The sequence below is a fragment of the Vibrio sp. JCM 18905 genome, from assembly GCF_055393305.1.
This window is the reverse complement of sequence record NZ_AP043879.1, coordinates 288,358-519,043: the sequence shown is the minus strand read 5'-3', so window position 1 is coordinate 519,043 and position 230,686 is coordinate 288,358. Positions and strand designations below refer to the sequence as shown.

The 230,686-nt window shown below is 45.3% G+C and carries 193 protein-coding genes, 1 tRNA gene, 1 other RNA gene and 2 other annotated features (2 of these 197 running past the window's edge); of the genes, 78 read left to right on the top strand and 117 right to left on the bottom strand.

The window, feature by feature from the left end; all coding sequences use genetic code 11:
* The 3 genes from clpB to rluD all read right to left on the bottom strand — a co-directional run.
* On the bottom strand, nt 1-1,893 hold the 5' portion of the coding sequence (clpB, locus tag ACZ5ZC_RS10595) for an ATP-dependent chaperone ClpB (RefSeq protein ID WP_464931907.1). 681 nt of this gene lie to the left of the window's left edge; only the first 1,893 of its 2,574 coding nucleotides appear in the window; it begins with the start codon at nt 1,891-1,893; its stop codon lies off the left edge, out of view.
* Nucleotides 1,894-2,037: 144 nt separating this feature from the next.
* Complete coding sequence (gene pgeF, locus ACZ5ZC_RS10590; RefSeq protein WP_258669637.1) at nt 2,038-2,766, bottom strand: peptidoglycan editing factor PgeF; 729 nt, start codon at nt 2,764-2,766, stop codon at nt 2,038-2,040.
* A gap of 1 nt (nt 2,767) precedes the next feature.
* Complete coding sequence (rluD, locus tag ACZ5ZC_RS10585; RefSeq protein ID WP_005385913.1) at nt 2,768-3,745, bottom strand: 23S rRNA pseudouridine(1911/1915/1917) synthase RluD; 978 nt, start codon at nt 3,743-3,745, stop codon at nt 2,768-2,770.
* A gap of 136 nt (nt 3,746-3,881) precedes the next feature.
* Here rluD and ACZ5ZC_RS10580 point away from each other — a divergent pair, with 136 nt between their 5' ends.
* The 5 genes from ACZ5ZC_RS10580 to yjjX all read left to right on the top strand — a co-directional run bounded on the left by ACZ5ZC_RS10580 (nt 3,882) and on the right by yjjX (nt 8,867).
* Nucleotides 3,882-4,610: an outer membrane protein assembly factor BamD gene (locus ACZ5ZC_RS10580; RefSeq protein WP_005385927.1), complete on the top strand. Its 729-nt coding sequence runs from the start codon at nt 3,882-3,884 to the stop codon at nt 4,608-4,610.
* A gap of 171 nt (nt 4,611-4,781) precedes the next feature.
* Nucleotides 4,782-6,236 (top strand): MltF family protein, encoded by a 1,455-nt coding sequence (locus ACZ5ZC_RS10575; protein ID WP_176319053.1) that lies wholly within the window; start codon nt 4,782-4,784, stop codon nt 6,234-6,236.
* A 325-nt stretch (nt 6,237-6,561) separates the two neighbouring features.
* Nucleotides 6,562-6,888, top strand: coding sequence for a ribosome hibernation-promoting factor, HPF/YfiA family (gene hpf, locus ACZ5ZC_RS10570; protein ID WP_005397484.1), 327 nt, complete (start codon nt 6,562-6,564; stop codon nt 6,886-6,888).
* A 108-nt stretch (nt 6,889-6,996) separates the two neighbouring features.
* Nucleotides 6,997-7,118, top strand: a sequence feature (Phe leader region).
* Between the two features lie 12 nt (nt 7,119-7,130).
* Nucleotides 7,131-8,309, top strand: a complete 1,179-nt coding sequence (gene pheA / locus ACZ5ZC_RS10565; protein ID WP_005397485.1) for a prephenate dehydratase — start codon at nt 7,131-7,133, stop codon at nt 8,307-8,309.
* Nucleotides 8,310-8,333: 24 nt separating this feature from the next.
* The gene (gene yjjX / locus ACZ5ZC_RS10560) at nt 8,334-8,867 is read left to right on the top strand and encodes an inosine/xanthosine triphosphatase (protein ID WP_005397487.1); all 534 of its coding nucleotides are present in this window, start codon (nt 8,334-8,336) and stop codon (nt 8,865-8,867) included.
* Between the two features lie 110 nt (nt 8,868-8,977).
* Here the strand turns inward: yjjX and trpR are convergent, their stop codons facing one another.
* Nucleotides 8,978-9,286, bottom strand: coding sequence for a trp operon repressor (gene trpR / locus ACZ5ZC_RS10555; protein ID WP_054867291.1), 309 nt, complete (start codon nt 9,284-9,286; stop codon nt 8,978-8,980).
* A gap of 13 nt (nt 9,287-9,299) precedes the next feature.
* Nucleotides 9,300-11,237, bottom strand: coding sequence for a murein transglycosylase (sltY, locus tag ACZ5ZC_RS10550; RefSeq protein WP_464931906.1), 1,938 nt, complete (start codon nt 11,235-11,237; stop codon nt 9,300-9,302).
* A 373-nt stretch (nt 11,238-11,610) separates the two neighbouring features.
* On the opposite strand from sltY, the gene ettA reads away from it, so the two are divergent.
* The 3 genes from ettA to ACZ5ZC_RS10535 all read left to right on the top strand — a co-directional run bounded on the left by ettA (nt 11,611) and on the right by ACZ5ZC_RS10535 (nt 14,908).
* Entirely contained in the window at nt 11,611-13,278 is a 1,668-nt protein-coding gene (gene ettA / locus ACZ5ZC_RS10545) for an energy-dependent translational throttle protein EttA (RefSeq protein WP_005381894.1), read from the top strand.
* A 231-nt stretch (nt 13,279-13,509) separates the two neighbouring features.
* Entirely contained in the window at nt 13,510-13,878 is a 369-nt protein-coding gene (locus ACZ5ZC_RS10540) for a PilZ domain-containing protein (RefSeq protein WP_046874174.1), read from the top strand.
* Between the two features lie 28 nt (nt 13,879-13,906).
* Complete coding sequence (locus ACZ5ZC_RS10535) at nt 13,907-14,908, top strand: M23 family metallopeptidase (RefSeq protein WP_005397491.1); 1,002 nt, start codon at nt 13,907-13,909, stop codon at nt 14,906-14,908.
* Nucleotides 14,909-14,985: 77 nt separating this feature from the next.
* On the opposite strand, the gene tyrA is transcribed toward ACZ5ZC_RS10535, so the two are convergent.
* The 3 genes from tyrA to nagZ form a co-directional block, all read right to left on the bottom strand.
* Nucleotides 14,986-16,113 (bottom strand): bifunctional chorismate mutase/prephenate dehydrogenase, encoded by a 1,128-nt coding sequence (gene tyrA, locus ACZ5ZC_RS10530; protein ID WP_464931905.1) that lies wholly within the window; start codon nt 16,111-16,113, stop codon nt 14,986-14,988.
* Nucleotides 16,114-16,134: 21 nt separating this feature from the next.
* Nucleotides 16,135-17,211: a 3-deoxy-7-phosphoheptulonate synthase gene (locus ACZ5ZC_RS10525; protein ID WP_464931904.1), complete on the bottom strand. Its 1,077-nt coding sequence runs from the start codon at nt 17,209-17,211 to the stop codon at nt 16,135-16,137.
* Between the two features lie 207 nt (nt 17,212-17,418).
* Complete coding sequence (nagZ, locus tag ACZ5ZC_RS10520) at nt 17,419-18,402, bottom strand: beta-N-acetylhexosaminidase (RefSeq protein ID WP_464931903.1); 984 nt, start codon at nt 18,400-18,402, stop codon at nt 17,419-17,421.
* 89 nt (nt 18,403-18,491) lie between these two features.
* On the opposite strand from nagZ, the gene ACZ5ZC_RS10515 reads away from it, so the two are divergent.
* A complete protein-coding gene (locus tag ACZ5ZC_RS10515) occupies nt 18,492-19,604 on the top strand; it encodes an anhydro-N-acetylmuramic acid kinase (protein ID WP_054867289.1) in 1,113 nt (370 codons plus the stop codon).
* Nucleotides 19,605-19,620: 16 nt separating this feature from the next.
* On the top strand, nt 19,621-20,547 hold the full coding sequence (murQ, locus tag ACZ5ZC_RS10510; protein ID WP_054867297.1) for an N-acetylmuramic acid 6-phosphate etherase: 927 nt from the start codon (nt 19,621-19,623) through the stop codon (nt 20,545-20,547).
* Nucleotides 20,548-20,600: 53 nt separating this feature from the next.
* Here the strand turns inward: murQ and ACZ5ZC_RS10505 are convergent, their stop codons facing one another.
* Nucleotides 20,601-20,930, bottom strand: coding sequence for a hypothetical protein (locus ACZ5ZC_RS10505; RefSeq protein WP_054867288.1), 330 nt, complete (start codon nt 20,928-20,930; stop codon nt 20,601-20,603).
* A 110-nt stretch (nt 20,931-21,040) separates the two neighbouring features.
* On the bottom strand, nt 21,041-21,382 hold the full coding sequence (locus ACZ5ZC_RS10500) for a DUF2799 domain-containing protein (protein WP_014230874.1): 342 nt from the start codon (nt 21,380-21,382) through the stop codon (nt 21,041-21,043).
* Nucleotides 21,383-21,662: 280 nt separating this feature from the next.
* On the opposite strand from ACZ5ZC_RS10500, the gene ACZ5ZC_RS10495 reads away from it, so the two are divergent.
* The 4 genes from ACZ5ZC_RS10495 to ACZ5ZC_RS10480 all read left to right on the top strand — a co-directional run bounded on the left by ACZ5ZC_RS10495 (nt 21,663) and on the right by ACZ5ZC_RS10480 (nt 26,267).
* The gene (locus ACZ5ZC_RS10495) at nt 21,663-23,147 is read left to right on the top strand and encodes a carbon starvation CstA family protein (protein WP_464931902.1); all 1,485 of its coding nucleotides are present in this window, start codon (nt 21,663-21,665) and stop codon (nt 23,145-23,147) included.
* Nucleotides 23,148-23,291: 144 nt separating this feature from the next.
* On the top strand, nt 23,292-24,962 hold the full coding sequence (locus ACZ5ZC_RS10490; protein ID WP_464931901.1) for a LytS/YhcK type 5TM receptor domain-containing protein: 1,671 nt from the start codon (nt 23,292-23,294) through the stop codon (nt 24,960-24,962).
* Nucleotides 24,963-24,993: 31 nt separating this feature from the next.
* Nucleotides 24,994-25,722, top strand: coding sequence for a two-component system response regulator BtsR (btsR, locus tag ACZ5ZC_RS10485; protein WP_006743107.1), 729 nt, complete (start codon nt 24,994-24,996; stop codon nt 25,720-25,722).
* A gap of 71 nt (nt 25,723-25,793) precedes the next feature.
* Nucleotides 25,794-26,267, top strand: a complete 474-nt coding sequence (locus ACZ5ZC_RS10480) for an arsenate-mycothiol transferase ArsC (RefSeq protein WP_054867285.1) — start codon at nt 25,794-25,796, stop codon at nt 26,265-26,267.
* A 46-nt stretch (nt 26,268-26,313) separates the two neighbouring features.
* Here ACZ5ZC_RS10480 and ispH read toward each other — a convergent pair whose 3' ends face one another.
* From ispH to murJ, 6 genes are all read right to left on the bottom strand, one after another.
* On the bottom strand, nt 26,314-27,279 hold the full coding sequence (gene ispH, locus ACZ5ZC_RS10475) for a 4-hydroxy-3-methylbut-2-enyl diphosphate reductase (protein ID WP_172605932.1): 966 nt from the start codon (nt 27,277-27,279) through the stop codon (nt 26,314-26,316).
* Between the two features lie 23 nt (nt 27,280-27,302).
* Entirely contained in the window at nt 27,303-27,734 is a 432-nt protein-coding gene (fkpB, locus tag ACZ5ZC_RS10470; protein ID WP_012842130.1) for an FKBP-type peptidyl-prolyl cis-trans isomerase, read from the bottom strand.
* Between the two features lie 156 nt (nt 27,735-27,890).
* A complete protein-coding gene (lspA, locus tag ACZ5ZC_RS10465; protein WP_005397302.1) occupies nt 27,891-28,400 on the bottom strand; it encodes a signal peptidase II in 510 nt (169 codons plus the stop codon).
* Nucleotides 28,401-28,473: 73 nt separating this feature from the next.
* Nucleotides 28,474-31,302: an isoleucine--tRNA ligase gene (gene ileS / locus ACZ5ZC_RS10460; protein ID WP_054867282.1), complete on the bottom strand. Its 2,829-nt coding sequence runs from the start codon at nt 31,300-31,302 to the stop codon at nt 28,474-28,476.
* Nucleotides 31,303-31,366: 64 nt separating this feature from the next.
* Nucleotides 31,367-32,302: a bifunctional riboflavin kinase/FAD synthetase gene (gene ribF / locus ACZ5ZC_RS10455; RefSeq protein WP_046873948.1), complete on the bottom strand. Its 936-nt coding sequence runs from the start codon at nt 32,300-32,302 to the stop codon at nt 31,367-31,369.
* 70 nt (nt 32,303-32,372) lie between these two features.
* Nucleotides 32,373-33,935 (bottom strand): murein biosynthesis integral membrane protein MurJ, encoded by a 1,563-nt coding sequence (gene murJ, locus ACZ5ZC_RS10450; protein ID WP_046873949.1) that lies wholly within the window; start codon nt 33,933-33,935, stop codon nt 32,373-32,375.
* A 305-nt stretch (nt 33,936-34,240) separates the two neighbouring features.
* Here murJ and rpsT point away from each other — a divergent pair, with 305 nt between their 5' ends.
* Complete coding sequence (gene rpsT / locus ACZ5ZC_RS10445) at nt 34,241-34,501, top strand: 30S ribosomal protein S20 (RefSeq protein WP_005381938.1); 261 nt, start codon at nt 34,241-34,243, stop codon at nt 34,499-34,501.
* A gap of 304 nt (nt 34,502-34,805) precedes the next feature.
* On the opposite strand, the gene ACZ5ZC_RS10440 is transcribed toward rpsT, so the two are convergent.
* Both ACZ5ZC_RS10440 and nhaR read right to left on the bottom strand, forming a co-directional pair.
* The gene (locus ACZ5ZC_RS10440; protein ID WP_005397309.1) at nt 34,806-35,108 is read right to left on the bottom strand and encodes an ArsR/SmtB family transcription factor; all 303 of its coding nucleotides are present in this window, start codon (nt 35,106-35,108) and stop codon (nt 34,806-34,808) included.
* Nucleotides 35,109-35,397: 289 nt separating this feature from the next.
* A complete protein-coding gene (nhaR, locus tag ACZ5ZC_RS10435; RefSeq protein ID WP_005381942.1) occupies nt 35,398-36,288 on the bottom strand; it encodes a transcriptional activator NhaR in 891 nt (296 codons plus the stop codon).
* A 386-nt stretch (nt 36,289-36,674) separates the two neighbouring features.
* Between nhaR and ACZ5ZC_RS10430 the strand changes: the two genes are divergently transcribed.
* Nucleotides 36,675-37,820: a Na/Pi symporter gene (locus ACZ5ZC_RS10430; protein ID WP_031780616.1), complete on the top strand. Its 1,146-nt coding sequence runs from the start codon at nt 36,675-36,677 to the stop codon at nt 37,818-37,820.
* A gap of 148 nt (nt 37,821-37,968) precedes the next feature.
* Nucleotides 37,969-39,111 (top strand): flavohemoglobin expression-modulating QEGLA motif protein, encoded by a 1,143-nt coding sequence (locus tag ACZ5ZC_RS10425; RefSeq protein WP_464931900.1) that lies wholly within the window; start codon nt 37,969-37,971, stop codon nt 39,109-39,111.
* 70 nt (nt 39,112-39,181) lie between these two features.
* Here ACZ5ZC_RS10425 and ACZ5ZC_RS10420 read toward each other — a convergent pair whose 3' ends face one another.
* From ACZ5ZC_RS10420 to rppH, 5 genes are all read right to left on the bottom strand, one after another.
* A complete protein-coding gene (locus tag ACZ5ZC_RS10420) occupies nt 39,182-40,033 on the bottom strand; it encodes a thymidylate synthase (RefSeq protein WP_005381947.1) in 852 nt (283 codons plus the stop codon).
* Between the two features lie 9 nt (nt 40,034-40,042).
* On the bottom strand, nt 40,043-40,864 hold the full coding sequence (lgt, locus tag ACZ5ZC_RS10415; RefSeq protein ID WP_005381948.1) for a prolipoprotein diacylglyceryl transferase: 822 nt from the start codon (nt 40,862-40,864) through the stop codon (nt 40,043-40,045).
* 87 nt (nt 40,865-40,951) lie between these two features.
* Complete coding sequence (locus ACZ5ZC_RS10410) at nt 40,952-41,743, bottom strand: sulfite exporter TauE/SafE family protein (RefSeq protein ID WP_006743341.1); 792 nt, start codon at nt 41,741-41,743, stop codon at nt 40,952-40,954.
* A gap of 6 nt (nt 41,744-41,749) precedes the next feature.
* On the bottom strand, nt 41,750-43,996 hold the full coding sequence (ptsP, locus tag ACZ5ZC_RS10405) for a phosphoenolpyruvate--protein phosphotransferase (RefSeq protein WP_464931899.1): 2,247 nt from the start codon (nt 43,994-43,996) through the stop codon (nt 41,750-41,752).
* Nucleotides 43,997-43,998: 2 nt separating this feature from the next.
* A complete protein-coding gene (gene rppH / locus ACZ5ZC_RS10400; RefSeq protein WP_005381953.1) occupies nt 43,999-44,520 on the bottom strand; it encodes an RNA pyrophosphohydrolase in 522 nt (173 codons plus the stop codon).
* Between the two features lie 619 nt (nt 44,521-45,139).
* Here rppH and mutH point away from each other — a divergent pair.
* The gene (gene mutH / locus ACZ5ZC_RS10395) at nt 45,140-45,820 is read left to right on the top strand and encodes a DNA mismatch repair endonuclease MutH (protein ID WP_464931898.1); all 681 of its coding nucleotides are present in this window, start codon (nt 45,140-45,142) and stop codon (nt 45,818-45,820) included.
* Between the two features lie 15 nt (nt 45,821-45,835).
* Here the strand turns inward: mutH and ACZ5ZC_RS10390 are convergent, their stop codons facing one another.
* On the bottom strand, nt 45,836-46,147 hold the full coding sequence (locus tag ACZ5ZC_RS10390) for a DUF6482 family protein (RefSeq protein WP_005397320.1): 312 nt from the start codon (nt 46,145-46,147) through the stop codon (nt 45,836-45,838).
* 154 nt (nt 46,148-46,301) lie between these two features.
* Between ACZ5ZC_RS10390 and ACZ5ZC_RS10385 the strand changes: the two genes are divergently transcribed.
* Complete coding sequence (locus ACZ5ZC_RS10385) at nt 46,302-47,336, top strand: NADP(H)-dependent aldo-keto reductase (protein WP_464931897.1); 1,035 nt, start codon at nt 46,302-46,304, stop codon at nt 47,334-47,336.
* A 134-nt stretch (nt 47,337-47,470) separates the two neighbouring features.
* Here the strand turns inward: ACZ5ZC_RS10385 and ACZ5ZC_RS10380 are convergent, their stop codons facing one another.
* The 7 genes from ACZ5ZC_RS10380 to xerD all read right to left on the bottom strand — a co-directional run bounded on the left by ACZ5ZC_RS10380 (nt 47,471) and on the right by xerD (nt 56,203).
* Nucleotides 47,471-47,722: a hypothetical protein gene (locus tag ACZ5ZC_RS10380; RefSeq protein WP_005397324.1), complete on the bottom strand. Its 252-nt coding sequence runs from the start codon at nt 47,720-47,722 to the stop codon at nt 47,471-47,473.
* Between the two features lie 528 nt (nt 47,723-48,250).
* Nucleotides 48,251-49,585, bottom strand: a complete 1,335-nt coding sequence (gene vpsR, locus ACZ5ZC_RS10375) for a cyclic-di-GMP-binding transcriptional regulator VpsR (protein WP_104974479.1) — start codon at nt 49,583-49,585, stop codon at nt 48,251-48,253.
* A 244-nt stretch (nt 49,586-49,829) separates the two neighbouring features.
* Nucleotides 49,830-51,347: a lysine--tRNA ligase gene (lysS, locus tag ACZ5ZC_RS10370; RefSeq protein ID WP_005397328.1), complete on the bottom strand. Its 1,518-nt coding sequence runs from the start codon at nt 51,345-51,347 to the stop codon at nt 49,830-49,832.
* A gap of 34 nt (nt 51,348-51,381) precedes the next feature.
* Nucleotides 51,382-52,480, bottom strand: a protein-coding gene (gene prfB / locus ACZ5ZC_RS10365; RefSeq protein WP_100068604.1) for a peptide chain release factor 2 whose coding sequence is annotated in 2 segments (ribosomal slippage) — nt 51,382-52,404 and nt 52,406-52,480 — 1,098 coding nt in all. Because the reading frame shifts where the segments join, the coding sequence is not laid out codon by codon here.
* A gap of 173 nt (nt 52,481-52,653) precedes the next feature.
* Entirely contained in the window at nt 52,654-54,393 is a 1,740-nt protein-coding gene (recJ, locus tag ACZ5ZC_RS10360; protein ID WP_464931896.1) for a single-stranded-DNA-specific exonuclease RecJ, read from the bottom strand.
* A 44-nt stretch (nt 54,394-54,437) separates the two neighbouring features.
* Nucleotides 54,438-55,226 carry a bifunctional protein-disulfide isomerase/oxidoreductase DsbC gene (gene dsbC / locus ACZ5ZC_RS10355; RefSeq protein WP_012842135.1) on the bottom strand — a complete coding sequence of 263 codons (789 nt, stop codon included), beginning with the start codon at nt 55,224-55,226 and terminating at the stop codon, nt 54,438-54,440.
* A 59-nt stretch (nt 55,227-55,285) separates the two neighbouring features.
* Complete coding sequence (xerD, locus tag ACZ5ZC_RS10350; RefSeq protein ID WP_005397336.1) at nt 55,286-56,203, bottom strand: site-specific tyrosine recombinase XerD; 918 nt, start codon at nt 56,201-56,203, stop codon at nt 55,286-55,288.
* A 158-nt stretch (nt 56,204-56,361) separates the two neighbouring features.
* On the opposite strand from xerD, the gene fldB reads away from it, so the two are divergent.
* Complete coding sequence (fldB, locus tag ACZ5ZC_RS10345) at nt 56,362-56,880, top strand: flavodoxin FldB (RefSeq protein WP_005397338.1); 519 nt, start codon at nt 56,362-56,364, stop codon at nt 56,878-56,880.
* A gap of 78 nt (nt 56,881-56,958) precedes the next feature.
* Here the strand turns inward: fldB and brnQ are convergent, their stop codons facing one another.
* Nucleotides 56,959-58,269, bottom strand: coding sequence for a branched-chain amino acid transport system II carrier protein (gene brnQ / locus ACZ5ZC_RS10340; RefSeq protein WP_006742676.1), 1,311 nt, complete (start codon nt 58,267-58,269; stop codon nt 56,959-56,961).
* 330 nt (nt 58,270-58,599) lie between these two features.
* On the opposite strand from brnQ, the gene ACZ5ZC_RS10335 reads away from it, so the two are divergent.
* On the top strand, nt 58,600-59,319 hold the full coding sequence (locus tag ACZ5ZC_RS10335; RefSeq protein ID WP_464931895.1) for a tRNA1(Val) (adenine(37)-N6)-methyltransferase: 720 nt from the start codon (nt 58,600-58,602) through the stop codon (nt 59,317-59,319).
* 107 nt (nt 59,320-59,426) lie between these two features.
* Nucleotides 59,427-60,650, top strand: coding sequence for an ATP-dependent RNA helicase SrmB (srmB, locus tag ACZ5ZC_RS10330; protein ID WP_054867276.1), 1,224 nt, complete (start codon nt 59,427-59,429; stop codon nt 60,648-60,650).
* A gap of 109 nt (nt 60,651-60,759) precedes the next feature.
* On the opposite strand, the gene yaaA is transcribed toward srmB, so the two are convergent.
* Both yaaA and ACZ5ZC_RS10320 read right to left on the bottom strand, forming a co-directional pair.
* Nucleotides 60,760-61,536: a peroxide stress protein YaaA gene (gene yaaA / locus ACZ5ZC_RS10325; protein WP_054867275.1), complete on the bottom strand. Its 777-nt coding sequence runs from the start codon at nt 61,534-61,536 to the stop codon at nt 60,760-60,762.
* 111 nt (nt 61,537-61,647) lie between these two features.
* Nucleotides 61,648-63,081 (bottom strand): alanine/glycine:cation symporter family protein, encoded by a 1,434-nt coding sequence (locus tag ACZ5ZC_RS10320; protein ID WP_005396293.1) that lies wholly within the window; start codon nt 63,079-63,081, stop codon nt 61,648-61,650.
* Nucleotides 63,082-63,802: 721 nt separating this feature from the next.
* Here ACZ5ZC_RS10320 and ACZ5ZC_RS10315 point away from each other — a divergent pair.
* The gene (locus ACZ5ZC_RS10315) at nt 63,803-63,988 is read left to right on the top strand and encodes a DUF3545 family protein (RefSeq protein WP_005396294.1); all 186 of its coding nucleotides are present in this window, start codon (nt 63,803-63,805) and stop codon (nt 63,986-63,988) included.
* A gap of 234 nt (nt 63,989-64,222) precedes the next feature.
* Here the strand turns inward: ACZ5ZC_RS10315 and ACZ5ZC_RS10310 are convergent, their stop codons facing one another.
* The 3 genes from ACZ5ZC_RS10310 to nfo all read right to left on the bottom strand — a co-directional run bounded on the left by ACZ5ZC_RS10310 (nt 64,223) and on the right by nfo (nt 66,738).
* Nucleotides 64,223-64,774 (bottom strand): hemerythrin domain-containing protein, encoded by a 552-nt coding sequence (locus tag ACZ5ZC_RS10310; RefSeq protein ID WP_005396296.1) that lies wholly within the window; start codon nt 64,772-64,774, stop codon nt 64,223-64,225.
* Between the two features lie 112 nt (nt 64,775-64,886).
* The gene (gene ung / locus ACZ5ZC_RS10305) at nt 64,887-65,567 is read right to left on the bottom strand and encodes a uracil-DNA glycosylase (RefSeq protein WP_005396298.1); all 681 of its coding nucleotides are present in this window, start codon (nt 65,565-65,567) and stop codon (nt 64,887-64,889) included.
* A 283-nt stretch (nt 65,568-65,850) separates the two neighbouring features.
* Entirely contained in the window at nt 65,851-66,738 is an 888-nt protein-coding gene (gene nfo / locus ACZ5ZC_RS10300) for a deoxyribonuclease IV (RefSeq protein ID WP_046873969.1), read from the bottom strand.
* 326 nt (nt 66,739-67,064) lie between these two features.
* On the opposite strand from nfo, the gene grcA reads away from it, so the two are divergent.
* Nucleotides 67,065-67,442: an autonomous glycyl radical cofactor GrcA gene (gene grcA, locus ACZ5ZC_RS10295; RefSeq protein ID WP_005381814.1), complete on the top strand. Its 378-nt coding sequence runs from the start codon at nt 67,065-67,067 to the stop codon at nt 67,440-67,442.
* 92 nt (nt 67,443-67,534) lie between these two features.
* On the opposite strand, the gene ACZ5ZC_RS10290 is transcribed toward grcA, so the two are convergent.
* From ACZ5ZC_RS10290 to thrL, 5 genes are all read right to left on the bottom strand, one after another.
* Complete coding sequence (locus tag ACZ5ZC_RS10290) at nt 67,535-68,194, bottom strand: NADPH-dependent FMN reductase (RefSeq protein WP_054867273.1); 660 nt, start codon at nt 68,192-68,194, stop codon at nt 67,535-67,537.
* Nucleotides 68,195-68,316: 122 nt separating this feature from the next.
* The gene (gene thrC / locus ACZ5ZC_RS10285) at nt 68,317-69,597 is read right to left on the bottom strand and encodes a threonine synthase (RefSeq protein ID WP_053809747.1); all 1,281 of its coding nucleotides are present in this window, start codon (nt 69,595-69,597) and stop codon (nt 68,317-68,319) included.
* Nucleotides 69,594-70,550 (bottom strand): homoserine kinase, encoded by a 957-nt coding sequence (thrB, locus tag ACZ5ZC_RS10280; protein ID WP_203343021.1) that lies wholly within the window; start codon nt 70,548-70,550, stop codon nt 69,594-69,596. Before thrB ends, thrC begins: the two co-directional genes overlap by 4 nt.
* A gap of 20 nt (nt 70,551-70,570) precedes the next feature.
* A complete protein-coding gene (gene thrA, locus ACZ5ZC_RS10275; protein ID WP_006742684.1) occupies nt 70,571-73,030 on the bottom strand; it encodes a bifunctional aspartate kinase/homoserine dehydrogenase I in 2,460 nt (819 codons plus the stop codon).
* Nucleotides 73,031-73,083: 53 nt separating this feature from the next.
* Nucleotides 73,084-73,203, bottom strand: a sequence feature (Thr leader region).
* Nucleotides 73,139-73,216, bottom strand: coding sequence for a thr operon leader peptide (gene thrL, locus ACZ5ZC_RS10270; RefSeq protein WP_074192076.1), 78 nt, complete (start codon nt 73,214-73,216; stop codon nt 73,139-73,141). It overlaps the preceding feature by 65 nt.
* A 424-nt stretch (nt 73,217-73,640) precedes the next feature.
* On the opposite strand from thrL, the gene ACZ5ZC_RS10265 reads away from it, so the two are divergent.
* Complete coding sequence (locus ACZ5ZC_RS10265; protein ID WP_395187548.1) at nt 73,641-74,111, top strand: ribonuclease regulator; 471 nt, start codon at nt 73,641-73,643, stop codon at nt 74,109-74,111.
* On the opposite strand, the gene ACZ5ZC_RS10260 is transcribed toward ACZ5ZC_RS10265, so the two are convergent.
* The gene (locus ACZ5ZC_RS10260) at nt 74,108-74,590 is read right to left on the bottom strand and encodes a putative 4-hydroxy-4-methyl-2-oxoglutarate aldolase (RefSeq protein WP_054867270.1); all 483 of its coding nucleotides are present in this window, start codon (nt 74,588-74,590) and stop codon (nt 74,108-74,110) included. The genes ACZ5ZC_RS10265 and ACZ5ZC_RS10260 overlap by 4 nt on opposite strands.
* A gap of 55 nt (nt 74,591-74,645) precedes the next feature.
* Entirely contained in the window at nt 74,646-75,053 is a 408-nt protein-coding gene (locus ACZ5ZC_RS10255) for a DUF3293 domain-containing protein (protein WP_046873976.1), read from the bottom strand.
* A 361-nt stretch (nt 75,054-75,414) separates the two neighbouring features.
* Here ACZ5ZC_RS10255 and arcA point away from each other — a divergent pair, with 361 nt between their 5' ends.
* Complete coding sequence (arcA, locus tag ACZ5ZC_RS10250) at nt 75,415-76,131, top strand: two-component system response regulator ArcA (protein WP_005381824.1); 717 nt, start codon at nt 75,415-75,417, stop codon at nt 76,129-76,131.
* 83 nt (nt 76,132-76,214) lie between these two features.
* On the opposite strand, the gene ACZ5ZC_RS10245 is transcribed toward arcA, so the two are convergent.
* The 4 genes from ACZ5ZC_RS10245 to mnmL form a co-directional block, all read right to left on the bottom strand.
* Nucleotides 76,215-76,664, bottom strand: coding sequence for a putative periplasmic lipoprotein (locus tag ACZ5ZC_RS10245; protein WP_006742686.1), 450 nt, complete (start codon nt 76,662-76,664; stop codon nt 76,215-76,217).
* 1 nt (nt 76,665) lies between these two features.
* Nucleotides 76,666-79,020, bottom strand: a complete 2,355-nt coding sequence (gene arcB / locus ACZ5ZC_RS10240; protein WP_046873978.1) for an aerobic respiration two-component sensor histidine kinase ArcB — start codon at nt 79,018-79,020, stop codon at nt 76,666-76,668.
* Between the two features lie 240 nt (nt 79,021-79,260).
* The gene (locus tag ACZ5ZC_RS10235; protein WP_054867268.1) at nt 79,261-81,009 is read right to left on the bottom strand and encodes a sensor domain-containing diguanylate cyclase; all 1,749 of its coding nucleotides are present in this window, start codon (nt 81,007-81,009) and stop codon (nt 79,261-79,263) included.
* A gap of 35 nt (nt 81,010-81,044) precedes the next feature.
* The gene (gene mnmL, locus ACZ5ZC_RS10230; RefSeq protein WP_317421970.1) at nt 81,045-82,004 is read right to left on the bottom strand and encodes a tRNA modification radical SAM protein MnmL/YtqA; all 960 of its coding nucleotides are present in this window, start codon (nt 82,002-82,004) and stop codon (nt 81,045-81,047) included.
* A gap of 552 nt (nt 82,005-82,556) precedes the next feature.
* Between mnmL and gltB (ACZ5ZC_RS10225) the strand changes: the two genes are divergently transcribed.
* The 10 genes from gltB (ACZ5ZC_RS10225) to ACZ5ZC_RS10180 all read left to right on the top strand — a co-directional run bounded on the left by gltB (ACZ5ZC_RS10225) (nt 82,557) and on the right by ACZ5ZC_RS10180 (nt 99,666).
* The gene (gene gltB, locus ACZ5ZC_RS10225; protein WP_464931894.1) at nt 82,557-87,107 is read left to right on the top strand and encodes a glutamate synthase large subunit; all 4,551 of its coding nucleotides are present in this window, start codon (nt 82,557-82,559) and stop codon (nt 87,105-87,107) included.
* Complete coding sequence (locus ACZ5ZC_RS10220; protein ID WP_085343971.1) at nt 87,107-88,576, top strand: glutamate synthase subunit beta; 1,470 nt, start codon at nt 87,107-87,109, stop codon at nt 88,574-88,576. The genes gltB (ACZ5ZC_RS10225) and ACZ5ZC_RS10220 overlap by 1 nt, the downstream gene beginning before the upstream one ends.
* A gap of 451 nt (nt 88,577-89,027) precedes the next feature.
* The gene (gltB, locus tag ACZ5ZC_RS10215) at nt 89,028-93,491 is read left to right on the top strand and encodes a glutamate synthase large subunit (protein WP_464931893.1); all 4,464 of its coding nucleotides are present in this window, start codon (nt 89,028-89,030) and stop codon (nt 93,489-93,491) included.
* A 20-nt stretch (nt 93,492-93,511) separates the two neighbouring features.
* Entirely contained in the window at nt 93,512-94,924 is a 1,413-nt protein-coding gene (locus tag ACZ5ZC_RS10210) for an FAD-dependent oxidoreductase (RefSeq protein ID WP_464931892.1), read from the top strand.
* Between the two features lie 91 nt (nt 94,925-95,015).
* Nucleotides 95,016-95,444 (top strand): DUF1499 domain-containing protein, encoded by a 429-nt coding sequence (locus tag ACZ5ZC_RS10205; protein WP_031780533.1) that lies wholly within the window; start codon nt 95,016-95,018, stop codon nt 95,442-95,444.
* A gap of 63 nt (nt 95,445-95,507) precedes the next feature.
* On the top strand, nt 95,508-96,203 hold the full coding sequence (gene mtnN, locus ACZ5ZC_RS10200) for a 5'-methylthioadenosine/S-adenosylhomocysteine nucleosidase (protein WP_005396324.1): 696 nt from the start codon (nt 95,508-95,510) through the stop codon (nt 96,201-96,203).
* Between the two features lie 11 nt (nt 96,204-96,214).
* A complete protein-coding gene (locus tag ACZ5ZC_RS10195) occupies nt 96,215-97,168 on the top strand; it encodes a cobalamin biosynthesis family protein (RefSeq protein WP_258693403.1) in 954 nt (317 codons plus the stop codon).
* Complete coding sequence (gene btuF / locus ACZ5ZC_RS10190; protein WP_054867296.1) at nt 97,168-97,992, top strand: vitamin B12 ABC transporter substrate-binding protein BtuF; 825 nt, start codon at nt 97,168-97,170, stop codon at nt 97,990-97,992. The genes ACZ5ZC_RS10195 and btuF overlap by 1 nt, the downstream gene beginning before the upstream one ends.
* Nucleotides 97,993-98,061: 69 nt before the next feature.
* Entirely contained in the window at nt 98,062-98,682 is a 621-nt protein-coding gene (locus ACZ5ZC_RS10185; RefSeq protein WP_054867265.1) for a TRIC cation channel family protein, read from the top strand.
* 129 nt (nt 98,683-98,811) lie between these two features.
* Nucleotides 98,812-99,666 (top strand): LysR family transcriptional regulator, encoded by an 855-nt coding sequence (locus ACZ5ZC_RS10180; RefSeq protein ID WP_006742696.1) that lies wholly within the window; start codon nt 98,812-98,814, stop codon nt 99,664-99,666.
* Nucleotides 99,667-99,728: 62 nt separating this feature from the next.
* On the opposite strand, the gene ACZ5ZC_RS10175 is transcribed toward ACZ5ZC_RS10180, so the two are convergent.
* The 3 genes from ACZ5ZC_RS10175 to ACZ5ZC_RS10165 form a co-directional block, all read right to left on the bottom strand.
* The gene (locus tag ACZ5ZC_RS10175; protein WP_054867264.1) at nt 99,729-100,148 is read right to left on the bottom strand and encodes a hypothetical protein; all 420 of its coding nucleotides are present in this window, start codon (nt 100,146-100,148) and stop codon (nt 99,729-99,731) included.
* Nucleotides 100,145-100,891 carry a hypothetical protein gene (locus ACZ5ZC_RS10170; protein ID WP_054867263.1) on the bottom strand — a complete coding sequence of 249 codons (747 nt, stop codon included), beginning with the start codon at nt 100,889-100,891 and terminating at the stop codon, nt 100,145-100,147. The genes ACZ5ZC_RS10175 and ACZ5ZC_RS10170 overlap by 4 nt, the downstream gene beginning before the upstream one ends.
* Before the next feature lie 136 nt (nt 100,892-101,027).
* Entirely contained in the window at nt 101,028-101,807 is a 780-nt protein-coding gene (locus ACZ5ZC_RS10165) for a TSUP family transporter (protein WP_005396424.1), read from the bottom strand.
* Between the two features lie 237 nt (nt 101,808-102,044).
* Between ACZ5ZC_RS10165 and ACZ5ZC_RS10160 the strand changes: the two genes are divergently transcribed.
* Together ACZ5ZC_RS10160 and ACZ5ZC_RS10155 are read left to right on the top strand one after the other, a co-directional pair.
* The gene (locus ACZ5ZC_RS10160) at nt 102,045-102,836 is read left to right on the top strand and encodes a hypothetical protein (protein WP_074192041.1); all 792 of its coding nucleotides are present in this window, start codon (nt 102,045-102,047) and stop codon (nt 102,834-102,836) included.
* Entirely contained in the window at nt 102,833-103,255 is a 423-nt protein-coding gene (locus ACZ5ZC_RS10155; RefSeq protein WP_464931891.1) for a hypothetical protein, read from the top strand. Before ACZ5ZC_RS10160 ends, ACZ5ZC_RS10155 begins: the two co-directional genes overlap by 4 nt.
* 529 nt (nt 103,256-103,784) lie before the next feature.
* On the opposite strand, the gene carB is transcribed toward ACZ5ZC_RS10155, so the two are convergent.
* Nucleotides 103,785-107,018 (bottom strand): carbamoyl-phosphate synthase large subunit, encoded by a 3,234-nt coding sequence (gene carB, locus ACZ5ZC_RS10150; RefSeq protein WP_047009081.1) that lies wholly within the window; start codon nt 107,016-107,018, stop codon nt 103,785-103,787.
* 16 nt (nt 107,019-107,034) lie between these two features.
* Nucleotides 107,035-108,174, bottom strand: coding sequence for a glutamine-hydrolyzing carbamoyl-phosphate synthase small subunit (carA, locus tag ACZ5ZC_RS10145; protein WP_046873990.1), 1,140 nt, complete (start codon nt 108,172-108,174; stop codon nt 107,035-107,037).
* A gap of 245 nt (nt 108,175-108,419) precedes the next feature.
* On the opposite strand from carA, the gene ACZ5ZC_RS10140 reads away from it, so the two are divergent.
* Nucleotides 108,420-108,647, top strand: coding sequence for a hypothetical protein (locus ACZ5ZC_RS10140; protein ID WP_167394135.1), 228 nt, complete (start codon nt 108,420-108,422; stop codon nt 108,645-108,647).
* A gap of 8 nt (nt 108,648-108,655) precedes the next feature.
* Here the strand turns inward: ACZ5ZC_RS10140 and dapB are convergent, their stop codons facing one another.
* From dapB to secA, 3 genes are all read right to left on the bottom strand, one after another.
* A complete protein-coding gene (dapB, locus tag ACZ5ZC_RS10135) occupies nt 108,656-109,465 on the bottom strand; it encodes a 4-hydroxy-tetrahydrodipicolinate reductase (protein WP_006742699.1) in 810 nt (269 codons plus the stop codon).
* Nucleotides 109,466-109,575: 110 nt separating this feature from the next.
* Nucleotides 109,576-109,974, bottom strand: a complete 399-nt coding sequence (mutT, locus tag ACZ5ZC_RS10130) for an 8-oxo-dGTP diphosphatase MutT (RefSeq protein ID WP_182036178.1) — start codon at nt 109,972-109,974, stop codon at nt 109,576-109,578.
* A 166-nt stretch (nt 109,975-110,140) separates the two neighbouring features.
* Entirely contained in the window at nt 110,141-112,870 is a 2,730-nt protein-coding gene (secA, locus tag ACZ5ZC_RS10125; RefSeq protein WP_054867260.1) for a preprotein translocase subunit SecA, read from the bottom strand.
* 408 nt (nt 112,871-113,278) lie between these two features.
* On the opposite strand from secA, the gene ACZ5ZC_RS10120 reads away from it, so the two are divergent.
* Nucleotides 113,279-113,737, top strand: coding sequence for a DUF721 domain-containing protein (locus ACZ5ZC_RS10120; protein WP_005396436.1), 459 nt, complete (start codon nt 113,279-113,281; stop codon nt 113,735-113,737).
* Between the two features lie 113 nt (nt 113,738-113,850).
* On the opposite strand, the gene lpxC is transcribed toward ACZ5ZC_RS10120, so the two are convergent.
* From lpxC to rsmI, 16 genes are all read right to left on the bottom strand, one after another.
* Complete coding sequence (gene lpxC, locus ACZ5ZC_RS10115) at nt 113,851-114,768, bottom strand: UDP-3-O-acyl-N-acetylglucosamine deacetylase (protein WP_005381871.1); 918 nt, start codon at nt 114,766-114,768, stop codon at nt 113,851-113,853.
* Nucleotides 114,769-114,869: 101 nt separating this feature from the next.
* Entirely contained in the window at nt 114,870-116,108 is a 1,239-nt protein-coding gene (gene ftsZ / locus ACZ5ZC_RS10110; protein WP_012842149.1) for a cell division protein FtsZ, read from the bottom strand.
* Between the two features lie 30 nt (nt 116,109-116,138).
* A complete protein-coding gene (ftsA, locus tag ACZ5ZC_RS10105; RefSeq protein ID WP_012842150.1) occupies nt 116,139-117,401 on the bottom strand; it encodes a cell division protein FtsA in 1,263 nt (420 codons plus the stop codon).
* Complete coding sequence (locus ACZ5ZC_RS10100) at nt 117,394-118,176, bottom strand: cell division protein FtsQ/DivIB (RefSeq protein WP_012842151.1); 783 nt, start codon at nt 118,174-118,176, stop codon at nt 117,394-117,396. Before ACZ5ZC_RS10100 ends, ftsA begins: the two co-directional genes overlap by 8 nt.
* 192 nt (nt 118,177-118,368) lie before the next feature.
* The gene (gene murC / locus ACZ5ZC_RS10095) at nt 118,369-119,826 is read right to left on the bottom strand and encodes a UDP-N-acetylmuramate--L-alanine ligase (RefSeq protein ID WP_005396442.1); all 1,458 of its coding nucleotides are present in this window, start codon (nt 119,824-119,826) and stop codon (nt 118,369-118,371) included.
* A gap of 22 nt (nt 119,827-119,848) precedes the next feature.
* Nucleotides 119,849-120,916, bottom strand: coding sequence for an undecaprenyldiphospho-muramoylpentapeptide beta-N-acetylglucosaminyltransferase (murG, locus tag ACZ5ZC_RS10090; protein ID WP_054867258.1), 1,068 nt, complete (start codon nt 120,914-120,916; stop codon nt 119,849-119,851).
* Nucleotides 120,903-122,099, bottom strand: coding sequence for a cell division protein FtsW (ftsW, locus tag ACZ5ZC_RS10085; RefSeq protein ID WP_005396444.1), 1,197 nt, complete (start codon nt 122,097-122,099; stop codon nt 120,903-120,905). The genes murG and ftsW overlap by 14 nt, the downstream gene beginning before the upstream one ends.
* 18 nt (nt 122,100-122,117) lie before the next feature.
* Nucleotides 122,118-123,431 carry a UDP-N-acetylmuramoyl-L-alanine--D-glutamate ligase gene (gene murD / locus ACZ5ZC_RS10080; protein ID WP_054867257.1) on the bottom strand — a complete coding sequence of 438 codons (1,314 nt, stop codon included), beginning with the start codon at nt 123,429-123,431 and terminating at the stop codon, nt 122,118-122,120.
* 39 nt (nt 123,432-123,470) lie between these two features.
* On the bottom strand, nt 123,471-124,553 hold the full coding sequence (gene mraY, locus ACZ5ZC_RS10075) for a phospho-N-acetylmuramoyl-pentapeptide-transferase (RefSeq protein WP_005372931.1): 1,083 nt from the start codon (nt 124,551-124,553) through the stop codon (nt 123,471-123,473).
* The gene (locus ACZ5ZC_RS10070) at nt 124,553-125,917 is read right to left on the bottom strand and encodes a UDP-N-acetylmuramoyl-tripeptide--D-alanyl-D-alanine ligase (protein WP_258507582.1); all 1,365 of its coding nucleotides are present in this window, start codon (nt 125,915-125,917) and stop codon (nt 124,553-124,555) included. The genes mraY and ACZ5ZC_RS10070 overlap by 1 nt, the downstream gene beginning before the upstream one ends.
* The gene (gene murE / locus ACZ5ZC_RS10065) at nt 125,914-127,395 is read right to left on the bottom strand and encodes a UDP-N-acetylmuramoyl-L-alanyl-D-glutamate--2,6-diaminopimelate ligase (RefSeq protein WP_464931890.1); all 1,482 of its coding nucleotides are present in this window, start codon (nt 127,393-127,395) and stop codon (nt 125,914-125,916) included. Before murE ends, ACZ5ZC_RS10070 begins: the two co-directional genes overlap by 4 nt.
* Before the next feature lie 62 nt (nt 127,396-127,457).
* On the bottom strand, nt 127,458-129,251 hold the full coding sequence (locus ACZ5ZC_RS10060) for a penicillin-binding transpeptidase domain-containing protein (protein WP_006743237.1): 1,794 nt from the start codon (nt 129,249-129,251) through the stop codon (nt 127,458-127,460).
* Nucleotides 129,248-129,565, bottom strand: a complete 318-nt coding sequence (gene ftsL, locus ACZ5ZC_RS10055) for a cell division protein FtsL (protein WP_012842154.1) — start codon at nt 129,563-129,565, stop codon at nt 129,248-129,250. Before ftsL ends, ACZ5ZC_RS10060 begins: the two co-directional genes overlap by 4 nt.
* Nucleotides 129,566-129,570: 5 nt before the next feature.
* The gene (gene rsmH / locus ACZ5ZC_RS10050; protein WP_006743238.1) at nt 129,571-130,521 is read right to left on the bottom strand and encodes a 16S rRNA (cytosine(1402)-N(4))-methyltransferase RsmH; all 951 of its coding nucleotides are present in this window, start codon (nt 130,519-130,521) and stop codon (nt 129,571-129,573) included.
* Nucleotides 130,522-130,750: 229 nt separating this feature from the next.
* Nucleotides 130,751-131,178, bottom strand: an RNA gene (gene rnpB / locus ACZ5ZC_RS10045) — RNase P RNA component class A.
* A 167-nt stretch (nt 131,179-131,345) separates the two neighbouring features.
* Nucleotides 131,346-132,209: a 16S rRNA (cytidine(1402)-2'-O)-methyltransferase gene (gene rsmI / locus ACZ5ZC_RS10040; protein ID WP_005396454.1), complete on the bottom strand. Its 864-nt coding sequence runs from the start codon at nt 132,207-132,209 to the stop codon at nt 131,346-131,348.
* A 68-nt stretch (nt 132,210-132,277) separates the two neighbouring features.
* Between rsmI and ACZ5ZC_RS10035 the strand changes: the two genes are divergently transcribed.
* From ACZ5ZC_RS10035 to ACZ5ZC_RS10020, 4 genes are read left to right on the top strand one after another with little or no spacing between them, the layout of a single operon-like run.
* Nucleotides 132,278-134,089, top strand: coding sequence for a penicillin-binding protein activator (locus ACZ5ZC_RS10035; RefSeq protein WP_464931889.1), 1,812 nt, complete (start codon nt 132,278-132,280; stop codon nt 134,087-134,089).
* A complete protein-coding gene (locus ACZ5ZC_RS10030) occupies nt 134,076-134,444 on the top strand; it encodes a YraN family protein (protein ID WP_012842156.1) in 369 nt (122 codons plus the stop codon). Before ACZ5ZC_RS10035 ends, ACZ5ZC_RS10030 begins: the two co-directional genes overlap by 14 nt.
* Nucleotides 134,445-134,447: 3 nt before the next feature.
* A complete protein-coding gene (locus ACZ5ZC_RS10025) occupies nt 134,448-135,038 on the top strand; it encodes a phosphoheptose isomerase (protein WP_005372901.1) in 591 nt (196 codons plus the stop codon).
* Nucleotides 135,039-135,059: 21 nt separating this feature from the next.
* A complete protein-coding gene (locus tag ACZ5ZC_RS10020; RefSeq protein WP_054867253.1) occupies nt 135,060-135,728 on the top strand; it encodes a BON domain-containing protein in 669 nt (222 codons plus the stop codon).
* Between the two features lie 70 nt (nt 135,729-135,798).
* Here ACZ5ZC_RS10020 and sspB read toward each other — a convergent pair whose 3' ends face one another.
* The 8 genes from sspB to zapE all read right to left on the bottom strand — a co-directional run bounded on the left by sspB (nt 135,799) and on the right by zapE (nt 142,435).
* Nucleotides 135,799-136,287, bottom strand: coding sequence for a ClpXP protease specificity-enhancing factor (sspB, locus tag ACZ5ZC_RS10015; protein WP_048626626.1), 489 nt, complete (start codon nt 136,285-136,287; stop codon nt 135,799-135,801).
* A gap of 17 nt (nt 136,288-136,304) precedes the next feature.
* Nucleotides 136,305-136,940, bottom strand: coding sequence for a stringent starvation protein SspA (sspA, locus tag ACZ5ZC_RS10010; protein WP_005372897.1), 636 nt, complete (start codon nt 136,938-136,940; stop codon nt 136,305-136,307).
* A gap of 96 nt (nt 136,941-137,036) precedes the next feature.
* The gene (locus ACZ5ZC_RS10005; RefSeq protein ID WP_005372881.1) at nt 137,037-137,774 is read right to left on the bottom strand and encodes a cytochrome c1; all 738 of its coding nucleotides are present in this window, start codon (nt 137,772-137,774) and stop codon (nt 137,037-137,039) included.
* Complete coding sequence (locus ACZ5ZC_RS10000; protein WP_005372880.1) at nt 137,771-139,036, bottom strand: cytochrome b; 1,266 nt, start codon at nt 139,034-139,036, stop codon at nt 137,771-137,773. The genes ACZ5ZC_RS10005 and ACZ5ZC_RS10000 overlap by 4 nt, the downstream gene beginning before the upstream one ends.
* Nucleotides 139,036-139,626: a ubiquinol-cytochrome c reductase iron-sulfur subunit gene (petA, locus tag ACZ5ZC_RS09995; RefSeq protein ID WP_005396462.1), complete on the bottom strand. Its 591-nt coding sequence runs from the start codon at nt 139,624-139,626 to the stop codon at nt 139,036-139,038. Before petA ends, ACZ5ZC_RS10000 begins: the two co-directional genes overlap by 1 nt.
* Nucleotides 139,627-140,244: 618 nt before the next feature.
* Nucleotides 140,245-140,637, bottom strand: coding sequence for a 30S ribosomal protein S9 (rpsI, locus tag ACZ5ZC_RS09990; RefSeq protein WP_005372876.1), 393 nt, complete (start codon nt 140,635-140,637; stop codon nt 140,245-140,247).
* Between the two features lie 15 nt (nt 140,638-140,652).
* Complete coding sequence (rplM, locus tag ACZ5ZC_RS09985; protein WP_054867248.1) at nt 140,653-141,081, bottom strand: 50S ribosomal protein L13; 429 nt, start codon at nt 141,079-141,081, stop codon at nt 140,653-140,655.
* A gap of 250 nt (nt 141,082-141,331) precedes the next feature.
* Complete coding sequence (gene zapE, locus ACZ5ZC_RS09980; protein WP_005395918.1) at nt 141,332-142,435, bottom strand: cell division protein ZapE; 1,104 nt, start codon at nt 142,433-142,435, stop codon at nt 141,332-141,334.
* 195 nt (nt 142,436-142,630) lie between these two features.
* Here zapE and zapG point away from each other — a divergent pair, with 195 nt between their 5' ends.
* From zapG to degS, 3 genes are all read left to right on the top strand, one after another.
* Nucleotides 142,631-143,074, top strand: coding sequence for a Z-ring associated protein ZapG (gene zapG, locus ACZ5ZC_RS09975; RefSeq protein ID WP_005395919.1), 444 nt, complete (start codon nt 142,631-142,633; stop codon nt 143,072-143,074).
* A gap of 203 nt (nt 143,075-143,277) precedes the next feature.
* A complete protein-coding gene (locus tag ACZ5ZC_RS09970) occupies nt 143,278-144,645 on the top strand; it encodes a Do family serine endopeptidase (protein ID WP_005395920.1) in 1,368 nt (455 codons plus the stop codon).
* Between the two features lie 190 nt (nt 144,646-144,835).
* The gene (degS, locus tag ACZ5ZC_RS09965; protein WP_005395921.1) at nt 144,836-145,900 is read left to right on the top strand and encodes an outer membrane-stress sensor serine endopeptidase DegS; all 1,065 of its coding nucleotides are present in this window, start codon (nt 144,836-144,838) and stop codon (nt 145,898-145,900) included.
* 38 nt (nt 145,901-145,938) lie between these two features.
* Here degS and parC read toward each other — a convergent pair whose 3' ends face one another.
* The 6 genes from parC to nudF form a co-directional block, all read right to left on the bottom strand.
* Nucleotides 145,939-148,224 (bottom strand): DNA topoisomerase IV subunit A, encoded by a 2,286-nt coding sequence (gene parC / locus ACZ5ZC_RS09960; RefSeq protein ID WP_145473205.1) that lies wholly within the window; start codon nt 148,222-148,224, stop codon nt 145,939-145,941.
* 3 nt (nt 148,225-148,227) lie between these two features.
* A complete protein-coding gene (parE, locus tag ACZ5ZC_RS09955) occupies nt 148,228-150,108 on the bottom strand; it encodes a DNA topoisomerase IV subunit B (RefSeq protein ID WP_005395924.1) in 1,881 nt (626 codons plus the stop codon).
* A 249-nt stretch (nt 150,109-150,357) separates the two neighbouring features.
* The gene (yqiA, locus tag ACZ5ZC_RS09950; RefSeq protein WP_085342794.1) at nt 150,358-150,942 is read right to left on the bottom strand and encodes an esterase YqiA; all 585 of its coding nucleotides are present in this window, start codon (nt 150,940-150,942) and stop codon (nt 150,358-150,360) included.
* A 47-nt stretch (nt 150,943-150,989) separates the two neighbouring features.
* Complete coding sequence (gene cpdA, locus ACZ5ZC_RS09945) at nt 150,990-151,796, bottom strand: 3',5'-cyclic-AMP phosphodiesterase (protein ID WP_464931888.1); 807 nt, start codon at nt 151,794-151,796, stop codon at nt 150,990-150,992.
* Nucleotides 151,797-151,857: 61 nt separating this feature from the next.
* The gene (locus ACZ5ZC_RS09940; RefSeq protein WP_005395930.1) at nt 151,858-152,301 is read right to left on the bottom strand and encodes a DUF1249 family protein; all 444 of its coding nucleotides are present in this window, start codon (nt 152,299-152,301) and stop codon (nt 151,858-151,860) included.
* Entirely contained in the window at nt 152,301-152,951 is a 651-nt protein-coding gene (gene nudF / locus ACZ5ZC_RS09935; protein ID WP_464931887.1) for an ADP-ribose diphosphatase, read from the bottom strand. Before nudF ends, ACZ5ZC_RS09940 begins: the two co-directional genes overlap by 1 nt.
* Nucleotides 152,952-153,180: 229 nt before the next feature.
* On the opposite strand from nudF, the gene tolC reads away from it, so the two are divergent.
* The gene (gene tolC, locus ACZ5ZC_RS09930; RefSeq protein WP_012842165.1) at nt 153,181-154,509 is read left to right on the top strand and encodes an outer membrane channel protein TolC; all 1,329 of its coding nucleotides are present in this window, start codon (nt 153,181-153,183) and stop codon (nt 154,507-154,509) included.
* A 178-nt stretch (nt 154,510-154,687) separates the two neighbouring features.
* On the opposite strand, the gene hldE is transcribed toward tolC, so the two are convergent.
* The 3 genes from hldE to ACZ5ZC_RS09915 all read right to left on the bottom strand — a co-directional run bounded on the left by hldE (nt 154,688) and on the right by ACZ5ZC_RS09915 (nt 160,399).
* On the bottom strand, nt 154,688-156,118 hold the full coding sequence (gene hldE, locus ACZ5ZC_RS09925; RefSeq protein ID WP_012842166.1) for a bifunctional D-glycero-beta-D-manno-heptose-7-phosphate kinase/D-glycero-beta-D-manno-heptose 1-phosphate adenylyltransferase HldE: 1,431 nt from the start codon (nt 156,116-156,118) through the stop codon (nt 154,688-154,690).
* Nucleotides 156,119-156,185: 67 nt separating this feature from the next.
* The gene (gene glnE, locus ACZ5ZC_RS09920; RefSeq protein ID WP_464931886.1) at nt 156,186-159,029 is read right to left on the bottom strand and encodes a bifunctional [glutamate--ammonia ligase]-adenylyl-L-tyrosine phosphorylase/[glutamate--ammonia-ligase] adenylyltransferase; all 2,844 of its coding nucleotides are present in this window, start codon (nt 159,027-159,029) and stop codon (nt 156,186-156,188) included.
* Nucleotides 159,030-159,142: 113 nt separating this feature from the next.
* Nucleotides 159,143-160,399 carry a methyl-accepting chemotaxis protein gene (locus tag ACZ5ZC_RS09915; protein WP_005395942.1) on the bottom strand — a complete coding sequence of 419 codons (1,257 nt, stop codon included), beginning with the start codon at nt 160,397-160,399 and terminating at the stop codon, nt 159,143-159,145.
* 105 nt (nt 160,400-160,504) lie between these two features.
* On the opposite strand from ACZ5ZC_RS09915, the gene ACZ5ZC_RS09910 reads away from it, so the two are divergent.
* Nucleotides 160,505-161,278 carry a potassium channel family protein gene (locus tag ACZ5ZC_RS09910; protein WP_330944579.1) on the top strand — a complete coding sequence of 258 codons (774 nt, stop codon included), beginning with the start codon at nt 160,505-160,507 and terminating at the stop codon, nt 161,276-161,278.
* A gap of 40 nt (nt 161,279-161,318) precedes the next feature.
* Here the strand turns inward: ACZ5ZC_RS09910 and ACZ5ZC_RS09905 are convergent, their stop codons facing one another.
* Nucleotides 161,319-162,851: a CYTH and CHAD domain-containing protein gene (locus ACZ5ZC_RS09905; protein ID WP_005395946.1), complete on the bottom strand. Its 1,533-nt coding sequence runs from the start codon at nt 162,849-162,851 to the stop codon at nt 161,319-161,321.
* A gap of 212 nt (nt 162,852-163,063) precedes the next feature.
* Here ACZ5ZC_RS09905 and ACZ5ZC_RS09900 point away from each other — a divergent pair, with 212 nt between their 5' ends.
* The 3 genes from ACZ5ZC_RS09900 to ACZ5ZC_RS09890 all read left to right on the top strand — a co-directional run bounded on the left by ACZ5ZC_RS09900 (nt 163,064) and on the right by ACZ5ZC_RS09890 (nt 165,925).
* Nucleotides 163,064-163,744, top strand: coding sequence for a TIGR00153 family protein (locus ACZ5ZC_RS09900; protein WP_031780508.1), 681 nt, complete (start codon nt 163,064-163,066; stop codon nt 163,742-163,744).
* Between the two features lie 131 nt (nt 163,745-163,875).
* A complete protein-coding gene (locus ACZ5ZC_RS09895) occupies nt 163,876-165,135 on the top strand; it encodes an inorganic phosphate transporter (RefSeq protein ID WP_005395948.1) in 1,260 nt (419 codons plus the stop codon).
* Nucleotides 165,136-165,313: 178 nt separating this feature from the next.
* Nucleotides 165,314-165,925: a TIGR04211 family SH3 domain-containing protein gene (locus tag ACZ5ZC_RS09890; protein WP_031780509.1), complete on the top strand. Its 612-nt coding sequence runs from the start codon at nt 165,314-165,316 to the stop codon at nt 165,923-165,925.
* 90 nt (nt 165,926-166,015) lie between these two features.
* Here the strand turns inward: ACZ5ZC_RS09890 and ggt are convergent, their stop codons facing one another.
* From ggt to ACZ5ZC_RS09875, 3 genes are all read right to left on the bottom strand, one after another.
* Nucleotides 166,016-167,746: a gamma-glutamyltransferase gene (gene ggt, locus ACZ5ZC_RS09885; protein ID WP_464931885.1), complete on the bottom strand. Its 1,731-nt coding sequence runs from the start codon at nt 167,744-167,746 to the stop codon at nt 166,016-166,018.
* 278 nt (nt 167,747-168,024) lie between these two features.
* The gene (locus ACZ5ZC_RS09880) at nt 168,025-168,708 is read right to left on the bottom strand and encodes a general secretion pathway protein GspB (protein ID WP_054867241.1); all 684 of its coding nucleotides are present in this window, start codon (nt 168,706-168,708) and stop codon (nt 168,025-168,027) included.
* Nucleotides 168,708-170,324, bottom strand: a complete 1,617-nt coding sequence (locus ACZ5ZC_RS09875) for an ExeA family protein (RefSeq protein WP_005395952.1) — start codon at nt 170,322-170,324, stop codon at nt 168,708-168,710. The genes ACZ5ZC_RS09880 and ACZ5ZC_RS09875 overlap by 1 nt, the downstream gene beginning before the upstream one ends.
* 138 nt (nt 170,325-170,462) lie before the next feature.
* Here ACZ5ZC_RS09875 and ACZ5ZC_RS09870 point away from each other — a divergent pair, with 138 nt between their 5' ends.
* Nucleotides 170,463-171,683, top strand: coding sequence for a multifunctional CCA addition/repair protein (locus tag ACZ5ZC_RS09870; RefSeq protein ID WP_048626618.1), 1,221 nt, complete (start codon nt 170,463-170,465; stop codon nt 171,681-171,683).
* A gap of 228 nt (nt 171,684-171,911) precedes the next feature.
* Here ACZ5ZC_RS09870 and ACZ5ZC_RS09865 read toward each other — a convergent pair whose 3' ends face one another.
* From ACZ5ZC_RS09865 to folB, 3 genes are read right to left on the bottom strand one after another with little or no spacing between them, the layout of a single operon-like run.
* Nucleotides 171,912-172,715 (bottom strand): undecaprenyl-diphosphate phosphatase, encoded by an 804-nt coding sequence (locus ACZ5ZC_RS09865; protein WP_054867240.1) that lies wholly within the window; start codon nt 172,713-172,715, stop codon nt 171,912-171,914.
* A 9-nt stretch (nt 172,716-172,724) separates the two neighbouring features.
* Nucleotides 172,725-173,213 (bottom strand): 2-amino-4-hydroxy-6-hydroxymethyldihydropteridine diphosphokinase, encoded by a 489-nt coding sequence (folK, locus tag ACZ5ZC_RS09860; protein ID WP_225461771.1) that lies wholly within the window; start codon nt 173,211-173,213, stop codon nt 172,725-172,727.
* The gene (gene folB, locus ACZ5ZC_RS09855) at nt 173,210-173,569 is read right to left on the bottom strand and encodes a bifunctional dihydroneopterin aldolase/7,8-dihydroneopterin epimerase (RefSeq protein ID WP_005395977.1); all 360 of its coding nucleotides are present in this window, start codon (nt 173,567-173,569) and stop codon (nt 173,210-173,212) included. Before folB ends, folK begins: the two co-directional genes overlap by 4 nt.
* 250 nt (nt 173,570-173,819) lie before the next feature.
* Between folB and plsY the strand changes: the two genes are divergently transcribed.
* Entirely contained in the window at nt 173,820-174,431 is a 612-nt protein-coding gene (gene plsY / locus ACZ5ZC_RS09850) for a glycerol-3-phosphate 1-O-acyltransferase PlsY (protein ID WP_005379857.1), read from the top strand.
* 34 nt (nt 174,432-174,465) lie between these two features.
* On the opposite strand, the gene ACZ5ZC_RS09845 is transcribed toward plsY, so the two are convergent.
* Nucleotides 174,466-175,281, bottom strand: coding sequence for an alpha/beta fold hydrolase (locus tag ACZ5ZC_RS09845; RefSeq protein ID WP_464931884.1), 816 nt, complete (start codon nt 175,279-175,281; stop codon nt 174,466-174,468).
* A gap of 175 nt (nt 175,282-175,456) precedes the next feature.
* A complete protein-coding gene (gene tsaD, locus ACZ5ZC_RS09840) occupies nt 175,457-176,473 on the bottom strand; it encodes a tRNA (adenosine(37)-N6)-threonylcarbamoyltransferase complex transferase subunit TsaD (protein WP_054867238.1) in 1,017 nt (338 codons plus the stop codon).
* Nucleotides 176,474-176,703: 230 nt separating this feature from the next.
* On the opposite strand from tsaD, the gene rpsU reads away from it, so the two are divergent.
* The 6 genes from rpsU to ACZ5ZC_RS09810 all read left to right on the top strand — a co-directional run bounded on the left by rpsU (nt 176,704) and on the right by ACZ5ZC_RS09810 (nt 182,585).
* On the top strand, nt 176,704-176,919 hold the full coding sequence (gene rpsU, locus ACZ5ZC_RS09835; RefSeq protein ID WP_001145625.1) for a 30S ribosomal protein S21: 216 nt from the start codon (nt 176,704-176,706) through the stop codon (nt 176,917-176,919).
* Between the two features lie 27 nt (nt 176,920-176,946).
* Nucleotides 176,947-177,390 (top strand): GatB/YqeY domain-containing protein, encoded by a 444-nt coding sequence (locus ACZ5ZC_RS09830; RefSeq protein ID WP_005395984.1) that lies wholly within the window; start codon nt 176,947-176,949, stop codon nt 177,388-177,390.
* Nucleotides 177,391-177,538: 148 nt separating this feature from the next.
* The gene (gene dnaG, locus ACZ5ZC_RS09825; RefSeq protein WP_005379719.1) at nt 177,539-179,305 is read left to right on the top strand and encodes a DNA primase; all 1,767 of its coding nucleotides are present in this window, start codon (nt 177,539-177,541) and stop codon (nt 179,303-179,305) included.
* Between the two features lie 99 nt (nt 179,306-179,404).
* Nucleotides 179,405-181,267, top strand: coding sequence for an RNA polymerase sigma factor RpoD (gene rpoD / locus ACZ5ZC_RS09820; RefSeq protein ID WP_005395986.1), 1,863 nt, complete (start codon nt 179,405-179,407; stop codon nt 181,265-181,267).
* Between the two features lie 155 nt (nt 181,268-181,422).
* Nucleotides 181,423-181,498 (top strand) — tRNA-Ile (locus tag ACZ5ZC_RS09815).
* 283 nt (nt 181,499-181,781) lie between these two features.
* Nucleotides 181,782-182,585 carry a MetQ/NlpA family ABC transporter substrate-binding protein gene (locus ACZ5ZC_RS09810; protein ID WP_464931883.1) on the top strand — a complete coding sequence of 268 codons (804 nt, stop codon included), beginning with the start codon at nt 181,782-181,784 and terminating at the stop codon, nt 182,583-182,585.
* Between the two features lie 93 nt (nt 182,586-182,678).
* On the opposite strand, the gene ACZ5ZC_RS09805 is transcribed toward ACZ5ZC_RS09810, so the two are convergent.
* Entirely contained in the window at nt 182,679-182,954 is a 276-nt protein-coding gene (locus ACZ5ZC_RS09805; protein WP_012841145.1) for a hypothetical protein, read from the bottom strand.
* Nucleotides 182,955-183,183: 229 nt separating this feature from the next.
* Here ACZ5ZC_RS09805 and ACZ5ZC_RS09800 point away from each other — a divergent pair, with 229 nt between their 5' ends.
* The gene (locus tag ACZ5ZC_RS09800; RefSeq protein WP_054867236.1) at nt 183,184-184,233 is read left to right on the top strand and encodes a DUF4382 domain-containing protein; all 1,050 of its coding nucleotides are present in this window, start codon (nt 183,184-183,186) and stop codon (nt 184,231-184,233) included.
* A 53-nt stretch (nt 184,234-184,286) separates the two neighbouring features.
* Here the strand turns inward: ACZ5ZC_RS09800 and ACZ5ZC_RS09795 are convergent, their stop codons facing one another.
* Nucleotides 184,287-185,006, bottom strand: a complete 720-nt coding sequence (locus tag ACZ5ZC_RS09795) for an SIMPL domain-containing protein (protein ID WP_006742751.1) — start codon at nt 185,004-185,006, stop codon at nt 184,287-184,289.
* 163 nt (nt 185,007-185,169) lie between these two features.
* On the opposite strand from ACZ5ZC_RS09795, the gene ACZ5ZC_RS09790 reads away from it, so the two are divergent.
* The 6 genes from ACZ5ZC_RS09790 (at nt 185,170) to dhaR (ending at nt 193,812) form a co-directional block, all read left to right on the top strand.
* A complete protein-coding gene (locus ACZ5ZC_RS09790; RefSeq protein WP_256949946.1) occupies nt 185,170-185,436 on the top strand; it encodes a hypothetical protein in 267 nt (88 codons plus the stop codon).
* Between the two features lie 137 nt (nt 185,437-185,573).
* The gene (locus ACZ5ZC_RS09785; protein ID WP_464931881.1) at nt 185,574-187,322 is read left to right on the top strand and encodes a lysophospholipid acyltransferase family protein; all 1,749 of its coding nucleotides are present in this window, start codon (nt 185,574-185,576) and stop codon (nt 187,320-187,322) included.
* A 614-nt stretch (nt 187,323-187,936) separates the two neighbouring features.
* Nucleotides 187,937-189,889 (top strand): PTS mannitol transporter subunit IICBA, encoded by a 1,953-nt coding sequence (locus ACZ5ZC_RS09780; RefSeq protein WP_006742749.1) that lies wholly within the window; start codon nt 187,937-187,939, stop codon nt 189,887-189,889.
* A 112-nt stretch (nt 189,890-190,001) separates the two neighbouring features.
* The gene (locus ACZ5ZC_RS09775; protein WP_054867234.1) at nt 190,002-191,150 is read left to right on the top strand and encodes a mannitol-1-phosphate 5-dehydrogenase; all 1,149 of its coding nucleotides are present in this window, start codon (nt 190,002-190,004) and stop codon (nt 191,148-191,150) included.
* Between the two features lie 57 nt (nt 191,151-191,207).
* Nucleotides 191,208-191,738, top strand: a complete 531-nt coding sequence (locus ACZ5ZC_RS09770; protein WP_012841150.1) for an MltR family transcriptional regulator — start codon at nt 191,208-191,210, stop codon at nt 191,736-191,738.
* Between the two features lie 148 nt (nt 191,739-191,886).
* Nucleotides 191,887-193,812, top strand: coding sequence for a dihydroxyacetone kinase operon transcriptional regulator DhaR (gene dhaR, locus ACZ5ZC_RS09765; RefSeq protein ID WP_176319002.1), 1,926 nt, complete (start codon nt 191,887-191,889; stop codon nt 193,810-193,812).
* Between the two features lie 77 nt (nt 193,813-193,889).
* On the opposite strand, the gene ptsP (ACZ5ZC_RS09760) is transcribed toward dhaR, so the two are convergent.
* The 3 genes from ptsP (ACZ5ZC_RS09760) to dhaK are packed head-to-tail and all read right to left on the bottom strand — an operon-like array spanning nt 193,890 to nt 198,000.
* Nucleotides 193,890-196,289: a phosphoenolpyruvate--protein phosphotransferase gene (gene ptsP / locus ACZ5ZC_RS09760; RefSeq protein WP_464931880.1), complete on the bottom strand. Its 2,400-nt coding sequence runs from the start codon at nt 196,287-196,289 to the stop codon at nt 193,890-193,892.
* Nucleotide 196,290: 1 nt separating this feature from the next.
* Entirely contained in the window at nt 196,291-196,926 is a 636-nt protein-coding gene (gene dhaL, locus ACZ5ZC_RS09755; RefSeq protein ID WP_005379705.1) for a dihydroxyacetone kinase subunit DhaL, read from the bottom strand.
* Nucleotides 196,927-196,941: 15 nt separating this feature from the next.
* On the bottom strand, nt 196,942-198,000 hold the full coding sequence (gene dhaK / locus ACZ5ZC_RS09750; protein WP_464931879.1) for a dihydroxyacetone kinase subunit DhaK: 1,059 nt from the start codon (nt 197,998-198,000) through the stop codon (nt 196,942-196,944).
* Nucleotides 198,001-198,353: 353 nt separating this feature from the next.
* Here dhaK and ACZ5ZC_RS09745 point away from each other — a divergent pair, with 353 nt between their 5' ends.
* Entirely contained in the window at nt 198,354-199,436 is a 1,083-nt protein-coding gene (locus ACZ5ZC_RS09745; protein WP_005379703.1) for a glycerol dehydrogenase, read from the top strand.
* 54 nt (nt 199,437-199,490) lie between these two features.
* Here ACZ5ZC_RS09745 and ACZ5ZC_RS09740 read toward each other — a convergent pair whose 3' ends face one another.
* The 5 genes from ACZ5ZC_RS09740 to ACZ5ZC_RS09720 all read right to left on the bottom strand — a co-directional run bounded on the left by ACZ5ZC_RS09740 (nt 199,491) and on the right by ACZ5ZC_RS09720 (nt 204,954).
* Nucleotides 199,491-200,876 carry a heavy metal sensor histidine kinase gene (locus ACZ5ZC_RS09740; protein ID WP_065274139.1) on the bottom strand — a complete coding sequence of 462 codons (1,386 nt, stop codon included), beginning with the start codon at nt 200,874-200,876 and terminating at the stop codon, nt 199,491-199,493.
* A complete protein-coding gene (locus ACZ5ZC_RS09735) occupies nt 200,869-201,561 on the bottom strand; it encodes a heavy metal response regulator transcription factor (protein ID WP_464931878.1) in 693 nt (230 codons plus the stop codon). Before ACZ5ZC_RS09735 ends, ACZ5ZC_RS09740 begins: the two co-directional genes overlap by 8 nt.
* 102 nt (nt 201,562-201,663) lie before the next feature.
* Nucleotides 201,664-202,041 (bottom strand): DUF3316 domain-containing protein, encoded by a 378-nt coding sequence (locus tag ACZ5ZC_RS09730; protein WP_031815906.1) that lies wholly within the window; start codon nt 202,039-202,041, stop codon nt 201,664-201,666.
* Between the two features lie 204 nt (nt 202,042-202,245).
* Nucleotides 202,246-204,078 (bottom strand): glutamine--fructose-6-phosphate transaminase (isomerizing), encoded by a 1,833-nt coding sequence (gene glmS / locus ACZ5ZC_RS09725; protein WP_464931877.1) that lies wholly within the window; start codon nt 204,076-204,078, stop codon nt 202,246-202,248.
* Nucleotides 204,079-204,192: 114 nt separating this feature from the next.
* A complete protein-coding gene (locus tag ACZ5ZC_RS09720; protein ID WP_005392240.1) occupies nt 204,193-204,954 on the bottom strand; it encodes a DeoR/GlpR family DNA-binding transcription regulator in 762 nt (253 codons plus the stop codon).
* 433 nt (nt 204,955-205,387) lie between these two features.
* Here ACZ5ZC_RS09720 and pykF point away from each other — a divergent pair, with 433 nt between their 5' ends.
* The gene (pykF, locus tag ACZ5ZC_RS09715; RefSeq protein ID WP_005392243.1) at nt 205,388-206,800 is read left to right on the top strand and encodes a pyruvate kinase PykF; all 1,413 of its coding nucleotides are present in this window, start codon (nt 205,388-205,390) and stop codon (nt 206,798-206,800) included.
* 157 nt (nt 206,801-206,957) lie between these two features.
* Nucleotides 206,958-207,644 (top strand): GntR family transcriptional regulator, encoded by a 687-nt coding sequence (locus tag ACZ5ZC_RS09710; RefSeq protein ID WP_338327076.1) that lies wholly within the window; start codon nt 206,958-206,960, stop codon nt 207,642-207,644.
* Nucleotides 207,645-207,708: 64 nt separating this feature from the next.
* Here the strand turns inward: ACZ5ZC_RS09710 and ACZ5ZC_RS09705 are convergent, their stop codons facing one another.
* The 8 genes from ACZ5ZC_RS09705 to ACZ5ZC_RS09670 form a co-directional block, all read right to left on the bottom strand.
* Nucleotides 207,709-209,589 carry a sensor domain-containing diguanylate cyclase gene (locus tag ACZ5ZC_RS09705; protein ID WP_464931876.1) on the bottom strand — a complete coding sequence of 627 codons (1,881 nt, stop codon included), beginning with the start codon at nt 209,587-209,589 and terminating at the stop codon, nt 207,709-207,711.
* A gap of 109 nt (nt 209,590-209,698) precedes the next feature.
* Nucleotides 209,699-210,193: an acetolactate synthase small subunit gene (ilvN, locus tag ACZ5ZC_RS09700; protein WP_005392253.1), complete on the bottom strand. Its 495-nt coding sequence runs from the start codon at nt 210,191-210,193 to the stop codon at nt 209,699-209,701.
* A 1-nt stretch (nt 210,194) separates the two neighbouring features.
* Nucleotides 210,195-211,919 (bottom strand): acetolactate synthase 3 large subunit, encoded by a 1,725-nt coding sequence (locus ACZ5ZC_RS09695; RefSeq protein ID WP_005392255.1) that lies wholly within the window; start codon nt 211,917-211,919, stop codon nt 210,195-210,197.
* 449 nt (nt 211,920-212,368) lie between these two features.
* The gene (locus tag ACZ5ZC_RS09690; protein ID WP_464931875.1) at nt 212,369-214,177 is read right to left on the bottom strand and encodes an AMP-dependent synthetase/ligase; all 1,809 of its coding nucleotides are present in this window, start codon (nt 214,175-214,177) and stop codon (nt 212,369-212,371) included.
* A gap of 294 nt (nt 214,178-214,471) precedes the next feature.
* On the bottom strand, nt 214,472-215,431 hold the full coding sequence (gene calR, locus ACZ5ZC_RS09685) for a LysR family transcriptional regulator CalR (RefSeq protein ID WP_005379693.1): 960 nt from the start codon (nt 215,429-215,431) through the stop codon (nt 214,472-214,474).
* Between the two features lie 556 nt (nt 215,432-215,987).
* On the bottom strand, nt 215,988-217,034 hold the full coding sequence (locus ACZ5ZC_RS09680; RefSeq protein ID WP_464931874.1) for an MJ1255/VC2487 family glycosyltransferase: 1,047 nt from the start codon (nt 217,032-217,034) through the stop codon (nt 215,988-215,990).
* Between the two features lie 3 nt (nt 217,035-217,037).
* Entirely contained in the window at nt 217,038-217,586 is a 549-nt protein-coding gene (locus ACZ5ZC_RS09675) for a phosphatase PAP2 family protein (RefSeq protein WP_005379690.1), read from the bottom strand.
* A gap of 152 nt (nt 217,587-217,738) precedes the next feature.
* Nucleotides 217,739-218,536 carry an SH3 domain-containing protein gene (locus tag ACZ5ZC_RS09670; protein WP_237312043.1) on the bottom strand — a complete coding sequence of 266 codons (798 nt, stop codon included), beginning with the start codon at nt 218,534-218,536 and terminating at the stop codon, nt 217,739-217,741.
* Nucleotides 218,537-219,054: 518 nt separating this feature from the next.
* Here ACZ5ZC_RS09670 and leuA point away from each other — a divergent pair.
* The 5 genes from leuA to ACZ5ZC_RS09645 all read left to right on the top strand — a co-directional run bounded on the left by leuA (nt 219,055) and on the right by ACZ5ZC_RS09645 (nt 225,032).
* Complete coding sequence (gene leuA / locus ACZ5ZC_RS09665; RefSeq protein WP_464931873.1) at nt 219,055-220,602, top strand: 2-isopropylmalate synthase; 1,548 nt, start codon at nt 219,055-219,057, stop codon at nt 220,600-220,602.
* 82 nt (nt 220,603-220,684) lie between these two features.
* Nucleotides 220,685-221,776 (top strand): 3-isopropylmalate dehydrogenase, encoded by a 1,092-nt coding sequence (leuB, locus tag ACZ5ZC_RS09660; protein WP_464931872.1) that lies wholly within the window; start codon nt 220,685-220,687, stop codon nt 221,774-221,776.
* Between the two features lie 110 nt (nt 221,777-221,886).
* Nucleotides 221,887-223,287 (top strand): 3-isopropylmalate dehydratase large subunit, encoded by a 1,401-nt coding sequence (gene leuC / locus ACZ5ZC_RS09655; protein WP_109168754.1) that lies wholly within the window; start codon nt 221,887-221,889, stop codon nt 223,285-223,287.
* 11 nt (nt 223,288-223,298) lie between these two features.
* The gene (gene leuD / locus ACZ5ZC_RS09650; RefSeq protein WP_046874029.1) at nt 223,299-223,901 is read left to right on the top strand and encodes a 3-isopropylmalate dehydratase small subunit; all 603 of its coding nucleotides are present in this window, start codon (nt 223,299-223,301) and stop codon (nt 223,899-223,901) included.
* A 348-nt stretch (nt 223,902-224,249) separates the two neighbouring features.
* Nucleotides 224,250-225,032 carry a DUF547 domain-containing protein gene (locus ACZ5ZC_RS09645; protein ID WP_464931871.1) on the top strand — a complete coding sequence of 261 codons (783 nt, stop codon included), beginning with the start codon at nt 224,250-224,252 and terminating at the stop codon, nt 225,030-225,032.
* 99 nt (nt 225,033-225,131) lie between these two features.
* Here ACZ5ZC_RS09645 and djlA read toward each other — a convergent pair whose 3' ends face one another.
* Complete coding sequence (gene djlA, locus ACZ5ZC_RS09640; protein ID WP_005383076.1) at nt 225,132-225,986, bottom strand: co-chaperone DjlA; 855 nt, start codon at nt 225,984-225,986, stop codon at nt 225,132-225,134.
* A gap of 266 nt (nt 225,987-226,252) precedes the next feature.
* Between djlA and lptD the strand changes: the two genes are divergently transcribed.
* The 3 genes in view from lptD to pdxA are tightly spaced (at most 60 nt apart) and all read left to right on the top strand, a layout consistent with a single transcriptional unit that may run on beyond the window.
* The gene (gene lptD / locus ACZ5ZC_RS09635; RefSeq protein ID WP_006742729.1) at nt 226,253-228,598 is read left to right on the top strand and encodes an LPS assembly protein LptD; all 2,346 of its coding nucleotides are present in this window, start codon (nt 226,253-226,255) and stop codon (nt 228,596-228,598) included.
* Between the two features lie 60 nt (nt 228,599-228,658).
* Nucleotides 228,659-229,942, top strand: a complete 1,284-nt coding sequence (gene surA, locus ACZ5ZC_RS09630; RefSeq protein ID WP_006742728.1) for a peptidylprolyl isomerase SurA — start codon at nt 228,659-228,661, stop codon at nt 229,940-229,942.
* Nucleotides 229,932-230,686, top strand: the 5' portion of a protein-coding gene (pdxA, locus tag ACZ5ZC_RS09625; RefSeq protein ID WP_054867294.1) for a 4-hydroxythreonine-4-phosphate dehydrogenase PdxA. Its footprint extends 241 nt past the window's final position; the window shows 755 of its 996 coding nt (coding positions 1-755); the start codon lies at nt 229,932-229,934; its stop codon lies off the right edge, out of view. The genes surA and pdxA overlap by 11 nt, the downstream gene beginning before the upstream one ends.

The following is a 230,686-nucleotide window of genomic DNA, read 5'->3' as shown; positions in this document are numbered from 1 at the left end:
ACGGACCATCGCATCTTCGCTGTCGAACATAAAGCTCGCAAGTGTCTTACAAAGCTCTGTTTTACCTACACCAGTTGGACCTAAGAATAAGAAGGAGCCAATTGGTCGGTTTGGATCAGAAAGCCCAGCTCGACTACGACGAATGGCATTCGATACAACAGAGACCGCTTCGCTTTGCCCTACCACACGATTATGCAGTACGTCTTCCATACGAAGTAGTTTCTCTTTTTCCGCTTCTAGCATCTTGGATACTGGGATGCCAGTTTGCTTAGAAAGTACTTCTGCAATCTCGTTGTCGGTTACTTTATTACGCAATAGTGTCATTTCCTGCATTTCCGCTTGGGTTGCAAGATCTAACTGCTTCTCAAGTTCAGGAATACGACCATATTGAAGTTCCGACATGCGGTTTAAATCACCAGCTCGGCGAGCAAACTCCATATCCATACGAGCTTGTTCAAGCTCAGACTTAATATGTTGAGTGCCAGAAAGTGCGGCTTTTTCTGTATTCCAAACCTCTTCTAGTTCAGCGTACTCTCGTTCTTTTTCATTGAGTTCTTCATTAAGCGCTTTCAAACGCTTTTCACTCGCTTCGTCGTGCTCGTTACTAAGCGCCTGTTGCTCAATTTTGAGTTGAATGATTTTACGCTCAAGCTTATCTAATGACTCTGGCTTAGAGTCAATTTGTAAACGAATGCTTGAAGCCGCTTCGTCGATTAAGTCGATCGCTTTATCTGGCAGTTGACGGTCAGAAACATAACGATGTGACAAACTCGCCGCTGCAACAATCGCTGGGTCAGTAATTTCAACGTGATGATGAAGCTCATAACGCTCCTTCAAGCCACGTAAAATCGCCACTGTATCCTCAACGGTCGGCTCATCCACCAGCACTTTTTGGAAACGACGTTCTAACGCCGCATCTTTTTCGATGTACTGACGGTATTCATCAAGTGTTGTTGCGCCAACACAGTGCAGTTCACCACGGGCTAATGCAGGTTTGAGCATGTTCCCCGCATCCATTGAACCTTCACCTTTACCCGCACCAACCATAGTATGGAGCTCGTCGATAAATAGAATGACATTACCTTCTTCTTTAGCGAGTTCATTCAATACCGACTTCAAGCGCTCTTCAAATTCACCACGGTACTTAGCACCAGCAACCAGTGCGCCCATATCTAATGACAGCACGCGGCGACCACGTAAACCTTCTGGCACTTCATTGTTGACAATGCGCTGAGCTAAGCCTTCAACAATTGCGGTCTTACCTACGCCAGGTTCACCGATGATCACAGGGTTATTTTTAGTACGGCGCTGCAATACTTGGATGGTACGGCGAATTTCATCATCACGGCCGATAACCGGATCCAGTTTGCCCTGCTCTGCTCGCTCGGTAAGGTCAATGGTGAACTTTTCCAATGCCTGGCGAAGCTCTTCTGCATTCGGGTCATTAACTTTTTGACCACCTCTGATCTTTTCGATTGCTTGGCTAACTTTTTGCTCTGTTAAACCGATCTCTTTGAGTAATTGCCCCAATGGTCCGCGATCTTCTAAAGCAGCAAGCAGGAAGATTTCAGACGAGATATAGGAGTCTTGACGCTTTTGCGCCACTTTGTCACACAGGTTAAACAACGTGCCCATCGAACTAGAGAGCTGTACATCTCCACCGATGCCACTGACTTTTGGTAATCGATCTAGCATTTCACTCAATTTAGAGCGTAAATGCGTTACGTCCACATCCAGCATAGTAAGCAATGGACGAATTGGACTGCCATTTTGGTCAAGCAAAGCCACCATTAGGTGAACTGGCTCGATATATTGATGATCGCGCCCTAACGCTAGTGATTGAGCATCAGAGATAGCGATTTGAAACTTACTTGTGAATCGATCAAGACGCATATCTACCTTCCTAACCTCAACTAAAGGAAATTCTTTTGACAGTTAGAAAGATGGATACTCAGAGGAGGAATTTCAAGGGAGTGAATGAATAAAGATAGCTTTGCAAAAATAGCACTATGCATCTTGGCACTTTAGTGCTTATAACTAATCTTCAATCCAAATAAAGGTAGCTTGCCGACCAGTTTTACCATCACGGCGATACGAATAAAAAGAGGCTTTATCTTGGTAAGTACAAAGTCCAGAGTCAAACACTTGTGTCACACCAGCTCGATTTAGACGTTGCGTTGCCAGCACCGACATGTCAGCAAACCATTTGCCGTCGATATCGCGTGGAGTAAATGCTTGATGCGCCTGTGAGTCAAAATCAACAAAAGCTTGCAGAACATCTTCACCCACTTCAAAAGCTTCAGGCCCAATAGCAGGCCCAAGCCACGCTATCACTTCACCTGAAAACAACGCTAATGCATTTTCGACAATACCATTTGCTAAGCCGCGCCACCCTGCATGAACGGCAGCGACCTGCGTGCCTTGTGTATTAGTCAATAATACAGGTAGACAATCGGCGGTCATCGCTGAACAAACAACATGGCTTGAAGAAGTAAATACACCGTCCGCATCAAGCACTTGTGTTGTTGGTTCATTTGCTTGAGCCACAACGGTCGAATGCGTTTGGTTTAACCAGATTGGCGCATTTGGCATGTTCGCCTGCTGCGCCAACCAAGCTCGGTTCTTCTCTACTAAAGACAAATCATCCCCAACGTGAGTACCTAAATTTAGCCCTTGATAAGGGCCTGTCGAAAAACCGCCTATGCGTGTTGAGGCAAAAGCTTTGACATTTTTAGGCGCACGCCAATTCGGAATGATTGTCTTCATCTTAGAACTCTTCCGGTAAACCGTGCTCTTCCGTATCTTGACGAAGCGCTTCAGTCATCGCCACCATGTCATCAGGCACAGGGGCATGGAACTCAAGTACTTCTCCCGTAATTGGATGTTCAAAGCGTAGCATTACGGCGTGCAATGCTTGGCGATCGAAGCCACGGATCATTGCCGTTAGCTCTTCAGAAGCACCTGTCGGGATGCGAGCACGTCCACCATATGCAATATCACCGAGCAGCGGATGCTGGAGGTAAGACATGTGCACACGGATCTGGTGCGTACGACCCGTTTCAAGACGCAGACGGATACGTGTGTGTTCGCGGAAACGTTCAGCGACACGGTAGTGCGTTACCGCTGGTTTACCCATTGGTGCTACCGCCATAAGCGTGCGCTTGGTAGAATGACGACCAATAGGTTGGTCCACTTTACCGCCCGCTGTCATACGACCAATAGCGATCGCTTCGTACTCTCGAGTAATATTACGTTTTTGCAGTGCGCGAACCAGACGAGTTTGTGCAGGAACGGTTTTCGCCACCACCATCAGACCCGTTGTGTCTTTATCCAGACGGTGCACAATACCTGCACGAGGTACTTCTGCGATATCAGGGTAATGATGCAACAACGCATTAAGTACCGTACCATCTGGCGTACCGGCACCTGGGTGAACCACAAAGTCACGAGGCTTATTGATAACGATAATATCGTCATCTTCAAAAACGATATCTAACGGAATATCTTGCGCTTCCCAGCGTTCTTCATCTTCTAACTCGGCTTGCAATGTAATTTCCTCGCCACCCATTACTTTGGTGCGAGGTTTGGTGACAACTTCACCATTAACTTGAACTTTCCCATCAAGCAGCCACTCTTTCAGGCGCGAGCGAGAGAAGTCCGCGAATAATTCGGCGATAGCTTGGTCTAAACGTTGACCTAACTGGCTATCTTTTACGGTATTTGTTAATACAATCTGCTGAGCCATATCGAACTTTTTTAAAAACTGTGAGACTAATGCTCACGACTGTGAAAAAATAGACTATTACGTCATTGTATCTGTTACTGGAAAGAAAGTAACGGCAGCTTAAGAAATATTTAGATTCAAGGAACAGACTCCTGATATGAAACGTCAGACTTTAACAGGCCTTTTAGCGGTATCCCTTCTGTTTGGATGTGCAAGCAAAGAAGAAATCGTTCCTGATGTGCCGCCTTCGGAACTGTATGCAGACGCACAGATTTCTCTTCAAAGTGGTAATTGGCTTTCTGCAATTGAGAAACTGGAAGCATTAGACTCACGTTACCCATTCGGTGCCTACTCAGAACAGGTGCAGCTTGACCTAATCTATGCGTACTACAAAAACGACGACCTTGCTTTGGGCTTGGCAACCATTTCTCGCTTTATGCGTTTAAACCCAACCCATGAAAAAATGGACTGGGTACTGTACATGCGCGGCCTAAGCCATATGGCGCAAGATCGTAACTTTATGCATGATTTGTTCAGCGTAGATCGAAGCGATCGCGATCCTGAGCCAGTAAAAAAAGCGTTTGATGACTTCAAAAAACTGCTTCAACGCTACCCGAACAGCCCATACGCACAAGATTCACAAAAACGCATGGTTGCGCTGAAAAACCGCCTAGCGAACTATGACTTAGCGACGGCTGACTTCTACCTCCGCCGTGAAGCCTGGGTAGCTGCAATTAATCGCAGTCAAGAGCTACAAAAAGCATTCCCAGACACCGAAGCGGCACGTAAGTCACTGACTATCCAGCTAGAGGCCTACAAGCAACTCGGTTTGGAAGACGCCGTAGCAAGAACTGAAAAGCTTATCGAGCTCAACCCTGTGAAGTAACTGAGCCGCTTCAAACTAAACCGCCACCGTTTTTACCGTGGCGGTTTTTTATTACCCGCAATAGCGTGTTCTGCCCTTGCTTGATGATCTACGGGGCTCTACATATGCTTAAAGTTCCCCTCCCCTTTATAAAAGGATGTGAACGTGAAGATACCTAAGCTATGCGCAGTTATGCTGCTCTTATTGTCTGCTTCCGTTTGCGCACTGCAAATATCACCACTCAAGCAACCTCCTTACACTGGGGATCTCGATGTTATTAAAGAGAAGAATGTTTTACGTGTCCTCGTTTCTGCTGATCTAGGCTTCTATTACATTGAGGGCGGTACACCAAAAGGAATAGGTGCAGAACTCCTGGCGCATTTCGAAAAAGACCTTCGTAAGCTCAAACCGAAACTTAACGTACAAATTATTCCTCTAGCCCGTGACCAACTTCTGCCAGCCTTAGAAAATGGCTCCGGTGATCTAGTCGTCGCCAATCTGACCATTACCAACACACGTAAACAGAAAGTCGATTTTAGTTCACCCATTCTTACTGGTATTGACGAGTGGATAGTCACGAACAAAAGCACACCAGCCATGACTAACATTGAGCAACTGAGCGGCAAAGAGGTTTGGGTACGTGCCAGTTCTAGCTACTTTGAGAGTATTCAAGCACTAAATAAGAAGCTAAATAAAAAAGGCTTGCCACCCGTTGTCGTACATTTTATTGAAGAAACACTGCAAGACTACGAACTGGTTGGGATGCTCAATAACGGCTACGTCAAAGCCATTGTTCTCGATAGTCATAAAGCCAAACTTTGGCTGAAGGTGATGGATGATATTCGAGCTCACCCAGAAATCCCTATTCGTGAAAATGGTAAAATCGCTTGGGCAATGCGGGAAAACAGCCCAAGTTTGAAAGCCGTCGTGAACAAGTTTATTCAGAAATCTCGTTCTGGGACACTGCTCGGTAACGTCATTTACGGAAAATACATCGATAACACAGGTTGGCTAAACAAAGCCCTTAACCCCAACAAAATTGCTCAACTAGAAAAGCTTGCTACGTTGTTTTCACGCTATGGTGAGAAGTACGATATCGACTATCTACTGATCGCAGCCGTCGCTTATAAAGAGTCCGGCTTTAATAACGACCTCGTTGGAAGTCGAGGTGCAGTCGGCATAATGCAAGTTCTACCCAGCACGGCTCGAGACCCTAATATCAATATCAAAAACGTTCGGCAGCTAGAAAACAATATTCATGCTGGCGTGAAGTATTTAGCATTTTTGCGTAAACAGTACTTCAGTGATCCTGCTATTACGGCGGAAAATAAACTCTACTTTACCTTAGCGGCTTACAATGCTGGCCCCGGGAATGTAGAACGAATTCGTAAACGTGCAGCCCAGCAAGGCTACGATCCTAATATTTGGTTCAATAACGTGGAAGTCGTTATGCGGAAAAGTTTAAGCTCAACGGTTGGGTACGTCACAAGCATTAATCGCTATTACGTTATATACAAACAGCTAGAAAGTTTGGACCAGGTCAAAAGTCTAGAGCGGGTATCACTGGCTCCAAAGGATCCCTTCTTCATGATACCGCTACGAAAAGTCAGTCAAACGCCAGACACAAAAAAGCCGCTTGTACAATAAGCGGCTTTGTAAATAAATTCGTCTGAGAGACTCAGTGATTGTCATCACACTTTACGTATAGTTAAATTTTAACCACCTCTAATATTAGGCCGTAAAACTTCCCTAAAAACGAAGACGTTTTCAGCTGAGTACTCTATCCAATCTACGGATTTACTAACCGATAACAAGCAATTTCACGATAAATCTCAGCAGATCTTGAGTGAGATCACATTCATTTTTCATCATAAAAACCCCGAACAAAATAATGATCTGAATCACATTTTTTTATGCTTAAAGCGGTAATCTGAACTCAACCCATGAGGGATGCAACAGAGGAAAAACACTTATGACAATGAATATCACTGGCAAAAACATCGAAATCACCTCTGCAATCCGAGCTCATATTGAGAGCAAGTTTAAAAAACTGGAGAAATGGCAAGTAGACCTAATTGGTTGCCAAGCAACTTTCAGTGAGGAACCAAACAAACAGAAGAAATTCGAAGCCGTTATTAAAGTTCCTAAAGGCCAGCTCATTGCCTCAGCAACTCACGAAGATCTTTACGCAGCTATCAACGAAGTGGAGCAAAAACTAGAACGACAATTGAACAAGCTGACCCACAAACCTGAAGCTCGCCGAGCGAATAAGCCAGAGCTAGTGGAAGAAGAAGAGTAAACTGACCAGATTGAGGAAATAGCGCCGAAAGGCGCTATTTTTTTGCTTGACGCTCTCCCCCGCCTTGCTTATTGTGTTTAAACACTCATAAATTAAGCACTATTTATGCATTTAACCTCACTGTTTATTTTTGACTTCTTTTTCCTCCCATAGTCGGAGGGGCGAACTCGTTTGTGAAAGAAAAGTCAAAAACAAACAGAAAGCCTCCCAAATCGGGAGGCTTTTTTATAAGGAAAGAATTGATGACTGACCAACCTATTTCCCTCGAAGAAATTCGTTTGCGCTTGAATGAGCTGGATGACCAACTTCTCAGCTTATTGTCTGAGCGCCGTAAACTCAGCATTGAAGTAGCCAAAAGTAAAGTACAAACCTCAAAACCCGTTCGTGATGCCGTTCGAGAACAACAACTATTAGTTAAGCTGATTTCTAATGGCCGAGATAAATACGAACTCGACGCGCAGTACATCACTAAACTTTTCCATACCATCATTGAAGACTCTGTGCTTCTTCAGCAAAGTTACCTGCAAAACCTCGTTAACCCGCAACAAAGTCGTAAGCCACTTGCTCGCGTCGCTTTCTTAGGAGCCAAAGGCTCTTACTCGCACTTGGCAAGCCGCGAATACTTCAGCCGTAAAAATACAGAACTTATCGAGCTCAACTGCGAACACTTCAAAGAAGTGACTCAAACAGTAGAATCGGGCCATGCTGATTATGGTGTTCTGCCTATCGAAAACACCAGTTCAGGCTCTATTAATGAAGTGTATGACCTACTACAACACACGACGCTGTACATCGTTGGAGAGCTAACTCAACCAATCGAGCACTGCTTGGTTGCGAAAAAAGACATTCGTCTGGAAAACATTAAAACGCTGTATTCACATCCTCAGCCACACCAACAGTGCAGTGAGTTTTTAAGCCGTATGAAAGGTGTAAAACTGGAGTCTTGCGCCAGCACGGCAGATGCAATGCAAAAAGTCCAAGAGATGGATCGTGATGATGTTGCTGCAATTGGTAATGCATCAAGCGGTAAGCTATACGGCTTGCAAGCAATTCAAGGCAACATCGCAAACCAAACTGAGAACCATACTCGTTTTATCGTGGTTGCTCGCAAACCAGTTGAGGTTTCAACTCAGATTCCAGCAAAAACTACCTTGATCATGTCGACCTCCCAAGAGGCTGGCTCACTGGTTGAAACACTATTAGTGCTGCAACGTTACGGCATCAATATGACCAAGCTAGAATCACGTCCAATTATGGGGAACCCATGGGAAGAAATGTTCTACGTAGACTTGGAATCCCATCTTGCTTCGACAGAAATGCAACAGGCACTAGAAGAGCTAACAAAAATAACTAAACACTTGAAAGTATTAGGCTGTTACCCTAGTGAGAACGTAAAGCCTACCCAAGTAAAATTGAGTTAATAGACACCAGTGAGTAAAAAGATCATGGCAACCCAAAAAGTCGTAATCGCATCGCTAAACCCAGCTAAAATTAATGCCGTTCAAAGTGCATTTAACAGTGCATTTCCGCACCAAGAGTTCAACTTCGTCGGCGTCAGTGTACCTAGTGAAGTCGCAGATCAACCTATGACTGATGAAGAAACTCATCGCGGTGCACTAAACCGCGTTAAAAACGCAAAAGTAGAGATGCCAAACGCGGATTACTATGTCGGACTTGAAGCGGGAATTGAAACAAACGTGACGTTTGCGTGGATGGTGATTGAGTCGAATACTCACCGTGGTGAATCTCGCTCTGCGAGCTTAATGCTGCCGCCTAAAGTATTGGAAAAACTCGAACATGCGAATGAGCTGGGAGATGTCATGGATGAGGTGTTTGGTACCGAGAACATCAAACAGAAAGGTGGTGCCATCAGCCTGCTCACCCAAAACCAGCTGACTCGAAGTTCGGTTTACCATCAAGCCTTGATTCTGGCTCTGATTCCATTCACAAACCCTGAGCACTTCCCTTCAAATTTATAAGGCTCACCCTATTCGCTAGGTATGAAAAAGGGCGGATATTTCCGCCCTTTTTAACATGTTATCTTAACCACTTGTGATACCAATCCCTAAAGGCGAATTGGAATCACTGGCTACTTAGATACCGCAACTTGCTCTAACAAAACCTTGAGTTTGTCTTTCTCTTCATCAGATTTAGACTTTAACTCGTTAGAGCCACGAGTAATAGTGGCAATACCCACGCCAAGCATCTGGCTGATCTGGCGTTGAGATAATTTTCCTTTAAGAAGCTCGTTAATAATATTAACGCGTGATATTAATGATTCTCTCTCATCACGTGACATCAGCATGGTTAACAGCATGTCATCTTGCTCACTCTCCATGCTAGTTCGAATTAGCTCAATAATCTGTTGCCAGTCTCTGTACTCGGGTTCGTGCGACATCAAGTTACCTCACTCAATACTTGGTATTGATCTCATGTTGATTCAAGAACGCGCCATCGATACCCAAAAGATCACGGTAATATGTTTCAAACATCAGGATGTTTTGTACATAACCGCGTGTCTCTCTAAATGGAATTGCCTCAATAAAGGCATAAGCATCCACTTTTCCTTGGGTACGCTCTCGCCACGTTTTTACTCTGTTAGGACCTGCATTATAAGCAGCAAGAGCAAAAATACGATTATTATCGTAATCCTCTAATAAGCCTTGCAAATAATGGCTACCAATTTCGATATTTTTGCCCACATTGTAGAGATCCTGCGTACCTTGATAACTCAACTTATATTTACGTGCTGTGTACTTTGCTGTTGCGGGCATGATCTGCATAAGACCACGAGCACCAACTGGAGAACGGGCTTCGACATCCAACGCACTTTCCTGTCGAGCCAGGGACATCATCGTCACGGGATCTATGTTGTGTTTTTTTGCATAAAAGTTAAACCACCAGCGATGCGCAATCGGGAACCTCAGTTCGATATTATCCCACATCTGCGCTTGAATACTCGCGGTCACCGTTAGGTTATGCCAACGCTTAGAAGACGCATAAGCCGCCAACATCGCCTTTTCATCTTTCCCTACGCGGCGCAATAAATGTGCCCATTCACTTTTCGCTGCTGCGATTTTATCCGTCGCGATCAACTCTTCAATACGAACTAACGAATCTTGATAGGGTTGAACCACTCGCTTATCAAACTTAACCGTATGCGTAGGGTATTTGATTGATTGTCCAATCGCATTGGCGGCTGCCACACTATAGAAGTTTCGCTGCCCGACCAAAGTCGCTAAACGCTGTTTCCCTGCGATGTCATCACCTAACGCAATTTCACTTCGTCCAAGCCAGTATTGCCAGCGAAGCGACGCTTGCTCTTCTTTATTGAGAACGGCAATCCACTCTTGTACGCCTTTCCAATCCGCGTTCTGAATCGCTAGGCGAATGCGAGTTTCAATGAGCGGTAAGTACTGGCTGGTTTTCGTTTTATCATCGCGCCACTTAGCTAGTGACTCAGACTCAGTACGGGTCAATCGAAATGCGATATAGTCAGCCAGGGCTTGCGCCTTTTCTGGAGAAAACTTCTGCCCTTTAATAACGGCATCATATACACTCTGCGCTTGACTGGTATTCATGCGAGCTAGCTTTTCCAACGCATATTCGCTTTGCGCTCGATTAAAATCATTAGCCGGTTTTTTCTTCGCGAACTCCGCAACGCTTGAAGGGTTATCAAACAACGCCTTCATTTCTTTCGCTTGTTGCCTTGCCTGCGAGGATTTAGGCAGTTTAAGTAAGTAACTCATCAAACTGCCATTACGAGCATCAAACGCCAGTAGCATACGCTGGAGAATTAATTCATCAGTACGTTCACCTGCCTTGTCCCATGCTGCGAATAATGGATCGCACTCATCGGCAATACTTCTGCCACGCAACCACATATGCTCAGCCCCTTTAAACGCGGCGACTGTCTTACCTTGCTCTAACTGAGCCACGTAGAAAATACATTGGTAACGCTCGCCACTTGGAATGACTTTTTGAAATTCAGTAATGGTTTTCCAATCTTTTTGCTTATAAAGATGGTTGAGGTATGGAGCGCGAACACGACGAGAAAAAGGAAACGACTCGTACTCCGAAATAAATTCGTTCACCTGCTGTGGCGACTTTTCCGGTAACTTTCTAATAAATGTTCGGTAGTCCACATAAGGCGTCAGTGGATAGTCAGAAATTTTAGGACGGATCGAAAGGTATCCGTCGATGTCATTTTTATCTAATAAATCTTGAGCTTGCTCATAAACTTCACGCTGCTTTTCCAAGCTCAGCGCGGCATTAGCACTCAAACTCATCGCACACAGCGCGGCTGCGCAGCATACGTTTTTAGCCAATTCAGATACGTTGAATCTCATTTGTGTCATTTTCCCCAGACATATACTGCCCCAAAGCCTCGTTTTGTTAGCGTTCATGTGATGTTAAGGCAATTTTCACACATGCATCTATTTACACAGAATGCAGATGTCCATGTAAAGCAACTTAGTGTATTAAAAATTGTACTCGTGAAACTTTTAAGACGATGGAGACAAGGAGTTCCTAACTTGTGCAGAAAGCACTTCGTCATTTATAACGAATAACAAAAGTGTATACCCTAACCGTGTAAGTTTCCGGTCAGCTCAAAATAAGAAATCCATTCGAAAGGGAAATTCTTGCAATGCGGTAACAAAAACAAAGCACTTGGTATAAAATGATGGGTTTGAATGACAGTTAATTTAGGAACGATCGGCAATGGCTGAATACGTATATACCATGTCGCGGGTGAGCAAGATTGTGCCACCTAAGCGTCAAATTCTTAAAGACATCTCTCTGAGCTTCTTCCCTGGTGCGAAAATCGGTGTTTTAGGTCTGAACGGTGCAGGTAAATCCACACTGCTACGTATCATGGCAGGTATCGACACGGATATCGACGGTGAAGCGCGTCCACAACCTGGTCTAAACGTAGGCTACCTACCCCAGGAGCCAGTATTAGACGAATCAAAAACCGTTCGCGAAGTTGTTGAAGAAGCGGTTGCTGACGTTGCTGACGCATTGAAACGTTTGGATGCGGTCTATGCGGCTTACGCAGAACCAGATGCAGACTTCGACGCACTTGCAAAAGAGCAAGGCGAACTTGAAGCTCTGATCCAAGCGAAAGATGGTCACAACCTAGAAAACGCACTTGAGCGAGCTGCAAACGCACTTCGTTTACCTGAATGGGACCAAAAAATTGCGCACCTATCAGGTGGTGAACGCCGCCGTGTCGCTATTTGTCGCCTGCTACTTTCTAAACCAGACATGCTGCTGCTTGATGAGCCTACCAACCACCTAGATGCAGAATCTGTTGCTTGGCTAGAGCGCTTCTTAGTGGATTACACAGGTACTGTAGTCGCTATCACCCACGACCGTTACTTCCTAGATAACGCCGCAGGTTGGATCTTAGAGCTTGACCGTGGTGAAGGTATCCCATGGGAAGGTAACTACACCTCATGGTTGGAGCAAAAAGACGCTCGCCTACAACAAGAAGCATCTCAAGAAAGTGCTCGTCAAAAAACCATCGAGAAAGAACTTGAGTGGGTACGTAAAAACCCTAAAGGTCGTCAAGCGAAATCAAAAGCACGTATGGCACGCTTTGAAGAACTGCAAAGCTCTGATCACCAAAAACGTAACGAAACCAATGAACTGTTTATCCCGCCAGGTGAGCGCCTAGGTGATAAAGTTATTGAAGTGAAGAACCTAACGAAGTCATTTGACGGCCGTGTTCTAATTGATGACCTATCATTCAGCATCCCTAAAGGTGCGATTGTTGGTATCATCGGTGCGAACGGCGCAGGTAAATCGACCCTATTCAAGATGTTAAGTGGTACTGAACAACCAGATTCAGGCACAATTGAAATGGGCGACACTGTGAAACTTGCATCGGTCGATCAGTTCCGTGACAGCATGGACGATTCTAAAACCGTATTCCAAGAGATTTCTGAAGGCGCAGATATCATTAAGATCAACAACTTCGAAATCCCTGCTCGCGCGTACTGTTCGCGCTTTAACTTTAAAGGCAGCGACCAACAAAAAATCATTGGTGAGCTATCAGGTGGTGAGCGTAACCGTGTCCACCTTGCGAAACTGCTTAAAGCGGGCGGTAACGTGTTACTACTCGACGAACCGACCAACGACCTTGACGTGGAAACACTGCGTGCTCTAGAAGAAGCACTACTAGAGTTCCCTGGTTGTGCAATGGTTATCTCGCACGACCGTTGGTTCCTTGACCGTATCGCGACCCACATCATTGACTACCGTGACGAAGGCCAAGTTAACTTCTACGAAGGTAACTACACCGAGTACATGGACTGGTTGAAGAAAACGTTGGGCCCTGAAGCCGCAGAACCACACCGCATCAAATACAAGCGTATTGCGAAGTAATAGCAACCCGCAAAGTTTGATTGTAATTTGTACAAAGGCCGCTATCATAGCGGCCTTTGTTTTCTTTGTTATAAAAAAGAGCTCATTAGCCCGTCTCGTTCGTTAAGAACATGACATTGCACTTACGTCACTCTGTAGCGACCTCGACACTTTTCAAACAGCAATCGAACATTTTTTGTTCGCATTGATATACTATTCAATTCTGTTTGAAGACATGACGAGAAAATGCACATGGCAGAGAGACGACGCTTTTCACGCATTCTCCATCAAGCGCCAGCGAAGGTAGAACAACGTGACTTGGCAATTGAAGCTAGGATTCAAGATCTTTCCTTACATGGTTTACTCATGAAAGTGGAAGAGACTGAGGCTTTGGATCCAGCCCTTCCAGTCCATGTAACTTTTTCATTTGATCAATCCGAACAAGTGATTACGTTAAAAGCGCAAATTGTGGATGTTTCTAAGTGTGAGATTAGGTTAAAGATCATCAAGATAGACATCGAGAGCATTAGCCAACTAAAACGATTTATAGAATTGAATGTAGGCAATAACGACCTTCTGAACCGAGAGTTAGAACATCTCTCTGATTTAGGAGAAAAATAAATGAACGCCTATTTAAGTAACAATAACTATGTCTAAAAAAATCATCATGCAGATCCCGACGAAAGACGGCGATCAGCAGTTCTATTTGGGCCGCAGTTCGGTCCTAGCAGTATTTGCTTCGGTATTGGCATTACCCGCCGTCGTTGGTGGCGCGTGGTATCTCAATCAACAGCAGATACACAATAAAGACGAACTAACACAAACCATCGCCAAACTAGAAAGTGAAAAGGCCGAAATCACCGCGCTTTATGAAGAGCAGCTTGATACCAACCACTCGCTTTCTCAGTCATTGACCGATAAGAACAATCAAATTCAGCTATTAGGAAAACGGGTATTCGACGTCGAATCGGTTCTAGGTCTCGCTGACGAAGAGCTGATGATCGATGAAAACAACATGGCGTTAGAAGAGCGAATTGATGCAGCAGCTATCGATTCCGCGGTTCGAGCAACCATGTTTCGTTTGATTCCAAATGATAGCCCAGTGACATACCAACGTATTTCTTCTTCCTACGGCAGTCGCATTAATCCTATTTCAGGTAAACGACACGTTCATACTGGTATCGATCTTACCTGTAAACGAGGAGAAGAAATCCTCGCACCTGCAGACGGAGTGGTGGAAACCGTTCGCCCGAGTAATCGTGGCTATGGCAACTATGTCACTATTCGTCACTCATTTGGCTTTATGAGCTCCTTTGCTCACTTACAACGCTTTAAAGTGAAAAGCGGCCAATTTGTCAGTAAAGGCGATGTGATTGCTCAATGTGGTAGTTCAGGTAATTCCACTGGCCCGCACCTGCATTATGAGGTGCGCTTTCTTGGGCGAGCACTCAACCCTCAATACTTGATGGAGTGGACACCTGAAAACTTCAATTATGTATTTGAAAAAGAGAAAAAAGTGAAATGGGGCCCTTTAGTTCAATTGATTGATAATGTCGTGCGTCTGCAAGTCAATTTAACCAACTCCCCCTATCGCGACACCAGTATCAATACAGTATCAAGTGAAGATACCAGCAATACCGCGACTAACTGATTTATCTCTCGACACAAAAAAGAGCAGCGTAAGCTGCTCTTTTCGTTTCGGGCTCCACACGGATAGATAACCCGCGATTAACCACGATGAATATTATCATTCGCCTGTTTGAGTAAGTTTTGGCTCTCATTCATAAATTGTTGTGAATAATCACCAAACCACTCACTCACCTGCTCAAAGCTTTCGACAAATTTGGCTTTATCTTTGCTGTCCAAAATCGCAAGTGCTTCGCCGAAGCGTTGGTGGAATCGCTTAATCATGTCGATGTTTTCTTGCGATGAGAGAATGATGTCACCGTAGAGGTTTGGATCCTGACCAAACAGACGCCCTACCATCGCCAACTCCAGGCGGTAGATTGGTGAGCTCAACTTTAACAGTTGCTCAATGTTCGGGTTCTCTTTGCTTAGATGCATGCCGTAAGCAAATGAGGTGAAGTGACGCAGCGCTTGGATTAACGTCATGCCATGATCGTGCTCTTGCGCATCAGTCTGACACAAGCTCGCGCCCCAAATACCAAACTGTTGCAGCAACCATTGGTATTGATCATTTCCACGGCCATCACAGTACACAATAACCTGCTTGGCAAGGCTCGGAACATCTGGGCCAAACATTGGGTGCAAACCAACCACCGGTCCTTGGTGCACATTCAACATTGCTTGCAGTGGCTTAGATTTGATAGAAGTCAGGTCACACAGAATGCAGTCTTGTGGCAGATTACCTAGCTTTTCAATCACACCTTCTGTTAGGTGAATTGGCACAGTAACCACCACCAGGCCCGCATCTTTTAGGATGTCATCCGCACGATCCCAGTCTTTGCTGCCAAGCACTTTGACTTGATAACCAGATAGCTTGAACATACGTCCAAACAAGCCGCCTAACTGGCCATTACCACCAATAATGACCACTGAGCGTAATTCAGGTTTCAAACACTTAAAACCGGAGTCTTTTTCACTGGCATAAGACTCACGCATGGTACGACGCAGAATATCTTCAATAAGCTGTGGAGGAATTCCCATTTTCTCAGCTTCTGCTCGGCGAGAAGCCAGCATCGCCGCTTCGCGGTCTGGAGCATAAATTGGCAAACCATGTTCGCTTTTTACTTCCCCAACTTTCTCTACCAGCGCCAAACGCTGAGCCAATAGCTCCAACATTTGCTTGTCGACTGCATCAATCTGATCGCGTAATGCGTTAAGTTCAACTGCCATTGATGTTCCTTAAATCCTGTATTAATTAGCCTTTAGACGATTTTCTAAGAAAGGCACTAGCTCTTCATGTGCATGACGTAATAGTGCCTCAGTTGAATCCCAATTGATACATGCGTCAGTGATAGATACACCGTATTTCATCTCTTCAAGAGCTAAGTCAGAAGATTGATTTCCTTCATTGATATGGCTTTCAATCATAAGACCGATAATAGATTTATTGCCTTCACGGATTTGATGAATCACATCCTCCGCGACTAATGGCTGGCGACGGTAATCTTTACGTGAGTTGGCGTGACTACAGTCCACCATTAGTGATGCATCAAGGCCAGATTTCGCCATTTCTTGCTCACACTCAGTAACTGACACTGAGTCGTAGTTAGTTTGCTTGCCGCCACGTAAGATCACATGCCCATTAGCATTACCCTGAGTGGTCAATAGCGCTACCTGTCCCTCACGGTTGATCCCCATAAAACGGTGGCTAGAAGACGCAGCTTGCATCGCATTGATTGCGGTTGCCAAACTACCATCCGTGCCATTTTTAAAACCGATTGGCATAGACAGGCCACTTGCCATTTCACGGTGAGTTTGTGACTCCGTAGTACGTGCGCCGATCGCAGCCCAACTAAAAGTATCCGCCAAGTATTGTGGGCTAATTGGGTCCAGAGCTTCAGTCGCGAGCGGGATTTCCATCTCTGCCAATTCCACTAGCAGTGCGCGTCCAACATGCAGACCATGTTCAATATCGAAGCTGCCATCGAGGTGCGGATCGTTAATCAACCCTTTCCAGCCGACCGTGGTGCGTGGTTTTTCAAAGTAAACACGCATAACAATATACAGTTGGTCACTTAGTTGTTCAGAGAGCGCTTTAAGACGTTTTGCGTAATCCTTCGCCGCTTCCACGTCGTGGATAGAACATGGACCACATACAACCAGCAGGCGATGATCCTTTTTATGAATAATATTAGCGATAGTTTGGCGAGACTCTTGAATAAAGCGGCGCGCTTTTTCACTCAAAGGAAGCTTGGTTTTTAGCTCCTCTGGGGTAATAAGAACCTGCTCTTCGCTAATATTAATATTGCTCAACTCACTTTTCTGCATAACTCTAACCTGTATATTTATTTTTACACCCAACCAAATCCTTGGTGAGACAACTAAGCTTTAACGACAAGATAACAGGCTAAAAAAGAAAAACAAGCGTACACAATAAAAAACATTTGGTGTAAATTTTTATTTACAGATAAATAAAAAGCCAAAGTATAATTAACTTTGGCTTCTAATCGGTGTTTTGAATCGTTTACAAGAGGTTTAGCTGGTCAAGCGTTTCATCGCTTCACTCGCCGCTTTCCACTCTTGAGATAACTTGAGATCGCTTAGAGAAAACGACTGTTTTTTCAGTAACGCATCCGCCAGTGGCACTGTTGATACTGGCAAGTTATCCAACACCTCAATGTGTGCTTCACGCTTATTACACATCAATAGCATATCGCACCCTGCATTCAAAGCCTGAATGGAGCGTTCTGCAGGCCCGCCCATGATAACCGCGCCTTCCATGGTCAAATCATCAGAGAAGATCAAGCCTTTGAAACCAAGTTGCTGACGCAGAATTGTTTTCAGCCAATATTCGGAACCGCTGGCAGGTTGAGAGTCGTAATTAGGAAAAATGACGTGAGCTGGCATCATGGCATCCAGAATGTCGGCTTCTATTTGAGCTTTGAAAATCGCCATGTCTTGCTCAAAAATATCACTGCGCTCATCGTAGGGCGTTTCCAGATGAGAGTCAGCGATCACGCCACCATGACCGGGAAAGTGTTTGCCTGTTGTCGCCATACCGATGCTTTTCATCCCTTGCATGTACGCAGTGCTATGACGAAGGATGGTATTGGTATCTTCCCCGAAGGCTCTGCTACCAATCGCTTTACACTGATGGCCTTTATCCAATACAGGGGCGAAACTCAAATCAATGTCATGAGCAATCAGCTCCGCTGCCATAAGCCAGCCGCCCATTCGAGCAAGCTCTTCACTGTTTTGATGTTTTGCATATTCATCAGCAGCAGGGATAAGAGAAAAGCCCTCACGAAATCGCTGTACGCGCCCTCCTTCCTGATCGACACCAATCAGTAGCGGACGTTTCGCCGCTTTGCGGATAGACTGGGTAAGCGCCTGAAGTTGCTCACTATCATGATAATTCCGTGTAAACAGAATCAAGCCACCAACCGTTGGATGCTCCAAAATTTCTTTGTCTTCAGCAGTCAGCTCATAGCCTGCAACGTCAACCCATAACGGACCCATGTTTTCTCCTCAAATATCTGGTACCAAATGAGGTTATTCGCTTCAGATTTGCTTTACAATAAGCGAATGAAGAATTGACGAGATCGGCTGTGAATTTTAACCAACTTTACATTGGCGTGATGTCTGGCACGAGTATGGATGGTATCGATACGGCTTTGGTTGAGATTGAAGGAAACCAAATTCAGCTTATTGCGCACGATGATTATCCAATGCCTGCCCAACTGAAACAGGCTTTATTGTCCGTTTGCACTGGTCAGGAGACGAACCTGAAAACCATTGGTGAACTCGACCACCAGCTTGGTCACCTGTTTGCCGATGCCGTTCTGCAGCTGCTAGAGAAGTCCGGCTATTCGGCTGAGCAAATACGCGCGATTGGCAATCATGGTCAAACCGTTTTCCACCAGCCAACTGGCGAGTATCCATTTACCACTCAATTAGGGGATGCCAATATTATCGCGGTGAAAACCGGTATCGACACCGTAGCGGATTTTCGTCGTAAGGATATGGCACTCGGCGGTCAAGGCGCGCCTCTTGTACCAGCTTTCCACAAAAGTATCTTCGCGATGCAAGACTCGACAACCGTGGTTTTAAACATCGGTGGTATTGCGAATGTTTCCGTTTTGCACCCACAGCAACCGGTGGTTGGCTACGATACAGGGCCGGGTAATATGTTGATGGATGCCTGGTGTGAAAAGCATACGACGCAAGGGTTCGATAAAGACGCACAATTTGCACTGCAAGGCACAGTCAATCTGGCACTGCTCAATCAATTACTTCAAGAGCCTTATTTAACACGCTCAGCACCAAAAAGTACCGGCCGAGAGCTGTTCAATATCGATTGGTTACAATCCCAACTAACTGGGCATTCACTCTCTGCAGAAGATGTTCAGCGCACATTATGTGAGTATTCCGCCGTTACCATCGCCAGCGAAGTAGAAAAATTTGTTTGTGGCACATCTCCACAACTGCTGGTTTGTGGTGGCGGAGCGAGAAACCCACTGTTGATGCAACGCTTAAGCGAATTAATGCCTCAATGGCAAGTGACCACAACCAACGAAAAAGGCGTTGATGGCGACTATATGGAAGCAATGGCGTTTGCGTGGTTAGCTCAGCGCCATATTAACGGTTTGCCGAGCAATTTACCGGAAGTCACCGGCGCAAGCCGACTGGCTTCACTCGGTGTACTGTATTCAAAAAATTAATAATGAAGGCTTAATTATGACAAACGACGCACTTATTGCTGCTTTATCACAGCTCGTTTCTGAAGGGCGTAACCCAGAAACAATGGATATCGACTTGCTGCCTTCACTGGATATTGTTCAGCGCATTAATCAACAAGACAAACTGGTTCCTCTTGCCGTAGAAAAGGTCCTTCCTGAGATAGCAATGGCGGTCGATAAGATCACTGCAGCATTTAAAGCGGGCGGCAGACTGGTTTACATGGGCGCTGGTACCAGTGGTCGTTTAGGCGTTTTGGATGCATCAGAATGTCCGCCAACGTTTGGGGTATCCGACAAAATGGTCATTGGCTTAATAGCAGGCGGACCAGAAGCTATCCTCAAAGCGAAAGAAGGTGCTGAAGATTCTCCTTTGCTTGGCGAACAAGATTTAAAGAACATCGACTTCAATAAAAATGACGTCGTTGTCGGTATCGCAGCAAGTGGCAGAACACCTTACGTGATAGGTGGATTAGAGTATGCCAATGAGATTGGCGCAACAACAGTAGCACTGTCTTGTAACCCGGACTCTCCTATTGCCGACATCGCAGATATCGCGATCAGTCCGGTTGTCGGTCCCGAAGCATTAACAGGCTCTACCCGTCTGAAATCAGGAACGGCTCAGAAACTGGTGCTGAACATGCTGACAACAGCAAGCATGATCCGCATTGGTAAGAGCTACCAAAACTTAATGGTGGATGTAAAAGCAACCAATGACAAACTGGTTGCTCGCGCGGCTCGTATCGTGATGCAAGCGACGGACTGCAGTAAAGAGCAGGCAACAGCCGTGCTCAAACAAACAGACTATGATGTAAAACTGGCGATCTTAATGATCCTCACAGATCTGGATATCGATTCAGCCCGCCAGCAGCTGGCGCATCAGGATGGTTTCCTGCGTAAAGCGGTAGAAATCCACCAGCCTAAGTAATCAAAGTAAGTAAGCATAAAAAGGTGACTTAGTGTCACCTTTTTTATTACTGCTTAATCTTCATAAAGCCATTCATCAACCTGACGATTGAGCTCATTATTCGCTTTGCGCTTAATATGTTCAGGATCGGTAGCGTTCTTAACGTTTTCCACTTTATTGGTGTACTTGCTGGTCGCTTTCTTAGCCTCACGTTTAGCCTGATTCTGTACGTAAGTGCCACTGGTGATCTCTTCGATATCACGCTTAGTGTTATCAAGCGTATTAGTAATATGGCTTTTGCTATGCTCGTATTTACGTTTAGCTTTAATGGTATCCTTCAGCGCATTAGATGCACTGACGGTCAGCGGCAATAAAACTAAGGTGAGCAGGAGGTACTTTTTCATCGTCGGAATCACTCTGAATTAAAATTCAATGGCAAAAGTAAACCAAACAAGTTCAGCCTATTTGTCAGAAGATGAACAAGTCAGAGGGTCGTCTTGATTATGAAACTATATTAGTTGCTGTATTCGTTCCAACCACGCTGCCATTCCATACGGAATTTTTGCGCTTGTTTCGTCCCTTCGCATACCCCTTCGTAATACTGCCCAGATAATCCAATCTGATACGCAAAATCAGGGTTACAGTATTCAGACAAACCTTCGAGATAACCTTGGTCATAATCTCCTTGTTTTACATTGCCCATTGCGCTTAGCTCTTTCACTGTACGTGATGTATGACCCGCGATGCCATCCTGATAGCCGATTTGATACCAGTCGCCTGACTGAGCGAGATCTTCTGTAGTCGCGGAACACCCTGCAAGTAAAGCCAGCGCCAAACCTAACGTTGCCTTTTTCATGGTTCTTCCTTAAGTAATTGTTTTCAAAAATAAGCTTACCACTAATTATTGGCGTTTGCCGCTTAGCTTGCAGATTAAACCACTGACGCCTCGAATCAACCGCTCACTACTGCAATCAACCGTTCGCCATTTTTAAAAACCGCTCAAGCAGTATATCGACCACTCAGTGCTCTATTCGACCACTCATCTACTAACCGAATGCATTTAACACAAGTGACGCATAACATGCATCCTGAGATTAAAAAATTACCCTACCCAACTAAGACCAAGGACAATTGCTATGATGTGGTTTCTAACCTGTGTCGCAGCCCTAATCGGCGGATACTTCATCTACGGCGCTTTCGTCGAGAAAATTTTCGGCATCAATGAAAAACGCCAAACGCCTGCTCATACTAAAGCAGATGGTGTTGACTATGTTCCAATGTCAACCAAGAAAGTTTACCTGGTTCAGCTACTGAACATCGCTGGCGTAGGTCCTATCTTTGGCCCAATCATGGGTGCGCTATACGGCCCAGCGGCAATGCTATGGATCGTGATCGGCTGTATTTTTGCTGGTGCGGTACACGATTACTTCTCAGGTATGCTATCTGTTCGTAACGGCGGTGCTTCTGTACCAACCATTACTGGACGTTACCTAGGTAATGGCGCAAAACACTTTATGAACATTTTTGCCATTGTCTTATTACTTCTTGTTGGTGTGGTATTCGTATCAGCACCGGCTGGCATGATCACTAACCTAATCAACGATCAAACAAGCCTAAACGTAAGCATGACAACAATGGTTATCGCAATCTTTGCGTACTACATCATTGCGACTATCGTTCCTGTTGATAAGATCATCGGCCGTTTCTACCCACTGTTTGGCGCACTACTAATTTTCATGTCTGTTGGCCTGATGACTGCTGTTGCATTCTCTAGCGAGCACACAGTAATGGGTGACTTCCAAGTATCGGACATGTTCAGCAACCTAAACCCGAATGACATGCCTCTATGGCCAGCACTGTTCATCACTATCGCATGTGGTGCAATCTCTGGCTTCCACGCAACTCAGTCTCCACTGATGGCTCGTTGTATGGAAAACGAGAAAAACGGTCGCTTCGTATTCTACGGCGCAATGATCGGTGAAGGTGTTATCGCGCTAATCTGGTGTGCTATCGCACTATCTTTCTTCGGCTCTCTAGACGCACTGTCAGAAGCAGTGAAGAACGGCGGCCCTGGTAACGTAGTTTACAGCGCATCATTTGGTCTACTAGGTGTGTTCGGCGGTATCATCGCGTTCCTAGGTGTGGTTATCCTGCCTATTACTTCAGGTGACACAGCGTTCCGCTCAAGCCGTCTGATCCTTGCTGAATACTTCAACATGGAACAGAAAACACTGCGCAACCGTCTACTAATGGCGCTTCCACTGTTCGTTATCGGTGGCATCCTGACTCAGGTTGACTTCGGTATCATCTGGCGTTACTTCGGTTTCGCAAACCAAACCACAGCAGTAATGATGCTTTGGACTGCATCGGCTTACCTGCTACGTCACAACAAACTGCACTGGATTACCACTATCCCTGCAATGTTTATGACAACAGTGTGTGCAACATTCATTCTGAATAACAGCTCGCTAGGTTTTGGCCTGCCAATGCAACTATCAACTATCGTCGGTATTGTGTTTGCCCTAGCAGTGACTGGTTACGTTATCAAAACCTCTAAGGGTAAAGGTGAAACTGAACTGGCTGACGAAGAGAAACCACAAGCCGTATCAGAAACAGCGTAATACTCGTCGCATCCGAGTGACTAAGATAAGAGCCTGCCAATTGCAGGCTCTTTTTGTTTTATACCCAAGTAACTTTAAAGGCTGATAAAACCTTGAGGTTGTTTAGGTATACAATAACAGCATTAATTTCAGGTTAGGTTCGCTATGGAACTGGTTATTTCTCTCTTACAGCAAATGTGTGTTTACTTGGTACTGGCGTACATGCTGAGTAAAACGCCCATTATATTGCCTCTGCTGAGCATATCTTCTCGCTTAAGCCACCGCTTAATTTGCTATGTACTCTTTTCAGGCTTTTGTATTCTCGGCACCTACTTTGGCTTGCACATCAATGATGCGATAGCCAATACTCGTGCTATCGGTGCGGTGATGGGAGGATTATTTGGCGGACCTGTCGTGGGTTTTGCGGTTGGATTTACTGGCGGTATTCACCGCTACACGCTGGGTGGTTTTACCGATTTGGCCTGTGCGATCTCCACCACAGCAGAAGGGGTTATCGGTGGTCTTTTGCATGTGTACCTAATCAAACGTAACAAAGGTGCCCTGCTATTTAACCCAAGCGTGGTATTCAGTATTACCTTTGTAGCAGAAGTGGTGCAAATGATTTTGCTGCTCGCCGTCGCGAAACCTTTTGATCAAGCCTATGAACTGGTGTCCGCCATTGCAGCACCTATGATCATCGCAAACTCATTTGGTGCGGCGTTGTTCATGAGTATCCTGCAAGACAGAAAAGCGATCTTTGAAAAGTTTTCTGCGACGTTTTCGCGTCGAGCACTCACCATTGCTGATCGCTCAGTGGGAATTCTAAGCAACGGCTTCAACACCGAAAACGCAGAGAAAATAGCACGTATTATTTACGAAGAAACAAAAGTGGGCGCTGTCGCGATTACCGACCAAGAAAAAATCTTAGCGTTTGTGGGCATTGGCGATGATCACCATAAACCGAACACGCCGATTTCATCGCAAAGCACATTAGACTCCATGGAGAAAAACGACATCATTTATCTTGATGGCGCAGAACGTCCATACCAATGTTCCATCGCAAAAGACTGCAAACTTGGCTCCGCGCTGATCATCCCACTACGTGCGGGAAAAGAGGTCATTGGTACCATAAAGCTGTATGAACCGAAGCGTAAATTGTTCTCCACGGCCAACATGTCAATGGCGGAAGGGATAGCTCAGCTTCTCTCTAGCCAAATCCTGTATGGCGATTACCAACAACAACAAGCCTTACTCGCTCAAGCAGAAATCAAACTGCTTCACGCTCAGGTGAATCCACACTTTTTGTTTAATGCACTCAATACTATTAGTGCGATTACTCGTCGTGATCCTGACAAAGCGCGCGAGCTAATCCAAAATTTATCGCACTTCTTCCGCAGCAATTTAAAGCAGAACATTAATACCGTGACGCTAAAGGAAGAGCTTGCACATGTGAACTCGTACTTGAGCATCGAAAAAGCTCGTTTTACGGACCGCTTAGAGGTTGAAATCGATATTCAACCTGAATTGCTGGACATCAAATTGCCAAGCTTTACACTCCAGCCTTTGGTTGAGAATGCCATTAAACACGGCATTTCAAACATGCTTGAAGGTGGTAAAGTTCATATATACAGCGAAGCACACCCACAAGGTCATTTGATTACTGTCGAAGACAATGCAGGCAGTTTTGAACCGCCAAAAGAAAACCACTCCGGGCTAGGTTTAGAAATTGTCGACAAACGTCTCACTAATCAATTTGGGCGTGATGCATCGCTAAAAATTACGTGCGAGCCACATCAATTTACTAAAATGAGCTTTATCATTCCCCCAAAATCATAAAAGCACGCTGAAGCAATAAAGGTAATGTTGGATGTTAACCGCACTCGTCATTGATGATGAACAGTTTGCTCGTGAAGAGCTGACAGAGTTATTGGATGAAACAGGCCAAGTTGAAGTAGTGGGCAATGCCTCAAACGCGATCCTTGGTCTAAAAAAAATCAATGAGCTCAAACCTGATGTGGTGTTTCTCGATATCCAAATGCCTCAAGTCACTGGGATTGAACTACTTGGAATGCTTGATCCAGAAACCATGCCTTATGTGGTTTTTGTCACTGCTTACGACCAGTATGCAATTCAAGCGTTTGAAGACAACGCCTTTGATTACTTGCTCAAACCTGTCGACCCATGCCGTTTAACCAAAACGGTCAAACGGCTAAATAAAGTCATTAGTCAATCCGCCCTAACTCAACAGCTGTCTGCTATTACGCCCGATACTTTAGATCAGATTCCGTGCATCGGGCACAACCGTATCGTCATCATGGCCACCGACACGGTAGAATGTGCATACAGTGACATCAGCGGCGTGCATGTACGTTCCACCAGCCAAGCCGCGAGCACTCAACTAACATTAAAAACGCTAGAAGAGAAAACCCCACTGGTACGCTGTCATCGCCAATACTTAGTCAGCATTAAGGCCATCAGCGAAATCAAATTACTCGAAAACGGATTAGCAGAAATCATCACCAAAACTGGCTTTGAGATACCAGTAAGCCGCCGCTACCTTAAAGTGCTCAAAGAGATGCTCGGCATTAGCCACTAACACAAAAAGTTCACACATCACCGCTGAGTTTCCGCTAGCGTATAAATAAGACGCTCAGAAAAGACGAGGCGATGATGTATAAAGTTTTATTCATATGTAAGCACAATGCTGGACGAAGTGTGCTCGCTGAGTCGATCGCAACCCATATCCTGCCAGCAGAGTTTAGTGTCGCCAGCGGTGGCTCTCATCCCACAGGCAAAGTTCACCCGGTGGTGCAAAAATATTTAGATGACCACCAACTTCCCATTCCACATATCCACACCCACTCATGGGAAGAGCGAACTCAGTTTCTTCCTGACATCGTTATTATTCTCTGTGACTCTTTACATCAAGAGGCAGCTCCTCAGTGGCTTGCGGGTGGAGTTCGAGTAAACTGGCAAGTCGATGCCTTTCCGACTGAAGGTTCTGATGAAGAGGTGTACGCACATTGCGAAAGGGTTGCTCAGTCGCTTGAGCGAAGAATCACGAAGATGTCCGATATGATTATCGATGGTTTAGGGAAAGACCAAATTCGTGATTACCTAAATGAACTGAGAGAGATGTAAAAAAGACGACCCGCTGGTCGTCTTTTGAATATTCGATAAATGGAGATTAATCCACTTGCTTGATTTGCAGTTCTTTGGGTACTTCAAAGAACATATTCTCTTCACGACCAAGTACTTCATCAACCGCTTCGGCACCGACGAGTTCTTTGATTCGCTCTAGAATCTGATTAACGAGTTCTTCCGGAGCAGATGCCCCCGCAGTCACGCCGACCTTTGTTTTGCCTTTGAACCACTCAGGTTTGATATCTTCCGGACAGTCGGTTAAGTAGCCAGGTGTCCCTAGCTTTTCAGCTAGCTCTTTAAGACGTGTAGAGTTTGATGAGTTTTTAGAACCCACCACAACCATCACATCTACGTCACCCGCTAATTCACGTACGGCATCTTGGCGGTTTTGTGTCGCGTAACAGATATCGTCTTTACGTGGTCCTTGGATATCTGGGAAGACGCGGCGTAGCTCTTCGATAACATCGGCAGTTTCATCTACAGAAAGTGTCGTTTGGCTTACGTAATGAAGATCAGATGGATCTTTCACAATCGACTTCAGTTTCTCAACATCGGCCGGGGTTTCAACCAAGTACATACCACCGGTTTCACTCGCGTACTGCCCCATTGTGCCTTCCACTTCAGGGTGACCTGCGTGACCAATCAGAACCACTTCCATATTGCGGCGGCTTGCTCGCGCTACTTCCATATGCACTTTGGTTACCAACGGGCACGTCGCGTCAAATACCGTCAAATCTCGCTGCTTGGCTTCCTGACGAACCGCCTGCGATACACCATGAGCAGAAAAAATCACAATGTTGTTGTCTGGCACTTCATGCAGCTCTTCAACGAAGACAGCGCCACGTTGTTTTAGCCCTTCAACCACAAAACGGTTATGCACCACCTCATGACGAACATAAATCGGTGGCTGATACATCTCTAGCGCACGCTCTACGATGCTAATCGCACGGTCTACACCAGCACAAAAGCCGCGTGGGTTAGCTAATAGGATTTTCATTTCATTGCTCATGGAAATTATCTTTATTGGGTTCGCTATTCTACTGACAAAATTTCAACTTCGAAAGTCACGTCTTGTCCCGCTAGAGGATGGTTGAAGTCCACAGTGACTGAATCGCCAGCAATCTCTGTAATAATGCCCGGGATTTCCATACCATCAGGACCACTGAACGCCATGATTGTACCCACTTCTACTTCTGCATCACCTACAAACTTAGTGCGATCCATATGGTGTACATGGTCTGGGTTTGGCATGCCAAACGCGTCTTCTGCTTTTAGCTCAATCGCTTTTTGTGCGCCTGTTTCGAGGCCTATCAAGCACTGCTCAAAGTTTTCACTCAAGCTGCCATCACCCATAACAAATTTCGCTGGTTTACCCATGTTATGAGTACTATCCGCAACCGATCCATCTTTCATTTTAATCGTAAAGTGAAGGGTTACTACAGATTCATTGGTTATTGTTGTCACGTTACTGCTTCCTTGTTCTTGGGTTATTACGCTGTCAGCTTGGTCTTTTTATACATTGATATGCTGATTGGCGCTCCAACATAATAAAAAGCGTCGCTCGAATCAACGGGCGACGCTTAGGGTTATTCAACTTTTCGCAATATACACTGCCACTACTTAGGCTTTCGCCTCGTCTTTCTTTCGAAAGCCGTCAAGAATAATCATCGCGGCACCAATACAGATCGCCATGTCTGCAAGGTTGAACGCTGGCCAGTGATAATTACCCCAGAAAAAGTCCAAATAATCCACGACAAACCCATGTATTACTCGGTCGAATACGTTGCCTACTGCGCCACCAATAATCATGGCATAAGCAATATTATTCCATTTCTCTTTCGCTGGTAGTTTGCTCATCCAGTAAGTCAAAAGACCTGTAACGATAAAAGCAATACCTGTAAATAACCAACGTTGCCAGCCCGCTTGATCACTCAAAAAGCTAAAAGCAGCACCATAGTTATGCACGTACAAAAGATTAAAGAATGGCAAAATTTCTATGCGGTTTGCCCAGCCATATCCCATGTTGTTCATTACAACATACTTAATGCCAATATCAGCTAAAAAGATAACCACCGCTAACCATAACCAGCGAATACCAGATTGCTTTAAAGACAGTGCTTTTTCACTCATTACTTTACCTACAAACAGCCCCAGTAAATACTGGGGCTGTTAATTTTAAAAAAAGTTCAGTCGTTCTAGGCAATTACGCGAATTTACGTACTTCACCTTCGCCTTCTACGTTAGACACACAACGACCACAGATTTTCTCGTGACCTTCAATTGTGCCTACGTCTGGCGTGTGGTGCCAACAACGATCACACTTCTCGCCTTCAGCTGCTGCTACTTCAACAAACAAGCCTTCGATATCCGTGGCTTGTGCTGCATCAGTCTTCTCACCTAGAGGCTTAACTTTCGCCGCAGAGGTTAGTAGAACAAAGCGCAGTTCATCTTCAAGTTTGTTGATCTTCGCCGCTAAAGCGTCATCAGCAAATAGAGTCACTTCAGCTTGTAGTGCACCACCGATGGTTTTCTCTTTACGCGCATCTTCTAGAAGTTTGTTTACTGCACCACGAACCGCTTGGATCTCAGCCCAGAATTCATTGTTCAGCTCTTCACCTTCAGCAAGGCCGAATAGACCGTCGAACCACTCACCAGTGAATACGAACTTGTCGCGCTCGCCTGGCATTTCGTTCCAGATTTCATCTGCAGTGAACGACATGATTGGCGCCATCCAACGAACTAGCGCTTCTACGATGTAGTAAAGTGCAGTCTGGCAGCTACGTTGAGCGTTGCCGCCACGTTTTGCTGTGTACTGACGGTCTTTAATTACGTCTAGGTAGAAAGAGCCCATTTCGATCGAACAGAATTGCATTAGACGCTGAGTCACACCGTGTGTGTTGTACTCTTCGTATGCTTTAACAATCTCTTCTTGTGCTGCTAGCGCACGACCAACTGCCCAGCGATCTAGCGCAACCATCTCTTCAACAGGAACGATGTCTGTTTCAGGGTTGAAGCCGCTTAGGTTAGCAAGGAAGAAACGCGCTGTGTTCCGGATACGACGGTAAGCATCTGCGCTACGTTTTAGGATTTCATCAGAAACCGCAACTTCACCAGTGTAGTCTGTTGAAGCAACCCATAGACGAAGAATATCAGCACCTAGCTTGTTAGTTACGTCTTTTGGCGCAACCACGTTACCGATAGATTTAGACATCTTACGACCCTGACCATCAACCACGAAACCGTGTGTCAGTACTTGTTTGTAAGGCGCTTCGTCTTTCATCGCGATAGATGAAATTAGAGAAGATTGGAACCAACCACGGTGTTGGTCAGAACCTTCTAGGTATAGGTCTGCACTGTTGCCGTTGTACTCTTCACGAGCATCAACAACGGAGAAGTGAGTAACACCTGAATCGAACCATACGTCTAGCGTATCTAGTACTTTTTCGTATTGGTCAGCGTCAGCACCGAGTAGTTCAGCGGCATCTACATCCCACCATGCTTGGATGCCTTTCTCTTCAACCAGCTTAGCGACTTTCTCGATCAGCTCTAGCGTGTTTGGATGAAGTTCTGCTGTTTCTTTATGAACAAACAGAGCAATTGGCACACCCCAAGTACGTTGACGAGAGATACACCACTCAGGGCGACCTTCGATCATACCTTCGATGCGGCTTTGACCCCACTCAGGCATCCACTCTACGTTCTTGATTGACTCTAATGCTTTAGCACGTAGGCCAGCTTGGTCCATAGAAACGAACCATTGAGGCGTAGCACGGAAGATGATTGGAGTCTTATGACGCCAACAGTGTGGGTAGCTGTGCTCGTAAGCGTGGTGGTGTAGTAGTGCACCTTTTTCTTTCAGTACTTCTACTACTGCATCGTTCGCTTTAAATACGTGCTGACCAGCAAATAGCTCTGTATCTGGTAAGTAAACACCGTTTGAACCAACTGGGTTTGCTACTTCTAGGTTGTACTTGTTACCAACCGCGAAGTCTTCTTGACCGTGACCAGGTGCAGTGTGAACAACACCAGTACCTGAATCAGTCGTAACGTGATCACCCAGGATCGCCGGTACAGTGAAATCGTAGAATGGGTGTTGGAATTGAGAAAGCTCTAGATCCGCACCTTTAGCAAAGCCAAGATTGTGGAAGTGCTCGATACCAGCACGGTCCATTACGTCTTTCGCCAGCTCAGCAGCAACGATGATACGCTCAGCGTTGTCGCCTTCTGTTTGGATAAGTACGTACTCTAGATCATCACGTAGACATACTGCGCGGTTTGCAGGAAGCGTCCAAGGAGTTGTCGTCCAGATGACAATAGAGATATCGCCTTTACCTTCATGGCCTTCAGTCAGCTCAAACTTAGACAACAGTGCCGCTTCGTCAGCCGCTTTAAAACGAACGTCGATAGATGGCGATACTTTATCTTTGTATTCTACTTCCGCTTCAGCAAGAGCAGAACCACAGTCTGTACACCAGTGAACAGGTTTGAAACCTTTTAGCAGGTGACCATTGCTTGCGATCTTACCAAGAGCACGAATAATGTTCGCTTCAGTTGCGAAATCCATAGTGCGGTATGGCTTGTCCCACTCACCCATGATACCAAGGCGTTTGAAGCTCTCTTTCTGACCTTCAACCTGACCTGCTGCGTATTCACGACATTTCTCGCGGAATTCTGCTGCCGTTACTTTTTGGCCTGGCTTGCCTACTTTTTTCTCTACCATTAATTCAATAGGTAGACCGTGGCAGTCCCAGCCAGGAATGTAAGGTGCGTCAAAACCTGAAAGTGTTTTGGATTTAATAATAATGTCTTTAAGAATCTTGTTTAGTGCGTGACCAATATGAATGTCACCATTTGCGTAAGGAGGGCCATCGTGCAATACGAATGACTTTTTGCCTTTCTTAGCTTTACGGATTTCACCGTAAAGATCTTCTTTGTACCAACGCTTAAGCATTTCTGGCTCACGATTGGCCAGGTTGCCGCGCATTGGAAACCCTGTTTCAGGTAAGTTCAGGGTATCTTTATACTCACTCATCGATTCTTAATTCCGTTATATTGGGCGAAAATTAGACATTATGTTGAACGGTGGAATAAACCGCTCAACGCTTAAGCTGACGCAGCCACACCCTTGCTGCTTCAGCATCCAATTCGATTTGTTGTTTAAGTGCTTCAAACGACTCAAACTTTTGCTCATCTCGAAGTTTATGCAAAAGCTCCACTTCTAGTTGCTTGCCATATAAATTGGCATGAAAGTCGAATAAGTGTACTTCTAACTGCTGGCGAACGCCATTGACAGTCGGTCTTTGACCAATATTAGCGACACCACCAATTGGCTTATTTCCTAAGCCAAGCGCTTGAACAACATAGACTCCGGAGACCGGAGAAACACAGCGTTTCAAAGGAATATTCGCAGTAGGAAAACCTATCGTTCTTCCCAGCTTTCTTCCGTGAGAAACACGACCGCTGATGCTGTAGTTTCTTCCCAGCATCTGTTGCGCGGAATGCAAATCGTCACGCGCCAGCGCTTGACGGATAGCCGTACTGCTGACACGTAATTGTTGTAAACAAAAGCTCTGGGTACTCACGACATCAAAACCGTACTTTTCCCCTGCTTCCTGCAGCATTGCAAAGTTACCTGTACGGCCTTTGCCAAAGCAGAAATCATCACCAACGACAAGAAACTTAACACCCAAACGCTCGACCAACAAGTCACGGATAAACTCTTCCGCGGTTAAACTTGCAAAATGACGATTGAAATTGACGCAGAGCAAGCGATCAATATCGAGCTTACTCAATTGCACGAACTTATCGCGTAATCGCGTCAACCGTGCAGGTGCCTTATCTTTGGCAAACAGCTCCATCGGCTGAGGTTCAAAGGTCATAACAACAGAAGGCAATGATAGCCTGTCCGCTTGCTCAGACACTTGCTGCAATACTTGTTGATGGCCTTTATGGACACCATCGAAATTGCCAATAGTCAGCACGCAACCATGATGTCGCGGGGTGATATTGTGAATGCCTCTAATCAGTTCCATTGGATACTGCTTTCTGCCTCTGTTTTTACTTTACACTGTGTGAAACTGACGGATTATATACTAATCACCCTTAGTCTGTCCCAGCTTTTAGGTCTTTTAAGCGTGCACCAGTTAAAAATAGAACCACTAGGTAAACCACGGCTCCTAGACCGATCAACATTCCTAGTACACCGCTGCGGTGAGCAAAGCTCCAATCTAGCCACACTGACATGTCTTCCAATTGCCATAAGATCGCAGCCACCATCGCCGCACCTGCAATAACCAAACGTATAATAAAGAAGACGGTTCGTTTGGTGATTTGGTATACCCCTGCGATATGTAGACCACGATACAGCAATGCCATATTTACGAACGCCGAAAGTGCCGTCGCGATAGCCAAACCAACGTAGCCATAAAAGTACGCAAAAATTGCGTTAAACACCATGTTTGTCACCATCGCAATGATGCCGTACTTTACTGGCGTTTTAGTATCTTGGCGCGAGTAATAACCTGGCGCGAGAACCTTAATCAGCATGAAGTTCAACAAACCTGAAGCGTAGGCAAAAAGCGACAATGATGCTTGATGTACGTCTTGAGGAGAAAATTCACCTCGCATAAACAGAACCATCAGCATAGGTTTTGCCAGTACCATCAGACCAAGCATTGCAGGAAGGCCAAGCAAGATCACCATGCGCACCCCCCAATCCATGGTTTGTGCGAAGCCTTCACTTTGTGCGTCAACGTGTTTACGTGAAAGCGCGGGTAAAATCACAGTCGCAATCGCAATACCGAACAGGCCTAAAGGAAATTCCAATAAGCGGTCTGAGTAATACAGCCAGCTGATCGAACCGGTTTGCAAAAAACTGGCGATGAACGTATCAAACAACAAGTTAATCTGACTGACCGATACGCCAAATAAAGCGGGGATCATCAAAGTACGGATTTTCACTACACCCGGATCGCGCCAGCCCCATTTTGGCTTAACCATGACGCCTGCTTTAATAAGGAAGGGAATTTGGAATAAGAACTGGACCAAACCACCTAAGAAAACACCAATAGAAAGCCCTATTTCTGGCATTTCCATTTGCGGCGAGATAAACCACGCCGCCAAAATAATCATCACATTGAGGAAAACAGGGGTAAAGGAGGAGACCGCAAATTTACCTAATGTATTGAGGATAGCACCCGATAGAGCGACAAAGGTAATGAACCATAAATAGGGAAAGGTGATTTTGAGCATCACGCTAGCAAGCTCAAACTTTGCTGCAGCCGGGCCACCATGCATCCAGTCAAGGAACCAACCAAAACCAAACACAGCAGTGACCACGCCGGAGCCTAGGACACCTAAAATGGTAACAATCGAGACTATCACCCCTAACGTACCCGCCGCACGAGCAATGAGCTCCCGAGTTTTATCCATGTCGCCTTGAGCATGGCTTTCCGTTAAAACAGGTACAAACGCTTGGGAAAAAGCCCCTTCAGCAAACAAACGTCGTAAAAAATTAGGAATTTTATTGGCGAAGAAAAAGACGTCTGCGCTTGCTCCTGCCCCCATTAAATTTGCCACTACAACATCACGAACTAGGCCAAGAACGCGGGAAATAAATGTCATAGCACTGACGATCATGCCAGACTTGAGTAGTCGTTTACTCACTGTAACCTCGGAATATCACCATAAGACAGCTAACCCTATACTGTTTCTCTGACAGGTGCTGTAAATAGACGTCAAAAATCTATCCGCGGGTTGTAAGGAATAAGTGTGCCTTTCGCGGATAATTATTAGCATTGGTATAAAAATGCTGTTAGAATCCCCGCCATCTTAACCGCGATAACCTCTCTTACCAAAATTTGTTTTGGCTTAGATCGGTTTTTGCACAAATCATTTGACATTTAAGCGCAAATGAGGGATATTCCTCGCCCTTAAATTGTCACAGAACTAAGTTTTTGGGAGTTAGACCCTTGGCAAATAGTAAATCTGCTAAGAAGCGCGCTATCCAAGCTGAGAAACGTCGTCAGCACAATGCTAGCCGTCGCTCAATGATGCGTACTTACATGAAGAAAACTGTTGCTGCTATCGAAGCAGGCGACAAAGAAGCTGCAACTGCTGCATTCGCTGTAGTTACACCTATCCTAGACCGCATGGCAACTAAAGGCCTTATTCACAAGAATAAAGCAGCTCGCCATAAGTCTCGTTTCGCTGCACAAATCAAAGCTCTTTAATAGAGCCCTGATTTTACAGTGAAGAAAAAACCGACCTTGTGTCGGTTTTTTTATATCTACAAAATTTTCTTAATAAAAAAGCTGGCAATGCCAGCTTTTCTTTTTCTGCACGCCTATTCAAAGGCATCAGCTTATTTACCTTATAAAGCTCAAACTGGAAAGCACCAATAAAACACTTGAGAACAAAGCAAATTGGTCGATGAGTAGTACCCTATCATCAAAAGTTTAACGCCACTCTCAAATATTCCAACGAGTTAGATTCACAGCCTAAAATGAACGATATATTAGGTATATGTAATTAACGCTAAGCGCTTTCAGCACAATAAAGACTATGCAGTGTTTTTATTAACGCTTTCACTTCATCACTCTTTAATGTGTAGTACACGGTTTGTGCTTCTTTCCTTGTCGTGACTAGCTCATCACGGCGAAGCCAAGCAAGATGCTGAGATAATGCCGACTGGCTTAGCTCTAACTTTGCACACAGCTCTCCCACGGACAGCTCTTGGTTATGCAGCATACAAAGGATTTGTAGGCGTCTCTCGTTTGCCATCGCTTTGAGCAACACGACGGCTTTTGCGGAGTTCTGCTCCATTTCTTGTAGATTCATGTGTTGGACCTCTAGCTACAACTTACTTATTCCAACCCTGGCCAGCTTGTTGTGTTGCACTGATTTATATATCTAAGAAAATCAAGATACACTTCCAGAGTCGTCATTATTAGAACCTCTAATTTAGTTGTTAGTGATACACCAATATTATCCACCAAAGTGGAGAATTGATGCGCCATCAATAATTAATAGTTTTGCTCACTAAAACAAGTATCTTGAGTTACTTAGGTATTATTTAGAATTATATTTTTATTGATAGTAATCTATTTATTTGCGCAACGATACGGGTTTACTCAAACATTTGACTGAAATCAGCATCACAAACATTTTTTACCGCTGGGTGTTGGATCATTCGTTCCGCAAAAATCACGTAGTACTCTTCTTTTAACCCATCGACATGACCAATTAGCTGTAGATTTCGGTCGTCCTCAATCTCCGACATGTATACGGTCGGCGCTAAGAAAATCACATCATCGTGATACCGTGCGAAAGCCTTCATCAACGCGACATCATCAAACTCTCCCAACACATTAGGCTGAAGACCTTGACGATCAAACCACTGAATAACCTTACGCCCCATTGCTGTTCGGCTTGCAGGAATCAAAAGCTTTTTCTGTTCCAGAATCTCAGGGAAACGCACATTTTCAATTTCAGAAGAGGCGAAAAAGCTCATGCTGCTCTCACCTAGCTTTTTGCTATAAAGGCCAGGGCTTTGAGTTGAGTCAACGGGACAATCCGAGAGGATCATATCCAGCTTGTGCTGAGACAGTCGTTCAAGTAGCAATTCGTGGGTTGACTCATAACAGCGTAAATGAATACTGTTATCTTCCGGGACAGTCGTCATTAGTACTTTACTGACCAAGCGCTTAGATAACGCATCGGCTACGCCAACTTCAAACAGAATGTTCGAGTGCTGACTGTAATTGACGATATCTAACATCTCATAACTCAAACCAAACATTCGGTCGGCGTACTTAAAAACAAGTTGCCCTAACTCAGTTGGCTCAACTGTACGACCATTTCGTTTGGTTAACTTTCCTTTCATGCGTTCTTCAAGCGCTTTAATCTGCCCTGTCACGGTTTGCGGTGTTAGGAAAAGCGCATCGGCCGCTTTAGTTACAGAGCCCTGTTTGCACACCATCCAGAAATAATATAGATGGTTGTAGTTTAGATGTGACATGATCAAGTCCCGAAAAGAAAGTGATGCTTTTTATACCAAATGTGACAGAGACAAACAATAAACTCGACAAAACCATACAATACATTACAAAAACATAAGTTTTACCGAATATATAAAATTAACACTGTCATAAAAGTTGAACTGAGGCGCATTTTCTTTCTAAAGAAAACGCAAAAACCACACAAAACAAAAGTCAAATTTATTCATTAAATTCAAAGAGTTAAAAACCATCAATTTTCCCTACTCACACCAGTATCAAAAAGAACAATAAAAATTACTCACAGCAAGAAATCTGTAATATTACTGAAATATTTGTTCTCTAACATCGCCCGCAGTTTCAACTACAGACCGAAAAATGAACTGAAAGGTCAACGGAGAAAATTATGATGAACCAAGCTACTTCAACAGTGGCGCCAATTTCGAGCACTGCTCGTTGGTTACGCTGGGCTAACTTGGCATTCATGTTGTATCTGCTTCTTCTAGCAGTATCTATGGTTGGTAGTGGCTTCAAATGGGCAACTGGCGATCAAGCTAAGGTGCTATTTGAGTTTGCCGCTCACCCTGTTGCTGGTCTAATGATCGGCTTGGTGGCAACAGCCTTAATTCAGTCCTCAAGTACTGTAACGTCTATTATTGTAGGTTTAGTTGCAGGTGGCTTACCAGTAGAAACCGCGATTCCGATGGTGATGGGTGCCAATATTGGTACCACAGTGACTAATACGCTTGTTTCTCTTGGTCACGTACGTTGTAAAGAAGAGTTCAAACGTGCATTTGCAAGCGCAACTATTCACGACTTCTTCAACTTACTTGCTGTTGCTATTTTCCTTCCGTTGGAAATGATGTTCGGCATTTTAGAGAAAGTTTCTCATTGGCTTGTTTCTCCACTACTTGCTACTGGCGATATGAGCATTAAAGGCTTCAACTTCATTAAGCCAATAACAAAACCAGTTGTGGGCGCAATTAAAGAGCCACTTTCAACATTCGGTGATACTGTTGGTGGCATCATGCTTATCGTTTTGGGTATTGCGACAATCTTCGTTGCAATTACGGTAATGGGTAAGCTAATGAAGAGCCTAATGGTTGGCCGCGCACGTGAAATTTTGAAAAACGCGATTGGTCGTGGCCCTATTCACGGTATTGTATCGGGTTCAATCGTGACTGTGTTGGTACAATCTTCATCAACAACAACTAGCTTGATGGTTCCACTTGTGGGTACAGGCGTTCTTAAAGTTCGTGATATTTACCCATTCACGCTAGGTGCAAACATTGGTACTTGTATTACGGCGCTACTAGCAGCAACAGCCGTATCGGGTGAGTTTGCGGTATTCGCGCTTCAAATCGCTCTGGTACACCTAGTATTTAATATCATGGCAACGCTGTTTATCTTTGGTATTCCGTTCCTACGTGAAATTCCAGTGAAAGGCGCTGAGATGATTTCTGAAATGGCTATCAAGAACAAAGCTGTTGTCGGTGGCTACCTTATGTCTGTATTCGTTATTTTACCAGGCGCGATCTTAGCCCTAACGACATAACAATAACTTACATACCATCGCTTATTGTTTAGGCTCCACATTGTGGGGCCTTTTTTGCGTTAATGACGCTGTTCAAATTCGTTGTCTGGTGATAATTTGAGCCATACCAGCATACTTATGCTGGGCTACCTCATTTGGAGTCGACAACATGACGCAGCTTAATGGCACTATTTCTGATCAGCTACTCGCAATAGACGAAAACCTAACTCAACTGGTTGCTGATATTGATATCCTCAGTAGCGTGAATCCTCTCAATTATGCTCAGGAAAGAGAACGCTTTATTAAGAACAAATACTCTCAAGAGCCTAACTTCCAATACTCAACCACCAATCTAGATACTCACAGCGCAAAGCGACGTCTGTATGAACTGCCTTTAGAAAATATTCAAGACACCCAATTACAAAAGCTGTACGCGGGTGTGATTCAGTCTTACGCAGATAAATTGGATCAAGTGAATACTATCGGTACACAAGAGTTTCTTTATAACTCCTTGCGCTATTACGGAGAGCCGAGCGCCAAAGATATTGCCAACGCCCATTTCATTTTACACCTTCCCACGGAAGAAGAGAGCAAACCTCAGCATGATAGCCGTGCGATAGCACACTTCATGCAAAACTTTGCTCAACGTAATGGATATGAATGTGAAATACAGGTGTTGGATGGGATGTTAGCAAACGCACTCGTTTCGGGGTCTCGAGTCAAAATTAACCACGCAGCATACATCACGACCGATGAGTTAGAGGCTCTCGCACATCATGAAATGGGTGTACACCTTCTTACTACGCTTAATGGTCGTCAACAACCGCTAAAGGTCCTGAGCTTAGGGTGCCCAGCCAATACCAACACCCAAGAAGGGCTGGCTATATTGTGTGAATATCTGTCAGGACATTTCAGTATCAAACGCCTAAGAACCTTAGCCTTACGAGTCCTGGCGGTAGAGTCAATGATCAAGGATCGCGATTTCCGCCATACGTTCATGCTATTAAAAGAACAGTATAAAACGTCTGACCTTCAAGCATTTACGACGACTGCTCGTGTGTATCGAGGAGGCGGTTTGACGAAGGATTACTTGTACCTCAGGGGGTTCCGAGAGGTGCTCAATGCCTACGATAAACTGGGCGATGACTTTTCATTGTTGCTATGTGGAAAAACAGAACTGAAGTATTTTGAGCTTATCCGCTCATTAGTGAGGAAGCAAATATTCACCCAACCCAAGTTTATTAGCCCAGCACTGTCTGCACCGCTGCAAACCAACCCTATTCACCGCTATATTGTCAGTGCACTCAAGTAATACCTTCAAAGTACAAAAAGCAAAAAAGCTCCATTTGGAGCTTTTTTCATATCTTGAAGAATAATACTGGTTACACTGAGAATGGGTAACGAATAGGGTCGTGATGCTCGTATCCTTCAACCCAAAAGTCATCCAGTGTGACCCATGTTTCCAGATCTTCTAGAGATTTAATCTCTGGATTGATGTGGAACGTCGGCGCTTTTAATGGTTCACGCTTCAACTGAACATCACGCATCAGTTCAAGCTGATCTTCATAAATGTGCGCATTCACAATCTTATGAAATGCCTGACCAGGTTTCTTGCCCGTGATTTGCGCCATGATCGCCAAGAACACGTAAACTTGAACCATATTGAAGTTTAAGCCAAGCGGTACATCACACGAACGCTGAGTACTGTTCAGGTAAAGCGTATCATCCAGCAATGAAAAATGGTGGCTATACATGCAAGGACGCAAGCACCCCATGTGGAATTCACCCGGGTTGTAGAAGTTCAAGATTTCACCGCGATCATCAACACCACGCGTTAAGTCATCCACTATCTTGCGTAATTGATCAACATGTCCGCCATCAGGCTTCGCCCATGCGCGCCCTTGGACACCGTAGACACGGCCCATGTCGTCTTCGCCCTTACGATATGGATTATTTAACCAAGCATCATTTAGGTTGGCATTGGCATCCCAGGTTTTCGTGCCCAGCTTACGAAAATCTTCCGCATTATCGTAACCACGAATATACCCTAGTAGCTCTGCAACGGCCGCTTTCCAAAAACTTTTACGTGTGGTGACCAACGGAAATTGATTGTTCGCAACATCGTAGGTTAAATCCGCGTTGATTACGGTCAGGCAGCGCTTGCCTGTACGCTCATTTTCAACCCAAACACCTTGGTCAACGATGCGTTGACACAAATCTAAATACTGTTTCACACCAATACCTTACTTCGTCTTTTGTGGTAACTCGTCTTTGTAATGACCACGTTTGTATGCCCAAACCATCATTAGGACACCGATAACCACCATTGGCAGGGATAGAATCTGTCCCATGGAAATAAAGCCACCGAATAAACCCAAATGAGCGTCTGGTTCGCGCACGTATTCTACTAGGAAACGGAAGGTTCCGTAACCCGCAAGAAAGAGCCCTGAAACAGAACCTAGAGGACGAGGTTTCTTGATGAACCAATTCAAGATGAAGAAAAGTACGATACCTTCAAGCGCCATTTCATAAAGCTGCGATGGATGACGTGGCAGTGGACCGCCATTTGGGAAAACGATCGCCCAAGGTACATCTGTTACGCGGCCCCACAATTCGCTGTTCATGAAGTTACCTAAACGCCCCATACCCAAACCAAATGGCACAAGCGGCGCGATAAAGTCGGCAACACCGAAGAAAGTTCGCCCGTTTTTGTGTGCATACCAGAACATCGCGGTAATAACACCCAGTAAGCCCCCGTGGAAAGACATACCACCGGTCCACACTTTAAACAGATACAAAGGATCAGCCAGGAAGAGCTCAAAATTGTAGAAAAGCACGTAGCCAACACGGCCACCAATCACCACGCCAAGGAAGCCTGCGAACAACAAATCAGAAACCTGTTCTCGTGTCCAACCACTTCCCGGCTTATCCGCACGTCGGTTCGCCAACCATAGGGCGAACATAAAGCCCACAAGGTACATCAAACCGTACCAACGAACCGAAACAGGACCAATAGAGATTAAAACCGGATCAATATTGGGAAATTCAATATATCCCTGAGACATAAATCATTCTCTTCTTATCACAACAAAATAAATATACCCAAGTAACCTCTAGATGCTTGGTTCAGCGAGAATGACTTGGGTACAAACTTAGAGCAGCATGGTCGCTGCTACAAACATTAAGAACACCGCGAATATCTTTTTTAATACCGCAGTTGGAAGGTTAGTTGCCAGCTTCGCACCCACTTTTGTTGTGAGCATCGAGGCCATGGCAATAGCTAATAATGCGGGAAGATAAACATAGCCAATACTGTATGAAGGTAAGCCTTCCACTTTATAGCCATGTAAGATGAAACCGATCATACCAGAAATAGCAATCACGCAACCACAAACGGAAGATGAACCCACCGCTTTACGCATTTCTATCCCGTGTTTATTTAAAAATGGGACCGATAGTGAACCACCACCAATACCAGCAAGGCTTGATACAACGCCAATCCCCGTGCCATACGCAACGGTCACCGGGCTGCTCGGCATAGGTTTACTGCTCGTAACTTTAATGGAACGGAACATTTGTACTGACAGGCAAAGAACAATGACACCAAATACTTTCGGCAAGTAGTGCGTAGGGATCCACTCAGCAATATTGGCACCGACAAAACCACCTATAACCACACCTGGCATCAACCATTTTACGACGAACATATCGACATTGCCGAGCTTAAGGTGATTCATCGCCGATGAGCCTGACGTGACAATAATACTCGCTAACGAAGTGGCTAGGGCCATGTGCATACTCATTTCTGGAGAGATTCCAGCAAGAGGAAGCAAATACAACAAGGCAGGAACAACAATCAAACCACCACCGATACCGAGTAACCCCGCCATCACACCCACAAAAGCGCCTAGCGCCAACAATAACAAAAATAAAGAGACGGTCACGATTTCCTACTTTTTACCTGCACGGATAAAGCCCGCAAAACCCTGTTGGATGAAGAAGTCATGCATCATTTGATGAATGTCCTCCCCGTAGGACTTTGTCATTGCTTGCTCCGCTAATTTTTCTAATTCTTCTTGTTGGCTATGACGAATCAAATATTTCACCTTAGCCACGTTGGAGGTGTTCATACTCAAACTGGTATACCCTAACCCAAGTAAGAGAAGAGCGCCAAATGGGTCGCCAGCTAACTCACCACAAATACACACTGGCACCTGATACTTATCGCACACGTCATGGATTTGCTTAAGCGCTAACAGTACCGCAGGATGCATAGATTCATAGACATCCGCGACGCGCGAATTGTTCCTATCAACTGCTAATAAATACTGGGTTAAATCGTTTGTCCCGACAGAAACAAAATCAACACGGTGAGCAATCGTTGGCAATAAATACACCATTGATGGCACTTCGATCATGACCCCAACTTGTGGAAACTGAATTCTATCATCAAGCAACACGGCTTCGCTGTGAGCTTGATTAATCAAGCTAATGGCATCGTCTAACTCTTTTACCCCTGACACCATTGGCAATAAAATACTTAAGTTTCCGCTTTCTGCACTCGCTCTTAACATTGCACGCAGCTGGATCAAGAAAATGTCTGGATGATCCAATGTAAAACGAATGCCACGCCAGCCTAGAAACGGATTATCTTCTTCGATGGGCAAATACGGCAAAGGTTTGTCACCACCAATATCCAAAGTGCGCATCACCACTCGTTGATTCGGATAACTGTTGAGTATCGCTTGGTATTGATGATACTGCTCATCTTCGGACGGAAAGTGATGTTGAAGTAAAAATGCAATCTCAGTTCGGTACAACCCAACACCATCAACTCCTTTATTGATGGCAATATTACTGTCTGCACTGAGCCCCGCATTGAGCATAATTTCGATGTGGTGATTGTCTTGCGTAACCGCTGGGAGTGCGAGGTCCTTGTTTACCATTGCAAACAATTCTGACTCTTCACTCACTAAGCTTCGATACTCTCGCAATAATTGACGGTTTGGCTCTAGGAAGATCTCGCCCGTATAACCATCCACTATCCCGAGTTTGCCATTGACCACATCCGGGTTAATGTTGGCGCCCATGACAGCGGGAACTCCAAGTGCGCGAGACAAAATAGCCGCATGAGAGTTCGCGCCACCTTCTAGTGACACGACGGCTAACAAAAATTCTTTAGGTACAGAAGCGAGCAAGGTGGCTGTGAGTTCACTCGCCACCAAAATAATGGGACGATCAATTGCAGAATTTTCTTGCTCACTGTTATGTAGAAAATAGAGCAGCCTTTGCCCTAACTCTCGGATGTCTTGCGCTCTCTCGCGCATGTAGACATCCGACATTCTGGCAAATCGATTCGAGTATGATTCTACCACTTGGCGTAACGCCCAATCGGCCCTGTCTCCTTTTTCAATCTGCTTCTTCAAATCACCACGAAGCATCGGGTCATTGAGTAAGTGAGTAAACAGATCGAAGATCGCCAGCGCATCTTTGTTGATTTCACTGTCCAGCTTTTTCCGCATACGGCGAAAGTCATTTAACGCTCGCTCTATCGCCACCAGCAATGTCTCGTGCTCACGTTCTTTATCTAACGTGGACGAAGGGAAAACATCCGATAAACTCGGCTGGGTATTGTCGAACCAAAACTCTCCAATCGCGACACCAGTAGATGCAGGCAAACCTTTTAATACCGTGGGTTTAGATGCCAACTGCCAATGCCCAAGATTCTGCGCATGCGCAATAAGCACTGCTAGCTGAGCGGATAACGTGACAAGAAACGACTCTTCCATCTCACTGAACAAGCGCGGTGTTTTTTGCTGGATCACCAACACACCTAAAACTTGTTTGCGATGAATGATTGGAGTGGCTAAAAAGGAGTGGTAAATCTGTTCACCAAGTTGAGGGAAGAATTTAAACTCGGGATGTTTTGAGGCTTCGGCAAGGTTGAGTGGCTCTGCGCTTCGTTTAACCAACCCAACCAAGCCTTCATTGAAGTTGATATGAATACTATCACCTTCAAAAATAAGGCCTTGAGTTGCCATTAACTCAAGGCGCTGCATTTCTTCATTAGCAAGATAGATAGTACAGCACTCAGTGCGAAGGGCAGCACAAGTCTCTTTCACCAATATATCAAGTGCCAGATGCACATCATCGACCCTGGAGACTTTCTCAACTATTTCCCTTAGCTGACTGAGCATGATTATCCTCTACGTTGCTTTTTTCTTTTCCCTTTCGCTTTTCTCTCTCGAAAAGGCATGGCTAAGGATGCAAACTCTTTCATCGCTCGTCGATAAACATCTCGCTTGAAAGAAACAACTTGCCTAACTGGATACCAGTAACTCACCCAGCGCCAACCATCAAATTCAGGGGATTTTCCGCGTTGCATATTAATGCGAGATTCATCGCATTCTAATCTCAGCAGAAACCATTTCTGTTTTTGGCCGATACAAACAGGCTTGGAGTCCCAACGCACCAATCGTTTTGGTAGCTTATATCTTAACCAATGACGACTTGTTGCAATGATCTTAACGTCTTTTTTCGTTAAACCGACTTCTTCATATAACTCCCTGAACATGGCTTGTTCAGGAGTTTCACCTTCGTCAATTCCACCTTGTGGGAATTGCCATGAGTGTTGCCCGTATCGTTTAGCCCAGAAGACCTGACCATGGTTATTACATATCACAATACCAACATTAAGTCGGTAACCATCGCCATCTATCACTGGCTAACCTCTATGAATAAATTTTTTATTACCGTGATTTTTCCACATATCCCCATTACTAGCAAACTTACTGATGTGATATGAGCAAGATTTATTACCTTTTCACCATATTTGGATATCTTTTAATCACATCATACCTTATCAACACAAGAGTGAGACATTGCCCACATTTATTCACCTTTTCTGTGAATAACTTTGTGAAGAATTCAATTCAAATGAGTAATTCAGTTCAATCCCATCAAAAGCAAAACAAATAAAGAAACAAGAAAATAAACATAAAGCATTGATAGAAAAGTATTTATTTTTAAAAATAACGATAAATCGATCTTCAGTTTCTTGATGATCTTTTCACCAAACTCAGATCGGTCAAAGATCCACCAACAGGCTATTTATCCACACTCACCTGCTATTCGTTTAGATGATTACAACAAAATCAACCCCAAAAATGCATTTTAACCCCTGTTTATTCATACAGACCCCGTCAGGATCTTATCAATACCTCCTCCATCTGTGGATAAGTTATGAATTGATCGTTCTTACACCGCCTCGGTGAAATCTTAAACAGTAGATTTGGCCGGAGTTTGATAAACTATATTTTTTGTAATACCACCTTGTGACTATGAAACCAGAACCACAAACAGAAGCAGAGCTATTGGAACGCGCTCATGATATGGCAGGACTTAGCTTTGCAGAGCTGGCCGCCGAGGCGAATATGATTGTTCCTGAAAACTTAAAACGTGATAAAGGTTGGGTGGGTCAATTACTCGAATGGCACTTGGGCGCCCCAGCAGGCAGTAAACCTCAACAAGATTTCGCTAAGCTAGGGATCGAGCTGAAAAGTATTCCGATCAGTCACTCTGGCAAACCGTTGGAAACAACCTTTGTTTCGGTGGCTCCTCTCACAGGTGTTCATGGTCTTACATGGGAAACAAGCCACGTACGCAACAAGCTGTCTCGTGTGCTTTGGGTACCAGTGGAAGGGGAACGAGAAATTCCACTTGCAGAAAGACGTGTTGGTAGCCCACTGATTTGGTCACCAGACGAAGACGAAGAGCGTATTTTACGAAACGACTGGGAAGAGCTAATGGAGATGATCGTCTTGGGGAAATTTGATCAAATTTCCGCCAGACACGGAGAAGCGCTGCATCTTCGCCCTAAAGCAGCGAATGCAAAAGCCCTCACCGAAGCATACAGCTCAAATGGCAAACCGATAAAAACTCTGCCCCGAGGTTTTTACCTCAGAACACAGTTTACTGAACAGATCTTATTCAAGCACTACATCAGCGCGCCATCTGAGTAATGTTGTTTCCGCCATTTAGTGCGTCACGAGCGATAACTCGATATCACAGTACGAGGCTGCCTCTTCAGTGCCACATTCGTCATACGCATTGTGCAGCCTTAAATACGCTTTATCTACCCCTAACCTCAGCAGCTCTTCTTTCACCAAATCTAACGAACCGAAATGTATCGGATCTTCACCGTCTTTAATCGGCTCAAGTTGATGCTTGTACTCCACTGCTAGCAAATAGTCAGAGACATCAGAACACCCAATTACAAATACTTTGGGAGTTTTATAAGTATCTTTATGGGGACCGTGTAACCACATGTCCAATTGATGCTTCTGCATAACGTACCTCCTTCACACGATTATTTAAGTGTAGTTAGGCTATGTATAGCTTTCGAGTTTGGTCTTCCTTTATACGTAAATCATTTGCGATAGCGGTTAAAAATCCCCTATATTGGAATCACTTATTTAGTCGGTAACTCTTCAAGGACGTGATATGCAATACACAAAACTACCGCACTCATCACTTGAGATCAGTAAAATCTGCCTCGGAACCATGACGTTTGGCGAGCAAAATACAGAAAAGGACGCCTTTGAACAGCTCGACTTTGCCCTTGATCATGGGGTGAATTTCATTGATACCGCAGAGATGTACCCTGTACCTCCCAAAGCGGAAACGCAAGGACTCACCGAGCAATACATCGGTAATTGGTTAGCAAAGAGCGGCAAACGTGAAAAAGTTGTGCTGGCAACAAAAGTGGCAGGCCCTCGCGGCGTCCCTCACATCCGAGACAACATGAGCCTTAATCGTCGCCACATCCATACAGCAATTGATGACAGCCTTAATCGCCTGCAAACGGATTATGTCGATTTATACCAATTACATTGGCCTCAACGCCAAACTAACTGCTTTGGTCAACTCAACTATCCTTACCCAGACAAACAAGAAGAAGTCACATTAATTGAAACCTTGGAAGCGCTGACTGAGCTAGTGAATGCAGGCAAAGTACGCTACATCGGTGTATCAAACGAAACGCCATGGGGTGTGATGTCATTACTGCGTTTAGCTGAAAAGCATGATTTGCCACGCATTGTCTCGATTCAAAACCCATATAACTTGTTGAACCGCAGCTTTGAAGTGGGCTTGTCTGAAATCAGCCATTACGAAGGCGTTCAGTTACTTGCTTACTCTCCTTTGGCATTTGGCTGCCTGAGTGGTAAATACCTAAACGGGGCAAAACCTGAAGGCGCTCGATGCACTAAGTGGGAGCGTTTTGCGCGCTACTTCACTCCACAAGGTGTTAAAGCGACCGAAGCTTACGTCAATTTAGCCCAAGAGCATGGTTTGGATCCTGCACAAATGGCACTTGCATTTGTCAATCAGCGCCCATTTGTAGCATCTAATATTATCGGCGCGACCAACCTTGACCAATTAAAAGCCAACATCGACAGTATCGACCTAAAACTAAGCGATGAGCTCCTTACTGAGATTAAAGCAATTGGTACAACCTACTCGAATCCATGCCCTTAACAGTAAAGCTCCCCTCAAACGAAAACAGCTGACCTTCAAGGTCAGCTGTTTATCAAATGAAGTATGACTTCATATCGCACGTTAAGCGTGTTGAATGACTCGATAGCAACTCAGTCAGTCCAACACGCTAAAGATTACGTCATTATTCGCGACGTTAAAACTCGACGAAGGTGACGAACTCGACGTTCAACTTTTACTGCATCCGGAACATTGGCGCGTGTAGAACGACCATCGCTATCTAAACCAATATCCCTCAATAGATGAACATTCGTCCATGGAACATCATGAGCAGTGCGGCGTATGGTTCGCTGCCATTGCTTTTCTTCGCGTTTAAGGTCTGCTTTCAATAGCAAAGTTGCCAGTTGTAGGTAAATAGAGTGACGCATAATATTTTCTCCGATTATCGATGTATTCGACTGGGAAAAATAGTGCGTAAAATGAACAGAGGTGTTCTGTTGATACTAAGCCGCTACTTTTCCGCAGCCTAGTAATAAATAAGATAGGTTACGGATTAATTTTTATCTTGTGAGCCAGTGGTATTGGTATCATCCGACTTAAGAGTCATCGGAGCGATAGGCATACGATCAGCGCAAGCAGTGGTGTTAACAACGTAATGTTTCATCTTGCGCCTCCTAGCTAAAAATTAATCCGTTTATGAAAGGTATAACTCATTGAGTTACGGTTAAATTGTAAGCTTTGATGAATATATATCAAACATTTTTTGTCTTTTTGATTAAAAACAAACCAATACACCGCAATTCAGTTTCATATACTTTTCTATATAACATATTCACCTAGGGAATATATGAAATTACGGATTTTATAAATCAAACTGAATACAAAACAAAAAGAGCGGCTTTGTGGCCGCTCCTTCACTGATATTCATTCACCAATTTAACTTCAGAAAGAACAAATTACATGGCTTGATCAGAAATCAAATTATGTTTGTTCAGTAGTCGATACATCGTCGCGCGTGAAACACCAAGCTCCTTCGCCGCATTCGAAACTTGACCAGAATGAGATTCCAAAACAACCAGTAACGCGTCACGCTCACTCTTCTCACGAATCGATTTCAAACTACGCTTTGAGTCATTACGCTGAGGCAAATCTAGGTGATGCTCTTCAATCATTACGCTGTCAGACATCAGAACCGCTCGTTTCACTTGGTTCATCAATTCACGTACGTTACCTGGCCAGAAATAACGTGTCAGAGCCTTGAGTGCATCCTCAGAAAAACTTTTTGCTTGCGAGTTATACTCTTTAGAAAACTCTTGTAAGTAGTAGCGCGCTAACAAAGAAATATCGCTCGCGCGCTCTTTTAAGCTCGGGACATTAATGCGTAATACGTTAATGTAGTGATAAAGCTCTTCATTAAAATCTCCGTCAATCAAGGCTTTTTCTACATCTGACGAGTTAGCAGCAAGGATGCGCACATTGACCGCTTTTACACCATCTTTGGTATCAATAGTGCCTTCTTGCAAGAATCTCAGCAGATTCATTTGCTGCTCTTTTGAAATGGTAAGAATGTCATTAAACAGCACCGTACCGCCATCTGCTTGTTCAAGCAGGCATGCTTCCATATCTTCATCGGCGTTAATACCAAACACTTCCGCTTGGAAACGTTGCTCATTGAGTGCGCGACAGTTAATTGCCATAAACGGTTTATGAGAACGTGAGGAGACTTTGTGGATAGCGCGAGCAACCGCTTCTTTACCTGTACCACTTTCCCCAGAAATCAGAATACTGACGTCCGTCGGACCGATTCGCTTTACTTGATCGCGTAAACGCTTCATCGGGATAGATTCACCGATCAGCCCCATGTCTAAGCTGCTACCAAAACTAGGCCAAACTTTTTTCTCCAACTTGAGCATACCAAGCTGGTGACCAATCGTGCTTAAAAGCTGGGCATCTGGGATTGGCGCAGTGAAAAAGTCGATACAAAAGTTAACAATGAACTGGCATATGGTGTCAGTGCCAAGCTGAGATTCACGAATAAACGCTAACCAACGCACGTGTTTGTGAGAACTGACTAAGTTCGCCAAACCGTTCAAGCTGAATTCGTCATGGCTGAGATCGACAATACCGATACATGGACCAATATCCTCTAACAACGTATTAGCTTTGCGTAAGTCACCCACTTGGTGACACTTCCAGCCCACTTGCTCAAGTACTGATAACCAAGGCTCATAAGTACCGCCAACTACCACAAGCGATCCCGGGATGGAATCCATCTTAAACTGCCCAGCCATTCTCTAACCCTTTTTCATTGTTAATAGAAATTTTGCGCCACAAACCTATCTTTGCGAGCGGGTAACATTATCGAGACTCCGCGCCCCCGCGTCTGTCTCAGTATTAAGACTATGCAATAGATTGAGATTTGGCGAATGTTTATTTGCATATCCTATTAAAAAGCAAATGCAACAACTTGAACTTATTTAACTAAAAGGCATAAAAAAACCACCCGAAGGTGGTTTTTTTGATCATCCTGCCAAATTACGCTTGTGGGCGCATTGCTGGGAATAGGATCACGTCACGGATAGTGTGCGTGTTAGTCAGTAGCATAACCAGACGGTCGATACCGATACCTTGGCCTGCCGTTGGTGGTAGGCCGTGCTCTAGTGCAGTGATGTAATCTGCATCGTAGAACATGGCTTCGTCATCACCAGACTCTTTAGCTTCAACCTGTGCTTTAAAGCGCGCGTCTTGATCTTCTGCATCGTTAAGCTCTGAGAAGCCATTCGCCACTTCACGGCCGCCGATGAAGAATTCAAAGCGGTCTGTAAAGAACGGGTTGTCATCGCTACGGCGAGCCAATGGAGAGATGTCCGCTGGGTAGCCAGTGATGAACGTTGGCTGCATTAGCTTAGGTTCTGCTGTTTCACCGAAGATTTCTTCTAGAAGCTGACCGCATGTCCAGAAGTCTTCTACTTCAACATGTACTGATTTCGCGATAGAAACCATCAGTTCACGGTTTTGTAGATCTTCTTCGGTTAGCGCTTGGATTTGCGCGTGATCTGGGTTGTACTGCTTGATTGCTTCAAACATGCTCATACGAGTGTAAGTGCCACCAAATTCAACCGTTTCATCACCGTAAGGCATTGATGTTGAACCTAGAACTTCTTGCGCTACCGAGCTTAGTAGTTCTTCAGTAAAGTCCATCAGATCTTTGTAATCCGCGTACGCCATGTAGAATTCCATCATAGTGAATTCTGGGTTATGACGTGGAGAAAGACCTTCGTTACGGAAGTTACGGTTAATTTCGAATACGCGATCGAAGCCACCAACCACTAGACGCTTCAGGTATAGCTCAGGTGCAATACGTAGGTACATTGGCATGTCTAGCGCGTTGTGATGCGTAATGAATGGGCGTGCACTTGCACCACCTGGGATCACGTGCATCATCGGCGTTTCTACTTCCATGAACTGTTTTGAGATCATGAAGTTACGAATTGCAGACATTACTTTAGAACGTACAATAAATGCTTTACGTGAATCTTCGTTCACAATCAGATCAACGTAACGCTGACGGTAACGCATTTCTTGGTCAGTAAGACCGTGGAACTTCTCAGGAAGTGGACGAAGTGCTTTAGTTAGCAACTCGTATTCTTCCATGTTCACGTATAGGTCACCCTTACCAGATTTGTGCAGCGCACCTTTAACACCGATGATGTCACCGATATCAAGACCTTGGTATTTCTCTTTTAGCTCTTTTTGTACGTCTTTAGCAGCGTAAGCTTGGATACGGCCAGATGTTTCTTGAATTACTAGGAATGGACCACGCTTAGCCATAATACGGCCAGCAATTGCAACCACGTGGTTAAGCTCTTCTAGCTCTTCCTTCGTCTTTTCACCGAACTCTTTTTGAAGGTCGCCCGCTAGTGCGTCACGACGGAAGTCGTTTGGGTGGCCGTTTGCTTTGCAGCTCTTTCGGATTTCATCCAGTTTAGCGCGGCGTTCAGCAATCAGCTTATTTTCTTCTAGTACAGTTTCGTTTTGAACAGCATCAGTCATTTTCGATGTATCCTGTTTTTGTCGGTGAAAAGCTTTATAGGCCTGATTTCAGGCTAGCTTCAATAAATTTGTCCAGATCGCCATCAAGAACCGCTTGAGTATTACGGTTTTCAATGCCCGTACGGAGGTCCTTAATACGTGAGTCATCCAATACGTAAGAACGGATCTGGCTACCCCAGCCAATGTCAGACTTAGCGTCTTCATTAGCTTGTTTTTCCGCGTTTTGCTTTTGCAATTCAAGCTCAAATAGCTTCGCTCGAAGCTGTTTCATTGCCTGATCTTTGTTCTTATGTTGAGAACGGTCATTCTGACACTGAACCACGGTGTTCGTTGGTACGTGCGTAATACGTACCGCAGATTCTGTGGTGTTGACGTGCTGACCACCTGCGCCTGACGCACGGTAAACGTCGATGCGTAGGTCAGAAGGATTAATGTCGATGTCGATGTTTTCATCAATCTCTGGATAGATGAACGCAGACGCAAATGACGTATGACGACGGCCGCCTGAATCGAACGGAGATTTACGAACAAGACGATGAACGCCCGTTTCAGTGCGCAACCAACCGTACGCATACTCACCAGAGATACGAACTGTTGCCGACTTAAGACCCGCGACTTCACCTTCAGAGACTTCAATCACTTCAGCTTTGAAGCCCTTCGCCTCTGCCCAGCGTAGGTACATACGCAGCAGCATGTTGGTCCAGTCTTGTGCTTCCGTACCACCAGAGCCAGCTTGCAAATCGATGTAGCAATCTGAACTATCATGGTCGCCCGAGAACATACGACGGAATTCAAGCTTTTCTAGCTTCTCTTCCAACTCAGCAAGTTCTGGTTCGATTTCGTCAAATGTTTCTTGATCTTCTTCTTCTACAGCCAGCTCAAGAAGACCTTCTACGTCTTCTACACCTTGCTCTAGTTGATCAATAGTTTCAACAACCGCTTCTAGCGATGCACGCTCTTTCCCCAGTGCTTGTGCACGTTCAGGTTCGTTCCATACATCAGGTTGTTCAAGCTCTGCGTTGACTTCTTCTAGACGCTCTTTCTTCGCGTCATAGTCAAAGATACCCCCTCAGGACATTTGTGCGCTGAGACACGTCCTGCAGACGGTTTTTAATTGGATTGATTTCAAACATGTTTACTCAACATTTTAGAATAGAATTTAACCGAGAAATTCTACTGAAAAATGTGACCGAGATACAGGAAAATTTCGGATGAGAAATCAGATTGCGGTTAGAGAGAGCACGGTCATAAAATTTTACACCCTCTTAGGGGCAACCGTACTCTATAAGAAAGGTTAATCTAGATATTACTTAGCTTCGATATGATCGATCATCAATTGCAGTGATTGATTCCCACGAAATTCATTCACATCCAATTTGTAAGCTAAACGTACCGTTTTAACTGATGCATCCGGCCAGCGACGCAAATCGACATTAAATGCAATGCCATCGATCATCACATTGGTAGGGTGACCTTTGTAAAGCGGCTCTAACATCAATTTAAGATGCTTCTCACCCACCAGCTTTTGATGCAACACTTTAAACTCACCATCAAAGATTGGTTCAGGGAAGGCTTGTCCAAAAGGGCCACCAGACCGCAGCTGTTCAGCGACATGCATAGAGAATTCTTCAGGCTTAAGTTCACCATCTGACATGATCACGCCTTTTAGCGCCGCTTCATCGAGTTCCTTTTTTACCACTTCATCAAATAAACGGCTGAAACGTTCGAAATCCTGCTCTTTAATTGTTAAGCCTGCCGCCATCGCGTGACCACCAAATTTGATGATCAAACCTGGGTTTTGCGTGTCGATGAAATCCAACGCATCACGCATGTGTAACCCCGGAATAGAACGACACGATCCCTTAATTGTCCCTTCTCCGCCATCAGCAAATGCGATGACTGGACGGTGAAACTTCTCTTTGATGCGCGAAGCCAAAATACCAATCACACCTTGGTGCCAATCACCTTGGAACAAGGCTAATCCGTAAGGAAGCTCACTGCCTTCACCAAACTGGAGACGCTCGCAGAAAGCCATCGCTTCTTGCTTCATGCCTTCTTCAATCTCTTTACGAGTTTGGTTCAAACCATCCAGTTCACTTGCCATACGACGAGCGGCGTGAATGTTGTTACACATCAACAGTTCAACACCAAATGACATATCATCAAGGCGACCTGCAGCATTGATACGAGGACCTAAAGCAAAACCAAAATCGGACGCCACCAAACGACGCGCATCGCGCTTCGCTACTTCAATCAATGCTTGAATGCCAGGGCGCGCTTTGCCCGCACGAATACGCTGCAGGCCTTGGTGCACAAGAATACGGTTGTTTTCATCCAGTGGGACAACGTCAGCTACAGTGCCAAGTGCAACAAGGTCAATCAGTTCCATCAACTTAGGCTCTTGCATGCCCTGCTCAGCAAACCAATTGTGTTTTCGCATATGAACGCATAGTGCCATCATGAGATAAAACGCGACCCCGACACCAGCGAGCGCTTTAGACGGAAAGTGACAGCTCTCAAGGTTTGGGTTCACCATTGCATCCACATCAGGCAACACTTGTCCCGGTAAGTGGTGATCGGTAACGAGCACGGTAATGCCGTTTTCTTTTGCGTAACGCACGCCTTCGATTGATGACACACCGTTATCTACCGTCATGATCATCTCAGCGCCAAGCTCTAATGCTTGGTCAACGACTTCTGGGCTTAACCCATAACCGTCTTCAAAACGATTCGGTACTAGGTAGTCCACATTGTGACTACCAAGCATACGCAGCGCGAGCACCGACAATGCAGAGCTCGTCGCGCCATCAGCATCAAAATCACCGACAACGATGATGCGTTTTTGTTCTTTTATTGCCTGAAACAAAAGCTCGACAGCTTGCTCAATCCCCCCGAGTTTTTGGTAAGAATGCAAACCACGAGCTGACGTTTCTAGTTGCGCAGGATCCGTAATCCCACGGTTGATGTAGATACGTTTGAGAATCGGAGGAATGGAATCAGGAAGAAGGGAAAGATCAGGTTCAGGACGTCGTTGAATTTCTATCATGCTTGAAAAGAGCCGGCGACTTTGCCGGCTCTGCTCCTAAAGGATTATTGTTGCTTTAAACGTTTCAATAGCTCTGCAGGTGGTAGGTAACCGCCAACCATTTCGCCATTCGGTAAGAAGATCGCTGGCGTACCAGAAATTCCCAATTGGCGACCTAGATTGTAATGTGATTGGATGGTTTCTTTACACTGTTTTAAGTCTTTCGCAGGGTTATCAAACGTACGATTCACTTTCGCGTTGTGCATTGCCGACTTTGGATCTTCAGCACACCAAATCGTCGCCATTTGCTCTGCCACTGGGCCAGTAGCACCTTGGCGAGGGTAAGCCATGTAACGCACTGTAATGCCTAGATCGTTATAGCCTTGCATTTGGCTGTGCAGACGCACACAGTAACCACAAGTGATATCAGTAAATACCGTCACTGCATATTTTTCATCGTCGGCTTTGTATTCAATCATGCTATCGGAGAACTGCGCGATTTTCTCCGCATTAAGCGGCGCTTGGCGCTCTGCAATGACATCTTTGTAACTACCATCGTCATTGATGGCATAAAGCGTACCGGCGATAAAATGGCTACCATCATTTGAAGCAAACAAGATCCCGCCATTAGTTTGGATTTCCAATAAACCAGCAACTTCTGATGGCTGAATATCAACGATAGATAAACCAAGCTTTGAGAACTTAGTTTTTAATGCTGCTTCATCAAAACTGCTTTGCGCAGCTGGTGCCACTTGCTGTGCAGGAGTGTCCGTTTTAGCCTGACTTTCTTCTGCACCACACGCGGTAACAAAAAATGGTAAAGTCAGCAGAGTTAGTCGGCGTAATACGCTCATGAAATTCACCTTAATATAAAATCGTTTTTCCAAGAAGACATGGATGAATCTAACCATTGTTATGCTCTTGGGTGGTGTTGACTGTGGATCTGCTTCAATCGTTCAGTCGCCACGTGAGTATAAATTTGCGTGGTCGATAAGTCACTATGTCCTAATAGCATCTGTACGACCCTGAGATCTGCGCCATAGTTCAATAAATGCGTGGCAAAGGCATGACGCAGTACGTGCGGCGACAGCTGTTCAGTGTCAATCCCTGCTATCAAAGCATAGTACTTAATACGGTGCCAAAACGTCTGACGAGTCATTTGCCTTGCGCGTTTGCTAGGAAAAACAATATCAGATGATGTATCACCAAGTAACGCAGGGCGCCCTTGTTGAATAAACGTCTCGATCCAATCTACCGCGTTCTCCCCCATTGGCACTAAGCGCTCTTTACCGCCTTTACCTGTGACACGTACAACTCCTTGACGCAAACTAATGTTTTCCATAGTTAAACTGACCAATTCCGTCACACGCAAACCAGTCGCATACAGTAGTTCCAGCATCGCTTTATCCCGCAATTCCACAGGATCATTCGGGTCTGGCGCTTCGAGCAAGGCGTCCACTTGCTCTTCACTAATATCTTTGGGCAAGCGTTGTGGCAGTTTAGGACTGACCAAGAGCGCACTCGGATCATCAGCACGTACTTTCTCACGATGCAGATATTGGAATAAACGGCGAATTGCCGACAACATACGCGCACGGGACGTCTGCTTGTAATCCAAGTCTACAAGGTAGCTTTGGTATTCTTGCAAGCCAGACAAACTAATGAAATCAAGACGGTAGCGATGTTTCTCCATCCACGTGAGCAGCTTCATCAAATCATTTCGATAGGAAGCCAGCGTGTTCTCTGATAGCCCACGCTCCATCCACATCGCATCTAAGAATTGCTCAACAAGCGAAAAATCTTGTTGATTGACAGGCTGTTGTGCCGTCATGAACGCTTCCTTATCTGTTTATATTTACAGTACTTAGATTAAGGCACCTACCGATCCAATACCATAAAAAAATCATCCCGCTTAGGATATTCGCTGCAATCTTCCTCAATTTATGGTTAGAATCTTCCACAACAGCAACACAAATAACGATGAATATAATGAAAATCGGACTCTTTTACGGCTCAACGACCTGCTACACCGAAATGGCAGCAGAGAAAATTCGTACCATTATTGGTGAAGACCTTGTCGACATTCACAATGTGAAAGAGACACCGTTATCACTAATGGCAGACTACGACTTACTACTCCTTGGCATCTCAACTTGGGACTTTGGTGAAATTCAAGAAGATTGGAACGCGATTTGGCAAGACATCGCAACAACACCATTAAAAGGTAAAGTTGTCGCGCTGTTTGGTCTGGGTGACCAAGAAGGCTACGGTGAGTGGTATTTGGACGCGATGGGCTTACTTCACGATGAATTACAAGCGACCGGCGCAACCTTTATCGGTTACTGGCCAAATGAAGGCTACGAATTTGAAGCATCGAAAGCACTGATTGAAGATGGCAGCAAGTTTGTTGGACTAGCGTTAGATGAAGACTCGCAGTACGAACTGAGTGATGAGCGCATCGAAAAATGGTGTGAACAAGTTCTTGTGGAGTTCCACGACACACTTTAATAGTGTGAACGCTTCAAAGATAAAAAGCCCGATGAAGTAATTCATCGGGCTTTTTAATATCTTGATCGTGCGAAGTTATTACGCCGTTTCTTGTGCTAACTCTGGACGAGGTTTCGCGATGAAGAACATGCACACGATAGCCGCAAATGTTGGAAGCACCCAACCCATGCCCACTTCGAATAGTGGCAACATGTTAAACGCAGAAACATCAACACCCGATACTTTTGCCGCATCAACCAACGCAAACAGCAGAGATACAAGTAGTACCGCGCGGTAAGCAAAACGTGGATTTGGCAGTTTGCTGCGTACAAATGTTAGTGCAACCAACGCAATCGCCACAGGGTACAGCGCAAACAATACTGGCACTGACAGAGAAATCAGTTGTGCAAGGCCGACATTCGCAACCAACGCACAAACAGAACCGTTAATAAGTACCCATTGCTTGTATGACAGTGGCGTTTTCGAGCTGAAGAAGTCTGAACACGCAGAAATCAAGCCAATAGCCGTTGTCAAACACGCTAGTAATACAATGACAGACAGAACGATTTGACCGTATGGACCAAACAGCGCTTGAACGTATTGGCTAAGTACCAGACCACCGTTATCTGCACCAGCAGCAACAGTTGCACTTGTCGCGCCCAAGTAGAATAGTGAGATGTAAACAAACGCAAGACCGGCAGCGGCAATACAACCTGCATAGATCAGATATTTAGTCGTTGCAGAACGCTCAGTAATGCCTTTACCGCGCAGTGCATCAACCATCAGCATGCCAAACATCAGTGACGCGAACGTATCCATTGTGTTGTAGCCTTCTAGGAAGCCTTTGGTCAGTGGTTGCGTTAAGTACTCACCGTGCGCGCCCAGCATGTCACCTTGAGGATCAATAAATACCGCGACAGCAAGAATGATCAAACCCACGAACAATGCCGGCGTTAGTACTTTACCGATAAGATCAATCAAACGGCCTTGGAACCATGAGAACATCATCGCCGCAATAAAGAAGATCACTGAAAATGCAGTGAGATGCGTTTGTGACGCTTCGAGGAAGAAAGGTTTAACCGCCATCTCGTAAGCCACTAGGCCAGTACGAGGCGCAGCAAACGCAGGACCGATGATGATGAAGATCAACGCAGCCATAATAACCGCTGCTTTTTTCGGAAGGTCTTGCGTTAAGTGATCCCAAGAACCACCAGCAACAGCAATAGCAACGATAGTAATAAGAGGTAGACCTACCGCTGTTAGCAAGAAACCAAACATCGCTGGCATTAAGTTTTCACCGGCTAGCTGACCCGCTAGAGGTGGAAAGATGATATTGCCCGCACCTAAAAAGAACGCAAATAGCATAAAGCCTACTGCGATAATATCTGTTAGTTTTAACGTCTGCTTCACAGATAACCCTTGTCTTTTAATTAATGAATGTTGTGTATGCTTAGACCACTTTTTGTATACCTAAAGTCAATAAGTACACGTGGTTCAATCTATAAAATTTTCGCCGCATAATGACGAAAGACTCATCATTTGGCAACCTTTAAGAAAAAAACACCATATTAATTTAGTTTTCAAACTTAAAAGCAGTGAATATAACCAGATCTAAATAACAGACCAGTTCTTTATCTCGATCAATTAACAATACAATTTAATAACCAACAAAACAACAATCTATACAATTAAGAAACAATAGAGAAATTCACTTAATTATTGAGCAAACATAAAACAATCATGAAGAGCAAAAAACTGAAAACTAAAGGCTTCAATTTTAAGCAATTTTGTATTGAGGGCGGCGAGAGTGGTATGCCCGTCAGCACTGATGGGGTCATGCTTGGTGCTTGGATTCAAAGCCCGAACAACGCTCAAATTCTCGATATTGGCACTGGCACCGGGTTGCTTACCCTGATGTGTGCCCAACGCTTTACAGAAGCTCAAATAACCGCGGTCGATATTGAATTAACAGCCATTGAAGCTGCGCAAAAAAATGTAGTTCAGTCGCCTTGGTCAGATCGTGTGAGTGTGCATCATTCCGACATACTAGACTTTACGCCGACGCATCCATTCCAACGTATCATTTGTAATCCTCCCTACTTCAATAGCGGCGAGCAATCGAAACACAGTCAACGTGCAACCGCGAGGCACACTGATACGCTACGCCACAACGCATTGCTACAACGTTGCTATCAGTTGCTTGATGAACAAGGGAAAGCTAATTTTGTGTTACCAATCACCGAAGGCGAACGGTTTATTGAACTAGCATTACACCAAGGTTGGCATCTATCGCGAGTCTGTCGTGTACAGCCATCAGAAAAGAAACTGGTACATCGACTGTTATTTGAACTGGCGAAGCAGCCTTGCGATACTCAAGAATCACATTTAATAATTCATTCGCATGACGGTTACAGTGACGATTTCGTCCAATTAACCCGCGAGTTTTATCTTAAGATGTGAAATAACATGTGATCCTTATCACCAATCACTTTATAATGTGCGACCTTTTTGTATTCTATGCTGTTGTGGCGAACCATTAACCAAGCTTTGCTTGTGGAGAACTCATTGTGATCAGAACCTTTGCTGAACTTGATCTAGACCAAAACCTACTTGAAGCCATTGAAGAGATGGGTTACGAACGCCCAACAAAAATTCAGGCAGAAGCGATTCCACAAGCGTTGGATGGTCGTGACATTCTAGCGTCAGCGCCAACAGGTACTGGTAAAACGGCAGCCTTCGTTCTGCCAGCATTGCAATACTTGCAAGACTTCCCTCGTCGCAAGCCTGGACCTGCGCGTATTTTGATCCTAACGCCGACGCGCGAATTGGCGATGCAAATCGCTGATCAAGCACGAGCTTTGGCAAAAAACACTAAACTGAACATTTTCACCATCACAGGTGGTGTTCAATACCAAGAGCACGCCGATATCCTTGCGACAACACAAGACATTGTGGTTGCAACGCCTGGCCGTTTAAAAGAATACATTGATGCAGAACGTTTTGATTGTCGTGCAATCGAATGGTTAATTCTGGATGAAGCAGACCGTATGCTAGACATGGGTTTTGCTCCTACTGTTGATCGTCTATCTAACGAGTGCCGCTGGCGTAAACAAACCCTTCTATTCTCAGCAACACTAGAGGGTAAAGGCGTAGAAGGCTTTACCGCTGATCTGTTGAATGACCCAGCAGAAATTGATGCAAAATCGCCACTGCGTGAACGTAAGAAGATTGCTCAGTGGTACCACCGTGCTGATGATGCAGAACACAAGCTTGAATTACTAAAACACATTATTACTCAGCAAGCAGAACGCACCATTGTCTTCTTGAAGACACGTGAGCGTTTGGCAGAGCTACGAGCGCAGCTTGAGAGCGCACAGATTCCATGTTCTTGGATTCAAGGTGAAATGCCTCAAGATCGTCGTAACAATGCGATTTCTCGCTTCCGCGATGGTACTGTGAACGTGCTGCTCGCGACGGACGTTGCTGCGCGTGGTATCGACCTTCCGGATGTGTCACACGTTATTAACTACGACATGCCACGTACGGCTGATGTCTACCTTCACCGTATTGGCCGTACGGCTCGTGCGGGTAAGAAAGGTAACGCTATCTCAATCGTAGAAGCACACGACCAACCAATGATGGATCGCGTTGCACGTTACGTGAAAGAAGACATCAAAGAGCGTTTCGTAAAAGAGATGCGTCCGAAACACAAAAAACCTGTGTTTAAGAAGAAAAAGAAAAAAGAAGACAAGAAGAAGCTAGCGAAAAAGAAAACCGCTAAGAAGAAGTAATCTTGTTGGGGCGAAATAGCCTAAGCTACAACATAACAAAGGGTTGGCACTGCCAACCCTTTTTCGTTTGTGTTTATTGAGATTAACGTAGACTACGTCTCAATCAGTTTTAGTTTTGCTCTTCGCGTTTAAATACTAACTCTGTTGGTGTCGATTCATCTTCAACAAAGTAGTAACCCGCCGTATCAAACTTAGTCAGGTCTGCCACACTCTCAATACGGTTTTCGATGATGTAACGCGCCATCATGCCGCGCGCTTTCTTCGCGTAGAAGCTGATGACCTTGTATTGGCCATTCTTACAATCTTTGAATACTGGCGTGATCACTTGCGCATCTAAGTTCTTTGGCTTCACCGCTTTAAAGTATTCATTTGATGCAAGGTTGATAAGCACATTATCACCTTGAGCAGAAATCGCTTCGTTAAGCTTATCCGTAATCACATTGCCCCAAAACTGGTACAAGTTTGTGCCCTTGTCGTTTGCAAGCTTGGTACCCATCTCAAGACGGTATGGCTGCATCAAATCGAGTGGTTTTAGTAAACCATAGAGGCCAGACAACATGCGCAAATGATCTTGGGCATACTCGAAGTCCGCCTCAGATAAGGTTTCGGCGTCTAGTCCTGTGTAAACATCACCTTTAAACGCTAGGATCGCTTGTCGTGAGTTTTCCGTGGTAAACGCTTCACTCCACTCTTGAAATCGCCCGACATTCAAATCGGCAATCTTGTCGCTCACTTTCATTAAAGAGGCAACATCAGCAGGAGTCAGTTTGCGGCAAACATCGATAAGCTCTTTTGAGTATTCGACCAACTCAGGTTGAGTAAATTTTTCTGTCGCTAACGGAGACTCGTAATCAAGAGTCTTCGCTGGAGAAACTACGATAAGCATGACTTTCCCTTCTCTAATTTTGTTTTTTAATAGGGTACAAAAAAAGCCATGCATTGTCTGCATGGCTTTTTACATCGTACTAATAGCTTTCAACTATGAGTGATAGCTCACTTAGTCTTTTTTATCGTTGTACCAAATGCCTTCTTCAAGCTGAGATTTCAGCTCAGGGAAGTCATTCGCATCAAACGTTGGTACTTTACCTTCACCAAGTTGGCGGTTGTAATCTTTTGCTAGCTTAATCACGATGCCAGATAGCAAGATGATTGCCACCAAGTTGACTATCGCCATCAGCCCCATCGAAACATCAGCAAGTGACCATACGACTGGGAGCGAAGCAAGTGCACCAAACATCACCATACCAAGAACAACAACGCGGAAAATGCTTAGGCCCGCCTTATGGTTGTGCTCTAGGAAGATTAGGTTCGTTTCAGCGTACGAGTAGTTCGCGATGATTGATGTAAATGCAAAGAAGAAGATTGCCACGGCAACAAAGATGCCACCCCAATCACCAACTTGCGAGCTCAATGCACGCTGAGTTAGCTCGATACCCGTCACTTCTGTTGCTTGACCGACATACTCACCTGACATCAGGATGATAGCCACTGTCGCTGAACAGATAACGATCGTATCCATAAATACACCTAGCATCTGAACATAACCTTGAGATGCAGGGTGTGGTGGGTAAGGCGTTGCTGAAGCCGCCGCGTTTGGCGCAGAACCCATACCCGCTTCGTTCGAGAATAGACCGCGTTTAATACCGTTAATCATTGCCTGTGCAATCGCGTAGCCAAGACCCCCAGCCGCCGCTTCTTGCAGACCAAATGCACTCTTAAAGATAAGCATTAATACATCAGGTAGCTTTTCTAGATTAGAGAACATGATGAACAGTGCTAGAGCCAAGTAAAGCAGCGCCATGATCGGAACGATCATCTCTGCGACTTTTGCGATACGCTTGATACCACCGAAAATTACAATCGCAGACAGTACTACAACCGCGATACCAACGTACAGGTCACTCCAACCAAATGCGGTGCTCATTGCATTTGCAATTGAGTTAGCTTGTACGGCGTTGAATACCAAACCAAAAGCGATGATTAGGAAAACTGAGAACAATACGCCCATCCAACGCATGCCCAGGCCTTTTTCCATGTAGTAGGCAGGACCACCACGGTAGTTGCCATCATCATCTTTGGTTTTGTATAGCTGCGCCAGAGTACTCTCTGCAAACGACGTTGCCATACCAAGCATTGCGATCAGCCACATCCAGAAGATCGCGCCAGGACCACCTGCAGTCAATGCAACTGCAACGCCCGCCATGTTACCTGTACCAACACGTGCAGCAAGACTAGTACAAAGCGCTTGGAAAGAAGAAATACCAGCTTTGTCTGCTTTACGACTGTTCTTAAGAACAGAGAACATGTGGCCGAAATGGCGGAACTGAATGAACCCTAATCGAACGGTGAAGTAAATACCAACACCAACAAGAAGATAAACCAGAATCGACCCCCAAAGGAGATCGTTCATCAAATTGATTAAGTCTGTCATGTGTACCTCAAAGTGAGTTGCGCCGGTCTATGCGTCCAAGCCATCCACCAAATTGCCTGCTAAGTGTCAAAGTGTGCTTAGCTTTTTAAGTAATGTTTATGGGCAATCTAGAATCGTAAACGTCGCTTCATGCATCCATTTTACGTACCAGCGTATTTTTTGACGGGCGGATAATGCAACCTAGGAGCGCAAAAATCAATATGCAATCATGATAATAGCATTGTTATTTTTCACTATAAAGTCACCAAAAAATAACATAAATGGAAGACTTAACACCCATAAGCCGCAACATTTCAATTACCAAATGCCAACATAAATAATTATCACCCACCAAACAGAACGGAGACCCATATAATTAAGACCAAGCTAGTATTCACAAGGTGTTACATAAATTTGCTCTAGTGCCTTACCATCTAATTGAACACTATTTCATCAAACTGGTTTTATGCAACTTTGACCTTTGCACTGTCCCCCCACTCGCCAAATCGAATTAACATTGAAAATCTCTCTATTTAATCGTTTTCTTGAGATCGTTTGTGCATTTTTTAGCCATCACATTGCCATGAAAAGTGTGATTTTGAGAATATTTTTGCACGAAAATGTCATGCTACCGACACAAATGCGAAATATATCATGGTTATTCTCACGGCTATTGTGGTACTTAAAAAACTCCACAAGGACTGGTTACAACAGTTTAGCTTAAGAAAGGTAAAGGTGGCTTATGGAAGGCTTTCAACTAGATGACATTTTTAATCTGGATACTACCTCAACAACCAAATCTCGTGCCAAACCAGTAAAGCGAAAGTGGCGTGAAATAGAAGAGATGAACGACAGGCGCAATTTGCTTAAAGAGCTACGCGAACTTGATGCCTGTACCGACTACAACTTGGAAGACATTAAACTCTAATTCAAACAAAAGGCACCTTAAGGGTGCCTTTTGTTTTTGTTTACAGTAACGGTAAACGACTTGAGTTTAAGCGCCAGGATTTAAGTATGAGTACCGTTATTACTCAATAAGAATTTTCCTATCTTTTGGTCGAGAAGCGCAAACGATAAATTTACGTCCAATTCTCAATAAATAAGAAATGCAGCTAACAAACCCGAGTGATACTTTCGCTCGCTCAGGTTTTATCGCACACACTTAAACATACTCAGCATCACTTTGACGCACACGTTCAGCTAACTGTTTATAACGGTCGGCAATGGTGTCACCAAAAACTGGGTCATCTTCACTGACGCTCCATAAGCTTTCAACATGCTGCCAATCTTCGGTAGTGAACAGCTCCTCAATGAGAGGCAGGATTTTTCGCTCCTCTAACTCCAAGTGGCGTCTTTGTGATTCAATGAAGTCCTCTAGGTGGGCCACAAACATGTCTTGAGGCACAACTGCATCCTGCAGGATCATCTCTATCAAGGAAGCAAACTCTTTGGTTTTACTTGCTAACTCTTGATGTTCTTTCTCTAAGTTTTCCATGGTCTGTTGCTTACCATAGTGCTCAAGAAAGTGGTGATAGAGAATATCTTCTTTCGGATGGTGAACTTTTTCTGAATGATTAGAGAGGTAATCAACTATCTCGCTTACTAATGCGTAGTTGATCGCACGTTCTTCTTTTATCTCATTAAGTTTATGGCGCAGTATCGCCAACAGACGAACCATATAGCCGTGTTCGCGTCGAATTCTTTCGATCATCATAGCGTCTCTCCTTAACACCTACTTCTAATAAGTGTACATGAGAAATTTGCCATCAGCCTCGAGCGTGCTCAAAAAAACAGCGATAATGGTAGCATTATCGCTGTCTCTTCTTTTATACAGTTAATGGCAAATGCCAGTTGATTGGTGCTTTTCCTTGCGAGGCAAGTAACTGGTTTGCTTGAGAGAAATGCTTACAACCAAAAAAGCCTCGGTGTGCTGAGAGTGGTGATGGATGTGGTGCGGCTAACACATGATGTTTATTGCGATCAATAAAGCGCCCTTTCTTCTGAGCGTGAGAGCCCCACAATAAAAACACCACGCCTTCCTGATGCTGGTTTATCGCTTCAATCACTCGGTCAGTGAACGTTTCCCACCCCGTTTTTGAATGTGAATGCGCTTTACCTTGCTCAACCGTCAATACTGTATTGAGCAACAATACACCTTGCTCTGCCCAGCTTTGTAAGAATCCATGCTGAGGGATTTGGAACCCTTCAATATCTTGAGCCAACTCTTTATACATATTAACGAGTGACGGTGGCGTTTTGATTCCAGGAAGAACGGAAAAGCACAAACCATGCGCCTGATTTGGACCATGGTATGGGTCCTGCCCCAGAATCACTACTTTAACATCGTTAAACTCGGTAAAACGAAACGCATTAAAGACATCTTTCGCTGGCGGGAAAATCGCTTTGCCTGCGGCGCGTTCTGCTTCTACAAAATTCAAAGTGTCTACAAAGTAGCTCTGTTTTTTCTCTTCGCCGATCACATCGTGCCAAGTGGGTGACTGATTCATGGAAAGTTCCTGTCCTAAATTTTGCTTCTATTCTAACGAGCGAAACCCAAACAAACAAAAACTTACCACGAACTTGAGAACAGTAATAAAAGACTAGTGCTTCTGTGGCGTTCGAAAATGCCCCTGTCCGGTAATGTGACGATTAGGCATCGGCAAACGAAGCACGCGGCGGCTATATGCGTAAGAAGCAAAAGAGAGTGGTCGAGACATAGTGGCATCCTTCTTTCTTAATTCAAATTGACTTAAGTGACTAAGAAAGAAAAGTGCCAACTCTGTGATCACATCATTGGTTATCTATCGCCGCTAGATGAAACTGACGCAGTGCGTTGATTTCTTGCTGCCAGATGTCCGGATCAATTGTTTCTAAAATCAGAGGGATACCATCAAATCGAGGGTCTTTCGCGATGTACTCAAAACAATCCCACCCGATCTCTCCTTTGCCTAATGAGTGGTGGCGATCCACTTTGCTGGCAAACTCAACTTTTGAATCATTTAGATGCATTGCTCTTAAATAGTGCATCCCAACAATACGGTCGAATTCAGCAAAGGTATGCTCACAATCCTCTTTAGTACGCAGATCGTAACCGGCGGTAAACGTGTGACAAGTATCGAGACATACACCAACACGTTCTTTGTCTTCCACTTGATCGATGATTTCAGCAAGATGCTCAAACTTCCAACCTAAGTTTGTACCCTGACCAGCCGTATTCTCGATTACCGCGATCACATTCGGCACCGCTTTGTGCGCAAGATTGATCGACTCAGCGATCGTCGCTAAGCACTCCTGTTCAGAGACTTTCTTTAAGTGGCTCCCAGGGTGAAAGTTCAGCAACGTTAAACCCAATTGATTACAACGCTCCATCTCATCGATGAATGCAGCGCGTGACTTATCCAACTTATCCGCTTCTGGTGCACCTAAGTTAATTAGATAAGAGTCATGGGGAAGAATATGTTCTGCGCCGAAACCCAGCATTTTACAGTTCGCTTTAAACGCACTGATGGTTTTTGCTTCTAAAGGCTTCGCCACCCACTGGCGTTGGTTTTTTGTAAATAGTGCGAACGCATTCGCGCCAATTTCGCGAGCTCTCAACGGCGCTTGATCGACCCCACCAGCAGCAGAGACATGTGCACCAATGAGTTTATTCCCAAGCTTGTTTTTCATGTTTGTCATTTAATCACTTTAGACTTTCAGTATTGCTACCTAAATACAGATAGTTGCGTTAATCAGTTTAAACTTTAAGCTCAATTTGTAGTAAATTTACAACAAAATGAGTTATTAAATATTTTTTATATTATCAAATAAATTGTAATTAGTTTATTTTCAAAGGTTTTATTGATTTAACTCAACAAAATCACCTTAATAAAAATAATGTTTTTGGTTGTTTTTTGACTTAAATCAATATTAAAATAGTGGATATTAGCTATATAATACTCAGCTCAACGAAAATTCGAAAATTAACACCAATAATCACCACGTAAGTGGTCTAGGAGATAGTGATGATCCAAGGTATCCAAATTACAAAAGCGGCAAACGACGACCTACTAAACTCTATCTGGCTATTAGATAGCGAAAAAAATGAAGCTCGTTGTGTTGCTGCAACTGCTGGCTACGAAGCAGACCAAGTTATCGCAATCAGCGATCTAGGTGAATACGAAAGCCGTGAAGTAGCAATCGAAACAGCTCCTCGCATCGAAGGCGGTCAACACCTAAACGTGAACGTGCTTAAACGCGAAACACTAGAAGATGCAGTTGCACACCCAGAGAAATACCCACAGCTAACAATCCGTGTTTCTGGTTACGCAGTACGTTTCAACTCGCTAACTCCAGAGCAACAACGTGATGTCATCGCTCGTACTTTTACTGAGACGCTATAATCTCAATAAAATCGACTTACTCACATTTAAAAAGCTTGGTCTCAATGGCCAAGCTTTTTTTGTTTTTCCATGCATCTAACCGTTCTGTTCCTTTACGGAGCATTTCTCTGTGACGGTTCCTTCTTAAACACTTCAGCCAATGAGGTTGGGTCAAGCCTTTCTCTTTGCAACGACGCTCCTTCTGCCCACCAAATCAATTGATCTATGGTGCGATTCATATAGCTGTCCCACTGCGTCTGCTGCAATTCATCCGCAACGACACCCTGTTCGTCAAACACTTCTTGCGCTTTCGGAATGTGAATCATCGCCGAGACAGGTAAACATCCAAGTTCAGATAAGAAGGTACGCATAGAAACGGCAGCTCTAACACCACCCCATTGTCCAGCAGAGTAGGTCACGATAGCACTTGGCTTATAAGAAAACAGCGAACTACCAAAATGATTAAGCATATTAGCCAAAGCAGGACTCATCGAATGGTTGTATTCCGGACTGACCATCACGTACCCATCGGCACTTTTAATTTTGTCTGCCAGTTCTCTCAAGTGGGCTGGCACTTTAGCGCGATGGTAAGCAAACTCAGGCTTAAACACGTCGTCAAAGTCGTAGTTCAATGGATCAATGATTTCGACGGTATGTTGCGAATACTGACTCACGATGAGTTTTTCACACGCTCTACTGACTCGCATTCCTAAACGGGCTGGTCGTGGTGGCGTGCTGTCTCTCACTGAGCCAAGGAAAATCAAAAAATGCATGCTTTTCTTTCCATCTCATTTAGTTAAGTTCGTTTCTCAATCATAAAGAGAGTCAAAACTTACCGACAATAAAAAAGGCGAATGATTGCTCATTCACCTTTCGTCGTTCATCATTTTAATAATTACTGTACGCGGCGCAGTACTTGTTTCAATGCTTCAAAGTCTGCGTCGAGATCTTCCGATAGCAACTCCATCGCCGCGTGCTTCGCTAGTGGCGCAGGAAGGTCGATGTCTGATTCTAGAATATCATCCACCACTTCTTTGAACTTCGCTGGGTGAGCAGTACATAGGAACAGACCGGTTTCACCTTCTTGCAGTTGCTCTTCAAGAACGCGGTAAGCAATCGCACCGTGCGGTTCACATAGGTAGCCCAATGAGTACAAGTCTTTCACAGATTGTGCGCTTTGCTCATCTGAAACCGCGCCTTTACCTAGTGTCTCTAGGCCCCACTCTTTCACTCGGCAGAGCTCTTCAATACGCGGCCAGTTGTTCGGTTGACTTACATCCATTGCGTTCGATGTCGTTGCAACCGTTGGTTTTGGCTCCCACTTACCTGTTTCTAAGTAGCGTGGCACGGTGTCATTGGCGTTCGTTGCAGCAATGAAGCGTTTGATCGGCAGACCCAGCGCTTTTGCCAGTAGACCTGCCGTCAGGTTACCGAAGTTACCACTTGGTACAGACACTACTAGGTTTTCACGCTCTTCCTTACTCATTTGCGCGGCTGCTTCAAAGTAGTAACAAATTTGCGCCATCAAACGGCTGATGTTGATTGAGTTTGCAGAGTTCAGGCCGATCTCTTCACGCAGTGCGGAATCATCGAAAGCTTGCTTAACCAGTGCCTGACACGCATCGAAGTCGCCATCGATCGCGACAGTGTGAATGTTCTTGCCTAGCGTACAGAATAGCTTCTCTTGCAGTGGGCTAATCTTGCCTTTCGGGTAAAGAATCACAACGTTGATGTCTTCCATACCATAGAAAGCGTGCGCAACGGCTGCGCCAGTATCGCCAGAAGTCGCAGTCAGAATGGTGATCTTGCCACCGTCCGATACCGCCGCAAGAGATTGCGCCATAAAGCGACCGCCAAAATCTTTAAATGCCAGCGTTGGACCATGGAAAAGCTCTAACGCGTAAACACCGTCTTTGACTTGATTGATTGGCGCAGGGAATTGGAACGCTGCGTCCACAAGCGCGTTGACTTGCTCTTCCGCCAGCTCATCACCGATAAACGCTGATAAAATCTTAGTGCTACGAGAAACAAAGTCTTCTGCCAGTAGCGCATCAACGTCTTCAAACTTTGGTAATTCCGATGGGAAAAATAGACCTTGGTTACGGCCTAACCCTTGGCGAACGGCTTGGCCAAAGGAAACTTGTTCATCATTTTCTTTTATATTGTAAAGCTTCATAGCTCACTTCCTGTTACTTTCGAACCCTGCTTATCTAGACGACAAACGTGGACGAATCCTTCTTCGTTTTGTACGTAGTTCTGTTCTAACCAGCGAGCAACTCGCTCAGCGACATCTTTCTCTTTGCAAATACTGAACAGTGTTGGACCACTGCCAGAAATACCGGTTGCTAACGCACCTGCTGATACAGCGTATTGACGTGCATTCGCAAAGCCCGGAAGCAGTTTCTCACGATACGGTTCTGCGATCACGTCTTTGATCATTTTTGCAGCTAGCTCTGGCTGACCAGAATGACACGCATGAATAAAGCCCGCAAGGTGACGACCATGAGCAATGATATCTTGTCGACGGTATTGAGATGGTAGGATCTCACGCGCTTCTGCTGTTGATACTTTGATACCCGGATACGCCATCACCCAGTACCAATCGTCAAAGCAAGGCACTTCTTGACTGATGATACCAAGCTCTTCAAGCATCAACTGAACACCACCAAGGTAACACGGCGCGACGTTATCGTAGTGAATACCACCAGAGATTTTGCCTTCCATTTCCCCCATCAGTGCTAGCAGCTCAGTCTCATTCAGCGGTTGACCATGGAATCGGTTTAAGGCATCCAGCGCCGCCACGATAGAACATGCACTTGAGCCTAAACCTGAGCCTATTGGCATGTTCTTTTCTAGCGTCATTTCAAGTGGTTTTAGCTCAACACCTTTTTTATCTAGCTCGCGAGAAAACACCAGCCAACAATCGTAAACGATGTTTTCTTTTGGCTCTGTAGGCAACTTAGAGACAAAATTACCCGCAGTTTTCAGACTGAACGGCTCAGTCCCTGCCTTAACTTGCACTCTGTCACCTAGCAAGGTTCCATCCACTGGGGACACCGCCGCCCCCAATACATCAAAACCAACACTTACATTACCAATTGATGCTGGGGCATAAACCACTACATCCATATCACTTGAACTCATTCTTGTTATACCCCTAGTTTCCAACCTAAAGTACGCATCACGTCAGAGAATACACCCGCAGCCGTTACCTCAGTACCTGCGCCATAGCCACGCAACACAAGTGGGATTGGCTGGTAGTAACGGCTGTAAAATGCCAGTGCGTTTTCACCGTCTTTGATTTTATACATCGGATCGTTTTCATCCACCGCAGCGATGCTTACTGTGCACTTGCCCTCGTTAATTTCACCAACGTAACGCAGTACTTTGCCTTCTTCTGCTGCTTTAGCCGATAACTCTTTGAAGTAAGCGTCCGCTTCTGGGAGACGCGCCATAAACTCATCAACACTGCCTGAATCATCAAAGCCTGGCGGTAACGCTTGGTCAACAACAACGTCTTCAAGCTCTAGTGACATGCCCGCTTCACGAGCCAGGATCAACAGCTTACGCGCGACATCCATACCAGACAGGTCATCACGAGGATCTGGTTCAGTAAAGCCATTTTCTTTTGCGATATTCGTCGCTTCACTTAAGCTCATTCCTTCATCTAACTTACCGAAAATATAAGAAAGAGAACCGGAAAGAATACCGCTGAAACGCTCCAGTTCATCGCCTGCAGAAATTAGGTTTTGCAGGTTTTCAATAACCGGTAGGCCTGCACCTACGGTTGTTTCATACATCAATTTACGACGGGAGCTACGAGCCACATCGCGAAGCTGATGGTAGTACGCCATGCTTGCTGTGTTTGCTTTTTTGTTTGGTGTTACAACATGAAAACCTGCCGCTAGGAAGTCGGCGTATTGTTTAGCAATGTCTTCACTGGAAGTACAATCAACCAATACAGGGTTGATAATATGATTGCGTTGTACCAAAGAAATCAGACGCGCTAGGCTGAATTCTTCTGTGGCTGCTGACATACGATCACGCCAGTGCTCGAGCGGTAAGCCTTCGCTATCAAGCAACAGACCTTTGCTGTTTGCTAAGCCACAAACTCGAATCACAATGCCTTTCTCAGCCAGTTTGACTTGTTGGCGCTCGATCTGATCCACCAGCTCGCCACCCACACCACCAACACCAACAACGAACACATCGAGGAAGTGTTTCGAGTTGAATAGGTTTTCGTGACACGCTTTGATCGCCTCAGAAATTTTGTCTTCTGGAATAACGGCAGAAATCGCACGTTCTGATGAGCCTTGTGCTATCGCCACGATATTCACGTTCACTTCAGCAAGAGAAGAGAAGAAGCGAGAAGCCACACCACGCGATGTGCGCATACCGTCACCAACAAGCGTAATGATTGAAACATTATCAATAAACTCGACCGGTTCTAGTAAGCCATCTTTCAGTTCTAGCTCGAACGCATCTGCCAGCACTTGCTGCGCTTTCGCTTTATCTTCAGCCTCAATACAGAAGCTGATGCTGTATTCAGAAGAAGACTGAGTGATCAGAACAATAGATACACCAGCAGACGACATCGCACCGAATACACGGCTCGCCATGCCTACCATGCCTTTCATACCAGGGCCTGATACGTTAACCATGGTTAGGTCGTTAAGTGTTGTAATACCTTTGATCGCAAGGTTATCTTCACCAGTATCTTGGCCGATAAGAGTACCTGCACCTTGAGGGTTAAAGCTGTTTTTGATCAGACATGGAATATGGAATTGAGCAATAGGGGCGATGGTTTTCGGGTGCAGAACGGAAGCACCAAAATAAGAAAGCTCCATCGCTTCTTGGTAGCTTAGTGATTTAAGCAGTCGAGCATCTTCGACTAAACGTGGGTCACAGTTGTATACACCATCAACGTCGGTCCAGATTTCACAACAGTCTGCGCGTAAGCAAGCTGCAAGAACCGCTGCCGAGTAGTCAGAGCCATTACGACCAAGCGTGACAAGCTCTCCTTTTTCGTTGCCAGCTGTAAAGCCCGGCATAATGTTCACATGACCCTGAGGAAGGGGTTTTTGACGGAAGTTTTGCGTTGAAATATCCACATCAACCATAGCTTCAAGATGATCACCTTGGGCATACAGATACTCGACAGGATCGATCAAGCTCGCTTGTTGTCCCTTCGCCTCCAAGACAGCTTTCATCAACTGAATGGAAACACGCTCACCTTTACTAATAATGCGCGCATTTACGTTGTTTGGGCACATACCTAATAGATTGATGCCGTGAACAAATTGACGTAATTGAGATAGCGAGGTTTTCACTTGGTTATCGAAAGCTGAACCATCAATATTGGGGAGTACTGCTTGGATTTGAGTGAAGAGCGTTTTAAACGATTCATCCAACTCTTTGATTTGCAGCTCTGCTTCACCATTGCGCAACGCGCCTTCAATGACCGCAACCAACTTATTTGTTGTTTTACCTGGGGCTGAAAGAACAACCGCCACTTCTTCTTGTTGAGCGTTGTTGGCAATGATGTCTGCCGCTCTTAAAAAGCGATCTGCATCAGCTAGTGATGAACCGCCAAACTTCAATACTCGCATCCCTTCCTCCGGTATATCTTCTCAAACTTGTCTAAATTCTGGATAAAAAAGCATAAAAAAAGGCCTGTATCTTGTTGGATACAGGCCTTTTTTGTGAATTTCTTTCGCTCAGCAGCCTGCCCCAACATGTGTCGTGTCGGTAATAATAATGGTCGTGGTCATTACTACTAGGCTGTTAGATGGCATAAATAAATATTCAACGTTAATTGTGTTTGCTTAACTCTACGTTTACCGAGTTTCCGATTCATAGTCAACAAAAAATTGTTTGTTTTTCAGTCTCACAGCGATTTCTGCTAAGCAATCTTATTGATATTTAAAGCTAATTGGATGTTATTGCTCGTTAGGAAATCTGTAGCTTATTTTTGTAGGGGGCTCACTCATCGTCATCAGTCTCACTTTTTACTCCATAACTAGTCTGATCTTCGTCATAAAGCGTAAGATCAAATTATGAAAGGGAGTTGTTGACACTTAACAACAACTTAACTGTGACCTATGTTCACAGGATCGAATTATTTAGAAAATAGGTGAGCTAGCTTTCATATTCTATGCTTTAATAGTGAGAAGCTTTGGGCACATACTAATAAAAAAGTTGACACAAGGAGTGGTGAGCATGAAAAGAGGGCTTTTTCTGTTGCTGTTTTTTGTGTCTGGCGTTTGTCTAGCAAACGAGCTTCCGCCTCTTCCAGGCAAAACATCCCCTTCTCCTCATAAACTATTTATTTCCAGCGACAGCTATCAATCTGACAGTTTCGATGTTTGGAATATCGACACGGGTTATGCGTACGAACTCTTTGACTCCGTAGACGTTTACGTCGGTGCACGAGTCAACAACTCTCCAACCCAAAACCAGAGCGGTTTTTTGAGTGGGATCAGCTATCACTTCAATGATCGTGTCACACTAAAAAGTACGGTTCGCTCTTACAAGAATGAGACTGCGGAAGGTGTTCGCCAAGAAGACAGCAGCCTCGCAGCTGAAGTTTCAAGTCGCGTAAAAATCACCGATAAACTAGATCTTCACGCGACTCTTGATTACCAAGATTGGCAACAAGGTATTGAGGTAGGTTTAGGCTTTCGTTTTTAGAAATCTAATTTTTGCTTTGAAATCAACACACCATTCCAATCAGCGTACACATAATGCTTCGGCTGCACGATTTGGTTTTGCATCGTTAAGGTCACATTGACCTCTCCCATACCTCGCTTCTCTGTCTTAAACGGATTGGTACCAAGTGCTTGCACGCCAATGTCCATCTGAGATATTTGTGCTACGTCGCGTATTGCACCATAGACAATAATGCCTTCCCACCCATTTTCTATTCCGAGTATTGCTAATTGATCGCCAAGCAATGCTTTCTGACACGAACCATGTCCGTCAACAATCAATACTTTCCCCGTTCCATCTTCGCCCAGTACTTCACGTACTTTTGAGTTGTCGTGATAGCAACGTACTGTGACAATTTCTCCGTAAAAAGCGGTGCGTTGACCAAAGTTCTGCAGTGGCAAAGTAAGCAGGATAACTTGGTCTTCAAATTGGTCACAAATATCGGGTGTAATGTCTCTCATATTTCCTCCGTGAATTTTCTCACCCAAGCAGTGCTTCGGTGAGTAGTATCCTTTCCTATACGAGTCGAGGCTTAAGGGAGCCTAACTTATGCAACACTTTCGGCTGTGAGCACGCAATAAGGTAAAGTTGATCATCAATGACGTAGTAAATCGCGTTTTGTTGAAAGTCATTCGCCAATGCGACCGCCGCCTCTGGTGATAACTCGACGGCAAAGCTTTCCTCATACCATGTAAAAGAGCTGTCACCTACTGTGATAGGCGCGTAATTAACGTGCTGTAGCAGTGTTTCTAATGCTTGATTGCTTATGCAGTTCTCTTCTTTGGACCGCAAATTACTGTATGGGTTCCAAGCGGTTATCACAGCGTAGTTTGAAACGTACCACTCGGCCTCGAATCTGAAAAAAGATTCTGAATAAGCATTCCATAACGATGCGTCTATGTTCGTATTACTTTTTTCTATCATAAGTCTTAAACGATTAATAACAGTTACATTTCATCAATTGATATAAATCAACAAACTGAATGGAATTAACATTTGAGCATTGTTAGCATGCTGTTAACAATATAAAATCCGCTCCATATCTTAGGGTGTTTACGTTTCAGGCCCCACAGAAAGCAGGAAATGAAAGGTAAACAAGCCCTTTAGAATAAACGTCGCCATTGGATACTGGTGAGTTGGCAAAATTCCATGGAGGGCGGATAACTGAAAGAAGTGTTTTTTTGATCAACTTGATTTATTATCAAAATCACATTACCTGTATGTTATATTTTTGCCTAGAATTTATTCTATTAGCACAATTTTGTCACAAATTTAGGTACCGCCAATGCAAACCCCGCAGATTCTTATCGTTGAAGATGAGCAAGTAACTCGTAACACTCTTAAGAGTATTTTTGAAGCAGAGGGATACGCTGTTTTTGAAGCCAGTGACGGTGAAGAGATGCACCAAGTGTTGTCTGACAACTCAGTCAACTTGGTTATTATGGACATTAATCTTCCAGGCAAGAATGGCCTTCTGTTAGCGCGTGAACTACGCGAACAAGCGAACATTGCTTTAATGTTCCTGACAGGCCGTGACAATGAAGTGGACAAGATCCTAGGTCTTGAGATTGGTGCAGATGACTACATCACTAAACCATTCAACCCACGTGAACTGACTATTCGTGCTCGCAACCTACTTAGCCGCTCAATGAGCTCTAACGCGGTGCAAGAAGAGAAACGCTCAGTAGAAAAGTATGAATTCAATGGTTGGGTACTGGACATCAACAGCCGCTCTCTAGTAAGCCCTGCTGGTGATAGCTACAAGCTCCCTCGCTCTGAGTTCCGAGCTCTACTGCACTTCTGTGAAAACCCAGGTAAGATTCAAACTCGCGCCGATCTTCTTAAGAAGATGACTGGCCGTGAACTTAAGCCGCATGACCGTACTGTAGACGTAACGATTCGTCGTATTCGTAAACACTTTGAGTCTGTTTCAGGTACTCCTGAAATCATCGCGACTATCCACGGCGAAGGTTACCGCTTCTGTGGCGATCTAGAAGACTAATTGAATCGCTAATACGCAAAGGGTTTGCTCATTGAGCAAGCCCTTTTATTTTGGGTTTAGCAATTAGCGGACAATCACTGAATCTAATAAACCTTGTTAATCTTCACGTACTTTTCCACTAACCAGCGCTGTTTACCTGCGTCGTCTAAAAGTACCGCGATATCAACCGATTTTTCTGTGTCCGCGTCTACCTGAGACGTGAAGGCTACTTCCCATTGGCTCTCACTATGAGTTCGAGTTTCTAAAGAGTCTTCATCCACCCACCACTCTTTTTCTCCTTGCTTGATGATAAGCGCTTCGGCAGTCAGGTTGGCTGGGAGTAATTGGTCTCCTTCAAGGTAAAGTGATCCTTGAATGCTTTGCTCTTGCACTTCCCCAACGGTCGGCATCAGGTTCACCCATAAGTTACTTTTGAGCTCGACATTCACCTGGTTAATCGTAATCTGACTGTTTTGTTGCCAGTTCACACTTGGAACGGAACTGCAGCCTGCCATCAATGCTATAACCAACGCCAACGGTGCGATTTTTTTCATGTTATTTCCTTTGTTCCAACCAACTTTTGAGGACTTGAATATCGTTTTGGTATTCATTTTTGATCTCTTCAACCCAGTCTGAAATGTTTTCCCACCATGCTGGCATATCGGGAGATTGCGCTTTCTGCGCCACACTTTGGATACGTTTGAGGCCAATCGAACCTGCAGCGCCTTTAATTTTATGCGCTTCAGAAACAATCCCATCTTGATCTTTTGCCGTCATGTTTGAGTCTAAGACATCAATATAGTCTGGCATCATGTCTTCAAACATTTTTATGCTGTCGTAGACCGGCTTGGCACCAACAATGTCGACGTAAGACTCTAACATATCCATATCGAGCAAGTGTGTCTCAATCACAGGAGAAGGAGTCGGCTCTTCCACTGTTTCTGGAACGCTCTCAGGTTGCTCTTGCTGCTCTACCTGATGCGCGAAGAATTTATCAATTACAGACTGAATGGCGTTCACAGCAAGCGGTTTACTGATGGCATCATCCATGCCGTTATCTAAGTATTCACGACGATCTTTCATCACATTAGCTGTTAGGGCGACCAATGGAGGCAGATTGTTATAATGCTCGCGATAATAATTTGCGACATCAAACCCCGTCATATCAGGCAGCTGAATATCCAACAACGCCAAGTCATATTTTTCTGGCACAAAGTTCACGAGCGCTTCTTGTCCCGTCATCGCCACGGTAACGGAGTGCCCTAAGCTCTCAAGCAACGATTTGGCCACGGTGACGTTAAGCTCAATGTCTTCGACCATAAAAATGTTGAGATGCACATTATCGCGTTTTGCATCAATGACAGGTTCTTCGAGTTCCACAATAGGAACGTGAATCGATACGGTAAAAGTACTACCAAAACCCTCTTCACTAGCGACAGTAATGTCACCATCCATCATATTGATCAGCTGTTTTGACACCGCCAGGCCTATACCAGTCCCGACAGCATGTAGGTTGTCTTTACCTGATTTCACTTGGTAATACATGGCGAAGATTTTATCGAGCTCATCTTCCGGTATACCAATACCTGTGTCTTCCACTTCCATAATAATGGTGGCAAAATCGTCTTCTACATCCGCGCTCACCGTCATCACAACGCCACCTTCTTTGGTAAACTTCATTGCGTTACTAACCAAGTTCCAAATTACCTGACGCAAACGGGTCGCATCCACTTCAATTGCTTTTGGTAAATCACTCAAACGTTCTAAGTCAAAACGCAGCCCTTTTTGCTCCGCCATCAAAGCTGAGATGCTTTCAATCTCAGCGACGAAGTCTTCGAAGTTAAGTGGCGCAGGTAATAGTTCTAGCTTGCGGCGATCAAACTTATCCATATCGATAATATCGTTGAAGATGTTCCCTAGCGTAATCGCACTCACATTGATGGTCTGCATGTGTTTGCGCTGCTCTTCTGTCAACGGACTATCGAGAAGCATGCGACTTAAACCCACAATGCCATTTAGTGGCGTTCGCAGTTCATGACTGATGGTTGAGATGAAAGTAGTCTTATCACGACTTGCTTTCTCTAATGACTCTTCATGACGTTTACGTTCAGTGATATCACGGCCAAAACCTACCAATCCAAGGTGACGACCATCTTTGCTGTAAAACGGCACTTTACGCAGTTCAAAGTAGTGTTTGCGTCCATCAGGATACTCTAGCCACTGCTCGTAAGTGATGGCTTGATTATCGGCAAAGACCTTTTGGTCAGTATCAACGATGTGCTCAGCGATTTCTTTGCTATACACATCCCAAGGGCTTAATCCGACTAACTGGTGCTCTTTCTTGCCCGTTAGCTCTTCCATTGCCCGGTTACAACCGGAGAACACACCATCGGCATTGCGGTAGTAAATTAAGTCTGGCGAAGCATCAATAAATGAACGCAGTAGTGCAGTGCGTTCCGCCAGCTCTAACTGAGTACGCTCTCGTTGGAACACCTCGTTTTCGAGATCTTGCATTGCTTCTTCACGAGCTTCTTCTGCTTTAATGCGCTCTTCAATTTCTTGGTTGAGCTTTTCGATGTTTTGTTGCAATTGATAATTCAGTTCTTGGTCTCGCGAGCGCATGTCTTTCAGTTTGGACACCAACTTGGTTAAACGCTGACGAGACTCTTCTAGCTGATCAACAACAACAGAAAGAAAATAAACCGCCCAAGGTGTAATCAAGAGACCAAAAAACACCGAACGGACAATGTCGATATCGTCGACTCGCCCCTTGAGAGCTAAAGTAATCCCCACCTGCACCACAACGGCTAATGCCACCAGCGCAAGGGCCAGCAAAATCGAGAAACGAACAATCCCCAGTTTGACTAGCAAGTCGACATAATACTGGGCGAGATTTTTCATGGGTTTCATTAACTACTCCATGGTGCTGGCTAGATGTTGCCCTTCAATGATAAAAAACGAGCAGACATATTCGGCCTAACGCAATTTAGGTCTGTGTGATTAGTGAAAAATACGTAGTGCGAACTGCGCTTGCTAAACAGATAAAAAGATAAGTTAACCAACGAACGCACAGGCTTCGGTAAGTTTAACGTGTTTAATACGGCGATTTAAACAATCAGCTATCAACTTAGAGCAAGCGGTCACAAAGCGTTAGCAAGAACTTGGGTGAATACAGGTGCGATTACGTCCATCCGCTTTGGCTTGGTATAGCGCACTGTCAGCCATGGCAATACCCATTTCCGGTTCATCACCATGTTGAGGAATATAAGAGACAAGACCGATACTGACCGTGAGACGTTCCGATGCTTCTGAGCTGTCGTGCTCCATATCGAGTTGTCGAATTTGTTCATGAATACGCTGCGCTACATTGCTCGCGCCTTCCGTTGTGGTATTCGGCAGGATAAATCCAAACTCCTCACCACCATAACGCGCAACACAATCCGAGGAGCGATTGATGACTTTTGTGAATACGGTAGCAACACTGACCAATGCTTCATCACCTTGCTGATGGCCGTAACAGTCGTTGTAATCTTTGAAAAAGTCGATGTCACACAACATGATAGTGAGCGGCAGCTTTTCGCGGGCATGGTGGTACCATAGTACCTGCAGTTGTTCATCGAAGCGGCGTCGGTTCGATACCTGAGTTAAGCTGTCCATAAAGCTCAACTTTTCTAACTCTAAATTGGCTCTCTCCAACTTTTGTTCGGCAAGGTAACGTTCAGAAATATCACGCGCCATGATCAGCACACCATTCGTTCCTGAAGCTTTATCTTTAAAGGGCGATTTCACCACATCAAACCACGTACTTTTGCCATCACTGCTAACGACTTTATCTATGTATCGGACAGGTTCTGACTGACGCAATGCATCTAAATCACTAGCGGCTAAGCGAGCGTACATCTCTTCAGGAATGACATCTTGAAGGCGCTTACCTATCAAATCAGACACGTCTGAAATACCTAATGCATTAACGAACGGTTTATTACACGCTTGATAGACCATATTCTCATTGAAGATACCGATAGAGTCAGGGCTAGCGTCAAGAATAGTTTGTAAGATAGTATCCCTTTGCGCCAACGCAACTTCTGTATCTTTACGGCGCTCCATTTCATCTCTCAGGTTTTGCTGCATTTTGTGCCACTCGGTCACATCATGACTAATGGATAATGTACCGATCAGCTCACCACTCGGTGACACAAGGGAATTTTGATTCACTTCCAATAAGCAACTGCGACCTTGTGGATCCGTCGTCCACTTGCGCTCACTCTTTCTGGTAGCCTCGCCCATGGAAGCCTTTGATGCACAGGCTTCTTCCCTTCGCCCTTCCCAAAATTGATCAAATGCTCGGTTCGTCGTTAATAAATTCCCTTGGCGATCTTGGGTACAAATTAACTCAGAGAGTGAGTCTAGTGCCGAACGGGCAATCATTAATTGCGCAAGCTCTTGTTGCTGCTCTTGATGAGTGGATTGATATGGCTGCGCGTAGATGATCCAAACACGGTGATTGCGCAGCAAACTCTTTCTTCCTGACAACTCCACCTTGATAGATTCGCTCTCAGATAAGCGCCAGTCAAATACCTGCTGGCTAAAATGACGACTAGAGACACTGTCGAGAAACGACTCAAGCGCACGAATATCGAATAAAGCGGGATACAAATATCCCGTTCCTAAAGAGCGAATACCTAACAACTGCATTGCAGCTTGGTTAGATAACAAGATCTGAGCATGACCAGTATCCAGCACTATGACTGGATAGGGTGAATCCGTTACGAGTTGCTTAAGTGATGTTTGAAAGTGCAAATAGATCAGTGCTAACGCGCACACGCTAGCGATTAATAACAAGACGACATAGCCATAACCGCCTTGACCATCCCAAAGCCAATTGAGTAACTGATCCATCGTTTAAACCTTTAAAGAAAACTGGTTAAAATATATCAGTTATTTATTGAGCGATCTGCTATTAATTCCGGTTTAGTATAGATAAAAGCGTTTCCCGTTAGGCTTCCTTGAGCACCATGTTCACTGAGAGCTCGACCAATTTCAGTCATCGCCAGCCAGCGATTTTCACACCACAGTGGCGATAATAAGGTAGGTCTACGAGCTGCTGATGAAACGCGATGGTAAATCACATCTGGTGGTGTCATACGAATCATCTCACTGGCAATAGCGACATACTCTTCTAGCACTGGCGCCTCTAATCGTCCTGCACGCCACGCTTTCGCCATCGTGCTGCCTTCCACAATATGCAAGCCATGTAACTTAATGCCATCCGTGCCCACGGCTAACACTTTTTGCAGCGTCTCAATATTATCGTCGCGGCTTTCTTTCGGTAATCCAACAATTAAATGAGTACAGACTTTAATACCTAGCGCACGCGCACGCTTGGTGATCTCGGCATAACATTCGAAATCATGACCGCGATTGATGCGCTTAAGGGTGTCGTTATTAGCGGTTTGAAGCCCTAACTCTAGCCAAATTTCATAACCTTGCTGTACATAGTCAGACAGCAAATCTAATACGGCATCAGGCACGCAATCTGGACGAGTCCCGACACACAATCCCACAATATCAGCCGCTTTTAGTGCTTCTTCATACATATTTTTCAGCACTTGCACTTCCGCATAAGTACTGGTGTAAGCCTGAAAATAAGCGAGATACTTCTTCGCTCGATGAATTTCGCCCGCACGATCTTTCAACTGATCGTGAATACTCTTTATCTGTACTTCTTCATCCGCAAACGAAGCCACATTACAAAAAGTACATCCTCCCCGACCAATAGTGCCATCTCGGTTAGGGCAACTAAATCCACCGTGCAACGTTAGTTTATGGACTTTTTCACCGTATCGACGCTGAAGGTCTTGGCCGATTGTATTGACCAACTCATGTAACTGCATAAATTCTCACCAACAATGAACCGTAATCAATCTCACTACGATCTGTGTAAATAAATTACATCCCTGCAAGAAAAAACACACAATACTAGTCAATTCAAACAAACATCATACGGCTCAAAATCAATAAACCTGCATAAATACAGATAAAAAACGTTCATGTTGCGTAAATGTTAAACTAAAAATGCATAATTAAACGAAAAAATTGGGTCACAACGTCGACTTTTTCATTGCATTCTGAAGTGACAAAATTGTAGGATACTTACACAACCCCGTTATTTTTGTGACTTTTATTACAAAGTACACTGCGGGATTTGTCGGTGTTATCCCACTCCTACCTATATAAATCACTAAATAGTGGCAATAAATAAAGGGATACCACCAAGGATTGTTTTTCTCGCAAAACTTTTCCTGCGAGATACGGAAAGGAATCAAGATCGGTCAACCTAGATCGGTGGCGATAATAAATATAAAGGACAAGACGTAATCAATGGTCTAGGTGGCATTTGCCTGCCTGGTGCTTTTGCGTCGACATTGAACTGGAAGGATGTATCTATGGTAGATAGAGAGCAAAATCCACAGGGTCTATATACTCCTGAATTGGAGCATGACGCGTGTGGTATCGGTTTTGTTGCTCACCTTAAAAACCGTAAATCTCATGAAGTAGTGACTCAAGCATTGGATATGCTAGCTCGCATGGAGCACCGTGGTGGTCAAGGTTGTGATCCATGCAGCGGTGATGGTGCGGGTATCTTGCTACAAAAACCTCATGAATTCCTATTAGAAGAGGCCGTTAAGCTCGGCATTAAACTGCCTTCATTTGAAAAGTATGGTGTGGGTGTCGTACTTTTCCCGAAAGACGAATACAAACGCGAGCAATGCCGTGACATTCTAGAACGTAACGCACAGCGTCTAGATCTTGAAGTTATCGGCTACCGTGTATTGCCAACCGATAACTCAATGATCGGTGCAGACCCACTAAGCACAGAACCTCAGTTTGAGCATGTGTTTATCTCTGGTGGTCCAGGTATCACACCTGAAGAGCTAGAGCGCAAACTGTACGTACTTCGTAACTACACTGTACGTGTTTGCCTAGAAAGCGTTTCGAACATTGGTGACGACTTCTACATTAACTCAATGTCTTACAAGACATTGGTGTACAAAGGTCAGTTAACGACCGAGCAAGTGCCTCAGTACTTCCTTGATCTACAAAACCCGACCATGGTGACTGCACTGGCACTGGTACACTCTCGTTTCTCTACCAACACCTTCCCGAAATGGCGTCTTGCACAGCCTTTCCGTTACATTGCCCACAACGGTGAAATCAATACAGTTCGCGGTAACTTGAACTGGATGAAAGCCCGTGAGGCGATCATTGAATCCGATCTATTTACCCAAGCTGAAATCGACATGCTGCTTCCTATTTGTCAGGAAAGCAGTTCGGATTCATCTAACTTTGACATGGCACTTGAGCTCCTAGTTCTTTCTGGTCGTAGCCTGCCGCACGCATTGATGATGATGATCCCGGAAGCATGGCAAGAAAACAAAAACATGGATCCTAAGCGTCGCGCGTTCTATCAGTACCACGCTAACATCATGGAACCATGGGATGGTCCGGCTTCAGTATGTTTTACTGATGGTGTTCAAGTTGGTGCGACACTCGACCGTAACGGTCTGCGCCCTTCTCGCTACACAGTGACCAAAGATAACTTCCTAGTAATGGCATCAGAATCTGGTGTTGTGGATATTGAGCCAGAGAACGTTGAGTTCCGCGGTCGTCTACAACCAGGTCGCATCTTCGTTGCAGACTTAGAGCAAGGTCGCATCATCTCTGATGAAGAAGTGAAAGACACCATCGCAACAGCGCAGCCTTACGAAAAGTGGGTAGAAGAAAACCTACTGAGCTTGAAGAAGCTGCCAGATGCGAGCAACCAGTTCAGCCAACCTAAGCCAGAACATCTTCTACACCGCCAACAAGCGTTTGGCGTAAGTACTGAAGAAGTGAACGAAATCATCGTTCCAATGGCGAATGACGCAAAAGAACCATTGTCAGCAATGGGTGCCGACTGGCCTCTTGCAGTTCTATCTCATCAGTCTCAACATCTTTCAAACTACTTCAAGCAGCTGTTTGCACAGGTAACTAACCCACCGATCGACCCGATCCGTGAGCGTATGGTGATGTCGCTGAACACTTACTTGGGTAAAGACCAAAACCTTCTGACTGAAACACCACTTCACTGTCAGAAAGTCGAATTGGAATCGCCTGTTCTGGCGAACTCTGAGCTTGAGAAACTGCGTGCGATCGATAACGAGCATCTTCAGGCGAAAACGCTAGATATCGTATTCCAAGCCAGTGAAGACCAAGGCAAGCTTGAGCGCGCACTAAAACGTATCTGCCAATACGCAGAAGACGCGGTTATTGATGGTTACTCAATCATCCTGCTAACTGACCGCGCAGTGAACTCAAACCACGCCGCTATCCCAGCAATGCTGGCAGTTGGTGCAGTGCATCACCACTTGATCCGTAAAGGCCTACGTGCGAAGTGTGACATCGTGGTTGAAACTGGTGACGCGCGTGAAACGCACCACTTTGCAACGCTAATTGGTTACGGTGCCAACGCCGTTAACCCTTACCTAGTGATTGAAACCATCATTGAGCTTCAGCGTACGAAGAAGCTGGATCCAGAAGCGAACCCTCGTGATCTGTTCAACAACTACCGTAAAGCGATCAATGGCGGTCTTCTGAAGATCTTCTCGAAGATGGGTATCTCAACCCTGCAGTCGTACCACGGTGCGCAAATCTTCGAAGCATTGGGTATCCACAAATCCGTGGTCGACAAATACTTCACAGGTACAGTTTCTCGTATCCAAGGTCTCACCCTTGACGATATTGCTAAAGAAGTGCTCGTTCGTCACCGCATCGGTTACCCACAACGCGAAATCCCAATTCAAATGCTGGATGTGGGTGGTGTTTACCAATGGAAACAGCGTGGTGAGAAGCACCTATTCAACCCAGAAACCATCTCGCTACTGCAAGAGTCTACGCGCAACAAGAACTACGATCAGTTCAAGCAGTACGCGACAGCAGTCGATAAACAAGGTGACAACGCGGTAACTCTGCGTAGCCAGCTAGAATTCATTAAGAACCCAGCTGGTTCTATCTCTATCGACGAAGTCGAGCCAATTGAAAGCATCGTGAAACGCTTCGCAACCGGTGCAATGTCATTCGGTTCTATTTCTTACGAAGCACACTCCACATTGGCTGTTGCGATGAACCGCCTTGGCGCAAAATCGAACTCTGGTGAAGGTGGTGAAGACCCAATGCGTTTCGAGCGCAAAGAGAACGGCGATTGGGAACGCTCTGCAATCAAACAGGTAGCTTCGGGTCGTTTCGGCGTAACCTCTTACTACCTAACCAACGCTGATGAGCTACAAATCAAGATGGCTCAAGGTGCGAAACCAGGTGAAGGTGGTCAGCTACCAGGCGATAAAGTAGATGACTGGATCGGTGCTACACGTCACTCAACTCCGGGCGTCGGTCTTATCTCGCCACCACCACACCACGATATCTACTCAATCGAAGATTTGGCTCAGCTTATCTACGATTTGAAGAACGCGAACCGCGCGGGTCGTGTAAACGTGAAGCTGGTATCGGAAGCTGGCGTAGGTACGATCGCTTCCGGTGTAGCGAAAGCGAAAGCAGACGTTGTACTAATCGCAGGTTTCGACGGTGGTACTGGTGCATCCCCAATGTCTTCAATCCGTCATACTGGTCTTCCTTGGGAACTTGGTTTGGCAGAAACACACCAAACGCTACTAAAGAACGGTCTACGTAACCGTATCGTGGTTCAAGCGGATGGTCAGATGAAAACACCTCGCGACCTTGCAGTGGCAACACTACTTGGTGCAGAAGAATGGGGCGTGGCAACCGCAGCATTGGTGGTTGAAGGTTGTATCATGATGCGTAAGTGCCATAAGAACACCTGTCCTGTTGGTATCGCGACTCAGAACAAGACGCTTCGCGAGCGCTTTGATGGCCGCGTAGAAGACGTCGTAACCTTCTTCCAATACATGGCACAAGGTCTACGTGAAATCATGGCTGAACTTGGCTTCCGCACTATCGATGAGATGGTCGGCCAAGGTCAGAAGCTGAAGATTCGCCAAGACGTTTCTCACTGGAAATACAAGAACCTAGATCTGTCTCCTGTTCTACACGTTGAACAACCACGTGAGTCAGACGGTATCCATAACCAAACGCAACAGAACCACAATCTGGAATCGGTACTAGACCGTAAGCTGATTCAAGCGGCGATTCCTGCTCTCGAGAAAGGCGAGGCGGTGAATGCCGAATTCCCTATCGTCAACACTGACCGTTCTGCGGGCACCATGCTGTCGAACGAAATCTCGAAAGTGTACAAAGATGCCGGCCTACCTCGACCAATGAACGTGAAGTTCAAAGGTTCAGCGGGTCAGTCATTCGGCGCATTCCTAGCTAAGGGCGTGAAGTTCGAAGTAGAAGGCGACGCGAACGACTACTGGGGTAAAGGCTTATCTGGCGGTACGTTAGTACTTTACCCAGATGCGAAATCAAGCATTGTCGCAGAAGATAACATCGTGGTTGGTAACGTGTGTTTCTACGGTGCCACTTCGGGTGAGTCTTTCATTCGCGGTATGGCTGGCGAACGTTTCTGTGTTCGTAACTCAGGCGCGAAAGTAGTAGTAGAAGGCGTCGGTGACCACGGTTGTGAATACATGACGGGCGGTGCAGCAATTATCCTTGGTTCAACAGGTCGTAACTTTGCCGCAGGTATGAGTGGCGGCGTGGCTTACGTATGGGATAAATCAGGCGACTTTGAGTCGAAACTGAACCCAGAGTTAGTAGACCTAGATCCAATCGAGCAAGAAGACAGAGATCTATTACTCGACATGCTAACTAAGCATGTTCAATTCACAGGAAGTGAAGTCGCTCAGTCTTTCCTAGACAACTTTGAAGCAAGCCTAGCCTCTATGGTTAAGGTAATGCCGCGTGACTATAAAGCGGTGCTTCAAAAGCGTAAAGCTGAAGCACAGTCTCAAGGAAACGAAACTCAAGTGGAGGCCGTATAATGGGTAAGCCTACTGGATTTTTAGAGCATGGTCGTGAACTACCACAGAAGATCGACCCCGCTGAACGCATCAAGAACAACAAAGAGTTCGTTCTGAACGAGGAGTTTGGTGACAAGATCAATACTCAAGCGTCTCGTTGTATGGATTGTGGTGTGCCGTTTTGTCATAACGGCTGCCCTATCGGTAACATCATCCCAGAGTTTAACGATGCGGTTTATCGTGATAGCTGGGAAGAAGCATGGAACATTCTAAGCTCAACCAATAACTTCCCAGAGTTCACTGGTCGTGTTTGCCCTGCTCCATGTGAAAGTGCTTGTGTACTTGGCATCAACCAAGACCCAATCACTATCTGTAATATCGAGAAAACCATCGTAGAAACGGCGTATCGTGAAGGGTACGCCAAGCCAAAAACGCCACGTTCTCGCACTGGTAAAACGGTGGCGATCATTGGATCTGGACCTGCTGGTCTTGCGGCTGCTGAGCAGCTAAACAGCGCAGGCCATACCGTGACAGTATTCGAGCGAGACGAGAAGGTTGGTGGTCTGCTGCGTTTCGGTATTCCAGATTTTAAACTGAGCATGGAAGTCATTGATCGTAAGATCAATCTAATGGCAGAAGCTGGCGTTGAATTTAAAGTAAACCAACACGTCGGTGTTGATGTAAATGCTCAGCAACTGCGTCAAGAGTTCGATGTGGTTCTACTGACGGGTGGCTCAACGGTTCCACGTGATTTGCCAGTTCCGGGTCGTGAGCTCAAAGGCGTTCACTTCGCAATGGAATTCCTAGGTCAAAACAACCGCCGTGCAAATAACATGGACCTGAAAACGGAAGAGATTCACGCAAAAGGTAAACATGTGGTTGTTATTGGTGGTGGTGATACCGGTTCAGACTGTGTAGGTACGTCAAACCGTCACGGCGCAGCAAGCGTAACTCAAGTGGAAATCATGCCGATTCCACCAGAGAAGCGCCCAGCCAATATGCCTTGGCCTCAATACCCAATGATCCTACGTACTTCGACCTCTCATGAAGAAGGTGTCGATCGTCACTGGAACATCCTGACCAAAGAGTTCATCGGAAATGACAAAGGTGAAGTCACAGGCCTTCGTCTTGCTGATATCGTTTGGCAAGATGCAAAACCAGGCGAGCGCCCAAGTTTCAAAGAAGTAGAAGGCAGCGAGCGAGTGATCCCATGTGATATGGCATTCCTAGCAATGGGCTTCTTACACCCAGAACCTACAGGCGTGCTTGCTCAACTGGATATCGCGCTAGATGATCGCGGTAACGTAGCAACTCAAGGTTTTGCTACTAACCAAGAAGGCGTATTTGCTGCTGGTGATATGCGAACAGGCCAATCTTTGGTGGTTCGTTGTATCAACGAAGGTCGCGAATGTGCTCGTGCTATCGATGACTACCTAATGGATGGCACAAACCTAGAAGCAAAAGCAGATTCACTGATGCTTTCTGCTTAACGGAAGTATTCACGCTTCCCTCTTTCAATGCCATAAATAGCCATCAGCGATATCGATGGCTATTAGCAAAGAAAGAAAACAATTCCTTCCAATCTTTCTATTTTGACCAGCATTTTATGCTGGTCTTTTTTATTTCCCACAGAATCAAATGTTACTTTTTTGTAACAATCAATTTTCTATCTATTTGAAATCATTAAACTATTTTAGCTTATTAAATGGTAAATCGCATATTCACGTGATTATCCACTAATAACTTGACCTTTTTTACAATAAGCTATAGCTTGTGAAGTTGATGAAAATAAAACACTCAAAAAATGTTAAATATTTTACAGCTTTTATTGAATAAATATACATAAAACCATAAAAGATGACGCATATTCAGTCATCACTATCAACGTAAGCAGTGTTGATATATCTGTCGGGATGACGGATAAGCAAAGGGAGAATTGCAATGGCTCTTTATGATCCAAGTCTTGAGAAAGACAACTGTGGATTTGGCTTGATCGCGCATATGGAAGGCGAACAAAGCCACAAGCTGGTTCGTACAGCAATTTCTGCACTTGACCGAATGACCCACCGTGGTGGTATTGCCGCCGATGGTAAAACCGGTGATGGTTGTGGTCTTCTATTACAAAAGCCCGATTCCTATTTACGTCTTATTGCCGAAGAAAATGGTTTCAACCTTGGCAAGCAATACGCCGTAGGGATGATTTTCTTCAACCAAGATCCGGTCAAAGCTCAACTCGCTAAAGACATCGTCAACAGAGAACTTGCGCAAGAGACGCTAACAGTGGCCGGTTGGCGTGAAGTTCCAACCAATTCAGAAGTGCTCGGTCCAATTGCGGCTAACTCGCTTCCAAATATTCAGCAAGTCTTTATCTCTGCACCGGCTGGTTGGCGAGAGCGTGACATTGAACGTCGTCTCTACATCGCACGCCGTCGCATCGAGAAACAAATCACCGAAGATCCTGATTTCTACATCTGTAGCTTGTCGACTCAAGTTTTGGTGTACAAAGGCCTGTGCATGCCTGCGGACTTGCCTCGCTTCTACCTTGATCTTGCTGATCTACGCATGGAATCCGCTATCTGTCTGTTCCACCAGCGTTTTTCTACCAATACTCAACCGCGTTGGCCATTGGCTCAGCCGTTCCGCTATCTTGCTCATAACGGTGAGATCAACACCATTGAAGGTAACCGCCAATGGGCGCGCGCGCGCGCTTACAAGTTCTCGTCACCACTGCTGCCCGATCTTCAAACTGCAGCACCATTTGTGAACGAGACAGGTTCAGACTCCTCTAGCTTAGATAATATGCTGGATCTCTTCTTAGCTGGCGGCATGGATATCTTCCGTGCCATGCGCATGCTTGTGCCACCAGCATGGCAAAACCACCCAGATATGGATCCGGATCTGCGGGCGTTTTACGACTTCAACTCCAAGCACATGGAACCATGGGATGGTCCTGCAGGTATCGTACTGTCCGATGGTCGTTATGCTGCTTGTAACCTAGACCGAAATGGTCTGCGTCCTGCACGTTATGTAATTACCAAAGACAAGTTGATCACTCTGGCATCTGAGGTAGGGATTTGGAATTACGCCCCAGATGAAGTTGCCGAAAAAGGGCGTGTAGGTCCGGGGGAATTGCTCGTCATCGACACTCGTAAAGGTAAGCTTTGGCAGTCTAGCGAGATCGATAATGATCTGAAATCTCGTCACCCTTATCGCGAATGGATGGAAAACAACGTTCGCAAACTCACACCATTTTCTCAGCTACCTGAGGATCAAGTAGGCGAGCGCAGCTTTGATGAAGACTTACTTAAGACTTATCAAAAGCAATTCGCGATGACGAACGAAGAAGTCGACCAAGTTCTGCATGTACTCGGAGAAATGGGCCAAGAAGCCGTTGGTTCTATGGGTGACGATACTCCAATGGCAGTGCTCTCCTCAAAAGAGCGCTTGGTAACTGACTACTTCCGCCAGAAGTTCGCTCAGGTCACCAATCCACCGATCGATCCACTGCGTGAAAAACACGTGATGTCACTGGCGACCAGTATCGGTAAGGAAATGAATGTCTTCTGTGAAACCGATGGCCACGCGCATCGCGTAACATTTGATTCGCCTGTACTGCTTTATTCAGACATGCAGCAACTGCTCGAGCTTGGTGACGATCACTACCGTAATACCATTCTAGATATCAACTACGACCCACAAGAGAAAGATCTTAAACAAGCCATTAATGATCTCTGTGAGCAAGCAGAGCAAGTCGTACGTGAAGGCACGGTTTTAGTGGTACTTTCAGATCGCGCTTTGGTCAAAGGCAAGTTACCAATTCCAGCGGCAATGGCAGTCGGCGCCGTTCAAACTCGTTTGATTGATGCGAACTTACGTTGCGATGCCAACATTGTAGTCGAAACCGCAACTGCACGTGACCCACACCAATTTGCTGTCTTGCTTGGCTTTGGTGCGACTGCAGTTTACCCATACCTTGCTTATGAAGCGTTAGGTAAACTGATTGATGATAAGGCACTAGAGAAAGACTATCGCGATGTGATGCAGAACTACCAATACGGCATCAACAAGGGCCTGTATAAAATCATGTCAAAGATGGGGATCTCAACCATCGCCTCTTACCGCTGCTCACAACTGTTTGAAGCAGTTGGCTTGAACCAAGATGTGGTCGACCAGTGTTTTAAAGGCGTCACAACTCGTATTGAAGGCGCAAATTTTGACGACTTCCAGCAAGATCTTACAAACTTATCTCGCAAAGCATGGGCGAAACGTAAATCGATTGATCATGGCGGCTTGTTAAAGTATGTCCATGGAGGTGAGTATCATGCTTACAACCCGGATGTTGTCGGCACGCTGCAACAGGCCGTTAAATCTGGCGAAAGTAACGACTATCAGAGCTTTGCTAAGCAGGTAAACCAACGCCCTGTTGCCATGCTGCGTGACTTAATGTCGCTGAAAAAATCAGACTCACCGCTGCCACTAGAGCAAATAGAGCCACGCACTGAACTGTTCAAACGCTTCGACTCTGCGGCCATGTCCATTGGCGCACTTAGCCCTGAAGCGCATGAAGCACTCGCGACTGCGATGAACCGTCTTGGTGGCTATTCAAACTCCGGTGAAGGTGGTGAAGATCCTCGCCGTTTCGGCACTGAACGTAACTCGCGCATCAAGCAAATTGCTTCAGGCCGATTTGGTGTCACGCCTCATTACCTTACTAATGCGGATGTACTACAAATCAAGGTAGCGCAAGGAGCTAAACCGGGTGAAGGTGGTCAGCTACCGGGACACAAAGTCACCGCAGAAATCGCCAAGCTACGTTACTCCGTGCAAGGGGTGACGTTAATCTCTCCTCCTCCACACCACGATATTTATTCTATTGAAGATTTGGCCCAGCTGATCTTCGACCTTAAACAAGTCAACCCGAATGCGCTGGTTTCGGTAAAACTCGTCTCCGAGCCAGGTGTCGGCACCATCGCAACGGGCGTAGCAAAGGCTTACGCTGATCTTATTACCATCTCGGGTTACGACGGTGGTACTGCAGCAAGCCCATTAACTTCGGTAAAATACGCAGGTAGTCCATGGGAATTAGGTCTAGCAGAGACGCAACAAGCACTGGTTGCTAATGGTCTGCGTCATAAGATCCGCCTACAGGTAGACGGTGGTCTAAAGACTGGTCTAGACGTGGTTAAGGCCGCGATTCTTGGTGCGGAAAGCTTCGGATTTGGTACCGCGCCAATGGTTGCTATGGGTTGTAAGTTCCTGCGAATTTGTCACCTCAATAACTGTGCAACAGGGGTTGCGACTCAAGACGAAACGCTGCGTAAAGAGTACTTCAAAGGCTTACCTGAAATGGTGATGAACTACTTCACCGGACTGGCAGAAGAAGTGCGCGAGCTGCTTTCTGAGCTAGGAGTTGAAAAACTGACGGACTTGATTGGTCGTACCGATTTACTTGAAGCAGTAGAAGGCTTTACCGCGAAGCAAACCAAATTGGATCTATCCAACATTCTAGAAGCTCCCGTCTCGCCTGAAGGTCATCCGCTGTTTTGGACAGAGCCAAACAAACCGTTTGATAAAGCTGAGCTCAATCAAAAGATCATTGATGATGCCATGCATGCGGTAGAAAACAGCCAATCAGCAAGTTTCTTCTACAATGTCATCAACACTGATCGTTCTGTGGGTGCTCGCTTATCTGGCGAAATAGCGAAGCGCTATGGCAACCAAGGATTGGCGGCTTCCCCTATCAAAATCTATCTTGACGGCACTGCCGGCCAGTCGTTTGGCGTTTGGAATGCGGGAGGCGTAGAGCTTTACCTCACAGGTGATGCGAATGACTACGTAGGGAAAGGGATGGCAGGCGGCAAGATCGCCATTAAACCTCACTTAGGTACAGCGTTCAAGTGTCATGAAGCCACCATTATTGGTAACACGTGTTTGTACGGCGCAACGGGCGGTAAACTGTTCGCGGCAGGTAAAGCGGGTGAGCGTTTTGGGGTACGTAACTCAGGTACGATTGCCGTCATTGAAGGTGCGGGAGATAACGCTTGTGAGTACATGACCGGCGGTATTGTTGCCATTCTAGGTGCAACAGGCGTGAACTTTGGTGCAGGTATGACCGGAGGCTTTGCCTATGTTCTGGATGAAAACCAGAGCTTTGAAGGTCGAGTCAATACTGAATCTGTCGAAGCCATTTCATTGTCCGATCTATACATCCACCAAGAGCATTTGCGCGGCCTGATTGCGGAACACCTTGAAGAAACAGGGTCGAGCCACGCAGAAAATATTTTGGCGAACTTTGATGAATGGATTCCAAAGTTCTATTTGGTGAAACCACAAGCGGCAGATCTTCGCACGCTACTTGGTCACCAGAGCCGCAGTGCCGCAGAGCTGCGCGTTCAAGCACAGTAATCATGGAGGATGTTTGAATCATGAGCCAGAACGTTTATCAATTTATCGATGTTCAACGTGTCGATCCGGCTAAAAAGCCGATCAAAGTTCGTAAGATCGAGTTCGTTGAAATCTACGAGCCGTTTACTAAGCAACAAGCCACTGCGCAAGCAGACCGCTGTTTAGATTGCGGTAACCCATACTGTGAATGGAAGTGCCCAGTACACAACTACATCCCTCAATGGCTAAAACTGGCAAATGAGGGACGTATTCTTGAAGCGGTTGAGCTATCGCATCAAACCAATAGTTTACCTGAAGTATGTGGACGCGTTTGTCCTCAAGACCGTCTATGTGAAGGTTCATGCACGCTTAATGATGACTTTGGTGCCGTCACCATCGGTAATATAGAAAAGTACATTACCGACAAAGCCTTTGAAATGGGCTGGAAGCCAGATATGTCCAAGGTGGAGTGGACCGATAAAAAGGTCGCAATCATTGGAGCTGGCCCAGCAGGCTTGGCAGCCGCTGATATCCTAGTGCGCAATGGCGTTAAGCCAGTCGTGTTTGACCGCTACCCAGAAATCGGCGGACTGCTGACTTTCGGTATCCCTTCGTTCAAGCTTGAAAAAGGGGTAATGGAAAATCGTCGCCGTGTGTTCACTGAAATGGGCGTCGAGTTCCGCATGAACGTGGAAGTCGGTAAAGATGTACAAATGCAAGATCTAATCGATGAGTACGATTCCATTTTCTTAGGCGTTGGCACCTATAAATACATGCGTGCAGGACTAGAAAATGAGGATGCGCCGGGTGTGTATGACGCGCTGCCATTTTTAATTTCGAATACCTACAAAGTCATGGAGCTTGAGAACAACCAACCTTTTATCGACATGGCAGGAAAGAAAGTGGTCGTGCTTGGTGGTGGCGATACCGCAATGGACTGTGTACGAACCTCTATTCGCCAGGGAGCCTCCAATGTGATTTGTGCTTATCGTCGTGACGAAGCCAACATGCCAGGTTCACGTCGAGAAGTGAAAAACGCTAAAGAGGAAGGCGTGAAGTTTATGTTTAACCTGCAACCACTCGGTGTGGAGGTCGACGCCTCAGGTAACGTATCGGGCGTTAAAGTGGTAAAAACTGCTTTAGGTGAGCCCGATGATGCAGGTCGTCGCAGACCAGAACCAGTGGAAGGCAGTGAACATGTATTGACTGCGGATGCCGTGATCATGGCATTTGGTTTCCAGCCACACAAAATGGACTGGTTAGAACCGTATGGTGTCGATTTAGACCAATGGGGACGTATCAAGGCACCTGTTAAGCAAGCGTTCATGTACCAAACCAGCAATGCGAAAATCTTCGCTGGCGGTGATGCGGTCCGTGGCTCAGACCTCGTCGTAACCGCCATTGATGAAGGGCGAAAAGCGGCAGAAGGCATTCTTGATTACCTAGAAGTCTAATCACAGCTAACATCACAAAAAGGATCCTATTATTGGATCCTTTTTCTTTTGTATCCATATAATTAGAAGCAAAATTATAAGAGTAAATACAATGAAAAAAGCCGCTCTCCTTTCCATCGCTTTACTCAGCCTTACAGCCTGCAGCCAAGGAGTCACCAGTATGCCAGATCGTTCTCAATCACCTTGTGGTGACAAACCAAATTGCGTTTCAACTCAGGACTCAAGAGACAAGTTTCAATTAGCACCTTTTTTGCTCACTGAGTCCGCAACGTTAGATGCCATTGAGCAAGCCGCGCTTCAACTTCCTGGCGCCAAAACCGCGGTAAAAGAGGGTGATTACCTTCGGATAGAATGCACATCTAAAATCATGCGCTTCGTGGATGACCTCGAATTAAAAGTAGCAGGAGACAAACTGATTGTTCGCTCAGAGTCACGTGTGGGCTATTCTGACTTTGGCGTAAACAGAAAGCGCGCCGAACAATTACGAGAAAAGCTCACTCAAGCTAAGCTCATCAAATAGAAAACTGCTCACGGGGAGTGCTATACTCTCGGCCAACTAAAATATTTACCGAAAGAGAGTGTTATGAAAGTTGGTATCATCGGTGCGATGGAACAAGAAGTGACCATCCTGAAAGAAGCAATCACAAACTGCAAAACCGTAAATAAAGCAGGTTGTACGTTTTTCTCTGGTCAAATTAATGATGTAGAAGTAGTCGTACTACAATCAGGTATCGGTAAAGTTGCAGCTGCAGTAGGCACTACCATTCTTCTTGATGAATACCAGCCAGATGTTGTGATTAACACAGGCTCTGCTGGTGGCTTCGATTCAAGCCTAAATCTAGGTGATGTTGTTATCTCAACAGAAGTTCGTCATCACGATGCAGACGTGACCGCTTTTGGTTATGAAATTGGCCAAATGGCTGGCCAGCCTGCTGCATTCAAAGCGGATGAAAAGCTAATGGATTTAGCAGAAAAGGCACTAGCGCAAATGGAAAACACTCATGCAGTTCGCGGCCTGATCTGTACTGGCGATGCGTTTGTTTGTACTGCTGAGCGTCAAGAGTTTATTCGTAAGCACTTCCCATCCGTTATTGCGGTAGAAATGGAAGCATCTGCTATCGCTCAAACTTGTCACCAATTCAACACGCCGTTTGTTGTTGTACGTGCAATCTCAGATGTCGCTGATAAAGAGTCACCAATGAGCTTTGATGAGTTCCTACCGCTAGCAGCAAAAAGCTCTTCCGAAATGGTATTCAAAATGTTGGAACTCATTAAGTAAACGACTCATTCATGGAAGAAGTTTTTCAGTCATTTTATGCCAACGGTGCGCTCCTTATTATGTGGGGCGCACTGCTCTTTCACCTTCTTTTACCAATCCCCCGTTCATCGCATCCCATCACTTTATGGCGAAAGTTAGCTGAGAACCTCGCCAACAAAGTAAACAATAATCATAGTTACTCACAGAGCCTGACCTCCGGCAGTCTTGCATTGGGCTTGATGCTATTGCCTTGCTTGATCTTGCTGATTGCCGTGGAGCCATTCGTTTGGCAAGTGCCTTTATACGAACTAGTGCTATTGATCATTGCTTTGGACTGGCGCAACAGCGAAGCCTTAACGAAACAACTCGTCACAAGTATGTCGAGAGAAGACAAAGCTCAGTGCCGACAATTACTAAGACCATACCTTAATCGCGATACTGACAGCCTCTCGATCATCGGCATAGGTAAAGCAAGCTCAGAAGCTGTGATTATGGGATACAGCCGCAACGTAATCGGTGTGTTATTTTGGTACGCACTAGCAGGTGGTATTGGTGCGTTAATGTATCGACTAGCCACAGAGTTAGCTCGAGTTTGGTCCCCTAGCCGACGCCAATATTTGCCCTTTGGTAAACCTGCCGTTCAGCTGGTTGCCGCTCTGGATATTATTCCACTTCGTCTCTTTGCCATACTTTTAGCTGTAGGAAAGAACGTAAGCAATGTGCTTTCTGGTGTACAGCAACAAGCGAAGTCTTGGCCACTACCCGGGCCCGCCTGGGTGTTGTGTACCATCGGACACAAACTACAACTCTCTTTATGCGGCCCTGCTATCTATCAAGGTATACGTGCGGAACGCGCAAAAATCGGTGGACGAATCGCCCCATCGGCTATTCACCTTTCACAAATACATACGCTGCTCGTTTGGCGAGTCTTCGTTTGGATAGCTATCCAAAGTCTGCTTTTAGGAATGATTTATCAAGGATTATGATGAATAAACTATGCTTCGCATTAACGCTGTTTGTTTCGACAGCGACCTTCGCCCAAACACCAGCGCAACGCATTGTAAGTTTAGCTCCGCATGCCACTGAAATTGCCTTTGCGGCAGGGCTAGGAGACAAGCTTGTTGCTGTCAGCGAAATGAGTGATTATCCAGAGCAGGCAAAGCAGCTGGAAAGAGTCTCTAATTACCAAGGAATTAAATTAGAGCGCATTATTGCTCTTCAACCGGATTTAGTCATTGCTTGGCCGGCAGGAAACCCGGCAAAAGAGCTGGAGAAAATTAAACAGTTCGGCATTCCTATCTATTATTCCACTACAGGCTCACTGGAAGATATCGCCAATAATATCGAGCAGCTAAGCCAATACAGCGAAACCCCGCAAATAGGACAAAAGGCCGCTGAAGATTTTAGAACGCAACTGAATACACTAAAAGAGAAGTACAACACGCATGAGAAAGTTCGTTACTTTTATCAGTTGAGTGAAAAGCCTATCATCACTGTCGCCGGGAAGAACTGGCCAAGTGAAGTCTTTACTTTTTGCGGTGGTGAAAACATTTTCGCAGCATCCAGCGCGCCTTATCCTCAGGTCAGCATCGAGCAGGTCATCACTCGCCAACCAGAGGTTATTTTTACTTCTCGTCACGCAATGAGTAATGATGGTATGTGGGCAGAGTGGAGCAATGAGCTTCCCGCGCTTGGAAATAAACACATCTGGTCTCTAAACTCAGATTGGATTAACCGCCCAACCCCACGCACACTAAATGCGATCACAGAAGTGTGTGAGCACTTTAAAAGCGTTCGTCAAAAACGCTAACGATTTCGTGGCAAATACCGTACAATTTCCGCCCATTTTTTCTCACACTATATAAAGGTACTAAGTAACATGGACTCCATGCTGCTTTATATGATCGATTTGTTCGGTACCGCTGTTTTCGCTATCTCTGGCGTGTTACTGGCGGGCCGTTTAAAAATGGATCCATTCGGCGTTATCGTTCTCGGCAGTGTGACTGCTATTGGTGGCGGAACAATCCGAGACATGGCGCTAGGTGCCACTCCTGTATTTTGGATAACAGATACTACGTACTTATGGGTGATATTTGTTACGTGTCTACTAACCATGCTCGTTGTACGCAGACCAAAACGGCTGTCATGGTGGGTATTACCCGTCTGTGATGCGATCGGCCTTGCAGTATTTGTAGGAATAGGTGTAGAGAAAGCCCTCGCTTACAACGCGTCTGGGATGGTCGCCGTGATCATGGGAGTCATTACTGGTTGTGGTGGTGGTATTATACGTGATGTGCTGGCTCGCGAAGTTCCTATGGTATTAAGAAGCGAAGTCTACGCTACGGCATGTATTATTGGCGGCATCTTCCATACGATGGCGGTAAACATGGGTTATGACCACTCAACGGCTTTACTCGCTGGTGTAATCTCAACGCTCATTATACGTCTCGGTGCTATTCGTTGGCATCTATCCCTGCCAACTTTCGCAATTAATCGTTAAACACAAATTACATGATTCGGTCATGGAGTCGACTGAGTGTCGGCTCCTCTCATTTATACTCATTTGATTCGCCAATTCTTGTACAATTCGCTAAATTATTTCAACCATTCCTAACTTTCATTAATTATTATGTTGCTTGAAGGTATTGAGACGTTACTTGTCCTCAGTAAAGAAAAAACCATGAGCCGTACGGGCAGCCAACTCTATATTAGTCAATCTGCGGTGAGTAAGCGCATTTCGAATCTAGAGAAGAAGTTAGGAAAAAAATTGATTGAGCCAAGTGGTCGGCACATAAAGCTGACCTCCGATGGCCTTGCGCTCATCAACACGATCGAGCCAACGTTCAATGAGTTAAGAGGTCAGATCTATGATCAGCAAGAAATAGAAGATACTTCTTTGATCAAGATAGACTGCTCTGAAACCTTAGTAGCTGGATACCTTAGTGTGATCATGGCAGAACGCTTTGCCCATGACCAGTACATACGAATATCGACCAATCATACACCACGCATTATTGAGAACGTCAAATCAGGTAAAGCGACACTGGGATTCTGTGCTGGTTATTTACCGCCTCATCATGGATTAATGAGCCTTCACCTCGCTGATGAACCTTTTTCAATCGTCAGTAGATACCCACTTTCGCAACTACCCAAAGCCATTTTGACCAATGACTTAACCAATCCTGCCAACACTTACCAACAAGCTATTTTGTCAAAATACGGAATTGAGCCTTTGATGGAAATGGATTCATACACTGCGGCAGCACAACTGGCTTTGGGCGGAATGGCTCCCGCTTTAATTCCTAAATCTATCCTGAAGACACTTAATATCACACCCAAATTCTGCTATGACTTTGAAGAACTAGGACAGTTAATTCGACCAATACATATCTGCTTGCGCCACAGCACATATCGCAGCAAACGAGTTAAAGCACTGACAAAATCCATTGCTGATGTTGTTGCCAAAGAAGTTTCGTTGCCATGAGCATCGACATCACAATAACTAGACAATTGAAGTAGAGTATAATGTAAAAGTGTATTTCATAGTCATTTTACAAAAACATAGTACTCACTTAAAAACCATCGAGAACTAAGTTCCTCAGAATAATGGTATCCATGACTTTCAGCATAAGACAGCAGCCACTCATTAAACATATAAGAAAACAAAAAGCTAGAAACTAATAAAACAAAATATAATTTAAAAAGCTTTTTAAGTTTTTCTTTATTTGGCTTTCTCTTAGTAGAAACAGTATAAATAGAAACATAAGAAAGCAAAGCAAATAAAAAACCGGATGAAAATAACTGAATATTCTGACCACCTAAGGATAAACTTTCCTGATCGGATGAAATTGCTCCAAAAAAATCCAACAAATCAGATACCGGAAGATAAATCATAAAATATGTACATATAGGAAATAGAATTGAACCTATAATAAATGTGCTATAATCTATTTCTTCATTTTTCATAATGAAAAACCACTATTTTTAAAGCTTTGCATCGCTCGGTATTGGTTTATTTTATCTTTCATCTCCCATTTTTCCACCTCTTCCTTTTGAGACCAAAATAGCATAATTTCCTTTTGGAATCTCTTTGTAAGGTTAAATTCTTCATTTATTTTACTAGTTGTAAAGCTGGCAACAACACCGACAAAAACAACCACAAACAGAGCCTCTGAACCACCAGCAGCGACAACACCTACAGAAACCATCGTTTTTAATGTTATACTAGCAACTAAAGCAGCCAAACCCACTTTAATAATGTCACTTGCTATAACTCCGAATAATTTAGCCAATACTATTTTATTTGACTCTTTAAATAAATACTCAGCTATTATATAAGATGTGACAAAAATAACAGTAATAACTGCACCTTGCTTAACCGTCTGTAATACCTTTTCTTTTCCTATAGCAAAACTTACGGCCATCGGTGGCGAAATCTTACCAGACAAAGCCATAACTTTTCTTTGTAAACTAGGTGTTCCTTTAATTACAATATGATTAAAACCACCATACTTCTCAACTGCAATAGGAGCTGCGCTACCTAACAAGGCTACAGCAACTCTACCTAAATACGCCAAATCATCTACAGTTGCATAGTAGTTTGCAATAAATTCTAACTTACCCTTTAAACTATTCCATCGAAGCTGTTCATACTTAGGGATAAATTTACTAACCAATTTATCAAATTCATTGATAGAAATGCATGGCATTATAACTTTATTAAATGAAAATTGTTTATTACTTTTTCATTTTAAGTACGATATCACGCTATAATGAAATCATAGATATATCAGTATTTCTTTACATATGATTCATGAATAAGCGTAGTTGAACGTAGATAACGAGTTATAACACTGACAAAATCCATTGCTGATGTTGTTGCCAAAGAAGTTTCGTTGCCATGAGCATCGACATCACTATAACTAGAGGACGAATCCATTTTTGCCCTTTACTTACCACGACCTTCGCCCCTAACTGAGCACCAAGAAAACCGCCAACAGCCATGGTTAAGCCAAGCTTCCACACTGGCAACCCGGCTAAGATAAAAAAGAGTAGTGCCGCTATGTTTGACGTGAAATTGAGGATTTTTGTTCTAGCAGTGGCTTCGACCAAAGAAAAGTGACCCAGTGCAACAAAACAAACAGTAAAAATAGATCCAGTCCCAGGGCCAAAAAAGCCATCATAGAAACCGATCCCCCCACCAATGCATAGCGCAAACATCGCTTCAGATAACTTTGGTTCTCCATCGATTTTTCGCGTACTTGGCGCGAGTAAAAAATAGAGGGAAATGGCTATCAAAAGAACAGGGATCAAACTGGTGAGTACGCTAGCATCAATAAACTGCACAGCCTCGGCACCGATCGCTGCACCGATAAAAGTACAGAGTATCGCGAAACGCATTTCCTTTAGGCTGACAATACCGTTACGCACGAAATACCAGCTAGCAGAGAAACTGCCAAACGAACTTTGTAACTTGTTGGTTGCTAGAGCTTGAGTCGGACTCAACCCCGCTGCCAAAAGCGCAGGGAGCGTAATGAGCCCTCCCCCACCAGCCATCGCATCAATAAAGCCTGCGGCAGTCGCAACAAAAAATAGAGCCAACAAAATCTCAACCGTGATTTCCACTACACATCCTTTTTATTTAAAGAGGCATCAAAGAGGAAAAACGGTAGCACTTATTCACAAAACCACCAATGGAAAGTCAAGACACCAATCTATTCCTAATTTTCATCTTTGTGAAATTTTCATTTTAGTTTCACAAAAAAAAGATACATGCCTCAAGGATACGAATGAAATAGTATTTTCATTGTGTCAGCCGTGTAGGCAAGGTCATAATAAAATTATGGTTTCAAGGAGAAAACGATGTACCCTGCAATACAACAAGACTCAAGTAGCAATACCAAAGAAGTACATATAGTATCAGTAAGCGTATTTGATGACTTAATTAACAAAAACATCAAAAGGAAAGGTGTTACTGAAAAATGGAAAGTTATCAAAAATAAACTAGAAAATACTGCAAACTATTACACAACAGCCGATGATCTTATATTTTTAACAAAACTAGCGAATAATCTAAGCGGAGCAACAAACCCTGTCCATATAAATTACTATTCTGGCCAACCACATTTTGTCTTTACGGGGACACCGGCCCTGAGAATAAAGTTAAGTGCTTTGGGTTCTCATGCACCGACTCCAACAATTACTAACTTTGCTGTAGGTCCAAAAAGTGCTATCCAGTCTATTAAAAGTGGAACAATTATTACAATCGTACTAGTAAGCTCTTTTAGAGCAATGGAACACTTCTTTTCGGAAAAGAATAAATCAACATTACTGAGTTTGTTTGGCACAATAACTAGTGACATCCTAAAGTTAGGAATTTCATCCGCAATTGCTGCAATTGCTGTAAAAGGAATTTCTGGAGCTACTACTATTTTCGCTCTAACTTCTGGCCCATTATTTTTAGCTATAGGTATAAGCTTGGTTATTGGGAGCATATTAAATCATATAGATAAAAAGCATAATATAACAAAAAAATTCAAATTAACATTAGAGAAAAAACTAGATGAATCAATAAAAAATGAAATAAATCAAGAAGAAGCAAGAATAAAAAATTTAATTGGTTCTACATATATAAAAAATGGAATGTTTTTATGAAAAAAGAAGACAACCTAGATCTAACATCAACATTTTTAACATCACTGTTATTCCTTTCTCTAGGATTGTTATGCATTTATTTTTTTTACAACGATACCATAAATAACATAAAAGACATATATAACGAAGAACGTATTATAGAAATTTCTCAGGGATCATTTTATGGGTTATTTGGAAGCTGGGTATTTATATCTATATTTATTCTTTTAATTACTGTGTTTTTAAAAAAAAGAAAATTATCATATAAGAAAGAAGGCATGTTCATTAAAGTTATAATCTCTTTTTCAATTATAACAATTATAGCACCAAGTGCATTTGTGTTTCTCACTAAAAAACACTTAACAAGTCAGGGTTACTCTGTTTCAATTGATAAAGAAGACTCCTGGCTACAAGATAAGGTTTATATTTTCAAAAAATAAACTTCAATTTATGTTACATAAAAGAAATTAAAATTTGAGAAAAAATTCAATTAGCATAGCGAACATCTCAATAAGTGTATGTTTATACTTGGCATTGACTATTGGTCTGACTATTAGCTTAAGCATTTGGAATGACTGGTTTTCTTTTACTCAACACATTGATCTAGATACGTACCTTCTTACATTGGGAGCTATTACGGTTGTTGTTGTATGCATTCCAAACATCCTGACAATAAGCAAAGGATTAAGTATTGCTGCAAAAATAAACTTAATCACTATCTCTTTTATCATTCTTACCTGCAGTATCAACTTTGTTGTAGCAAGTGGTAGTACTATTTCTTCATCTTTAGGAACATTGCTTGCCATAATTAGCTTGATGCTCTTCAAAAGCGAAGCATACCAATCGTTCCTAGCACATTTTAATACTCTTCATTTTAGAAAAACCTCGATATAAAAAAGCCCGCTCAAATGAGCGGGCAATGAGGTTGTCATGTAAGCCCTGACTAACGAGCTTACTGATTTTTATCTGTTACGCGTCTAGACTCGCTTTCACTTTAGCGTGTAACTCTTGAACCGAAGTTACTGACGCTTTTGCGTCTGCAGTGTGAGACATACATGTAGCGAACGCTGCGTTCAGTGTCGTTGTGTAGTTCACTTTTTCTGCCAGTGCACCGCGGCGTAGAACTTTCGAATCTTCAATCGCTTGACGACCAGCTGCCGTGTTTACGATGTAGGTGTATTCGTTGTTCTTGATGCGGTCAAGAATGTGTGGACGACCTTCGTGTACTTTGTTTACCAAGCGTGGGTTGATACCCGCTTCGCCCAGAATCACAGCAGTACCGTGTGTCGCATCCAACTGGTAACCCAGTTTCACTAGCTTAGAAGCTAGGTCAACAACACGCTCTTTATCGCCTTCACGTACAGACAGTAGCGCACGACCACCTTCAGGGTAAACTGCACCACAACCTAGCTCTGCTTTCGCGTAAGCTTCTGCGAACGTTGCACCAACACCCATTACTTCACCTGTTGAGCGCATTTCTGGGCCCAATAGAGGGTCAACACCAGGGAATTTGTTGAACGGCAGAACCACTTCTTTCACTGAGTAGTAAGGAGGGATAATCTCTTTAGTAAATCCTTGTGACTCTAGAGATTGACCCGCCATTACACGTGCAGCGATTTTCGCTAGAGGTGCACCTGTCGCTTTCGATACGAATGGTACCGTACGAGCAGCACGAGGGTTCACTTCGATTAGGTAAACGTCGTTGTCTTTCACAGCAAACTGCGTGTTCATCAAACCGCGTACACCGAGTTCGAACGCCAACTTCTCAACTTGCTCACGCATCTTGTCTTGAATTTCCTGACTTAGCGTGTATGCAGGCAGTGAACATGCAGAGTCACCAGAGTGAACACCCGCTTGTTCGATGTGTTCCATGATACCGCCGATAACGACGCGTTCACCGTCACAGATAGCATCAATATCAACTTCGGTTGCATCATCCAAGAAACGGTCTAGTAGAACTGGAGACTCGTTCGATACGCTTACTGCTTCGTTGAAGTAGCGACGCAGGTCTTGCTCGTCGTATACGATTTCCATCGCACGACCACCGAGTACATAAGATGGACGAACAACTAATGGGAAGCCAATTTCTTTCGATTTTTCAACCGCCTGTTCCATCGTTGTTACTGTCGCGTTTTCTGGCTGAAGTAGACCTAGACGGTCAACAGCTGCCTGGAAGCGTTCACGGTCTTCCGCACGGTCGATAGCATCTGGGCTAGTACCAATGATTGGAACACCAGCCGCTTCTAGAGCACGAGCCAGTTTAAGTGGCGTTTGACCACCGTACTGAACAATCACACCTTTTGGTTTTTCAACGCGAGCGATAGACAGTACATCTTCCAGAGTTACTGGTTCGAAGTACAGGCGATCAGACGTATCGTAGTCAGTAGATACCGTTTCTGGGTTACAGTTAACCATAATGGTTTCGTAACCGTCTTCACGCAGCGCAAGTGATGCGTGTACACAACAGTAATCGAATTCAATACCTTGGCCGATACGGTTTGGACCGCCACCAAGAACCATGATCTTGTCTTTGTCTGTTGGGTTTGCTTCACACTCTTCATCGTAAGATGAGTACATGTAAGCCGTGTCAGAAGAAAACTCAGCGGCACACGTATCCACACGTTTGTAAACCGGGTGAATATCAAACTGCTCACGAGCACGGCGAATTTCACTTTCAGCGACACCTAGCAGTTTAGACAAGCGCGCATCAGAGAAGCCTTTACGTTTCATCTGGCGAAGCACTTCTTTGGTCAAACCTGCGTAGCCGCCCGCCTTGACTTGCTCTTCGAGTTTTACGATTTCTTCGATTTGAACCAGGAACCAACGGTCAATTTGAGTCAAGTTGAACACGCCGTCAACTGACATGCCAGCTCGGAATGCATCGGCGATGTACCAGATACGCTCAGCGCCTGCTTCTTTAAGTTCGTGACGAATCTTAGTCAGTGCATCTGGTGCTTCTAAATCGACCATCTCGTCAAAACCAGTTGCGCCAACTTCTAGACCACGAAGTGCTTTGTGAAGAGACTCTTGTTGGTTACGACCAATTGCCATTACCTCACCAACCGATTTCATCTGAGTAGTCAGACGGTCGTTTGCGCCAGCAAATTTCTCGAAGTTAAAGCGAGGAATCTTAGTTACGACGTAGTCGATAGTTGGTTCGAATGATGCTGGTGTTGCACCGCCGGTGATGTCGTTTTGTAGTTCATCCAGAGTAAAGCCAACAGCCAGTTTCGCGGCAATCTTAGCGATTGGGAAACCTGTTGCTTTTGACGCTAACGCAGAAGAACGAGATACACGTGGGTTCATCTCGATGATAACCATACGGCCATCTTTCGGGTTGATACCAAACTGTACGTTTGAACCACCTGTTTCAACACCAATTTCACGTAGAACGGCTAGCGATGCATTACGCATTAGCTGGTATTCTTTGTCGGTCAGTGTCTGTGCTGGTGCTACTGTGATTGAGTCACCCGTGTGGATGCCCATTGGATCAAAGTTTTCGATTGAACATACGATGATACAGTTGTCCGCTTTGTCACGAACTACTTCCATTTCGTACTCTTTCCAGCCGATTAGTGACTCATCGATAAGAAGTTCGTTGGTCGGAGATAAGTCCAGACCGCGACGACAGATTTCTTCGAACTCTTCTTTGTTGTACGCAATACCACCACCAGTGCCACCCATGGTGAACGATGGACGGATGATACAAGGGAAGCCAACCATATCTAAAACTTTGTAAGCTTCTTCCATGCTCTTCGCTGTATCTGCGCGAGGACACTCAAGGCCGATAGACTTCATCGCTTTATCAAAACGAGAACGGTCTTCCGCTTTGTCGATTGCATCAGCCGTTGCACCGATCATCTCTACGCCGAATTCTTCTAGTACGCCGTGTTTCTCTAAGTCTAACGCACAGTTAAGTGCAGTCTGGCCACCCATGGTTGGCAAAACTGCATCTGGACGCTCTTTTTCAATGATCTTGCGTACCACTTCCCATTGGATTGGCTCGATGTAAGTCGCATCAGCCATCTCTGGGTCAGTCATGATGGTTGCTGGGTTCGAGTTAACCAGAATAACTCGGTAGCCTTCTTCACGAAGTGCTTTACAGGCTTGTGCGCCAGAGTAGTCAAACTCACATGCCTGACCGATAACAATCGGACCAGCACCAAGAATTAGAATACTTTGAATGTCAGTACGTTTTGGCATTATCTACTACTCCGAATTAAGCGCTGTGTTTTTTGATTAGTTCGATAAAGTGGTCAAATAGCGGTGCCGCGTCATGTGGACCTGGGCTCGCTTCTGGGTGACCTTGGAAGCTAAATGCTGGCTTGTCTGTGCGGTGAATACCTTGCAAAGAGCCATCAAATAACGATACGTGAGTAGCACGTAAGTTTTCCGGTAACGTTGCTTCATCTGCCGCAAAGCCGTGGTTTTGCGAAGTGATCATAACAACGTTACGCTCTAAATCTTTTACTGGGTGGTTTGCACCATGGTGACCAAACTTCATTTTCACGGTTTGTGCACCTGACGCTAACGCAAGGATTTGGTGACCTAAACAGATACCGAAGATAGGTAAGCCTTTTTCTAGGAATACTTTTGTCGCTTCAATCGCGTAAGTACATGGTTCTGGATCACCAGGGCCATTTGATAGGAAAACACCGTCCGGGTTCATCGCAAGCACTTCTTCCGCTGACGTTTCAGCAGGAACAACCGTTAAGCGGCAACCGCGGTCAACCAACATTCGTAGGATGTTGCGTTTTGCGCCGAAGTCGTAAGCAACGACGTGGTATGGCAGCTCGCTGTCATCTTTCGCCTCTGGAAGTCCACCTTCAAGCGTCCACGAACCTTGTTTCCATTGATACGCTTCTTTCGTTGTAACTTCTTTTGCAAGGTCCATTCCTTTTAAGCCTGGGAATTCTTTTGCTTTCGCTAGAGCCAAAGCTTCATCTAGGTTATTACCCGCAACAATACAACCGTTTTGAGCACCTTTTTCACGCAAGATACGAGTGAGCTTTCGCGTATCAATATCAGCGATGCCAACGATATTTTGAGACTTAAGGTAATCAGAGAGGGATTGTTCATTACGGAAGTTAGAAGCGATAAGAGGAAGATCGCGAATCACAAGGCCTTGTGCATGAATGGAAGAGGATTCTTCATCTTCGGAAGTGGTTCCGGTATTGCCAATGTGAGGATAAGTAAGGGTGACGATTTGCTGAGAATAGGAAGGATCAGTGAGGATTTCTTGATACCCCGTCATCGAGGTATTAAAAACGACTTCACCAACGGAAATACCATCTGCCCCTATGGACACTCCGTGGAACACTGTCCCATCTTCTAGGACTAACAGTGCTAATTTACCCAAGACAACCTCCAGAATAAAAATGCAAAAAAAATAAATCAAACTGCAAACATGCCTTCCTTTACCTATAAAATCTACATAAATAGGTATTTCAGACAAATTGGCGGTATTCTAAAGTTGGACTGGAAACCTGTCAACCTACAATCAAAAATAAATTATCAATTTCTAGCGAGTAAGGTCATTTCGAATCAGTAAGGCTCAAAAAGACAACTTTTGAATGCTATTACATAGGGAGGGATAGAGGTTTAATGAATTTTACAAATTTGAACTTTTTAGGGATCACAAAAAATTATGAGTTTTTAACGCAAACGTTCACTAAGACAAAAACAGGAACACTTTTAACGGTTACACCTAAAAACAAAACCAAAACAGACAAAAACACAACAAAAGTAAGTGCTAAAATCTTCTCTATCAGAATCATTTTATTTACAAATAATTCTATAGATATAAAAAAGCCGGCTAGCGCCGGCGAATAATTATGTATTTAGAGTTCATTCAATCCCAAAACATCTGTCATGGTATAAAAGCCCGCAGGTTTAGCACTCAACCAAACGGCAGCCTTTACGGCCCCATTAGCAAACGTCATGCGATCAGTCGCTTTGTGCGTTATTTCCACTCGTTCCCCGATATCAGCAAACATAGCTGTATGCTCACCGACGATATCGCCAGCGCGAATCGTAGCAAAGCCGATCTCATCTTTTGTTCGTTCACCAGTAATGCCTTCTCGGGCATAGACAGCTACATCATTCAGCTTATTACCCATCGCACCTGCAATAGCTTCTCCCATTCCGATAGCGGTACCAGAGGGGGCATCAACTTTATGGCGATGGTGTGCTTCAACAATCTCGATATCACAGTAATCCCCCATTACTTTGGCCGCTTTCTCAAGAAGCTTAAAGACAAGGTTTACGCCTACAGAATAATTTGGCGCCATCACAACAGGCACTTGCTTGGCTGCTTCATCAATAAGATCACGCTCTGCATCGCTGAAGCCAGTCGTCCCAATCACAATGCTCTTGCCGTATTTCTTACACAACTCGAGATTCGCTAATGTGCTTACTGGAGCGGTGAAATCGATGATTACATCAAAATTATCGACGTCTTTAGCAAGATCATCCGTTAAGAGCACATCGAATTTACCTTCACCACAAAGTTCACCGATATCGACACCGACAAGTGAAGACTCAGGTCGTTCTGATCCCGCGCTCACTGTCGCTTCAGGATTAAGGTGTGAAGCTTTAACCAAATTGCGGCCCATTCGGCCAGCTGCTCCTGCGATTGCAATACGAACCATTGCGCTTTCTCTCCTTCTCTGGATAACGAGGTTTGCTCTCGTTCTCTCGTTTCGCTTAATCTGTTTAAACTAACAACATACCGTGGTTACCACAAGCAAGTTCATCGAGCTTAAGCAAACTCTTTTACAACACGCTCCAGGATAGGTACGTTCGCTTCAGGAAAGGTGTAGTCGCCCAATTCGGTGATTTCAACCCAGCATCCTTCTTGACCTTCTCGACCATAAGGCTCATTACTGAATTGAGATACTGTAATAAAATCAAACTTGAGTGATTTATCTGGATAGTCGTATTCCAAGTGTTCAAAAGGGGCTTGCTCAATAACTTCAATTCCTACTTCTTCTTCGAGTTCTCTTGTAATAGCAAGCTCAATGCTTTCTCCCGGCTCGACTTTGCCACCCGGAAACTCCCAAAACCCGCCTTTGTGCTTATCATCAGGACGCTTTGTAATAAAGATCTTTGATTTGTCTTGGTTAAAAATAATTGCCGCGACTATGTGAATTCTTTTCATGGGGATTCCTAACTCTCAAGACCGTTGTACTTTACTATTGTGACAACGAGCTTCTACATCTCAAAAACTTTCTGACCTATCAAACTTATGGAATTTGATAGCCAAAGAATTTATTTAAAAAAAGAGTCGCCTAAGCGACTCTTTGATAAATAATCCGACTAACAGATTAGTCGATTTTGCCGTGGCACTGCTTGTACTTCTTGCCACTGCCACAAGGGCAAGGTTCATTACGACCTACTTTACGTTCATCACGTACCATTGGTTGATTTGAACCTTCTTCAGATTCTTCGCCTTCAGAAAGCGGATTTTGTGCTGCAGCGTGTTGCGCTTGCGCACGACGAGCGGCTTCTTCAGCTTGCGCACGACGCTGTTCTTCCATACGTTCAACTTCTTCTTGTTGCTGAACGCGAACACGAGATAGAACAGTAATAACGTCTGTTTTCAGCGCTTCTAGTAGACCCTCAAACAGTTCAAACGACTCACGTTTGTATTCTTGTTTTGGGTTCTTCTGTGCGTAACCGCGTAAATGGATACCTTGACGCAAGTGATCCATCGCAGCCAAATGCTCTTTCCAAAGCGTATCCAGAGTCTGAAGCATGACCGATTTTTCGAAGTTGCGAAGCACTTGTGCACCCACCACTTCCTCTTTCTCTTTGTACACTTCAACGGCTAGGTTGATGAGCTTTTCACGTAATGCTTCTTCGTAAAGCTTGTCGTCTTCTTCAAGCCATTGCTTCACTGGCGCATCAAGATCGAAGTCCGCTTTCAAGCGCTCTTGTAGACCTTCAACATCCCACATATCTTCTAGTGACTGTGGTGGAATGTACTCATCAATAACCGCTGTTAGCACATCTTCACGGTTTTGCTCGATCATGCCGCTGATGTCTTCAACGTTCATTAACTCGTCACGCAGTTCGTAGACAACCTTACGTTGATCGTTCGCTACATCATCGTATTCAAGCAGCTGCTTACGGATATCAAAGTTCCGACCTTCCACTTTGCGCTGTGCTTTTTCAATTGAGCGAGAAAGCATTTTCGATTCAATAGCTTCACCTTCTTCCATACCACTTTGAATAAGGCTCGCCATACGATCAGAAGTGAAAATACGTAGCAAAGAGTCTTCCATAGATAGGTAGAAGCGCGATGAACCCGCATCACCTTGACGACCGGAACGACCACGTAGCTGGTTATCAATACGGCGAGATTCGTGGCGCTCAGTACCGATGATATGTAGACCACCAGCTCCTAGCACTTGGTCATGCACCACTTTCCACTCTGCTTTAATCGCATCGATTTGCTCTTGAGTTGGGTTCTCTAAAGCTTCAACTTTTGATTGCCAGCTACCGCCAAGCACAATGTCCGTACCACGACCGGCCATGTTGGTCGCGATAGTTACCGCACCAGGCATGCCCGCTTCAGCAACAATTTCCGCTTCTTTCTCATGGAATTTCGCGTTCAATACGTTGTGTTTGATCTTAGCCTTCTTCAATGCGTTAGAAAGAAGTTCTGACTTTTCAATCGACACAGTACCAACAAGCGTTGGCTGCCCTTTGGCAACACGCTCTTTTATATCTTCAATGATTGCCGCAAACTTCTCTGCTTCAGTACGGTAAACCACATCTGGCATATCGTTACGAATCATCGGCTTGTTGGTTGGGATAACCACCGTTTCCAAACCATAGATAGACTGGAATTCGAACGCTTCAGTATCCGCTGTACCTGTCATACCTGACAGTTTTTCGTATAAACGGAAGTAGTTCTGGAAGGTAATAGAAGCCAAAGTTTGGTTTTCGTTTTGGATCTTAACGCCTTCTTTCGCTTCTACTGCTTGGTGAAGACCTTCAGACCAACGACGACCTGGCATTGTACGACCAGTGTGTTCATCAACGATGACCACTTCGCCTTCATCAGTAACGATGTAATCAACGTTACGTTCGAATAACACATGAGCACGCAAAGCAGCATTCACGTGATGCAACATGCTGATGTTAGCCGGAGAGTAAAGTGTATCACCTTCCTCCATCAGACCGTTTTTCACCAACAGTTCTTCAACGTATTCTTGACCTGTTTCTGTTAGGTATACTTGCTTTGATTTTTCATCAACAGTGTAGTGACCATCACCACGGTATTCTTCAGAGTCTTCTTTATCTTGCTTTTTCAGATGCGGGATCAAAAGGTTGATTCGAGTGTATAGCTCAGAGCTATCTTCAGCAGGACCAGAAATGATCAAAGGAGTACGAGCTTCATCAATTAGGATTGAGTCCACCTCATCGACAACAGCAAAGAAGCGATCACGCTGTACACGGTCTTCGCTACGGAAAGCCATATTGTCACGAAGGTAGTCAAAACCAAATTCATTGTTGGTTCCGTATAGAATGTCAGCTTGGTACGCTTCTTTTTTCTCTTGAGGAGGCATGTTTGGCACGTTTACGCCAACGGTCATACCTAAAAATTCAAATAGAGGGCGGTTCGTCTCAGCATCACGTTTAGCTAGATAATCGTTCACTGTTACGATGTGAACACCTTTACCAGCAAGAGCATTTAAGTAAGCTGGAAGCGTTGCAGTCAGCGTTTTACCTTCACCTGTACGCATCTCCGCAATTTGACCCGCATTTAGAACCATACCACCGATAAGCTGAACGTCGAAGTGACGCATGCCGTAGACACGCTTAGATGCTTCACGAACCGTAGCAAAAGCTTCAGGAAGTAGTTTATCAAGAGTTTCACCTTTCTCTAGGCGCTCACGGAACTCAACCGTCTTTGCTTTTAACTCTTCATCACTTAGAGCTTCGAATGTTGGCTCGTAGTTATTAATTTCTTTTACAATTTTTCTAAGGCGGCGCAGTGTTCGGTCGTTGCGACTGCCAATCACTTTTGTCAGTAGCTTAGTTATCATTTTTCGTGAATCTCTCTTTAATCAGACCGTTCCCGATCTACTCATAATGCCTTCAGTCTCTGCCAGTTTGGAACTAAGAATACTGAGATAAATCATTTATCAAAGATATTGAGTTCAAACATCCATATTTCAAGGCTAAGTTTCGAAACAATGTGGCTTAGTGTAAGGATTTTTCATCGATACAACCATAAATAGACGTATTTGTTTGAAGCACTCTGAAGTTTTTACTTAAAGTGGTGACTGATTAGACGATATTGCATACCACAATATGTGTAATTTATTCAGAGCAGACTTTGCTTTTTACCTTGCTACATTGTAAAACTGAAGCGAAAGACGTTAATGTAAACTATACCTTGATAGAAAGCTGCTCTAGAATAGCTGATATCTCAACAAAATTAGATTTTACCTATGCGTGATCACCGTCCAACCTCGACTGAAGATGTTATTGCTGAATCACAGTTCAAGCAGATTCAAGAACATGCTGGAGAAATCTTACAGCTTAACCAAGCTTTGCAAGAGATCTTACCCAAAGGGACGGCCGATCATTGCCGGGTGGCGAATGTTCGTAACGGCCACCTATTGATCGATGTTTCTAGTGCCGCGATCAAAATGAAGATCGATTACGATCGCCTCATGATCCTAAATAAACTTCGTACTCAAGGCTTTGCCAAACTGATGAGCGTTGAAGTGAGGATCAATCCATCATTATACCGAAATCGTTTCGAACAAGACGACAGACCTAAACGTCCACCATTAACAGAATCTGCAGCAAAGTCATTGATGACGATTGCCGACATGGCACCGCCTAAAATTCAAGAGCGTTTAAAGCGATTAGCCGATATGGCAGAAAAGAAAGACCGTAAGTAACCGTTATTTCAATATGCTGAAAAGCTCGAATGCTATTAATAAGCCCAAGATTAAAGCCAAATAGCAAAAAACCAGGCATAAGCCTGGTTTTTATTAATTTTAATGCCGAGTATTTACGCAAGCACCATATTTGGTTCAGCGAATGCTACTGGTGAGCCGACTTCTTCTTCGAATGTAGTCCACTCCCACGCTTCCTGATCAGCAAGAACAGCTCGCAGAAGTTGGTTGTTCAAACCGTGACCCGATTTAAAGGCGCGAAATTCACCGATGATTGGGTGACCACACATGTAAAGATCACCAATCGCATCCAACACTTTGTGAGTCACAAACTCATTTTCAAAGCGTAGACCTTCTTCGTTAAGAATACGGTAATCATCCAATACGATAGCATTGTCGAAACTACCACCCAATACTAGGTTTTGAGATTGTAGATATTCGATATCACGCATAAAGCCAAACGTACGTGCACGAGAAATTTCACGAACGAAGCCTTTTGAAGAGAAATCAAACAGCAAGCGCTGTTCGTCTGACTCAATAGCAGGGTGATTAAATTCAATTTCGAAGTCCATGCGGAAGCCGTTAAATGGTACAAACTCTGCCCATTTATCGCCATCTTCAAAACGAACTGGCTTTTTAATACGGATGAAACGTTTTGGCGCATTTTGCGTTTCGATACCTGCTTGTTGTAGCAAGTATACAAATGGGCTAGCACTACCATCCATAATTGGAATTTCAGGTGCGTCTACTTCGACAACAATGTTGTCGATGCCCATACCAGCAAGTGCCGCATTCAAGTGCTCTACAGTTGAAATACGCACACCTTCGTCGTTTACCAAAGCAGTACATAGCATGGTGTCACGAACAGAAGCTGGATCAGCTGGAAAATCTACAGGTGGGTTTACATCTGTACGACGGTAAATGATACCTGTATTTGCAGCAGCCGGGCGCAGAGTAAGCGTGACTTTACGACCAGAGTGGAGGCCCACACCAGTTGTTTTCACTATTTCTTTCAGAGTACGTTGTCTGATCATCTGCTTGCCTCTCAAAAATTTGCTACAAAACACGGCCGTCTGTAACGTCGACCGTGAATGCTACCATAATTTTGAGCCATGTCAAATTTATGGATTAAAGATTAATCAGCCTGACGACGCAAAAATGCCGGGATATCTAAATAACCACTTTCCTTCTCTTGCTTCGGAGCCGCAGAGCTTTGGCTCGACGATGCTGGAGAAGAAGAAACTGTATTTGTAGGCTGAGGAGTTACCTGTGGCTTCTCTTGCACTTGATTATTTTGCAAGGTTTGTGCCGGTTTCTCTTCAGCTTGCGTTGCCGCCGCTTGCTGTTGTGGTTGAGCCTGCGGCGTCGGAGCCACTTTCGCTTTACCACCCGCAACTAGCGTGATATCTGGCTTTTTCTCATTGCCAATACCTGTCGCCACAACTGTTACGCGGATTTCATCAGTCATATCTGGGTCTAGAGAGGTACCGATAACAACAGTTGCATTGTCAGAAGCAAATGCTTTCACTGTATTACCAACCGTCTCAAACTCGTCAAGACGCATATCCAGACCTGCAGTAATATTGACAAGAACACCACGAGCGCCCGCTAGATCGATGTCTTCCAGAAGTGGGCTAGAAATTGCCATTTCAGCCGCTTCTTCAGCACGATCTTCGCCTTTAGCAATACCGCTGCCCATCATCGCGTGACCCATTTCAGACATTACTGTTCTTACGTCCGCAAAGTCGACGTTGATCATGCCAGGGCGAGTAATTAGCTCTGCAATGCCTTGAACTGCGTTCTTAAGAACGTCGTTCGCACTTGCAAAAGCTTCCAGTAGCGTGACACCACGGCCAAGTACTTTAAGCAGCTTTTCGTTTGGAATCGTAATCAAAGAGTCAACGTGCTTAGACAGCTCATCGATACCTTGCTCAGCGAACGCCAAACGCTTTTTGCCTTCAAAGCTGAACGGTTTTGTTACTACCGCGACAGTTAGAATGCCAAGCTCTTTAGCTACTTCAGCAATAACAGGTGCTGCACCAGTACCTGTACCGCCACCCATACCAGCTGCGATAAACACCATATCGGCGCCAGTTAGGGAATCTTTAATTCTATCTCTGTCTTCGAGAGCTGCGTCACGGCCAACCTGTGGATTAGCACCTGCACCCAGACCTTTGGTGATATCGCCACCGATCTGAATAACATTGCCAACGCTTGTCTTACGAAGTGCTTGCGCATCAGTGTTGACGCTGATGAATTCCACACCTTCGATGGATTCACGCACCATGTGTTCAACGGCGTTACCACCGCCGCCACCAACCCCAACGACCTTGATTACTGCATCGTCAGACATTTCCATCATCGGTTCAAACATGTGTTGTCTCCGTTTATCCTGCAACTCAGGTTAAAACTCTTTTTGTATCCAGTTACGCAATTTATCGAAAAAGCCAGTAACAGATGAGCGTTTAGGTTCATTATAATCGCTATCGTCGCTAGACTGCATGTCTCTTGCGTAATGAAGTAATCCAACTGCCGTAGAATGGTACGGCTCTTTTACATAGTCAGTTAATCCGCTGACTTCGAGCGGTTTGCCGACCCTTACTTGATTGCGGAATACGCGTTCCGCACATTCTATCACTCCGTCCATTTGCGCAGCACCGCCGGTGAGTACAACTCCCGCAGCTAGATGGTGCTTTATACCCTCTTCGCGCAATTTCGCTTGTACAGAGTCAATAGTTTGGTTAACCAGTCCCATAAGCTCAGAGTAGCGTGGCTCAATCACTTCTGACAACGTTTGACGTTGCAGACTACGTGATGGTCGCCCACCTACGCTTGGTACATTAACCGTGTCATCCTTACTGACCAGTTCACTCAAAGCACAGCCATATTTGACTTTTATTTCTTCAGCATCGCTCACTGGCGTACCAAAAGCAAAAGCAATATCGCTGGTTACAGCATTTCCTGCGTACGAAAATACTTCTGTGTGACGTAACGCACCGCCAGTCCAGATGGCCACATCCATCGTGCCGGCGCCAATATCCACCACACAAACTCCAAGCTCTCTTTCATCCTCGGTGATTACTGCATTACTTGCAGCAAGCCCAGAAAATACGAGTTGCTCTACTTTAAGGCCGCATCGTTCTACCGCCTTAATAATATTGCGTGCCATGTCATTATGGCATGAGATAAGGTGGACACTTACTTCCATTCTTACCCCAGATAAACCAAGCGGATTTTTGATTCCCTCTTGGTAATCAATGGTGAACTCTTGCGGAATCACATGAAGGATTCGCTGTTCATCACCGATTTTAATCGATTTTGCGGTATGGATAGCGCGATCCATGTCTTCTTGAGACACTTCTTCATCTGAAATCGTGCCCATACCTTTTTCAATTCGGCTTGCGATATGCTTACCAGACAACGAAATGAAGACTCGGCTGATTTGGCACTCGGCCATCAATTCAGCTTGATCAATTGCACGTTGTACTGATTTTACAACCGACTCCAAGTCATTCACGCCACCTTTATCCATGCCACGTGAAGGGCTACTACCTGCGCCAATAATATTAATTTGACCGTCTGGTAGAACCTCACCCACTAGAGCCGATACGGTTGCAGTGCCTATATCAAGACCAACAATAATGTTGTCATCAGCGGCCTTAGTCATCTGTACTCTCTTCTAACTCTTGTTCAGGAAACCAACCAACTGCGGCTCCTGTATCGTACCTAAGATCGATATAACTGATTCTTTGCGTGTCACTGCCAAGCTTGTTATAGAGCTTAAAAAATCGCTCTATACGCTCAAGAAGAGACTCTTTACCGAGCTCTAATCGAATACCGTTATCAAGGATGATTTGCCAAGCTCGTCGCTCGTTTAATACCAGAGACGATATCGCTAAACCCAATTGCTGAAACTTAGGACTCAAATCACGGTAAGTCTGTAAGACTTCTGGTCCGCTGTCTTTGGGTCCGTACAGTTTCACTTTTTCTTCTTGTAACAGAGCCACATCGCCATCAAAAACAAACCCATTTTTATCTAACAGTTCGTTGCCATTCCAAATGGCTTCAGGTTGATGCTCTGTCAAAAAAACTTTTACTGTATCCGGCCACTGCTTTCGGATTGCGGCATGCGCCACCCATGGCAGAGCTTCGACACTTTGCTGTAATACATCAATATCCTGAGACATAAATGTACCGATGTGATCTATTCGACTAAATGCAGCCTGCACATCGTCAGCTTGGACATACTCCAGTTTTCCCTGAAGTACTATTTTGGAGAGAGGTAACCTTTGGTCATCCCACATCCAACTGATCGCCGAGTACAAAACAGAACTAATTAAGGTCACAACCACAACGAAAAATAACGCACCCAAGATTTTCTCTTGGCGACCACGGTTATTATCCGTGTTTGGTCGCTCGTCATTCAGTGCAATATTCAACAACGTCTTCGTTTCCTGACTTTTGTCGTGTACTTTTTACCCACATAATTACGCAGAGGTAAAAGTCTTGACTTTAACCTTGGGATTATACTGAGCTCTTGTAAACTATCAAACACTGATAGCAATAAATCACAATGATATTGACGCAAAATCGAGATCTGAGTCTTTATCTGTCCTTCGCGCCAACAATCTGTGTTAACCAAGCATCTTGTTTATATTTAATTCAAGACCTGCCAGTTGTTTCGCCACTTTACCAACATCACCCGCACCTTGCGTTAAGATTAGGTCGCCGTCTTGTATAACGTTAGCTAAAACTGAAGGTAATTGCTCGATTTCTGGAACAAAAATCGGATCTACCTTACCTCGGCTGCGAATTGTGCGACACAATGAACGTCCATCAGCTCCTGCAATTGGCTTTTCACCTGCGGCATAAACATCCAACATGATTAATACATCAACTTGCTCTAGCACATTCGCAAAGTCATCGTACAGATCACGAGTACGGCTATAACGGTGTGGTTGGAAAATCATAACGAGACGTTTATCTTGCCAACCGCTTCGCGCAGCATTAATGGTCACATCAACTTCTGTTGGGTGGTGTCCGTAATCATCCACTAACATGGCATGACCATTACCGGTATCAAACTCGCCAAGGTGATCAAAACGTCGTCCCGTGCCTTGCGTTCCGGCCATTGCTTTTAGAATTGCATCGTCTTCAATGTCATCTTCGGTAGCCACTGCAATCGCAGCCGACGCATTAAGTGCATTGTGACGACCTGGAATGTTCAGAGTGATATCTAGGTTGGCACGCCCTTTACGTACTACCGTAAATTTGCCTTGCTGACCTTCTTGACGATAGTTTTCAATGCGTACGTCAGCATCTGCGGAGAAACCGTAAGTAATCACTTGACGACTAATACGTGGGATTAACTCTCGAACCACAGGATCATCAATACAAACAATAGCTTGGCCGTAGAACGGTAGATTGTGTAGAAAATCAATGAAGGTTTGCTTTAACGTTTCAAAGTCACCACCATAAGTATCCATATGATCGGCTTCGATATTGGTGACAATACTTACCATTGGTTGCAGGTGCAGGAATGACGCGTCGCTCTCATCCGCCTCGGCAATTAGAATACGACTCGAGCCTAAACGAGCATTTGTACCAGCGCTTTTCACCAAGCCGCCGTTTACAAACGTTGGATCAAGGCCTGCTTCAGAATAGATTTGTGTCACGAGTGCCGTCGTCGTCGTTTTACCGTGCGTGCCCGCAACGGCAATACCATGACGGAAGCGCATCAACTCAGCGAGCATCTCAGCACGACGTACAATAGGGATACGTAACTCCCGCGCAGCCATCACTTCTGGGTTTTCTTCGTTGATAGCGGTTGAAACCACAACCACACTGGCTTTTTCAACATTGCTAGCTTGGTGCCCGATAAATACCGTCGCACCTTTTGATACTAAACGCTCTGTCACAGGGTTTTCTGATAAGTCAGAACCCGTGATTTGATAGCCTTCATTCAACAGCACTTCTGCAATGCCGCTCATGCCCGCACCACCAATACCGATGAAGTGGATGGATTTCACGCGGCGCATCTCTGGCACCATGGCGCGAATCTGAGCTAAGTCTTGTGTATGTTGGATTGTCATCAATTCTATTCTCAATAATTCGTTAACGCTTTTCGGTCAAAGCGACAATGGCTTGTGCGACAACTCGGTCGGCATTCAATTTAGCAGCGCCACGCGCTTGCTCAGCCATCGTAAGTAAAGCTTGGCGATCCAATTGTTGGATCTGCTGAGTCAGAGACTCAACGGTTAAATCTGGTTGTTCAATCATTTTCGCTGCGCCGCATTCTACTAGATGATCGGCATTCAGTGCTTGTTGGCGATCTTTATGCATAAAAGGAATAAAGATCGCACCAACGCCAGCAGCAGAAACTTCAGAAACGGTTAACGCCCCTGAACGACAAACTAAAAGGTCAGCCCATGCATAAGCCTCTGCTACGTCGTCAATGAACTCTGTGACTTCTGCATTTACCACACCATTAGCTTGGTATGCTGCGTTCACTTCTTCGGCGGAACCTTTGCCCGCTTGATGACGAATACAGTAATCACCGCCCAACTTTGCCATCACTTCTGGCAGAGTTTGGTTAAGAATGCGTGCACCTTGGCTACCGCCCATCACCAGAATACGAATTGGGCCTTGGCGATCTTGCATTCGCTCTGCAGGCGCTTCTAATCTTGTTAGGTCTTCACGAACTGGGTTACCGACTACCTCAGCATTAGGGAACGCGCCAGGAAAGGCCTGAAAGACTTTCTTAGCAATTTTTGATAGCCATTGGTTTGTCAAACCTGCTACTGCATTTTGTTCATGCAGAACAACAGGAATGCCACTCATCCAAGCGGCAATACCGCCCGGGCCGCTAACATAACCGCCCATACCAAGTACTGCGTCTGGCTGCCAGCGTTTCATGTGAGCACGAGCCTGCATAATGGCATTGATAATTTGAAATGGTGCTGCAAGAAGACGTTTAACGCCTTGACCTCGTAACCCTTTCACTTTGATAAAGTCGATTTCAATGCCATGTTTTGGCACCAAGTCCGCTTCCATTCGATCCGCCGTGCCTAACCAACGGATCTCCCAGCCTTGCTCTTGCAGCTGTTTTGCTACAGCTAACCCTGGGAATACGTGACCGCCAGTACCACCAGCCATCACCATCAAACGTTTATTTTGTTTCATTAGTTTGTTGTTCTGATTGTTGTTGCTCGCGTTTCAAGCGGCATTCGTAATCGATACGCAGCAATATGGACACTGCGACGGACATAATAATCAGACTGGAACCACCATAACTGATTAGCGGAAGTGTTAAACCTTTGGTTGGTACGATACCGGCTGCAGCACCAACGTTCACCAAGGTCTGGAACGCAAACCAAATACCGATACCGAAAGCCAGATAACCGCCGAACATTTCGCCTTCTTCAAACGCACGCTTGCCTATGTAAACCGCTTTTAACACTAAGCTAAAAATCAACATTAAGACCAACACAACGCCAACAAAACCGAGCTCTTCAGCAAGTACGGCAAACACAAAGTCGGTATGCGCTTCCGGTAGATATTCCAGTTTTTGAATTGAATTACCGAGACCTTGACCGAACCATTCACCACGACCAAACGCCATCAAAGACTGAGTCAACTGATAGCCACTGCCAAATGGGTCTTCCCACGGGTCAAGGAAGGAGGTTACTCGTCGCATACGGTATGGTTCGACTAAAATCAAACCTACCACAGCGCCGATACCTGCCACCATCAACGCGAGAAACTGAGTCAGTTTTGCGCCTGCGATAAACAGCATGCCAAACAATGTTACTAGCATCACGACGACCGTACCCAAGTCTGGCTGACCAAGCAGTAATACTGCGAAGAAAGCAAACACCATGATTGGCTTCATAAAGCCACCAAAGAAGGTTTGTCGTACTTCGTCTTGTTTTCGAACTAAGTAACCAGACATGAAGATAAACAGCGATAGCTTCGCGACCTCTGCTGGCTGAAGGTTAAACAGCCCAAGAGGTATCCAACGAGACGCACCATTGACCGACTTACCCGCCAAGAGCACGATGATCAGCAGTGCGAAAGAAGCCCAAAGTAAGTAATGGCTCTTCTTAAACCACTCTTGCAAAGGCACTTGCAAAATAACAGCGGAGGTTCCTAACGCCAGCACGAGAAACGTCGCATGACGAAACATAAAGTGGAACGGCTGTTCCGTTAATCGAGAGCTGATTGGAAATGATGCAGAGGTTACCATGACCAAACCAGTCAACATCAAACCCAGTGCAATCCACACTAACTGACGATCAAACATCGCCTCTGGGGCTGGATGCTTGAGCCAATTACCAATACTGCGTTTAACGTTACCTAAACCCACGAAGTGTGTAACCTTTAATTATGCATATTTCTGAGCAAGAGCAGCGAAAGCATCACCTCTTGCCATAAAGTTGTCGAATTGATCAAAGCTAGCACATGCAGGAGACAGCATCACCATATCACCTGGTTTTAACTGCGAAGATACTTGTTGAATCACATCTTCCATGGTGTCGAAACGTATTGCAGATTCATGCAGTGGCATAAAGTCATCGCCATCAGCGCCAAAGCAGCACAGTTGCAAGTTAAGCGTCGCGAAGATCGGTTTTAATGGCGAGAAGTCAGCACCTTTGCCAACACCACCAACGAGCAAGTAGAGCTTACCTGTCGACTCCAAACCAGATAGCGCAGCCATAGTGCTCGCAATATTAGTTGCTTTAGAGTCATTCACCCATTTTACGCCTTGATTATCCGCAACCACCTGGCATCGGTGTGTCAGTCCCGTGTAATTTTTAAGTGCATTCAATGCGTTGTGATAGTTTACGTCCGCAGCTTTTAATAGCGCTAAAGCAACCAGAGCATTAGATAAGTTGTGCTTACCAACCAACTTAAGCTCATCACTTGCGACGACTCGTTGACCGTGATCGAGTAGCCAAGTGCGATTGCCATCCACCTCGAGACCAAAGTCCTGATTGTCGCTGCCAAATGTCACCAATGGCACCTCTGCATCTGGGAAGGTTTCTTTATCATCACGGTTCACTACCGCGAGATCAGCATGATCAAAAATACGCAACTTGGCTTGTCGATAGTCAGACATGCCTTGATAACGGTCCATATGATCTTCAGAAAGATTCAGAAACGCAGCGGCTTTGAGCTTTAAGCTTGACGTTGTTTCCAACTGGAAGCTTGAGAGTTCAAGCACATATAGGTCTGCGTCATGTTCTAGTAAATCCAAGGCAGGAACGCCGATATTGCCACCAACGCCAACATCCAAACCCGCGGCCCTGGCCATCACGCCAGTGAGATCGGTGACTGTGCTCTTACCGTTTGAGCCCGTAATCGCAATCACCGGTTTCTGCACCGCCCAGGCGAATAACTCAATATCACCAACTACTGTCGTGCCTTTTGCTAATACGGCTTGGATCTCTGGTGTCGCTAGCGCAATACCAGGGTTGGTCACGATAAGATCAGCGTCAGAAAGCCAGTCTGTATTCCAACCACCACTATGCAGTTGAACACCTTCCGGCAAGCGCTCTGCACCCGGAGGGTTTACGCGAGTATCAATGACTTTGACCACAAGCTGTGGCTGATTTTTTCTTAGGTGTTTAACGACAGAGAGCCCGGTAATACCGAGCCCTACGACGACAACACTATGTATGTTTTGCCAACGTTCCATATTTGATCACACTGTAAATCTTGTTCTTGGAAAGTGCGATTAACGCACTTTCAATGTCGCAAGACCAATCAGAACAAGAACCATAGAAATAATCCAGAAGCGCACGATTACGCGAGGTTCTGGCCAACCTTTCAATTCGTAGTGGTGGTGAATCGGTGCCATACGGAAGATCCGCTGACCACGCAGTTTGTATGAACCCACCTGTAGAATTACCGACAGCGTTTCCATCACAAACACACCGCCCATGATCACCAACACCAACTCTTGACGAACGAGAACAGCAATAGTGCCTAACGCGCCGCCAAGCGCTAGTGAGCCGACATCACCCATGAACACTTGTGCTGGATACGTGTTAAACCACAAGAAACCAAGGCCTGCACCGACGATTGCTGTACATACGACAACCAACTCAGAAGCATGTGGTAGGTATGGAATATGAAGGTATTCAGAGAAGTTAACGTTACCCGTCGCCCATGCAATAACCGCGAAGCCTGCAGCAACAAGAACCGTTGGCATGATTGCCAAACCGTCTAGACCATCGGTCAGGTTAACCGCGTTACTCGTACCGACAATCACAAAGTAAGTCAGGATAATGTACATCAAACCAAGTTGCGGCATGATGTCTTTAAAAAATGGCACTACGAGCTGAGTGGCTGCAGTGTCTTTACCGTAAGCGTACAATGCAAAAGCCACGACAAACGCGATCAACGATTGCCAGAAGTACTTCCAACGCGCGATCAAACCATCGGTATTTTTGCGCACCACTTTACGATAATCATCAACAAATCCGACTGCACCGTAGCCAAGCAAGACCGTCAATACTGCCCATACATATGGGTTGGATAAGTCAGTCCAAAGCAAGATTGTGATTGAGATGGCCGCTAAGATCATGATACCGCCCATCGTTGGAGTACCACGCTTACTAAAGTGAGATTCAGGACCTTCGTTACGTACTACCTGACCAATTTGCAGCATTTGCAAACGCTTGATCATGATTGGTCCCATCCATAATGACAGACCCAGAGCGGTTAATACGCTTAGAATTGCTCGAAAAGACAAGTATTCAAACAATCGGAAAAAAGACAGGTATGGCTGTAGCAGCTCGGCAAGCCAAATAATCATTAATAATACTCCTTCAAAGCAGCAGCGACTTCAAACATACGTGCACCGTTCGCTCCTTTCACCAAAATCGTATGGTTTTCAGGAACGGCTTGGTCTAGATGCTGCTTGATGTATTCAATCATCTCTTGGTGCGTCTCAAAATGAATGCCTTGGCAAAGCTCACTGATCACCTTGGCGTCTGCACCATATGTGAGAACATGTTCAAATTTTTGTGGGGCAGCATGTTCCCCGACTTGACGATGAAGTGCAAGACTTTCCTCGCCCAATTCCGCCATATTACCTAAAATCAGCCAGCGCTGACCTGGGAAAGCAGCCAATAAGTCAACCGCCGCTTTCATGGCTGGCACGCTTGCGTTGTAGCTGTCATCAATCAATTTGATTTTTTCGCTCAGCGCTTCAACCTCGACGCGACCTTTCACTTTGTTTAAATGTTTAAGGCCAGCGCGAACCTCTTCTAATGTGGCGCCCATTTGTAACGCAATAATAGAAGCTGCGATTGCATTCGCCACGTTGTGTTGACCTATAATACCCAGAGACAGTTCAATTTCTTGTGAGCTTGCTGCGATATGTAGGTTAAAGCTGGCCTCTCCCGCAACATTCATCACGATATTTGATGCATAGTAATCAGCCGCAGAATTACTTTGTGAGAAGGTGATAACTTCCTTATCCGCCAGCACGCTTTCCCACTTTGTTTCGCCATTGCTGTCTAAATTGACAATCGCAATACTACCTGCAGCAAGACCTTGGTAAATTTCACCTTTGGCTTGTTTCACGCCATCAATAGAACCAAAGCCTTCAAGGTGCGCGGCGGCTACATTATTCACTAACGCGATATCTGGTTTTACTAACTGCGTTGTGTAAGCAATTTCACCGATATGATTAGCACCAAGCTCAATCACGGCATAATCGTCATCCTGCTGTGAGCGCAATAACGTCAACGGAACACCAATATCATTATTGAAGTTACCTGCAGTAAACAGCACTTTGCCTTTCAATTGCAGAATGCTCGCGACCATTTCTTTGACGGTCGTTTTACCACAACTGCCTGTGATGGCAACGGTAGGTGTTTGGCAAGTTTGATGCACCCAAGAGGCTAACTCACCCAGTGCCATTTTGGTGTCCGACACCACGACTTGTGGCACATTCACATCTAGACGTTTTTGTACGAGTAAAGCACCAGCGCCTGCATCCACCGCTTGTTGGCAAAAATTGTGCGCATCAAAGCGCTCACCCACCAGCGCAACAAATAAAGCACCGTTGTCAATCGCTCGTGTGTCAGTAGAAACCGCGTCGATAAGTAGATCATCGCCGAATAGCTCACCGCGAGTGATGTTGGCAATTTGAGATAACGTTACTTTGATCATAAGGACAATCCTAAAAGCTGCATAGCAGACTCACGGTCGGAGTAATGAATCGTTTCGCCATTCCGAATCTGATAATCTTCGTGGCCCTTACCCGCTAACAAGATGATGTCTTTTGGCGAAGCATTCTCAACCGCATAAGACAGTGCTTTGAAACGGTCATGCTGCACAATCGCTTCGGCAGGTTTTGACAGCCCGGATAGCATGTCTTTTACAATCTGAACCGGATCTTCACTGCGTGGGTTATCGTCCGTCAAAACCACTCTGTCACCTAGACGCTCTGCAATTTCCGCCATCATTGGGCGCTTACCTGCATCGCGATCGCCCCCGCAACCAAAAATAGCCCAAAGCTGCCCCTCACAGTGAACTCGTAAAGCTTGCAGCGCTTTTTCTAGAGCATCAGGAGTATGGGCATAATCGACCACGACTTTGGCATGGTCCTCTGTTTGGAATAACTCCATTCGGCCGAGTACAGGTTGTAACTGACCTGCGGTTTCGAGTAACGCTTGTTTATCCTTACCCAAGCTTAATAAGGTCGCAAAAGCGAGCATTATGTTGGTTGCGTTAAACTCACCAATCAGTGGCGCGTGCAATTGACCTGAGCCAAATTTACCATCAAATTGGATAGTAATCCCCGACTCCGCGTAACGGACATCTGTCGCCCAAATTGCGCTTTCAAATTCAGTGTTCGGTTTGAGTGACACCGCAATCGCATTGCTTAACTGCGACGCCCATGCATGACCGACTTCATCATCGACATTGATAATGGCACGTTCACATTGATGTTGTGTAAACAACCCCAGCTTTGCATTGGCGTACTCTTCCATCGTGCCATGATAATCTAGGTGATCACGACTTAGATTAGTAAACACACCCGCCGCAAACGACAATGCCTTGACACGGCCTTGCGTTAAGCCATGAGAAGAAACTTCTAGCGCGGTGTATGCGGCTTGTTGATTTGCGAGAGAAGAGAGCGTTTTCTGAATTTCTACAGCATTCCCTGTTGTATTCGTGGCTTGCTGTAAATTGTCGAGAAAACCATTTCCCGTCGTGCCCATCACTGCCGCTTTGTGGCCAAGTAGCTCTAGCCATTGTGCAATTAGCTGGGTAATAGTGGTTTTGCCGTTGGTACCGGTGACACCAACCAAATCCATTTCTGGGTAAGCATAGAGCTTTCCAGCGATTGCAGATAAACGTTGATCCAACGTATCGAGGTAAATAACGGGAACGTCATCGATGATTTCCACCGTGCCATGTGCTTTTAGATCACAGGCTTGCGCTAGAACCGCATTGGCGCCTTGCTCAATGGCAGAAGCAATGAAGTTACGTCCATCCACAACATGGCCAATCACCGCAACAAACGTGGTTCCAGGCTGAACTCTTCGGCTGTCGAGCTCCAATTCAGAAACAAGAACGGACGATAAGCTAGGGCAATCCACCCAAGGGGAAAGCAGCACGTCCATACTGATGGCTTTAGTCATATTTGTTCTCCGAGCTTTGGCTCAGGTTTTCTTAATTTTGTTTGCTCAGTAAGCCACTCGGCTTACTGCTGGAATTTGTTTTCGTCTGGTGCAACATTGAGTATTTGTAGCGCGCCTTTCATGATTTCAGAGAAGACAGGAGACGCTACCGAACCACCATAGTAATCATCACCTTGAGGCTCGTTTACGATCACAACCAATGCAATTCGCGGATCGCTAACCGGAGCAAGCCCTGCCGTATAAGTGATGTACTCATCGCTGTATCCACCTGCAGACGCTTTACGTGAGGTACCTGTTTTGGCTCCCACTCGATAACCAGGAACTGCCGCTCGACGAGCTGAGCCTCCTTTTTGGGTTACGGTTTCCAGCATGTCCAAGACCTGGCGTGCGTACTTTGCACTCACTACTTGGCGAGACATGTCATGATCATTGCTTTCGATAATATGGATTGGCTCGTATTTGCCGAGATTTCCAAGCGTCGCATAGGCATGCGCTAACTGGATTGGCGTTATCGATAGACCATAACCAAACGCAATCGTGGCACGTTCAATAGGAGACCATCGTGTTCGTGTCGGGAAGATACCAGTCACTTCCCCAACGAGGTTCAGACCAGAAAGCTCACCAAAGCCCACAGAGCTGTACAGACCGAGCAGCGCCTCTACTGGCATTTGCATTGCCAGCTTCGTCACACCGATGTTACTCGATTTTTTGAGGATCGTGGTCAAGCTCGCTTTACCCACGCGGGATACATCTCTTACTCGGCTACCACCTAAACGAAGTACACCATTACCGGTATCTACGATGGTATCTTTATCGGCTACCCCATTTTCTAAGGCGGCTAAAATAACGAAAGGCTTAATGGTGGAGCCTGGCTCCATCGAGTCCGTGATCACTCGGTTACGCATTTTATAGCTTTGCCAGTCGCTACGATTGTTAGGGTTGTAGGAAGGCGCATTCACCATGGCCAATACGGCGCCGGTTTTCACGTCCAACATAACAACGGAGCCTGACGTGGCGCGATGGTCCGCAACGGCTTGTTTAATCGCACGATAAGCAATCGCCTGTAGGCGCTGGTCGATTGTCAACTGGAGTGACTTACCTTCTTGCTTGTCTTGCCACGCAATGTTTTCTACGACGCGACCATAACGGTCTTTACGAATGGTTTTCTTACCTGCGGCGCCAGTAAGCCACTCATCGTAACTACGCTCAACCCCCTCTAGACCATGCCCATCAATCCCCGTCACCCCAACTAAGTGAGCACTAACCTCACCGGCAGGATAGTAACGACGAGATTCTGACTTAAGACCCACACCAGGCAGCTTTAGCTCACGAATATAGTTCGCCATGGCTGGACTCACTTGGCGCTGCAAGTAAATAAAGCGGCGCTTTTCATTGTGCTTGATCTTGTCTATCAACCCTTGTCGGTCAACACCAAGAACATCCGCTAATGCATACCAACTCTTGGTCTGGCTTAAGGCATTTTCTTTAAATATCGTCGCGGGATCCGCCCAAACGGCCTCAACAGGCACGCTGACAGCGAGCGGCTCACCATTTCGGTCCGAAATAATACCGCGTGCAGAAGGGATGGATTTCACACGAACCGAGCGTAGGTCACCTTGTTTAATCAGGTTATCCGGTTCAATGATTTGAATATAGGCTACGCGCGCCACCAAAAGTGCAAATGCACAAAAGACAAAAAACAGTAATAGATGGAAGCGCCAACGAATCAGAAAGGATTCTTCAACCGCCACTTTCACTGCTTTTTTCTCGGTTTTCGTATCCCCCGAAGCGTTTTTTTCTTTCGCGACAGGTTTACGCTTGTTGCTTGGTTTCGTGTTGGTTTTCTTTCTAATCATTTGAGCGTGACAACCACTTCTTTATCGCCATCAGGTCGTTTCATTTCAAGTTCTTTTTTGGCAAGGTCTTGAACACGACTGTGTTCCGCGAGGGCCGTTTCTTCCAACATCAGGTTGCGCCATTCGCTATCTAAACGCTCTCGTTCAACCAAAGTGTGATCTTTTTCGGTGATCGCTTGACGCGCATGGTGGGTAGCAAATACCACTCCCATTGCCGATGCCACGATCAATAGCAACAACAGTAATGGCCAGCGACCAACGGTGATAAGATCCGTTGCAATCAACTTAGCAAGGTTAGGAGTGGGTTTCGTCATAATAATTAAAGCTTTTCTGCAATTCTTAGCACAGAGCTGCGCGAACGAGGGTTCATTTCAATTTCTTGTTTGCTTGGCTTAATCGCTTTGCTCACCGCTTTCATATTCGCACTACCAAGAGCACGAATTTGCTCTTCAGTCATTGGAATGCCGTGTGGCACTTCAGGTCCTTTGCTCTCTTTACGGATAAAACGTTTGACCATACGGTCTTCCAGAGAGTGGAAACTAATGACAGATAAACGACCTTCAGGAGCCAGAATACTTGCCGCGCCTTTTAGTGCCGTATCAATTTCTTCTAACTCACTGTTGATGTAAATACGAAATGCCTGGAACGCACGAGTCGCAGGGTGTTTTTTCTCTTTAAAGCTTTTGGGTGCAGCATCTGAGATCAGCTTCGCGAGCTGGCCAGTACGTACCAGCGGTTCATTTTCTTCGTCTTCACGGTAGGCAACAATCGCTTTGGCAATACGGCGCGCGTGTTTGTCTTCACCAAACTCACGAATCACCCAAGTAATATCATCTAAGTCAGCTTCCATTAGCCATTGAGATACGGGAATACCTGATGTTGGGTCCATACGCATATCTAGCGGGCCGTCTTTCATAAAGCTAAAGCCACGCTCTGCGTCGTCTAACTGCGGAGAAGAAACACCTAAATCCAGCAGAACGCCATCAACTTTGCCAACCAAGTCATACTCTTCAGCATACTCAGCAATACCAGAAAATGGACCATGAATGATGGTGAAGCGAGGATCATTGATTTTGCCTGCTTCAGCTATCGCTTGAGGGTCACGATCGATGCTGTACAGTCGGCCGTTTTCTCCGAGTTTAGATAGAATAGTCCGGCTGTGACCGCCACGGCCAAATGTTCCATCGATATAGATACCGTCTGGTTTGATAGCTAGGCCATCAATGGATTCATTTAATAACACGGAAATATGTTGGAAGGTTTCGGTCATAGCTTTCTCGTTGAATGATCTTGAAGCGATTTTAAGATATGTTGCTCTCTCATGCTGAATATTTATAGCAAAAGATCAACTTACCATAGTGTACTGATTTCCCACATCATCGCCACCTCAAGTCTAAAGTCAGACGTGATTTAACGCCAAGTTTATTGGTAATGACAGGGTTTGCGTCAATAAAATGCAAAAAACCCATCACTACAAAAAGTAGTGATGGGTCTCGAATAGTTGGAGTCGACACATAAGCCGGGTTCTGTTCCGCTTGCGCGGCGGTAGCCATTCGTCTAGGCCAGCAATCGCTCACTGGCTCAAGCAACCTACCCGCCTCCTTACGCGAGCAACGCAATGTGGAGGCCTATTTGGTCTTGCTCCGGGTGGAGTTTACCCTGCAACGAACTATTGCTAGTCGTCCGGTGCGCTCTTACCGCACCCTTTCACCCTTACCTGTGCCCTAGGGCCATCGGCGGTCTTCTCTCTGCTGCACTTGTCGTAGGCTTGCGCCCCCCAGGCGTTACCTGGCACCCTGCTCTATGGAGCCCGGACTTTCCTCCCCTTTACCAGTCTCCCGAAGGACGTCAACGTCAGTCTCCCAAAGGACTTCAACGTCAGTCTCCCGAAGGACATCAGTAAAGCAGCGACTACCCAGTCAACTCCGAGGGCGGATTGTATAGAGTTATCCACTCAGAGTCTAGTGAGATCACAGATATGATGAAATGAATGCATTGAGTGGTGCTTTTTTAACCTAACCATCAAACATTGAGCCTAAAAAAGGCCGATATTTTCACATCGACCCGCTTTGCAATGTTTCTCGTTAGCAGTGCTTAGTCTAAGTTTTCTAAGCCCCACTTATACAACGCATTCTTCTTCAAGTTATGAATTTCTGCCACCAAAGCCGCTGCTTTTTTCAAAGGCAGCTCTTTGGTTAAAATCCCTAATGTACGCAAGGCATCATCTGGCAATGAATCGTCCGCGGTTTCGCGGTGACCATGTACCAATAATACCATTTCGCCACGCTGTTGGTTATCGTCACTTTTCACCCACTCAATTAACTCACCTAATGGCATACCTTGAATGGTTTCAAAGGTTTTCGTTAGTTCTCTCGCCAACACGACTTCTCTATCTGGGCCAAGAACGTCTAACATGTCTTGTAGAGAGTCCAAAATACGGTGCGGTGACTCGTAAAAAATACACGTACGCTCTACCGAAGCAATCTCTAGGAATTTATCCTTACGGCCTTTGCTTTTCGGTGGTAAAAAGCCTTCGAAGCTAAAGCGATCGGATGGCAAGCCTGATGCACTTAACGCCGTAATGACCGCGCAAGCACCAGGAAGCGGCACAACTCTAACGCCCGCTTGACGACATTTTGTCACCAAATGGTATCCTGGGTCGCTGATAAGTGGCGTACCAGCGTCAGAAACTAACGCGATAGACTGACCGGAAAGCAGCTTTTCTACCAAAACCTGTGCTTTTTGCTGTTCATTGTGATCATGCAGAGCAAAAGTTTTGGTTTGAATATTGAAGTGAGACAGTAATTTACCCGTATGTCGAGTATCCTCAGCAGCAATGATGTCCACCGTCGACAGAATTTCGATAGCACGTTGGGTGATATCCGCTAAATTTCCGATTGGAGTCGGTACGATATAGAGAGTTGGCCCCTCATTCGGCAACTTATTTTTATCTGTCATTTGTTTACCATCACTTCAACGATTAATATAGAGACAATTTTGTACAAAATTATAGAGAACTCACGGCAATGATTAACCATAAGAGACTCAGTGTACCACGCATACTTACTCCTGTTGCACTAGCAATTACGCTCGCCGCCTGTTCTTCAGGTCCAAGACAGCCTGATGGCGTTGATGTAACACTTGAGCCTACTCAGTCTGTTCAGAACTATATGATCCAAGCTGATAGCACGGAAGGCAGTTTACAAAATGACTGGTTGATCATGGCAACCAAAGCCGCTATTCAAGCGAACCAGTTTGATCAAGCAGAACTGTTGATCAAACGTCTGGCTCGACAACAGTTGACCGAAGTTCAGCAAGCGGAGTGGCAACTGGCGCGTGCGACCATACAGCAAAAGCAAGGTAATTACTCGCAGTTGCTGCAATTGTTAAACTTTAAACCTTGGTGGAAATTGCCAAACGAGCAATGGAAAGACTATTACTTGATGCGTGCCGACGCTTATCAAGGCCTCAACCAAGCGTTTGAAGCAAACCGCCAGCTGGTTGCATTTGGTAAATACGCCTCGTCAGCAGAGCAGAGGGAAATCTCTAGCCGTATTTGGATGAACTTTGGCAGCTACTCAGAATATGAACTCACCTCATTAGAAACAGAGCCGAATGAGGATGTTCTAGACGGCTGGCTTCAGCTGGCTGTTTATGCAAAAACGCTATCGGGCAACCTGTCCCAACTTAAAAATACGCTAGAGCGCTGGTTAAGCGAAAACCCTTCGCACCCAGCTGCTATCTATACACCAGAAGAGATTCAAAACATTCTCTCTCTTGATATCGTGAAGCCAAACAATACTGCTTTATTGCTGCCGCTGACGGGTAAGTTCTCGCCACAAGCGCAATTAATTCGTGATGGTTTTGTGTTTGCGATGATGAATGATCGTAATCGAGATCTTAGTGCAACACTTACGGTGATTGACACCAATGCGTATAACGCTGACCAAATTAAACAACGCTTGATCAATGAAAACATCGATTTTGTTGTTGGCCCTCTAGAAAAAGAGAACGTGGAGTTGTTGCACACAACCATGGATGGCTCAGCAAATGGCCCTACCATTCCAGCCCTTGCGCTAAATATCCCCGAGGATGTGCAACCAGATAGCAATATTTGCTACTTGGCATTATCACCGGAACAAGAAGCCGCACAAGCTGCAAAACACTTGTTCAGCGAAGGCTACAACTTCCCTCTTATTCTTGCACCAAAAGGCAGCTTTGGAGAGCGTGTAACTGAGGCTTTCAACAAAGAATGGCGAAAGTACAGCTCTAACAAAGTCGCAGCAAGTTACTTTGGTGACAAGCGCCAACTTCAAAAAGACATCAATGAAGTATTTGGCCTGCAAGAGAGCAAGCAGCGTATCGCCCAGATGCAATCATTAATGCGAATTAAGCTTGAAACACAGCCACGTAGCCGTCGTGATGTTGATGCGGTTTATATCGTAGCTAGAAGCACTGAGCTGACTTTGATCAAGCCGTTTATCGAAGTAGCGATTAACCCTGATGCGAAAGCACCACAAATCTTCTCTAGTTCGCGTAGCAACAGTGGCGGCGCGACATACGAAGATCTAACAGGCATCATCTACAGCGACATTCCATTGCTGATTGACCCAGATCCTAGCGTAACCGCTGAAATGAACGAGCTTTGGTCAGAGCAATCTAACATGGAAAAACGTTTGAAAGCACTCGGTATGGATGCATATAAATTGATCGGTGAACTTCCACAAATGAAGGTCGTTCCTGGTTACTCAGTCGGTGGCCAAACCGGTATTTTAAGTATCGACAACAACTGTGTTGTACAGCGTGAATTGAGCTGGGCTGAGCGTGGGGCTCTTTAGTAAGCGCCAAATCGGAAATCAATATGAAGCTCTGGCGAAGCACTATTTGCAACGCCAGGGCTTGCGCTTTATTGAACAAAATTTCCTGACCAAGGTCGGTGAGATTGATTTAATCTTCCAACAAGGTGAAACTATCGTGTTTGTTGAAGTCAAATATCGTAAGAACGATCACTTTGGCTCAGCAGCAGAAATGGTAACGCACGCAAAAATGCGCAAGCTAATCAAAACTGCACAAGTTTGGCTTAGCCAACAAAAGCGCTTAAAACACAATATCGATTATCGGTTTGATGTCATCGCTATTCATGACAATGGGCGAGATATCAACTGGATAGAAAACGCAATCTCTGAAGGATAAGCGATGCTAGACAGCATTAAAGACAGCTTTACAGAAAGTATTCAAATTCAAATCGCAGCAGCAGAGGCGCTGCCCGATGCCATTACTCACGCGGCCCAAGCGATGGTCTCAAGCTTGCTCAATGGCAACAAAATTTTATGTTGTGGTAATGGCGGCAGTGCTTCAAACGCTCAACAATTTGTTTCTTGTCTTTTAAACCGTTTTGAAACTGAGCGCCCTAGCCTACCTGCAATGGCCTTAACAGCCGATAATACAACCCTGACCGCTGTTGCAAACGACTACCACTACCAGGAAATTTTCTCAAAACAGGTACGAGCGTTTGGCCAGCCAGGCGACATTCTGCTTGCCATGTCGACTAGCGGTAACAGCAAAAATATTATCAAAGCGATGGAAGCGGCCGTAACTCGAGACATGACGATTATCGCGCTAACAGGAAAAGATGGCGGTGAGATGGCAGGACTGCTTGGTGAGAACGACGTCGAAATTCGCATTCCATCACACCGCACTGCACGTATTCACGAAGTACATATGGTGACACTCCATTGTCTTTGTGATCTTATTGACCAGGTGCTTTTCCCTGCTCATGAAGAGTAACCAAGACTGAGGGTCAGAATTATGATACGTAGCCTCGTTATCTTATTAACAGCATTGAGTTTAAGTGGTTGCGCTGGCTTGTTTATCGCTGGTGCTGCTACCACAGCAAATATTGTCACGGACACACGCAGTACAAAACAAATTTGGCAGGACAACAACATCGAATTCGAAGTTGCAGCGATCGGTAACAAGGCGCCGTTTAAAGGTGAAGTTCGTGTGGTTGCCAGCTCCTATAACGGTACGGTTGTTCTTATGGGTCAGGCTCCAACGCAAGACCTTATCCATGCTTTGGAGCGAAGAGCTCGAGAAGTTAGTGGTGTGAAAGTCATACACAATCAAATCAAACAAAAAGAGCCACTCACTGTCACTCAAATTAGCAACGACAGCTGGATCACAACCAAAGTAAAATCAGCCTTGCTGACCGACTCTGAACTCAATGGCGTTAAGGTTAAAGTGATCACCGAAGACGGCGACGTTTTTCTGTTTGGTTATGTCACACCAGAGCAAGGCGAGCGAGCGACAGAAATCGCGCGCAATATCTCTGGCGTAAAACAAGTCATTAAAGGGTTCCAATATGGCGAAATGGAACCTGTTGAAGTGGACTTACCGAGTGACGGTGTACAAACAATAGAAAGTGAGACAAACGCGGAAAATGAAGCCAACGTCGAAGCATTTACGATCAGTGAGTAATTGCGAAACATCACTTGAAAACACGTCAAGACACTAAAAAGAAAAAAAGCAGCGTTACGCTGCTTTTTTATTATTTAATCACTCTTAAGCTTGGTTTGCCTTTTGGTCGAGGAGCATCGTCCTCTTCGGCATCCGAATCAGAGGCAAACTCAGAAGGCTCATCGCTAACCGTTGTAAACGATGGGGATGATTCTTCCTCGGTCATCGCTTCTTCTTCTTCGATGTGAGTGTACGCTTCTTCTGGTTCAAACATAGTACCAGCACCATTCTCACGCGCATAAATAGCTTGGACAGCATACACAGGCACAATTACTGAGTGTGGACGACCGCTAAAGCGAGCATGGAAGGTAATCGCATCATTACCTAACTCAAGATTACCCACCGCACGTGGTGCAATATTCAAAATAATTTGACCATCTTGAATAAACTCAACCGGTACACGTACGCCCGGCATCGTTGCATCCACCACTAAGTGAGGAGTCAAGTCATTGTCTACTAGCCAATCGTAAAATGCGCGAAGCATATACGGGCGGCGAGCAGTCATTTTTGCAATATCCATAACGTGTTTAAAATCGCTTAGCGAACTAGGCGCATTTCACGTTCAGCTTCAGTTAAAGAAGCAAGGAACGAATCACGTTCAAATACGCGGTTCATGTACACCTTGATTTCTTTTGAACCAGGGCCAACCAGATCGATACCAAGTTGAGGCAGACGCCACAATAATGGAGCTAGGTAACAGTCGATCAAGCTGAATTCTTCGCTCATGAAGTACTCATATTCAGCAAAAATTGGCGCTAATGTTAGAAGATCATTACGCAGCTTTGTGCGTGCTTTTTCTGATTCTTCCGCATTACCTTTCATCACTTTTTCAGCGAGTGAATACCAGTTGCGTTCGATACGGTACATCATCAAGCGGCTGTTGCCACGAGCAACAGGGTAAACCGGCATTAGAGGTGGATGAGGGAAACGCTCGTCCAAGTACTCCATGATGATTTTTGAATCGTAAAGAGCTAGCTCACGGTCAACAAGAGTTGGCACTGATTTATATGGGTTTAGCTCAACAAGCTCAGCAGGAAGGTTTGCTTCGTCAACAAGCTCAACTTCAACACTTACGCCTTTTTCAGCTAGTACAATGCGAACCTGATGGCTATACAAATCTGATGCACTTGAGAAAAGAGTCATCACAGAACGTTTATTGGCAGCTACAGCCATGGAGCCCTCCAGTACACTTACAAATAAAAACAATGGAGGCTAAGCCTCCATTGTACATCAATTAAAATTGGGAATTAGCACGGTATTTTAGCACAATTAATGCACATCGCGCCAATACTCTTTCTTGAGCATCACGACAACGATGGTTAGAAGCACTAAGAAGCCCATTACCCACCAACCTAAAGCATGACGCTCAAGCTGCACTGGGTCACCTGAATAAACCAAGAAGTTCACTAGGTCACCAACCGCTTTGTCGTATTCGCCTTCGCTCAGCTCACCCGTACCGTCTGTTTCAGTACCAACAACAACTTGTACTTCTTCGCCATCTACGATTTTCGTATCGTAAATCGGCGTCGGGATACCTTGTAGCTCTTCGAGCACATGTGGCATACCAACACTCGGGAAGACAATGTTGTTCACGCCGAATGGACGAGATGGATCAACATAGAAAGAGCGTAAGTAAGTGTATAACCAATCAGCACCACGAACTCGTGCAACCAACGTAAGATCTGGTGGTGGAGCACCAAACCAGTTTGCCGCTTGCTTCGGTGGCATTGCATTGACCATTAGATCACCGATTTTCGCTTCAGGATTGAAAATCAGGTTTTCTTTCATTAAGTCTGTTGGAATTTCCAAGTCTGTTGCTACACGCTCATAACGCTGATACTGCGTTGAGTGACAAGCAAAACAGTAGTTCATGAACAACTTCGCACCGTTTTGTAGCGAAGCTTTATCCGTTAGGTCAACATTCGCTTTATCAAGCGGAACGTTAGCCCCCGCTGCCATCGCTAGTGATGGCAACATAGCAAATAGAATTACAATCCACTTCTTCATTTGAATGTCACCCTCTCTGGTAATGGTTTGGTTGCTTCATTTTTGCTGTAGAAGAACAGCAACACAAAGAACATGAAGTAACACAAGCTAAAGATCTGAGATAGTAGTGTGTACGTTGGTGTTGCAGGTAACGCACCTAAAATACCCAGAGCGATAAAGGCGATAGTGAACTGTACAATATTCAACAGATGAAGTTTGCTACGGTAACGGTATGAACGAACTTTACAACGATCCAACCAAGGTAGAACAAACAGCACTGCAATTGACGCACCCATTAGGATAACACCTAATAGTTTGTCTGGAACCGCACGTAAGATTGCGTAAAACGGCGTGAAGTACCATACCGGAGCAATGTGCTCTGGTGTCTTCAGTGGGTTGGCCGCTTCAAAGTTAGGCGGTTCAAGGAAGTATCCTCCCATTTCTGGGTTAAAGAACAGCACGTAACAGAAGAAGAACAAGAAACCAGCCACACCAACCAAGTCCTTAACCGTACCGTATGGGTGGAAAGGAATAGAGTCGATAATGTCGTATTTCTTCGTGTAGTAATCGTGGAACTTGAACTGTGTCTTGTAATCATCGCCCATTGAACCTTTTGGTAGCTTAGTTTCGATACCATCAGGGTTGTTTGAGCCGACTTCGTGCAGCGCCAATACGTGCAGAACCACAAGAAGAAGTAGAACGATAGGCAGTGCGATAACGTGTAGCGCGAAGAAACGGTTTAACGTTGCACCAGAGATGATGTAGTCACCACGGATCCAAAGCGTTAGGTCATCACCGATAACAGGAATCGCACCAAACAAAGAAATGATTACCTGCGCACCCCAGTATGACATCTGACCCCATGGCAGTAGGTAACCCATGAATGCTTCAGCCATTAGAACGAGGAAGATCAACATACCGAAGATCCACAGTAGTTCACGAGGTTTTTGATATGAGCCGTAGATCAGGCCACGGAACATGTGCAAGTACACAACAACGAAAAACGCAGATGCGCCAGTTGAGTGCATGTAACGTAGAAGCCAACCGTATTCCACATCACGCATGATGTACTCGATAGAAGCAAACGCACCGTCACCAGAAGGAACGTAGTTCATCGTTAGCCAAATACCCGTTAGGATTTGGTTAACCAGAACCAGCATCGCCAGAGAACCGAAAAGGTACCAAAAGTTGAAGTTCTTAGGCATTGGGTATTCAGACAAATGCTTTTTATAAGCATTCATTGCAGGAATACGCTTTTCAACCCAGTCTAACATTGCTTGCATTATGCATCCCCCTCATCAACACCCACAATGAGCTTGGTGTCGCTCAAATACATGTGCTTAGGAACGACAAGGTTCAATGGAGCAGGTACCCCTTGGAACACTCGACCAGCCATATCGAACTTAGAACCATGACAAGGACAGAAGAAGCCAGATCTTACGCCCTGGACCTGCTCTGAGAAAGAGTCTGGTAGATAGGTTGGTGAACAACCTAGGTGAGTACAGAAACCAACAGCGACAAAAAACTCTTCCTTAATCGAACGAAACTCATTCTGAGCGTACTCAGGCTGCTGTTCCATTTCAGATTGCGGATCACGAAGCTTATCGCCGATCGTTTTTAAGTTATCTAGAACGCTTTGAGTGCGGCGAACAATCCATACAGGTTTCCCCTGCCACTCGACACGAACCAGCTGACCTGGTTCAATTTTACTTATATCCACTTCCACCGGTGCACCTGCCGCTTTGGCTTTAGCACTCGGATTCCATGATTTGATAAAAGGCACGGCGACGGCGACTGCCCCTAACCCACCAACAACTGCCGTTGTAGCGGTTAGAAAACGCCTGCGACCGTTATTTAAAGGCGCGTTGCTCATCCAAACATTCTCCCATTTGCTCCCTTTGGATCGTTATTATTCCGCTTATAAGAGCATGGCTAACAAATAATGAATTTAGTTCTATTTATTGGAGGGAAATGATAAAGAAAACCCTACTTTTTGACAAGATAAAGCTACCTTTTTGTAACATTTGTGAGGCAAATCGCTCGCGTCGTCACAAAAGCGGCAGAATTATAAAAAATTGATGTGATTTGTAACAAGAAAGCACAACATGGAAGTTCTGCTGAAAGATATTCAAACCTTTTATCTTGGTAGTTTTCAGTTAATTACACAGCAAAATATTTCTTAGTGCGCATTCAACTTACGTTGTTTGTATTTTCACTTTTGTAGCACGCCGCATACGCAAAAAAGACGAGTAGGCATTTTAAAACATGTTGCAGGGATATTAAGACGTAAAGGCATCCACAGCAGATAAATAAGCTTATAACGTATGGTAAGGAAGAAGCTTTACTCTGAGCCTAGTTATAAGTGAATACAAATGGATATTGATAGGCAGGTATTATTTCTTTAAAAACAAAAAAGCCCGGCATAGAGCCGAGCTTTTGGTACACAGTTTCCAGAGTAACTCTGAAAAGCAGAATTTCCAATAAGAGGAAATTAACGCTTAGAGAACTGTGGACGACGACGTGCTTTACGTAGACCAACTTTCTTACGTTCAACGCAACGAGCGTCACGAGTAACGTAGCCAGCTGCGCGTAGAGCAGGACGTAGAGACTCATCGTATTCCATAAGCGCGCGAGTGATACCGTGACGGATAGCACCAGCTTGACCAGAAATACCGCCGCCTTTAACTGTTACGTAAAGGTCTAGCTTTTCAGTTAGTTCAACAAGTTCTAGAGGTTGTTGTACAACCATGCGAGCTGTTGGACGACCGAAGTATTCGTCAAGGTTACGCTTGTTTACTACAATGTTGCCGCTGCCTGGTTTAATAAAAACACGTGCAGCTGAGCTTTTGCGACGGCCAGTGCCGTAGTATTGATTCTCTGCCATTTTCGAAATCCCCAATTAGATGTCTAGTACTTGTGGTTGTTGAGCAACATGGTTGTGCTCAGCGCCTGCGTAAACTTTAAGCTTACGGTACATAGCACGGCCTAGAGGACCACGTGGAAGCATGCCTTTAACTGCAAGCTCAAGAACCATCTCAGGTTTACGATCGATCAACTTTTCAAAAGTGATAGATTTTAGACCACCTGGGAACTCAGAGTGACGGTAGTACACTTTGTTCTTAGCTTTGTTACCAGTTACAGCAACTTTCTCAGCGTTGATAACGATGATGTAGTCACCAACGTCAACGTGAGGAGTGTATTCAGCTTTATGTTTGCCACGTAGGCGAGATGCAATTTCACTTGCTAGACGACCAAGAGTTTTACCTTCAGCGTCTACAACGTACCAGTCGCGTTTTACAGTTTCTGGTTTAGCAACGAAAGTTTTCATGCTAATAATAACCCGTTAATTAAAATTTAAACTTTAAGGAACACCGTTCTGGTGCTCCCACACTGTCTAAGAGCCCAGTCATCACCCCTTCGAGTCGTTGGTACTCTCGACCTTCAATTTCGAAATAACTTCGATAATCCGGTCTGCAGTAACGGTGGGTCGCAGGATTATAGAGAAGAGCGAAGAAAAAATCACCTTTTTTTGCGCCAAATCACTAATTTTTTCTTCACTTTTTAAGAACACACTAGATTTAGGCCAAATGCTCACGCGCGAGGTACTCATGACTTTGCATCTCAGTGAGCCGAGACAAACAGCGCTTAAATTCAAACTCGAGCTGCCCCTCAGTATATAAGTCTTCCATTGGCACTTCAGCAGAAATAATCAACTTCACATTGCGCTCGTAAAACTCATCGACCAGTGCGATAAAACGCCTCGCAGCGTCATCTATTTTTCGGTTCATCTGTTGAACGTCCGCTAATAATACCGTGTGATAAATTCGGGACAGCTCAATGTAGTCATTTTGACTGCGAGCGGTTTGGCATAACTGAGCAAAAGACGCATGCAGAACCCCATCACTCGCTTCAATTACCTCAAGCTGACGGTGATTAACTTCGATTTGATGAGCGACGATCTGACGTTCGCCCGTCAGCTGCTGATAATACTTGTTGAGGTTAATGTTGGCCTGTTCATCAAGTGGATAATGGTATATTTCGGCCTGTTCAAGCGTTCTTAAGCGATAATCAACGCCACTATCAACATTCAACACGTCACAGCGTGCCAAAATCATATCAATTGCAGGCAAAAAGCGCGCTCTTTGTAAGCCATTACGATATAAGTTCTGCGGTTCGATGTTTGAAGTCGCGACTAGGATCATCTGCCGCTTGAACATCTCTTGGAGTAACGTTGCAAGGATCATCGCATCCGTAATGTCAGAGACAAAAAATTCATCAAAGCAAACCACATCCGCTTCTTCTTTGAATTTATCCGCTACTTTTGCTAGCGGATTTTCGACATCACCTAACAGCTTCAACTCATCATGTACTCGATACATGAAGCGGTGAAAGTGTACGCGCATTTTTCTTTGGGTTGGTAAAGCATCAAAAAACGCATCCATGAGGTACGTTTTACCGCGTCCGACTCCTCCCCAAAAGTAAAGACCTTTTGGGGGCTCAGGCATGTCGATTTTTTTCCCCATGAGCTTTTGCCATTTGGAAAGCTGGGGCACAGGAGCTGACTGAAATTCAACGATAGCATGGTAAAGCTTATCTAATGCAACGACCGCTTGATACTGAGCTTCATCACGCTGAAACCCGTGTTCTGCTATGTCTTTTTGATATTGTTGTAGTGGTGTCATCGTATTAAGTCGTATAGAGGTACTGGGAAAAGGGTTACCTCGGGGTCAACTTTGAGAATAGAGAGAAGTAGTTATCAGTCCCCGAAGACATACTGCTATTTTTCTTTATCGGCTGTTCAAGCCATAGTAACATGGACTAGCACCGCGTGTAACTAAGTAGTAAAAGACTTGTTAAAACAACTATAAGGAGCAGTTATGCCTTGGATTTATGCCATTGTGGGTTTGCTGGTCGGTACAATCGTAGGCGTAGTCATTAGTAGACTAACCACCCCTGAATACAAGAAACAAAAGTCTGTGCAGAAAGAACTTGAAGCGGCCAAGTTTGAACTAGAGCAACAACGTCAAGAGCTCGTCGATCATTTTGCACAAACCGCAGAAATGTTGGATACACTAGGTAAAGATTACACCAAGCTGTACCAACATATGGCTAAGACCTCTTCTGAGCTTTTGCCAAACTTGCCAGAGCAAGACAACCCGTTTGATAAGAAAACGGCAATGTCTTCTGAAGCTATTGCAGAAGATCAACCAGAGTTTAACGAACAGCCAAAAGACTACGCCAATGGCGCAACGGGTCTTTTAAAGGATCAAGAGAAAGAAATCATTAATGCTCCCGAAGCGGTAACCGCAAAAGCATCATAACCTTCTCTTACCTCTACCTACTAGGGCCGATACATTTGTATCGGCCCTTTTTTGAACTTTTTCTTCTTACCTTTGCTCTAACTTGGATGTGAACTGCCTCCCCCTTTGATTATCCGAACTAGGCCCTATATTAGTTATTAACAAAGTGAACTAACCGTTCGGATATTTCTTTTTGGCAGACATGTTTCAAGAGGAGTTATTGGATGAAAAAACCACTGCTTGCGCTCACCGTTCTATCTCTGAGTTTGGGCTCTATTATTGCGCCAGTTCAAGCCACCGCCGCATTACCTTTAAATGTGGATGGCCAACAGTTACCTAGCTTGGCGCCCATGCTTGAGAAAGTAACCCCTGCTGTTGTGAGTATTGCTGTAGAAGGCAAACAAGTACAAACCAGCCGTATTCCCGAACAATTTCAATTCTTCTTTGGACCGGACTTTCCGATGGAGCAAAGGCGCGAGCGCCCGTTCAGAGGTTTAGGTTCTGGTGTCATTATTGATGCGAAAAAAGGGCATATCGTCACTAACTACCACGTAATCAAGGGCGCGGATGAGATTCGAGTTCGCCTCTATGATGGTCGCGAGTATGACGCTACGCTCGTTGGCGGCGATGAGATGGCCGATGTTGCGTTGCTTAAATTAGAAAAAGCGAAAAACTTAACGCAAATTAAAGTCGCAGATTCCGACAAACTTCGCGTAGGTGACTTTACGGTTGCGATTGGTAACCCATTCGGACTCGGTCAAACCGTGACGTCGGGCATCGTCTCAGCGTTAGGCCGTAGTGGCTTAAACGTTGAAAACTTCGAAAACTTCATCCAAACCGATGCCGCAATTAACAGCGGTAACTCTGGTGGTGCATTGGTCAACCTTAATGGTGAGCTGATCGGTATTAATACTGCGATTTTAGGCCCTAACGGCGGTAACGTGGGGATTGGCTTTGCGATTCCGTCCAACATGATGAAAAACCTCACCGAGCAAATTCTAGAGTTTGGTGAAGTCAAACGCGGCATGTTGGGTGTACAGGGCGGTGAAGTAACCTCTGAGCTGGCTGATGCATTGGGTTACGAGTCGAGTAAAGGAGCCTTTATTGGCCAAGTCGTACCAGACAGCGCAGCCGATAAAGCTGGATTGAAAGCCGGTGATGTAATTGTATCGGTAAACGGCAAAGCGATTAATACTTTCTCAGAGCTCCGTGCAAAAGTGGCAACGCTGGGCGCAGGAAAAGAAATCACGTTAGGTGTGGTTCGAGATGGTAAGAATAAAACCTTTGATGTAACGCTTGGCGAATCTACAAATATGAAAGCCAAAGCCGAAACATTACACGAAGGGCTCAAGGGTGCGGAATTAAGCAATACGACACCAAGTGATGCAATTCAAGGCGTTAAAGTATCGAGCGTTGCAGATAACTCTCCGGCTGCTCAATATCAATTACAACAAGGGGACATCATTATCGGTGTGAACCGTCAGCGCGTGAAAAACCTTGCTGAGCTTCGTGCAATCGTGGATAAGCACAAAGGCGTATTGGCTCTGAATATTCAGCGTGGCGAACGTACTATTTATCTTGTTATTCGTTAGTCACTTTCAAAGTAATAGGAAATAAGGTTTTCGATGCATAGCATCGAGTAATAAGCCTCGAATACTTTTCCTTATCGCTCAATAGCTAATGAAAAGGGCAGCACGATTCCGTGCTGCCCTTTTGTTATTTTTCAATGTAATGCTATTCTTCATCTTCTATGCCATTTTGGCGCTCATGCATGGAGAGGATATGCTCAGCTTTTTATTACGTTCTGTCTTTTTAGGCTTGGCTACTGCCGCAGTGGTATTACTGGCGGTACCATCTTTGCGCAACAACGTAATTCCTGCCGCGCTAGATCCGCAACCTGTTAATATCGCGTCCGTTGAGTTGACATTTAATCAGGCGGTGCGAAGAGCAGCACCTGCCGTAGTAAACATCTACAGCCGTAAATATGTTGAAAATGATCGCAGTAAACTCTCGACTCAAGGTCTGGGTTCAGGTGTTATTGTCAGTGAGAAAGGCTACATCATTACCAACTACCACGTGGTTGCTCAAGCAGACCAAATTGTTGTCGCACTACAAGACGGTAGAGCCGCAGCGGCTCAGCTAGTTGGCACGGATAAACGCACAGACATTGCCGTACTGCGTGTCGAAGGTTCAAATTTACCTGTTATTCCTCTGAACTCTAATTACAAGCCACAAGTGGGTGATGTGGTCCTAGCCATCGGTAACCCATACAACCTTGGACAAACCACAACGTTCGGCATTATTTCAGCAACAGGACGCTCATCGATTAGCGACGGTCGCCAAGCATTCATTCAAACCGATGCCGCCATCAATGAGGGCAACTCTGGCGGTGCTCTAGTGAACACACAAGGTGAGCTCGTCGGCATCAATACCGCCTCTTTCCAACAAGCGACTGATTTAGAAACTTACGGTATTTCCTTTGCGATCCCTGCGCCACTAGCCAGCAAGATCATGCAGAAAATCATCGCTGATGGTCGCGTGATTCGTGGCTATATTGGTATCGACGGCCAAGACATTAATGCAGTCACTGCTCGCCTACTTGGAAATGAACACATAGGTGGTATTGTCGTGCTTGGTATTGATCCAAATGGTCCAGCCAATGCAGCAGGCTTCCAAAAGCAGGACATCATTATCAGTATTGATGGCAATAAAGTGCAAGGGCGTCAGAGCGTCATGGATATCGTCACCGATTTACGTCCTGGCACCACCGTGGACGTCGGCATCATTCGCAAAGGAAAAGAGATGAGCTTGAAAGTCACCATTGCCGAAGACAAGCAAGAAGCATAAAAAATCCCAGCCATTGGCTGGGATTTTTTATTTGTGCGTTACTCGCTATCGCTCGGTGCTTCCGTCGTACCGGAATCATCCAGCTCAACTTCAATGCGAGTGACTCGCTGTAAACCTCTTGGTAATAACCCACCTCGGCGACCACGTTCGCCACGGAAGTTATCAAGGTCAGACGGTTTAAGACCCAACTTTCGCTTACCCGCGTACAGCGTTAACGATGCACCTTTTGGTAAAGACATTAAGTGAGATAGTACTTCTTCTCGCTCTTTTGCTTTAGCAGCAGGAATATTGATGATCTTATTCCCTTTACCTTTCGCCAGTTGTGGCAGGTCTTTGATTGGGAACAGCAGCATGCGACCTTGGTTAGTGATTGCTAAGATTTCATCAGAATCTAAATCTTCAATCGCTTTTGGCGTCATGACCTCAGAGTTAGCCGGCAAAGTGACCAGCGCTTTACCACTGCGGTTTTTAGACAGCAAGTCAGCGCCTTTACATACAAAGCCGTAACCTGCATCAGAGCCCACCAGCCACAGCTGATCTTCTTCACTCATGATCACTTGGCGAATACTGCTACCAGCCGTAATATTCAAACGACCGGTAATCGGCTCACCTTGACTACGAGCAGAAGGCAGCGAGTGCGACTCCAGAGAGTAACTTCGACCGTCACTACCTAGGAATACCGCAGGCTGATTACTCTTACCTCGTGCGTGCGCTAAGTATTTATCACCCGACTTATAGTTCAGGCCTTCTGCATCTACGTCATGGCCTTTCGCGTGACGAATCCAACCTTTCTCAGAAAGCACAACCGTGATTGGTTCGCTTGGAACAAGATCACGTTCAGTAAGCGCTTTTGCTTCTGCACGCTCAACCAATGGAGATCGACGGTCATCACCGTATTTCTCTGCGTCTGCTTTGATTTCTTTTTTCAGTAGTGTGTTTAGACGACGCTCAGAACCGAGTAGCTGTTCTAGCTTCTCACGCTCTTTCTCTAGCTCGTCTTGCTCACCACGGATCTTCATCTCTTCTAGTTTGGCTAAGTGACGAAGTTTGGTGTCTAGAATCGCATCCGCTTGGATATCGGTAATACCAAAACGTGCCATCAATACCGCTTTAGGATCATCTTCAGTACGGATGATCTCAATCACTTCATCTAGGTTTAGGTAAGCAACCAACAAACCTTCCAAAATGTGTAAGCGAGCCATGACTTTGTCTAGGCGGTGTTGTAGACGGCGACGTACGGTCGTGCGACGGAACTCAATCCACTCTGACAGAATTTGCACCAGACCTTTAACTTGAGGACGATTATCCAAACCAATCATGTTCAAGTTAACGCGGTAGCTGCGCTCAAGATCCGTTGATGCGAACAAGTGGTTCATCAACAAATCACAATCGACGCGGTTTGACTTAGGCACCACAACGATACGCGTTGGGTTCTCGTGATCCGACTCGTCACGAAGATCGTCAACCATTGGTAGCTTCTTCGCACGCATCTGGTTGGCGATTTGCTCAAGCAGTTTTGCACCCGATACTTGGTGTGGCAGAGAGGTGATAACGATATCAGAACCTTCTTTGTGCCATACCGCGCGCATCTTGATGCTGCCGCGACCATTGCGGTAAATCTTTTCAATATCCGCTTGCGGCGAGATGATTTCTGCTTCTGTTGGGTAATCCGGACCTTTAACATATTGCATCACGTCCGGCAGTTCTGCTTTCGGGTTGTCGATCAAATGAATAGTCGCATCTGCGATTTCACGAACGTTATGCGGAGGGATATCTGTTGCCATACCAACCGCAATACCGGTTACACCGTTAAGCAGGATATGAGGCAGACGTGCTGGCAACATTTGTGGCTCTTTCATTGTGCCATCAAAGTTAGGTTGCCATTCAACCGTGCCCTGGCCCAGTTCGCCCAGCAACACTTCAGCAAACTTAGACAGTTTTGCTTCGGTATAACGCATTGCCGCGAATGATTTCGGGTCATCTGGCGCACCCCAGTTACCTTGACCATCCACTAATGGATAGCGGTAAGAGAATGGCTGAGCCATCAATACCATCGCTTCGTAACACGCTGAATCACCGTGCGGATGGTATTTACCTAGCACGTCACCAACGGTACGTGCAGATTTTTTGTATTTTGCTGATGCAGAGAGACCAAGCTCTGACATCGCATAAATGATGCGTCGTTGAACCGGCTTTAAGCCATCACCAATGTATGGCAAGGCGCGGTCCATGATTACGTACATCGAGTAGTTCAGATAAGCGTCTTCAGTGAACTTGCGCATTGGCAACTGTTCGACGCCATCGTAGGTAATTTCTGTAGACATCCGTTACACCTCTGCCAAGTCGCCGTTGTTTTGTAGCCAAGAACGACGGTCATCTGCACGCTTTTTGCCCAGCAGCATGTCCATCATTTCCATGGTCGCCGTAGAGTCGTCAATGGTTAACTGCACTAAGCGACGCGTGTTCGGATCCATGGTGGTTTCACGCAACTGAAGTGGGTTCATCTCACCCAGACCTTTGAATCGTTGCACGTTGATTTTGGCTTTCTTCTTCGACAAGCGCTCTAAAATGCCATCTTTTTCATCGTCATCGAGGGCGTAGAACACTTCTTTCCCGCAGTCGATTCGATACAGAGGCGGCATCGCCACATAGATATGACCCGCTTCAACCAGTGCACGGAAGTGACGAGTGAACAGTGCACAAAGCAGCGTTGCGATGTGAAGACCATCCGAATCCGCATCGGCAAGGATACAGATCTTACCGTAACGAAGACCATCAAGATTATCGCTGTCAGGATCAATCCCCAAAGCCACTGAAATATCGTGTACTTCTTGAGATGCTAATACTTGGTCAGCAGAGACTTCCCACGTGTTCAAGATCTTACCACGCAGTGGCATCACGGCTTGGAACTCACGGTCACGAGCCTGTTTTGCCGAGCCACCCGCAGAGTCACCCTCCACAAAGAAGATTTCAGTGCGACTTAAATCCTGTGCTGAACAGTCGGTCAACTTACCTGGCAGTGCCGGGCCGGACGCCACTTTCTTACGTACGACTTTTTTCGCTGCACGCATACGACGGTGCGCGTTAGCGATACAGACTTCTGCCAATTGCTCTGCTAGCTGAGGCTTTTCGTTCAACCAAAGACTGAACGCATCTTTGACTACGCCAGAGACAAATGCCGCGGTTTGACGAGAAGACAGACGTTCTTTGGTCTGGCCTGCAAATTGCGGATCTTGAATTTTAACCGACAACACGTAAGAACAGCGGTCGAAAACGTCATCACCCGTTAGCTTCACGCCACGAGGTAATAGATTACGGAACTCACAGAATTCGCGCATCGCTTCTAACAAGCCTTGGCGTAGACCATTAACGTGCGTACCACCTTGAGCGGTTGGGATCAGGTTAACGTAACTTTCGGTGATCATCTCACCACCTTCTGGCTGCCAAATTACCGCCCAGTTTGCCGCTTCGGTATCCGCCAAGAACTCACCAGTAAATGGTTCTTCAGGAATAACTGGGTAGCCTTTTACGCCTTCCGCAAGATAGTCTTTAAGACCATCTTCGTAGTACCACTTATAGTCTTTACCATTAACTTTGTCGGTTAATGTAATTTCTAAACCCGGACACAAAACCGCTTTTGCGCGCAGATTATTGACTAAGCGCGTAACAGAGAAGTTAGCCGAATCGAAGTACTTCGCATCAGGCCAGAAATGCACGCTGGTACCGCGATTGCGACGACCACATGTGCCGGTTACGGTCAGGTCAGAGACTTTATCACCGTGCTCAAATGCAATTTCATACACTTGGCCATCACGACGAACGGTTACTTCAACGCGTTTTGACAACGCGTTTACTACCGAAATACCTACCCCGTGCAAACCACCAGAGAATTGGTAGTTTTTGTTAGAGAACTTACCACCTGCGTGCAGCTTGCATAGGATTAACTCTACGCCCGACACTTTCTCTTCTGGGTGGATATCAACAGGCATGCCTCGACCATCATCGATCACTTCTAGTGATTGGTCGGCATGTAGGATGACTTGTACTTTTGAGGCATGTCCGGCTAGCGCTTCATCGACACTGTTATCGATAACTTCTTGGCCCAAATGGTTTGGGCGCGCTGTATCCGTATACATCCCTGGTCGGCGACGTACTGGCTCTAAGCCATTCAGTACTTCAATGGCACCAGCATTATATTGTTCAGTCATAATACGGAATTATTCTCAAAGTTTACTTGTTGCCTGAATATCACCAATGGGTGAACCCATACTCAGGAAACGAAAAAGCCACCCTGTTCACATCACTAAGTGCTTGTAAACATGATGCATAACAAAGTAGCCAGGGTCCTCGACCCTTAAGATCTTTTGGCAAAACATAGTCGGAAAGCATACCGCCCATGTCAAGAAACGGTTGGATATATCAATAAAAACTATGAGCCTTTTCCAATCGCTTTCGAATTACAGTTCTAGAAATTCGATAATCTGTGCAGGATAACGCTCAAAGCCTACAAAACTGTGATCACCGCCTTGTTCTACTGTTTGCTTAGCGTCTGCAAACTTATCTACCGCTTGTCGATAGTCTAAAACCTCATCTTCTGTCTGCTGTAATAACCAGAAAGAATGTGGCGACGCGATGCTTTGTACATCAAGAGCTTTTAACTCGTCAATATGACAAGCTTCAAGTGTATAGGTTTCGTGCGTATAAGGGTTAGTTTGCTCACCCAAATAATCTACTAACAACTCATAGGGCTTAACCGCGGGGTTGACCACAACCGCTTTAAAACCAAACTTGTCATTTAGCCACGCTGACATAAAGCCACCTAATGAGCTGCCCACCAGACCAATGTTATAATCGTCTTTATATTGCTCGATGATATCCAACAACATTTTCGCCGCTTGTTGAGGATAACAAGGTAACTGGGGAACAATCACTTTGATATCAGGACGATGCTGCTCGCAGTATGCTCTCATCACATTGGCTTTCATTGAGAGTGGAGAACTGTTAAAGCCATGGATATACAGAAGAAGTGAAGGTTTACTCATAGATATCTCGCACAAAAAAGCGAGCCCGAACATAGAGCTCGGGCGCGTTAGTATCCGTTAGAAGAGAAGTCTGGTTGGAACTGGCCATCAGGAAGTCGGCCCACTTGAGTCGTAATATCACCACAAGCGTGCAGCTGCAGTTCACGCCAACCAGGCGAAGTCGTATCGAGGGCAAAATCATCCGAGTTAGGCTTAAACTGAACACACGTCGAGGGTGTTGCCATCACTCGAATACCATTATGAAGCACATTCATGTCTTGATGAACATGTCCACATAGAATGCCTTTCACGTTATCAAAACGATCGACAACCTGCCAGAACGCTTCGGCATCTTTTAAGGTATGTTGATCAAGCCACGCGCTTCCCACCAATAATGGATGGTGATGCAGCAACACAAGTGTGTGCCTTTCGGGGTGTTCTGCTAACTTTTCTTCGAGTAACGCTAACTGCTGGTCACTCAAGCGTCCGTGGGGAACGCCAACAACTTGCGAGTCTAAAAGAACCAACTGCCAATGCGCGCCAAGCAATACATGCTCTGCCGCTTTGATTTGTTGCGAAGGTAATACACTGCCCATATTGGGCTTGTAGTCATGATTACCAGGCAGCCAAAAGCAGTCTTTCTCTAGCAGTTCAATGCCTTCGGCAAAGCGCTGGTAAGATTCTGCACTATGGTCTTGGGAAATATCCCCTGTCGCCAAGATGTAATCAAACGTCACGTTGCGGCGTAAAACATCAGCAACAACAGCGTTAAAGCTATCGGCCGTTTTTACGCTCAGCAAACTTCCCTCATCGGCAGCAAACAGATGAGTATCCGTAATTTGTAAAAGTTTGATGCTGTCACTAAATGATTGCAAAATGAAAACCTGATTCGTCCACTATATCGTTATTTGTTATTTTCCTTTAGTGACGTGACGATCAATTGAAGGCAAGTGGTGTTCTACTGATACCACTTCGTAAACAAAACGTCAGCCATTCACCGAGGAATGTGTTTAGTTGATGCTTTTCATCTTTCTGCATCAGTTGGTCGTTGGGATAATCATACTTAGCTTTTATGCGAGAGAACTCTCCGCTTGAGCATACTTCGGCTACTCTCGCATCGTGGTAAAGCCTGACAGACATCGTCGGTAAAGGAAACACTGGCGTTTCATCACTCTGACATATCTCAACAACTGTGGTGTATTTTGTGATTTCATTCACGGTCAGTTGGTAAACCATGTTCGCCGCTTGATAGCAGCGTACATCCCCAACTTCGGCAGAAGCAGGCAATAAGGCGTTCAATTTAGCGTAGTTGGTCTCATAGGTTCTCATTAGACCCGCTAAATCAACATGATACCTCTGTTTTTCAGCCACTTGTGCCATTACTTACTCTCCACCATTTGGGGTTGCCCCCACTGTGACTTCAACTCTTGATGGTTTAATTGCAACCATTGCAACGCAATAATCGACGCACCATTTTCAAATTTTCCGTCTTTCACCCATTGATATGCTTGCTCACGACTCAAAACATGTACGCGAATATCTTCATTCTCATAGTCTAAACCATGAATGCCGTGCGCTTTAGATGCGTCCACTTCACCAACAAATACGTCCAACTTTTCCGAGCAACCGCCAGCAGAAGGATAATAAGAAGTGACTGGCGCAACACGCCCCACTTTTATCCCCGCCTCTTCGACAGCTTCTCGGCGAATGACGGCTTCGGCTGATTCATCACGGTCAATCATACCCGCGACAATCTCTAGCTGCCATGGGTGTTGATGCTCTAAGGCTCCTACTCGAATCTGTTCAATGATAACCACTTGATCCATATTTGGATCATAAGGAAGCATCGCTGCAGCATGACCACGTTCGAACATTTCTCGTTCGACAACCTCGCTCCAACCTCCAGCAAATAGCTTATGCTGAAAGCGATATTTCACCATTTTGAAAAAGCCTTCAAATAAGGTTTCTTTCGAGATGACTTTTACATCTTGCGAAGTAAAATCCTTTTGTTGTTTGTCACACTGTTGCATTCGACACCTCTCTGAGTGAATCTTGTAGTTTACTCATTGTTATTCGCTTGCTCAAAGGACTTGGCTCAACTTTTTGTACAATAGTTACAAATTAATTTAAGTCTTTGGTGAAAATTTATTGCACAACTGGATAATTACGTGTAAAAAAGTGCAAACTTTAGAGTAAATATCGTGCAAATTGAGTTAAACTACTGAGAATTAACCAATCTATTGACCGCGGGAATAGAAAATGAAAAAATTGCTTCCACTATTTATCAGTGCAGCGCTAGGTAGCATGAGTACGTCTGCGTTCGCAGACTCTTTGGCTGAAATCTACGACTTAGCAAAACAAAATGATCCACAATTGCTCAGTGTAGCAGCACAACGTGACCAAGCTTTCGAAGCAATCACCTCAAGCCGTAGTGCTCTATTACCACAAATTAACCTAACAGCAGGTTACAACTTAACTCGTGGCGATACTGAATACGACTCAAATCTAGTCAATGACGTATCAAACGATGCCAACGCTCTAACCGCTGGTGTTAGCTTTTCACAAGCACTTTACAACCGCGCATCTTGGATCTCGCTAGATACCGCTGAGAAAAGTGCTCGTCAAGCAGACGCAACTTACGCTGCGACTCAACAAGCACTAATTCTTCGTGTTTCACAAGCGTATTTTGAAGTTCTACGCGCACAAGACAACCTTGTCTTCGTCCGTGCAGAAAAAGCCGCAGTGGGTCGTCAACTAGAGCAAACAAAACAGCGTTTTGAAGTAGGTTTATCTGCGATCACTGACGTACACGACGCGCAAGCTCAGTACGACCAAGTACTGGCGGATGAAGTGTTAGCAGAAAACGCACTGACTAACAGCTACGAGTCATTACGTGAAATCACTGGTCAAGAGCACAAAGATCTCAACATCTTGGACACTCGCCGCTTCACTGCTAGCCCATCGACCGTGCCTGCTGAATCACTAATTGACGAAGCAAAAACCAAAAACCTGACCTTGCTATCTTCACGTATTCTTCAAGATATCGCACGTGACAATATTTCACTAGCAAGTTCTGGTCATCTACCAACGCTGTCTCTAGACGGTGGTTACAACTACGGTGATACGTCTCATAGCTCTCGTGACAACACCACAGACAACTTCAATATCGGTGTGAACCTTGCGGTGCCGCTATACACGGGTGGTAACGTCACCTCTCAAACCAAACAGGCTGAATACGCGTACGTGGCTGCAAGTGAAGATCTTGAAGCACAATACCGTAGCGTAGTAAAAGATGTTCGCGCACAAAACAACAACATTAACGCCTCTATCGGCGCACTACGTGCTTATGAGCAAGCCGTTATTTCTGCGCGCTCTGCACTAGAAGCAACAGAAGCAGGTTTTGATGTGGGTACTCGTACTATCGTTGACGTGCTAGACGCAACTCGTCGTCTATACGATGCGAATAAAAACCTATCGAACGCTCGTTACGACTACATCTTAAGTGTTCTTCAGCTACGCCAAGCCGTTGGTACGCTAAGCGAACAAGACATCTTAGACGTTGATGCAGGTTTGAAAGCAGCAAAATAATTGCTGACTGAATACTTCAGTTCTCAATAAATAAAAACGCCAGTTGATTTATCAGCTGGCGTTTTTTATTGCTTGCCGTTAAGAGACGAAAAGTATCTCAGAACATCAAGTATCAAAAAGGCCGCACTTGGCGACCTTTTACAAACAAATAGCGTTTCAATGCCAACAAATCGTAGGCTTAGCCCTTACCGCCTTTGATTGCATTGATGATTTCACTGGTTGAGCACCCATCCTCAAAGTTCAATACACGAACTTCGCCACCTGCAGCGATGACTTCTTTACCACCAGCAATTTCTTCTGGTTTGTAGTCACCACCTTTTACTAGCAAGCTTGGCAGAACTTCCGAGATCAAACGTTGCGGCGTATCTTCACTAAATGGTACTACCCAATCCACAGCGCCCAAACCTGCCAATACCGCCATGCGGCGATCGGTTGGGTTCACAGGACGACCAGGCCCTTTAAGACGCTTCACTGATTCATCGGTATTCACCGCAACAATCAGGCGATCACCAAGTTCAGCAGCATGGTTTAAGTAAGACACATGCCCAGCGTGAAGAATATCAAAGCAGCCGTTTGTCATAACGACTTTCTCGCCACGTGCACGGGCTTTTTTCACTGCTTCAATCAGCGCTTTTTCTGAAATTACACCGTAATCCGTGTCTTGGCTGCCATGTACCGCTTCTGCCAGTTCAATTTCAGACAAGGTCGAGGTACCAAGCTTACCAACAACAACGCCAGCCGCCGCATTCGCTAGTGCACACGCTTCTTCGAAGGATTTGCCTGCGGCAACAGACGCTGCCAATACAGAGATAACCGTGTCGCCCGCACCTGTCACGTCGTACACTTCTTTCGCTTGAGTCGGAAGGTGGAATGGCTCTTGACCACGGCGGATCAACGTCATGCCGTTTTCACTACGCGTAACCAGTAGCGCTTCAAAATCAAACTCTTCAACAAGCTGAAGTGCTTTTTCAACCAGCTCTTGGTCTGATTTTACTTTGCCAACGACATCTTCAAACTCTTTCATGTTTGGTGTTAAGAGTGTTGCTCCGCGGTAGCGTTCAAAATCCGCACCTTTAGGGTCAATGAAAACTGGAATGTTTGCTGCGCGCGCTTTTTGGATGTATGCCTGAACATGCTCTAACGAGCCTTTTGCGTAGTCAGACATAATCACGGCTTTAACGTTTGGCAGAGCGGCATCCATACGCGATAGCACAGGTGCAGAATCCGTGTTTTCAAACTTATCTTCGAAGTCGAGACGAATAAGCTGTTGTCCACGGCTCATTACGCGAAGCTTCGTGATCGTTGGGTAATCAGGCAGTGCAACGAAATCGCATTTCACATTGAGTGAGCTCAGCGTCTCCGTCAGCACTTTTGCAGGCTCATCTTCCCCTGTTAGACCAACAATGTGAGCATGGCCACCTAGTGATGCGATATTCATCGCAACGTTCGCAGCACCACCAGGACGCTCTTCATTGTTTTCTACTTTTACAACAGGAACCGGCGCTTCAGGAGAAATACGTCCGGTTGGGCCATACCAGTAACGATCTAGCATGACATCACCGATGATGAGCACACCAGCGCTGTTGTAATCAGGTAGAATTGGTTTCATTATTGGTCTCCAAAAATTAAATCGAAGTGAGTTTATCACAGCCCTTATCGAGGCTAAATATATGGTCTTAACTGAACCACTGATTCCAAGCCTGTTTTACCCACTCCCTTTCGGCAACAAACTTATCTTCCACCACATCAGCATCTAAATTGAGTAGATTTCTCCGGTGTATTTCGTTTCGCATTGTCGTGTAGGCACGTATCAACTGCATTGCCTGGTCTTCGTCCATGACATTTTGTGCAATGAGCGTTTCAAAGATGCGCACATTATCACACCAACGGGTTAATTTCGGCTTATCGTGACTATAGTTGAGCACTAAGTACTGAGCGAGAAATTCGATATCGGTAATCCCTCCCACATCTTGCTTGAGCATAAAACGGCCGGGCTTTTTCCCCCCAAGATGACCGCGCATTTTCTCTCTCATTTCGACAACGGCTTTTTTCAGTTCCGCCCGATCGCGCGCTTTGCACAACACATCATGTCGCGTATTGTGAAATGCAATGGCAAGGGGTTCATCGCCATAAATCAAGCGCGCGCGCACAAGTGCTTGATGCTCCCATGTCCAGGCTTCTTGATGCTGATAATCGTCAAACGCATCGGTTGGGCTAACCAACAAACCTGACGCGCCAGATGGGCGCAAGCGGGTATCGACTTCGTACAAAATGCCGGAAGCGGTGCGAGTCGAGAAAATATGGATGATGCGCTGCGCTAGGCGAAGGTAGAACTGACGGCCGTCGATTTCCTTTTTGCCATCTGTATAGACATTGACTGGGCAGTCATGCATGAAGACGATATCCAAGTCGGAGTTATAGCCGAGTTCCCAGCCACCGACTTTGCCATAGCCAATGACGGCAAAACCCTTGCCTTCACGATCTTTCACATGCGTTGGCTCGCCGTATTTTTCGGACACCTGCAACCAAGCCTGACTGACCACCGCATCAACGATAGCTTCCGCCAAATAGGTTAAGTGATCACTCACTTTCATCACCGGCAATGCACCAGCAATATCCGCCGCCGCAATACGTAAAATGCAGATTTGCTTAAACTGGCGCAACGCTTCCATTTGCTGCTCCATATCATCTTCTGGAATACGGGCCAGATAATCACGCAGCTCTGTACGGTAACTGTCTAATGGGATTGGATTGTACAACTGTGCAGGGTCGATCAACTCATCGAGTAAGATCGGATACCGAGATAGCTGCTCTGAAATCATTGGGCTTGCGGTACACAAACGCACGAGCTGTACTAGAGCAGCTGGATGCTCATCCAATAACTCCAGATAAGTCGTACGAGTGCAGATATTGTGCAGTAAATGCAGCACTCGCGGTAAACCAAACTGTGCATCAGGGTGGGCAAACACCGCATCAAATACCTTCGGCATTAAACGGTTTAACACTTCGCGTCCACGCGGTCCTAACGTTTTTTTAGCCAGGTCGGTTTTAAAGTTGATGATGGTTTTCGCGCATGAAGCAAAGTCTTCAACCTGAATATCCTGCTGTAAGATATGCTCAAGCACATCTTGTTTGTTCGCCATATCCCATAGCTCATGAAAATGACGAGCAACCGTAGTACCCTCGTCTTCTTCATCATCACCAATTAACGACTCAAATACTTGATGGACATTCGCCATGTGCTGCTGAGTTTGCTCAATCAGTTGGTCCCAAGAGGTCATTTGCATCGCGGTAGCGAGCTTTAAGCGTTCGATTTCGCAATCAGGCAGAGTCTGGGTTTGCTTGTCCGCCATCGCTTGCAACAAGTTTTCTAATTGACGTAAATACTTGTATGCGGCTTCTAGACTGCTGACTTCTTGCGAAGTGAGTAACGCCAGCTCTTCAATGCCTTGCAGCGTTTCCAACAACCCTCGATTACGAAGAGAAGGCTCGCGACCACCCCGAATTAATTGAAAAACTTGGGCGATAAATTCAATTTCTCGGATACCACCTGCGCCTAACTTAATGTTGTTGTTCAAACCTCGGCGGCGAACCTCACTACTGATCATCGATTTCATCCGACGCAAAGACTGAATCGCACTGAAATCAATATAGCGACGAAAAACAAAAGGACGCAGCATTTGGCGTAGCTCTTGGTATTGCGGGTACATTTCGCACCCCATCACTCGAGCTTTGATCATCGCGTAACGCTCCCAGTCACGTCCCTGTTCTTGATAGTAATCCTCTAGTGCCGCATAGCTCATGACTAATGGACCACTCTCACCAAACGGACGCAAACGCATATCGACACGGTAACAGAAGCCATCGAAGGTTTGTTGGTCGAGCGCTTTGATGATGCGTTGACCAAGGCGAGTAAAGAACTGGGCATTGGCAATGCTGCGGCGCGCGCCTTGTGTCTCACCGTTTTCTGGATACGTGAAAATCAGATCGATATCGGAAGAAAAGTTTAACTCGCCACCACCCAGTTTCCCCATGCCGATAATCAACATCGGCTGTACTTCACCTTCCTCACTCGTCGGCGTTCCCCACTCCTGACAACACGCTTGATATTGCCATTGATAGGTTTCAAAAATCATCGCTTCAGCCAACTCGGATAAGTGGCTTAAAGACGTTTCTAGCGACCATGCATGCGTGAAATCCTTCCACGCAATGTACACCATTTCTCGGTTGCGAAACTGACGCAACACGCGATGACCAGACATCTCATCCGGGCATTGTCCCAACAGTGCAGCAAGACGTGAGCGGTAAGATTCCTGACGACTTGGTTGCGCTAACATGCTTGGCAACTCACGGGCTAAAACTTCATCGCGATGAATGGCTTCGGTAATAAACTGGCTTAAGCCCGCCACATAGCGAAATTGCTGCGCAATCTCATCTGGCCAAAGGGGAAAATAACCTGCCTCTTGAGCATTTTGTACGGCAGATTCAGCGATAGAAATCAGTGGCGAAGGCAGCTGCATTTTTCTTCCTTGTTTGAAAAGCACGGTAACTCATTCTTTATACCAGACTTAAAGCAAATAAAAACGCCCACAAAAGGTTTGTGGGCGTTTTATCAAAAGTTCTGGATGGAATATTAAACTTGGAAAGATTTGATCTTCTTGTCTAACTCGCCAGCATTATTTTGCATCATTTCAGAAGTTTCTAGCAGCTCTGTCACAACCACAACCGAGGCTTCTACCAGCTCACGTACATTGGTGAGGTTTTGACTCATCTCTTCTGCAACACTGCTTTGCTGACCAGACGCCGTCGCGATTTGGAAGTTCATGTCATTGATTTGCGTCACTTGCCCAACAATACCATCGAGCTCAGATCCAGCATTAGAAACCAGCTCGTTCCCATCGGCCGCTTCCACTACACTTTTCTCCATGAGTTCTACAGCAGATTCTGCACTGGTTTGCAGCTGCGCAATCATCTCTTGAATTTCTACCGTCGCTTGTTGTGTACGTTGTGCAAGGTTACGAACTTCATCTGCAACCACCGCAAAACCACGACCCGCCTCGCCAGCTCGCGCCGCTTCAATAGCCGCATTCAGTGCAAGCAGGTTAGTTTGTTCAGAGATACCTTGAATCGTACCCACAACACTACCAATGGATTCAACACGTTCTTCGACCTGGTTAACCGCCTGCGCCGATGAAGCGATGTCCGACGAGAGTTCACTCATTTTCGCCATCGTACTTTGCAAGAACTGTTGACCAGAAATCGCTTGTGCGGAAGCTTGCTCTGTAAGAGAAGACGCCGTCTGGGCATGTTCTGCGACGGTTTGCACCGTCGACGACATTTCACTCATCGCCGTCGCAAGTTGATCAATTTCGTTAAACTCTTCTTGCGCCGATTCCTTCGTTTCCGACATGCTCAGCGTCATCACTTCCGTGAGTGTGGATAACTCATCAGAAGCATTAATTTGCATTTGAATCACATCGTGCAATTGGCGACGTGTCTTTTCTAATTCACGTGCCACGTCTCCGTATTCATCTTTACAATCCATACCAAATGGCACGGAGAGGTTCTTGCTCGCCATCAGTTTGATTGCGTCGCTCAGATACTGCGTTTGACGCAGCATCACTCTAGCCGCCGCTAATAAGAGCACGACAAAAACCACAATCAATAAGGCGGTTTGCCAAGCAACTTGCGTTAAGTATGCTTCGTAATGCTGTTGGGCAACTTGCGCGTTTTGTGTCGCCGCTAAAAGTGAATCGTAAAAGGTGTTCGCGTCCCACAGTTGTTTTGCCACAATCAGGACAGTACTGAAGACCATCAACATGACCATTTTAGGAACCAGTCGAATGTCGGATATGACCCTTTCCCATGGCTTAAATGCCAGCTTTTCCATTGTCAGTTCTCCACCGAGTCTTATATAGTCTTTATCTATAATCTTTATATTACTTATAGTTATGTTCGCGTTTAGCGTGGTTACGCGATTTATTTCGAGCTTCGTATGAAAAACAATGATATCAAAGACAGCACACGACCGATGGGCCTGTTGTCACTAATATTGTCTTTTATGGCACTATTTGTGATCTCTGGCTTGTTGTTTTTCCCGATCGATTACGAAACCCGTCAAGTTCTTATCGGTCTGGATTTCATAATCTGTAGTATTTTTCTATTACAGCTCACCATTGATTTGATCCGGTCCACAGATCGGTGGTTGTTTCTTAAACGTCATTGGATAGATTTCGTGGCGAGCATCCCATTAATAGAGCCACTGCGCTTTGCTCGTATCTTTCATATTCTTCGAGTGGTATTAGTACTGCGCTCGTCAAAGTTCATTTTGCATCAGCTCAAAGAGAACCGCCGCGAAACCACGGTCGCCTCAATATTACTGTTGATGGTGATCCTCATTACGCTCGGTTCTAGTGCCATGCTGTTTATCGAAGCGAAAAACCCAGAAGCGAATATTCGCACTGGCGCCGATGCTTTGTGGTGGGTATTCGTAACGATCTCAACCGTTGGTTACGGCGATCATTATCCGGTGACCTCAGTAGGAAAGTTTTTAGCCGTCATCATCATTGTTTGTGGTGTGGGGATCTTTGGTATGATTTCGGGTCTTATCACCTCTATCCTTACTGCCCCGACAAAACAACAGACGCACAGCTCAATCAATAAAGAACGTATGCTCGAGCAGCTCCTAAGCCAACAAGCGCAAATACTAGAACGACTCGATTTCATGGAAAAAGAGCTACAACAACGTAAAACAGAGACAAAAAAATAGGACCATGCGGTCCTATTTTTTGTCCTTATCACCAGAACGATCATTCACGCCAATAAGGCTGCACTTCCACACTGATCGCTCGGGTTTGATCCATTGCATGCAAAATTGAACGCTCTTGACGGTGCAACCAGCGTTCTAACTGCTCTTTTTCTGCGTCTTCCAACATATCAACCAACGGAAGTAAGTGGTTCAGCATTAGCAGATCATCAATACCATGCACCAGATCCGCCCATGGCAAACGGAAGCTGTTGCGCTCATCCGAGTTATATAGACTCGCGAAACCAATACCGGTATAGAGGTTACGCAGCAAGCGATAGCGCTGATCAACATACTCTTGCGCCGTCAGGTCGCGCTCTGCTGGGAAAGCTTCCATTAGTTCTGCCCAAGTGCGATCGAGCTGAGTGACTGAAAACGGCATGATATTACTTGCCATTTTTTCGCGCGCTTTTTCATCAAGAAACGGCTGCCAGCCACGCGCTAAGATCCAGCGACTAAGATCCAGCAATAACCCGGTGTAACGCGCGGAATTGAGCAACCCTAGCACTTCTTCACGGCTTGGCAGCTCTTGTAACTGCTGAGTCAACTCAGATACTAAGAACTTACGCGCATCCAACTTACGCAGCACATTGCCTTTGTCATCTAAGAGCTCTTCAAGGTGTGCATGCTCATCCAACCAACTCAGTTCTTCTTCCAACCATTTAAGCTCTTGGCGCAGAATCGCACTCGCGCGACGAGGGACAACACCACCAAAAATGGTCAATGTTTGACGAATAAAACGAATGGCATTGCTGATTTCACGTAGCGCTTCCACATTGTCACGCTCAGCATAAATTTGCTCGTGATAATGCCAGTGAGATAGGGCGTGTTCTAAAGAGTTGATCAAGCAGTATTCAACGGTATCCGTCGGGCTACTGTCCACAAGCGCCAACGATTTTACTTCATCACCTGCATAGCCACTTGCAAGTCGATAGCCTTTCGCCGCTTTACTCAAGTTACCCAAACGCATGCCACCTTGCTCGCAAAAGCTACGTGCTAGTGTAAATAGGGCATCGGTTTGGCCCGATTTAAGTTCCAGTTCAACTTCGCAAATCGGTTCTTGTTTCTCTTCCCCATCTTCACCTTTGGCGACGACCATACCTTGGTCAAACGCCACTTCTATTTGGCTACCGTCTGGCATGCCAATCAGCCACTGTTCACGTGTGAAGTTGGTCGAGAATAACGGCATAAGCTCAGATTGCAGCGTTGCTGCGTCTTTACCTGGCGGCCAAATGTCTACAGGATGAAGCGACAGATTAGGCTCGTCGCTAGTGTGCTCAGCATTGTATTCTGGTCTTTGATGTAAGCCTGCGACGACGCGTCCTGCTGTCTTTACGGTTTGGACGAATACATCATCAAAACGGCGAATTCTTAAACCAATGTCGTGCTTTCTCAGCCATTTATCGGCGGTATCAAAGTAGGTGTTACCCAAGTCACGACAACTATGCTGAAGTACTTTTGTCTCAGAAATTTTTTCTTTTAAAGTTTCTGAAAATTCAGGAGAAACAAAAAACTTCAGTTCTATTTCGGTTTCCATAGCTATACCTTTCAAAGCAGATAGAAACAGGATATTGCGTAATTTCTCGCACGGCAAGAGAGAAATATCGCCGGAATGATGATCTAAAACAGTTTTAATGAGCGATTTAATGCGTTACCATGCGCGCCTTTATAGCCATCGTTCAACATTTCGCCAAGCACTCAGAAATGGTGTATGTTTTTTTAAGGTTATAGTTATTAGGTTGAATGACCATGCCAGTAAATACAATTATGGGGTTATTTGCAAAGTCCCCAATTAAGCCTTTGCAACGCCACGTTGTGTGTGTCAACGAATGTTGTTCACACTTGGTGAAATTCTTTGAAGTATCTTCAAAGGGTGACTGGGAAAAAGCATCTGAAATCCGTGCACAAATTTCTCACCTAGAGAAAGAAGCGGACGTGCTGAAACGTGAAATCCGTCTAAAACTGCCTCGCGGTTTGTTCATGCCAGTAGACCGTACTGACATGCTTGAGCTTCTGACTCAGCAGGACAAACTTGCAAACCTGGCAAAAGACATTGCTGGCCGTGTATATGGTCGTCAACTTGTCATTCCTGAGGCTCTCCAACCAAACTTCCTCGCTTACGTTCAACGTTGTCTTGATGCGGCCGATCAGGCGCAAAAGGTAATCAATGAACTTGATGAATTGCTAGAAACCGGCTTCAAAGGTCGTGAAGTGACGCTCGTCGCTGAAATGATTCATCAATTAGATGTCATCGAAGATGATACCGATGCTATGCAGATTGAACTTCGTCAACAGTTGATGGCGATTGAGTCTGACATGAACCCTATCGATGTCATGTTCTTGTACAAGATTCTTGAATGGGTAGGTGGTATTGCCGACCAAGCGCAGCGCGTAGGTGCTCGTTTGGAAGTCATGCTATCTCGATCTTAAAACATAAAGTTAACGACATAACGAAGAGCATAATGAACACGTGTCATAGGGACGATGACTATTTTCATCGTCTTATGGTTTGGCGCGCGTAAAATTTTGTTCCGCTTGTTATAAAACAACTAGGTATTACGATGGATATCCTTGCGAACTACGGCACTGTCCTGATTATTGTTGCAGCGATTTTTGGTTTCATGATGGCGATTGGTATTGGCGCGAACGACGTTGCTAATGCGATGGGTACATCAGTAGGTTCAAAAGCGCTAACCGTAAAACAAGCTATCATCATTGCGATGATCTTCGAATTTGCAGGTGCTTACCTTGCAGGCGGTGAAGTAACCGACACTATCCGTAAAGGTGTAATCGAAACTTCTTTATTTGCTAGTCAACCTGACGTTCTTGTCTACGGTATGATGTCTGCTCTTTTGGCTGCGGGTACATGGTTACTTCTTGCCTCTTACATGGGCTGGCCAGTATCTACGACTCACTCAATCATCGGTGCAATCATTGGTTTTGCATGCGTATCAGTAGGTACTGAAGCGGTTGACTGGGGCAGCGTTCAAGGCATTGTTGGTAGCTGGATTATTACACCTGTGATTTCAGGTTTCTTTGCTTACGTTATCTTTGTCAGCGCACAACGTCTGATTTTTGATACTGAGAACCCGTTATTCAACGCCAAACGTTTTGTTCCTGTTTACATGTTCATCACAACAATGGTGATTGCACTTGTAACTATCAAAAAAGGTCTAAAACACGTTGGTCTTCACCTAACCAATGGCGAAGCTTGGATGTGGGCAGCAGCAGTTTCAGCACTCGTGATGGTTGGCGGCTACGTATACATCCAGAAAAAATTCGCTAATCGCGAAGAAGACCGCAGCTTTTCTGGCGTGGAAGGTATCTTCAGCGTTCTGATGGTTATCACCGCTTGTGCAATGGCATTTGCACACGGTTCAAACGACGTTGCAAACGCCATTGGTCCACTGTCTGCTGTAGTATCGACTGTTGAACATATGGGTGAAATCAGCACGAAAAGCACCATCGCTTGGTGGATTCTACCTCTTGGTGGTATTGGTATCGTGGTCGGTCTTGCAACACTGGGTCACAAAGTAATGGCAACCGTTGGTACAGGCATCACTGAGCTAACGCCTAGCCGCGGTTTTGCAGCACAGCTAGCAACAGCATGTACGGTAGTTCTAGCGTCTGGTACAGGCCTGCCAATTTCAACCACTCAAACATTGGTTGGTGCGGTTCTCGGTGTTGGCTTTGCTCGTGGTATCGCAGCACTGAACCTAGGCGTAGTTCGTAACATCGTGGCATCATGGATCGTTACACTACCAGCGGGTGCGTTATTGGCCGTAGTATTCTTCTACGGACTTCAAGCGATGTTCGCTTAAGACACTCGTCAATAGAATGTAAGCGCTTTGTCATTATTGACTCAAACGCACAGAAAGGGAGGCTTTGCCTCCCTTCTTTGTTGCACCGAGGTTTGAAACTGCATACTATTCGTCTATTTCCGGCTCCAATCATTCGGTGCCAACGCTGTCTCCAAGAAAAATCGTTAAGGGATTTACTGTGAAAAAACTAATCATCACGGTTTTGTTTACTTTGCTAGCAGCGCCAGCGGCCCTAGCAGCAGACCGTTATATTTCTGATGACCTCTTCACTTTTATGCACTCAGGTCCAAATAACACCTACCGTATTATTGGTAGTGTTAACGCCGGTTCTAAAGTACAACTGATTAAAACCAACCGAGATACTGGCTATACGCAAGTTCGTGATGACCGCGGTCGTACTGGTTGGGTACAAAGCAAGTTTGTGACAAACCAAGAAAGCATGGCGATTCGCCTTCCTCGCATTGAGAAAGAGCTAGCAGAAGTGAAAGAGCAGCTTGCTAACGCTCGTAAAACTTCTGATGCAGAGAAAGCCGGCCTTGTTACCTCTCTAGAAACGCGTAACCAACAAATTTCCGATCTTGAGAATAAATACTCTGAGATCAGCGACCAACTTACTTCTGTTGAGACAGAAAACCGTGAGCTGCGCGCTAAACTGGATACACAAAAAGACGACATGCTGCTTAAGTACTTCACTTATGGCGGCGGTGTTGCAGGTTTAGGTTTGCTATTTGGTTTAATTCTTCCGCATGTCATGCCTCGTAGAAAACGTTCACCTGCGGGTTGGGCATAAGTCCTTCGCCCTTTTATCTATAAAAAGAATGCAAAAGCCAGTCGATATTCGACTGGCTTTTTTGTTTGCTTAGTTTTACGGAAATCTGCACTACTCCCCCATTGAACTAGACGCTCGACGACGATCCGTTGCGCCATAAAGCTTGCCATCTTTTAGCTCAATTGCATTCAAACCGCTTACCACTGGAATAACGTGTACTGGGTAGCCAAGCTCCATGAACTCCGGCACCAACATTTCTGCGAAGGTTTTCTTCTCCACTAGCAACCCTGTTGGGTCATACGACTTGGTGCGGTCTATCTTGGTGCCGTACTGGATATTTGGTAGGTCAATGGCGTCTTGCGCTGATAACTTCCAATCCAGTACCCCAACCACGGTTTTGAGTACATACCCCGGAATTTGCGAACTGCCCGGCGAGCCGACCACTAAGCGCAGATTGCCATCTCCGTCCATCACCATTAATGGCGTAATAGCCGAACGTGGACGCTTGCCCGCTTCAATTGAGTTTTGAGTAGGCTTACCGTTAAGCGTTGGTTGAGGTGAAAAGTTTGCCATTTGTGCATTCAAGATAACGCCATCAACCATGACACCAGATCCCATTCCCGTGCCAACGGTGCTGGTCATAGCAATCGCATTACCTTCCCTATCAACGATAGAAATGTGCCCTGTATCTTTGCTCTCGAAGCCTTGATATTGCGCATACTGAGTTTGCGTTATCTGTCCGGCTTTTGGATTCTCTTTCGAGGTGCCATTCTCAGGGATTAAATCACGTCTCTGGTCCAAATAGGTTTTAGATAACAATTGTTCAACTGGTGCTTCCACATAATCCGGATCTCCGGCATACGCAATACGATCGGCTTTTGCTAAGCGCATCGCCTCGGTCATTAAACGCCAAGGCTCTACATCAGTTAATGCCATCTGAGATATATCGTACGGTTCCAGCAGTTTCAGACTTTGAGCGACCATCACACCACCAGAGGCCGGGTAACCAAACGAAACGATTTTGCTGCCTCGATAATCGCTTTCAATAATATCGCGAGATTTAACCTGATAGTTCTTAAAGTCCTCTAACGACAATTTCTCATGCTGATCGTTAATACGACGATTCACCGTATCAACAATATGTTGACCAAGTGCACCACCATACAAATAGCGATCGCCTTGCTGAGCTATTTTCTCTAGCGTCTCAGCCATTTTAGGGTTCTTAATTAACGTCCCTGTTGGCTTCACTTCATCATCTTGCCAATACAAGGCTTTAATTTCTGGGTCGCGAGCCAAACGCGTTTGCTCTCGCACGACGATATCATAGGTATAGCTGTTCATCGCGTATCCATCACGCGCGAGCTTAATCGCAGGTTGAACCAACTCAGACCATGGTAATTTGCCGTATTGCTCATGAGTGGAATAAAGTAGACGCAAGGTGCCCGGCACTGCAACGGAGCGAGGCCCCAAAATTTCATCGCGGCTGAGTGCTTTCCCATTTTCAATAAACATCTCAGGGTGAGCGCTAGACGGCGCTTCATCTCGCCCATCAAGGGCTAAAAACTTCTGCTTGTCATGTTGATAAAACAGCGCGAAAGTACCGCCGCCAATTCCCGTCATATCCGGTTCAACCACAGACATCACCATCTGCATCGCGACCATAGCATCAACGGCGTTCCCGCCATCTTTCAATACTGAATAACCAGTGCTGCTCACGTAAGGGTTGGTCGCGCTGACCATAAAATCTTGTCCGTTATTATCTGGTGTTATAGGGAAAGGGGTCGGCTTTGCTGCGTAACTTAACGACGCAACAACACTTAAAGAAAAAATCAGAATACGCATGTGTCTCTGTGTAGACTCCTGTTATTTCATGGGGTCTAACGTGGACCAGGTCGTGATGACGAAGTTCGTCAATATGGCGTTTTTTTACACAACGCTGACTGGAGTTATTCTACTAATACATGACTGATATTGATGTAATTTAAACGACTGAGAAAAGCTATATTTAGCTTGTGTGAGTCCCTAAAAATCATCACTCAAATAGATAAAAAAGACCTTATGAGAAACAAAAAAGCCAGCGACATGACCTCGCTGGCTTGATGATTTACTATAAAAAACGGCTACCCTTTCCACTCATACAACGCTGGGATACGAATTTGCTCACCTTGGAACTCGACAATCACCGCTTGCGGTTGTATTTCCCTTAATGTGACCTGCCCATCAACAACGTCTCCTTGATGATATTCAACATTGTTAATCTTCACCCAGCGGCGATTTTCATCACTGGCGTACATGTGAGTTTGCAAATTGAGCGCAGGTAAACGCCCTTGCCATTGGTGAGCGTTGCGCTCTAAATCGTTCACGCGCACCGTTTGTGGTGAAGGCGCATCATCTCGGGATAACGCATTTTCGACCTTTCGCGCCAAATCAGGAGATAATGAGGACAAGTCAAGATCATCCAGAGACAAACCTAGGTCCTCTTCAACTACTGAAGAGCCTTGAGTTGATACAGATGTTTCTATCTCGTCTTTGTTTGCTGTATTACTCACGTATTCATCAGATGTTGCAAACGTACCAAAATCACGAGACAGCTCTGCACTTGGCCACTCTCTTGGCAATTGCGCCAACTGAGTAGTTTCAGGGTAGTCCAATGCTTTGAACGGTTGTTCCGCTTCCATCTTAGCCTTAGGGGCGGAAGTACTAGCTTCAGCATGAGGCGTAAGGAGATCTAAATACCAAGCAACTCCGATTGCAGCAACGGTGATCGGCAACAAGAACAAACCAATATGTTTCATGGCTGACATTATGCGTCCTCCTTCTCGATTCTCGCCAGTTGAGGCGCATCTGGCTGCACGTTTTGTTGAAGACGATCTAGCGTCCGCTTACCTGCAATGCCGTCGACCCCAATACCTTGCCAACGTTGGAATAACTCAACTCGCTCTTTCATCGCACCATCAAAAATAGACGTTTCAAGCAGCGGCTCACTTACCGCTTCTGCTAATAATCGGTCTAATACTTCGATCGCAGGGCCTTCCATGTCTAAACGTAATGTCTCTTTCAACGGTGCTTGCCACAGTTCAATGATATTGCCTTGCCACATCGGCTTTAGCCACGAAATAGGCAGACGCAGACGCTGCTTGCCATTGAGCACTTCGACTTTGTCATTACCGACAGCGTACAAAATGACATACCCAACATCACCTTGATAATTCAACTCCAAAATTACAGGGCGATTTTGTTGCATCAGCAGCGGCCAGGTCGCCATTTTACGCTCACAACGCATGGTCGATTGGGGTTCTGATAAACAAAGATTGTCGCGAACCGATGCTTGATAACCCCACAAACGATACAAATCATTCACGGCGAGATTCGACTGTTTTTGTGCTAACAATAAGTCACGCTGATCATCTGTCAATTGTTGGTTGACGACTATTGGCGTTGGCTCCTCTCTTGGTGCGGTCACTTGCGCCAACACTGACGTTGCTTGAGCTGGCATATAATTCACGACCGCCCACCCCGTACCTAATGCCGCAATAAGACCCACCGTGACTGAGCCCCAAGCAGGCCAACGGAAAGTACGGCGCTCTTTTTTATCTTGCTGATAAATATCTGCCTGAAACTGCATCACCTCTTCACAAGCCTGCTGAACGGTTTGCTTATCCACAACCACATTACCTTGGTGATAACTGATGTTGAGAGATTTATCACAGATAAGATTAATCAAGCGCGGGATGCCGTGACTGTATTTGGCAATGAGTTTACAAGAAGCACGATTAAACAGTTGCTGGTCACCACCTGCCGTATGTAATCGAAACGCGATGTAATCTTCTGTCTCTTTTTCATCCAACGGCAACAAGTGATAACGCCCAGTAATGCGCTGAGCGAGCTGGCGTAGTTGCGTCGTTTGTAATAACCGCTGTAATTCAGGCTGTCCGACCAACAACACTTTGAGCAGTTTTCTGGTATCAGTTTCCAAGTTGGTCAACAAACGTAACTGCTCTAAAACGTCGGCAGCAAGGTGTTGAGCCTCATCAATGACCAGCAATGTCTGCCAGCCTGAGCGATAATTACGCAGCAAGTATTTGTGAATCACTTGGTTTAGCTGTTTGAGGTTTGCATCTGGCGGGTAAGTAATTTTGAATTCATCGCAAATAGCTTCGAGCAAGTCTCGACTCGAAAACGTGGGATTTAGGATCAGACCCGCTTTGGTGTTATCACCTAAATTCGCCAGCATCGCTTTTGCGACGGTCGTTTTGCCTGTACCCACTTCGCCAGTAAGCATAGCAAAACCACCGCCATCGCCTAGCCCGGCTTGGAGATGTGTGATTGCCTCTTTGTGACGTTGGCTTAAATACAAATAACGCGAGTTTGGAACAATCGAAAATGGTTGTTCTACAAACCCAAAAAAGTCCTTATACATTAGGCTCTCCAGCTAAAAAACCACCAGGGAATAGTCAGATATAATATAAACATAGCTGCATCTACTCTCGGGAGTAAAGAAAAGTACCATTGCTTGCTACAATGTCCAACGGCATATCAATAAATTAAGAGGTAATTCGTGCAAGTTTATTTAGTAGGTGGCGCAGTTCGAGATAAATTGCTCGGAATTGATAGTTATGACAACGACTGGGTGGTCGTAGGTGCGACTCCCGAGATGATGCTGTCCCAAGGGTACACCGCCGTTGGTAAAGACTTTCCTGTATTTTTGCACCCAAAAAGTAAAGAAGAACATGCACTTGCGCGAACAGAAAGAAAATCAGGCTCTGGTTACACTGGCTTTGAGTGTTTCTTTGATCAAAGTGTCACCTTAGAAGAAGATTTAATTCGTCGTGATTTAACCATTAATGCAATGGCAATGGATGATGCAGGTAAGCTCCATGATCCTTACGGCGGCCAGAAAGATCTCAATAATAAACTACTACGCCATGTCTCAGACGCCTTTGTCGAAGATCCTCTACGCGTTTTACGTGTCGCTCGCTTTGCTGCCAAGCTGGCTGATCTAGACTTTACGGTTGCCGACGAAACCATGCAGTTAATGCGCCACATGGCAGAATCTGGGGAGCTGAGCACACTGACTCCCGAGCGTGTTTGGCAAGAATGGCATAAGTCCCTCTCCACCCCTCGCCCTGATATCTTCTTATCGGTTCTAAGAGATTGTGGTGCATTGGCCGTTGTTTTACCTGAAATTGATGCACTATTTGGCGTGCCTCAACCAGCAAAATGGCATCCAGAAATCGATACAGGCATCCATACTTTGATGGTGGCAGAGCAAGCCGCAAGATTGAGTGACTCACTCCCCGTCAGATTTGCCGCTCAAGTGCATGACTTGGGCAAAGGGGTGACGCCAGAGAGCGAATGGCCAAGCCACAGAATGCATTGTCATACAGGATTAAAACTGATCAAAAAGCTGTGCGAGCGTGTCCGTGTACCGAATGAGTTTCGTGATTTAGCCTTGATGGTGTGCGAACAGCACTCCAATATCCATCGTGCGGCCGAGTTAAAGCCGCAAACCATCATAAAAATACTCAACAAATTCGATGTGTGGCGCAAAGCTGAGCGCTTAGAAGATATTTTAATATGCTGTCAGGCTGACCATGCAGGTCGAAAAGGGTTAGAAGAGAAGCCTTATCCTCAAGCTGAGATTTTTACCCACGCTTATCAAGCCGCAGCCGCCGTAGATGTTCAGAGCATCATTAAGGATGGATTTAAAGGCCCGGCAATACGTGATGAACAAGAAAAGAGACGGATTGAAGCGGTAAGAGTCGCTTTGAATAAATGATCTGAGCTCAGATTAATTAACCGAATTGTATTCATGCCAGGTCATTCCAGCGAGCCTTAGCGAGACTAGGAATCTAACATCAGCACGCAGGGAAGTTTTAGAAATGGCCAACGCTACAAGAAACTCTGAGAGAAGATTCTGAATCTCGCTCCTTCGTCGCTGTTCAGAATGACGTTGTGGTTTAGGTATGCAGCTTGCGGTTAAGCAAGCTGCCAATCCGTCGTGTTATCAGGCGCTAAGCAAGAACGCAAACAAGCCGAAACCTAGAATCAGACGGTAAATCACGAACGGTGTCATGCCCATTCGTGAAATCATCTTTAAGAAAAAGTGGATACAAATATATGCACTGATAAACGATGTGATGATACCAGTCAGCAAGAAGCCAATATGGACAGGTTCACCACTGGTCACTAGCTTCATGCCTAAATAGCTACCAGCTAATGTAATGATCGGGATCGACATTAAAAATGAAAAGCGCGCAGCCGCTTCTCGAGTAAAGCCGAGGTAAAGTGCAGCCGTAATGGTCGCCCCTGAACGCGACGTTCCAGGAATCATCGCTAAGGCTTGAGCAATACCGATAAATACAGCTTTCTTCCAACCCGTTTGGTATTCATCCGCAACCAACTTAGCGTTTTTGTCTACCCACCAAAGCAACAAACCAAATACGATCGTTGTGGTCGCGATGACATAAGCGCTACGTAGATACACTTCAATGATGTCTTTCATCAACAAGCCAAACACACAAGCTGGAATCGTGGCGATCACGATCATCCAAGCAAGTTTTGCTTCTTTACTCCTATCTCCTTTAAAGATCGAAGCAAATAATGCCAGGAACAGAGTGATCACTTCATGGCGAAAATAGATCACTACCGCCATTAATGTACCGACGTGAACAGCAACATCAAAAGCTAGACCTTGGTCTTCCCATCCCAAAATGGCGGAGGGCAGGATCAAATGGGCAGAGCTCGAAATAGGCAAAAACTCTGTCAGACCCTGAATCAGAGCCAGAATAAAGGCTTCAAAATAACTCATGTAAACAACTCAAATTAAAAATGAAAAAGAAACAAGTTTGAGTGAATCGACTGGCTGCATTGCATGCCAAATATCTGCGACTGTGCGTCCATCGCCTGGGATCACTAATTGAGGTTCGAGATCATACAGAGGCTTTGTGACAAAAGGATATTTGTAGATATCACTGCGAGGTAGCTCAGGTTTTTTCTTGGAGACACATTCACCGAACAACACTATATCGAGATCCAGTGTTCGATCCTGATACTTTTGCGCATTTTCTTCGCGTCCCCACTTAAATTCAATCTCACGTAGCTGATGACTCAACTCTTCTAATGACAACTCGGTACGCATTGCAACGACAAAGTTGTAGAAGTTCTGGCTGCTAAAGCCAATAGGTTCACATTCATATACCGGCGATACGAGGAGACTTTCTCCAAGCTGTAGCAGCTCCTGATACGCAGCGAGCGCATGTTGCTCTCTTTCTACATTCGTACCAACACCGATATAGGTGGTGATCATGCTTGACCTCGCTCAATCACGACACCAACAGCACGTGCTTGTGGCACTGCACCAGGTTTTGCTAAACGGATTTTCACCCAAGGCACAGAGAAACGCTGCATGATAAGCTCTGCCACTTCTTCGGCTACGCGCTCAACCAACAGAAAACGACCATTTTCAATATGGCTCAGTACCGCCTCGCTCACTTGCGAGTAATCCAACGCATCTTGCACATCATCACTTTTACCCGCAGGCTTATTGTCGTGCGCCATTTCGATATCCAGAACCAACTTTTGTTTAATTTGTTGTTCCCAGTCGTACACGCCAATCGTGGTGATTACTTCTAATTGTTCAATAAAAACTTTATCCAGAGCCATCTTATGTCCTTCTATTACAGAGGTCGGATACCCGTGAGGGGTAATTTGATCGTAGTATTCTATACCTAAGTAACATTTACTTGGGTCATCACAATGTTACTTAGGTATAAACTGCGAAAGCATCTTTATATACAAGAAATCACATAATGCAAGCTCTATCACAGTGAGGATTTCTGCATTATGTGAATTCGAGGTATGATAGCAACTACGCGGGAACCGAGCATTAAATTCCAATCCATCAAGGACTTCTATGGACGCACTGGCACTGATAATGACAATGGCCGCCTATTTACTGGGTTCGGTTTCCAGTGCGGTTTTGATCTGTCGACTCTTAAAACTGCCAGATCCACGCAGTGTAGGCTCCAACAACCCTGGAGCAACGAACGTATTGCGTATTGGCGGACGAGGAGCCGCTGTTTCAGTCTTGTTGTGCGATATGCTCAAAGGCACCATCCCCGTATGGGGCGGATACTTTCTTGGTATCGACCCTATCATTCTTGGCGTCATCGCCATTGCTGCCTGTCTTGGCCACATGTACCCCATCTTTTTCCACTTTAAAGGCGGAAAAGGTGTCGCAACAGCGCTTGGCGCTATCGCTCCGATTGGTTTGGACTTAACAGGATTAGTGATGTTAACTTGGCTGTCAGTAGCCGCGCTATTCCGCTATTCATCCTTAGCGGCTCTCGTCACGGTTTTGGTCACTCCGTTTTATACTTGGATGTTTAAACCGCAATACACGTTACCTGTTGCTATGCTGTGTTGCTTAATCGTATTTAAGCATCATCAAAATATTCGGCGGCTTTTGTCTGGCGACGAGCCAAAAATCGGCGAGAAGAAACTGACACAAAAAAACTCGGCTTAATGCCGAGTTTTTCGTTTAAAGAGGGATGCATTGGTTATGCATGAACTCGATTCAGGAAGTTCAACAACATTTGGTTGACGAATTCCGGCTGTTCTAAACAACTGATGTGTCCAGCTTGAGGAATCTCCACCAACTCACTGCCCGTGATACAGTCTTTCATTAAATACGATTCGAAAACCGGGCGAGGCTTATCTTCACAGCCCACCGCAATTAACGTCGGCAGAGCGAATTTTTCCGAATCTTCAATAACATCACGGCGACCAAACACCATGCGACCAATGCGAGCCACTTCAACCGCACGCTCACCACTCAGGCTTTCTAAACTGCGTTTGAATGCAGCGACCAACTCAGGATTCACCTGCTCAGCGTTATTAGCAAAAAACAATGGCACGACAGCTTCAATAATTGGCGCAGGCACCGCTTGGACTTGGCTGATAGTATCAAGCATTGAAAAATACTTCTTATATGTAACTTCTGGCTCCCAACCAATGAAGGTATCCATCAATACCAGTGATTTCACACGTTGCGGTGCTTGAGCCGTCAGTTCCGCTCCCCACATGCCGCCAACAGATAAGCCCACCACAGAAAACTCTTCAATATCCAAATGATCCATCAACGCCAACATATGTTGTGCATAATCAACTAATGACTCTGTCGATGCAGGGGCCGCTTCTGACTCACCATGTGCCCACAAATCTGGCACAATACAACGATATGACTGGCTTAAAACTTCAATTTGTGGCGCCCACATTTGGCTATCCCACAAATAACTGTGACCAAACAGTAATACTGGACCATCACCTTTATCAAGGTAAGCAAGTTGCTGACCTTCAATTTCAAACTTATTCATTGTTATATCCATTTCTTATTCTTCCGCACTATCCTATCACTGAAACAATACCGAACTGCTCGCATCAGTCAGAGTGTAAACGAAGCTTTTCATTGAATAGCTAAAAATAAAGGCCTCTGATGAGCAGAGACCTTTATCGTAGTGAATCTATTTCAAACCTACCGCATAAGTTTGATTAAGCGACAGGTGTCAGTTGGTCAATCGGCCAACGTGGGCGAGCCGCTACCGACATATCGGCCACTTCGCCATTCTTCAAACGCTGCATACCAGCGTAAGCGATCATCGCACCATTATCCGTACAGAACTCAGTTCGTGGGTAGTAAACCTCACCGCCAACTTTCTTCGCTAGCTTCTCTAACTCTGCACGTAAACGACGGTTAGCACTTACACCACCAGCAATAACAATACGCTTCATACCTGTTTGCTCAAGCGCGCGTTTACATTTAATCGCCAATGTTGCACACACGGCTTCTTCAAATGCCAGAGCGATGTCTGCGCGAGTTTGCTCGTCATCGCCATTCGCAGCAATCGTATTTGCTGTAAAGGTTTTCAGGCCAGAGAAACTCATATCCAAGCCAGGGCGATCAGTCATTGGGCGCGGGAACTTAAAACGACCCGGCGTGCCTTTTTCTGCCAGTTTAGACAACAGCGGGCCGCCTGGGTAATCCAAACCCATTAGCTTCGCTGTTTTATCAAACGCTTCGCCCGCCGCATCATCAATTGACTCACCCAAAATTTTGTACTCACCGATGCCTCTCACTTCGACCATCATCGAGTGACCACCCGACACCAACACTGCCACAAACGGGAATGGCGGTGGGTTATCTTCCAGCATTGGAGCCAACAGGTGACCTTCCATATGATGAACAGGTACCGCTGGCACTCCCCAAGCATAAGCAATACTGCGACCAATAGTAGCGCCCACTAATAGTGCACCAACGAGACCCGGCCCCGCGGTGTACGCGACACCATCAATGTCTTTCGAAGTTAAGTTCGCTTCTTTTAGTGCCTCTTTAATAAGAGGAATGGTTTTCTTTACATGGTCACGTGAAGCCAACTCAGGCACCACACCACCGTAATCTGCGTGCAGTTTTACTTGGCTGTAAAGCTTGTGTGACAGCAGACCTTTTTCATCGTCATAAATCGCGATGCCAGTCTCGTCACAAGAGGTTTCAATACCGATAATGCGCATGGTTTTCTCAGTATGCTTTCTGTATAGAGGAAATTTGGGCGTCATATTACCTCGCCTTGGTGCTGCAAACAAATTTTGTACAGACAATAATCGACAAAAGGCTTTACAAAGTAGTTGTGATCGGATTAAAATTCCGCACCATTTTTGATCAAGCTGGTAAGAGACCAAACAATTGTGATTTGGTCTGTTGAATGCCAGCGTTAACGAATAACCCCTGAGGTGAAAGGCATATGCCAGTAGTTAAAGTACGTGAAAACGAACCGTTCGACGTTGCTCTACGTCGTTTCAAGCGCTCTTGCGAAAAAGCAGGTATCCTTTCTGAAGTGCGTCGTCGTGAGCACTACGAAAAACCAACTACAGTTCGCAAACGCGCTAAAGCAGCAGCTCAAAAGCGTCACGCTAAGAAGCTAGCTCGCGAAAACGCTCGTCGCGTTCGCCTGTACTAATAACTGAGCTCCAAAAGGAATTTAGTTATGGCTCTGATTGATCAACTCAAAGAAGAGCAAAAATTAGCGATGAAAGCCAAGGACAAATTGCGCCTTGGTACTATTCGTTTAGCCCTATCAGCAATCAAGCAACGTGAAGTTGACGAGCAGATCACTCTGAACGATGACGACATTCTTGCAGTATTGACCAAAATGGTTAAACAACGTCGCGATTCTGTAGCGCAGTATGAAGCAGCGGGTCGTCAAGATCTTGCTGATGCGGAACAAGCAGAAATTACCGTTCTTGAGGACTTTATGCCTCAACCACTGACAGACGAAGAAGTAGCGGCTCTTATCGAGAACGCGATTGCTGAATCTGGTGCAGCTGGCATGCAAGACATGGGCAAAGTAATGGGCGTTCTGAAACCGCAAATTCAAGGGCGCGCAGATATGGGTAAAGTAAGCGGTTTAGTTCGCGCTAAACTGGCTTAAGATACCCCACCCAATTGCAGCAAGCCGTGCTATCCTTTGGAACGCACGGCTTGTTTGTATCTGGATGAATGGAATGAAATAAGTGAGCAACACGCTTATTCTTTTAAAGCATTCACTCCACTCATCATCTTCTTTTTTGTTAGGTTTTATGGCTGGACACATCCCTCGCAGTTTTATCGATGACCTTCTAGCTCGACTTGATATTGTCGATATCATCGACGCACGTGTGAAACTTAAGAAAAAAGGCAAAAACTACGGCGCATGCTGCCCGTTCCACAACGAAAAGACGCCGTCATTCAGCGTCAGTCAAGAAAAGCAGTTCTACCATTGTTTTGGTTGTGGTGCGCACGGAAATGCCATCGACTTCTTGATGGAATTCGACCGGCTAGAATTCGTCGAAGCCATTGAAGAACTCGCTTCATACTTGGGCTTAGATGTTCCTCGCGAACAACGTAGCGGCGGTAATGGTTCGTTCCAGTCAGGCCCACAAGCAAGCAGCAGTGAAAAACGTAATCTATACGACTTAATGGGCAGCATTGCTCAATTTTATCGTAACCAACTCAAGCAGCCAGCAAGTAAAGTGGCGATTGAGTATCTAAAAGATCGCGGCCTGTCTGGTGAAATCGTCCAGAAATTTGGCATCGGCTATGTGGCTGATGAATGGGATTTAGTTCGTAAGAACTTTGGCCAGAATAAAGAAAACCAAGACATGCTCGTCACAGGCGGCATGTTGATCGAAAACGACAAAGGCAACCGCTACGACCGATTCCGTGGTCGAGTGATGTTTCCTATTCGAGACAGACGCGGCCGAGTGATAGGCTTTGGTGGTCGAGTATTAGGTGATGGGACACCGAAATATCTCAACTCACCCGAAACCCCGATATTTCATAAAGGTAAAGAGTTGTATGGCCTTTATGAAGTACTACAAGCGTACCGTGAGCCACCACAAATTTTAGTGGTTGAAGGCTATATGGATGTTGTCGCGCTTGCTCAATATGGCGTAGATTATTCCGTTGCCTCATTGGGTACCTCTACAACGGGCGATCACTTGCAAGTGTTATTCAGGCAAACAAGCACCGTCGTATGTTGTTACGACGGTGACCGCGCAGGCCGTGAAGCAGCGTGGCGTGCCATGGAAAATGCATTGCCTTACCTAACTGATGGTCGCCAGTTAAAATTCATGTTTTTGCCGGATGGAGAAGATCCCGACTCTTATATCCGACAAAACGGAAAGCAAGCATTTGAACAACAAGTGTCTAATGCGATGCCTTTGTCTGAATTCATGTTCAGCTCATTGACTCAGCAAGTCGATATGAGCACGAAAGAAGGCATGGCAAAGCTGAGTACCCTTGCTGTTCCTCTCATCGACAAAGTCCCTGGCGGCACTTTAAGACTATACTTGAGAGAACTGCTTGGCCGCCGTTTGGGTTTGGTTGATGAACGCCAACTACAGCAGCTAATTTCAAAACAAGGTAAAGAGGATAAAAGGCCTCAACCTCATAAAGAAATCAAGCGAACGCCGATGCGAGAAGTGATCGCGTTACTGATTCAAAACCCACAATACGTAAGTATGGTGCCAGATCTAACTAGCGTTAGAGATTTACCCATTCCTGGTCTAAGTTTATTTGTTGATGTACTTGATAAATGCCAAGCGCATCCCCATATCAACACAGGCCAATTATTAGAGCATTGGCGAAACAGCCAAAATGAGACCCTTCTGTCTCGTCTCGCGAGTTGGGACATTCCACTCGATGAGGACAACCAAGAAGAAATATTTTTAGACTCACTGGATAAAATTATTGCCCAGTGCGTAGAAAAACAAATTGAAAACCTGCAGGCCAAAGCAAGAAGTGTCGGTTTATCAGCCGAAGAGAAAAGGGAGCTGCTAGCACTTATGCTAGATTTAAAAGCGTAACCCTGTTTAATTAGTCAGCAACGATTTAATTTGTTATAGTAAGTGGTTTGCATTTCGCATACTGATTCCTTCACCAGATTACGAAGTTGGATACCGTCTATGGATCACAATCCGCAGTCACAGCTAAAGTCACTTGTTATTAAAGGCAAGGAACAAGGCTATCTGACCTACGCCGAAGTAAATGACCACCTACCTGCTGAAATCGTAGATTCAGAACAGGTAGAAGACATCATTCAGATGATCAACGACATGGGCATTAAGGTAGTAGAAACTGCTCCTGATGCTGATGATTTAGCACTGAACGATGACACAAATATTACCGATGAAGATGCAGCCGAAGCTGCAGCCGCTGCACTGTCTAGCGTAGAGAGTGAGATTGGTCGTACCACAGACCCAGTACGTATGTACATGCGTGAAATGGGTACTGTCGAACTTCTAACTCGCGAAGGCGAAATCGACATCGCAAAACGTATTGAAGAAGGTATTAACCAAGTTCAATCGTCTGTTGCTGAATACCCAGGTACGATTCCGTACATTCTTGAGCAATTTGACAAAGTTCAAGCTGAAGAACTACGTCTTACTGACCTTATTTCAGGTTTTGTAGACCCAGATGCTGACGACACCGCTGCACCAACGGCAACACACATCGGTTCTGAACTGACTGAATCTCAGTTAGAAGAAGAAGACGATGAAGACGTTGATGACGACGAAGATAGCGATGACGATTCAGATGATTCTGAAGAAGATGTAGGTATCGATCCAGAGTTAGCGCTAGAGAAATTCAACCAACTACGCAGCACCTATCAAAATCTTCAATTAGCAATCAACGAGTACGGCTATAACAGCCCGAAAGCAACCGTTGCTAATGAAATGATGCTAGACGTATTCCGCGAGTTTCGTCTAACGCCTAAACAGTTTGATCACCTAGTGAATGAGCTGCGTACTGCTATGGATCGCGTTCGTACTCAAGAACGCCTGATCATGAAGTCTGTGGTTGAATACGGCAAAATGCCGAAGAAATCATTCATCGCGCTGTTCACTGGTAATGAATCAAGTGAAGCTTGGTTGGATGAAGTTCTTGCTTCAGACAAGCCATACGCTGAAAAGATCAAACGTAACGAAGAAGAAATCCGTCGTTCAATCGCTAAGCTAAAAATGATTGAAGAAGAGACTTCTCTAAACGTACAGAACATTAAAGACATCAGCCGTCGTATGTCTATCGGTGAAGCAAAAGCTCGCCGTGCGAAAAAAGAGATGGTTGAAGCGAACTTGCGTCTTGTAATTTCTATCGCGAAGAAATACACCAACCGTGGCCTACAGTTCTTGGATCTTATCCAGGAAGGTAACATCGGTCTGATGAAAGCGGTAGATAAGTTCGAATACCGTCGTGGTTACAAGTTCTCGACTTACGCAACGTGGTGGATCCGTCAGGCAATCACTCGTTCAATCGCAGACCAAGCTCGTACGATTCGTATTCCGGTACACATGATCGAAACGATCAACAAGCTAAACCGTATCTCTCGTCAAATGCTGCAAGAGATGGGTCGTGAGCCATTACCGGAAGAACTGGCTGAGCGCATGCAGATGCCAGAAGACAAGATTCGCAAAGTTCTGAAAATCGCTAAAGAACCTATCTCAATGGAGACACCAATCGGTGACGACGAAGATTCGCATCTAGGTGATTTTATCGAAGATACAACGCTAGAACTTCCGCTAGATTCTGCAACAGCAACTAGCCTTAAAGTGGCAACGAAAGACGTGCTTGCAGGTCTAACGCCACGTGAAGCGAAAGTACTTCGTATGCGCTTTGGTATTGACATGAACACTGACCATACTCTAGAAGAAGTTGGTAAGCAGTTCGACGTTACTCGTGAGCGTATCCGTCAGATCGAAGCAAAAGCACTACGTAAACTTCGTCACCCAAGCCGCTCAGAGACTCTGCGCAGCTTCCTAGACGAATAATCGCAGCGCATACAAGCTTTTAGAAATCAAAAAAGGTGACTTTAGGTCACCTTTTTTATTATCTACTGTGCTAAGTGGATAAAAACTAAGCGCAATTGCCCTAGTTGGTATCTAGACACCTTGCAACGCTTCCCCTATAATCGTTGTCCTATTAAGGCCCCTTAGCTCAGTGGTTAGAGCAGTCGACTCATAATCGATTGGTCCGCAGTTCAAGTCTGCGAGGGGCCACCAAATTTCGAAAGGCGTAGCAGGTTAGTACCTACTACGCCTTTTTTGTGTCTGCTGACTTTGGGTACAGTTGTGGGTGTAGTAATTCGTTGCTCATATCCTCAACAACTTCAAACTTATCATCTTCCTCGATTCTACCCTCTCTTTCTTTTCGCTTATTACCAATCTTTCTATATAGTCGTAGAAACAAAATGTCTACTCGCTATTTAAACCATTGACCCTTTTTCGACTTCTGATAGGATGGACATGTAAACGTATGGACGTCTAAAACAAAAATGGAGTTACAATGAAAAGTATTCGTCACCTAAAGAAACTAGCTTTGGTTCTCACGGCAGTAGTTGGCTTAAGTGCTTGTGGAGAAAAAGATAACTCTGTCATTAAAGTGGGAGCAACCGTAGGGCCTCATGCTCAAGTAGTTGAAGCAGTAGCGAAGGAAGCTGCGAAGCAAGGCTTGAATGTAGAAGTCATCGAGTTTTCTGATTACGTGACACCCAATGCCGCGCTTAGTGATGGTAGCATCGACATTAACAGCTATCAGCACCAACCATTTTTAGACAACTTCAACAATAGTCATGACGCCCAATTAGTGACGATTGGTCAATCCATTCTGATGCGCATGGGGCTTTATTCTAACAAGTATCGCTCATTACAAGAGCTTCCAAACAATGCACGCATAGCAATTCCAAACGATCCAACTAATGGTGGTCGTGGTCTATTGCTACTCGCCGATGCAGGTTTAATTGAGCTTAAACAAGGTGTTGGCCACAAAGCAGCCCTAACTGATATTACAAAAAATGCAAAGTCGTTTGAATTTGTCGAGGTAGATGCCGCCCAGTTACCACGAACATTGGATGATGTAGACGCGGCTGCGATTACAATGAACTACGTAATGTCTTCTGGTTTAGATCCGAAGAAACAAAGTATCTATCTTGAAGCAAAAGACGCCCCACTAGCAGTCATGGTCATCGCTACTCGTGACGCAGACAAAAATAATGAAGCGTATAAAAAGTTCGTTTCTATTTACCAATCTCAAGCAATTCGTGATTATCTCGATCGTACGTTCAAAGGCACAATAGAAGCAGCTTTTTAATCAATAAAGCAACGAATACTTTGCTCACTAATCAGATAGGAAAGAGGCTGATGTTTCTCATAGCCTCTTCTTTTCACTCCTCACTCAATCGGCTTATTGTCGACTTTCAGCCTCTAATTTCATTGCCAAATAAGCTTGGTCCGCAGAAACCAATTCAGGGCGGTTAATCAACTTCCAGAGGAAGTATGGTGGGATTAAAAATACGACAAAGTAGAGAGATTCATGGAAGAATACATCGGCTATCGCTTGCTGATGCTCCCAGAGTGCCGTCAGTGCAAAGAGCTCTAACATCACACCTAAAACGCCAAAGACGACAGAGACAACAATCGCTAAACCCAGTAGTTCTCTAATAAAGTGCTTGTATGCCATGATACTAATTCCTTCTAGCAGTAAGTCATACTAACTTACGCTCATAAGAAACAAGCCAGCTTGACTATTATCAAACTCCCCTCATCACAGTTAAGAACTTAGTTTTATAAAAAAGGACTTGTATATAACGCCATTGAAGATTGACCTCTCTATCACAATACAATGACATCACTTCTCGACTTTGAGACTAGCCTTTCACATTTATCAGCAGTGTAAACAAGAGATCATAATGAAAAAATATACCTACCCTTTACTTGCCATCTCAGGCGGTCTTTTATTGACGGGCTGTGGTAGCGACGACTCTTCATCCGATACAGAAGCAGCCACTTTTTCTCTCAGCGTTTCCGATGCGCCTGTCGACGATGCCAACAAAGTCGTCTTAGCGTTTAAAGATGTTGTCCTTGTACCATTTGACCCAGAAACTGGCGAACAGACTGGAGAACATATTCTGTTAGATGTTAGTGACAATGGAGCACTACACCAAGTTGATCTAATGGAATATCAGGGAAGTAACGCTAAAACGATCATTAGCGAGCAAGACATCGCTCCTGGTGATTATGCTATGTGTGTGTACGCTCAAGACGGCAAACAATTAAACGATACAACGCTGTCATACGTAGAGAAGACAGACGGCAACATCAAAGGCTTAGTTGTGCCTAGCCGAGGCAGCTGTTTTGGTTTTAAACCAGATACGAGCGATCAAGGTCGCTTGAAGTTTTCGCAAAAAGGTCAGTATGTAAAAGTTCATACTGGTCATAATAGCTATGTTGTCGAGTTTGATTTGCGTAAAGGTCTGGCAGATCCAACGGGCAAAGATTACATGAACATGAACTCTAATGCGGTAAGCTTAGTAAACGCATCAGAATCAGGTCATATCGGTGGTGAAGTCAGTGAAATTCAGTATCAAGCGTGTGAAGCAGACAGTGCAGCATCAAATGCAATAAATGACGTTCCTGCCGTTCACTCAGTCTATCTTTACGCAGGTTCGATGGATCGCTCAACCATGGGCGATATGGGCGCGATGGAACCACTCCAAGCGCCAGTTGCAGTAGCTAACGTGAATGAATCGCAAGACGAAGAAGGTAATACAACCTACAGCTACGAGTTTGGTTACATTGGCCCAGGCACCTACAGTATTGGGTACACCTGTACCGCGTATGTTGACACACCAGATAACCATGAAACATCAGAAGATGGCTTCCTGATTTATCAACATTACACACCTGTTGATGTGGTCGAAGGTGAGCATACAGAACAAGATATTAATCCTATCCTATAGCTCTCGTCTTATCGAAAGCCGCTCACACGATGAGCGGCTTTTTGACTATTATTTTAATCCGATAAGTAATACTGAACGGTTGAGACCACTCGTACTTTCTTAATGTAAGGCGTGTTGCTATCTCGGTCATAAATCGAGAACTGCCCTTGCGTGGCACGTTTGATCTTACCCAGTGAACTCTGTGAGTCTTTCGCAAACTTTTGCGCCACTTCGCGGGCGTTTTTGGTCGCCTCTTCGATCATGTCTGGCTTTACATCATTTAGCTTAGTAAAGCTGTACTCAATGCGGTTCGCGTACGGGTCCTGATTCAGCAGTACACCTTGTTTTCCTAGCTCACCAATCTCATTAATTGCCGCTCGAACCACATCGACACTTTGACTATAAACCGTAACGGTCCGCGAGGCTAAATAACGAAACTCGATATCTTGCTCACTCCCGTATTGCTGTGCTTTTCGGTCAATGACAGCAGGAGAAGAAAGGGAAACGCTCGTTTCAGGGAGCCCTTTGGCACTTAAGAAATCCAGAATCAAACGCGTTTGCTGATCGATGTCATCAAACATAGCCCCCATATCATTACTCGCTAAGGTGAACTGAATTGGCCAGATCACTGTATCGGCAGAGTACTCTCGTTCAGACAATCCCTTCACCGTTACCACTCGCTCATAGGCTTTGTATTTGACTGCTGTTTGCTGAATAAAAAAGCCCAATACTCCTAAACCAATTATCAGACACAGCCCGAGCCATATTGACGCTCTATTGGAAATCTTCTCCATTCATCCTCCTAATTTCGCCAAAAGTAACAATTCGTCGTATCGATAACATAGCTCAACTATGGCCAGAAAATGGCGACCTAAAGCCAAGTTTTTGTCATATCGTTCGAAATGGTGAATAGAATAAATTACAATTGAACGGTGTTTTATTGTGAGTTTTAAGATTATGTTGAAAATAAAATGGCTGGTAGTTCTGAGCGGATTATTTGTCTCAACGGCTTGTTTGAGTACTGACGACTTAGTAATGGATGACAACTCAACACAAGAACCCCAAGCGGGTATGTGCGATGAAGATCAATGCGAAGGGAAACGCTTTGATGGTCGTATTCTGCTAGACAATGAGCCGACCAAACAGGTCTTGAGCTCACTAGAAAGTCTCGATGAAACGCTCAACTCTCTGAGTATCCTGATGTTTGCTGGCGACAAAACGTAACGCTAAAGCTGTCCTATCCCCTTCGCCTTTAGTCAACAAAGCTTCACCAGTTTGTCACCAAAGGCTCATGGATTTGCCTCTGAACTGTCATCTGTAATTTCTACTATCCGATCAGCCACTTGTACGCTGAGGTAAATATGGATAGTTCAACCCCTTTTCGTCTCCCTCGTAAAACGCCGTTCGGCATTGGTGAAAACGTTGCAGAATGGGCAACGGGTTTAAGTCAGCTCGATAAATTCTACGCCCAACGCCCCGTGAATGCGGATACCAAAACTTTCTTGCGATTTACGCTGGATATTTTGGGGATCGACTATCGCATTGCCCATGGTTCGCTCGACGCAGTGCCAAAGCAAGGCGCAACCGTCATTGTGGCGAATCACCCTCTCGGTTGTGTTGAAGGCGTGATTCTCGCCGAGCTACTATTGATGATACGAGACGACATCCAAATTTTAGCGAATCAGTACCTAAAAACCGTACCAGAGCTCGACCAACTTTTTATTGGTGTCGACGTATTCGAAGGCAAAGACGCCGTCAAATCGAACATGAAGGCCCTCAGAGCAGCCAACAAACACCTTGCGAATGGCGGCTTGTTATTGGTTTTCCCTGCGGGTGAAGTGTCGCAGTTGGTGGATGCCAAACAACAGCGTTTAGAAGACAAAGAATGGAGCCGCAGTGTCAGTGCGTTAATTCGTAAGAACAAAGTCGCCACTGTTCCCGTCTTCATTCGTGGGCAGAACTCAAAACGCTTCTACATGGCAGGTAAAATCCACCCTCTTTTACGCACCTTGATGTTAGGAAGAGAGCTGCTCAACAAGAGCGCAAAAACCATTGAGTTGTCCTTTGGGCAAGCAATCAAGTTTAAAGAACTCAATAACCTCAATGATGATCAGATCGTCAATTATCTAAGGCTCAACACCTATCTGCTTAACCGCGATGTAAGTGCCACTCAGAAAACGGTCTCAGACAATGATCTCTTACCTATTGCGGCAGGGTTACCCATAGGCCAATTGCTTGAAGAGCTGCACAGCTTACCGACAGAAACCCAATTGCTTCAAAGTGGCGAGTTCGACGTATATTGCGCCAGTGCGCAGCAGATCCCATCTCTCCTGCATGAAATTGGCCGCTTGCGAGAACATAATTTCCGTGAAGTTGGCGAAGGGACTGGACAAGCGATAGACATCGATCATTTCGATCATGATTACCTGCACCTATTTGTTTGGGATCGTGAGAACCAATGCATGGTAGGTGCTTACCGTCTTGGATTAGTTGATCAATTATTGGCGAAATATGGCGTAGAAGGATTGTATTCGCGCACCTTGTTCAACTATGACCAACGCTTTCTCGATCAAATGGGCAAGTCGATTGAAATGGGTCGTTCTGTGATTGCCGAGCAATATCAAAAAAGCATGAGTGCCCTACTCTTACTCTGGAAAGGCATAGCGACTTTTGTCCATCAACATCGCGAATACACGCACTTATTTGGCCCAGTGAGCATCAGCAACGATTACAGCCATACCGCGCGTCAGTTGCTGGCACAATCAATGACCCTACACCACTACGACAACGACTGCGCCGAATACGTCACTCCGTCAAATCCACTGCCAGAAACCAACTTAAACTGGAATACCAGCATGCTAACCGCATTGGGAGACTTACAGTTGCTATCTCGCGTGATCGCTCGAATTGACGAAGGCAAAGGCGTTCCGGTATTACTACGCCAATATTTGAGTTTGAATGGTAAGTTGGTGTGTTTTAACGTCGATCCGGCGTTTAACAACGCACTGGATGGATTGATTATGGTGGATTTACGCGATGTACCTGAGAAAACGCTTGCACGTTATATGGGCAGCGAAAACGCGCGCGAGTATTTAGCTATGAACAATTAAGCGTCGTCTAAAAACGTAGGAGATATCGCGCTGCTCAAAATCACTCTAAACAATAAAACGTGAGCAGCGTGATGCGTTATTTACCCATAAGACATTAAAAACAAAGTGTTTAGTTAAACTCATAGCAAAAAGGCCAGTCATCTCAAGCTTTAATCCACAAAACGCCAACATCGCACAAACGTTCACGTTATAAACTTTCACAAAACCTCAAAAATGGTCATAGTTCACACTTTCAATCAAACCTAACATCAAACAAAATGTGACATTGATCATTTCTAGTATTTAATTTGAATTGAAAAAGAAATTAAAGGTGATCTTAATCACAATGAATTTTGATTTTATATTTGTCAGAAGATCGAATTGATCACTAACATTCTTATTGACAGATTTGAAAGTCATTTTTTGTTATTAAGTTACATATCAATTAATTGATCATCATCACTTAAAAAATGCTTTTCATCCGAAGAAATGCGGGGGTTGATCACGAAAAACCCGTCGTCAGTTCCAATTGGAAAATGTGTGGTAAATTGATTGAGTACTAAGCAATCAAACAAGCGGTTTTGGCGAACCGTTTACGACAACATATTCATCAGAACATCGAACGGGGAATTGTTATGATATCACCAGATGCCAAGATCAAGATACAAAATTTTGGTCGTTTTCTGTCAAACATGGTAATGCCTAACATCGGCGCGTTTATCGCGTGGGGCTTTATCACTGCTCTATTTATCCCAACCGGATGGCTACCAAATGAGACGTTAGCTTCCATGGTTGGTCCTATGATCACTTACTTGCTGCCACTACTGATCGGTTACACCGGTGGTAAATTAGTGGGCGGCGATCGCGGCGCGGTCGTGGGTGCAATCACAACTATGGGCGTGATTGTCGGTACCGACATCCCAATGTTTATGGGAGCAATGATGGTTGGCCCAATGGGTGGCTGGGCAATCAAAAAATTCGATAACTACATCGACGGTAAAGTAAAAAGCGGCTTCGAGATGTTGGTGAACAACTTCTCTGCGGGCATCATTGGTATGCTGTGCGCCATTTTGGCTTTCTTCCTTATCGGTCCATTTGTCAAAGTGCTTTCAGGCGCATTGGCAGCAGGCGTAAACTTCCTTGTTTCAGCGCACCTTCTGCCACTGACTTCTATTTTTGTTGAGCCAGCGAAGATCCTATTCCTAAACAACGCGATCAACCACGGCATCTTCTCTCCACTGGGTATTCAGCAAGCGTCTGAGACAGGTCAGTCGATCTTCTTCCTAATCGAAGCAAACCCAGGTCCTGGTCTAGGTATCCTGCTGGCTTACATGGTGTTTGGTAAAGGTACGGCTCGTCAAACGGCAGGTGGTGCATCCATCATCCACTTCTTCGGCGGTATCCACGAGATTTACTTCCCTTACATCCTAATGAACCCTCGCCTAATCCTTGCGGCTATCGCAGGTGGTATGACGGGCGTATTCGTTCTAACTATGTTTAACGCAGGTATCGTTTCTCCAGCATCACCAGGTTCAATCTTTGCAATCTTGTTGATGACTCAGAAAGGTTCAATCGTTGGTGTTCTAGCGTCTATCGCAGCGGCAACAGGCGTGTCATTCGCCGTAGCAGCACTGCTAATGAAGACACAAACGTCAACAGAAGAAGACGGTGATGAAGCAGCACTAGAGAAAGCAACATCACAAATGAAAGACATGAAATCTGCATCTAAAAACGATGCGGTGGTAAACAGCCAAAGCAAAGGTGACGTAGACCTAGCGACAGTACAAAGCATTATTGTCGCTTGTGATGCGGGCATGGGCTCTAGCGCAATGGGCGCGAGCATGCTACGTAAAAAGGTTCAAGACGCAGGTCTGAACATTCACGTAACCAACCTTGCCATTAACAGCTTACCAGAGAGTGCAGATATCGTGATTACTCATAAAGACTTAACGGATCGTGCACGTAAGCATGCTCCAAACGCACACCACATTTCATTGACGAACTTCCTAGACAGCGAAATGTATAACCAGCTAGTCACCAAGTTACTGGCAGCACAAAACCAATCCGCAGCCAATGACGACCAAATGGTGAAAGTGTCAGTCATGGCGGCGAACGACGACTGCTTTGAGCCACAGCAGCCATCGGTTTTCCAAATCCAGCGTGAGAACATTCACCTAGGTTTGAAAGCAGCCAACAAAGAAGAAGCCATTCGCTTTGCAGGCAACAAATTGGTTGAACTTGGCTACGCAGAACCAGAATACGTAGACGCGATGTTTGAGCGTGAAGCGTTGGTTCCAACTTACCTTGGCGAGTCTATCGCGGTTCCTCATGGCACCGTAGAAGCGAAAGACCGCGTGAAGAAAACAGGCATTGTAATCTGCCAATACCCATCGGGTATCCAATTTACTGAAGATGACGACGATGTCGCGAAACTGGTTATCGGCATTGCCGCTAAGAACGATGAGCACATCCAGGTGATCACCACCATTACGAACGCGCTCGATGAGCCGGAAGCAATTGAGAAGCTAACCAGCACCAACGATGTGGAAGAGATTCTGAACATCCTTGGCGGTCAACAAGCGGCTTAATTACTCCTTTAATTTGCTCCTGAGGCAAATGAGGTCAGCTGTCACCCCCTATGCGGTTGGCCTCACCCTAGTTTCGTAAGTCAACATTTTCAGATATTGGTAGGTAAGAATTATGAAAAACGCAGTTCATTTTGGTGCAGGTAACATCGGTCGTGGTTTCATCGGTAAACTCTTAGCAGACGCAGAAGTCGAGGTCACTTTCGCTGACGTTGATGCGCCGTTGGTAGACCAGCTCAGCCACAAACAAGAATACAAAGTGAAAGTCGTGGGCACCGAGTGCCAAATCGACACTGTTACCCACGTCACAGCAGTAAACTCAGCCAGTGATGACGTGATTGATCGCATCGTCAAAACCGATTTGGTTACCACAGCGGTCGGTCCAAACGTATTAGATATCATCGCGAAAACCATCGCGAAAGGTATCGCCAAACGTTTTGAAGCTGGTAATGACGCGCCACTTAACATCATCGCCTGTGAAAATATGGTGCGTGGCACAACACACCTAAAAGGCGAAGTATACAAACATCTGGATGAATCGCTGCACACAAAGGCAGACGAGTTGGTTGGCTTTGTTGATTCAGCAGTCGATCGCATCGTGCCACCAGCAGAAGCCGCCAACGATGATCCACTAGAAGTCACGGTAGAAAGCTTTAGTGAATGGATTGTGGATGAACAGCAATTCAAGGGCGAAATCCCTGACATCTCAGGCATGGAAAAGACCAACAACCTAATGGCCTTTGTCGAACGTAAGCTGTTCACCCTAAACACAGGTCACTGCATTACCGCTTATTTAGGTTGTTTGAAAGGCCATCGCACCATTCGTGAAGCAATTGAAGACCCAAGCATTCATGCTGAAGTAAAACAAGCAATGCAGGAAAGTGGCGAAGTGTTGATTCGTCGTTACGGCTTCGACCGTGATATGCACAATGCCTACATCGAAAAGATTCTAGGTCGCTTCGCCAACCCATATTTAGTGGATGAAGTGGATCGCGTTGGACGACAACCAATTCGTAAATTGGGTGCAAATGATAGATTAGTGAAGCCATTACTCGGTACAATCGAGTATGGCACTGAAAATCAAACACTTTTGAAAGGGATCGCGGCGGCGTTGAAATACACCAACGACACCGACCCACAAGCGGTGGAACTACAAACCTCATTAAAAGCCGTGGGCGTGAAGAAAACGCTAGCAACGTACACTGGCCTGGCTGAAGACAGTGTTGAAGTGGCTCAAATAGAAGCGATTTACCACCAGCTTTAATCGAATCAAGGGGAGCTCTGCTCCCCATAAATATAATTTTAAACAGTTACTCAGTATATGGCAGATAACATCAACGAAACCGAGATCATTGAACGATTGAACAGCGCGCCATCGGTACGAGGCTTTTTTATTGCAGCAGTCGATGTGTTCAACGATTCCATCGACGGGCTAATACAAAGGATCTTTCGTAAAGATAACTTCGCCGTGCAATCGGTTGTTGGTCCCCTACTGCAAGACTCCGGACCGCTGGGCGATCTCTCCGTTCGTTTGAAACTCCTATTTGGCTTAGGCGTACTCCCAGACGATATTTATCATGATATTGAAGACATCATTAAGCTTAAAAACCGACTTAATAGCGATGCATCCGACTACGAGTTCACTGATCCAAATATTCTAGAGCCAATCAAAAAGCTGCATCTGGTGAAGAAAATGGGCATGGTGCAATTAGAAGTCAACGAACCTGATGACGACATCGACCTTGAGTTTTATCAACTCCAACTTCAGCGCCAACAACAAATCATTAAGTCCGGCCTGTCACTCGCGATTGTCGAGATTTGTAACGAACTGGGCAAAGACAGCCCTTTTTAACCCAACCTCCGGCAAGGAACGCCTTCTCTACTAGCCTCTTTTCTTTGCGTATCCTTTCTGTATGACGTGCGTGAAAGCCATCACAGTCCATATTCGTATGTCTCTGTAATATCAGACCAATCTATCGCTGGCATTGAAACGGTATGGCATGCTTTCAATCGAAGACACTAAAACCAAATGGGAGTTTTTCCAGAAACACCATTGGGTATCTCCAGAATTTTCCCGCACTCCCGTACTTGAGTCGTGGGAGCGTTGCATAAAGCAATGCAGTCCTTACACCTGGTCAAAGCCACACATTGCCTCTGGATTTACCTTCTCATCTCTGATGAAACGCAACGAGCACCTCATCGAATGCGCCACGACCGTACTTGAAGACACTTACGACATGCTAGGGGACGAAGACCTGCTATTGATGGTGACTGACGGCAACGGCTGCGTTCTATCTGTTGTGGGACATGACTCAATGCAACAAGAGATGCAGGCGCTCGGTATTAAACAAGGCTGTTTTCTGTCTGAAGGGAAAATTGGCACAAATGCGGTCAATCTCTGTATTAGTACTCATATCCCGTGTGAAGTTTTCGCAGCAGAACATTTCAATCGCCACTTACATCCTTATGCCTCTGTAGCTGCGCCTGTTTTCGACCAGTTTGGCAAGTTACGCGGCACAACATGCCTTCTCAAAAAAGCAGAGAGCTATAAGAAAGAAAACTTGGTCATCATCGCGTCGAGCGCGAAAGAAGTCAGTTTGCAAATCCATATTCAGTCGGAACAAGAAAACATTAACCGCCTCACTTGTGCGCACAACGCAACGTTAGAATGCATGGATGACGGCCTTCTGGCCTGGGATGAAGAAAGCCGTATCACCATGGTAAATCACCAATCAGAGCGCTTGTTAAACATTGAAGCCAGTCAGGTCTTGGATAAAGAAGTCTTTTCGGTTTTACGTTTCCCGCCAAATGTCCTCAATAGTATTGAGTCGGGTGCAAGCATCAACCGCAAACTCACAACGGTAGAGGTTCGTGGCGAGTTTGTTGAAGCGATAATTACCTTGCGTCCACTCAACGACGGCACACACTTATTGTTCTTGCACCCTATCGATAAAATTCGCGAACTTGCTCAACAACAAATAGGTGGCAGTGCGCGCTATACATTCAGCACTTTGCCTGTCATTTCACGAAAAATGAAGCACGTCATTACCGTGGCAAAGCGGGCCATAAAGTCCAAATCACCGATTCTAATTACGGGTGAAGAAGGCGTAGGAAAAGCTACTCTCGCCATGGCGATTCATAACGAAAGCACCTACAAAGAAGGGCCGTTCATTACGCTCAACTGCCGCTCCATCAATACAGAGCAACTGGTCAAAGAAACCCTGGGATACGACGAGGGACAAGGCATGCCCTCTAAGTTTGAACTCGCCCATGGCGGTACGCTCTTTTTGGAAAAGGTGGAATATCTGTCGCCCGATTTACAAGCCGTGCTACTTAAGTTGTTAAAAACTGGGCTCGTCAGCCGCAGCGACAGTTTGCGATTAATCCCCGTAGACTTTCAACTTATTACGAGCACCGCTTCAGAGATCAGCGAGTATGTCACTCAGCGCTCATTTGGTCGGCAACTTTATTATGAAATCTCCTCGAACGAGCTGCATATTCCACCACTACGAAAGCGTAAAGAAGACATTGAATTTCTCGTCCAGCAGCTTATCAGCCATTATGAACGCCGACACAATGTCACAATCTCGATAGAGCCAGTCGCACTGGAAGCGTTGATGAATTTTCGTTGGTCAGGCAACAACTCTGAACTAAGAAACCGAACTGAGCGAATTTTGCTGAACCGCAGTTCCAACTTAATCAAGCTGAACGATATTCCTGAAGACATTAAACTGAATTCTCGCCATACCGCAGAAAATACGCCAGTAATCACGTTAGAAGAAGCCGAGAGAAGAGCGATTGTTCAGGCTTGGAATCAGTGTGATGGCAAAATGCATGATATGGCGAAAGCATTGCAAATTGGCCGCACGACCTTATGGAGAAAAATTAATAAGTTTGGGCTGCAGGAGCAAATGAAGCTGTATTAAGCCAAGAAGTGGCGTTCCTACAAAAGTAAAACCGGCGTAAGCACGCCGGTATAGATGTGCTAACGACAAGATGTCGATTAAACATCAACAGACAACTGACGAATCTGCGCTTTTAGTCCCGGTAGCAGACTCGAACTGGCGCTGAATTTTCGTAACCCAACACGAAGTAATGTGTCTGTGGCATTTGGATCGCCTGCCATCTCACCACACATACTGACCGGTATGCCCGCGCGATCGCCTGCTGCACACGTGAGTTCAATGGCTTTTAGTACCGATGGTTCAAAGTAGTTCACCAATTCGGCAACGGCGGCGTTGCCTCGATCGGCGGCCATAACATATTGAGTCAAATCATTGGTGCCAATAGAGAAAAAGTCGACTTCTTGGGCTAACGCATCTGCATTTAATACCGCGGCTGGTACCTCAATCATAATACCAACAGGCAAATGAGTCGCATCCAAGCCGAGTTGGGTTGCTTGATGTGCCAACAGCGCTTTTACTTTTCTCACTTCTTCAACCTGGGCCACCATCGGTATCATCAATTGAATATTCGGTTGTTCGTGAAAGGCTCTCAGAATGGCTCGAAGTTGGGCGGTAAACAATGACTCATGTTGAAGGCACAACCGCACCCCTCTCAAACCTAAAAATGGATTATCTTCCGATGGCATAGGATAAGCGGCTAAAGGCTTGTCACCGCCAACATCTAAACTACGAATCGTAAGTGTCTTATCACCAAGTGCGGCGGCAATATCACGATAGACTTGATATTGCGCTTCCTCAGTTGGCAACTCATCACTGTTTTGAAATAGAAACTCAGTCCGAAATAGACCAACGCCCTCAGCGCCTGATGTTAGTGCATCATCAATATCTTTCGGTCCGCCAATATTGGCGAATACTGGAATATGGACACCATCACAGGTGACTGCGGCTTGCTGAGCACTCGCTAGTGCACTTTGTCGGGTGCTTTGCCACTCTATTTGTTGCGCTTCTAATTCCTGCTGTACGGAATCCGAAGGAGAGAACCATAAATGTCCTCGGAAGCCATCAATAGTCACCACTTGACCAGCACGCACAGCATCAAGGCAGCCCTGAGCTTTAACGATGGCAGGAATCCCCATCGCACGAGCAAGAATCGCACTGTGAGAGGTTTTCCCTCCTTCACTCAAACAGATACCAAGCACTTTCGATTTATCAAGCCCGGCCACATCAGAAGGCATCAGGTCACGGGCCAACAAAATACTCGGTTCCTGAATGTCGATGGCATTAGGCGTTACGCCTGTCATTTCAACCATAACCTGGCGTGCGATATCATGCACATCAGCTTCGCGTTCCCGCATGTACTGGCTTTCAGCCTGGCGAAACTCGTCGGCTAACGTTTGCAGTGATTCTATCCAAGCTTGCTCGGCTATCATGCCCGTTTGAATTCGCGCCTCGACCGATACCCATAATTCTGGGTCACTGAGCATCATGCTATGAGCAGCAAATATTTCCCCTTTCGGCAGCTTCGCTTGCTCCTGCAGATGTTGAACAACCACGCCTATCGCACGCTTAACCCGTTCAATTTCATCTTGTTCACTTTGGAAATCACGTTCAGGCACTGCTGGCATTTCATGAGTAAAAAGGACAACTGGAGCAGTAGCGATACCGTCATTGACTCGAATACCAACAACAGCACCTTCAATCTGATTTGAGGCCATGCCATCGAGCAAAGTATCCGAGCACTCTTCAGATTCGATAATGCCTTGCTCAACCGCCTCTTTTTCTCCGAAGTGCTCATGAGCTAAGGCTTCAAATGCCTGAACTGCTTCACTAGATTGAGAGCCGAGTGCGCATAGGGTGATCGCCTCTTGACTACGAACGCCAAGTTTCGCAATGCTGTTTAAGCTTTTCGCGTTCACACGGCGCTCGCCTTTTTTCAACCATACTTGGCAGTCAAAAGGCGCGAGTGCACCAACAATAACCGCAGCGGGACGAGCATGTAATCCATGCGGATTTTGCACTACCCAATCAAATGTCCGTTCTTGCTCAAAGTTCTCTGATACTGGCGCTATCTCAGCGGATGTTAGTGGCTGATCACCAAGGTGCTCTCGTTTTACGCTTAACGCATTCTGTGCCTCTTCGACTACCGTCGATAAAGGTAATCCGGCGGCAGCAGCCACCGACGCCGCCATGGTTCCTTCAACAATAGGGGCCGAGATAAGGGTGACATTTTCCCTCACATGATCATCAATCAGATCCAGAGCCATTTCCGTGCTAAGCAACGCGCTGCCAAGATCCATCAATACAACAACCCCTTGTTGATCTTGTACCTGCTCAATCGCTTCCATCACGGCTATGGCATCGGTTCCGATCGGGTTCTCTGGATCATCAATCCCCGCGGCAATCGCAAGCTTGGCTTTGCCTTGCGTCATTTGGGTGGCAAGTTCGGCCACCCCTTCAGCAAGGCGACGACTATGAGATACAACAACAATTCCCACCATCTTAATTACCTGCTATTGCCTGCTGTAGTGCTTTAATCATTAACAAAGAAGAGGTTGCGCCAGGGTCTTGATGACCAATACTGCGTTCACCTAAATAACTTGCTCGCCCTTTTTTCGCCAACATTTCAATCGTGGCAACCGCATTCGTTTCTGCTAGCTCAACCATTTCATTCAATAAATGGTCAGCGCTCATACCATTTTCTAACGATGCCTTCACGCTAACTAAAACGGGTAACCAAACATCACACATGGTTTTATCACCCAGTTCCGCTTTACCACGAGACACCACGCCATCCACACCGCTTTTTAGTGCATCCACCAACTCTTCAAACGTTAATTGCTCTCGAGTTCCGACAGCGGCAGCCGTGCGAATAAACAGCGTGCCATAAAGCGGGCCACTTGCCCCACCGACACTAGAAAGCAAAGTCATGCCCGTATTCTTGAGAATGCTGCCGATATTTTGGTCCGCAAATTGCGGCAGTTTTTCAGCAACTTTTTTAAAGCCTCGGTTCATATTGAGACCATGGTCTGCGTCACCAATATCACGATCAAGGTCGGTCAGAAAATCTTGATTCTCTTGATACGTTTTTGCACATAGCTCTAACCAGTGAACGATATGTTGTTTTTCAATTTGCATGTTTGCTCCCCCCTGTTACCACTTGATCGCGGCCGTATCGACAGGAGCATCAAACAGCTCCAACATCTCTTTGTCTGCCTTCAGCAACGTAATCGAAACGCCTTCCATATCGAGTGACGTACAGAAGTTACCAACCATATTACGCACGATACGGAACCCTGCTTGCTCGCAGTTATGAGCCAGACGGCGGTACACTCCGTAAAGCTCTGAAGTTGGCGTACCACCCATACCATTCACCATCACGATGTAGGCGTGTTCAGCGGCGAAAGGCTCAATGCTGGATTCCACTTCATCCCATTCACCTTCGTCACGATTCCAAATACGCAAAGTGCGCTGATAAGGTGTGTTTTCAGCAACTTCAGCAAACATCTCATCCACTAACGTATCGACATCGGTGTATTTCACTCGCTTGATACCTGGTTCACCATGGATACCAACACCAAACTCCACTTCATCATCTTCCAGAACAAAAGATGGTTTACCCGCCGCTGGCACAACACAAGCATTAAGCGCCACGCCAAATGAACGACAGTGATTATTAACGCGACGAGCCAGATCTTCACATTGCTCCAACGAATAACCTTTGTTCGCGGCAGCCCCAACTAACTTCTCAACCAATACCGTTCCAGCGACGCCACGGCGACCAGCGGTATACAGGCTGTCTTTGACTGCAACATCGTCATCCACCAACACCGACCCAACTTTGATGCCATCGGTATGAAGGAGCTCCACGGCCGTTTCAAAGTTCAACACGTCGCCGGTGTAGTTTTTGATGATAAACAGCACGCCCTCACCAGTATTCACTTGGTTACCACATTCGTACATTTGATCTGGCGTAGGTGAAGTAAATACCTCACCAGGGCAGGCGCCTGTCAGCATGCCTTTACCAATAAAACCTGCGTGCAAAGGTTCATGACCACAGCCACCACCAGAAACCAATGCCACTTGCCCCGGCGTTTCCTCATGCCACATGTAACGAGGTTCGTAGTTAGCTTTTAGCTCAGGGCGGGACAATGCCAGGCCCTCCATTTGCTGCAATACAACATCATCGACTTGGTTAATTAACTTTTTCATCGTTCTATCTCATTCCATTTATATTTTTATGTAGGGTATGAATTCATCTTAAACAGAGAAAAAACGTGCTCAACAAAAATCAATCCGTTTCATATTGAAACAACGACTTCGGTATTTTCGTTTCAATATGAAACGAAAAACGACAGATTCGCTTGAATAGTGATCGGCGCCATAAAGCATGCTGATGCTTATTACTTCTGACAGTCGGTTTGACACAGAGGTCATAAAAGCATGGAACAAAACCAGAGATATCCTTCACCACTTACCACACCAAACCTAATATAAACCTTATCGCTACAATGGATTTTCATTGCAGTCAAAAACACACATAAAAAAGGTTAAAGGTTTGAATTATGGACAAAATTATTATCAGCCCAAGCAAATACGTCCAAGGTGAACAAGTACTTACATCTATCGCTCACTACGTGAAAACATTGGGTGAACGTCCGTTAGTCATTGCCGATGAGTTCGTGACTAACCTGGTTGGTGATGACGTCAAACAAAGCTTTGCTGACGAAAAGCTTCCACTCACTATGAACATTTTTGGTGGCGAATGTTCGCGCGTTGAGATTGAACGCATCACGGACATTTGTGCCACTCAAAAACATGATGTCATTGTCGGTATTGGTGGTGGTAAAACCTTAGATACAGCTAAGGCCGTTGCGTTTTACACCAAAATTCCTGTCGTGGTGGTTCCTACGATTGCCTCGACTGATGCGCCAACCTCAGCTCTTGCGGTGATATACACACCTGAAGGTGAGTTTGCAGAATATTTGATGATCCCTAAAAACCCAGACATGGTCATCATGGATACATCAGTCATCGCCAAAGCCCCTGTTCGCTTACTTGTATCGGGGATGGGCGACGCGCTTTCCACCTACTTTGAAGCTCGTGCCAACATGACTTCTGGTAAGGCAACAATGGCTGGTGGGTTAGCGACGCGTTCAGCACAAGCTCTTGCGAAACTTTGCTATGAAACCTTGCTTGAAGATGGTGTAAAAGCAAAAGCTGCGGTAGAAAATGGTGTGAGCACCAAAGCGGTAGAAAATATTATTGAAGCCAATACATACCTAAGCGGTATCGGTTTTGAAAGCAGTGGCCTAGCAGGCGCTCACGCTATTCATAACGGCCTAACCAAGCTCGAAGAGTGTCATCATCTCTATCATGGTGAGAAAGTCGCGTTCGGCACACTTGTTCAACTGGTGCTAGAAAACGCAGCGATGGAAGAGATTAATACGGTTCTCGCCTTCTGCCGATCGGTAGGTCTACCAACCAACTTATTTGATATGGGCGTTAAAGAGCTTAATCACGCTAAGTTGCGCGAGGTCGCCGAAGCTTCAACGGCCGAGGGAGAAACCATCCACAATATGCCATTCCCAGTGACGGCAGAAAATGTCTACTCTGCTATTCTAACCGCTCATCAACTGGGCCAATAACCCAAATAACTTCAAACGAGTTTGAGTCTCAAAAGGCAAGCCAAGGTTTGCCTTTTATGCTTCAACTGACTTATCACTTCCATTGACACCTGCCGATGGCAACATCATAACAAACCGCGTCTTGTCTTTATCTGATGTTACTTTTATCTGTCCTTCATACGCTTGCACGATAGATTGGGTAATCGACAAACCTAGCCCTGCACCTACGCTACCTACATGTTGGCGAGATTTATCTGCGCGATAAAACCGGTCGAAAAGGTACGGTAAGTTTTGCTCGGCAATGGTGTCACCTTGGTTGCTGACCGATATCGTAACCTGTTCATCAACCTCTTGAACGTCAATCACAATGGTTGAATCAGCATACGCATGACGAATCGCGTTGGAGAGCAAATTGCCCACTGCACGCTCAAACATGTTTTTGTCCATATAGAGCTGACCGTCGCCTGAGCTCACGATTTGCACATCGGCATCTTCGGCCAATATTTCAAAATACGCGACCAAACGGTCGATTTCCTCCTGCACCGCAAACACTTCGTCATGGCGATGAATGAGCTTGTTTTCGGCCTTGGCAATGTAGAGCAAATCGTTGATGGTTTTCGTGATGCGGTTGAGTTCTTCCAACGTTGAGGCAATCGCATCCTGATACTCTTCAGGCGTTCGACACGCACCTAAAATGACCTGATTTTGCGTGGTAATGTTGGTGAGTGGCGTTTTTAACTCATGTGCTATATCAGAAGAAAACTCGCTCAAGCGGCGAAAACCAGTTTGCAACCTATCGAGCATCGCGTTGTGTTTGTTGGCTAACTCGCGCAGTTCTATTGGCAACGAATCGGGGTCGAGACGAATGCCCATTTGCTCTGGTGATATCTGTTGAATGTGCTGATTCAATCCCACAATCGGCTTCAACCCACGTTTTACCATCCAACCGCTCAACGCGGAAGAAATCACAAACGCCAAACCGAGCGCCCAAAACAAAATCCAGTCGAGCTTATCCAAAAACAAAATATGGTGATTGATACTCATGCCGAGCACCACCTGATACTCCCCAGCTTGAAACGCAAACGCGCGGATATTCAGCGAGTCCTCACTCCATTCGATGGCGCGCTCGTGATTTAAGACCTGAGGTGAGCTAATGCTGTAGGCTCGGTTCTGAGGAATCGTCAGGCTCGAATTCTGATACACGTTCTGCTTGCCTTCAAACACCCACATATAGAGCGTACTGTTATTCGCTTGCTTGAACACATCCTCTGGCGAGCGTTTTAACTCGTTCTCAATGGCATTGAACTTACTGGAAATATAGCTGAAATCTTGCGAATAAAAGTGGCGCTCAATGGCGTACTGTAGGATGAAAGCCAAAGAAAAATAGGTAACAAACGTCATGCTAACAAACATCAGCACGAGCTTGTTTTTCATGGAAAAAGGCAGCGAAAACTTAGGCATCACGACTCTCTTCGAGTTTGTAGCCCATCCCTCTGACAGTGTGAATCAGTGGTTTATCGAACGGTTTGTCCACTTTGTTACGCAGACGTTTGACCGCCACATCAATCACATTGGTATCGCTGTCAAAATTCATATCCCACACTAACGACGCAATGGTGGTACGTGAAAGCACTTGGCCAGTTTTGCGCATCAACAACTCAAGCAGGGCATATTCTTTGGCGGTAAGCGACATCGACTGCCCCGCGCGCGTGGCAACGCGTTTGATCATATCAAGTTCTAAATCTGCCACACGTAATGTTTGCGGCGATGCGACCACTTGCGCGGTAATATGATGACGAAATACGTTTTGAACACGCGCCAGTAGCTCCGCAAACGCGTAAGGTTTTACCACATAGTCATTGGCACCCAGCTCAAAACCGCGCACGCGATCTTCCACTTGCTCCTTCGCTGTCAGCATGATCACTGGGGTGTGAATCCCACTACTGCGAAATGTATTAAGCACCTGCCAACCATCGAGTTTAGGCAACATAATGTCGAGGAGGATTAAGTCATATTCTTCACTGGTAGCGTGATAAAGCCCATCGACCCCATCATGCACTAAATCCACCACATACCCAGATTCAATCAAACCTTTTTGCAGATATTCTCCGGCTTTGTGCTCATCTTCGACGATCAATATTTTCAACTTTACTTACCTAGTGTGTTAGCGGGAGGATGAGAACCCAGTATAAAGCTCGAAAAAGAGCATGATGTGAACCACACCATACCCTTCCCCATTGGCAAACCATTATCGATTGTTATCGCGTTCGGCATAATGCACTTTGACATTCACTTTGCCCAAATATTCCAACTGACCATCTTCATTCATGCGTTCTTGCACGGTCACGAAGCCACCATCTTTTAAATGCGTACTGCGAGACTTCACATTAAACGTCAGGATATTGAGCTCTTTATTCAGTTCACGAGCCGTCATGGTTTTAAGTGAATTGAGTTCAGACAGTGCCTGTTGATAAGCCTCATCTGACGTTGCTGTCGGCGTAACTGAGATGGTTTTCATCTCTTCGCGGCTCACGTAGTTACCACCAGTGAAAAGTGGTTGAGCGAATGCAGATGCGCTAGTGATTGCCATTACCGTTACAAAAAGAGCAGTTTTGATTGCGTTCATGTTGTTAACCTTTGAGTGCTTGTTTTCAATGAGGTCATTATTGAACACCGCCTCTGACACCATCCTTTCAACAAAATGACATTTTTGTCATGAAAGCAACCTACTGGCGAAGGCTCTTGAGCGTTCCATTACGCTTAGAATAAGACAAAAAAAGCGGCACATACTCTCGCATGTGCCGCTTGGGATTTTTGCTGTTAAGCGTAATTACTCAACCGTTACCGCTTTCGCTAGGTTACGTGGTTGGTCTACATCCGTACCTTTGATCAGTGCTACGTAGTAAGACAGCAACTGCATTGGGATGGTGTAGTAGATCGCCGCCGTGATTTCACTAACGTGAGGCATCGTGATGATCTTCATTGTTTCATCGCCTTCGAAGCCTGCGTCTGCATCTGCGAATACGTATAGAAGGCCGCCACGTGCACGTACTTCTTCAACGTTTGATTTTAGCTTTTCAAGTAGGTCGTTACTTGGTGCAACCACAACAACAGGCATGTCAGCATCAATCAGCGCTAGAGGACCATGTTTCAGTTCACCCGCCGCGTAAGCTTCTGCGTGGATGTAAGAGATCTCTTTCAATTTTAGAGACGCTTCCATCGCGATTGGATAGAATTCACCACGACCTAGGAACAGTGTGTGGTGCTTGTCTGCGAAATCTGTCGCTAGTGCTTCAATGTCTTTCTCGAAAGAAAGTGCCGCATTGATTTGCTTAGGAAGTGCGTGTAGCGCTTCAACAATCTCTTTTTCTTTCTCTTTGCTGACGCGGCCTTGCTCTTTACCTAACGCAGTTACCAGCATCAATAGTGCAGAAAGCTGAGTCGTGAACGCTTTGGTTGAAGCGACACCGATTTCGACACCAGCGCGAGTCATGAACGCAAAATCAGATTCACGAACCAAAGAAGAACCTGCTACGTTACAAATGGTCATCGCCGCCATGTAACCTTTTTCTTTCGCAAGACGAAGTGCTGCTAGCGTATCGGCGGTTTCACCAGACTGAGACAACGTGATCAATAGGCTGTTTGGACGCGTCACAAACTTGCGGTAACGGAATTCAGACGCAATTTCTACATCACAGCTCACGCCAGCAATGTCTTCAAACCAGTAACGCGCTGTCATACCTGCGTTGTAAGACGTACCACACGCAACGATTTGTACGTGCTCTACTTTACTTAGAATGTCTGCCGCATGAACACCGATCGCATCAGTTACAACAGAGTCTCCCGTGATACGGCCTTCCATTGTGTTGATCAACGCTTTAGGTTGCTCATAGATTTCTTTTTGCATGAAGTGGCGGTATTGGCCTTTATCGCCAGCATCATGTTCTGCGTTGGATTCTACGATTTCACGCTCAACCAGCTCGCCCGTTGCGTCAAAGACAGTAACTTCACGGCGAGTGATTTCTGCCACATCACCTTCTTCTAGGTACATGAAACGGCGCGTTACATTCAGTAGCGCAAGTTGGTCAGAAGCCAGGAAGTTTTCACCCACACCAAAACCAATTACGATCGGGCTGCCTGAACGTGCAACTACGATGCGTGAAGGATCTTTGCGATCCAACGCTACCGTGCCGTATGCGCCTTCAAGTTGTTTTGCTGTTTTTTGTACTGCTTCTAGTAGCGTTTCTGAAGTGCGAAGTTCCCACTCAACCATGTGTGCGATAACTTCTGTATCCGTTTGAGATTCAAACACGTAACCACGAGATTGAAGCAATTCACGAAGCTCTTCGTGGTTTTCGATAATACCGTTATGTACAACAGCAATATCGCCAGACATATGTGGATGTGCATTAACTTCAGATGGTTCACCGTGCGTCGCCCAGCGAGTGTGTGCAATACCCGTTCCGCCGATCACTTTTGCTTCTTCTACTGCATCAGCCAGTTCTTGCACTTTACCCAAGCGACGAACGCGCGTTAGGTTTGACTCGCCATCAACAACTGCAACACCAGCAGAGTCGTAACCGCGATACTCTAAGCGGCGTAGACCTTCAACCAAAATTTCTGCAACATCTCGTTGTGCTACTGCACCTACGATTCCACACATGTGTTTATCTCCGTTTGTAGTTTTGTTCTTCCCTAGCCATGTTTCAGATAGAGGCAGCAAGCAAAGGCCTGTATTCAGAGGGAAGTGAAATATGAAACTGATTATATTATTAGATTAGGCGCAAATGACTTTCACGCCATGTTGTTCAATCTGTATTTTGTGTTCTTGCTGAATATCAGCATCCGTCACTAGCACATCAATTTGATGCCAAGCGAGCTCTAAATTCGGGATCTTACGACCGATTTTTTCCGATTCGATCATGACGATCACTTCGCGCGACACTTCCGCCATCACCTTACTCAAACCAACCAATTCATTAAACGTTGTGGTGCCGCGTTCGAGATCGATGCCATCCGCACCGATAAATAGCTGGTCAAAATCGTAAGCTCGTAATACAGATTCGGCTACTTTGCCTTGAAAAGATTCTGAGTGCGTATCCCAAGTCCCGCCAGTCATCAGCAGTGTTGGTTCGCTCTCTAATTCATTAAGGGCGTTAGCAACATGCAACGAGTTGGTCATGACAACTAAGCCACGTTTGTCATTCAACTGTTGAATCAACGCAGCCGTCGTACTGCCACTGTCGATCACTATGCGATTATGGTCTCGAATCAGTGATGCCGCTGCTTTTGCCAAGTTTAGCTTTCGAGTCGAAACATTAGCGCTCAATTCTTCGTGAATGACTTCGGTTGGGATAGCAATCGCACCGCCGTAGCGGCGTAGAAGTTGGCCATTTTTCTCTAAAGAAGCTAAATCCTTTCTAATCGTGACCTCTGAGGTTTCGAATTTCTGAGCGAGTTCGTCAACGCTGACTTCTCCTAGCTCAGAAACCAAGTTAGAAATGGCGTGTCTTCTTAGTTGAGTGTTTCGTTTCGACATTTACGTTTTGAACTTAAGTTTCGATGTGAAACTTATTATAGTCAAACCGAAACTTTTAAGTCCATTTATTTCGATCCAAAAAATTAATATTTCTCGATAAAACCTTGTCCTAAGACAATTCTTAAACAGTGATATTGGATTCATTCAGTGGTAGAATTCGCCACCGAAAAGAAAAAAAATTACAGAATTGAAGGCTATTTTTTTGCAACTTTCTGCATATAAAGTGGGATTAGTCACAAAAAGGTAACCAAAATCGCCGATCTTTTAGTCATAAAATGACTAAACTTGGTGAAAGACTTTCAGAATCTGAAGTACTGATAATGAGGCGAAAAATCGGTGGGTGACAGGCACTAAATGTCATCAATAACGCCCTAACTTCAGAGTAAACAACCGACTTTCAAATTGTAACTATACTTACCGGAGAGTATCTTCCATGAAAAAGACCAAAATCGTATGTACGATTGGCCCTAAAACTGAATCTGTAGAGAAGCTAACTGAGCTAGTGAACGCAGGCATGAACGTAATGCGTCTTAACTTCTCTCACGGTGACTACGAAGAACACGGCACTCGTATCGCGAACTTCCGTAAAGTAATGGAAGCTACTGGCAAACCACTAGCAATTCTTCTAGATACTAAAGGTCCAGAAATTCGCACTATTAAGCTAGAAGGCGGTAACGACGTTGATCTAGTAGCTGGTCAAGAATTCACTTTCACAACTGACACTTCAGTTGTAGGTAACAAAGATAAAGTTGCAGTAACTTACGCAGGTTTCGCAGCAGACCTAAACGTAGGTAACACTATCCTAGTCGACGACGGTCTAATCGAGATGGAAGTTATCTCTAAGACTGAAACAGAAGTTAAATGTAAAGTACTTAACAACGGTGCACTAGGCGAGAACAAAGGTGTTAACCTTCCTGGCGTTTCTGTAAACCTACCTGCTCTATCTGAAAAAGATAAGAACGACCTTAAATTCGGTTGTGAGCAAGGCGTTGACTTCGTAGCTGCTTCTTTCATCCGTAAAGCTTCTGACGTTCAAGAAATCCGTGAAGTACTTGCTGCAAACGGCGGCGAGAACATCCACATCATCTCTAAGATCGAAAACCAAGAAGGTGTTGATAACTTCGACGAGATCCTAGAGCTTTCTGACGGCATCATGGTTGCTCGTGGTGACCTAGGTGTTGAAATCCCAGCTGAAGAAGTAATCTTCGCTCAGAAAATGATGATCGAGAAGTGTAACCGTGCACGTAAGATGGTTATCACTGCAACTCAAATGCTTGATTCTATGATCAACAACCCACGTCCTACTCGTGCGGAAGCAGGCGACGTTGCTAACGCGGTAATGGACGGTACTGACGCAGTAATGCTTTCTGGTGAAACTGCTAAAGGTAAGTACCCAGTTGAAGCGGTAACTATCATGGCTCAAATCGCGAACCGTACTGATTCAGCGCTAAAAGCTGAGCTAGGTTCTCGTCTAGACAGCCCACGTCTACGCATCACTGAAGCAGTATGTAAAGGCGCAGTAGACACAGCTGAGAAACTAGCTGCTCCACTTATCGTTGTTGCAACTGAAGGTGGTAAATCTGCACGTTCAGTACGTAAATACTTCCCAACTGCAAACATCCTAGCACTAACAACAAACAAGAAAACAGCAGCACAACTTGTTCTAACTAAAGGTGTGACGCCAGTTGTTGTTGATTCTATCGAAAGCACTGACGCATTCTACGTAGCAGGTAAAGAGCTTGCTCTAGAGTCTGGTCTAGGTAACAAAGGCGACATCGTAGTGATGGTTTCTGGTGCTCTAGTCGCTTCAGGCACTACGAACACAGCTTCTGTACACGTACTATAATACTGAACTTTTCATACTTCAGTTGATTGATAAAGAGGGCTTATGCCCTCTTTTTTTATATGGCTTTCTTGCTCTAATAATAGCCTAACTGTATCATTCACCATGCGCAGAATTGCGTACTGTTTAATTTTGTCGTCACGATTAAAATTTCTATGAGGTGTATGTGTCCAGTCCCACTCTTACCGACAAAGTATCAAAAATGATCCGTCAGGATATTCTCGATGGCGTGCTTAAACCGGGTCAAAAACTCGTGGTTGCGGAACTCAAAGAGAAGTACAACGTAGGAGCGTCACCCATTCGCGAAGCTTTGGTGCAGTTATCGTGGAGCAAATACGTCAAACTCGAGCCGCAAAAAGGCTGCTGGGTTGCACCTGTATGTAACGATGAGTTGAATGACTTGTACGAGAGCCTACAAATGGTCTCTGCATGCCTACTAAATAAAGCAATTGTGATTGGCGATGAAAATTGGGAACTGGACGTCCTAACCGCTTATCACAAGTTATCCCGCTCTAAATCTGGCGAAAGCTTTTGCTGGAAGGAATGGGAAGAACGCCATAATCAGTTTCTTACTGCGCTGTTTGAAGGCGCTGGCTCTGCCAATATGTTTGGTTTTTTCCGCGATCTACTCACGCAAATTAAGCGTTACCAATATTTTGCTATGCAAATGTTAGGTACTGGAAACCCAGGGCACTGTAATATCGATGAGCAAGAAATGCTGATGAAGACGTCGTTAGATAAAAAGAGCCAGGATGCTTTAGGTTATCTAGAGCGTTATTTGAGACAGTCAATGCAGTGTATCGAAGCGGCCATCGACAACCAATATCGCATACTGGCTAGCGAATAACGCTGAGGCTAAAATAAGCATAAAAATCGGGGTCTATCCCCGATTTTTTGTTTTTGAAAAAGAGCTAAGCAATATCATCGAAACTATGACATAGCGATACGCAGTTACGCCCTGCACTTTTGGATTCATACAAGGCAATATCAGCACATTTATAAGTGCGCGTGCGATCAGAAGTTAAATCACTATACCCGGCGCTAACAGTAATCGCTCTATCACTGCGCAGTTGAACCGCCACACGTAACCGGTTCAATACAACTTCTGCTTCTTCGAGTGTGGTATGCGGCATGATCACCGCAAACTCCTCACCACCGACGCGAGAAACAAAGTCAGTACTGCGCACCTCTTTAAGAAGAGTCTCAGCGACACTGCAAATCACTTTGTCCCCTTCATCGTGCCCAAGTTCATCGTTAATGCGCTTAAAGTGGTCAATATCAAACAACGCCAAACATGCAGGGGGACTATCAGGATAACGCTCAATAATCCCGGCATATTGCGCTAATTGCTCTTCAAATTTTCGACGGTTCCACAAGCCCGTCAAACCATCTTTTTCACTGAGGTTGCGTAGCTTTTCTTCCAGCTCTTTTTGCTCGGATATATCCACCAGCGACGTGATGTAATAGCTCACTTTACCTGACTTGGTTAAGTTTGCCTGAATGCGCATAATGGCGGTAAATACGTGATTAAACTTGGTTCGACAACGAACCTCACCTTCCCAAACGTGCTCGTTCGCAAGCTTATTCCAAATATTGACGGTCGACTCGAGATCTTCCGGTAAGAAAATTAGATTATGCGCATTCCAGCCTTGAGTATGCTTGGTGGAATAGCCCATCATGTTTTCAAATTCTTGGTTCACCATAATGATTCGATGCGACGCATCTGAGATCATCACCGCAGTCATGCCATCAAGTGCAGCCCGAGCTAACTTCGATTCCATACTATGACGTCGATAGTGCAGGGCTAGCGCGGTCGTTGGTAAAGTAAAACCAAACACCAAACTTAATACAAAAAACGCTTCTTGGATTAAGTCATCAATATCTCGCTGAGATCGAGATAGTAATTGCTCATTCGTGAGATCAATCACCAGATGAAGTGGCTCACTAGAAACAAATTGGATCGTGCTATATGCTATCAAATTCGAGCCGTTGTACTCATAGCCCGAAACTTCTGAGATCATCGTGCGCCAAATGTTGGGATACATCCGGCCAAAATTAAATTGAGAACGAGCTGGAATAATGTTGCCGTACAAGCGTGATGACTTAGGACTCGCGATATAAAAGCCATCACTTTTAATTAACTCAATATGAAAATCCCGCACCGGTGAGTAGTTGAGTCGAGAAGATAAATACTCAATATCAACATTAAGAACAAGATACCCTTCGCGTTTCCCATTGAGAGAAATCGGCATCAGAATACGCAATGAAGGGCTATAAGGGTAAACAAGCTCACCATTTTCCCGCTCCAGCTCAATCCCCCACGACGCAATTTCATCATTACCTAAACCTTGCGCGTAATGAAAATAATCCCGCTCTGACTTGTTATGTAATTTGAGGGCGGGTGCAGCGATACCCGTTTTGAAATCGTAATTAATCCGTGCTTTTTCCTGACCGGTAACATCAAGAAAACGAATTTGTTTATATAGCTTTTGGTTGATCGCAACCGAGATCCACATATCTTCTAAGATAGAAAGGTTGACCCGGTTCGGCTGACGTAGATAGTCGTAAAGACTTTGGCTGTGACCGAGAAGATCGCTGATCGTCTCAATTTGATCCTGAATATTATTGTATTCGCGACCAGTATAAGCCAGTTGATGTAATGCTTCTTGAGCGGTATTCTCAACGTTACTCTCTAATAACGTCAGATATTTCTGATAATAGTAAACTGCAGTGAGCGCACTAAAAAATAGTGCTGTCGCCAACAATGTGCCGACTCGCTTGGGTATTTTCACGCGTCTACTGCCTATAATGCTTACTAAAACGACAATTATATCATTAATTGTTATTTTCTAAACAAAAAGCCACTTAGATTAAGTGGCTTTTATATATGCAATTAGACAATTACGGTTTGAGTGCGCGCTCACCTCGGGCAATACCCACTACCCCACTACGAGCAACTTCGACGACTTCAGTTACTTCAGATATCGCTTGAATGAAAGCATCCAACTTTTCACTCGTGCCCGCAAGTTGTACCGTGTACTGAGCAGCAGTGACATCCACGATCTGGCCACGGAAGATGTCCGCTGTCCGTTTCACTTCTGCTCGCGCAAAACCGCTGGCTTTCACTTTCACCATCATCAATTCACGTTCGATGTGCTCGTACTCGGTGACTTCTTGTACTTTCAGCACATCGATCAATTTGTGTAACTGCTTCTGAATTTGCTCCAACTGCATCTCATCAGACGTCGTGGTAATGTTCATTCGCGACAGCGTTTCATCATCTGTCGGTGATACCGTCAAAGATTCAATGTTGTAACCACGTTGAGAGAACAAACCAACAACACGAGACAACGCACCCGGTTGGTTTTCCAATAGCAATGAAATAATGTGTCTCATATTAAGTTCTCTCCGTTTTGCTTAGCCACATTTTATCCATACCCTCACCTTTGATTTGCATCGGGTATACGTGTTCGGTTTCGTCTACGTTGATGTCCACAAACACCAGACGATCTTTCATATCCAACGCTTTTTGTAGCCCTTCTTCGAGCTGGTCAGGCGTTTCGATACGAATACCGACGTGACCATAAGCTTCTGCAATCGCTGCAAAATCAGGAACAGAACTCATGTAAGAATTAGAGTGACGACCTTGATAAATAATGTCTTGCCACTGCTTTACCATGCCTAAGAATCGGTTGTTTAGGTTGATGATCTTCACTGGAATGTCGTATTGCATGGCTGTCGAAAGCTCTTGGATATTCATTTGAATACTGCCATCGCCCGTAACAACCACGACTTCTTCTTGTGGCATAGCAAACTTAACACCCATACCAGCCGGAAGGCCAAATCCCATAGTGCCCAATCCACCCGAGTTGATCCAACGGCGTGGTTTGTTAAATGGGTAGTAAAGTGCTGCAAACATCTGGTGCTGACCCACATCAGAAGCAACATACGCATCACCATTGGTCAGCTTGTGCAAGGTTTCAATCACTTGCTGTGGCTTAATTCGCTCTGGTGACTTCTCATAAGCCAAACAATTGCGGTCACGCCACACCTGAATGTCATCCCACCATGCGGTGATGGCATCTTCATCGTTCCCACCTTCTTGCTCTGCCAGCAGGCCAAGCATGGTTGTAAGCACTTTTTCCGCAGAGCCGACGATAGGTAAGTCCACCTTCACGTTTTTCGAGATCGATGATGGATCGATATCAATATGCATGACTTTTGCGTTTGGGCAGTATTTTTCAAGGTTGTTCGTCGTGCGATCATCAAAACGCACACCGATACCAAAAATGAGATCCGCTTCATGCATCGCCATATTGGCTTCGTAAGTACCGTGCATACCCAGCATGCCCAGTGAGTTTTTGTGCGTTCCAGGGAATGCGCCTAGTCCCATCAACGTACTGACTACTGGAAGGTTCAGCTTGTCGGAGAGCTCTAAAATATGTTCATGGGCGCCAGAAATCACAGCACCACCACCGATATAAAGCACTGGCTTTTTCGCTTCTAATAGCGATTTAAGGGCTTTTTTAATCTGGCCTTTATGACCCGACGTCGTCGGCTTGTAAGAACGCATTGAAAGCGTTTCTGGGTATTGGTAAGGCAGTTTGATTTGCGGATTCATTACATCTTTCGGCAAGTCAATCACTACTGGACCAGGTCGACCTGTGGTCGCGATATAAAACGCTTTCTTGATCGTTTCAGGAATATCTTCCGCTTTTTTCACTAAAAAGCTGTGTTTGACCACTGGGCGAGAGACACCAACGATGTCACATTCTTGGAAAGCATCATTACCAATTAGGCTATTAGGTACGTTACCCGAAATAACGATCATTGGGATGGAGTCCATATAAGCCGTGGCAATACCAGTAATGGTATTGGTCGCGCCCGGACCTGAACATACCAGTACGACACCCGGTTTACCGGTAGCGCGAGCGTAACCATCTGCCATATGAGTGGCGGCTTGCTCATGCCTTACAAGTACGTGTTTGATTTGATCGGTTTTGGCATGCAGTGCATCGTAGATATCCAAAACGGAGCCACCTGGGTAGCCAAAGATCTGCTCTACGTGCTCTTCTATCAGAGATTGAACCACCATCTCTGCGCCTGACAACATTGCTGTCATAATTGCTCTCCTTAGCCAGTTTCCTCACCGTAAGGTCAACGGATTGGTCTGGTTTTACATAGTCTAGGTCTTATTCGTAGCCTAATCGAAATACTTCCACGTTTTCGGCTATGTCTTGCGTTCGTCATAACATCCCGCAAGGTTACCCAACAAATGTAACGTTTTATTATCAACGGGTCTAATGAGAGGTTGGTCTACTTTTTAAACAAGATGCTAGTAATTAGAATGTTAGTAGGAATAGCAGCCACACATACCTTATTTCACAGTACAACCTAAAAATTTAACGTTTAAAAAAAGAACATTATTTCAGAACCTTTTAAGTATAGGGTGCTAAATAGCTGTATTTGGTGAGCAAAATAGAAAGAATCAACACAAACAAAAATCCCCAGTAATGCGCAATCACATCACTGGGGATTTTTTCATCAATATAAAATCTAAGTCAGCTTAAGTTACTTTTTCTCTGACTTTTCCTTATACATTTCTTCAATTTCATCTTGGTATTTGTCATTGATGACTTTACGACGCAGTTTTTGAGTTGGCGTTAACTCACCATCATCCATAGAGAAAGCTCTTGGTAACAGTTTAAACTTCTTCACCTGTTCAAACTTTGCCAACTCTTTTTGGAGATCGTTAACACGCTTCTCAAGCATTTCGACCACTTGGTGATGCTTAATCAATTCAACGCGATCGTGATACTTGATATTCAGCTCTTTCGCATACTCTTCAAGAGAATCAAAACACGGCACAATCAGCGCCGAGACAAACTTACGCGTGTCCGCGATAACCGCGATTTGCTCGATGAAGTGGTCTTTACCAATCGCACCTTCAATCATTTGTGGAGCGATGTATTTACCACCTGAAGTTTTCATCAACTCTTTGATACGATCAGTGATGAACAGGTTGCCATTTTCATCAATGTAACCCGCATCGCCAGTTTTTAGGAAACCGTGCTCATCAAAGGTCTTTTCGGTCTCTTCTGGCATTTTGTAATAGCCACGCATCACCATTGGACCACGCACCAGAATCTCGTTGTTCTCACCGATCTTCACTTGCGCGCCAGGCATCGACATACCAATAGAGTCTGGGTTAAAGCACTTATCATCCCAACACGATACTGTCGCCGTGGTTTCAGTCATGCCGTAACCTAACTTCACATTGATACCAATCGCGTGGAAGAATCGGCCTATGGTTTCATCTAACTTTGCACCGCCACACGGCATAAAGTTGATTTGTCCACCAAGTAACGCTCGCAGCTTGCTCAGAACCAATTTATCCGCCAGGGCATATGACTTGTGCAGCATGAGCGATGGCTGACGTTTTTCTTGATGACAAGCGGCCATTTTTGCGCCCATGTTCACAGCCCAAGTAAACATGATCTTGCGATGAATTGGCGCGCGAGACACTTTCTCGTGAATCGCAGAGAAGATCTTCTCATAGAAACGCGGCACGGCACACATCACGGTAGGTTGCACTTGGCTCAGTGCATCACGTACCTGCATGGTGTCTTGCAAATAGCAGTTGGTCGCCCCTTTGTACAACACATAAAAGGTCCAAGCGCGTTCAAATACGTGTGACAGCGGAAGGAAACACAGTGACACATCACTTTGAGAAAGGCTCAAACGTTGATCGTGCCCTTCCAATTGCGCTGCAATGTTTGCGTAGTCCAACATGACACCCTTTGGTTGGCCTGTTGTGCCCGAGGTGTAGATCAGCGTAAGTAGATCATCTTCCTTTGCTTGCTCTAAACGTGCGTCTAATTCAACTTGGTATGTGGTATCGCCTTTGGCGACAAATGCTTGCCAAGAGATAACGAAATCATGCTCGCCAAGTTCGATATCATCAGACATGGCAACAATGAGCTCTAACTGCTCGCACTGGTCGAAAATGCTCACTGCTGCGTCAAATTGTGGCTGCTCACCAACAAACAGCACTTTGACGTCTGCGTTGTCAATGATGTACGCCGACTGAGCGGCGGTATTGGTTGGGTAAATAGGTACTGTTACGCCGCGTAGTTGTAGCGCTGCAATATCAGCAATCGTCCATTGCGGCATGTTGTTCGAGAAAATGCCGATTTTATCTTGGACTCCTAATCCCTGAGCCAAAAGTGCAAGTGATAAAGCATCAACTTGCTGACCAAATTGCGTCCACGTAATACCTTGCCATTCCTCACCCACTTTATGCTTGAGTGCAACGCGTGTACCACCGTTCGCAATTTGTTCACGAATACGTTTAACGATATGAAAATCTAACTTGGCCATTCTTTTACTTACCTTTTGGCTTACAGGCGTAAGCTAATTGAGCGAACAAGTGTACTCACGGCTTGCTAAAACGCAACTGACCAGTATCAAACTTATCACTAATAAGAGACAACTATCACTTATACGTCGCGAACATACCCAAAACTGCTGAATGATTACTCTATTTAACTTACTGTTTCGATTGTTGATTGCTAAAACAAAAAGCCCCGAGAGACAAAAATCTCTCGGGGACCAATGAATTGTAAAAATTGATGATTACCAATATGGTCTTAACCGATAAGACCAAACGTCATCTTATTTTGCGGCAACCACTTCACCACAAGTGATCATCAGTTGATCGCGCAGCCAAATGTGGCCTTTATCTTTTTCACTTGATTCATGCCAGCTTAAGAAGCCGCTGATTTCCTTGTTTGCAAATGGGAAGTCTAGAATTTGCAGCTGATCGCTGTTTACCGCATTTTCTGCCATCCAACGTGGCGCGATAGTCACAAGCTCAGATTGACCTACCACATATAGTAGGTTGCTTAGACTAGAGCCTTCGTACGCGGCTTGGCAATCCAGTTCACGATATGCTTGTTCTGAGAAGCTGCGTTGACCGTGCACTTTCGATAACTTCGCATGTTTTTCGTTAAGCAGTTGCTCGGCCGTTACACCACCTTGAATGCGTGGGTGTGTTTTTGACGCGATAACCACTAATTCATCTTTGAAGATTTCAGTACTTGAGAAACCTTGCTCATCAAAGCGAGCATAATCGATCACGAAATCAATTTCTTGATAGCGCATACGCTCAGACAACAGACGGTCAAATTCTGCATCTAGGTGAAGCTGAACGTTTGGTGCTTGTTGATTCACTTTTGCCATGATCTTCGGAGCAAAACGCATGTCACAAGGACTGCAAATCGCCAGCTTAAATAAGCGAGTCGAAGATTCTGGTTGGAATACGGAGCTAGGAAGTTCATTACGAATCAGCTGTAATGCTTGGCGAATTGGACCAAACAATTGACGAGCACGTTGCGTTGGCTGAATACCACGACCCTGACGCATAAACAGCTCGTCGTTAAACATCACTTTTAGGCGTGCCACGGCATTACTTACTGCCGGCTGAGACATGCCTAAGTTATGTGCTGCACGAGTAATATTTTGCTCTTGCATCACAGCATCAAATACAGTCAGTAGGTTTAAATCTACACCACGCAAAGTGCTTTCCATACGGTAGCTAGCAATTGCGCTCATCGCATCTTTCTTCTCTAACATTGAGTGCGCCTCTTTTGTAATCGTCAACTTTGTTCATTAAATTCATAACGAATAGAATCCCATCTCGCACAAAAGACGGCGGCTGGATTCGAATCATTTTACGAATAGATAACCTAACTTTTTATTATATTTGCTGTCCGGATACTTCCGGCTCGAACTGTACTATCAACTAATCGATTGCGGTTTCGCAACTAGATTGATATTTAATCAGTAAATTTTAGCCGATTAGGTATTTACTCCTTAAATAACAATAATTTGATAAAAACATAAAAAACTATAAAACACGTAAAAGCGCATTCTTTGAGGAAGTATTTAGCAAATTGATGAGACGGATGGTCACCACACGCATGCATTTGCCGCAGTTATTAGTTGAGAGCAAACCAACAGATGACGACTATATCTCTGAGTGAAATTTGCACTTATCAGTCAAATTATCAGCAAATACACATTGAATAGAAATGAAAGAGAAAGAATAAAAATGCAGCCTTCTAGATTGAAAGGCTGCAACAAAATCGTGTCAAAAATAGGAAGGAACAATGTACTTAGAACAACGTACTTAAATGTTCGACACGTAACTTGGGAAATCAACTTGCTCCCACAACTGTTTGGATAACTCCGCTTGTGAATCCCACGCGCCTTGCAATACCCAATGAACAATGGCCTGAGCAACATCTGGGTATTTCACACTTTCGGCTTGCTGCTCCTTTAGCCACTGGCGTACTGCGGGAATGTCTAAGCTCTCCATCGACATCGCAAGCCCTAAGTCTTCTAAGGTCGCGACATTGCTTTGTTGCTCAAACTGACCTGCGAGTGGCTTAAGCAATAATTTTTTCCCTAGAGACAGAGCTTCCGAAGGGAGCTCAAATCCACCATTGGCAATGACACCACTACACCGATGCAAATGATGCTGAAAGTTGCTGTGGCATAAAGGGCGTAATTCTATGTTTTCCACCTGCTCACATTCGATCACATCGGGGTGATAACAGATGAACGCTTGCTGGTTAAAATGGAACAGTAAATCCGAGATGTCTTCAATGGATTCGAACGGTAGGTAAACCAAAACAAAATCGTCATTTTCCGCTTGGCTATCGACGGTATGTACAATTGGCGGCAACAAAGGCTGGTCAAAATGATGCCAATGCAAACCGAGGTGGTGTTGAGAAGGCGCAAAGTATTCAATGACGGATTTGTCTAACCAACTCGCTCCCTTTAACGGCACTGGATAACGGAAAGCATTTTGGTGACTGATACCAATCGACGGCTTATTTTGTTGTTTTGCCGCCCATGCCGTAACAGGCTCGAAATCATTGAGCACGAGATCATAGGACGACAAATCAAGCTGTTTAAGTTCTTTGCAAAATTGCACCAAATTGTTACTCAATGCTGTTTTCGCATAGTTCACTGAACCTTTTTCAGTGATAAAGGTGAAGCCTCGGCGAGTCTGATAATCGCCAAACGCTTCCATTGAAAAGTACTTTTCAGGCGCTCGTCCAGAAAACAAAAAATCGACCTCAACATCGTGCTCTTTAAACGCATGACTCATCGCCCTCGCACGCGCAATATGTCCGTTTCCTGTCCCTTGAACACCGTACAAGATTTTCATCAATTAGCCTCCTAACATCGCAATCGCTAATCCACCACAAAGACTGCCAAGCAGTGCACCAATGATGACATCGGTAAAAAAGTGCACACCCAATAAGATTCGCGCGGTTCCGATTAAACTTGCCCAAAAGAATGCAGCAACGCCTAGGCTCGGATAGAAATGGTCAATCAGCGTCGCCATGACAAACGCAGCGGCAGTGTGTCCTGAAGGAAGACTGTAGCGATCAGAGGGGGTAATAAAAGCAGGAAGGAGTGCACTAAGCTCTTCAGGGCGACGACGCTTAAAACTATTTTTCAGCGTCCAATAAATTGGTAGCTCAATAGCAAAAGCAAGTAAACCCGCCAGTAAAAACCAAACTCCCTGCTCTTTATCTAAATACCAAGCTAATAAACCTAGCACCAAGTACAGATGTCCGTCACCACTGTGGGAGACTCCTTTACTGATGTTGGCAACTTGCTGATTAAAACGGTGCTTAAGACAAACACTAGAGAGCGCTAAATCAAACTTAGCAATGGTTGCAATTGGCTGTGTAATTGTCTCTATGGTTCGCATGTGGCCTTTCCTTACTTTGACAACGCCGTTGTGTGAAAAGTAGGAGGTTTAGGTGACAACTGCATGACGGGAGTTTGGACAATTAATGACAAATGCCAAATTAGGGAGTGCCCAATGATCTATCTATTGAGCACAATCATAGGAGAGAACGCTTAAGAAGGGTTTGCTTGCTGCGGTTGAGGCGTATCGATGTACCAGACCTTTCTCTTCTTACGACAGGCGCGCAAAGAGCCCATCGTCATGTCGCCATCTTTTGTTAGCTCGTAGCTAAGGGAGCGGCAAGTGTAATTTCCTGACAGTTCATGCTCTATGCCCGTTTGCTCCGTTTTACTCGAGTTAGGCTCTAGTAAAGGGTTAGGCTGTGTAGATAAAATGTCACGATTTATCACATTGCTGCGCGCATAATCCTTATGGACATAACCTTTTATCACGCCTTTCTGTTCAACGAGAAACCAAGGTTGATCAACCACTTTTGCTAGCACATTAAAGACTTCCCCTTTCGATAATACGCCAAGCTTTTCCCCTTCAAGACTCGGTTTGGAGCGTAGGTTTAATGTGGTCTTAGAGCGGTAAGAAACATCCATAAACTCTACTGGGTTTGAGGTGTCGACACCTTCAGTGGTTGGTCGGAAAACTTCCGCTTGCTGTTTCTCACTAGGTTGAACACGGATCTTCCACCAAGAATACGTTTCCGGATCTTTACCTTTAAACTTATTTCGGCTGTCAGACTCAAGGGCAACAAGCATCTGATTCAAGAACGATTCGCGTCCCTCATAACTCAAAAATCGATCCATTTGATCATTGATAACCATGACGCTCTGCGAGTGATCATTCATAACAACGGGGGAAGCCACTTCCACATAGGTCTGCGATTGAAACAGCTGACAACCCGACAAGCTGACCAGAGTAAATACTATGGCTGAACGTCCAAATTGTTTTGTTAACCTCATTCTTTCCCTAACCCTTATTTCTTTTACCTAGTGCAACTGCACTACTATAAATGGTCATTCAAAACTTTTGCCAAACAATTCGGACCTTTGTGTGACAAGTCGCAATCCCGATGCTTGTTTTGGTAATGAAACGTCGCAAACTTGATGAGAACTTACTTCTTCTAGCACGTTTCTATCGCATTATGTCGTTTCACTTAGTGCATCATTTTTTTCAAGCAAACGAAAAGACTCATCCGATATGAATAAAAAATCGACTTTAGGGTTGACGCGCTTCATGGAGTGCGGTACTAATTTGTTAACTTAATTATGTGGAAAGCTTAACAACTATGTCAGCTCATTTTTCTATTCTGCTTAGCCTCCTCCTGATCGTGACCAGTTCGCGCGGGTAGGCTGTGGAAGAAAAATAACCACACCAATTTCTAAGAACCCGCATGAGAATGCGGGTTTTTTTATATCTAAATACTGGAAGTAAACGATTAACTTGCACGTAAAGTGCAGAAATCAGGAAGGAAGCAAACATGAACGATCAGGTCATTATATTCGACACCACATTGCGTGATGGCGAGCAAGCGTTGTCAGCAAGCTTGACGGTTAAAGAAAAACTGCAAATTGCCTATGCGCTGGAAAGACTCGGCGTTGATGTTATCGAAGCTGGCTTCCCAATCTCTTCACCTGGTGATTTCGAGTCGGTACAAACCATTGCAAAAAACATCAAAAACAGTCGAGTTTGTGCCCTTTCGCGTGCCGTTGCGAAAGATATTGATGCCGCCGCTGAAGCATTAAAAGTGGCCGACCAATTCCGTATTCACACGTTTTTAGCTACTTCCACCATTCACGTAGAAGACAAGCTACGCCGCAGCTACGACGATGTACTTGAAATGGCGGTCAACGCCGTTAAACATGCGCGTAACTACACCGATGATGTCGAGTTTTCTTGTGAAGATGCAGGTCGTACTCCTATCGACAACCTATGTCGCATGGTAGAAGCTGCCATCAATGCAGGTGCGAGCACAATCAACATTCCAGATACCGTTGGCTACACAGTACCAAGCGAGTTTGGTGGCATTATTCAAACCCTTTTCAACCGCGTTCCAAACATTGATAAAGCGATCATCTCCGTTCACTGTCACGACGACTTGGGGATGTCAGTTGCCAACTCTATTGCCGCCGTTCAAGCCGGCGCGCGTCAGATAGAAGGCACCATCAATGGCATTGGTGAGCGAGCGGGAAACTGTTCACTTGAAGAGATCGCAATGATCATCAAGACGCGTCAAGAGTTCTTGGGCGTTCACACTGGCATTAAACATGATGAAATTCACCGCACCAGTAAATTGGTGAGCCAGTTATGCAACATGCCAATTCAGAGCAACAAAGCGATTGTGGGCGCGAATGCCTTTAGCCACTCTTCAGGTATCCACCAGGATGGCATGTTAAAGAATAAGAATACCTACGAAATCATGACCCCTGAGTCAATTGGCCTTAAAAACCAAGCACTAAACTTAACCAGCCGTAGTGGTCGCGCAGCCGTGAAGAGCCACATGGACACCATGGGATACAACGAGGACGAGTACAACCTAGACGTTCTATACGCGGACTTCTTGAAACTTGCCGACCGCAAAGGCCAAGTGTTCGATTACGATCTAGAAGCCCTAATGCACTTCTCGAACCTGCGTGAAGAAGATGACTTCTACAAACTGAACTACCTAAGCGTGCAATCGGGCAGCGTAATGGCCACCACCAGCATCAAAATGCAATGTGGCGATGAAGAAATGTGTGAAGCGGCAGTCGGTAATGGCCCAGTTGATGCGCTATACCAATGTATCTACCGCGTGACAGGCTACGACATCGTACTGGATAAATTCGACCTAACCGCGAAAGGCGAAGGTGAAGATGGTTTGGGTCAAGCTGACATCATTGCCAACTACAAAGGTCGTAAATACCACGGCACGGGCGTTTCTACCGATATCGTTGAAGCTTCCGGTCAAGCACTATTGCACGTTATTAATAGCATCCACCGTGCAGACAAAATCGAAGAAATGAAGCAGAAAAAGATTGCGACTGTGTAATAACAACTGGGCTGCATGGCTCAGGAAAGAACACGCTCGTTGAAATAATTAAGCTCAAAATTAGAAAACTTAAAGGATTAACATGACAGACAAATCATACAAAATTGCCGTCCTACCCGGTGACGGCATCGGCCCGGAAGTAATGGCGCAAGCACACAAAGTATTGGATGCTATCGAAAAGAAGCATGGTATTGCGTTTGAGCGTGACGAGCATGATGTAGGCGGCATCGCGATCGACAATCATGGCAGCCCACTTCCAGAAAGCACCGTAAAAGCGTGTGAAGAGTCTGATGCAGTCCTATTTGGCTCGGTTGGCGGCCCGAAGTGGGAGCACTTGCCACCCAACGACCAACCAGAACGTGGCGCCCTACTTCCGCTACGTAAACACTTCCAACTGTTTTGTAACCTACGCCCAGCGCAAATCCACGCAGGTCTGGAAGCCTTCTCACCACTACGTGCAGACATTTCAGGCCGTGGCTTTGATATCGTCGTGGTCCGTGAACTGACAGGCGGGATCTATTTCGGTCAACCAAAAGGCCGTGAAGGCGAAGGCGCGACAGAAAAAGCGTTTGATACTGAGGTGTACCACCGCTTTGAGATCGAACGTATTGCAAAAATCGCCTTTGAGTCTGCTCGTCTACGTCGCAAGAAAGTTTGCTCAATCGACAAAGCGAACGTTCTACAAAGTTCAATCCTATGGCGTGAAGTGGTCGAAGAAATCGCGAAAGATTACCCAGATGTCGAGTTGTCACATATGTACATTGATAACGCGACTATGCAGCTTATCAAAGACCCTGCTCAGTTCGACGTAATGCTGTGTTCAAACATCTTCGGCGACATCATTTCTGATGAATGCGCGATGATCACAGGCTCTATGGGTATGTTGCCATCAGCAAGTCTAAACGAAAGCAAATTCGGTCTGTACGAGCCAGCAGGTGGCAGTGCACCAGATATCGCAGGTAAGAACATCGCTAACCCTGTGGCACAAATCCTGTCTGCGGCACTGATGCTACGTTATAGCCTAGGTGAGGAAACGGCGGCACAAGACATCGAAACGGCAGTTTCAAAAGCATTATCAGCGGGTGAGCTAACGGGTGACCTTGCTGGTGACAACCCAGCACTTTCGACGTCTGAGATGGGCGATAAGATCGCTGAGTACATCTTAAACTCTTAATACAGAACAGATTCATAATAAATACTAAATCCTCTATCCACCAATGACTTACCTCTAAGTCATTGGTGCTAAAACAAAGCAACAAGGATAACGAGGAAAGGAAGCAAACAATGGGCAAAACACTATACGAAAAAGTCTACGACGCACACGTTGCCGTCGCAGCAGAAGGGGAAAACCCAATCTTGTACATCGACCGTCACTTGGTACATGAAGTGACGTCTCCGCAAGCATTTGACGGCTTGCGTGAAAAAGGTCGCAAAGTGCGTCAGGTCAGCAAAACTTTTGCCACCATGGACCACAACGTTTCGACAACCACCAAAGACATCAACGCATCGGGTGAGATGGCTCGTATCCAGATGGAAACGCTATCGAAAAACTGTGAAGAGTTTGGCGTTACGCTTTACGACATCAACCACAAATACCAAGGTATTGTGCATGTTATGGGCCCAGAGCTTGGTATTACCCTACCGGGCATGACCATTGTTTGTGGTGACTCACACACTGCTACACACGGTGCGTTCGGCTCTCTAGCATTTGGTATTGGTACCTCTGAAGTTGAGCACGTATTAGCAACTCAAACGCTAAAACAAGCGCGCGCTAAAACGATGAAGATCGAAGTGAAAGGCAAAGTGGCTCCGGGCATCACGGCGAAAGATATCGTGCTAGCCATCATCGGTGAAACCACAGCAGCAGGCGGTACAGGCTACGTAGTTGAATTCTGTGGTGAAGCGATCACAGACCTTTCAATGGAAGGCCGCATGACCGTATGTAACATGGCAATTGAGCTAGGTGCGAAAGCCGGTTTGATTGCGCCAGATGAAACCACGTTCGAATACATCAAAGGCCGTAAATTCTCACCTCAAGGTGCCGACTTTGATGCAGCAGTAGAATACTGGAAGACATTAAAAACGGACCATGACGCTCAGTTTGATGCGGTCGTGACACTAAACGCAGCGGATATCAAACCACAAGTCACTTGGGGTACTAACCCAGGCCAGGTTATCGCGGTAGACCAACCGATCCCAGCACCAGAAAGCTTTGCTGACCCAGTAGAAAAAGCCTCTGCAGAAAAAGCGTTGGCTTACATGGGCCTAGAGGCAGGCAAGTCATTGTCGGATTACAACGTCGATAAAGTCTTCGTTGGCTCTTGTACTAACTCACGTATCGAAGACATGCGCGCAGCGGCGGAAGTCGCGAAAGGTCGCAAAGTCGCGTCTCACGTTCAAGCGCTAATCGTTCCTGGCTCTGAGCAAGTAAAAGCGCAGGCGGAAGCAGAAGGCTTGGACGTTATCTTTAAAGAAGCGGGCTTTGAGTGGCGCCTACCAGGTTGCTCGATGTGTCTAGCAATGAACAACGACCGTTTGGGTCCACATGAACGTTGTGCGTCTACTTCAAACCGTAACTTTGAAGGCCGTCAAGGTCGTGATGGCCGTACCCACCTAGTGAGCCCTGCGATGGCAGCGGCAGCAGCAATTGCTGGTCACTTTGTAGATATTCGTGAACTAGACTAAGGAGCAAACAAATGTCAGGCTTTAAACAACATACAGGCTTAGTTGTTCCTCTAGATGCAGCGAACGTTGATACTGATGCCATCATTCCAAAGCAGTTCCTACAAAAGGTCTCTCGCCTAGGTTTCGGTAAGCACCTATTCCATGACTGGCGCTTCCTAGATGATGCTGGCGAACAGCCAAATCCAGAGTTCGTGATGAACGCTCCGCGCTACCAAGGCGCTTCTATCTTGCTAGCGCGTGAAAACTTCGGTTGTGGTTCATCTCGTGAGCACGCACCGTGGGCACTAGCGGATTACGGCATCAAAGCGATGATCGCACCAAGCTTTGCCGATATTTTTTACGGCAACTCGATCAACAACCAAATGGTACCAGTTCGCTTGACTGAGCAAGAAGTGGATGAAATCTTCCAGTTTGTTGAGGCGAATGAAGGCGCAGAAGTGGAAGTGGACCTAGAAGCGAATGTGGTTCGCGCCAACGGCAAAGAATATGGTTTTGAAATTGATGAGTTCCGTCGTCACTGTTTGTTAAATGGTTTAGACAACATTGGCCTAACGCTTCAACACGAAGACAAAATTGCGGAATACGAAGCGAATATTCCAAGCTTCTTGCGTTAAAACGCATTAGTAAATACACAAATCAAGGGCTGGCAATTGTCGGCCCTTTTAATGTTTTAGGCGACTGATTTTATAGCGCTTTGCTTACGGAATACCGAACGTCTCTGTTGAAATTCGTCACCCTGAACAGCGACGAAGGAGCGTGATGCAGGATCGACTGCCAGAGTGCACTGTGCAGATTCATACTTTCTTTACTCAAGCGTTGTGGGTATTAGATTCCTGATGTCGCTTATGCTCCTCGGAATAACGGAGAATAAAGGCAACTGATTACTGATTAATGATTACTGAAAGAAAACAAGCACTAAACAGGTCTACACTATCAACAATATCTCATTCAAAGGTATCTCTATGAAGCGTCTGTTATTGCTATTGTGTTCTCTAGTTTCTTTCTCGGCGTTCGCTGCACCTAAATCTGATTTATGGCCGTATTGGCAACAATCGAATCAGGCCAACCAAACCCAAATTTCTCATCAGGAATGGCAACAACTGTTAGACAATTACTTGGTTGAACGAGGTGAGAATACTTTGTTCCGCTATAGCAAAGTCACAACTTCAGACAAAACCAAGTTAAAGCAGTACATCCGACGACTGGTAAAACTCGATCCATTGCAGTACAACCAAGCAGAGCAATACGCCTATTGGGTGAACCTTTACAACGCCATCACGGTTGATCTTATTTTGGATAACTACCCCGTCGAATCCATCACCAAGCTGGGTGGCTTATTTAGCTTTGGTCCTTGGGGAGATGATGTGGTCGTGGTCAACGGCAAGGATCTGACTTTAAACGATATTGAACATCGAATTTTGCGTCCAATTTGGAATGATCCAAGAACGCATTACGCCGTAAATTGTGCAAGTTTGGGATGCCCTAACCTACAAGCTCAAGCATTCACTGCCGAAAACACTGAAGCCTTACTTGAAAGTGCTGCCAAAGCGTTTATCAACAGCAACAAAGGCGTATCCATTCAAGGAAACACGGCACAGCTGTCTTCCATTTATGATTGGTTTGCAGCGGACTTTGGTGGAGAAAAACAAGTCTTCAACCACATCGCAAAGTACGCGCCACAGTACAAAAACTTCTCTGGAAAAGTGAAGCACGAATACGATTGGAGTTTGAATCAAGCTGACTAATTTATCGTCACCGTTCAGCTTGCAACGCTTTTGGTCACCCGTAACCCAAAAGCTAAAAGGGCACCAAGTGCCCTTTTTATTTTCTAGATTTTGACAAAATCACTTAAAGCCTTTGACCTTTTTAATCAGATCGTAAGCGTTTTGAATCTCTTGAGATTTTTCTTTCGCTACGTTCATCATCTCTGGTGGTAGGCCTTTAGCCATCAATTTGTCTGGGTGATGCTCGTTCATCAGTTTACGATAAGCACGCTTGACGGTTTTACTGTCGGCATCTGAAGACACATCCAGAATTTTGTACGCGTCAGCCAGTTGATCCGCTTGTGAAGCTTGTTGCCAGCTACCACCAGAAGATTGGCCTTGATGCTGACCATGAAAACCACCCTGGCTTTGGAAACGGAATGCGGCTTCTTGCATTTGCAAGCGACGCTCTAGCTGCTCAGAAGAGAAACCCAAACCACGTGCTATTTTGTGTAACACATTTCGTTCACTAGGATGAATCGAGCCGTCAGCAAAGGCCGCCGAGATTTGTAGTTCAAGAAAAAATTGCAACAAGTCAAAGCGGCCTGCTGTCGAAATTTTCACACGAACAAGAACGTCTTCTAACGGAAAGTCACTGTCTTTACCTTCACGAAACGCATCTTGCGCAGCGCGGCGCTGTTCGCCATGCAAATTCATGCGGTCCATCATTGCAGAAGCAAGTTGGATTTCCTCTTTGGTGACTTGGCCTTTCGCTTTTGCCACATGTCCCATTACCGCAAACGCCGCTTTAAAAAACTCTTCTTGGCGCTGAGCTTGGCTCGGCCCTTTTCCAAAGCCGCCAGTAGAGAACCCGGCTTGACTCAAGCGACGTGCTTTATCGAATTGATGGCCAATAAATAAGCCAAAGAGTAAACCTAGCGGCCCGCCAAGTAACAAGCCAAAAAAGGCACCCAGAATTTTGCCAAAAATATGCATTATGTGTTCTCTATCAATGAATTTTTATCGACGACGGCGGTCTTATAGTGCCGGATGCAACGATTTCCTTTATGATAATGGAATTAGTTTTATTTCGGCTAGGCCATTTCGCCTGCTTATCTTTGCAGCTATTTTGTCGTCATTATGCCACAGTGAATCAATACGCTGGGATAAATGCGACTATAGTTGATTCATTTGGCTATTACGCTAGGGTACAACAAGCCCTATAGCCATCGAGTAGTAGTGACACAGGAAAGTTCAATTCAATGCAACATTTCTCCCGCACATGTTTAGCGGCCTCTATCAGCACCGCCTTGTTTGTACCCACCACTCAAGCTGAAGCGAATATCCATGATAGTGTGCAGGAAATGCCCGCCACAGATCAATGTTTGGTCGATACCAGTGGCGAGGAGGACGCTCTTAATACCCCAGTAGTGGTAGAAGCTGACACCCTGCAAGCCATCAATGGTGACAAAGCTCAGTACTCAGGTAATGTACAAGTCACCCAAGGCCAGAAGAAAATCACCGCAGATAGCGTAACGCTGCACCAACAAGATAACGTCGTGGTTGCCGAAGGCAACGTGACTTTCAATGACGGCCAAGTCAAAGCTCGATCTGATCGTGTTACTAATGACATCAACCAAGACACGTTTTCACTGGAGAACACCGATTATCAGTTCCTTTGCCAACAAGGTCGAGGCACAGCAGCATACATCGCGCGTACAGGTCAGTCGGTTTATGAACTCGAAGATGGTTCTATTACATCATGTCCTCAAGGCGACAATTCATGGCGTTTAGTGGCATCAGGTATTGACGTTGACCAAGATGAAGAGACGGCGACGCTGCACCATCCTCGATTTGAAGTGTTAGACGTTCCTGTTTTCTATGTGCCGTATCTAACCATGCCAATTGGAGATACGCGTAAAACGGGTTTCCTCTTCCCTTCTTTATCGTACGGTTCTAGCGATGGTATGGAAGTCGAGGTGCCATTCTATTGGAACATCGCGCCTCAATATGACATGACACTCACCACGCTCTATATGCAGCAACGTGGTACAAAACTCGATACTGATTTCCGCTACCTAACAGATGGTTGGGGAAATGGGGAAATCAAAGGCGAATACCTCAATAGTGATCGCAAATATCAGGACGAGTCTCGTTGGGGCTACCAAGTTAAACACGACGGTATCATCAATAAACAGTGGATAGTCAAAGTTGATTACTCAAAAGTGAGTGATATTGATTACTTTCTCGATCTCGACTCCGATATTGGTAATCGTGAAGATGGTCAACTGGTTCAAGAAGGACAAGTACAATATCGTTCTGACTTCTGGGATGCCTCGTTAACCGTTCGTGACTTCCAAATCTTATTGAAAGAAGAGAACCGCCCTTATCGCCTGCTTCCTCAGTTAGACTTGAACTACTACACGCCATTGTGGGGAGATTACCTAAACTTTGACGTGAAGAGCCAAGTCAGCCGCTTCGATACGAGCGATGCTGCGCGACCAAATGCGACCCGTGTTCATATTGAACCAGGGCTTACATTGCCGCTTTCAAATTCATGGGCAACGTGGACAACGGAAGCTCGCGTGCTTTCCACGTACTACTCTCAAGACTTAACGGGTCTGACAGATGTAAATTTGCAAAACCAGTTAGATGACGAAGTTTCTCGTGTTATCCCCGAGTTCCGTACGCATGCGCAACTTTACTTAGAGCGAGACACGAGTTGGATCAAGGGCTACACACAAACACTGGAGCCTCAGCTGCAGTACTTGTACGTACCTGAAGAAGATCAAACCAATATCTACAACTACGATACCACCTTGCTACAAACCGACTACTACGGGCTATTCCGCAGTCGTAAGTACAGTGGCATTGATAAAATCGCCTCTGCGAACCAGTTAAGCTACGGTGCAAGTACGCGCTTCTTTGATGATGACTATAAAGAGCGTCTTAACGTTTCATTTGGTCAGATTTACTACTTCGATAAAAAGACCAAACTGAGCAACAGCCCAAATCTTCCGGATGAGACCACCAACTACTCATCATGGGCGATTGAAGCTGATTTCAACTACAACGATTACTTGTTCTATCACGGTGGAATTCAATACGATATCGATTTGAGCTCCATGCAGTTGGCGAACAGTACCTTAGAGTACCAATTTAACGGTGGCTTTATTCAGGGTAACTATCGTTACGTCACGCGTGAATACATCGAAGATACGATCATTCTCGAAAACCTAGACACAATTACTCGTAAAGGCATTTCACAAGCAGGTATTGTAGCGGCCTACGAGTTCAACCCGAACTGGTCTGCAAGTGGTCAATACTACTACGACCTAAATGAAAATGCGGACCTAGAATGGCTAGCGAGCCTGCGTTACCAGTCTGACTGTTGGTACATTGGTGTGACTTACGCCAACCAATTGCTTGGTTGGGAAAACCAAACTATCGGCAGCACTGGCGCATCACCTGAATACGAAAATAACTTTAGCGTTAACTTCGGTATTCAAGGCTTTGCGACCAATCAGCGTGAAGATACTGCAGTCAAAGAACTGGACGGTTCTGACAACGCGATTAAGTACGGCCGCCCATTCTATCTGAACAATTAATCGAAATAGGCGTCTTAAATGAATAAGACGCCTATTCAAAAAATACTGACGGAATTTTAAATGAAAATTTGGAAATCAATCTTATTCACGACCCTACTCTCTTGCGGAGCGGTTGCAGCACCAGTAGAGATCGATAAGGTTGCGGTCATCGTGAACGACGGTGTAATTCTACAAAGCGACATCGAAACAGCGATGAAAACGCTGCAAGCCAACGCACGTCAAAGCGGAAAGAGCTTACCTTCTGCTAGCGTGTTAAAAGAACAAGTTGTTGAAAAGCTGATTATTGACACGTTGCAAGGCCAAGAAGCAGATCGTATCGGTGTGCGTATTGACGATAACCGCTTAAACCAAGCGATTGCGGAGATCGCACGTAATAATGAACAATCTGTAGAACAACTCGCCGCTTCTGTAGAAAGTGAAGGCTTGAGTTACCCAGAATTCCGCGAACAAATCCGTAAGGAAATCGCCGCTTCAGAAGCCCGTAATGCACTGGTTCGTCGCCGTATAAATATCCTTCCAGCAGAAGTCGACAGCCTTGCTGAGCAACTATCACAAGAAACCAATGCGACCGTTCAATACAAAATTGGACACATTCAACTGCGCTTCTCTGATGACAAAGAAAAGTCTGCTGTAGAAGCAGAAGCAAAAGCGCTGGCGAAAAAGCTAAACGAAGGTGCAGACTTTACGGAGATGGCCTACACCTACTCAAAAGGTCCTAAAGCTTTACAAGGTGGTGACTGGGGTTGGATGCGTAAAGAAGAGATGCCAACCATCTTTGCCGATCAGATCAAAATGCAAAACAAAGGCAGCATCATTGGCCCATTCCGCAGTGGCGTCGGTTTCCACATCCTAAAAATTGAAGATGTAAAAGGCTTAGAAACGGTTGCGGTAACGGAAGTAAATGCGCGTCATATTTTGATTAAACCAACCGTGATTCTGAGTGACGAAGGGGCGAAGAAGCAACTGAATGAGTTTGTACGCCGCATCAAAGCTGGCGAAGCCACTTTCGCTCAATTGGCAACGCAATACAGCCAAGACCCTGGCTCGGCAGCTCAAGACGGTGAGCTAGGTTATCAAACGCCAGATCTGTACGTGCCAGAATTTAAACACCAAGTAGAAACTCTGCCTGTTGGCTCAATCAGTGAACCGTTCAAAACCGTTCACGGCTGGCATATCGTTGAAGTGTTGGATCGTCGCCAAGTTGACCGCACTGACTCAGCGATGAAGAATAAGGCTTACCGTATTCTATTTAACCGTAAATTTAATGAAGAAGCGGGCGCATGGATGCAAGAGCTACGCGCAAGTGCGTTTGTTGAAATCGTGGATGACAACAATGACAACTAATACAATTCGTAGAATTGTCGTAACCGCAGGGGAACCTGCGGGTATCGGCCCAGACTTAGTGCTTGCCTTATCGAAGGAAGATTGGGCGCACCAAATTGTCGTCTGCGCCGATAAAAATATGCTGATGGACAGAGCCAAGCTGCTTGGCATTGAAGTCCAACTGTCTGATTACAATCCAGAAGAAACGCCTAAAGCACAAAAAGCAGGCACGCTTATCGTTGATCATATCCAAATATCGGAACCTGCGGTCGCAGGCGAGCTCAACGAAGCGAATGGTCACTATGTACTAAAAACGCTAGAAAGAGCCGCTTTAGGCTGTATGAATGATGAATTTGATGCTATTGTCACCGGCCCTGTTCATAAGGGGGTGATTAATCGCGCAGGTGTTGCATTCAGTGGTCATACTGAGTTTTTCGCCGAGAAGTCAAAAACGCCGCTAGTCGTCATGATGCTAGCAACGGAAGGACTACGCGTGGCGCTAGTCACAACACATATTCCTTTAGCGTATGTGTCCAAAGCGGTCACCGAAGAGCGATTAGAAAAAATCATCGATATTCTTCATAAAGACCTTGTAGAAAAGTTTGCTATCGCACAACCAAACATCTACGTTTGCGGGCTTAACCCTCATGCTGGCGAAGATGGCTGCTTAGGTCGTGAAGAGATCGAAACCATCACTCCGACACTGGAAAAAATTCGACAAGAAAAAGGTATCAACCTGATCGGCCCTCTGCCGGCTGATACCAT

Bases quoted from the DNA above. Each gene is read 5' to 3' on its own strand.
- pgeF (WP_258669637.1), bottom strand. From the start codon at position 2,766: ATGAAGACAATCATTCCGAATTGGCGTGCGCCTAAAAATGTCAAAGCT.
- rluD (WP_005385913.1), bottom strand. From the start codon at position 3,745: ATGGCTCAGCAGATTGTATTAACAAATACCGTAAAAGATAGCCAGTTA.
- ACZ5ZC_RS10580 (WP_005385927.1), top strand. From the start codon at position 3,882: ATGAAACGTCAGACTTTAACAGGCCTTTTAGCGGTATCCCTTCTGTTT.
- ACZ5ZC_RS10575 (WP_176319053.1), top strand. From the start codon at position 4,782: ATGCTGCTCTTATTGTCTGCTTCCGTTTGCGCACTGCAAATATCACCA.
- hpf (WP_005397484.1), top strand. From the start codon at position 6,562: ATGACAATGAATATCACTGGCAAAAACATCGAAATCACCTCTGCAATC.
- pheA (WP_005397485.1), top strand. From the start codon at position 7,131: ATGACTGACCAACCTATTTCCCTCGAAGAAATTCGTTTGCGCTTGAAT.
- yjjX (WP_005397487.1), top strand. From the start codon at position 8,334: ATGGCAACCCAAAAAGTCGTAATCGCATCGCTAAACCCAGCTAAAATT.
- trpR (WP_054867291.1), bottom strand. From the start codon at position 9,286: ATGTCGCACGAACCCGAGTACAGAGACTGGCAACAGATTATTGAGCTA.
- sltY (WP_464931906.1), bottom strand. From the start codon at position 11,237: ATGAGATTCAACGTATCTGAATTGGCTAAAAACGTATGCTGCGCAGCC.
- ettA (WP_005381894.1), top strand. From the start codon at position 11,611: ATGGCTGAATACGTATATACCATGTCGCGGGTGAGCAAGATTGTGCCA.
- ACZ5ZC_RS10540 (WP_046874174.1), top strand. From the start codon at position 13,510: ATGGCAGAGAGACGACGCTTTTCACGCATTCTCCATCAAGCGCCAGCG.
- ACZ5ZC_RS10535 (WP_005397491.1), top strand. From the start codon at position 13,907: ATGTCTAAAAAAATCATCATGCAGATCCCGACGAAAGACGGCGATCAG.
- tyrA (WP_464931905.1), bottom strand. From the start codon at position 16,113: ATGGCAGTTGAACTTAACGCATTACGCGATCAGATTGATGCAGTCGAC.
- ACZ5ZC_RS10525 (WP_464931904.1), bottom strand. From the start codon at position 17,211: ATGCAGAAAAGTGAGTTGAGCAATATTAATATTAGCGAAGAGCAGGTT.
- nagZ (WP_464931903.1), bottom strand. From the start codon at position 18,402: ATGGGTCCGTTATGGGTTGACGTTGCAGGCTATGAGCTGACTGCTGAA.
- murQ (WP_054867297.1), top strand. From the start codon at position 19,621: ATGACAAACGACGCACTTATTGCTGCTTTATCACAGCTCGTTTCTGAA.
- ACZ5ZC_RS10505 (WP_054867288.1), bottom strand. From the start codon at position 20,930: ATGAAAAAGTACCTCCTGCTCACCTTAGTTTTATTGCCGCTGACCGTC.
- ACZ5ZC_RS10500 (WP_014230874.1), bottom strand. From the start codon at position 21,382: ATGAAAAAGGCAACGTTAGGTTTGGCGCTGGCTTTACTTGCAGGGTGT.
- ACZ5ZC_RS10495 (WP_464931902.1), top strand. From the start codon at position 21,663: ATGATGTGGTTTCTAACCTGTGTCGCAGCCCTAATCGGCGGATACTTC.
- ACZ5ZC_RS10490 (WP_464931901.1), top strand. From the start codon at position 23,292: ATGGAACTGGTTATTTCTCTCTTACAGCAAATGTGTGTTTACTTGGTA.
- btsR (WP_006743107.1), top strand. From the start codon at position 24,994: ATGTTAACCGCACTCGTCATTGATGATGAACAGTTTGCTCGTGAAGAG.
- ACZ5ZC_RS10480 (WP_054867285.1), top strand. From the start codon at position 25,794: ATGATGTATAAAGTTTTATTCATATGTAAGCACAATGCTGGACGAAGT.
- ispH (WP_172605932.1), bottom strand. From the start codon at position 27,279: ATGAGCAATGAAATGAAAATCCTATTAGCTAACCCACGCGGCTTTTGT.
- lspA (WP_005397302.1), bottom strand. From the start codon at position 28,400: ATGAGTGAAAAAGCACTGTCTTTAAAGCAATCTGGTATTCGCTGGTTA.
- ileS (WP_054867282.1), bottom strand. From the start codon at position 31,302: ATGAGTGAGTATAAAGATACCCTGAACTTACCTGAAACAGGGTTTCCA.
- ribF (WP_046873948.1), bottom strand. From the start codon at position 32,302: ATGGAACTGATTAGAGGCATTCACAATATCACCCCGCGACATCATGGT.
- ACZ5ZC_RS10440 (WP_005397309.1), bottom strand. From the start codon at position 35,108: ATGAATCTACAAGAAATGGAGCAGAACTCCGCAAAAGCCGTCGTGTTG.
- nhaR (WP_005381942.1), bottom strand. From the start codon at position 36,288: ATGTCACATCTAAACTACAACCATCTATATTATTTCTGGATGGTGTGC.
- ACZ5ZC_RS10430 (WP_031780616.1), top strand. From the start codon at position 36,675: ATGAACCAAGCTACTTCAACAGTGGCGCCAATTTCGAGCACTGCTCGT.
- ACZ5ZC_RS10425 (WP_464931900.1), top strand. From the start codon at position 37,969: ATGACGCAGCTTAATGGCACTATTTCTGATCAGCTACTCGCAATAGAC.
- lgt (WP_005381948.1), bottom strand. From the start codon at position 40,864: ATGTCTCAGGGATATATTGAATTTCCCAATATTGATCCGGTTTTAATC.
- ptsP (WP_464931899.1), bottom strand. From the start codon at position 43,996: ATGCTCAGTCAGCTAAGGGAAATAGTTGAGAAAGTCTCCAGGGTCGAT.
- mutH (WP_464931898.1), top strand. From the start codon at position 45,140: ATGAAACCAGAACCACAAACAGAAGCAGAGCTATTGGAACGCGCTCAT.
- ACZ5ZC_RS10390 (WP_005397320.1), bottom strand. From the start codon at position 46,147: ATGCAGAAGCATCAATTGGACATGTGGTTACACGGTCCCCATAAAGAT.
- ACZ5ZC_RS10385 (WP_464931897.1), top strand. From the start codon at position 46,302: ATGCAATACACAAAACTACCGCACTCATCACTTGAGATCAGTAAAATC.
- ACZ5ZC_RS10380 (WP_005397324.1), bottom strand. From the start codon at position 47,722: ATGCGTCACTCTATTTACCTACAACTGGCAACTTTGCTATTGAAAGCA.
- vpsR (WP_104974479.1), bottom strand. From the start codon at position 49,585: ATGGCTGGGCAGTTTAAGATGGATTCCATCCCGGGATCGCTTGTGGTA.
- lysS (WP_005397328.1), bottom strand. From the start codon at position 51,347: ATGACTGATGCTGTTCAAAACGAAACTGTACTAGAAGAAAATAAGCTG.
- recJ (WP_464931896.1), bottom strand. From the start codon at position 54,393: ATGATAGAAATTCAACGACGTCCTGAACCTGATCTTTCCCTTCTTCCT.
- dsbC (WP_012842135.1), bottom strand. From the start codon at position 55,226: ATGAGCGTATTACGCCGACTAACTCTGCTGACTTTACCATTTTTTGTT.
- xerD (WP_005397336.1), bottom strand. From the start codon at position 56,203: ATGACGGCACAACAGCCTGTCAATCAACAAGATTTTTCGCTTGTTGAG.
- fldB (WP_005397338.1), top strand. From the start codon at position 56,362: ATGAAAATCGGACTCTTTTACGGCTCAACGACCTGCTACACCGAAATG.
- ACZ5ZC_RS10335 (WP_464931895.1), top strand. From the start codon at position 58,600: ATGAAGAGCAAAAAACTGAAAACTAAAGGCTTCAATTTTAAGCAATTT.
- yaaA (WP_054867275.1), bottom strand. From the start codon at position 61,536: ATGCTTATCGTAGTTTCTCCAGCGAAGACTCTTGATTACGAGTCTCCG.
- ACZ5ZC_RS10320 (WP_005396293.1), bottom strand. From the start codon at position 63,081: ATGACAGACTTAATCAATTTGATGAACGATCTCCTTTGGGGGTCGATT.
- ACZ5ZC_RS10315 (WP_005396294.1), top strand. From the start codon at position 63,803: ATGGAAGGCTTTCAACTAGATGACATTTTTAATCTGGATACTACCTCA.
- ACZ5ZC_RS10310 (WP_005396296.1), bottom strand. From the start codon at position 64,774: ATGATGATCGAAAGAATTCGACGCGAACACGGCTATATGGTTCGTCTG.
- ung (WP_005396298.1), bottom strand. From the start codon at position 65,567: ATGAATCAGTCACCCACTTGGCACGATGTGATCGGCGAAGAGAAAAAA.
- nfo (WP_046873969.1), bottom strand. From the start codon at position 66,738: ATGACAAACATGAAAAACAAGCTTGGGAATAAACTCATTGGTGCACAT.
- grcA (WP_005381814.1), top strand. From the start codon at position 67,065: ATGATCCAAGGTATCCAAATTACAAAAGCGGCAAACGACGACCTACTA.
- ACZ5ZC_RS10290 (WP_054867273.1), bottom strand. From the start codon at position 68,194: ATGCATTTTTTGATTTTCCTTGGCTCAGTGAGAGACAGCACGCCACCA.
- thrC (WP_053809747.1), bottom strand. From the start codon at position 69,597: ATGAAGCTTTACAATATAAAAGAAAATGATGAACAAGTTTCCTTTGGC.
- thrB (WP_203343021.1), bottom strand. From the start codon at position 70,550: ATGGATGTAGTGGTTTATGCCCCAGCATCAATTGGTAATGTAAGTGTT.
- thrA (WP_006742684.1), bottom strand. From the start codon at position 73,030: ATGCGAGTATTGAAGTTTGGCGGTTCATCACTAGCTGATGCAGATCGC.
- thrL (WP_074192076.1), bottom strand. From the start codon at position 73,216: ATGCCATCTAACAGCCTAGTAGTAATGACCACGACCATTATTATTACC.
- ACZ5ZC_RS10265 (WP_395187548.1), top strand. From the start codon at position 73,641: ATGAAAAGAGGGCTTTTTCTGTTGCTGTTTTTTGTGTCTGGCGTTTGT.
- ACZ5ZC_RS10260 (WP_054867270.1), bottom strand. From the start codon at position 74,590: ATGAGAGACATTACACCCGATATTTGTGACCAATTTGAAGACCAAGTT.
- ACZ5ZC_RS10255 (WP_046873976.1), bottom strand. From the start codon at position 75,053: ATGATAGAAAAAAGTAATACGAACATAGACGCATCGTTATGGAATGCT.
- arcA (WP_005381824.1), top strand. From the start codon at position 75,415: ATGCAAACCCCGCAGATTCTTATCGTTGAAGATGAGCAAGTAACTCGT.
- ACZ5ZC_RS10245 (WP_006742686.1), bottom strand. From the start codon at position 76,664: ATGAAAAAAATCGCACCGTTGGCGTTGGTTATAGCATTGATGGCAGGC.
- arcB (WP_046873978.1), bottom strand. From the start codon at position 79,020: ATGAAACCCATGAAAAATCTCGCCCAGTATTATGTCGACTTGCTAGTC.
- ACZ5ZC_RS10235 (WP_054867268.1), bottom strand. From the start codon at position 81,009: ATGGATCAGTTACTCAATTGGCTTTGGGATGGTCAAGGCGGTTATGGC.
- mnmL (WP_317421970.1), bottom strand. From the start codon at position 82,004: ATGCAGTTACATGAGTTGGTCAATACAATCGGCCAAGACCTTCAGCGT.
- gltB (WP_464931894.1), top strand. From the start codon at position 82,557: ATGGTAGATAGAGAGCAAAATCCACAGGGTCTATATACTCCTGAATTG.
- ACZ5ZC_RS10220 (WP_085343971.1), top strand. From the start codon at position 87,107: ATGGGTAAGCCTACTGGATTTTTAGAGCATGGTCGTGAACTACCACAG.
- gltB (WP_464931893.1), top strand. From the start codon at position 89,028: ATGGCTCTTTATGATCCAAGTCTTGAGAAAGACAACTGTGGATTTGGC.
- ACZ5ZC_RS10210 (WP_464931892.1), top strand. From the start codon at position 93,512: ATGAGCCAGAACGTTTATCAATTTATCGATGTTCAACGTGTCGATCCG.
- ACZ5ZC_RS10205 (WP_031780533.1), top strand. From the start codon at position 95,016: ATGAAAAAAGCCGCTCTCCTTTCCATCGCTTTACTCAGCCTTACAGCC.
- mtnN (WP_005396324.1), top strand. From the start codon at position 95,508: ATGAAAGTTGGTATCATCGGTGCGATGGAACAAGAAGTGACCATCCTG.
- ACZ5ZC_RS10195 (WP_258693403.1), top strand. From the start codon at position 96,215: ATGGAAGAAGTTTTTCAGTCATTTTATGCCAACGGTGCGCTCCTTATT.
- btuF (WP_054867296.1), top strand. From the start codon at position 97,168: ATGAATAAACTATGCTTCGCATTAACGCTGTTTGTTTCGACAGCGACC.
- ACZ5ZC_RS10185 (WP_054867265.1), top strand. From the start codon at position 98,062: ATGGACTCCATGCTGCTTTATATGATCGATTTGTTCGGTACCGCTGTT.
- ACZ5ZC_RS10180 (WP_006742696.1), top strand. From the start codon at position 98,812: ATGTTGCTTGAAGGTATTGAGACGTTACTTGTCCTCAGTAAAGAAAAA.
- ACZ5ZC_RS10175 (WP_054867264.1), bottom strand. From the start codon at position 100,148: ATGAAAAATGAAGAAATAGATTATAGCACATTTATTATAGGTTCAATT.
- ACZ5ZC_RS10170 (WP_054867263.1), bottom strand. From the start codon at position 100,891: ATGCCATGCATTTCTATCAATGAATTTGATAAATTGGTTAGTAAATTT.
- ACZ5ZC_RS10160 (WP_074192041.1), top strand. From the start codon at position 102,045: ATGTACCCTGCAATACAACAAGACTCAAGTAGCAATACCAAAGAAGTA.
- ACZ5ZC_RS10155 (WP_464931891.1), top strand. From the start codon at position 102,833: ATGAAAAAAGAAGACAACCTAGATCTAACATCAACATTTTTAACATCA.
- carB (WP_047009081.1), bottom strand. From the start codon at position 107,018: ATGCCAAAACGTACTGACATTCAAAGTATTCTAATTCTTGGTGCTGGT.
- ACZ5ZC_RS10140 (WP_167394135.1), top strand. From the start codon at position 108,420: ATGAATTTTACAAATTTGAACTTTTTAGGGATCACAAAAAATTATGAG.
- dapB (WP_006742699.1), bottom strand. From the start codon at position 109,465: ATGGTTCGTATTGCAATCGCAGGAGCAGCTGGCCGAATGGGCCGCAAT.
- mutT (WP_182036178.1), bottom strand. From the start codon at position 109,974: ATGAAAAGAATTCACATAGTCGCGGCAATTATTTTTAACCAAGACAAA.
- secA (WP_054867260.1), bottom strand. From the start codon at position 112,870: ATGATAACTAAGCTACTGACAAAAGTGATTGGCAGTCGCAACGACCGA.
- ACZ5ZC_RS10120 (WP_005396436.1), top strand. From the start codon at position 113,279: ATGCGTGATCACCGTCCAACCTCGACTGAAGATGTTATTGCTGAATCA.
- lpxC (WP_005381871.1), bottom strand. From the start codon at position 114,768: ATGATCAGACAACGTACTCTGAAAGAAATAGTGAAAACAACTGGTGTG.
- ftsZ (WP_012842149.1), bottom strand. From the start codon at position 116,108: ATGTTTGAACCGATGATGGAAATGTCTGACGATGCAGTAATCAAGGTC.
- ftsA (WP_012842150.1), bottom strand. From the start codon at position 117,401: ATGACTAAGGCCGCTGATGACAACATTATTGTTGGTCTTGATATAGGC.
- murC (WP_005396442.1), bottom strand. From the start codon at position 119,826: ATGACAATCCAACATACACAAGACTTAGCTCAGATTCGCGCCATGGTG.
- murG (WP_054867258.1), bottom strand. From the start codon at position 120,916: ATGAAACAAAATAAACGTTTGATGGTGATGGCTGGTGGTACTGGCGGT.
- murD (WP_054867257.1), bottom strand. From the start codon at position 123,431: ATGGAACGTTGGCAAAACATACATAGTGTTGTCGTCGTAGGGCTCGGT.
- mraY (WP_005372931.1), bottom strand. From the start codon at position 124,553: ATGATTATTTGGCTTGCCGAGCTGCTACAGCCATACCTGTCTTTTTTC.
- ACZ5ZC_RS10070 (WP_258507582.1), bottom strand. From the start codon at position 125,917: ATGATCAAAGTAACGTTATCTCAAATTGCCAACATCACTCGCGGTGAG.
- murE (WP_464931890.1), bottom strand. From the start codon at position 127,395: ATGACTAAAGCCATCAGTATGGACGTGCTGCTTTCCCCTTGGGTGGAT.
- ACZ5ZC_RS10060 (WP_006743237.1), bottom strand. From the start codon at position 129,251: ATGATTAGAAAGAAAACCAACACGAAACCAAGCAACAAGCGTAAACCT.
- ftsL (WP_012842154.1), bottom strand. From the start codon at position 129,565: ATGACGAAACCCACTCCTAACCTTGCTAAGTTGATTGCAACGGATCTT.
- rsmH (WP_006743238.1), bottom strand. From the start codon at position 130,521: ATGACCGAAACCTTCCAACATATTTCCGTGTTATTAAATGAATCCATT.
- rsmI (WP_005396454.1), bottom strand. From the start codon at position 132,209: ATGACAGATAAAAATAAGTTGCCGAATGAGGGGCCAACTCTCTATATC.
- ACZ5ZC_RS10035 (WP_464931889.1), top strand. From the start codon at position 132,278: ATGATTAACCATAAGAGACTCAGTGTACCACGCATACTTACTCCTGTT.
- ACZ5ZC_RS10025 (WP_005372901.1), top strand. From the start codon at position 134,448: ATGCTAGACAGCATTAAAGACAGCTTTACAGAAAGTATTCAAATTCAA.
- ACZ5ZC_RS10020 (WP_054867253.1), top strand. From the start codon at position 135,060: ATGATACGTAGCCTCGTTATCTTATTAACAGCATTGAGTTTAAGTGGT.
- sspB (WP_048626626.1), bottom strand. From the start codon at position 136,287: ATGGATATTGCAAAAATGACTGCTCGCCGCCCGTATATGCTTCGCGCA.
- sspA (WP_005372897.1), bottom strand. From the start codon at position 136,940: ATGGCTGTAGCTGCCAATAAACGTTCTGTGATGACTCTTTTCTCAAGT.
- ACZ5ZC_RS10005 (WP_005372881.1), bottom strand. From the start codon at position 137,774: ATGAAGAAGTGGATTGTAATTCTATTTGCTATGTTGCCATCACTAGCG.
- ACZ5ZC_RS10000 (WP_005372880.1), bottom strand. From the start codon at position 139,036: ATGCAAGCAATGTTAGACTGGGTTGAAAAGCGTATTCCTGCAATGAAT.
- petA (WP_005396462.1), bottom strand. From the start codon at position 139,626: ATGAGCAACGCGCCTTTAAATAACGGTCGCAGGCGTTTTCTAACCGCT.
- rpsI (WP_005372876.1), bottom strand. From the start codon at position 140,637: ATGGCAGAGAATCAATACTACGGCACTGGCCGTCGCAAAAGCTCAGCT.
- rplM (WP_054867248.1), bottom strand. From the start codon at position 141,081: ATGAAAACTTTCGTTGCTAAACCAGAAACTGTAAAACGCGACTGGTAC.
- zapE (WP_005395918.1), bottom strand. From the start codon at position 142,435: ATGACACCACTACAACAATATCAAAAAGACATAGCAGAACACGGGTTT.
- zapG (WP_005395919.1), top strand. From the start codon at position 142,631: ATGCCTTGGATTTATGCCATTGTGGGTTTGCTGGTCGGTACAATCGTA.
- ACZ5ZC_RS09970 (WP_005395920.1), top strand. From the start codon at position 143,278: ATGAAAAAACCACTGCTTGCGCTCACCGTTCTATCTCTGAGTTTGGGC.
- degS (WP_005395921.1), top strand. From the start codon at position 144,836: ATGCTCAGCTTTTTATTACGTTCTGTCTTTTTAGGCTTGGCTACTGCC.
- parC (WP_145473205.1), bottom strand. From the start codon at position 148,224: ATGTCTACAGAAATTACCTACGATGGCGTCGAACAGTTGCCAATGCGC.
- parE (WP_005395924.1), bottom strand. From the start codon at position 150,108: ATGACTGAACAATATAATGCTGGTGCCATTGAAGTACTGAATGGCTTA.
- yqiA (WP_085342794.1), bottom strand. From the start codon at position 150,942: ATGAGTAAACCTTCACTTCTTCTGTATATCCATGGCTTTAACAGTTCT.
- ACZ5ZC_RS09940 (WP_005395930.1), bottom strand. From the start codon at position 152,301: ATGGCACAAGTGGCTGAAAAACAGAGGTATCATGTTGATTTAGCGGGT.
- nudF (WP_464931887.1), bottom strand. From the start codon at position 152,951: ATGCAACAGTGTGACAAACAACAAAAGGATTTTACTTCGCAAGATGTA.
- tolC (WP_012842165.1), top strand. From the start codon at position 153,181: ATGAAAAAATTGCTTCCACTATTTATCAGTGCAGCGCTAGGTAGCATG.
- hldE (WP_012842166.1), bottom strand. From the start codon at position 156,118: ATGAAACCAATTCTACCTGATTACAACAGCGCTGGTGTGCTCATCATC.
- glnE (WP_464931886.1), bottom strand. From the start codon at position 159,029: ATGCAGCTGCCTTCGCCACTGATTTCTATCGCTGAATCTGCCGTACAA.
- ACZ5ZC_RS09915 (WP_005395942.1), bottom strand. From the start codon at position 160,399: ATGGAAAAGCTGGCATTTAAGCCATGGGAAAGGGTCATATCCGACATT.
- ACZ5ZC_RS09910 (WP_330944579.1), top strand. From the start codon at position 160,505: ATGAAAAACAATGATATCAAAGACAGCACACGACCGATGGGCCTGTTG.
- ACZ5ZC_RS09905 (WP_005395946.1), bottom strand. From the start codon at position 162,851: ATGGAAACCGAAATAGAACTGAAGTTTTTTGTTTCTCCTGAATTTTCA.
- ACZ5ZC_RS09900 (WP_031780508.1), top strand. From the start codon at position 163,064: ATGCCAGTAAATACAATTATGGGGTTATTTGCAAAGTCCCCAATTAAG.
- ACZ5ZC_RS09895 (WP_005395948.1), top strand. From the start codon at position 163,876: ATGGATATCCTTGCGAACTACGGCACTGTCCTGATTATTGTTGCAGCG.
- ggt (WP_464931885.1), bottom strand. From the start codon at position 167,746: ATGCGTATTCTGATTTTTTCTTTAAGTGTTGTTGCGTCGTTAAGTTAC.
- ACZ5ZC_RS09880 (WP_054867241.1), bottom strand. From the start codon at position 168,708: ATGTCAGCCATGAAACATATTGGTTTGTTCTTGTTGCCGATCACCGTT.
- ACZ5ZC_RS09875 (WP_005395952.1), bottom strand. From the start codon at position 170,324: ATGTATAAGGACTTTTTTGGGTTTGTAGAACAACCATTTTCGATTGTT.
- ACZ5ZC_RS09865 (WP_054867240.1), bottom strand. From the start codon at position 172,715: ATGAGTTATTTTGAAGCCTTTATTCTGGCTCTGATTCAGGGTCTGACA.
- folK (WP_225461771.1), bottom strand. From the start codon at position 173,213: ATGATCACCACCTATATCGGTGTTGGTACGAATGTAGAAAGAGAGCAA.
- folB (WP_005395977.1), bottom strand. From the start codon at position 173,569: ATGGCTCTGGATAAAGTTTTTATTGAACAATTAGAAGTAATCACCACG.
- plsY (WP_005379857.1), top strand. From the start codon at position 173,820: ATGGACGCACTGGCACTGATAATGACAATGGCCGCCTATTTACTGGGT.
- ACZ5ZC_RS09845 (WP_464931884.1), bottom strand. From the start codon at position 175,281: ATGAATAAGTTTGAAATTGAAGGTCAGCAACTTGCTTACCTTGATAAA.
- tsaD (WP_054867238.1), bottom strand. From the start codon at position 176,473: ATGCGCATTATCGGTATTGAAACCTCTTGTGACGAGACTGGCATCGCG.
- rpsU (WP_001145625.1), top strand. From the start codon at position 176,704: ATGCCAGTAGTTAAAGTACGTGAAAACGAACCGTTCGACGTTGCTCTA.
- ACZ5ZC_RS09830 (WP_005395984.1), top strand. From the start codon at position 176,947: ATGGCTCTGATTGATCAACTCAAAGAAGAGCAAAAATTAGCGATGAAA.
- dnaG (WP_005379719.1), top strand. From the start codon at position 177,539: ATGGCTGGACACATCCCTCGCAGTTTTATCGATGACCTTCTAGCTCGA.
- rpoD (WP_005395986.1), top strand. From the start codon at position 179,405: ATGGATCACAATCCGCAGTCACAGCTAAAGTCACTTGTTATTAAAGGC.
- ACZ5ZC_RS09810 (WP_464931883.1), top strand. From the start codon at position 181,782: ATGAAAAGTATTCGTCACCTAAAGAAACTAGCTTTGGTTCTCACGGCA.
- ACZ5ZC_RS09805 (WP_012841145.1), bottom strand. From the start codon at position 182,954: ATGGCATACAAGCACTTTATTAGAGAACTACTGGGTTTAGCGATTGTT.
- ACZ5ZC_RS09800 (WP_054867236.1), top strand. From the start codon at position 183,184: ATGAAAAAATATACCTACCCTTTACTTGCCATCTCAGGCGGTCTTTTA.
- ACZ5ZC_RS09795 (WP_006742751.1), bottom strand. From the start codon at position 185,006: ATGGAGAAGATTTCCAATAGAGCGTCAATATGGCTCGGGCTGTGTCTG.
- ACZ5ZC_RS09790 (WP_256949946.1), top strand. From the start codon at position 185,170: ATGTTGAAAATAAAATGGCTGGTAGTTCTGAGCGGATTATTTGTCTCA.
- ACZ5ZC_RS09785 (WP_464931881.1), top strand. From the start codon at position 185,574: ATGGATAGTTCAACCCCTTTTCGTCTCCCTCGTAAAACGCCGTTCGGC.
- ACZ5ZC_RS09780 (WP_006742749.1), top strand. From the start codon at position 187,937: ATGATATCACCAGATGCCAAGATCAAGATACAAAATTTTGGTCGTTTT.
- ACZ5ZC_RS09775 (WP_054867234.1), top strand. From the start codon at position 190,002: ATGAAAAACGCAGTTCATTTTGGTGCAGGTAACATCGGTCGTGGTTTC.
- ACZ5ZC_RS09770 (WP_012841150.1), top strand. From the start codon at position 191,208: ATGGCAGATAACATCAACGAAACCGAGATCATTGAACGATTGAACAGC.
- dhaR (WP_176319002.1), top strand. From the start codon at position 191,887: ATGCTTTCAATCGAAGACACTAAAACCAAATGGGAGTTTTTCCAGAAA.
- ptsP (WP_464931880.1), bottom strand. From the start codon at position 196,289: ATGGTGGGAATTGTTGTTGTATCTCATAGTCGTCGCCTTGCTGAAGGG.
- dhaL (WP_005379705.1), bottom strand. From the start codon at position 196,926: ATGCAAATTGAAAAACAACATATCGTTCACTGGTTAGAGCTATGTGCA.
- dhaK (WP_464931879.1), bottom strand. From the start codon at position 198,000: ATGAAAAAGTTAATTAACCAAGTCGATGATGTTGTATTGCAGCAAATG.
- ACZ5ZC_RS09745 (WP_005379703.1), top strand. From the start codon at position 198,354: ATGGACAAAATTATTATCAGCCCAAGCAAATACGTCCAAGGTGAACAA.
- ACZ5ZC_RS09740 (WP_065274139.1), bottom strand. From the start codon at position 200,876: ATGCCTAAGTTTTCGCTGCCTTTTTCCATGAAAAACAAGCTCGTGCTG.
- ACZ5ZC_RS09730 (WP_031815906.1), bottom strand. From the start codon at position 202,041: ATGAACGCAATCAAAACTGCTCTTTTTGTAACGGTAATGGCAATCACT.
- glmS (WP_464931877.1), bottom strand. From the start codon at position 204,078: ATGTGTGGAATCGTAGGTGCAGTAGCACAACGAGATGTTGCAGAAATT.
- ACZ5ZC_RS09720 (WP_005392240.1), bottom strand. From the start codon at position 204,954: ATGTCGAAACGAAACACTCAACTAAGAAGACACGCCATTTCTAACTTG.
- pykF (WP_005392243.1), top strand. From the start codon at position 205,388: ATGAAAAAGACCAAAATCGTATGTACGATTGGCCCTAAAACTGAATCT.
- ilvN (WP_005392253.1), bottom strand. From the start codon at position 210,193: ATGAGACACATTATTTCATTGCTATTGGAAAACCAACCGGGTGCGTTG.
- ACZ5ZC_RS09695 (WP_005392255.1), bottom strand. From the start codon at position 211,919: ATGACAGCAATGTTGTCAGGCGCAGAGATGGTGGTTCAATCTCTGATA.
- ACZ5ZC_RS09690 (WP_464931875.1), bottom strand. From the start codon at position 214,177: ATGGCCAAGTTAGATTTTCATATCGTTAAACGTATTCGTGAACAAATT.
- calR (WP_005379693.1), bottom strand. From the start codon at position 215,431: ATGTTAGAGAAGAAAGATGCGATGAGCGCAATTGCTAGCTACCGTATG.
- ACZ5ZC_RS09680 (WP_464931874.1), bottom strand. From the start codon at position 217,034: ATGAAAATCTTGTACGGTGTTCAAGGGACAGGAAACGGACATATTGCG.
- ACZ5ZC_RS09675 (WP_005379690.1), bottom strand. From the start codon at position 217,586: ATGCGAACCATAGAGACAATTACACAGCCAATTGCAACCATTGCTAAG.
- ACZ5ZC_RS09670 (WP_237312043.1), bottom strand. From the start codon at position 218,536: ATGAGGTTAACAAAACAATTTGGACGTTCAGCCATAGTATTTACTCTG.
- leuA (WP_464931873.1), top strand. From the start codon at position 219,055: ATGAACGATCAGGTCATTATATTCGACACCACATTGCGTGATGGCGAG.
- leuB (WP_464931872.1), top strand. From the start codon at position 220,685: ATGACAGACAAATCATACAAAATTGCCGTCCTACCCGGTGACGGCATC.
- leuC (WP_109168754.1), top strand. From the start codon at position 221,887: ATGGGCAAAACACTATACGAAAAAGTCTACGACGCACACGTTGCCGTC.
- leuD (WP_046874029.1), top strand. From the start codon at position 223,299: ATGTCAGGCTTTAAACAACATACAGGCTTAGTTGTTCCTCTAGATGCA.
- ACZ5ZC_RS09645 (WP_464931871.1), top strand. From the start codon at position 224,250: ATGAAGCGTCTGTTATTGCTATTGTGTTCTCTAGTTTCTTTCTCGGCG.
- djlA (WP_005383076.1), bottom strand. From the start codon at position 225,986: ATGCATATTTTTGGCAAAATTCTGGGTGCCTTTTTTGGCTTGTTACTT.
- lptD (WP_006742729.1), top strand. From the start codon at position 226,253: ATGCAACATTTCTCCCGCACATGTTTAGCGGCCTCTATCAGCACCGCC.
- surA (WP_006742728.1), top strand. From the start codon at position 228,659: ATGAAAATTTGGAAATCAATCTTATTCACGACCCTACTCTCTTGCGGA.